The sequence below is a fragment of the Variovorax sp. GW821-FHT09D07 genome (assembly GCF_059416345.1).
On record NZ_JBWKOY010000004.1, the window covers coordinates 109,800 to 333,971 of the forward strand.

General features: G+C 69.3%; 209 protein-coding genes, 5 tRNA genes and 1 pseudogene (2 of these 215 running past the window's edge). 126 read left to right on the forward strand and 89 right to left on the reverse strand.

What is annotated here, in order from left to right; all coding sequences use genetic code 11:
- A protein-coding gene (locus AC07OX_RS16190) for a dynamin family protein (RefSeq protein ID WP_495261196.1) crosses the window boundary here: on the forward strand, positions 1–585 show its end. 1,389 nt of this gene lie to the left of the window's left edge; the window shows 585 of its 1,974 coding nt (coding positions 1,390–1,974); its start codon lies beyond the left edge, outside the window; the stop codon is at positions 583–585.
- Between the two features lie 40 nt (positions 586–625).
- Complete coding sequence (gene mutY / locus AC07OX_RS16195; RefSeq protein WP_495261255.1) at positions 626–1,660, forward strand: A/G-specific adenine glycosylase; 1,035 nt, start codon at positions 626–628, stop codon at positions 1,658–1,660.
- Positions 1,661–1,692: 32 nt separating this feature from the next.
- Here mutY and rapZ read toward each other — a convergent pair whose 3' ends face one another.
- Genes rapZ through AC07OX_RS16210 form a run of 3 tightly spaced genes read right to left on the reverse strand, consistent with a single transcriptional unit; the run spans position 1,693 to position 5,193 of the window.
- Positions 1,693–2,565: an RNase adapter RapZ gene (gene rapZ / locus AC07OX_RS16200; RefSeq protein ID WP_062476353.1), complete on the reverse strand. Its 873-nt coding sequence runs from the start codon at positions 2,563–2,565 to the stop codon at positions 1,693–1,695.
- A gap of 2 nt (positions 2,566–2,567) precedes the next feature.
- On the reverse strand, positions 2,568–4,250 hold the full coding sequence (gene recN / locus AC07OX_RS16205; protein ID WP_495261195.1) for a DNA repair protein RecN: 1,683 nt from the start codon (positions 4,248–4,250) through the stop codon (positions 2,568–2,570).
- Between the two features lie 37 nt (positions 4,251–4,287).
- Positions 4,288–5,193 (reverse strand): NAD kinase, encoded by a 906-nt coding sequence (locus AC07OX_RS16210; protein WP_390348795.1) that lies wholly within the window; start codon positions 5,191–5,193, stop codon positions 4,288–4,290.
- A 31-nt stretch (positions 5,194–5,224) separates the two neighbouring features.
- Here AC07OX_RS16210 and hrcA point away from each other — a divergent pair, with 31 nt between their 5' ends.
- The 5 genes from hrcA (at position 5,225) to AC07OX_RS16235 (ending at position 11,039) form a co-directional block, all read left to right on the forward strand.
- Complete coding sequence (gene hrcA / locus AC07OX_RS16215) at positions 5,225–6,232, forward strand: heat-inducible transcriptional repressor HrcA (protein WP_062476292.1); 1,008 nt, start codon at positions 5,225–5,227, stop codon at positions 6,230–6,232.
- A 35-nt stretch (positions 6,233–6,267) separates the two neighbouring features.
- A tRNA-Ile gene (locus tag AC07OX_RS16220) sits at positions 6,268–6,344 on the forward strand.
- Positions 6,345–6,574: 230 nt separating this feature from the next.
- Positions 6,575–7,732 (forward strand): efflux RND transporter periplasmic adaptor subunit, encoded by a 1,158-nt coding sequence (locus AC07OX_RS16225; protein WP_495261194.1) that lies wholly within the window; start codon positions 6,575–6,577, stop codon positions 7,730–7,732.
- 19 nt (positions 7,733–7,751) lie between these two features.
- Positions 7,752–10,880, forward strand: a complete 3,129-nt coding sequence (locus AC07OX_RS16230; RefSeq protein ID WP_495261193.1) for an efflux RND transporter permease subunit — start codon at positions 7,752–7,754, stop codon at positions 10,878–10,880.
- Between the two features lie 82 nt (positions 10,881–10,962).
- Positions 10,963–11,039: transfer RNA gene (locus tag AC07OX_RS16235), tRNA-Arg, on the forward strand.
- A gap of 184 nt (positions 11,040–11,223) precedes the next feature.
- On the opposite strand, the gene AC07OX_RS16240 is transcribed toward AC07OX_RS16235, so the two are convergent.
- The gene (locus AC07OX_RS16240) at positions 11,224–11,649 is read right to left on the reverse strand and encodes an HU family DNA-binding protein (RefSeq protein WP_062476298.1); all 426 of its coding nucleotides are present in this window, start codon (positions 11,647–11,649) and stop codon (positions 11,224–11,226) included.
- A 216-nt stretch (positions 11,650–11,865) separates the two neighbouring features.
- On the opposite strand from AC07OX_RS16240, the gene AC07OX_RS16245 reads away from it, so the two are divergent.
- Positions 11,866–11,942: transfer RNA gene (locus AC07OX_RS16245), tRNA-Arg, on the forward strand.
- A gap of 69 nt (positions 11,943–12,011) precedes the next feature.
- Here AC07OX_RS16245 and AC07OX_RS16250 read toward each other — a convergent pair.
- A complete protein-coding gene (locus AC07OX_RS16250) occupies positions 12,012–12,572 on the reverse strand; it encodes a thermonuclease family protein (RefSeq protein ID WP_495261192.1) in 561 nt (186 codons plus the stop codon).
- 98 nt (positions 12,573–12,670) lie between these two features.
- Between AC07OX_RS16250 and greB the strand changes: the two genes are divergently transcribed.
- A complete protein-coding gene (gene greB, locus AC07OX_RS16255; protein WP_495261191.1) occupies positions 12,671–13,252 on the forward strand; it encodes a transcription elongation factor GreB in 582 nt (193 codons plus the stop codon).
- A gap of 12 nt (positions 13,253–13,264) precedes the next feature.
- Here greB and AC07OX_RS16260 read toward each other — a convergent pair whose 3' ends face one another.
- From AC07OX_RS16260 to AC07OX_RS16275, 4 genes are all read right to left on the reverse strand, one after another.
- Positions 13,265–15,508, reverse strand: a complete 2,244-nt coding sequence (locus tag AC07OX_RS16260; RefSeq protein WP_095746649.1) for a RelA/SpoT family protein — start codon at positions 15,506–15,508, stop codon at positions 13,265–13,267.
- A 93-nt stretch (positions 15,509–15,601) separates the two neighbouring features.
- A complete protein-coding gene (rpoZ, locus tag AC07OX_RS16265; RefSeq protein ID WP_013543330.1) occupies positions 15,602–15,805 on the reverse strand; it encodes a DNA-directed RNA polymerase subunit omega in 204 nt (67 codons plus the stop codon).
- Positions 15,806–15,836: 31 nt separating this feature from the next.
- Entirely contained in the window at positions 15,837–16,457 is a 621-nt protein-coding gene (gene gmk, locus AC07OX_RS16270; RefSeq protein WP_062476362.1) for a guanylate kinase, read from the reverse strand.
- 14 nt (positions 16,458–16,471) lie between these two features.
- Positions 16,472–17,395, reverse strand: a complete 924-nt coding sequence (locus tag AC07OX_RS16275; protein ID WP_495261190.1) for a YicC/YloC family endoribonuclease — start codon at positions 17,393–17,395, stop codon at positions 16,472–16,474.
- Between the two features lie 91 nt (positions 17,396–17,486).
- Here AC07OX_RS16275 and AC07OX_RS16280 point away from each other — a divergent pair, with 91 nt between their 5' ends.
- From AC07OX_RS16280 to AC07OX_RS16305, 6 genes are all read left to right on the forward strand, one after another.
- The gene (locus AC07OX_RS16280) at positions 17,487–18,494 is read left to right on the forward strand and encodes a serine/threonine protein kinase (protein ID WP_056573330.1); all 1,008 of its coding nucleotides are present in this window, start codon (positions 17,487–17,489) and stop codon (positions 18,492–18,494) included.
- A 5-nt stretch (positions 18,495–18,499) separates the two neighbouring features.
- Positions 18,500–19,408, forward strand: a complete 909-nt coding sequence (locus AC07OX_RS16285; RefSeq protein ID WP_495261189.1) for a PP2C family protein-serine/threonine phosphatase — start codon at positions 18,500–18,502, stop codon at positions 19,406–19,408.
- 55 nt (positions 19,409–19,463) lie between these two features.
- Complete coding sequence (gene rph, locus AC07OX_RS16290; protein WP_495261188.1) at positions 19,464–20,195, forward strand: ribonuclease PH; 732 nt, start codon at positions 19,464–19,466, stop codon at positions 20,193–20,195.
- Between the two features lie 73 nt (positions 20,196–20,268).
- The gene (locus AC07OX_RS16295) at positions 20,269–20,868 is read left to right on the forward strand and encodes a non-canonical purine NTP pyrophosphatase (protein WP_070062009.1); all 600 of its coding nucleotides are present in this window, start codon (positions 20,269–20,271) and stop codon (positions 20,866–20,868) included.
- A 3-nt stretch (positions 20,869–20,871) separates the two neighbouring features.
- The gene (gene hemW / locus AC07OX_RS16300) at positions 20,872–22,134 is read left to right on the forward strand and encodes a radical SAM family heme chaperone HemW (protein ID WP_062476321.1); all 1,263 of its coding nucleotides are present in this window, start codon (positions 20,872–20,874) and stop codon (positions 22,132–22,134) included.
- A 32-nt stretch (positions 22,135–22,166) separates the two neighbouring features.
- A tRNA-Ser gene (locus tag AC07OX_RS16305) sits at positions 22,167–22,254 on the forward strand.
- A 59-nt stretch (positions 22,255–22,313) separates the two neighbouring features.
- On the opposite strand, the gene AC07OX_RS16310 is transcribed toward AC07OX_RS16305, so the two are convergent.
- Positions 22,314–24,002, reverse strand: coding sequence for an InlB B-repeat-containing protein (locus AC07OX_RS16310; RefSeq protein ID WP_495261187.1), 1,689 nt, complete (start codon positions 24,000–24,002; stop codon positions 22,314–22,316).
- A gap of 171 nt (positions 24,003–24,173) precedes the next feature.
- Here AC07OX_RS16310 and AC07OX_RS16315 point away from each other — a divergent pair, with 171 nt between their 5' ends.
- The 13 genes from AC07OX_RS16315 (at position 24,174) to AC07OX_RS16375 (ending at position 39,269) form a co-directional block, all read left to right on the forward strand.
- The gene (locus AC07OX_RS16315) at positions 24,174–24,566 is read left to right on the forward strand and encodes a hypothetical protein (protein ID WP_495261186.1); all 393 of its coding nucleotides are present in this window, start codon (positions 24,174–24,176) and stop codon (positions 24,564–24,566) included.
- Positions 24,567–24,670: 104 nt separating this feature from the next.
- On the forward strand, positions 24,671–25,279 hold the full coding sequence (locus AC07OX_RS16320) for a response regulator transcription factor (protein ID WP_495261185.1): 609 nt from the start codon (positions 24,671–24,673) through the stop codon (positions 25,277–25,279).
- Positions 25,276–27,135 (forward strand): sensor histidine kinase, encoded by a 1,860-nt coding sequence (locus AC07OX_RS16325; protein ID WP_495261184.1) that lies wholly within the window; start codon positions 25,276–25,278, stop codon positions 27,133–27,135. Before AC07OX_RS16320 ends, AC07OX_RS16325 begins: the two co-directional genes overlap by 4 nt.
- A gap of 198 nt (positions 27,136–27,333) precedes the next feature.
- On the forward strand, positions 27,334–28,299 hold the full coding sequence (locus AC07OX_RS16330; RefSeq protein ID WP_159273027.1) for a sugar-binding transcriptional regulator: 966 nt from the start codon (positions 27,334–27,336) through the stop codon (positions 28,297–28,299).
- Positions 28,300–28,398: 99 nt separating this feature from the next.
- Positions 28,399–29,055, forward strand: a complete 657-nt coding sequence (locus AC07OX_RS16335) for a DUF2291 family protein (RefSeq protein ID WP_495261183.1) — start codon at positions 28,399–28,401, stop codon at positions 29,053–29,055.
- Positions 29,052–30,587, forward strand: coding sequence for a sugar ABC transporter ATP-binding protein (locus tag AC07OX_RS16340; RefSeq protein ID WP_495261182.1), 1,536 nt, complete (start codon positions 29,052–29,054; stop codon positions 30,585–30,587). The genes AC07OX_RS16335 and AC07OX_RS16340 overlap by 4 nt, the downstream gene beginning before the upstream one ends.
- Before the next feature lie 26 nt (positions 30,588–30,613).
- On the forward strand, positions 30,614–31,717 hold the full coding sequence (locus AC07OX_RS16345; RefSeq protein WP_495261181.1) for an ABC transporter permease: 1,104 nt from the start codon (positions 30,614–30,616) through the stop codon (positions 31,715–31,717).
- 62 nt (positions 31,718–31,779) lie between these two features.
- On the forward strand, positions 31,780–32,739 hold the full coding sequence (locus tag AC07OX_RS16350; protein ID WP_495261180.1) for a D-ribose ABC transporter substrate-binding protein: 960 nt from the start codon (positions 31,780–31,782) through the stop codon (positions 32,737–32,739).
- Between the two features lie 110 nt (positions 32,740–32,849).
- The gene (gene derI / locus AC07OX_RS16355; RefSeq protein ID WP_492731129.1) at positions 32,850–33,317 is read left to right on the forward strand and encodes a D-erythrulose-4-phosphate isomerase; all 468 of its coding nucleotides are present in this window, start codon (positions 32,850–32,852) and stop codon (positions 33,315–33,317) included.
- A 37-nt stretch (positions 33,318–33,354) separates the two neighbouring features.
- Positions 33,355–34,959, forward strand: a complete 1,605-nt coding sequence (locus AC07OX_RS16360) for an FGGY family carbohydrate kinase (RefSeq protein WP_495261179.1) — start codon at positions 33,355–33,357, stop codon at positions 34,957–34,959.
- A complete protein-coding gene (locus tag AC07OX_RS16365; RefSeq protein WP_495261178.1) occupies positions 34,956–36,707 on the forward strand; it encodes a glycerol-3-phosphate dehydrogenase/oxidase in 1,752 nt (583 codons plus the stop codon). The genes AC07OX_RS16360 and AC07OX_RS16365 overlap by 4 nt, the downstream gene beginning before the upstream one ends.
- 66 nt (positions 36,708–36,773) lie before the next feature.
- Entirely contained in the window at positions 36,774–38,540 is a 1,767-nt protein-coding gene (dhaL, locus tag AC07OX_RS16370) for a dihydroxyacetone kinase subunit DhaL (RefSeq protein WP_495261177.1), read from the forward strand.
- 33 nt (positions 38,541–38,573) lie between these two features.
- On the forward strand, positions 38,574–39,269 hold the full coding sequence (locus AC07OX_RS16375) for an HAD family hydrolase (protein WP_492731136.1): 696 nt from the start codon (positions 38,574–38,576) through the stop codon (positions 39,267–39,269).
- 30 nt (positions 39,270–39,299) lie between these two features.
- On the opposite strand, the gene AC07OX_RS16380 is transcribed toward AC07OX_RS16375, so the two are convergent.
- The gene (locus AC07OX_RS16380; RefSeq protein ID WP_495261176.1) at positions 39,300–40,214 is read right to left on the reverse strand and encodes an alpha/beta fold hydrolase; all 915 of its coding nucleotides are present in this window, start codon (positions 40,212–40,214) and stop codon (positions 39,300–39,302) included.
- A gap of 298 nt (positions 40,215–40,512) precedes the next feature.
- Between AC07OX_RS16380 and AC07OX_RS16385 the strand changes: the two genes are divergently transcribed.
- The 7 genes from AC07OX_RS16385 to AC07OX_RS16415 all read left to right on the forward strand — a co-directional run bounded on the left by AC07OX_RS16385 (position 40,513) and on the right by AC07OX_RS16415 (position 49,034).
- Positions 40,513–41,553, forward strand: coding sequence for an AraC family transcriptional regulator (locus AC07OX_RS16385; protein WP_369629952.1), 1,041 nt, complete (start codon positions 40,513–40,515; stop codon positions 41,551–41,553).
- Between the two features lie 538 nt (positions 41,554–42,091).
- Positions 42,092–42,871 (forward strand): esterase/lipase family protein, encoded by a 780-nt coding sequence (locus tag AC07OX_RS16390; protein WP_095948796.1) that lies wholly within the window; start codon positions 42,092–42,094, stop codon positions 42,869–42,871.
- A 44-nt stretch (positions 42,872–42,915) separates the two neighbouring features.
- Positions 42,916–44,628 (forward strand): long-chain-fatty-acid--CoA ligase, encoded by a 1,713-nt coding sequence (locus AC07OX_RS16395; protein ID WP_495261175.1) that lies wholly within the window; start codon positions 42,916–42,918, stop codon positions 44,626–44,628.
- A 52-nt stretch (positions 44,629–44,680) separates the two neighbouring features.
- Positions 44,681–46,297, forward strand: a complete 1,617-nt coding sequence (locus AC07OX_RS16400; RefSeq protein ID WP_495261174.1) for a wax ester/triacylglycerol synthase family O-acyltransferase — start codon at positions 44,681–44,683, stop codon at positions 46,295–46,297.
- A gap of 48 nt (positions 46,298–46,345) precedes the next feature.
- The gene (locus tag AC07OX_RS16405; protein WP_495261173.1) at positions 46,346–47,686 is read left to right on the forward strand and encodes an MFS transporter; all 1,341 of its coding nucleotides are present in this window, start codon (positions 46,346–46,348) and stop codon (positions 47,684–47,686) included.
- Between the two features lie 45 nt (positions 47,687–47,731).
- Positions 47,732–48,181 (forward strand): TIGR01841 family phasin, encoded by a 450-nt coding sequence (gene phaP, locus AC07OX_RS16410; RefSeq protein WP_062482377.1) that lies wholly within the window; start codon positions 47,732–47,734, stop codon positions 48,179–48,181.
- 175 nt (positions 48,182–48,356) lie between these two features.
- Positions 48,357–49,034: a peptidoglycan DD-metalloendopeptidase family protein gene (locus AC07OX_RS16415; RefSeq protein WP_495261172.1), complete on the forward strand. Its 678-nt coding sequence runs from the start codon at positions 48,357–48,359 to the stop codon at positions 49,032–49,034.
- A 13-nt stretch (positions 49,035–49,047) separates the two neighbouring features.
- On the opposite strand, the gene AC07OX_RS16420 is transcribed toward AC07OX_RS16415, so the two are convergent.
- The 12 genes from AC07OX_RS16420 to AC07OX_RS16475 all read right to left on the reverse strand — a co-directional run bounded on the left by AC07OX_RS16420 (position 49,048) and on the right by AC07OX_RS16475 (position 62,741).
- The gene (locus tag AC07OX_RS16420; protein WP_495261171.1) at positions 49,048–50,256 is read right to left on the reverse strand and encodes a PrsW family intramembrane metalloprotease; all 1,209 of its coding nucleotides are present in this window, start codon (positions 50,254–50,256) and stop codon (positions 49,048–49,050) included.
- The gene (locus AC07OX_RS16425; protein ID WP_062482400.1) at positions 50,253–50,813 is read right to left on the reverse strand and encodes a hypothetical protein; all 561 of its coding nucleotides are present in this window, start codon (positions 50,811–50,813) and stop codon (positions 50,253–50,255) included. The genes AC07OX_RS16420 and AC07OX_RS16425 overlap by 4 nt, the downstream gene beginning before the upstream one ends.
- 59 nt (positions 50,814–50,872) lie before the next feature.
- Positions 50,873–52,114: a porin gene (locus AC07OX_RS16430; RefSeq protein WP_495261170.1), complete on the reverse strand. Its 1,242-nt coding sequence runs from the start codon at positions 52,112–52,114 to the stop codon at positions 50,873–50,875.
- A gap of 58 nt (positions 52,115–52,172) precedes the next feature.
- Positions 52,173–53,183, reverse strand: coding sequence for a YeiH family protein (locus tag AC07OX_RS16435; RefSeq protein WP_495261169.1), 1,011 nt, complete (start codon positions 53,181–53,183; stop codon positions 52,173–52,175).
- 7 nt (positions 53,184–53,190) lie between these two features.
- Positions 53,191–54,162 carry a quinone oxidoreductase family protein gene (locus AC07OX_RS16440; protein WP_139702679.1) on the reverse strand — a complete coding sequence of 324 codons (972 nt, stop codon included), beginning with the start codon at positions 54,160–54,162 and terminating at the stop codon, positions 53,191–53,193.
- Between the two features lie 42 nt (positions 54,163–54,204).
- Positions 54,205–54,762, reverse strand: coding sequence for an RBBP9/YdeN family alpha/beta hydrolase (locus tag AC07OX_RS16445; RefSeq protein WP_487849125.1), 558 nt, complete (start codon positions 54,760–54,762; stop codon positions 54,205–54,207).
- 14 nt (positions 54,763–54,776) lie between these two features.
- Positions 54,777–55,760 carry a tripartite tricarboxylate transporter substrate binding protein gene (locus tag AC07OX_RS16450; protein ID WP_307587191.1) on the reverse strand — a complete coding sequence of 328 codons (984 nt, stop codon included), beginning with the start codon at positions 55,758–55,760 and terminating at the stop codon, positions 54,777–54,779.
- A gap of 42 nt (positions 55,761–55,802) precedes the next feature.
- Positions 55,803–56,861, reverse strand: coding sequence for a beta-keto acid cleavage family enzyme (locus tag AC07OX_RS16455; RefSeq protein ID WP_495261168.1), 1,059 nt, complete (start codon positions 56,859–56,861; stop codon positions 55,803–55,805).
- Between the two features lie 55 nt (positions 56,862–56,916).
- Positions 56,917–57,825, reverse strand: a complete 909-nt coding sequence (locus AC07OX_RS16460) for a TauD/TfdA dioxygenase family protein (RefSeq protein ID WP_495261167.1) — start codon at positions 57,823–57,825, stop codon at positions 56,917–56,919.
- A gap of 137 nt (positions 57,826–57,962) precedes the next feature.
- Positions 57,963–60,668, reverse strand: a complete 2,706-nt coding sequence (locus AC07OX_RS16465) for a winged helix-turn-helix domain-containing protein (protein ID WP_495261166.1) — start codon at positions 60,666–60,668, stop codon at positions 57,963–57,965.
- Between the two features lie 46 nt (positions 60,669–60,714).
- Entirely contained in the window at positions 60,715–61,746 is a 1,032-nt protein-coding gene (locus tag AC07OX_RS16470; protein WP_495261165.1) for an AraC family transcriptional regulator, read from the reverse strand.
- A gap of 23 nt (positions 61,747–61,769) precedes the next feature.
- A complete protein-coding gene (locus AC07OX_RS16475) occupies positions 61,770–62,741 on the reverse strand; it encodes a quinone oxidoreductase family protein (protein ID WP_495261164.1) in 972 nt (323 codons plus the stop codon).
- Positions 62,742–62,938: 197 nt separating this feature from the next.
- On the opposite strand from AC07OX_RS16475, the gene AC07OX_RS16480 reads away from it, so the two are divergent.
- Genes AC07OX_RS16480 through AC07OX_RS16490 form a run of 3 tightly spaced genes read left to right on the forward strand, consistent with a single transcriptional unit; the run spans position 62,939 to position 65,892 of the window.
- Positions 62,939–63,910 (forward strand): Bug family tripartite tricarboxylate transporter substrate binding protein, encoded by a 972-nt coding sequence (locus AC07OX_RS16480; RefSeq protein ID WP_139702685.1) that lies wholly within the window; start codon positions 62,939–62,941, stop codon positions 63,908–63,910.
- A gap of 31 nt (positions 63,911–63,941) precedes the next feature.
- The gene (locus AC07OX_RS16485; RefSeq protein ID WP_495261163.1) at positions 63,942–64,784 is read left to right on the forward strand and encodes a TauD/TfdA dioxygenase family protein; all 843 of its coding nucleotides are present in this window, start codon (positions 63,942–63,944) and stop codon (positions 64,782–64,784) included.
- A gap of 49 nt (positions 64,785–64,833) precedes the next feature.
- The gene (locus AC07OX_RS16490) at positions 64,834–65,892 is read left to right on the forward strand and encodes a beta-keto acid cleavage family enzyme (RefSeq protein ID WP_070062068.1); all 1,059 of its coding nucleotides are present in this window, start codon (positions 64,834–64,836) and stop codon (positions 65,890–65,892) included.
- A gap of 94 nt (positions 65,893–65,986) precedes the next feature.
- Here AC07OX_RS16490 and AC07OX_RS16495 read toward each other — a convergent pair whose 3' ends face one another.
- A complete protein-coding gene (locus tag AC07OX_RS16495; RefSeq protein ID WP_062477242.1) occupies positions 65,987–67,027 on the reverse strand; it encodes an AraC family transcriptional regulator in 1,041 nt (346 codons plus the stop codon).
- A 28-nt stretch (positions 67,028–67,055) separates the two neighbouring features.
- Complete coding sequence (locus AC07OX_RS16500; RefSeq protein WP_495261162.1) at positions 67,056–68,036, reverse strand: Bug family tripartite tricarboxylate transporter substrate binding protein; 981 nt, start codon at positions 68,034–68,036, stop codon at positions 67,056–67,058.
- A 237-nt stretch (positions 68,037–68,273) separates the two neighbouring features.
- Here AC07OX_RS16500 and AC07OX_RS16505 point away from each other — a divergent pair, with 237 nt between their 5' ends.
- The 4 genes from AC07OX_RS16505 to AC07OX_RS16520 all read left to right on the forward strand — a co-directional run bounded on the left by AC07OX_RS16505 (position 68,274) and on the right by AC07OX_RS16520 (position 72,346).
- Positions 68,274–69,332, forward strand: coding sequence for a beta-keto acid cleavage family enzyme (locus AC07OX_RS16505; RefSeq protein WP_495261161.1), 1,059 nt, complete (start codon positions 68,274–68,276; stop codon positions 69,330–69,332).
- Positions 69,333–69,437: 105 nt separating this feature from the next.
- A complete protein-coding gene (locus tag AC07OX_RS16510) occupies positions 69,438–70,592 on the forward strand; it encodes an aromatic ring-hydroxylating oxygenase subunit alpha (RefSeq protein WP_159273053.1) in 1,155 nt (384 codons plus the stop codon).
- Positions 70,593–70,719: 127 nt separating this feature from the next.
- Positions 70,720–71,325, forward strand: coding sequence for a TetR/AcrR family transcriptional regulator (locus AC07OX_RS16515; RefSeq protein WP_095948777.1), 606 nt, complete (start codon positions 70,720–70,722; stop codon positions 71,323–71,325).
- A gap of 43 nt (positions 71,326–71,368) precedes the next feature.
- Positions 71,369–72,346 (forward strand): NAD(P)H-dependent flavin oxidoreductase, encoded by a 978-nt coding sequence (locus AC07OX_RS16520; RefSeq protein WP_062477251.1) that lies wholly within the window; start codon positions 71,369–71,371, stop codon positions 72,344–72,346.
- A gap of 3 nt (positions 72,347–72,349) precedes the next feature.
- Here the strand turns inward: AC07OX_RS16520 and AC07OX_RS16525 are convergent, their stop codons facing one another.
- The 4 genes from AC07OX_RS16525 to AC07OX_RS16540 are packed head-to-tail and all read right to left on the reverse strand — an operon-like array spanning position 72,350 to position 76,515.
- Positions 72,350–72,874 carry a Csu type fimbrial protein gene (locus AC07OX_RS16525; protein WP_495261160.1) on the reverse strand — a complete coding sequence of 175 codons (525 nt, stop codon included), beginning with the start codon at positions 72,872–72,874 and terminating at the stop codon, positions 72,350–72,352.
- Positions 72,844–75,165 (reverse strand): fimbria/pilus outer membrane usher protein, encoded by a 2,322-nt coding sequence (locus tag AC07OX_RS16530; protein ID WP_495261159.1) that lies wholly within the window; start codon positions 75,163–75,165, stop codon positions 72,844–72,846. The genes AC07OX_RS16525 and AC07OX_RS16530 overlap by 31 nt, the downstream gene beginning before the upstream one ends.
- Position 75,166: 1 nt before the next feature.
- On the reverse strand, positions 75,167–75,976 hold the full coding sequence (locus AC07OX_RS16535; RefSeq protein WP_495261158.1) for a fimbrial biogenesis chaperone: 810 nt from the start codon (positions 75,974–75,976) through the stop codon (positions 75,167–75,169).
- Between the two features lie 8 nt (positions 75,977–75,984).
- Positions 75,985–76,515: a Csu type fimbrial protein gene (locus AC07OX_RS16540; RefSeq protein ID WP_070062075.1), complete on the reverse strand. Its 531-nt coding sequence runs from the start codon at positions 76,513–76,515 to the stop codon at positions 75,985–75,987.
- Between the two features lie 397 nt (positions 76,516–76,912).
- On the opposite strand from AC07OX_RS16540, the gene AC07OX_RS16545 reads away from it, so the two are divergent.
- Positions 76,913–77,602 carry an EAL domain-containing protein gene (locus AC07OX_RS16545; RefSeq protein WP_062477265.1) on the forward strand — a complete coding sequence of 230 codons (690 nt, stop codon included), beginning with the start codon at positions 76,913–76,915 and terminating at the stop codon, positions 77,600–77,602.
- Positions 77,603–77,629: 27 nt separating this feature from the next.
- On the opposite strand, the gene AC07OX_RS16550 is transcribed toward AC07OX_RS16545, so the two are convergent.
- The 3 genes from AC07OX_RS16550 to AC07OX_RS16560 all read right to left on the reverse strand — a co-directional run bounded on the left by AC07OX_RS16550 (position 77,630) and on the right by AC07OX_RS16560 (position 82,841).
- Positions 77,630–79,528, reverse strand: coding sequence for a GspE/PulE family protein (locus tag AC07OX_RS16550; RefSeq protein ID WP_495261157.1), 1,899 nt, complete (start codon positions 79,526–79,528; stop codon positions 77,630–77,632).
- 47 nt (positions 79,529–79,575) lie between these two features.
- Complete coding sequence (locus tag AC07OX_RS16555; RefSeq protein ID WP_495261156.1) at positions 79,576–82,299, reverse strand: sensor domain-containing diguanylate cyclase; 2,724 nt, start codon at positions 82,297–82,299, stop codon at positions 79,576–79,578.
- Between the two features lie 194 nt (positions 82,300–82,493).
- Positions 82,494–82,841, reverse strand: a complete 348-nt coding sequence (locus AC07OX_RS16560) for an STN domain-containing protein (RefSeq protein ID WP_354342414.1) — start codon at positions 82,839–82,841, stop codon at positions 82,494–82,496.
- 313 nt (positions 82,842–83,154) lie between these two features.
- On the opposite strand from AC07OX_RS16560, the gene AC07OX_RS16565 reads away from it, so the two are divergent.
- The 11 genes from AC07OX_RS16565 (at position 83,155) to AC07OX_RS16615 (ending at position 96,405) form a co-directional block, all read left to right on the forward strand.
- Complete coding sequence (locus AC07OX_RS16565; protein ID WP_223301388.1) at positions 83,155–83,727, forward strand: RNA polymerase sigma factor; 573 nt, start codon at positions 83,155–83,157, stop codon at positions 83,725–83,727.
- Positions 83,724–84,722, forward strand: a complete 999-nt coding sequence (locus AC07OX_RS16570; protein WP_495261155.1) for a FecR family protein — start codon at positions 83,724–83,726, stop codon at positions 84,720–84,722. The genes AC07OX_RS16565 and AC07OX_RS16570 overlap by 4 nt, the downstream gene beginning before the upstream one ends.
- Before the next feature lie 71 nt (positions 84,723–84,793).
- On the forward strand, positions 84,794–87,286 hold the full coding sequence (locus AC07OX_RS16575; RefSeq protein WP_495261154.1) for a TonB-dependent receptor: 2,493 nt from the start codon (positions 84,794–84,796) through the stop codon (positions 87,284–87,286).
- 1 nt (position 87,287) lies between these two features.
- Positions 87,288–88,679 carry an MFS transporter gene (locus AC07OX_RS16580; protein WP_139702536.1) on the forward strand — a complete coding sequence of 464 codons (1,392 nt, stop codon included), beginning with the start codon at positions 87,288–87,290 and terminating at the stop codon, positions 88,677–88,679.
- 53 nt (positions 88,680–88,732) lie between these two features.
- Positions 88,733–90,406 carry a serine hydrolase domain-containing protein gene (locus AC07OX_RS16585; protein WP_495261153.1) on the forward strand — a complete coding sequence of 558 codons (1,674 nt, stop codon included), beginning with the start codon at positions 88,733–88,735 and terminating at the stop codon, positions 90,404–90,406.
- A complete protein-coding gene (locus tag AC07OX_RS16590; RefSeq protein ID WP_495261152.1) occupies positions 90,403–92,769 on the forward strand; it encodes an alpha/beta fold hydrolase in 2,367 nt (788 codons plus the stop codon). The genes AC07OX_RS16585 and AC07OX_RS16590 overlap by 4 nt, the downstream gene beginning before the upstream one ends.
- Positions 92,766–93,929, forward strand: a complete 1,164-nt coding sequence (locus AC07OX_RS16595; protein ID WP_495261151.1) for an alanine racemase — start codon at positions 92,766–92,768, stop codon at positions 93,927–93,929. Before AC07OX_RS16590 ends, AC07OX_RS16595 begins: the two co-directional genes overlap by 4 nt.
- Positions 93,930–93,959: 30 nt before the next feature.
- Positions 93,960–94,826, forward strand: coding sequence for a MotA/TolQ/ExbB proton channel family protein (locus AC07OX_RS16600; RefSeq protein WP_095746596.1), 867 nt, complete (start codon positions 93,960–93,962; stop codon positions 94,824–94,826).
- A gap of 31 nt (positions 94,827–94,857) precedes the next feature.
- A complete protein-coding gene (locus tag AC07OX_RS16605; RefSeq protein ID WP_095948763.1) occupies positions 94,858–95,286 on the forward strand; it encodes an ExbD/TolR family protein in 429 nt (142 codons plus the stop codon).
- A 28-nt stretch (positions 95,287–95,314) separates the two neighbouring features.
- Positions 95,315–95,752 (forward strand): ExbD/TolR family protein, encoded by a 438-nt coding sequence (locus tag AC07OX_RS16610; RefSeq protein ID WP_095948762.1) that lies wholly within the window; start codon positions 95,315–95,317, stop codon positions 95,750–95,752.
- Positions 95,749–96,405: an energy transducer TonB gene (locus AC07OX_RS16615; RefSeq protein WP_495261150.1), complete on the forward strand. Its 657-nt coding sequence runs from the start codon at positions 95,749–95,751 to the stop codon at positions 96,403–96,405. The genes AC07OX_RS16610 and AC07OX_RS16615 overlap by 4 nt, the downstream gene beginning before the upstream one ends.
- A 24-nt stretch (positions 96,406–96,429) precedes the next feature.
- On the opposite strand, the gene AC07OX_RS16620 is transcribed toward AC07OX_RS16615, so the two are convergent.
- Positions 96,430–96,897 carry a helix-turn-helix transcriptional regulator gene (locus tag AC07OX_RS16620; protein ID WP_495261149.1) on the reverse strand — a complete coding sequence of 156 codons (468 nt, stop codon included), beginning with the start codon at positions 96,895–96,897 and terminating at the stop codon, positions 96,430–96,432.
- 144 nt (positions 96,898–97,041) lie between these two features.
- On the opposite strand from AC07OX_RS16620, the gene AC07OX_RS16625 reads away from it, so the two are divergent.
- From AC07OX_RS16625 to AC07OX_RS16685, 13 genes are all read left to right on the forward strand, one after another.
- A complete protein-coding gene (locus AC07OX_RS16625; RefSeq protein WP_095746594.1) occupies positions 97,042–98,103 on the forward strand; it encodes a class I SAM-dependent methyltransferase in 1,062 nt (353 codons plus the stop codon).
- A 16-nt stretch (positions 98,104–98,119) separates the two neighbouring features.
- Positions 98,120–98,335: a DUF1059 domain-containing protein gene (locus AC07OX_RS16630; RefSeq protein WP_070062088.1), complete on the forward strand. Its 216-nt coding sequence runs from the start codon at positions 98,120–98,122 to the stop codon at positions 98,333–98,335.
- Between the two features lie 90 nt (positions 98,336–98,425).
- Positions 98,426–100,756: a heavy metal translocating P-type ATPase gene (locus AC07OX_RS16635; protein ID WP_495261148.1), complete on the forward strand. Its 2,331-nt coding sequence runs from the start codon at positions 98,426–98,428 to the stop codon at positions 100,754–100,756.
- A 1-nt stretch (position 100,757) separates the two neighbouring features.
- A complete protein-coding gene (gene ccoS, locus AC07OX_RS16640; RefSeq protein WP_095948759.1) occupies positions 100,758–100,895 on the forward strand; it encodes a cbb3-type cytochrome oxidase assembly protein CcoS in 138 nt (45 codons plus the stop codon).
- Between the two features lie 247 nt (positions 100,896–101,142).
- Entirely contained in the window at positions 101,143–102,585 is a 1,443-nt protein-coding gene (gene ccoN, locus AC07OX_RS16645) for a cytochrome-c oxidase, cbb3-type subunit I (protein ID WP_095746592.1), read from the forward strand.
- An 18-nt stretch (positions 102,586–102,603) separates the two neighbouring features.
- Positions 102,604–103,248 carry a cytochrome-c oxidase, cbb3-type subunit II gene (gene ccoO, locus AC07OX_RS16650; protein ID WP_070062091.1) on the forward strand — a complete coding sequence of 215 codons (645 nt, stop codon included), beginning with the start codon at positions 102,604–102,606 and terminating at the stop codon, positions 103,246–103,248.
- 23 nt (positions 103,249–103,271) lie between these two features.
- On the forward strand, positions 103,272–103,412 hold the full coding sequence (locus AC07OX_RS16655) for a cbb3-type cytochrome oxidase subunit 3 (RefSeq protein WP_062481697.1): 141 nt from the start codon (positions 103,272–103,274) through the stop codon (positions 103,410–103,412).
- Positions 103,413–103,425: 13 nt separating this feature from the next.
- A complete protein-coding gene (gene ccoP / locus AC07OX_RS16660) occupies positions 103,426–104,340 on the forward strand; it encodes a cytochrome-c oxidase, cbb3-type subunit III (RefSeq protein WP_495261147.1) in 915 nt (304 codons plus the stop codon).
- Entirely contained in the window at positions 104,337–105,764 is a 1,428-nt protein-coding gene (ccoG, locus tag AC07OX_RS16665) for a cytochrome c oxidase accessory protein CcoG (protein WP_495261146.1), read from the forward strand. Before ccoP ends, ccoG begins: the two co-directional genes overlap by 4 nt.
- 11 nt (positions 105,765–105,775) lie before the next feature.
- Positions 105,776–106,066, forward strand: a complete 291-nt coding sequence (locus tag AC07OX_RS16670) for a FixH family protein (RefSeq protein WP_159273073.1) — start codon at positions 105,776–105,778, stop codon at positions 106,064–106,066.
- A complete protein-coding gene (locus tag AC07OX_RS16675; RefSeq protein WP_062481687.1) occupies positions 106,063–106,305 on the forward strand; it encodes a hypothetical protein in 243 nt (80 codons plus the stop codon). The genes AC07OX_RS16670 and AC07OX_RS16675 overlap by 4 nt, the downstream gene beginning before the upstream one ends.
- On the forward strand, positions 106,302–107,708 hold the full coding sequence (hemN, locus tag AC07OX_RS16680; RefSeq protein WP_495261145.1) for an oxygen-independent coproporphyrinogen III oxidase: 1,407 nt from the start codon (positions 106,302–106,304) through the stop codon (positions 107,706–107,708). The genes AC07OX_RS16675 and hemN overlap by 4 nt, the downstream gene beginning before the upstream one ends.
- A gap of 4 nt (positions 107,709–107,712) precedes the next feature.
- Positions 107,713–108,414, forward strand: coding sequence for a sulfite exporter TauE/SafE family protein (locus tag AC07OX_RS16685; RefSeq protein WP_495261144.1), 702 nt, complete (start codon positions 107,713–107,715; stop codon positions 108,412–108,414).
- Positions 108,415–108,435: 21 nt separating this feature from the next.
- Here AC07OX_RS16685 and AC07OX_RS16690 read toward each other — a convergent pair whose 3' ends face one another.
- The gene (locus AC07OX_RS16690) at positions 108,436–108,918 is read right to left on the reverse strand and encodes a Rossmann-fold NAD(P)-binding domain-containing protein (RefSeq protein WP_495261143.1); all 483 of its coding nucleotides are present in this window, start codon (positions 108,916–108,918) and stop codon (positions 108,436–108,438) included.
- A 226-nt stretch (positions 108,919–109,144) separates the two neighbouring features.
- Between AC07OX_RS16690 and AC07OX_RS16695 the strand changes: the two genes are divergently transcribed.
- The gene (locus AC07OX_RS16695) at positions 109,145–109,903 is read left to right on the forward strand and encodes a Crp/Fnr family transcriptional regulator (RefSeq protein ID WP_235926378.1); all 759 of its coding nucleotides are present in this window, start codon (positions 109,145–109,147) and stop codon (positions 109,901–109,903) included.
- Positions 109,904–109,916: 13 nt separating this feature from the next.
- On the opposite strand, the gene AC07OX_RS16700 is transcribed toward AC07OX_RS16695, so the two are convergent.
- Together AC07OX_RS16700 and AC07OX_RS16705 are read right to left on the reverse strand one after the other, a co-directional pair.
- Positions 109,917–112,028 carry a PAS domain S-box protein gene (locus tag AC07OX_RS16700; protein ID WP_495261142.1) on the reverse strand — a complete coding sequence of 704 codons (2,112 nt, stop codon included), beginning with the start codon at positions 112,026–112,028 and terminating at the stop codon, positions 109,917–109,919.
- Positions 112,021–112,746, reverse strand: a complete 726-nt coding sequence (locus AC07OX_RS16705) for a winged helix-turn-helix domain-containing protein (RefSeq protein ID WP_070062099.1) — start codon at positions 112,744–112,746, stop codon at positions 112,021–112,023. Before AC07OX_RS16705 ends, AC07OX_RS16700 begins: the two co-directional genes overlap by 8 nt.
- A gap of 181 nt (positions 112,747–112,927) precedes the next feature.
- Here AC07OX_RS16705 and AC07OX_RS16710 point away from each other — a divergent pair, with 181 nt between their 5' ends.
- On the forward strand, positions 112,928–114,112 hold the full coding sequence (locus tag AC07OX_RS16710; RefSeq protein WP_307587115.1) for a DesA family fatty acid desaturase: 1,185 nt from the start codon (positions 112,928–112,930) through the stop codon (positions 114,110–114,112).
- Between the two features lie 21 nt (positions 114,113–114,133).
- On the opposite strand, the gene AC07OX_RS16715 is transcribed toward AC07OX_RS16710, so the two are convergent.
- A complete protein-coding gene (locus tag AC07OX_RS16715; RefSeq protein ID WP_495261141.1) occupies positions 114,134–114,658 on the reverse strand; it encodes an OsmC family protein in 525 nt (174 codons plus the stop codon).
- A 119-nt stretch (positions 114,659–114,777) separates the two neighbouring features.
- Complete coding sequence (locus AC07OX_RS16720; RefSeq protein ID WP_495261140.1) at positions 114,778–115,290, reverse strand: universal stress protein; 513 nt, start codon at positions 115,288–115,290, stop codon at positions 114,778–114,780.
- Between the two features lie 147 nt (positions 115,291–115,437).
- Here AC07OX_RS16720 and AC07OX_RS16725 point away from each other — a divergent pair, with 147 nt between their 5' ends.
- The 4 genes and pseudogenes from AC07OX_RS16725 to AC07OX_RS16740 all read left to right on the forward strand — a co-directional run bounded on the left by AC07OX_RS16725 (position 115,438) and on the right by AC07OX_RS16740 (position 117,651).
- Complete coding sequence (locus AC07OX_RS16725; RefSeq protein ID WP_495261139.1) at positions 115,438–116,025, forward strand: hemerythrin domain-containing protein; 588 nt, start codon at positions 115,438–115,440, stop codon at positions 116,023–116,025.
- A 69-nt stretch (positions 116,026–116,094) separates the two neighbouring features.
- Positions 116,095–116,658: pseudogene (locus AC07OX_RS16730) on the forward strand (HD domain-containing protein); the annotation flags it as partial.
- Between the two features lie 24 nt (positions 116,659–116,682).
- Entirely contained in the window at positions 116,683–117,180 is a 498-nt protein-coding gene (locus tag AC07OX_RS16735) for a GNAT family N-acetyltransferase (RefSeq protein ID WP_495261254.1), read from the forward strand.
- Positions 117,181–117,222: 42 nt separating this feature from the next.
- On the forward strand, positions 117,223–117,651 hold the full coding sequence (locus tag AC07OX_RS16740; RefSeq protein ID WP_495261138.1) for a hypothetical protein: 429 nt from the start codon (positions 117,223–117,225) through the stop codon (positions 117,649–117,651).
- Positions 117,652–117,690: 39 nt separating this feature from the next.
- Here the strand turns inward: AC07OX_RS16740 and AC07OX_RS16745 are convergent, their stop codons facing one another.
- The 4 genes from AC07OX_RS16745 to AC07OX_RS16760 form a co-directional block, all read right to left on the reverse strand.
- Entirely contained in the window at positions 117,691–118,137 is a 447-nt protein-coding gene (locus AC07OX_RS16745) for a universal stress protein (protein ID WP_062479963.1), read from the reverse strand.
- Positions 118,138–118,240: 103 nt separating this feature from the next.
- Entirely contained in the window at positions 118,241–118,786 is a 546-nt protein-coding gene (locus tag AC07OX_RS16750; RefSeq protein WP_062479961.1) for an Rrf2 family transcriptional regulator, read from the reverse strand.
- 35 nt (positions 118,787–118,821) lie between these two features.
- A complete protein-coding gene (locus tag AC07OX_RS16755; RefSeq protein ID WP_062479959.1) occupies positions 118,822–119,520 on the reverse strand; it encodes a Bax inhibitor-1/YccA family protein in 699 nt (232 codons plus the stop codon).
- Between the two features lie 180 nt (positions 119,521–119,700).
- Positions 119,701–120,036, reverse strand: a complete 336-nt coding sequence (locus tag AC07OX_RS16760; RefSeq protein WP_495261137.1) for a hypothetical protein — start codon at positions 120,034–120,036, stop codon at positions 119,701–119,703.
- A gap of 244 nt (positions 120,037–120,280) precedes the next feature.
- Between AC07OX_RS16760 and ycaC the strand changes: the two genes are divergently transcribed.
- The 4 genes from ycaC (at position 120,281) to AC07OX_RS16780 (ending at position 123,609) form a co-directional block, all read left to right on the forward strand.
- Positions 120,281–120,907, forward strand: a complete 627-nt coding sequence (gene ycaC / locus AC07OX_RS16765) for an isochorismate family cysteine hydrolase YcaC (RefSeq protein ID WP_062479957.1) — start codon at positions 120,281–120,283, stop codon at positions 120,905–120,907.
- Between the two features lie 7 nt (positions 120,908–120,914).
- Positions 120,915–121,604: an isochorismatase family protein gene (locus AC07OX_RS16770; RefSeq protein WP_062479955.1), complete on the forward strand. Its 690-nt coding sequence runs from the start codon at positions 120,915–120,917 to the stop codon at positions 121,602–121,604.
- Positions 121,605–121,697: 93 nt separating this feature from the next.
- Positions 121,698–122,294, forward strand: a complete 597-nt coding sequence (locus AC07OX_RS16775) for an NADPH-dependent FMN reductase (RefSeq protein WP_095746578.1) — start codon at positions 121,698–121,700, stop codon at positions 122,292–122,294.
- 97 nt (positions 122,295–122,391) lie between these two features.
- Positions 122,392–123,609 (forward strand): acyl-CoA dehydrogenase family protein, encoded by a 1,218-nt coding sequence (locus AC07OX_RS16780; RefSeq protein ID WP_062479951.1) that lies wholly within the window; start codon positions 122,392–122,394, stop codon positions 123,607–123,609.
- Between the two features lie 28 nt (positions 123,610–123,637).
- Here AC07OX_RS16780 and AC07OX_RS16785 read toward each other — a convergent pair whose 3' ends face one another.
- The 5 genes from AC07OX_RS16785 to AC07OX_RS16805 all read right to left on the reverse strand — a co-directional run bounded on the left by AC07OX_RS16785 (position 123,638) and on the right by AC07OX_RS16805 (position 130,764).
- Positions 123,638–124,894: a Zn-dependent hydrolase gene (locus tag AC07OX_RS16785; protein ID WP_495261136.1), complete on the reverse strand. Its 1,257-nt coding sequence runs from the start codon at positions 124,892–124,894 to the stop codon at positions 123,638–123,640.
- An 18-nt stretch (positions 124,895–124,912) separates the two neighbouring features.
- The gene (hydA, locus tag AC07OX_RS16790; RefSeq protein ID WP_495261135.1) at positions 124,913–126,352 is read right to left on the reverse strand and encodes a dihydropyrimidinase; all 1,440 of its coding nucleotides are present in this window, start codon (positions 126,350–126,352) and stop codon (positions 124,913–124,915) included.
- Positions 126,353–126,378: 26 nt separating this feature from the next.
- The gene (locus AC07OX_RS16795) at positions 126,379–127,884 is read right to left on the reverse strand and encodes an NCS1 family nucleobase:cation symporter-1 (RefSeq protein ID WP_495261134.1); all 1,506 of its coding nucleotides are present in this window, start codon (positions 127,882–127,884) and stop codon (positions 126,379–126,381) included.
- Positions 127,885–128,012: 128 nt separating this feature from the next.
- Positions 128,013–129,323, reverse strand: coding sequence for an NAD-dependent dihydropyrimidine dehydrogenase subunit PreA (preA, locus tag AC07OX_RS16800; RefSeq protein ID WP_495261133.1), 1,311 nt, complete (start codon positions 129,321–129,323; stop codon positions 128,013–128,015).
- Positions 129,324–129,393: 70 nt separating this feature from the next.
- Positions 129,394–130,764, reverse strand: coding sequence for an NAD(P)-dependent oxidoreductase (locus AC07OX_RS16805; RefSeq protein WP_495261132.1), 1,371 nt, complete (start codon positions 130,762–130,764; stop codon positions 129,394–129,396).
- 253 nt (positions 130,765–131,017) lie between these two features.
- Here AC07OX_RS16805 and AC07OX_RS16810 point away from each other — a divergent pair, with 253 nt between their 5' ends.
- Both AC07OX_RS16810 and AC07OX_RS16815 read left to right on the forward strand, forming a co-directional pair.
- The gene (locus AC07OX_RS16810; RefSeq protein WP_495261131.1) at positions 131,018–132,469 is read left to right on the forward strand and encodes an aminotransferase-like domain-containing protein; all 1,452 of its coding nucleotides are present in this window, start codon (positions 131,018–131,020) and stop codon (positions 132,467–132,469) included.
- On the forward strand, positions 132,466–133,203 hold the full coding sequence (locus AC07OX_RS16815) for a TetR family transcriptional regulator C-terminal domain-containing protein (RefSeq protein WP_495261130.1): 738 nt from the start codon (positions 132,466–132,468) through the stop codon (positions 133,201–133,203). Before AC07OX_RS16810 ends, AC07OX_RS16815 begins: the two co-directional genes overlap by 4 nt.
- Here AC07OX_RS16815 and AC07OX_RS16820 read toward each other — a convergent pair.
- Positions 133,200–134,525, reverse strand: a complete 1,326-nt coding sequence (locus AC07OX_RS16820; protein WP_495261129.1) for a PhzF family phenazine biosynthesis isomerase — start codon at positions 134,523–134,525, stop codon at positions 133,200–133,202. The two genes, AC07OX_RS16815 and AC07OX_RS16820, sit on opposite strands and share 4 nt — an antisense overlap.
- Positions 134,526–134,527: 2 nt before the next feature.
- Positions 134,528–135,514: a Bug family tripartite tricarboxylate transporter substrate binding protein gene (locus AC07OX_RS16825; RefSeq protein ID WP_495261128.1), complete on the reverse strand. Its 987-nt coding sequence runs from the start codon at positions 135,512–135,514 to the stop codon at positions 134,528–134,530.
- A gap of 102 nt (positions 135,515–135,616) precedes the next feature.
- Between AC07OX_RS16825 and AC07OX_RS16830 the strand changes: the two genes are divergently transcribed.
- Complete coding sequence (locus AC07OX_RS16830) at positions 135,617–136,447, forward strand: helix-turn-helix domain-containing protein (RefSeq protein ID WP_495261127.1); 831 nt, start codon at positions 135,617–135,619, stop codon at positions 136,445–136,447.
- 9 nt (positions 136,448–136,456) lie between these two features.
- Here the strand turns inward: AC07OX_RS16830 and AC07OX_RS16835 are convergent, their stop codons facing one another.
- Both AC07OX_RS16835 and AC07OX_RS16840 read right to left on the reverse strand, forming a co-directional pair.
- Positions 136,457–137,149 (reverse strand): response regulator, encoded by a 693-nt coding sequence (locus AC07OX_RS16835; protein WP_139702570.1) that lies wholly within the window; start codon positions 137,147–137,149, stop codon positions 136,457–136,459.
- On the reverse strand, positions 137,146–138,723 hold the full coding sequence (locus AC07OX_RS16840) for an ATP-binding protein (protein ID WP_495261126.1): 1,578 nt from the start codon (positions 138,721–138,723) through the stop codon (positions 137,146–137,148). The genes AC07OX_RS16835 and AC07OX_RS16840 overlap by 4 nt, the downstream gene beginning before the upstream one ends.
- A 166-nt stretch (positions 138,724–138,889) precedes the next feature.
- Here AC07OX_RS16840 and AC07OX_RS16845 point away from each other — a divergent pair, with 166 nt between their 5' ends.
- The 3 genes from AC07OX_RS16845 to AC07OX_RS16855 are packed head-to-tail and all read left to right on the forward strand — an operon-like array spanning position 138,890 to position 140,240.
- Positions 138,890–139,150, forward strand: coding sequence for a hypothetical protein (locus AC07OX_RS16845; RefSeq protein ID WP_495263269.1), 261 nt, complete (start codon positions 138,890–138,892; stop codon positions 139,148–139,150).
- Positions 139,140–139,940 carry a dioxygenase family protein gene (locus AC07OX_RS16850; protein ID WP_495261124.1) on the forward strand — a complete coding sequence of 267 codons (801 nt, stop codon included), beginning with the start codon at positions 139,140–139,142 and terminating at the stop codon, positions 139,938–139,940. The genes AC07OX_RS16845 and AC07OX_RS16850 overlap by 11 nt, the downstream gene beginning before the upstream one ends.
- Before the next feature lie 12 nt (positions 139,941–139,952).
- Positions 139,953–140,240 carry a hypothetical protein gene (locus tag AC07OX_RS16855; RefSeq protein ID WP_495261123.1) on the forward strand — a complete coding sequence of 96 codons (288 nt, stop codon included), beginning with the start codon at positions 139,953–139,955 and terminating at the stop codon, positions 140,238–140,240.
- Here the strand turns inward: AC07OX_RS16855 and AC07OX_RS16860 are convergent.
- The 13 genes from AC07OX_RS16860 to AC07OX_RS16920 form a co-directional block, all read right to left on the reverse strand.
- On the reverse strand, positions 140,215–140,898 hold the full coding sequence (locus tag AC07OX_RS16860; protein WP_492738051.1) for a response regulator: 684 nt from the start codon (positions 140,896–140,898) through the stop codon (positions 140,215–140,217). The genes AC07OX_RS16855 and AC07OX_RS16860 overlap by 26 nt on opposite strands.
- Positions 140,899–140,915: 17 nt before the next feature.
- The gene (bamA, locus tag AC07OX_RS16865; protein WP_495261122.1) at positions 140,916–143,321 is read right to left on the reverse strand and encodes an outer membrane protein assembly factor BamA; all 2,406 of its coding nucleotides are present in this window, start codon (positions 143,319–143,321) and stop codon (positions 140,916–140,918) included.
- A 75-nt stretch (positions 143,322–143,396) separates the two neighbouring features.
- On the reverse strand, positions 143,397–144,053 hold the full coding sequence (locus tag AC07OX_RS16870; protein WP_495261121.1) for a nuclease-related domain-containing protein: 657 nt from the start codon (positions 144,051–144,053) through the stop codon (positions 143,397–143,399).
- A 348-nt stretch (positions 144,054–144,401) separates the two neighbouring features.
- Complete coding sequence (locus AC07OX_RS16875) at positions 144,402–146,063, reverse strand: Na/Pi cotransporter family protein (RefSeq protein ID WP_489057835.1); 1,662 nt, start codon at positions 146,061–146,063, stop codon at positions 144,402–144,404.
- A 73-nt stretch (positions 146,064–146,136) separates the two neighbouring features.
- Positions 146,137–146,994, reverse strand: a complete 858-nt coding sequence (locus tag AC07OX_RS16880) for a phosphodiesterase (RefSeq protein WP_495261120.1) — start codon at positions 146,992–146,994, stop codon at positions 146,137–146,139.
- Positions 146,991–148,064 (reverse strand): ABC transporter ATP-binding protein, encoded by a 1,074-nt coding sequence (locus tag AC07OX_RS16885; RefSeq protein WP_495261119.1) that lies wholly within the window; start codon positions 148,062–148,064, stop codon positions 146,991–146,993. The genes AC07OX_RS16880 and AC07OX_RS16885 overlap by 4 nt, the downstream gene beginning before the upstream one ends.
- A complete protein-coding gene (locus AC07OX_RS16890) occupies positions 148,054–148,854 on the reverse strand; it encodes an ABC transporter permease (RefSeq protein ID WP_062480906.1) in 801 nt (266 codons plus the stop codon). The genes AC07OX_RS16885 and AC07OX_RS16890 overlap by 11 nt, the downstream gene beginning before the upstream one ends.
- A 2-nt stretch (positions 148,855–148,856) precedes the next feature.
- Positions 148,857–149,693, reverse strand: a complete 837-nt coding sequence (locus tag AC07OX_RS16895; protein WP_495261118.1) for an ABC transporter permease — start codon at positions 149,691–149,693, stop codon at positions 148,857–148,859.
- 16 nt (positions 149,694–149,709) lie between these two features.
- A complete protein-coding gene (locus AC07OX_RS16900; protein ID WP_495261117.1) occupies positions 149,710–150,723 on the reverse strand; it encodes an ABC transporter substrate-binding protein in 1,014 nt (337 codons plus the stop codon).
- Positions 150,724–150,751: 28 nt separating this feature from the next.
- The gene (locus tag AC07OX_RS16905; protein WP_495261116.1) at positions 150,752–151,771 is read right to left on the reverse strand and encodes a LacI family DNA-binding transcriptional regulator; all 1,020 of its coding nucleotides are present in this window, start codon (positions 151,769–151,771) and stop codon (positions 150,752–150,754) included.
- Positions 151,772–151,934: 163 nt separating this feature from the next.
- Entirely contained in the window at positions 151,935–152,450 is a 516-nt protein-coding gene (lspA, locus tag AC07OX_RS16910; RefSeq protein WP_062480914.1) for a signal peptidase II, read from the reverse strand.
- Positions 152,450–155,299, reverse strand: coding sequence for an isoleucine--tRNA ligase (gene ileS / locus AC07OX_RS16915; protein WP_495261115.1), 2,850 nt, complete (start codon positions 155,297–155,299; stop codon positions 152,450–152,452). Before ileS ends, lspA begins: the two co-directional genes overlap by 1 nt.
- Before the next feature lie 125 nt (positions 155,300–155,424).
- Positions 155,425–156,462, reverse strand: coding sequence for a bifunctional riboflavin kinase/FAD synthetase (locus tag AC07OX_RS16920; RefSeq protein ID WP_495261114.1), 1,038 nt, complete (start codon positions 156,460–156,462; stop codon positions 155,425–155,427).
- Positions 156,463–156,627: 165 nt separating this feature from the next.
- Between AC07OX_RS16920 and AC07OX_RS16925 the strand changes: the two genes are divergently transcribed.
- Positions 156,628–157,188: an HNH endonuclease gene (locus tag AC07OX_RS16925; protein ID WP_062480919.1), complete on the forward strand. Its 561-nt coding sequence runs from the start codon at positions 156,628–156,630 to the stop codon at positions 157,186–157,188.
- 46 nt (positions 157,189–157,234) lie between these two features.
- Here the strand turns inward: AC07OX_RS16925 and AC07OX_RS16930 are convergent, their stop codons facing one another.
- The 4 genes from AC07OX_RS16930 to AC07OX_RS16945 all read right to left on the reverse strand — a co-directional run bounded on the left by AC07OX_RS16930 (position 157,235) and on the right by AC07OX_RS16945 (position 161,791).
- Entirely contained in the window at positions 157,235–158,020 is a 786-nt protein-coding gene (locus tag AC07OX_RS16930; protein ID WP_495261113.1) for an enoyl-CoA hydratase, read from the reverse strand.
- Positions 158,021–158,026: 6 nt separating this feature from the next.
- Positions 158,027–159,385: an alpha/beta fold hydrolase gene (locus AC07OX_RS16935; protein WP_495261112.1), complete on the reverse strand. Its 1,359-nt coding sequence runs from the start codon at positions 159,383–159,385 to the stop codon at positions 158,027–158,029.
- Positions 159,386–159,481: 96 nt separating this feature from the next.
- Complete coding sequence (locus tag AC07OX_RS16940; RefSeq protein WP_495261111.1) at positions 159,482–160,597, reverse strand: acyl-CoA dehydrogenase family protein; 1,116 nt, start codon at positions 160,595–160,597, stop codon at positions 159,482–159,484.
- Between the two features lie 12 nt (positions 160,598–160,609).
- Positions 160,610–161,791, reverse strand: coding sequence for an acyl-CoA dehydrogenase family protein (locus AC07OX_RS16945; RefSeq protein WP_062482930.1), 1,182 nt, complete (start codon positions 161,789–161,791; stop codon positions 160,610–160,612).
- Between the two features lie 173 nt (positions 161,792–161,964).
- Here AC07OX_RS16945 and purN point away from each other — a divergent pair, with 173 nt between their 5' ends.
- Positions 161,965–162,561, forward strand: coding sequence for a phosphoribosylglycinamide formyltransferase (purN, locus tag AC07OX_RS16950; protein WP_070062139.1), 597 nt, complete (start codon positions 161,965–161,967; stop codon positions 162,559–162,561).
- Between the two features lie 38 nt (positions 162,562–162,599).
- A complete protein-coding gene (locus AC07OX_RS16955; RefSeq protein ID WP_070062140.1) occupies positions 162,600–162,929 on the forward strand; it encodes an I78 family peptidase inhibitor in 330 nt (109 codons plus the stop codon).
- Here AC07OX_RS16955 and AC07OX_RS16960 read toward each other — a convergent pair.
- Positions 162,917–163,165 carry a DUF1653 domain-containing protein gene (locus AC07OX_RS16960; RefSeq protein WP_099795438.1) on the reverse strand — a complete coding sequence of 83 codons (249 nt, stop codon included), beginning with the start codon at positions 163,163–163,165 and terminating at the stop codon, positions 162,917–162,919. The two genes, AC07OX_RS16955 and AC07OX_RS16960, sit on opposite strands and share 13 nt — an antisense overlap.
- A 54-nt stretch (positions 163,166–163,219) precedes the next feature.
- On the opposite strand from AC07OX_RS16960, the gene AC07OX_RS16965 reads away from it, so the two are divergent.
- The 3 genes from AC07OX_RS16965 to AC07OX_RS16975 all read left to right on the forward strand — a co-directional run bounded on the left by AC07OX_RS16965 (position 163,220) and on the right by AC07OX_RS16975 (position 167,735).
- Positions 163,220–165,073, forward strand: coding sequence for a M48 family metallopeptidase (locus AC07OX_RS16965; RefSeq protein ID WP_495261110.1), 1,854 nt, complete (start codon positions 163,220–163,222; stop codon positions 165,071–165,073).
- A gap of 43 nt (positions 165,074–165,116) precedes the next feature.
- On the forward strand, positions 165,117–166,388 hold the full coding sequence (locus tag AC07OX_RS16970; protein ID WP_495261109.1) for an RsmB/NOP family class I SAM-dependent RNA methyltransferase: 1,272 nt from the start codon (positions 165,117–165,119) through the stop codon (positions 166,386–166,388).
- Between the two features lie 132 nt (positions 166,389–166,520).
- The gene (locus tag AC07OX_RS16975; protein WP_070062144.1) at positions 166,521–167,735 is read left to right on the forward strand and encodes a DesA family fatty acid desaturase; all 1,215 of its coding nucleotides are present in this window, start codon (positions 166,521–166,523) and stop codon (positions 167,733–167,735) included.
- A gap of 165 nt (positions 167,736–167,900) precedes the next feature.
- Here the strand turns inward: AC07OX_RS16975 and rpmG are convergent, their stop codons facing one another.
- The 3 genes from rpmG to trxB all read right to left on the reverse strand — a co-directional run bounded on the left by rpmG (position 167,901) and on the right by trxB (position 169,521).
- On the reverse strand, positions 167,901–168,074 hold the full coding sequence (gene rpmG, locus AC07OX_RS16980) for a 50S ribosomal protein L33 (RefSeq protein ID WP_007830291.1): 174 nt from the start codon (positions 168,072–168,074) through the stop codon (positions 167,901–167,903).
- Positions 168,075–168,085: 11 nt separating this feature from the next.
- A complete protein-coding gene (gene rpmB, locus AC07OX_RS16985) occupies positions 168,086–168,319 on the reverse strand; it encodes a 50S ribosomal protein L28 (protein WP_007830293.1) in 234 nt (77 codons plus the stop codon).
- A gap of 251 nt (positions 168,320–168,570) precedes the next feature.
- On the reverse strand, positions 168,571–169,521 hold the full coding sequence (trxB, locus tag AC07OX_RS16990; protein ID WP_487849065.1) for a thioredoxin-disulfide reductase: 951 nt from the start codon (positions 169,519–169,521) through the stop codon (positions 168,571–168,573).
- A 180-nt stretch (positions 169,522–169,701) separates the two neighbouring features.
- Between trxB and AC07OX_RS16995 the strand changes: the two genes are divergently transcribed.
- From AC07OX_RS16995 to AC07OX_RS17030, 8 genes are all read left to right on the forward strand, one after another.
- Positions 169,702–170,376: a Crp/Fnr family transcriptional regulator gene (locus AC07OX_RS16995; protein WP_062481025.1), complete on the forward strand. Its 675-nt coding sequence runs from the start codon at positions 169,702–169,704 to the stop codon at positions 170,374–170,376.
- Positions 170,377–170,471: 95 nt separating this feature from the next.
- On the forward strand, positions 170,472–172,922 hold the full coding sequence (locus AC07OX_RS17000) for a DNA translocase FtsK (protein ID WP_354342492.1): 2,451 nt from the start codon (positions 170,472–170,474) through the stop codon (positions 172,920–172,922).
- Between the two features lie 184 nt (positions 172,923–173,106).
- Positions 173,107–173,748, forward strand: a complete 642-nt coding sequence (lolA, locus tag AC07OX_RS17005) for an outer membrane lipoprotein periplasmic chaperone LolA (protein ID WP_495261108.1) — start codon at positions 173,107–173,109, stop codon at positions 173,746–173,748.
- A gap of 26 nt (positions 173,749–173,774) precedes the next feature.
- Positions 173,775–175,067, forward strand: a complete 1,293-nt coding sequence (locus AC07OX_RS17010) for a replication-associated recombination protein A (RefSeq protein WP_139703237.1) — start codon at positions 173,775–173,777, stop codon at positions 175,065–175,067.
- Between the two features lie 228 nt (positions 175,068–175,295).
- Positions 175,296–176,225: a branched-chain amino acid ABC transporter permease gene (locus tag AC07OX_RS17015; protein WP_062481019.1), complete on the forward strand. Its 930-nt coding sequence runs from the start codon at positions 175,296–175,298 to the stop codon at positions 176,223–176,225.
- A 13-nt stretch (positions 176,226–176,238) separates the two neighbouring features.
- Complete coding sequence (locus AC07OX_RS17020; RefSeq protein ID WP_495261107.1) at positions 176,239–177,447, forward strand: branched-chain amino acid ABC transporter permease; 1,209 nt, start codon at positions 176,239–176,241, stop codon at positions 177,445–177,447.
- Positions 177,448–177,464: 17 nt separating this feature from the next.
- Entirely contained in the window at positions 177,465–178,238 is a 774-nt protein-coding gene (locus AC07OX_RS17025) for an ABC transporter ATP-binding protein (RefSeq protein ID WP_056572293.1), read from the forward strand.
- Position 178,239: 1 nt separating this feature from the next.
- Complete coding sequence (locus tag AC07OX_RS17030; RefSeq protein WP_172438340.1) at positions 178,240–179,013, forward strand: ABC transporter ATP-binding protein; 774 nt, start codon at positions 178,240–178,242, stop codon at positions 179,011–179,013.
- 64 nt (positions 179,014–179,077) lie between these two features.
- Here AC07OX_RS17030 and AC07OX_RS17035 read toward each other — a convergent pair whose 3' ends face one another.
- Both AC07OX_RS17035 and AC07OX_RS17040 read right to left on the reverse strand, forming a co-directional pair.
- On the reverse strand, positions 179,078–179,536 hold the full coding sequence (locus tag AC07OX_RS17035; protein ID WP_056572291.1) for a (2Fe-2S)-binding protein: 459 nt from the start codon (positions 179,534–179,536) through the stop codon (positions 179,078–179,080).
- Between the two features lie 11 nt (positions 179,537–179,547).
- Complete coding sequence (locus tag AC07OX_RS17040; protein ID WP_495261106.1) at positions 179,548–181,743, reverse strand: xanthine dehydrogenase family protein molybdopterin-binding subunit; 2,196 nt, start codon at positions 181,741–181,743, stop codon at positions 179,548–179,550.
- 155 nt (positions 181,744–181,898) lie between these two features.
- Between AC07OX_RS17040 and AC07OX_RS17045 the strand changes: the two genes are divergently transcribed.
- Complete coding sequence (locus tag AC07OX_RS17045; protein WP_307637485.1) at positions 181,899–182,675, forward strand: Crp/Fnr family transcriptional regulator; 777 nt, start codon at positions 181,899–181,901, stop codon at positions 182,673–182,675.
- Here the strand turns inward: AC07OX_RS17045 and AC07OX_RS17050 are convergent.
- Together AC07OX_RS17050 and AC07OX_RS17055 are read right to left on the reverse strand one after the other, a co-directional pair.
- Positions 182,647–183,624 (reverse strand): Bug family tripartite tricarboxylate transporter substrate binding protein, encoded by a 978-nt coding sequence (locus AC07OX_RS17050; RefSeq protein WP_495261105.1) that lies wholly within the window; start codon positions 183,622–183,624, stop codon positions 182,647–182,649. The genes AC07OX_RS17045 and AC07OX_RS17050 overlap by 29 nt on opposite strands.
- A gap of 46 nt (positions 183,625–183,670) precedes the next feature.
- A complete protein-coding gene (locus AC07OX_RS17055; protein WP_492697327.1) occupies positions 183,671–184,735 on the reverse strand; it encodes a CDP-6-deoxy-delta-3,4-glucoseen reductase in 1,065 nt (354 codons plus the stop codon).
- A gap of 74 nt (positions 184,736–184,809) precedes the next feature.
- Here AC07OX_RS17055 and AC07OX_RS17060 point away from each other — a divergent pair, with 74 nt between their 5' ends.
- From AC07OX_RS17060 to AC07OX_RS17070, 3 genes are all read left to right on the forward strand, one after another.
- Positions 184,810–185,745 carry an SDR family oxidoreductase gene (locus tag AC07OX_RS17060; protein ID WP_495261104.1) on the forward strand — a complete coding sequence of 312 codons (936 nt, stop codon included), beginning with the start codon at positions 184,810–184,812 and terminating at the stop codon, positions 185,743–185,745.
- A 13-nt stretch (positions 185,746–185,758) separates the two neighbouring features.
- Positions 185,759–186,181 carry a RidA family protein gene (locus tag AC07OX_RS17065; protein ID WP_495261103.1) on the forward strand — a complete coding sequence of 141 codons (423 nt, stop codon included), beginning with the start codon at positions 185,759–185,761 and terminating at the stop codon, positions 186,179–186,181.
- Between the two features lie 69 nt (positions 186,182–186,250).
- Positions 186,251–186,700, forward strand: coding sequence for a hypothetical protein (locus AC07OX_RS17070; RefSeq protein WP_495261102.1), 450 nt, complete (start codon positions 186,251–186,253; stop codon positions 186,698–186,700).
- Between the two features lie 104 nt (positions 186,701–186,804).
- Here AC07OX_RS17070 and AC07OX_RS17075 read toward each other — a convergent pair.
- Positions 186,805–186,889, reverse strand: a tRNA-Leu gene (locus tag AC07OX_RS17075).
- Positions 186,890–186,930: 41 nt separating this feature from the next.
- On the opposite strand from AC07OX_RS17075, the gene cysM reads away from it, so the two are divergent.
- The 3 genes from cysM to AC07OX_RS17090 all read left to right on the forward strand — a co-directional run bounded on the left by cysM (position 186,931) and on the right by AC07OX_RS17090 (position 188,691).
- Positions 186,931–187,833 carry a cysteine synthase CysM gene (gene cysM / locus AC07OX_RS17080; protein ID WP_062479803.1) on the forward strand — a complete coding sequence of 301 codons (903 nt, stop codon included), beginning with the start codon at positions 186,931–186,933 and terminating at the stop codon, positions 187,831–187,833.
- 65 nt (positions 187,834–187,898) lie between these two features.
- The gene (locus AC07OX_RS17085) at positions 187,899–188,474 is read left to right on the forward strand and encodes an NUDIX domain-containing protein (RefSeq protein WP_056572274.1); all 576 of its coding nucleotides are present in this window, start codon (positions 187,899–187,901) and stop codon (positions 188,472–188,474) included.
- The gene (locus tag AC07OX_RS17090; RefSeq protein WP_159275550.1) at positions 188,464–188,691 is read left to right on the forward strand and encodes a sulfurtransferase TusA family protein; all 228 of its coding nucleotides are present in this window, start codon (positions 188,464–188,466) and stop codon (positions 188,689–188,691) included. The genes AC07OX_RS17085 and AC07OX_RS17090 overlap by 11 nt, the downstream gene beginning before the upstream one ends.
- Positions 188,692–188,770: 79 nt before the next feature.
- Here the strand turns inward: AC07OX_RS17090 and galU are convergent, their stop codons facing one another.
- Together galU and AC07OX_RS17100 are read right to left on the reverse strand one after the other, a co-directional pair.
- A complete protein-coding gene (galU, locus tag AC07OX_RS17095; protein ID WP_070062154.1) occupies positions 188,771–189,664 on the reverse strand; it encodes a UTP--glucose-1-phosphate uridylyltransferase GalU in 894 nt (297 codons plus the stop codon).
- 103 nt (positions 189,665–189,767) lie between these two features.
- Entirely contained in the window at positions 189,768–192,638 is a 2,871-nt protein-coding gene (locus tag AC07OX_RS17100; protein WP_495261101.1) for a valine--tRNA ligase, read from the reverse strand.
- A gap of 105 nt (positions 192,639–192,743) precedes the next feature.
- Between AC07OX_RS17100 and yaaA the strand changes: the two genes are divergently transcribed.
- The 11 genes from yaaA to AC07OX_RS17155 all read left to right on the forward strand — a co-directional run bounded on the left by yaaA (position 192,744) and on the right by AC07OX_RS17155 (position 203,168).
- Positions 192,744–193,529, forward strand: a complete 786-nt coding sequence (gene yaaA / locus AC07OX_RS17105; RefSeq protein ID WP_495261100.1) for a peroxide stress protein YaaA — start codon at positions 192,744–192,746, stop codon at positions 193,527–193,529.
- 153 nt (positions 193,530–193,682) lie between these two features.
- A complete protein-coding gene (locus AC07OX_RS17110) occupies positions 193,683–194,525 on the forward strand; it encodes a 2OG-Fe(II) oxygenase (RefSeq protein ID WP_062479797.1) in 843 nt (280 codons plus the stop codon).
- Positions 194,526–194,544: 19 nt separating this feature from the next.
- Positions 194,545–195,444 (forward strand): alpha/beta fold hydrolase, encoded by a 900-nt coding sequence (locus tag AC07OX_RS17115; protein ID WP_495261099.1) that lies wholly within the window; start codon positions 194,545–194,547, stop codon positions 195,442–195,444.
- Positions 195,441–196,322 carry an NADPH-dependent 7-cyano-7-deazaguanine reductase QueF gene (queF, locus tag AC07OX_RS17120; RefSeq protein ID WP_354342624.1) on the forward strand — a complete coding sequence of 294 codons (882 nt, stop codon included), beginning with the start codon at positions 195,441–195,443 and terminating at the stop codon, positions 196,320–196,322. The genes AC07OX_RS17115 and queF overlap by 4 nt, the downstream gene beginning before the upstream one ends.
- Before the next feature lie 24 nt (positions 196,323–196,346).
- On the forward strand, positions 196,347–197,162 hold the full coding sequence (locus AC07OX_RS17125) for an ATP-grasp domain-containing protein (RefSeq protein WP_159273124.1): 816 nt from the start codon (positions 196,347–196,349) through the stop codon (positions 197,160–197,162).
- 120 nt (positions 197,163–197,282) lie between these two features.
- On the forward strand, positions 197,283–198,188 hold the full coding sequence (locus AC07OX_RS17130) for an SDR family NAD(P)-dependent oxidoreductase (RefSeq protein ID WP_495261098.1): 906 nt from the start codon (positions 197,283–197,285) through the stop codon (positions 198,186–198,188).
- A gap of 127 nt (positions 198,189–198,315) precedes the next feature.
- Positions 198,316–199,206, forward strand: a complete 891-nt coding sequence (locus tag AC07OX_RS17135) for a LysR family transcriptional regulator (RefSeq protein WP_489057864.1) — start codon at positions 198,316–198,318, stop codon at positions 199,204–199,206.
- A gap of 13 nt (positions 199,207–199,219) precedes the next feature.
- The gene (locus AC07OX_RS17140) at positions 199,220–200,107 is read left to right on the forward strand and encodes a LysR family transcriptional regulator (RefSeq protein ID WP_495261097.1); all 888 of its coding nucleotides are present in this window, start codon (positions 199,220–199,222) and stop codon (positions 200,105–200,107) included.
- A gap of 111 nt (positions 200,108–200,218) precedes the next feature.
- On the forward strand, positions 200,219–201,373 hold the full coding sequence (locus tag AC07OX_RS17145) for a mandelate racemase/muconate lactonizing enzyme family protein (RefSeq protein WP_070062161.1): 1,155 nt from the start codon (positions 200,219–200,221) through the stop codon (positions 201,371–201,373).
- A gap of 78 nt (positions 201,374–201,451) precedes the next feature.
- Positions 201,452–202,459 carry a Bug family tripartite tricarboxylate transporter substrate binding protein gene (locus AC07OX_RS17150; RefSeq protein ID WP_495261096.1) on the forward strand — a complete coding sequence of 336 codons (1,008 nt, stop codon included), beginning with the start codon at positions 201,452–201,454 and terminating at the stop codon, positions 202,457–202,459.
- 1 nt (position 202,460) lies between these two features.
- On the forward strand, positions 202,461–203,168 hold the full coding sequence (locus tag AC07OX_RS17155) for an arylmalonate decarboxylase (RefSeq protein WP_495261095.1): 708 nt from the start codon (positions 202,461–202,463) through the stop codon (positions 203,166–203,168).
- Between the two features lie 6 nt (positions 203,169–203,174).
- Here AC07OX_RS17155 and AC07OX_RS17160 read toward each other — a convergent pair whose 3' ends face one another.
- From AC07OX_RS17160 to AC07OX_RS17170, 3 genes are read right to left on the reverse strand one after another with little or no spacing between them, the layout of a single operon-like run.
- Entirely contained in the window at positions 203,175–204,536 is a 1,362-nt protein-coding gene (locus AC07OX_RS17160) for an MmgE/PrpD family protein (protein WP_495261094.1), read from the reverse strand.
- A gap of 10 nt (positions 204,537–204,546) precedes the next feature.
- On the reverse strand, positions 204,547–205,707 hold the full coding sequence (locus tag AC07OX_RS17165) for an acyl-CoA dehydrogenase family protein (protein WP_495261093.1): 1,161 nt from the start codon (positions 205,705–205,707) through the stop codon (positions 204,547–204,549).
- A 5-nt stretch (positions 205,708–205,712) separates the two neighbouring features.
- A complete protein-coding gene (locus AC07OX_RS17170) occupies positions 205,713–206,495 on the reverse strand; it encodes a citryl-CoA lyase (RefSeq protein WP_062479773.1) in 783 nt (260 codons plus the stop codon).
- A gap of 144 nt (positions 206,496–206,639) precedes the next feature.
- Here AC07OX_RS17170 and AC07OX_RS17175 point away from each other — a divergent pair, with 144 nt between their 5' ends.
- Genes AC07OX_RS17175 through AC07OX_RS17185 form a run of 3 tightly spaced genes read left to right on the forward strand, consistent with a single transcriptional unit; the run spans position 206,640 to position 211,513 of the window.
- Positions 206,640–208,976, forward strand: a complete 2,337-nt coding sequence (locus AC07OX_RS17175; RefSeq protein ID WP_495261092.1) for an acyl-CoA dehydrogenase family protein — start codon at positions 206,640–206,642, stop codon at positions 208,974–208,976.
- A 44-nt stretch (positions 208,977–209,020) separates the two neighbouring features.
- A complete protein-coding gene (locus tag AC07OX_RS17180) occupies positions 209,021–210,010 on the forward strand; it encodes a Bug family tripartite tricarboxylate transporter substrate binding protein (protein ID WP_495261091.1) in 990 nt (329 codons plus the stop codon).
- A 3-nt stretch (positions 210,011–210,013) separates the two neighbouring features.
- Entirely contained in the window at positions 210,014–211,513 is a 1,500-nt protein-coding gene (locus AC07OX_RS17185; protein ID WP_495261090.1) for a class I adenylate-forming enzyme family protein, read from the forward strand.
- Here AC07OX_RS17185 and AC07OX_RS17190 read toward each other — a convergent pair.
- Positions 211,476–211,943, reverse strand: a complete 468-nt coding sequence (locus AC07OX_RS17190; RefSeq protein ID WP_495261089.1) for a nuclear transport factor 2 family protein — start codon at positions 211,941–211,943, stop codon at positions 211,476–211,478. The two genes, AC07OX_RS17185 and AC07OX_RS17190, sit on opposite strands and share 38 nt — an antisense overlap.
- A 180-nt stretch (positions 211,944–212,123) precedes the next feature.
- Between AC07OX_RS17190 and AC07OX_RS17195 the strand changes: the two genes are divergently transcribed.
- Both AC07OX_RS17195 and AC07OX_RS17200 read left to right on the forward strand, forming a co-directional pair.
- Complete coding sequence (locus AC07OX_RS17195; RefSeq protein WP_062477985.1) at positions 212,124–212,303, forward strand: DUF3606 domain-containing protein; 180 nt, start codon at positions 212,124–212,126, stop codon at positions 212,301–212,303.
- Between the two features lie 180 nt (positions 212,304–212,483).
- A complete protein-coding gene (locus tag AC07OX_RS17200; protein ID WP_495261088.1) occupies positions 212,484–213,164 on the forward strand; it encodes a hypothetical protein in 681 nt (226 codons plus the stop codon).
- On the opposite strand, the gene AC07OX_RS17205 is transcribed toward AC07OX_RS17200, so the two are convergent.
- A complete protein-coding gene (locus AC07OX_RS17205) occupies positions 213,110–214,267 on the reverse strand; it encodes a DNA topoisomerase IB (protein ID WP_495261087.1) in 1,158 nt (385 codons plus the stop codon). The two genes, AC07OX_RS17200 and AC07OX_RS17205, sit on opposite strands and share 55 nt — an antisense overlap.
- A gap of 102 nt (positions 214,268–214,369) precedes the next feature.
- Between AC07OX_RS17205 and AC07OX_RS17210 the strand changes: the two genes are divergently transcribed.
- Complete coding sequence (locus AC07OX_RS17210) at positions 214,370–215,437, forward strand: purine-nucleoside phosphorylase (protein ID WP_495261086.1); 1,068 nt, start codon at positions 214,370–214,372, stop codon at positions 215,435–215,437.
- 6 nt (positions 215,438–215,443) lie between these two features.
- Here the strand turns inward: AC07OX_RS17210 and AC07OX_RS17215 are convergent, their stop codons facing one another.
- Positions 215,444–216,127: a TIGR02117 family protein gene (locus AC07OX_RS17215; RefSeq protein WP_495261085.1), complete on the reverse strand. Its 684-nt coding sequence runs from the start codon at positions 216,125–216,127 to the stop codon at positions 215,444–215,446.
- A gap of 7 nt (positions 216,128–216,134) precedes the next feature.
- Positions 216,135–217,319, reverse strand: a complete 1,185-nt coding sequence (locus tag AC07OX_RS17220) for a Y-family DNA polymerase (RefSeq protein ID WP_495261253.1) — start codon at positions 217,317–217,319, stop codon at positions 216,135–216,137.
- A 169-nt stretch (positions 217,320–217,488) separates the two neighbouring features.
- Between AC07OX_RS17220 and AC07OX_RS17225 the strand changes: the two genes are divergently transcribed.
- Together AC07OX_RS17225 and AC07OX_RS17230 are read left to right on the forward strand one after the other, a co-directional pair.
- Positions 217,489–218,340: an RNase A-like domain-containing protein gene (locus AC07OX_RS17225; protein WP_159275571.1), complete on the forward strand. Its 852-nt coding sequence runs from the start codon at positions 217,489–217,491 to the stop codon at positions 218,338–218,340.
- A gap of 20 nt (positions 218,341–218,360) precedes the next feature.
- Entirely contained in the window at positions 218,361–218,639 is a 279-nt protein-coding gene (locus AC07OX_RS17230; RefSeq protein ID WP_062477998.1) for a contact-dependent growth inhibition system immunity protein, read from the forward strand.
- A 7-nt stretch (positions 218,640–218,646) separates the two neighbouring features.
- On the opposite strand, the gene AC07OX_RS17235 is transcribed toward AC07OX_RS17230, so the two are convergent.
- On the reverse strand, positions 218,647–219,264 hold the full coding sequence (locus tag AC07OX_RS17235) for a YiiX family permuted papain-like enzyme (RefSeq protein ID WP_495261084.1): 618 nt from the start codon (positions 219,262–219,264) through the stop codon (positions 218,647–218,649).
- A 63-nt stretch (positions 219,265–219,327) separates the two neighbouring features.
- Here AC07OX_RS17235 and AC07OX_RS17240 point away from each other — a divergent pair, with 63 nt between their 5' ends.
- Positions 219,328–219,888 carry a putative glycolipid-binding domain-containing protein gene (locus tag AC07OX_RS17240; RefSeq protein ID WP_495261083.1) on the forward strand — a complete coding sequence of 187 codons (561 nt, stop codon included), beginning with the start codon at positions 219,328–219,330 and terminating at the stop codon, positions 219,886–219,888.
- A 44-nt stretch (positions 219,889–219,932) separates the two neighbouring features.
- On the forward strand, positions 219,933–221,054 hold the full coding sequence (locus tag AC07OX_RS17245; RefSeq protein WP_495261082.1) for a hypothetical protein: 1,122 nt from the start codon (positions 219,933–219,935) through the stop codon (positions 221,052–221,054).
- Here AC07OX_RS17245 and AC07OX_RS17250 read toward each other — a convergent pair.
- Both AC07OX_RS17250 and AC07OX_RS17255 read right to left on the reverse strand, forming a co-directional pair.
- Positions 221,051–222,043, reverse strand: coding sequence for a Bug family tripartite tricarboxylate transporter substrate binding protein (locus AC07OX_RS17250; protein WP_495261081.1), 993 nt, complete (start codon positions 222,041–222,043; stop codon positions 221,051–221,053). The genes AC07OX_RS17245 and AC07OX_RS17250 overlap by 4 nt on opposite strands.
- Positions 222,040–222,966: a LysR family transcriptional regulator gene (locus AC07OX_RS17255; RefSeq protein ID WP_062478005.1), complete on the reverse strand. Its 927-nt coding sequence runs from the start codon at positions 222,964–222,966 to the stop codon at positions 222,040–222,042. The genes AC07OX_RS17250 and AC07OX_RS17255 overlap by 4 nt, the downstream gene beginning before the upstream one ends.
- A gap of 118 nt (positions 222,967–223,084) precedes the next feature.
- Between AC07OX_RS17255 and AC07OX_RS17260 the strand changes: the two genes are divergently transcribed.
- Positions 223,085–224,172, forward strand: partial view of a tannase/feruloyl esterase family alpha/beta hydrolase gene (locus AC07OX_RS17260; protein WP_495261080.1) — the start only. 1,690 nt of this gene lie beyond the right edge of the window; the window shows 1,088 of its 2,778 coding nt (coding positions 1–1,088); the start codon lies at positions 223,085–223,087; the stop codon falls past the right edge of the window.

Genomic DNA, 224,172 nt, shown 5'->3' on the forward strand with positions numbered 1-224,172 from the left:
AAGGTGTACGGCGAAACCTTCGATGCGCTGCGCAACAACCTGCGCGAAGTGCAGGCGACGACGGCCGAGATCCAGTCGATGCTGCACGCCACCTTCCGCCAGCTCAACGCCGAGCAGGGTTTCACGCTGCAGGCGCCGGCCGAGCCCGACCTGAGCGGCTTCGAGCAGGAGCTGGGCCAGATCGAGCGCAGCCACATCCACTACCTGGGCGTGGGCAACCTGATCAAGCTCGCGCAGGCCGACTTCTGCGACAAGCTGGTGCGCGCGCTGGCCAGCCGGCTGCGGCTCGTCAACGAAGCCGCCATGACCGAGGTCGAGCGCTGGAGCAAGGGCGCCAGCGCGCAGATCGATGCGCAGCTCAAGGAGCGCCGCCGCAATTTCAGCAAGCGCATCGAGGCGATCGAACGCATCCAGAACGCCGCGGGCAGCCTCGACGACCGGCTGGCCGAGATCGCCGCGCAAGAAAGCCACCTGGCCGCGCTGCAGGAGCGGCTGCACGAGTTCACCTCGCTGATCGCGCAGCACGGCAGCCAGCCGCCTGTCGCGGCCGCCGCCATCGCGGGCGAGCAACTGCGTGCGGCCTGAGCGCACCGCCGCGCGGGCGGCCGTCTCCCCACCTCCGCCGCTGCCTCCCGAATTCGCCGCACAGATCGTGCGCTGGCAGCGCAGCCACGGGCGCAGCGAGCTGCCGTGGCAGAACACGCGCGACCCCTACCGTGTCTGGCTCTCGGAGGTGATGCTCCAGCAGACCCAGGTCACGACCGTGCTGGGCTACTTCGCGCGCTTTCTCGAGCGCTTCCCGGACGTGGCGGCGCTGGCCGCCGGCACCGAGGACGAGGTGTTCGGCCTGTGGAGCGGCCTGGGCTACTACAGCCGTGCGCGCAACATGCACCGCTGCGCGCAGGAGGTGGTCGCGCGCTTCGGCGGCGCCTTTCCGCACGCCGCCGCCGAACTCGTGACCCTGCCCGGCATCGGTCGTTCGACGGCGGCCGCCATTGCGGCCTTCTGTTTCGGCGAGCGCGTGGCGATCCTCGACGGCAACGTGAAGCGCGTGCTGACGCGCGTGCTCGGCTTCGACGGCGACATGTCGTCGTCGGCGCAGGAGCGCGCGCTGTGGGACCTCGCCACGCAACTGCTGCCGCCAGAAGGCCAGCGCGAGGCGGTGGCGAGCTACACGCAGGGCCTGATGGACCTGGGCGCCACGGTCTGCCTGCCGCGCAAGCCCAGTTGCATGATCTGCCCGGTGAACGCGAGCTGCGTGGGCCTGCGCCAGGGCGCGCCCGAGCGCTATCCGGTGAAGACGCGCAAGCTCAAGCGCAGCGCCCAGTCGCTGTGGGTGCTGCTGGCGCGTGACGCGCAAGGGCGCGTGTGGTTGGAGAAGCGGCCGGCCAAGGGCATCTGGGCGGGGCTGCATTGCCTGCCGGTCTTCGACAGCCACGACGACCTGCTCGCGGCCCTGCCGTCGGGCGCGGCGCATGACACGCAGGAACTGCCACCCTTCGTGCACGTGCTGACCCACAAGGACCTGCACCTGCACCCCGTGCTGCTCCAGGGCGTCCAGCCGCAAGGCGAGGGCGCGCGCTGGGTCGAGGCGCAGGAGTGGAGCCGGCTGGGGCTGCCCGCCCCGATGCGCAAGCTGCTGGAAACCGCCGAGGCCTGAACGGCCCCGGCGGTAGGCCGGCTTCGCCGCCGTCAGGCGTCGAGTTCGCGGTGGCGCTTGAGTGCGCCCCAGCGGGCGCCGAAGGCGCGCGCCAGCTGCTCGACCAGGAACACCGACCGGTGCTGCCCGCCCGTGCAGCCGATGGCCACCGTCACGTAGCTGCGGTGGTCGCGCGCCAGTGCGTCGAGCCAGTGCGTCAGGAACTGCTCGATGTCGTCGAACATGCGCGCCACATCGTCGTGCTCGCGCAGCCATTCGATCACCGGCTCGTCGCGGCCCGTCAGCGCGCGCAGCGCCGGCACGTAGTGCGGGTTGGGCAGCATGCGCACGTCGAACACGTAGTCGGCATCGAGCGGCACGCCGCGCTTGAAGGCGAACGATTCGAACACCAGCGTCAGCGCGTTCTGCGGCGCCGAGATCAGCCCCTTGATGTAGCTCTGCAGCTGCGCGGGGCGGATGAGGCTGGTGTCGATCACGTCGGCGCCGTCGCGCAGGTCGGCCAGCAATTCGCGTTCGAGTTCGATGGCTTGCACCAGCACGCGGTGCTGTTCGGGCACGTCGGTGCGGCTTTCCTGGCGCGAGAGCGGGTGGCGCCGGCGGGTTTCCGAATAGCGACGCAGCAGCGCGTCGGTGGTCGCGTCGAGGAACAGCGAGCGCAGCGAGACGCCGTCGGCGCGCAGCGCTTCGAGCTGCTGCGGAACGATCGGCAGCGACACGCCGCTGCGCACGTCCATCGCGATCGCCACGCGCGTGGCTTGCTGTTCGTGCTGCAGCGCGATGAAAGCGGTGAGCAGTTCGGGCGGCAGGTTGTCGACGCAGTAGTAGCCGGCGTCTTCCAGCGCGTGCAGCGCCACCGACTTGCCGGAGCCCGACATGCCGGTGATGAGGACGAGGTCGAGATTCATGTTCATGGGGCGGTCGCCGGCGTCTTGTGGCCCAGCATTTCGCGCGCATGGGCCAGCGAGGTAGCCGACACCTTTTCGCCGCCGAGCATGCGGGCGATTTCGCGGGCGCGGTCGTCAGCGGCGAGGCGCGACACGCCGCTTTCGGTGCGCGGGCCGTCCGTGCCGGCCGCCGTCGTCTGGCGCTTGGCGACCACGAGGTGGTGATCGGCGCAGGCTGCCACCTGCGGAAGATGGGTCACGGCGAGCACCTGGCGGTCGCGGCCGAGTTGCTTCATGAGGCGGCCCACGGTTTCGGCAACGGCACCGCCGACGCCGGCATCGACCTCGTCGAAGATCAGCGTCTGCGCGGCGCCCAGTTCGCTGGTCGTCACGGCGATGGCCAGCGCGATGCGCGAGAGTTCACCGCCCGAGGCCACCTTGCCGATGGCGCGCGGCGTGCTGCCGGCGTGGCCGGCCACCAGGAACGAAATTTCTTCGAGGCCGGCTCGACTGGGCTGTGCCAGCGGCTGCAGTTCGACGTCGAAACGCCCGCCCTGCATGCCCAGGCCCTGCATCGCCTGCGTGACCGCCTGGGCCAGGCGCGGCGCCGCCTGCTTGCGGATCTTGCCGAGGGCCTTGGCTTCCTTCATGTAGGCCTGTTGCGTGTTCTGCTCGGCGCGCTCCAGGCCTTCAAGGTCGCTTTGTGCGTCGAGTGCCTGCAGCTCCGCCTGCCAGCCGGCCAGCAGCGCGGGCAGCTCGGCGGGCGTGCGCTTGTAGCGGCGCGCGAGCGACATCCACAGGCCCATGCGCTCGTCGAGTTCGGCGAGGGTCTTGGGATCGGTGTCGGTGTCGCGCAGGTAGCCGTGCAGTGAGTGCGCCGCGTCCGAGGCCTGCGCCACGCAGGACGCCAGCACCTCGCCCAGCGTGCGGAATTCGGGCTCGATGTGCTCGCAGTTCTGCAGCAGCGTCGCGGCGCGCGTGAGGGCGGCGAGGGCGCCGTTGTCGTCGTCTTCGAGCGCCTGGCTCGCGCCCTGGGCGGCGTCGATGAGCGCCTGCGCGTTCGAGATGCGCGAGTGGTGGGCCGAGAGTTCGTCCCACTCGTCGGCGCCTGGCGCCAGCTTGGCGACTTCGGAAATCTGCCATTGCAGCCGCTCACGCTCGCGTTGCAGCGAGTCTTGCGCCGAGCGTGCGTGCTCGAGCGCCGAGAGCGCCTGGCGCCAGCTCTGCCAGGCGGCGTCGAGCGCGTCGGTGCGCGCGCCGGCATAGGCGTCGAGCAGGCCGCGCACGGCCTCGGGGCGGGTCAGGCTCTGCCAGGCGTGCTGGCCGTGGATGTCGAGCAGGCGGTCGCCGAGTTCGCGCAGCTGCGTGGCGGTGGCGGGGCTGCCGTTGATCCAGCCGCGGCTGCGTCCCTGCAGATCGACCGTGCGGCGCAGCAGCAGGCCGTCGCCGGCCTCGAAGCCGCCTTCGTCGAGCCAGCTGGCCAGGGCCGGGTCGGCGTCGAACTCGGCGCTCACGTCGAGCCGCTCGGCGCCTTCGCGCACGGCACCGGCGTCGGCGCGGTTGCCCAGTGCCAGCTGCAGCGCGTCGATCAGGATGGACTTGCCGGCGCCGGTTTCCCCGGTCAGCACCGTGAAGCCGGCGGACAGGTCGAGTTCAAGGGACCGCACGATCACGAAGTCGCGCAGTGCGATGCGTCGCAAAGCCATCTCAGTTCGTCCTCAAGCTGGGGGCGTGGTCCTTCATTCAGGAGCCCCCTTCGTTCCAATGGAGTTTTTTCCGCAGCGTGTCGAAGTAGCTCCAGCCGCGCGGGTGCAGAAAGCGCACCCGGAAGTCGGAGCGGCGCACCACCACGCGGTCGCCGATGGCGAGCGAGGCGAGCGACTGCATGTCGAAATTGGCGCTGGCGTCGCGCCCGCTCACCAACTCGATCACGATCTCGTCGGCGTCGGGCAGCAATACGGGGCGGTTGGACAGCGTGTGCGGCGCGATCGGCACCATCACCCAGCCTGGCACCGCCGGGTGCAGCAACGGCCCGCCGGCCGACAGCGCGTAGGCCGTCGAACCCGTGGGCGACGCGATGATCAGCCCGTCGGCGCGCTGGTTGGCCACGAAATGGCGGCCCACCGAGACGCGCATCTCGACCATGCCCGAGGTGGCACCGCGGTTGACCACCACGTCATTCATCGCGAGCGCATCGAACACGACGGCGTCGTCGCGGAGCACCTGCGCGTGCATCAGGCTGCGGTGGTCTTCTTCGTATTCGCCGGCCAGCATCGGGATCAGCGTGGCCTGGTAGTTGTCGAGCGGGATGTCGGTGATGAAGCCGAGCCGGCCGCGGTTGATGCCGATCAGCGGGATGCCGTAGCACGCGAGCTGCCGGCCGATGCCGAGCATGGTGCCGTCACCGCCGACCACGAGGCCGAGGTCGCAGCGCTGGCCGATTTCTTCGACCGACAGTGCCTGGTAACGCGGGTGGGGTGGGGCGTCGGTGTCCTCGCAGGACGAACGCTCCACGAACACCGTGCAACCCTGCGATTCGAGGAAGGCGCCAATGCCCTCCATCACGCCGTCGCGCGCATCGGCTTGCGCCCGGGCGCCGGAAGCCTGGTATTTGCCGATCAGGGCGACGTGACGAAAGCGTGAGGTCATAGCTCACAAATTACAACACTAAAATCTTGCAATGCTGGACGACCGTGCCAAGTTGCTGTTGAAGACGCTGGTCGAGCGTTACATCGCCGATGGGCAACCCGTCGGATCGCGCACGCTCTCGCGTTCGGCGGGGCTGGATCTCTCGCCCGCGACCATCCGCAACGTCATGTCCGACCTCGAGGCGCTGGGACTCATTGCCAGCCCCCACACCTCAGCCGGGCGCGTGCCGACCACGCGCGGCTACCGGCTCTTCGTCGACACCATGCTGACCGCGCAGCGCGAGCAGATGAGCACGCCGAGCCTGGCGGCCGACCAGCCGCAGAAGGTGATCGCCAACGCCGCGCACCTGCTGTCGAACCTGTCGCAGTTCGTGGGCGTCGTGATGGCGCCGCGGCGCGTCTCGGTGTTCAAGCAGATCGAATTTTTGCGCCTGTCGGAGCGGCGGCTGCTGGTGATCATCGTGTCGCCCGACGGCGACGTGCAGAACCGCGTGATCTTCCCGGAATCCGACTATTCGCAGTCGCAACTGGTGGAAGCCTCGAACTACATCAACGCGCACTTCGCGGGCCTGACGATCGAGCAGGTGCGCGACCGGCTGCAGTCCGAGGTCGAGAAGCTGCGCGGTGAAATCGCCGCGCTGATGCAGGCCGCGGTGCAGGTCAGCTCCGAAGTGCTCACAGACGCCCAGGCCGACGACGTCGTGATTTCCGGCGAGCGCAACCTGCTGTCGGTGACCGATTTTTCCAGCGACATGGGGCAGCTGCGGCGCGCCTTCGATCTTTTTGAAGAGAAGGCGCAGCTGATGCGGCTGCTCGACGTGTCGAGCAAGGCCGAGGGCGTGCGCATCTTCATCGGCGGCGAAAGCCAGGTCGTGCCCTTCGAGGAGCTGTCGATCGTCAGCGCCAATTACGAGGTGGACGGCCAGGTGGTCGGCACGCTGGGCGTGATCGGCCCGACCCGCATGCCGTACGACCGCATGATCCAGATCGTCGACATCACGTCGCGGCTGGTGAGCAACGCGCTGAGCCACCGCAAGTAAGTGGCCGCGCGCGGCGCATAGAATCGGGCCCGCGTGGGCCGTTAGCTCAGTTGGTTAGAGCAGCGGACTCATAATCCGTTGGTCGAGTGTTCAAGCCACTCACGGCCTACCACCACACATTCCCCTTCTGTAGACACTCCGACGAAGGCCGCATTGCGCGGCCTTTTTCTTTGCAGCCGCGAGGGCGCGAGCGAGGCTAGCGGCCGCCGCCGATTTCACCTACGGCAAACACAGGATTCCTTCAGGTTGCAATGCAACATCGAAGGCAGAATGCACCATTTGAGTGCAAATGTAACGAGCCGGGTGATCCCTGCGCACGCCGCACTGCGATTCCCGATGGCCATGACCCCGCTTTTCAAGCTCCTGCTTCCGATGTCCCTGCTCGCGCTCGCTGCATGCGGCGCCAAGCAGGCTTCCACCACCGATGACGCGCCGCCCGAAGTCGGCGTGGTGGCGCTGCACGCCAGCGACGTGGCTGTGCACACCGAGCTCGCGGGCCGCATGGCCGCCTACCGCGTCTCCGAGGTGAGGCCGCAGGTCAACGGCATCGTGCGCAAGCGGCTGTTCGAAGAGGGCGGCATGGTCCGCGCGGGCCAGGTGCTGTACGAGATCGAGCCCGGCCCGTTCGAGGCCGCGCACGAGCAGGCGCAGGCCGCGCTGGCCACCTCGCAGGCCACCATCGCCAGCCTGCGCGGCAAGGCCGATCGCTTCGGCGAGCTGGTCAAGGCCAATGCCGTGAGCAGGCAGGAACACGAAGAGGCGCAGGCGGCGCTGGTGCAGGCGCAAGCCGGCGTGAAGGCCGCGCAGGCGGCCGTGAAGGCGGCGCGCATCAACCTCGACTTCACGCGCATCACCGCGCCCATCGCGGGACGCATCGGCCGCTCTGCCGTGACTGAAGGCGCGCTCGTGGCGCCGGGCCAGGCGATGGCGCTGGCCACGATCCAGCGGCTCGACCCGATCTACGTCGACGTGGTGCAGTCGAGCCTGGCGTTGACGAAGCTCAAGCGCCGCTTCATCTCGGGCGACATGGCGCCGGCCAGCACCCAGGTCCGCCTGCGCATGGAAGACGGCCTGCCTTACCCGCATGCCGGCACGCTGAAGTTCTCCGAAGTGGCCGTCGACGAGGCCACCGGCTCGGTCACGCTGCGCGCGGAATTTCCGAACCCGCAAGGGCTGCTGCTGCCGGGCATGTACGTGCGCGCGCAGGTCGAGTCTGGCGTGGAGCGCCAGGCCATCCTGGCGCCGCAGCGCGGCGTGGCCCGCAACGAGAAGGGCGAGCCGACCGCGCTGGTGGTGGCGCCCGACAACAAGGTGGAGCTGCGCGCGCTCGAAGTGCGCAGCACCGAGGGTGAGCACTGGGTCGTGACCCGGGGCCTGCGCGAGGGCGACCGCCTGGTGGTCGACGGCCTGCAGCGCGCGCGTCCCGGCGAAAAAGTGAAGCCGGTGCCGGTGTCCACGGCGGGCGCTTCGTCCGCCGCTGCGCCTTCGCCGGCCGATTGACGAGAAACCGCAACCTCCCGTGATCGCTCATTTCTTCATCCTGCGGCCCGTCTTCGCCTGGGTCATTGCCATCCTCATCATGCTGGCCGGCGGCGTGGCCATTCGCACGTTGCCGGTGTCGCAGTACCCGGACATCGCGCCGCCGACCGTGGTCGTGTCGGCCAACTACCCCGGCGCCTCGGCGCAGGCGGTGGAAAACAGCGTCACGCAGGTGCTCGAGCAGCAGCTCAAGGGCATCGACGGCCTGATGTACTTCAAGTCGACCAGCAGCGCCGCCGGCTGGGCCGAGATCAACGTCACCTTTCGCCAGGGCATCGACCCCGACACCGCGCAGGTGCAGGTGCAGAACAAGGTCAGCCAGGCCACCAGCCGGCTGCCGCAGGCGGTGCAACAGCAGGGCGTGACGGTCGCCAAGTCGCAAAACAACTTCCTGCTGATCGTGGCGCTCTACGACGAGACCGGCCAGCGCACCGACACCGACATTGCCGACTGGATGGCCAGCAACCTGCGCGACCCCATCAGCCGCGTCGACGGCGTGGGCTCGGTGCAGGCCTTCGGCGCGGCGTACGCCATGCGCATCTGGCTCGACCCGCACCGGTTGGCCAGCTACCAGCTGATGCCGTCCGACGTCACGGCTGCCATCACCGCGCAGAACACGCAAGTGTCGGTGGGCGAGATCGGCGCGCGGCCATCGGCGCCGACGCAGCACCTGAACGCCACCGTCACCGCGATGTCACGGCTGCAGACGCCCGACCAGTTCAAGGCCATCGTCCTCAAGACGCAGGCCGACGGTGCCGTGGTGCGGCTGGGCGACGTGGCGCGGGTGGAAATCGGCAGCGAGTCGTATGCCGAGACCACGCGCCTGAACGGCCACCCGGCCGCGGGCTCGGCCGTGATGCTGGCGCCCGGCGCCAACGCGCTGACCACCGCCCGCGCGGTGAAGGCGCGCATCGCCGAGCTCGAGCGCTCGCTGCCTGCGGGCCTGCGCGTGGCCTACGCGGAAGACACGACACGCTTCGTCAAGATCTCGATCCAGTCGGTCATCCGCACGCTGCTGGAGGCCATCGCGCTGGTGGTGGTCGTGATGTTCCTCTTCCTGCAGAACTGGCGCGCCACGGTGATCCCCGCGATCACCGTGCCGGTGGTGCTGCTGGGCACCTTCGGCGTGCTGGCGGCCTTCGGCTATTCGATCAACGTGCTCACGCTGTTCGGCATGGTGCTGGCCATCGGCCTGCTGGTGGACGACGCGATCGTGGTGGTGGAGAACGTCGAGCGCGTCATGCACGAAGAGGGGCTCGATGCGAAGGCGGCCACGATCCAGTCGATGAAGGAGATCACCGGCGCGCTGGTCGGCATCGCGGTGGTGGTGTCGGCGGTGTTCCTGCCCATGGCCTTCTTCGGCGGCTCGGTGGGCGTGATCTACCGGCAGTTCTCGGTGACCATCATCGCGTCGATGGTGCTGTCGGTGGTGGTGGCCATCGTGCTCATTCCGGCGCTGTGCGCGCGTTTCCTGAAGGCCGGCGTGCCGCCGCGCACACGCGGCTTCCTGGGCGCCGTCAACCGCCGCTTCGACGCCGCGCAGGGCCGCTACGTGGGCGTGCTGGGCCGCATCCTGCGCAAGCCGCTGCGCTTCACGGCGGTGTATGTCGCCATCGTGGCCGGCATGGGCCTGCTGTACCTGAGCCTGCCCGGCGGCTTCCTGCCGGAAGAGGACCAGGGCAGCGTGATGGTGATCGCGACGCTGCCGGCCGGCGCCACCTCGGGCCGTACCGACGAAGTGAACCGCACCATCGAAAAGCATTTTCTCGAGACAGAGAAGGACACGACCGACACCATCTTCACGCTCACCGGCTGGAGCTACAGCGGCTCGGGGCAGAACATGGGCATGACGTTTGTCTCGCTGAAGGACTGGTCCGAGCGCGCCAGTGCCGACAAGCGCGCGCACGCCATCGTCGAGCGTGCCGGCAAGGCGCTGGCCAAACAGCAGCGCGACGCCGAGGTCTTCGGCATGGTGCCGCCGCCCATCGAAGGGCTGGGCGAATCGAACGGCTTCGAGTTCTGGTTGCAGGACACCTCGGGCATGGGCGCCGAGCGGCTGTTGCAGGCACGCGAAAAACTGGTGCGCGAGGCCAACAAGGACAAGCGCCTGCAGTCGGTGCGCGCCAACAGCGTGGCCGGCACGCCGCAGTTGCAGGTCGACATCGACCAGCTGAAGGCCTCGGCGCTGCGGCTGTCGCTGGACGACGTGAACACCACGCTGGGCATTGCCTGGGGTGGCAGCTACGTCAACGACTTCATCGACCGCGGCCGCGTGAAACGCGTGTACGTGCAGGCTGATGCGCCGTACCGCTCGGCGCCGGACGACATCGGCCAGTGGTTCGTGCGCGGCAGCACGGGCGCGATGACGCCGTTCTCGGCCTTTGCCACCACGCGCTGGTCGCAGGGCGCGTCGCAGCTCGAGCGCTACAACGGCCTGCCCGCGGTGCAGATCCAGGGCGCGGCCGCGCAGGGCACGAGCTCGGGCACGGCCATGGCGGCCATCGAGACCCTCGCGAAGAAGCAGAGCGGCACGGGCCAGGCCTGGAGCGGCCTGTCGTACCAGGAGCGGCTGTCGGGGGGGCAGGCGCCGCTGCTGTTCGCGCTGTCGATCCTCGTGGTCTTCCTGTGCCTGGCGGCGCTGTACGAGAGCTGGTCGGTGCCGGTGTCGGTGATGCTGGTGATTCCGCTGGGCGTGCTCGGCGCGGTGATCGCGGCGGCGCTGCGCGGGCTGTCGAACGACATCTACTTCCAGGTCGGCCTGCTCGCGACCATCGGCCTGTCGGCCAAGAACGCGATCCTGATCATCGAGTTCGCGGAGGCCGCGCTGCGCCGTGGCGTGCCGCTGCTCGAGGCGGTGGCCGAAGGCGCGCGCCTGCGGTTGCGGCCGATCCTGATGACCTCGCTGGCCTTCCTGGCGGGCGTGATCCCGCTGGCGGTGGCCACGGGCGCGGGCTCGGGCAGCCAGGTCGCGATCGGCACCGGGGTGTTCGGCGGCGTGCTTGCGGCGACGGCACTGGGCATCTTCTTCGTGCCGTTGTTCTACCTGCTGGTGAAGCGCGTGGCCGCACGGCTGATGGGGCGCAAGGCGGGCGGCGAACAGGTGGCCTGAGGCCGTCGCATCACAAGGCGATGAAGCTTTTTTGAAGGCCTCACCGGAACAGCGCTTTTGGCGGGGTAGAATTCAAGGCTGCGCGGCTGTAGCTCAGTTGGATAGAGTACTTGGCTACGAACCAAGGGGTCGTGGGTTCAATTCCTGCCAGCCGCACCATCTCTCGAATAGCCTGGAAGAGTTTCTCTTCCAGGCTATTTTCGTTTGGGCCCTCGCAAAGAGGGTTTCGCTGTCGCATTCGCTGCGCGGCAGGCGCCCACAAAAAAAGCCGCCCGAGGGCGGCTTTTTGACGTCGATACGGACAGCTGCCAGGCCGGGCCTGCGCAGCGTCGCACCATGCGTCTTACTTCTTCTTGGCGACGGCCTTCTTGGCGGGAGCCTTGGCGACGACTGCCTTCGTGACAGCAGCCTTGGTGACAGCAGCCTTCTTGGGAGCGGCGGCCTTCTTGGCAGCAGGTGCAGCAGCGGCCTTTTCAGCCTTGCGCTTGGCGGCCTTGGGGTCGATGGCGGCCTTGAAGGCAGCGCCGGCGACGAACTTCGGCACCTTGGTGGCGGCGATCTTGATCTTGGTGCCGGCCTGGGGGTTGAAGCCCGAGCGTGCAGCGCGTGCGACTTGCTTGAAAGTACCGAAGCCGACCAGCTGGACCGAATCGCCCTTCTTCACGGCAGCGACGACGCTGCTGGTGATCGTTTCGAGGACGCGTGCGGCCTCGGCCTTGCTCAGGTTGTGGGTGGTGGCGATCTTCTCGACCAGTTCGATGCGGTTCATTCAGTATTCCTTGGATGGTATGGCGCCGTGTTGCCTACGGCGGCCCAGGCTTATTCCGGGCGGGGCGGAGTGTACCGGGTCGGAAGGGCCTCTTTGGAACGGCATGGGTCGGATGCGTTGCAACAAGCCCCATTGCGGGTGGCCGTCGTCCGTATTTTCAGCTTTCGATCACAAAGGTTGGGGTGGGCGAAAAAACACGCTATAATCGAAAGCTGTGCGGCTGTAGCTCAGTTGGATAGAGTACTTGGCTACGAACCAAGGGGTCGTGGGTTCAATTCCTGCCAGCCGCACCACTCTTCAAGGGTTAGCTCGTTTTTCGAGCTAACCCTTTTTCTTTGGCCGGTCATTGCGCCGCGCTCGCATCAAGGTCGCGTCGGTCGCGCGTCTTTCCAGAGGCCAGCCCGTTTGGCCTTCGCTTCTTCCTCCGCGAATTCATACTGCCCGCGCTCCTGGGGCGACAGGCGTTGCGCCTGCGCGGGCTGCCAGCGTGCCAATCCGACGGTCAGCAGTGCCAGGCCTGCGTCGAGCGTCCTCGGGCCGTTGGGTGCCGAGTCCGGCGTCACCATCACGCGGCAGATGCGCTCGCGGGCATGGGATGTGGAAGCGTCGCAGTCGACGTCCGCTGGCTTCAGGCGAACCATGTCGTGCATCTTCTGCCGGGCCTGCTCGGCGAAGGGCTGCCCCGGCTTTGGCGCCTCGATGCCCTGCAGGCGCACGCGGCGCCACGCACTGGCGCTGGCCGCGTCGCCGCAGCGGGCGGTGAGGGTGTCGCCGCTGTGGATGCTCACGACGAAGCAGGTCTGCGTCCTGGCGTGGGTGTCGAAGGGAAGAAAGCCCAGTGCGGCAGCAAGGACCGCGAGAGCGTACAAATGAAGCCCCGCCGAGGCATGGCGACGGCATGGGAAATGTCCGGTGGCGATCACGGGGGCTCCTGTCTCCTGGGGATTGCGGTTGCGGCAAACTTACCGGCTTGTAGGGCGCGGCAAGGGCGCCCAGTATTTCCGATTTGAAGGGCTCTGCATTGAACAAGGCATTCACCAAGGAGTCGGACGCCGATGCGGACGACGACGATGACGGCGCAGGCGGCGCCGCACCCGCGCTGCCGGCGGGTAGCAAGAACTACATCACGCCCGAGGGCTACGCGCGCCTGCGCGACGAACTGCTGCAGCTGATGGACGAGGAGCGCCCCAAGGTCGTCGAGGCCGTGCACTGGGCCGCGAAGAACGGCGACCGCTCCGAGAACGGCGACTACCTCTACGGCAAGAAGCGCCTGCGCGAGATCGACCGGCGCATCCGCTTCCTCGGCAAGCGGCTCGAGATCGCGGAGATCACCGATCCGTCGGTGCACCATGGCCGCGACCAGGTCTTCTTCGGCGCCACGGTCCGCTATGTCGATGAGACCGGCGACGAGCGCAGCGTCACCATTCTCGGCATCGACGAGGCCGAGAGCGCCAAGTCGGAAGTCAGCTGGATTTCACCGATCGCACGCGCGCTGCTCAAGGCGCGCGAAGGCGACGTGGTGAAGCTCGTGACCCCTGGCGGGGCGCATGAGGTGGAGATCCTGTCGGTGAGCTACCCGGCGCCGCGCACGCCGGCGAACTGACGAAGAAGAAGGTCAGGGCGCCGGAATCGTCCGCGCCGCGGTCAGTACCGACGCGGTCCGGCGCGCGGCGCGCAGCACGGCGTCGAGGTGCGTGCGGTCGCGCACTGCGATCACGAAGCGCAGGTCGGTCGAGTCCTGCGGGGTCTCGTCGGCCATTTCCACGTGCGTGATGTCGGCCTCGGCATCGGCCAGCGTGGCCGCCACGCGGGCCAGCACGCCCTTGTCGTTGCGCACGGTGATGACCACGCCGGTCTCGAAGGCACGCGTGGGCTCGTCGGCCCATTCGACCGCGAAGAAGCGCTCGCTGTCCTTGTTGCGCAGGCGCTGGCCCACGCCACAGTCGTCGGTGTGCACCACCAGCCCTTCGCCGTGCCCGAGGTACCCGACGATCTGGTCGCCGGGAATGGGCCGGCAGCATTGCGCAAAGCGCACGGAAGAGTTCTCGCTGCCGTCGAGCGTCACCGCGCCTTGCGACACGGCCTCGTGCGAGGTGAAGCGCTCGCGGCTGAGCAGCAGGGCGTCAGGGCGCTCGCCGATCTCGGCCAATAGCGCCATGAGCCGCTTAGCGACGATGCTCGCGATGCGCTTGCCCAGGCCGATGTCGGTCAGCAGCTCGGCGCGGGTGCGGTTGCCGGTGAAGCGCAGCAGCTTCTCCCACAGTGCCTGGTGTTCGTCGTCTTCCTCGGGCAGCTTGCCAAGGCCTTCGGCGCGCAGCGCCTGCGCCAGCAGCTTCTCGCCCAAGCCTTCGGACTCGGCATGCGCCAGCGTCTTCAGGTAGTGGCGAATCTTGGAGCGTGCCCGGCCGGTGCGCACGAAGCCCAGCCAGGCGGGGTTGGGCGTGGACACGGGCGCGGTGATCACTTCGACCACGTCGCCGTTCTTCAGCTCGGTGCGCAGCGGGACCTGGTCGCCGTTGATGCGCGCGGCCGAGGTGTGGTCGCCGATGTTGCTGTGGATGGCGTACGCGAAGTCGACCACCGTGGCGCCGCGCGGCAGCGCCATGATCTGGCTCTTGGGCGTGAAGACGTAGACGGCATCAGGGAACAGGTCGACCTTGACGTGGTCCCAGAACTCGGCGGCGTCGCGTGTCTCGTCCTGGATGTCGAGCAGCGACTGCAGCCACTTGGTGCCCAGTCGGTCGTTGCTCGCGGCGTTGGGCTCGGCGGCCTTGTAAAGCCAGTGCGCCGCCACGCCCGATTCGGCCACGACATGCATGGCCTCGGTGCGCAGCTGGAACTCCACGCTCACGCCGGCAGGGCCCACCAGCGTGGTGTGCAGCGACTGGTAGCCGTTGAGCTTGGCGATCGCGATGTGGTCCTTGAACTTGCCCGGCAGCGGCTTGTACATCTGGTGCAGGATGCCCAGGCCGGTGTAGCAGGCGATCACGTTCGGCACGATGAGCCGGAAGCCGTAGATGTCGGTGACCTGCGCGAAGCTCAGGTGTTTTTCTTCCATCTTGCGGTAGATGGAATAGAGCGTTTTCTCGCGGCCCGCGATGCGCAGCGTCATGCCGGCGGCGGAGAAGGCCGTCTCGACCTCTTTCTGCACCTTCTGGATCAGGTCTCGTCGTCGTCCGCGGGCCTTGGCGACGGCCTTGGCCAGCGTGGCGTAGCGCCAGGGCTTGAGGTGGCGGAACGACAGGTCCTGCAGTTCGCGGTAGGTCTGGTTCAGGCCCAGCCGGTGCGCGATGGGGGCGTAGATCTCGAGCGTTTCACGCGAGATGCGGGCCCACTTCTCGCGCGGCGCATCGGCCAGCGTGCGCATGTTGTGCGTGCGGTCGGCCAGCTTGACCAGGATGACGCGCACGTCGCGCGCCATGGCCAGCAGCATCTTGCGGAAGGACTCGGCCTGGTTCTCTTCGCGCGTGTTGAACTGCAGCTTGTCGAGCTTGGTGAGCCCGTCGACCAGCTCGGCAACCGGGGCGCCGAAGCGCTCGATGAGTTCCGGCTTGGTGACCCCGCAGTCCTCGATGGCATCGTGCAGCAGCGCGGCCATGAGCGCCTGGGCGTCGAGCTTCCACTCGGCGCACTGCGCCGCCACGGCGATGGGATGCGTGATGTACGGCTCGCCGCTGTTGCGCAGCTGCCCGAGGTGGGCTTCGTCGGCGAAGCGGTAGGCCCGGCGCACCAGCTCGGTGTCTTCGGGGCTGAGGTAGTCGAGGCGGGCCGTCAGCGCAGCAAAACTCGCGGCGGCCGCGTTCAGCGCCGCCGGACTCGGTTTCGGCGTGGGGGACGGAGGTTTGGCGACCGCGCTCATGGCTACCACTTTAGCGTGACCGCTCTGTGGACGCGTCCAGACGTAAAAAAAGCACCGCAATGCGGTGCCTTTTCGTTGCGGGGCTGCGTCAGATCAGCCCGGCACTTTTTTGAGCATCTCGATGCCGATCTTGCCTTCGGCGATTTCGCGCAGGGCCGTGACGGCGGGCTTGTTCTTGCTCTCGATCTTGGGGGCGTGGCCTTGGCTCAGCATGCGCGCACGGTACGTGGCGGCGAGAACGAGCTGGAAACGGTTCGGGATCTGAACGAGACAATCTTCGACGGTGATGCGGGCCATGATGAATTCTTTCGGTCGGTGAGCGGGGATTTCAAGGGATGTTCAGTGCGGCGAACGTATCGGCACGGGCTCTGCGCTGTGCGGAATACCGGAGCCGCTGCGCGTGGACGATCGCCTTGAGATCGAAAAGTGCGCGCTCAAATAACTCGTTGATTATAACGAAATCGAATTTTCCGGCCTGGGCCATCTCTTCGGCCGCATTCTTCAGGCGCAATTCGATCACCGCCGCGCTGTCCTCGCCGCGCCGCTCGAGGCGGGAGCGCAACTCTTCCCAGCTGGGCGGGAGGATGAAGATCATGACCGCATTGGCAAAGGTCTTGCGGATCTGCAGCGCGCCCTGGAAGTCGATTTCGAGGATCACGTCGGTGCCCAGGGCCACCCGCTCCTCGACCGCCTTCTTCGACGTGCCGTAGCGGTGGCCGTGCACATGGGCCCATTCCACGAAGCCGTCGGCCGCAATCAGGGCGTCGAACTCGCTCGGGGAGGCGAAAAAGTACTCCCGGCCGTGTTTTTCCTGTCCGCGCGGGGGGCGCGTGGTGTGGGAGACCGAGGGCTGAACGGCCGAGTCGAGCTCCATGAGCGCCTTGACCAGGCTCGATTTACCAGCGCCGCTGGGCGCAGCGACCACGAAGATATTGCCGGGGTAGTCCATGGGTAGGCTCGTCGTCATTCGATGTTCTGCACCTGCTCGCGCATCTGCTCGATGAGGACCTTCATGTCCACGCCGATGCGCGTGAGTTCCAGGGCGGCCGATTTGGAGCCCAGGGTGTTGGCTTCGCGGTGCAGTTCCTGGATCAGGAAATCCAGCCGCTTGCCGATCTCGCCGCCCTTCTTGAGCAGCCGCTCGATCTCGTCGAGGTGCGAGTTCAGCCGGGTGAGCTCTTCCGCCACGTCGATGCGAATCGCGAAGGCGGTGGCTTCGGTCAGGGCGCGGTCCTGGGCGGCTTCGGGCAGCGTGCCGCCCGTGCCGGCGGTCAGGCCCATGGCCTCCTGCCAGCGTTCCAGGAAGCGGTTGCGCTGCTGTTCAACCAGCTGCGGTACCAGCGGGCCGGCCTGCTGCACCAGGGTGCGCAGCTGCGCCAGGTGCGCTTCGAGCATCTTGGCCAGCCGGGCGCCTTCGCGCTGGCGGGCGGAGATCAGGGCTTCCAGGGCCTTGCCTGCCACGTCGAGCAGGTCGGGGCCCCAGTCGCCGCGCGTGGCGCCGTCGCTGCCGGCCAGGCGCAGCACGTCGGCCACGCTGAGCTCGCGGGCGCCGGGCAGCCAGGCACGGATGCCGTCCTGCACGCCGTTCAGCCGCTGAAGCAGCTTGACGGAGGGCTCGACCACGCCCGCCTGGGACGTGTTCTCGATGGCCGCGCGCACCTCGACCTTGCCGCGCTTGAGCTTGCCCGTGAGCAGCTCGCGCAGCGCGGTCTCATGCTGGCGCAACTCCTCGGGGAGCTTGAAGGTGAGGTCGAGAAAGCGGCTGTTGACCGAGCGGATTTCGACCCCGAGCCGGCCCGCGGCGGAGGGCCGTGCATCGGCTTCGGAGTGGCTGCCTGCGGGGCCGTTCTGGCCGCTGGCGTAGCCGGTCATGCTGTAAACTGGCATTGCGCCTCACTGTGGTTTTGCTTGCAAGCACCGAGGCGTCGGTACAGCGTTCGCTTGCCGCACCATCGCCTTCGGGCGAAACTCCCGGATTATGTCAAAGGTCAAGCCTACGCCCCTGTTGCCCGATACGGTCATTGGCGGATATCGCGTTGTTCGCCGGCTTTCCGCGGGCGGTTTCGGCGTGGTCTACCTCGCGATCGACCCGAACGGCCAGCAGGTCGCCGTCAAGGAATACCTGCCTTCGTCGCTCGCCACGCGGGGCCCCGGCGAACTGGCGCCGCAGGTGCCGCCCGAGAAGCTGTCGCTGTACCGCCTGGGGCTCAAGAGCTTTTTCGAAGAAGGCCGCTCGCTCGCGCAGATTTCGCATGCGTCGGTGGTCAGCGTGCTCAATTTCTTCCGCGAAAACGAGACCGTCTACATGGTCATGAACTACCTGGAGGGCGCGACCCTGCAGGATTTCGTGGTCACGGCACGCGACCTGAAGCGGCAGAAGGTGTTCCGCGAATCGACCATCCGTTCGCTGTTCGACGAAATCCTGCGCGGCCTGCGCATCGTCCACCAGTACAAGATGCTGCACCTGGACATCAAGCCCGCCAACATCTTCGTCACCGACGACGACCGCGCCGTGCTGATCGACTTCGGCGCCGCCCGCGAAGTGCTCAGCAAGGAAGGCATCTTCATCCGCCCCATGTACACCCCCGGCTTCGCCGCGCCCGAGATGTACCGACGCGATTCGTCGATGGGCCCCTGGACCGACATCTACGCCATCGGCGCCTGCATCTACGCCTGCATGCAGGGCTACCCGCCCAACGACGCACCCCGGCGCATCGAGAAAGACCGCCTGAGCCTGTCGCTCTCGCGCCTGCGCGGCGTGTACTCCGACAACCTCATCGAGGTGGTCGAGTGGTGCATGTCGCTCGACCCGCTTTCGCGCCCGCAGTCGGTGTTCGCGTTGCAAAAGGAACTCAGCCGCGAAGGCGAGCGCCGCTACACCAAGCTCACGGTCGGCGAAAAGGTGCGCCTGTCGATCGACAACATCCGCTCCTTCGACAAGAAGAGCCTGCCGCGCGCCGCCGCGCCCACCACCCGTCCGGCCTGATCGACATGAAGTTCTCCGTGTTCCAGGTCAGCCGCAAGGGCGGCCGTCTCAAGAACGAAGACCGCATGGGCTATTGCTACACGCGGGAGTCGGGCCTGTTCGTGCTCGCCGACGGCATGGGCGGCCATCCTGAAGGCGAAGTGGCGGCCCAGCTGGCGCTGCAGACCATCGCCGCGCTGTACCAGCGCGAGGCCCGCCCCACCGTGAAGGACGTGAAGGCCTTCCTGGCCGAGTCGGCCATGTCGGCGCACCAGCAGATCATGCGGTACGCGAGCCACAAGGCGATGCTCGACACGCCCCGCACCACCGTCGTCGCGGCCGTGCTGCAGAACGCCACGGCCACCTGGCTGCATTGCGGCGACTCGCGTCTGTACGTCGTGCGCGACGGCCGCCTGCTGACCCGCACGCGCGACCACTCGCATGCCGAGCGCCCCAAGCCTCACGGCGCCACCGACGCGCCCGTCAACCGCAACCTGCTGCTGACCTGCCTCGGCTCGCCCACCACGCCGCTGTTCGACGTGTCGGCGCCGCTGCCGCTGCAGCGCGGTGACCGCCTCATGCTGTGCTCCGACGGCGTCTGGGGCGTGCTCGACGACGCCGTCATCGTGCACACCCTCTCGTCCGGCAAGCCCGTGTCCGACGCCGCGCCCGACCTCGCCGAGATGGCGCTGCGCAAGGGCGGCGCCCACAGCGACAACGTGACGCTGATCGCGCTCGAGTGGGAAATGCCCGAGACGCCCGGCGACGACCGCGGCGTGTCCACCGAAACCATCGACGACGGCGTGTTCGCCTCGACCATCCAGGCCGGCATGCCGTCCGACAGCGAGATCGACGACCTCGACGAAGACGCCATCGAGCGCTCCATCGCCGAGATCAACGAAGCCATTCGCCGCTCTGCCGCCCGCAAGGCCTGATCTCCTGATCGGGTCTCGCGGTTTTTCTTTTTCTTTTTCGGTTTCCTCCAGACACATGACTGCTTTCACACGAAGCGGCGGCCGCGCCGCCGATCAGCTGCGCCCCGTGCGCATCACCCGCGGCTTCACCATCCACGCCGAAGGCTCCGTGCTCATCGAGTTCGGCCAGACCCGCGTGCTGTGCACCGCCTCGGTCGAAGAAAAAGTGCCGCCGCACAAGAAGGGCAGCGGCGAAGGCTGGGTGACGGCCGAATACGGCATGCTGCCGCGCGCCACCCACACCCGCAGCAGCCGTGAAGCCGCCAAGGGCAAGCAGACCGGTCGCACGCAGGAAATCCAGCGCCTCATCGGCCGCTCGATGCGCGCCGTGTTCGACCTCGCCGCGCTGGGCGAACGCACCATCCACCTCGACTGCGACGTGCTGCAGGCCGACGGCGGCACGCGCACCGCGGCCATCACCGGCGCCTTCGTGGCCGCACAGGACGCCGTCGACAAGCTGCTGGCCTCCGGCGCGCTCAAGGCCTCGCCCATCAAGGGCCAGGTGGCCGCCATCTCGGTGGGCATCGTCGAAGGCACGCCGCTGCTCGACCTCGAGTACACCGAAGACTCGGCCTGCGACACCGACATGAACGTCGTCATGACCGGCGCCGGCCATTTCGTCGAAGTGCAGGGCACGGCCGAAGGCGTGGCCTTCACGCGCGACGAAATGAACCTCCTGCTCGGCCTGGCCGAAAAGGGCATCGGCGAACTCGTGAGCCTGCAGCAGCAAGCCCTGCTTTCGAACTGAACGACCGACGACCACAACCACTAGCTACTGGCGCCCGCCCTCCATAGGGCACCACAGCCATCTTTGACTTTCCATGAAACTGGTTCTGGCTTCCAACAACGCGGGCAAGCTCGCCGAACTCCAGCAGCTGTTTGCCGAGCTGTCCGTCACCCTGGTGCCGCAGTCGGCACTCGGCGTGGGCGAGGCTGAAGAACCCTTCCGCACCTTCGTCGAGAACGCGCTGACCAAGGCGCGCCACGCCAGCGCCGCCACCGGCCTGCCGGCCATCGCCGACGACGCCGGTCTGTGCGTCGACGCCTTCGGCGGCCTGCCGGGTGTCGACACCGCCTACTACGCCACGCAGTTCGGCTACGCCAAGGGCGACGCCAACAACGTGAAAGCGCTGCTCGAACAGCTCGACGGCGTGGTCAATCGCCGCGCCGCGCTCGTCAGCACGCTGGTCGCGCTGCGTCGCCACGACGATCCCGAGCCGCTCATTGCCGTCGGCCGCGTGGTCGGCGAGATCGCGCCCGCGCCCATCGGCGACAACGGCTTCGGCTTCGACCCCGTCATGTACCTGCCGACCTTCGGCAAGACCTTCGCCCAGCTGCCGCCCGACGTGAAGAACGCCAACAGCCACCGCGGCCGCGCCGCGCAGGCCATGCTCGCCCTGATGCGCGAGCGCTGGTTCTGACCCATGGCCACCGTCTTCCCGATCCAGCCCGCCCAAGCCGGCGGCGCCCCTCAGGCCAATGACGTGCTGCACTGGATGCGCCCCGGCCCGCTGCAACTCGCCGCGCTGCCGCCGCTGTCGCTGTACATCCACCTGCCGTGGTGCCTGCGCAAGTGCCCGTACTGCGACTTCAACTCGCACGAGTGGCGCGCCACCAGCGAGGCCGACATCGACGGCCTTCCCGAAGCCGCCTACATCGACGCGCTGATCGCCGACCTCGACGCCGCGCTGCCGCTGATCTGGGGCCGCACCGTCCACACCATCTTCATCGGCGGCGGCACACCCAGCCTGTTCTCGCCACAAGCCATCGACCGGTTGCTCGGCGACGTGCGCGCACGCCTCAAGCTCGCGCCCGAGTGCGAGATCACGCTCGAGGCCAACCCCGGCACCTTCGAGCGCAACCGCTTCCGCGCCTACCGTGCGGCCGGCGTCACGCGCCTGTCGGTGGGCGTGCAGAGCTTCAACGACGAGCACCTGACGGCGCTGGGCCGCGTGCACGACCGCGCGCAGGCCATCGCCGCGGTGGAAGAGGCCGCGAGCGCCTTCGACACCTTCAATTTGGACCTGATGTACGCCTTGCCGGGCCAGACCATGGAAGGCCTCGATGCCGACCTGACCCAGGCCCTGGCGCTCGCGCCGCCGCATATCTCGATCTACCACCTCACCATCGAGCCCAACACCTGGTTCGCCAAGTTCCCGCCCACGCTGCCCGAGGACGACATCGCCTACGCGATGCTCGACCGCATCACCGAACGCACGGGCGCGAGCGGCATGTCGCGCTACGAGGTCTCGGCCTATGCGCGCGACGGGCATCAATGCGCGCACAACCTCAACTACTGGCAGTTCGGCGACTACCTCGGCATTGGCGCCGGCGCGCACAGCAAGCTGAGCTTTGCGCACCGCATCGTGCGGCAGGTGCGCTATCGCGAACCGCGCCTGTACATGGAGAACGCGCGCGCCGGCATGGCCGTGTCGCAGAGCGACGAAGTCGCGCTGGCCGACCTGCCGTTCGAGTTCATGCTCAACGCGCTGCGGCTGAAGCAGGGCTTCACGCTGCCCCAGTTCAGCGAACGCACGGGCCTGGCGATGACGTCGATCCAGCGCGGCCTGGAAGAGGCCGAGCGCAAGGGGCTCGTCGCGCGCGACCTGTTCCGCGTGTGGCCCACCGAGCGCGGACTCGACTTCCTGAGCGATCTGCAGACGCTGTTCCTGCCCGATGACGAGTAAGGCTGCGCCGTCGGCATAAAATCGACGGTTCCGGAGAGTTGGGTGAGTGGTTTAAACCAGCAGTCTTGAAAACTGCCGACGTGAAAGCGTCCGTGAGTTCGAATCTCACACTCTCCGCCATCAGCCTGCTGCTCACGCAGGCTCGCGATCAGGGCAAGCCACTTGCCCCCTCACGCAACCTACCTCCCCGACCCATACCTCCGCACCAAAATGCGCGTCCCTGCCGCCGCCTCAAACTGCTGCCAAACCAGCACCGCATTCCCCACTTCATTCATCGCCAGATCCGGCGAAGTCGCAATTTCGTCCGAGCCCTCCTGAGCCACCGGCACCCCCCAGCCATCCGCCAGCGTGTGCCGAGCCGCATACAGATCGCTCGTCCCCACCCCATTGCCCTGCGCCCACGCCACCAACGCATTGGTCGCATCGTCCACGCCCAGTGCCGGCAAGCTCGCCAACGCCTGCGAAGCCGCCGCCCGCACCACACGGTCCGCGCCGAATGCGGCCCCCGGCGCCGCCGTCGCCGCCATGAGCGCGTTGTCCAGCCGTCCCCAGCTCACGACCGCCGCACCCGCCGCATTCATGCGCAGCACGGGCGTGCTCAACAACGCCTGCGTGGCGACGAACGGTGCGCCCACCCGTGCAGTGCCGCTCTGCCATGCGCCCGCCGAGAAGCGCTTGAACCACACGGCGCTTTCCCACTGGTTGCTGCCGCCGGGCAGGTCGGCCTGGCCCCAGGCGAGCAGCGCGTTGCCGGCGGCGTCGATCGCCAGGTCGTGGGCACCGATCGAGTGGCCGGTGCCGGTGTCGGGCACGAGTTCGGTGGCCGTGGTCCAGGTGCCGCTTGCGTTGGCGCGGTTGGTCCACAGCGAGGCGCTGCTGCCGTCGGAGCGCTTCCACACCGCGACCGACTCGCCCGAGCCCGCGACCACGACGGCCGGGTCGCCGTCGACGCTGCCCACGACCTCGTTGGTCTCGATGAGTGCGGCGGTGCCCCAGCCGCCGGCCGGGGTGTAGCGGTTGGCGTAGATGCTGAAGCGCGTGGCCGGTCCGATCTGCGACCAGACGGCGACGGCGTTGCCGTTGGCGTCGATGCCCACGCTGGCGTTGCCGACGATGCCGGTGCCGGTTTCCAGCAGCGCAGGGCTGCCCCAGCCGCCCGCGGGGTCGACGGGCAGCGCCCACAGGTCGTAGCCGGTCACGGAACTCAGCTGGGTCCACAGCACGACGGCGCGGCCGCTGGGCTTGTCGATGGCGATGCGGATGTCGCGCACGCCGCCGGCATTGGCCTCGAGGCGCTGCGGCGCGGTCCAGCCGCTGCCGGGCAGGTAGCGGCTGCCCCACAGGCGGTCCACCTGCGGGTTGCCTTCGATCTGGCGCCACACGACGAGCGCGCGACCCTCCGCGTCGATCGCGGTCTTCGGCAGGCTGGCGCCGCCGGCCGACAGCGCCGACGCATCGCCCCAGCCGATCACGGGCGGTGCGGCCACGAAGGTGGCCGTCACGCCGAGTGCCGCGTCCATCCGCACGGTGCAGGTGCCGGCGTTGCCGTTGCAGGCACCGCCCCAACTGCCGAGCACCTGCCCCGCCGCTGGCGTGGCCGCGAGGACGACCTCGGTGCCCGCGCTGAAATCGGCACTGCAGCGGTCGGTGCAGTCGATGCCCGCGGGCTGCGATCCGACGTGGCCGTTGCCGGTGATGCCGACCTCCAGGCGATGCGTCACAGCCGCCGGCGGGGGCGCGGGCGGGAAGATGCCCAGGGGCGGCAACGCACCGCCGCCCGATCCGCCGCCACCACCGCCACAGGCCGCCAGCAGGGCCAGCGCGCCCGTCCAGACCATCCACCGTCCGTAGCTGCTCGTCTTCGTCATGTCCGTGTTCCTCCTCGTTCGCTGGCGCCGGGGCCCGGCGCCTTCTGTGTTTGCTTGTTCGTTCAAGAGGGGCGGATCGTAGGGACGGCTGCGCGTGCGGCCCATAGCACCTTCGGGCACCTGCCCTAAGGTGCTATGGGCTGGCGCAAGGTGTCCCGATAGGCTCGCTGCATGACCTCCTCACGCACGCTCTTCTGCCTGCCCTGGCTTCTCATGGCTGCTGTTCTGACGGGTGGATGCGCTTCGCATGCCGTGACCGACGACGCCATCGTCACGAACACCTCGCGCGCGCTGGGCCTGCCGCCGCAGGCGTTCACGATCTCGAACCGGGCCGACAGTGGCGTGCAGACGACTTTCCAGGCCCGCACCGACGGCGGGCGGGTCTACAGCTGCTATGTGGAAGGTTCGGTGTCGGTGGTGGGCCGGGTGGTCAGCGACGCGATCTGCCAGGAGATGCGCCAGAGCGACGCCCCCGCGTCCGCGCGCCGTTCCGCCACACGGCCGACGACCGCCCCTGCGCCGGCCTGCAATGCGCTGCTGCGCGCGGCCGGCCGTTGCAACTGAGGCTTCGCGACAGCCGGCGCGGCACCGATGCGCCGGCGTAGACAACAATGGCGCCCTACGAGGAGAGGGCGCGGGCCGGGCCCGCACCCGAGGATCACGGCACCATGAAACTCCTGCTTGTCGACGATCACCCGCTGTTCGGTGTCGGCTTTGCGCATGCGCTGACGCACGCCCGTCCCGACTTCGAAGTGCAGACCGCGCTCTCGCTGGCCGAGGGCGTGGCGCGGGCCTCGCAATGTGCGCCCGACATCGTGCTGATCGACTACCGCCTGGGCGGTGAAGACGGCCTCGAAGGCCTGCGCCTCTTCGGTGCCCGGCATCCCCTCGTGTCGCGCCTGATGATCTCGGGCGACGAAGAGCCGGCACTCGCCGCCCGCGCACGCGCTGCGGGAGCGGCCGGCTTCATCGGCAAGTCGCGCTCGGTGGCGCACATCGCGGCGGCGCTGGACGAGGTGGCCGCGGGCGGTGAGTCTTTCGACGTGCTGACCTCGCGCACCGGCCTGCCGGTCGCGAGCCTCACGCCGCGCCAGCTCGAAGTGCTGCTGCTGGTGGCGCAAGGCCGCCAGAACAAGCAGATCGCCGCCGAGCTGGCGATCGCGGAGCGCACGGTCAAGCTCCACATCACGGCGCTGCTCGACACGATGGACGCGCGCAACCGCACCCACCTGCTGGTCCAGGCGCGGCGCGCGGGGCTGTGGCTGGAGCCGCGATGAAGCCTTCGGCTCCTGCCGCCCTCGCACCTCCGCTGAAAGCGCCGCGCGTCCCTGGTGTGCGCGGCCTCATTGCCGCGTGCCTGCGCTTCTCGGACCTCCAGCTGCAGCAGGTCGAGCAGATGATCCGCACCACGCCGTGGGCGTGGATGCTGGCCGCGCTCGGCGGGTACCTGTGCTACCGCGAATACGCGACAGGCGCAGACGGCGCGCGCATGCAGGCGTGGTTCGCCGTCTACTGCTTTCTCGTGGCCGTGAGGGGCGGCATCTGGGTGGCATGGGCGCTGCGGCCCGGCCTTCGATCGAACCTCGCGGCGATGGCGCTGCCCCTCATGGCCAGCAGCCAGAGCCTCGCCTTGTCGTGGGGCGTCTTGTGCGTCCTGCTGCAGAACAACGGGCCGGCGCAGGCCGAGGCCATCCTTCACATCACGATGGTCACCGTTTCGCTCGGCGGCGCGATCCGGCTCTCGACGATGGAGCGCTCGGCCATCGTCTATGTGGGCCTCATCCTCGGCCCGCTGGTGCTGCGCGACATCTGGTTCGGCGGCAGCTACCACCTGGCCATGGCAATGATCGTGACGCTCATCGGCGTCTATACGCTGCTGAGTTCCAGGGAGCTCTCGCGCGCGCTGCACGAGATCCAGGCGCAGCGCCGGCGCAATGCCGAACTGGTGACCGCACTGAGCGCCGAGAACGAACGCAGCCGCTCGGCCCGCCAGACCGCCGAAGAAGCCGTGGCGGCACGCATGCGCTTCTTCGCTTCGGCCAACCACGACCTGCGCCAGCCGCTCAACGCGATGGCGCTGCTGGCGCAGACGCTGCACACGGTCAGCACGCAGCCGCAGGTACAGGCGCTCTCCGAGCAGCTGGTGGCCTGCGCCGACGGCATGACCGACGTGGTGGACGACCTGCTCGACATCACGCGTGCCGACGCCGGATCGATCAGCCCGCAGTGGTCGCTCTTCGCCATCGACGAGCTGCTGCGCGATTGCTGCCGGCCGCACCAGGCCGTGGCCGCGGCCAAGGGGCTGACGTTCGAGCTGGTCATCGACCCCGCCACCGTCCGCAGCGACCGCGCCTTGCTCACGCGCGTCGTCACCAACCTGCTGGCGAACGCCATCCGCTACACGCACAAGGGCACGGTGCGGATCGGCGGCCGGGTCGACAACGGCCGGCTGCGGCTGGCCATCGAAGACACGGGCATCGGCATCGCGCCCGAGCACCTGCCGCACGTCTTCGACGAGTTCTATCAAATCGATAACCCCGCGCGCGACCGCCGCCTGGGCTACGGCCTGGGCCTTGCGACGGTCAAGCGATTGAGCGAACTGCTCGACCTGCGCGTGACCGTGCGCTCGCAGCCGGGGCAGGGCAGCGTGTTCGACGTGCAGGTGCCGTTGGCCGATGCGGCCGAGAGCGGCCGGGCGGACGATGCCGAACGGCTCGCCGCGTCATCGACGGCCGCATTGGCCGCGCGCGTGCTCGTGCTCGACGACGACCAGAGTTCGTTGCAGGCGCTGCAAGGGCTGCTGGCCTCCTGGGGCGCGGAGGTCCGCGCCGCGAGCGACATGGCGGGCGCGCTGGCGTGCCTGCAGAAGGGCTTCCGACCCGATGCGCTGGTGGTGGACCTGCGGCTCGGCCTGCAGGCGAGTGGCCTGCAGGCCATCGCGGACCTGCGCCTTGCGTTGAACGAAGCCGACCTGCCCGCGTTGATCGTGACCGGCGACGTCGGCGGCGATTCGCTGGCGGCGGCACGCGAGGCCGGCCTGCCGGTGCTCGTCAAGCCGGTGCGGCCTTCGCAGCTTCGCGCTTTCCTGGGCCATGCGCAGGCCTGGAGGCGGGCGGGCGTCTCGAGCGAGTAGTTGCAAGCCCCGAGCGATTCACTTCGCGCCGGGTCTCATCCTCCCCATCCATTGCCCTGCCCGGTCAAGGTGCGGCGAGTGCGGTGGCGCGGGAAAACACCGAGAGCGCGTTCGTTGACTGGCCCACCCGCAATCCCTAAAGTTCATCCATCTGATCAATTGAGCAGTTGAAGATCAAATGTTCACAAAATACACGACATGGACCCCGAACTGAGTCTTTCCATCCGCGCCGCATGGCTGGCCTATGTGGGCGGCCACACGCAGGAGCAGATCGCCGAGCGGCTCGGCGTGTCGCGCGTCAAGGTGCAGCGGCTGATCGCCTCGGCCATGCAGAGCGGGTTGATCAAGTTCTTCGTGGAAGGTGTGCCTGCCGAGTGCATGGCGCTCGAAGACAAGCTGGTGGAAGCCTTCGGCCTGAAGCGCTGCGTGGTCGTCCCGACCACCCAGGCCGACCTGGACGATGCGACCGATGCGATCCCCGCGCTGGCAGTGGCTGCCGCACGCCAGCTGACCCGTGTCCTCGACGCCGGCGAGGTGCGCACCATCGGTGTGGGCCACGGTCGCACGCTGGCCGCGATGGTCGAGCGGATGCCCGCGGCGAATCGCAAGGACACGCGCTTCATCTCGCTCCTGGGCAGCCTCACGCGCCGCTCCGCCGCCAACCCGTTCGACCTGATTGCCAAGCTGGCCGAACGCACGGGCGGCGAGTGCTACTTCATGCCGGTGCCGTTCCTGGCCGACAGCCGGGCGGACGCCCAGGTGCTGCGCGCCCAGCGCGGCGTGCAGCACGTGCTCGAGCTCGTGCGCGAGTGCCAGCTCTGCGTCGTCGGTGTCGGTGACCTGGGGCCAGACACCCATCTGCTGCGCACCCAGTCGGTCACGGCCAAGGAGCTGGCGGCGCTGCGCAAGGCGGGGGCGGTCGGCGAACTCGCCGGCTGTTTCGTGGCGTCGAACGGCGAACCGGTGAAGTGCGAGATGAACGAACGTGCGGTCGGTGCGTCGCTGGACGACCTGCGCGGGCGCGACGTGCTCGCGGTGGCCGGTGGCACGTACAAGGCCGAAGCGATCTGCGCGGTGCTCAACACCGGCCTGATCACCGAGCTGATCGTCGACGAGGCGACCGCGCAGCTGTGCCTGCGCCATCAGGCCAGTCAGCGCCGCTGACCGGGCCGCCATCTTCCGGCCGTCGGAGTCGGTGCCCCTAGAGCGCCAACGTCGACCGGAACACACAGGTTCAAGAGGATCAACAGGGAGGAGGTTCGCATGGGCGCCCAGCTCGAGATTTCCGCGCGCAGACCGTTCCGTCTGCGGACGTCGGCCTGCGTGTGGACGGCGGTGCTCCTGCTGCTGTGCGTGGCGATGGTGCTGGACACCAAGGCGGTCCGCATCGGCTCCCCCGAAGACGCACGGGTCGACGCGTTCTCGGCCGAGGCCTACGGCAAGAAGGCATTCGCACCCATTCGGGCCTTGATCGAGAAGGCGGCCGTCGACGCCCCGATGCTGGCGCAGGCCCTCGCGGCGGACAAGGCGGCAGCCGGCGAGACCTACGGCAAGCCCGGAAGCGTCGGGCCGATCTTCCCGGTCCGGTTCACCGGGACGGTCGGCGAGGGTCGTGCGGGCATCTTCACGGTGGTGGTCGACGGCCTGCCGCAGGGACTGCAGCTTCGCGTGCAAACCGGGCCGGCCCTCAACGGCACCGAGGTGCGGGACGCGACGGGCACCGTGGCCTTCGGCCAGTTCACCAACCAGATCGACTACCAGGACGCGGGCTCGGCACTGAACAACGAGGTCAAGGCGCAGGTGCTCGGCACGCTCGACCGTGACGCACTCACCGGCAAGAAGGTCGACGTCGTCGGTGTGTTCCAGCTCATCAATCCGTCGAGCTGGCTCGTCACGCCCGTGCGGCTGGGCGTGCAATGAGCGCCGCTGGCATCGCCCGTCATCCCGACAGCGCGATCGTGCTGTCGGCGCGGAACATCGCCAAGTCGTACGGCAGCGTGCAGGCGCTCAAGGGCGTGAACTTCGACATCCACCGCGGACAGGTCACGACGTTGTTCGGTGAAAACGGCGCCGGCAAGTCCACGCTGATGAAGATCCTCTCGGGCGTGGTCACGCCCACGTCGGGCGACATCGTGCTCGACGGCGTGCCGGTGGTCCTGGCGTCGGCCGCGGACGCACGCGAACGCGGCATCTCGATCATTCACCAGGAACTGAGCCTGGCACCGAACCTCTCGGTGCGCGACAACGTCTTCATGGGCCGCGAGCTGCGCGGCGCCACCGGTGTCGACTTTGCCGAAGAGGCGAGGCGCACGCGGGCGCTGATGGCGGAGCTCGAGGAAGCGATCGATCCGTTGACCTTGGTCGAAGACCTGCGCCTCGGGCAGCAGCAGATCGTCGAGATCGCGCGTGCGCTGTCGGTCAACAGCCGCATCCTGATCATGGACGAGCCCACGTCGGCGCTCTCGGCGGCGGAGGTGGAGGCGCTGTTCAAGGTGATCCGCGACCTCACGGCGCGAGGGGTGTCGATCGTCTACATCTCGCACCACCTGGAAGAGGCACTGCAGATCACCGACCACGCTGTGGTGCTGCGCGACGGTGCCATGACCGCCAAGGCGCCGCGCGCCGAGATCGATCTCGAATGGATCGTGCGCCACATGGTCGGCGAGAACTTCGATCTGGGCAGTCCGCCCGGCGGCTACGACTTCGGCCAGATCGCGCTAGCCATCGAGGACGCCGTCCTCACCGAAAGCTCCGGCGCCGACGTCGTCGACCATGTGTCGCTCGACGTGCGAGCGGGCGAAATCGTCTGCATCTACGGGTTGATGGGCGCGGGGCGCACCGAGCTGCTGGAGGCCGTGGCCGGCCGTTGCGCACTCGACGGCGGGCGCGTGTTGCTCGAAGGGCAGGACGTGTCGAAGCTGAGCATCGCGCAGCGCATCGCCAAGGGCCTGGCGCTGGTGCCAGAAGACCGCCAGCGCGACGGCCTCGTGCAGACGATGAGCGTCGGCCAGAACCTCTCGCTGGCCAGCATCGGCGCCTTCGTTCGCGGGTGCTTCACATCGCCGGCCCGGGAGCGTGCATGCGTCGACGAGTCGATCCGGCGCGTCACCGTCAAGACCAGCGGCGGCCAGGCGGCCATCGGATCGCTGTCGGGCGGCAACCAGCAGAAGGTGGTCATCGGAAAGATGCTCGCCACGCACCCGAAGGTCCTGCTGCTCGATGAGCCCAGCCGGGGCATCGACGTCGGCGCCAAGGCCGAGGTGTTCCGCCTGCTCGCCGAGCGCGCGCGGCAGGGCCTCGCGGTCGTGTTCTCGACCTCGGAGGTGAGCGAATGCCTGGGTGTCGCGCACCGGATCGTGGTCATGCGACGGGGGCGGATCTCGGCCCAGTTCGGCGCCGACGCCACCAAAGAAATGATCATGGCCGCCTCGGGCGAAGCCATGGTTGCCTGAATGAAGCCCTTCGAGCGGACATCACCATGAGCGAAGCCCCATCTCCAGCCCTGCCTTCCCGCTCTGCCAACGGCGCAGGCGGCGGCATCGACATCGTTCGCCTGCTGCTCGAAGGGCGCGCCTTCTTCGCGCTGATCGCGATCGTGGCCGTGTTCTCGTTGCTGTCGCCCGTGTACTTCTCGACCGGCAACTTCCTGATCATGGCGTCGCACGTCGCCATCTTCGGGCTGCTGGCCATCGGCATGCTGATCGTGATCCTCACCGGTGGCATCGATCTGTCGGTCGGGTCGACCCTCGGCCTGTGCGGGGTCGTCGCCGGCTACCTGATGCAGGGCGTCACGATCGACGCGCTCGGCCTGGTGCTCTACCCGCCGGTCTGGGTCGTGGTGGTGCTGACCTGCGCGCTGGGTGCTTTCGTCGGGGCCGTCAACGGCGTGCTGATCGCCTTCTTCAAGGTGCCGGCTTTCGTGGCCACGCTGGGCGTGCTGTACGTCGCGCGCGGCGTGGCGCTGCTGATCACCAACGGGCTGACCTTCAACAACCTCGGCGGCCGGCCCGAGTTGGGCAACACGGGCTTCAACTGGCTCGGCTTCGACCAGGTCCTGGGCATGCCGGTCGGCGTGCTGGTCCTTGCCATGGTCGCGGTGGTGGCAGCCGTGCTGCTCAACCGCACGGCCTTCGGGCGCTGGGTGTATGCGAGCGGCGGCAACGCGCGGGCGGCCGAGCTGTCGGGCGTGCCCGTGCGATTCACGACCGTCACCGTCTACGTGCTGTCCGGTGTCTGCGCCGCCATTGCGGGGCTGGTGCTGTCGTCGCAACTGACCTCGGCCGGCCCGACGGCGGGCAGCACCTACGAGCTCACCGCGATCGCCGCCGTCGTGGTGGGCGGCGCGGCGCTCACCGGGGGGCGCGGCAACGTGCGCGGCACGCTGCTCGGCGCCTTCGTCATCGGCTTCCTGTCCGACGGGCTCGTGATCATCGGCGTGTCTTCCTACTGGCAGACCGTCTTCACGGGCGCCGTGATCGTGCTCGCGGTGCTGCTGAACGCCATCCGGTACGGCCGTCGGCCCGCGCGTGCTGTGACCCCGGCCGTGTCCGGCACGCCCGCCCAGCCACGGCCCACGGCCTGAAAGATTCCCGTCCGCCGCAGCCGCGGCATCTGTCCAGAAGAAACCACCAAGGAGACGAAGTCATGTTGAACACCACCCGCCGCACGCTGCTTGCTGCACTCTCGCTCACGCCCCTGATGGCCAGCCCGGCATGGGCCCAAGGCAAGGGCAAGGGGCTGATCACGATCATCGTGAACGATCCCGCCAACCCCTACTGGTTCACCGAAGGCGAGGTGGCCAAGGCCACGGCGCAGAAACTGGGCTACACCGCGGTCGTCGCCGCGCACACCGGCGACACCAACACCGAGAGCCGTCTGATCGACACGGCCATCACCAACAAGTCGGTCGCCATCATCCTCGACCCGGCGAACGCGAGCGGCTCGGTGGGCGCGGTGCAGAAGGCGGTGGCCGCGAAGATCCCCGTGATCCTCGTCAATGCCGAGATCAACAAGGAGGGCCTGGCGCAGGCGCAGCTCGTGTCGAACAACGCCCAGGGCGCCGCGCTCGGGGCCCAGCACTGGGCCGAGCTGATGGGCAACAAGGGCAAGTACGTCGAGCTCGTCGGCGCCCCTTCCGACAACAACGCCGCGACCCGGTCGAACGGCTTCAAGACCGTGCTGAGCCAGTACCCGGACCTGGCCAAGGCCGGCTCGGAGGTCGCCAACTGGAACAGGACGCAAGGGCACAACAAGATGCAGTCGCTGATGCAGGCGCACCCCGACATCAAGGGCGTCATCAGCGGCAACGACGAGATGGCCCTCGGCGCGATCGCCGCGCTCAAGAAGGCGGGCAAGTTCAACGGGGTCGTCGTCGGCGGGTTCGACGGTTCGCCGGACTCGGTGGCCTCGGTCAAGGCCGGCGAGCTGGCCTACACGGTGCTCCAGCCCGTCGCGGTGTTCGCCGCTGCGGCCGTGCAGCAGGCCGACACCTTCATCCGGACCGGCAAGACCGGTGCCAAGACCGAGAAGCAGCTGTTCGACTGCCTGCTGATCACCAAGGGCAATGCCGCCAAGTACTCCTCGCCGTTCGTCCTGGACAAGTAAGCCCACGCAACGTCTCGACACCCCGGCACCGCAAGGTCCCGGCGGCGCCCGCCACGCGACGCCGCCGGTTGCGCAGCCGGTTCGAAGCAATTCGAAGAAATGGAAAGCACATGAAGATCGCCATTGCCGCGGACACCGCGGGCGCGCCCCTTGCCGAGGTTCTGGCCAGGCACTTCACTGGCCGTGAGGGCCTCGAGGTGACCCACATCGGCCTGCCCGAGGAGGACGCCGACTTCTTCTATGCCGACCTCTCCGACCGGGTCTGCCAGGGCATCCTCAGCGGCCTCTACGACCGTGCGATCCTGGTCTGCGGGACCGGCATCGGTGTCTGCCTCTCGGCCAACAAGGTGCCCGGCATCCGCGCGGCGCAGACGCACGACACCTACTCGGCAGAGCGCGCCGCGCTCTCCAACAACGCGCAGGTCATCACCATGGGGGCGCGGGTGATCGGGGCCGAACTGGCCAAGGCGGTGGCGCAGGCCTACCTGTCCTCCCACTTCGACCCCCACGGCACGTCGGCGCGCAACGTCCGCGCCATCGATGCGCTGGACGAGAAATACCACGCGAAACACCGATGAACGCAACCCGTTCGTTCGACGGCCGGCACTGACGCGCATGGCACGCGACCTCATCATCGGCGTGGACGCCGGAACCTCGGTCATCAAGGCCGTGGCCTTCGACCTGCAGGGCCGGCAGGTGGCGGTGGCCAGCACGCCGAACCGCGTGCTGCTCGGCCCCGACGGCGCGGCCGAGCAGGACCTCGACGGAACCTGGACCGACACCGCAGCCACGCTGCGCGCGCTGGCCGCGCGCGTCCCTGGCCTGGCGGCGCGCGTGGTGGCCCTGGCGGCCACCGGCCAGGGCGACGGAACCTGGCTCGTCGATGCCGACGGCCGCCCGGTCGGACCCGCGATGCTGTGGCTCGACGCGCGCGCCGGCCAGCACGTGCAGGCACTGCGCGAGACGCCGGCCTCGCGGCTCGTCGCCGCGCGCACCGGCAACGCGCTCAACCCGTCGATGCAAAGCGGCCAGCTGCTGTGGCTGCAGGCGCACCAGCCCGAGCGCCTGGCACGGGCCGCATCGGCCATGCATTGCAAGGACTGGCTCTTCTTCAAGGCCACGGGCGTGCGTGCGACCAGCCCCTGCGAAGGCGTCTACACCTTCGGCAACTTCCGAAGCCTGGCCTACGACGACGAGACCCTGGCACTGCTCGGCCTGGGCGCCATCAAGCACCTCCTGCCGCCGATCGTCGACGGCACCCGCAGCCATGCGCCGCTGACCCGCACTGCCGCCACCGAGACGGGGCTACCCGAAGGCCTGCCGGTGGTGCTGCCGCTCATGGACGTGCCGCTGTGCGTGCTCGGCGCCGGCGGCATGGCGTTCGATGCGCAGGGCGGGCTGCGGCACGTCGGCTGCTCGGTGCTCGGCAGCACCGGCATGCACGGCTGGGTCACCGACAACGCGGCGGCCATCGAACCGAGCGCCGAAGCCGGCTACACCATCGCGATGCCTGCGCCGGGCCTGCGGGTCCGCCTGGTCTCGCACATGGCGGCGACGCTGAACATCGACTGGTTGCTCCGGCTGCTCGGCAGCGCGGCCGAACTGGCCGGCGGCACGGCGTTGCCGCACGCGCAGATGCTGGAGCGGCTCGATGCGCTGGTGCTGTCCACCGCACCCGCACAGGCGGTCTACCACCCCTACATCGCGCAAAGCGGCGAGCGCGGCCCCTTTGTCGATGCGAGCGCCCGTGCGCAGCTCAGCGGCTTCAGTGCCACGCTGGGCGTGGCGGGCCTGTCGCGTGCGGTCTTCGAAGGCATCGCGATGGCCACGCGCGACTGCTACACCGCGCTCGGCACGCTGCCCGAAGAGATCCGCCTGTCCGGCGGCGCCGCACGCAGCCTGGCGCTGCGGCAGATGATCGCGTCGGTCACCGGGCGCCCGGTGCGCGTGTCGAACCGCGAGGAGTGCGGCGCCGCAGGCGCGGCCATCACCGCCGCGCTGTCGATCGACAGCCACGCCAGCATTCACCAGATGCTGCCCCAGTGGGTCGATGCCTACCTCGACGAGGCGGTCACCTTGCCGGACCCGGGCCAGACCGCGCTCTACGACCAGATCTACGGGCAGTACCGCGAAACCGCACAGCGGGCGAGGGCGCCCTGGCAGGCCCTGGCCGACATCCGGCGTGCCCACCTCGATGCCGCCGCGCAGGAGATTCGATGAACGACTTCGTCCCGCCCGCCGTCCTGGCGCGGGCCTTCGAGCCCGCCGACGCGACCTGGCTCCATCCCGCGCAGCGGCGGCGCGACCTGGCCGAAGCCTCGCGCAGCGTGGCCGACGTGCTCGTGATCGGCGCGGGCGTGACCGGCGCGGGCGCCGCGCTCGACGCTGTCGCGCGCGGACTTTCGGTGGTGCTGGTCGAGGCGGGCGACATTGCCACCGGCACCTCGTCGCGTTCGGGCAAGACCTTTCATGGCGGCCTGCGCTATCTCGAGCAGCTCAACTTCAAGCTGGTGGCGCACGCGATCGAGGAGCGCGACCTGATGGTCAAGGTCCTGTGCCCGCACATTGCCCGCCCGGAGTCCTTTCTCTATCCGCTCACCCGCGCCTGGTGGGAGCGGCCCTATGTCGGCGCCGGCGTGCTGCTCTACGACCTCTTCGGCCTGAAGGGCGGTGCCGTCCCGCGCCAGCGCCACTTCGGCCGGGCGGCGCTCAAGCGGCACGTCCCCTCGATCGATGCGCAGCGCGTGGTCGGCGGTGTCCAGTTCCACGACGCGCTGATGGACGATGCGCGCCACACGCTCGCGGTCGTGCGCACGGCGGCCGGTCGCGGCGCCAAGGTCATCACGCGGGCGCCCATGGTCGAGTTCATCAAGGACGGCGAGCGCGTCGCGGGCGTCGTGGTGCAAGACACCCTCACCGGCGAACGCCATCGCCTGGCCGCCCGCGCGGTGATCAGCGCCACCGGCATCTGGGCCGACGACATCCAGCAGCGCGCGGGCGCCAACAGCTTCCGGGTGCAACCCGCGAAGGGCGTGCACATCCTGCTGCGGCCGGAGGCACTGCAGTCCGACACCGGCATCCTCGCCCGCGCCACCGACTCCGTCATCATCGCGCGCCGCTGGTACGGCTACTGGCTCGTCGGCACCACCGACACCCCGTGGCACGGCGACAAGTCGCAGCCGGTCGCCGAAGCGGCCGATGTGGACTACCTGCTCGACAACCTCAACGCCTATCTCGAGCGCAAGGTCGGCCGCGCCGACGTGCTCGGCACCTTCGCCGGCCTGCGCCCGCTGCTGAAGTCGGTCGGCACCACCGATTCGACATCGGCACTGCTGCGCGACCACGCGGTGATCGACGGGCCGCCCGGCCTCACCACCGTCGTCGGCGGCAAGTACACGACCTACCGCCGCATGGCGGCCGACGCGGTCGATGCCGCGGTGAAGCCCCTGGGGGTGAACACGGCATCGCCCACGGCCTCGCTGCCGCTGGTCGGGGCCGGCGACTGGGCCGCGGTGCGCGACAGCGCCGGCGACCTGGCGCGGCACTTCGGCATGGGCATCGGCGATGCGGGCCGCCTGCTGCAGCGGCACGGCGACCGGGTGCGCGACCTGCGGGCGCTCGCACGGGCCAGGCCCGCACTGCGCGCGACACTGCCCGGTGCTTCGCACTACCTGGTCGCCGAACTCGTGCATGCCGTCGTCGCCGAGGGCGCGCACACGCTGACCGACGTGATGACGCGCCGCACCCACCTGTCGATCGAACTCGCCGATGGCGGGCTGGCCCTGGCCCCGTTCGTGGCCGGGTGCATCGCACCGTACCTGGGCTGGTCGAGCGACGACATCCGCCGGCAGCTTGTGGCCTACCGCGAACTCATCGCGGCGGAGCGTGCGGCGCTGGGCCCCGGCGCCGCCGTGCCGCCGGCCGCGTCGCCCGCCGCTGCCCCTGTCCCGCTCGCCGCGGCCCTGTAGAGCCATCCCTTCGCGCACACCCCGCGGGCCGCGTCCGGCCCCGCCCTTACCCAGGAGACCTGCTTTATGTCCATGAACCGTGTCGTCAACCACCCTGATCGCGTCGTCGAGGACATGCTCGGGGGCTGGTTGCTGGCCCACGGCGACAGCGTCGAGGCACTGCCGGCCAACCCGCGTGTCGTCAAGCGCGCCCGGGCGCCCGAGCGCGGCAAGGTCGGTGTGGTGACCGGCGGCGGGTCGGGGCACGAGCCGGCGTTCCTCGGCTATGTGGGAGACGGCATGGTCGATGCCGTGGCTGTCGGGGAGATCTTTTCCTCGCCCACGGCCAAGAGCTTCCTGGACGCGATCCGCACCGCTGACGGCGGCGCGGGCGTGGCCTGCCTCTACGGCAACTACGCCGGCGACAACATGAACGTCGGCATGGCCCGCCAGATGGCCGAGCGCGAGGGCATCGTGGTCAGGACCGTGGTCGCCAACGACGACGTGCCCTCGGCCGCCAAGGGCGACGAGGCACGGCGCCGCGGTGTCGCGGGAGAGATCTTCATGTGGAAGGTCGGCGCCGCCAAGGCCGCGCTCGGCGCCTCGCTCGACGAGGTGATCGCCGCGGCGCAGAAGGCCATCGCGAACACGCGCAGCATCGGCGTGGGCTTGTCCGCCTGCGTGATCCCCGCGGTCGGCAAGGCCAACTTCCACATCGAGCCCGGCACGATGGAAGTCGGCATCGGCCACCACGGCGAACCCGGCATCGACGTGCGGGCGACGGCGAGCGCCGCCGAGATGGCGCAGCTCATGCTCGATGTCGTGCTGCCCGACCTGCCGTTCGGCGCCGGTGACCGGGTCGCGGTGCTGATTTCGGGGCTCGGCGCCACGCCGGTGATGGAGCAGTACATCCTCTACGGAGAGATCGCGCAGCGTCTGCTGGCCAAGGGCATCACGGTGGCGTTCAACCAGGTCGGCAACCTCTTCACCTCGCTCGAGATGATGGGCGTGACGCTGACCCTCATGAAGCTCGACGACGAACTCGAGACCTGCCTCAAGCACCCCTGCCGCAGCGTGGGGCTGAGCGTGCCCGGCGACGCCGTTCAGGGCCGCACCTACAGCGGGAGCGCCCGCATGCACCCTGCCGCGACCCCGGCGGCCGCGTCTTCGGGCGCCGGCGCGCGCGCACGCACGGTGAGCGGCGCCACGCTGGCCCTCGCGGAGGCGGGCCCCGTGGTGCGCGACCTCATCGACGCCATCGTCGCGAACCGGCAGCACCTGAGCGAGATCGACGGCCTGATCGGCGACGGCGACCACGGCATCAACATGGCCAAGGGCTTCACCGGCTGCGGCACGCGCCTGGACGCGCTCGGCCCGCGCGCCGCGTCGCTGCCCGGTGCCCTCGAGCAGCTGTCGCAGGCGCTGATGGACGACATCGGCGGCTCGATGGGGCCGCTCTATGGCCGCTTCTTTCTCGGCTTTGTCGACACCCTCGCGCCGCATGAACAACTCGATGCGGCGCTGTTCGGCGAGGCGCTGGCCGTGGCGGTTGCCAACGTGCAGGCGATGGGCAATGCCCAGGTCGGCGACAAGACGCTGATCGACACGCTCGTGCCGGCGCGCGATGCCTACGCCGCCGCACTAGCCGCCGGCGCAGGCTTCGCTGCCTGCCTGCAAGCCATGGGTGCTGCCGCGCAGCAGGGGCGCGACGCCACCAAGGACCTGCAGGCCCGCATCGGCCGTTCGGCACGACTGGGTGCGCGCTCGATCGGCGTGCTCGACGCCGGCGCCACCTCGTGCTGCCTGATCCTGCAGACGCTGGCGGCTTCGCTGCAGCGCCGGCTGGCCCCCTGAATTCGACTGTCACACGCAAGGAAAGCCTTTTTCATGACCACCATCCAAGCCGTCGTCTTCGACATGGACGGCATCCTGATCGACTCGGAAGTGCTCTGGCGCCAGGCCCGCGAGGAGTTCGCCGCGGACCACGGCATGACCTGGAGCGCCGAGGACCAGGAAGCCACCATGGGCTGCAACACCCGCATGTGGTCGCGCCTCATGGTCGAGCGGCTCGACCTGCGCGCCAGACTCGGCATGGACGAGGCTGCGATCGCCCGCGAGATCAAGGCGCGCCTGCTGGCGAAGTACGAGGTGCACCTGCCCGAGCGCGAAGGCGCCATCGCCGCGGTGCGCCTGGCGGCGACCCGCTACAAGGTCGCGCTGGCCTCGGGCTCGCCGAACGAACTGGCGGCGCACGTGATGAAGGTGACGGGCCTCGACAAGGTCTTCCTGGCCACCACGTATGGCGACGACGTCGCGCACGGCAAGCCCGCGCCCGACATCTACCTTGACGTGCTGCAGAAGATCGGCGTGAAGCCCGAGCATGCCGTCGGCGTCGAGGACTCCGGCAACGGCATCCGCTCGCTGCGTGCGGCCGGCATGGGCATCATCGCGGCGCCCGGGCCGGAGTTTCCGCTCGGGCCCGAGGTGCTTGCCCTGGCCGACGTGCGCATCGCCGAGCTGACGGCGTTCGACCTCGACCTCGTCGAGCGCGCCGGCGCGGCGCATCGGGCGCGCATGCGCTGACGGGCCGGGCCGCCCGAGGCCCGAAAGAAATCAGCGGCCCTCGACCGCGTGCCCCGCAATCGCATCGATCACCGGCGCCCACGTCACCTTCGGCAGTGCGTGCCCCATGCCCTCGATGGTCACCATCCGGGCACCGGGCACGTGGCGCGCCACGTCCTTCCCGCATTCGATCGGCACCAGTGGATCGACATCGCCGTGGATCACCAGCGTCGGCGCCTTCAGCGACGCCAGCCGCTCCCTGCGACTGCCTGACGCGATGATGGCCGCGAGCTGGCGTGCGTAGCCGGCCGGGTGCAGGCCGCGTTCGAAACTGCGTTCCGCGCGCGCGGCGTCGAGTGCTTCCTCGTCCGGATGCGAGCCGGCGCGCAGCACCTTCATCACCTGCTGCTGGCGCGCGATGTAGCCGTCGCGGTCCAGCGGCGTGGGCGTGAGCAGCACCTGCAGCGCCTGCGGTTGGGGCGGCGGCAGGTCGGGGGCGCCGCTGGTGGCCATGATCGACACCAGCGTGCGCACGCGCGCCGGATGGCGCAGCGCGATCTCCTGGCCGATGGCGCCGCCCATCGAGGCGCCGACGATGTGGGCGCTGTCGATGCCCAGCGCATCGAGCAGGCCGACCGCATCGTCGGCCATGTGGGCCAGCGTGTACGGCACCTGGCTCGCGCTCACCGGCACGCCGGCCAGCGCCTGCCCGAGCAGCTTGGCCACGTCGGGAATACCCGCGGCGCTCAGGCGCGTGGACTGTCCGATGTCGCGGTTGTCGAAGCGGATGACGCGGTAGCCGCGACCGGCCAGGCGCTCGCAGAAGGCTTCGTCCCACGCAATCATCTGCGTGCCCAGGCCCATGATGAGCAGCAGCGGTGGTGCCGCCGGATCGCCGAAGCAGTCGTAGGCCAGCTCGATGCCGTTGGACGAAGCGAACGAAGGGGAAGAAGGGGCGCGTTGCATGGGGCGTGGCGGTGAAAAGGAAGGGGAGAGAAAGCAAGAGAAGCGAAAGGCAACCGTCGCGCGTTGCGCTTTGTGCCCTGCGGCCGGGACGGTGTTTCGTGGACGATCTTTCCGTGGGGCACCAGCGCGAGAAAGGTTCGTTCAGACCAACCGGGAGTGACTTCGGGACAATTTGGCGCTATCGGGAAACTCCGAGTCTGCGCGTGCGGAACGCTTCGATATCCTGCGACGACCTTGGAGTGCGAGGCCAGTGGCGGCCCGCCATCGAAGGCATGTGTTCTGAAGGGATTGAATCGTCGTGCATCGTTCGCCACCCGACTTCGCGTCACGCGTCTACGGACCCCAGCGCGTCGCAGCCATCGTCGCCACCCTGGTCGAAGAAGGCATCGCACCGGAACAAACCCTGAGCGGAAGTGGCCTGACGGAAGACCAGCTGCGCGCACCGGCGACGCGGATTTCCTACGAGCAGGCGGCCGTGGTCTTCCGCAACGCGGTGCGCCTCGCGCCCGGTCCCAGCATCGCCTTTCGCGCGGGCATCCGCATGCACCTCACGGCCTACGGCATGTACGGCTACGGGCTGCTGAGCAGCCCCACGCATGCCGACCTGATGGACTTCACCATCAAGTACAACCGCGTCATGGGCCCCGTGGCCGGGCCGGTGTCGTACACCTGCAGCAGCGGCACCGCGGTGCTGCCCTACGAGGTGCTGCTGTCGTCCGATCCGCAAGACCCGCTGTACCGCTTCGCGCTCGAGTTCGCCTTCGCGGTGCACCTGCGGTTGGGGCGCGATCTCTTCGGTCCATCGTTCGGTCTTTCCGCACTGCATGTGCGCTTTGCCGAGCCCGAAGATTTGAGCGCCTACCGCACGCTGTTCTGCTGCCCCGTGGCGTTCGGCCAGCCGCGCGACGAACTGCATGTGGGCTCGCCGTGGGTGGGCCATCCCTCGCGGTTGCCCGACTCGGTCACGCATGCGATGGTGAGCGAGATGTGCCAGCAGGTGCTGGCCGATCTGCCGCGCTCGGGCGGTGTCTCTTCAGTGGTGCGGCGCACGCTGATCGACCACATGCCGTGGCGCTTTCCGACCATCGAGCCGATGGCCTCCGAGCTGTCGATCCATCCGCGCACCTTGCGCCGTCGGCTCGAGACCGAAGGCACGACCTACCGCGGCATCCTGGCCGACGTGCGCCGCGTGCTGGCCATCGAGTACCTGCGCACCACGCGCATGACCACCGAGGAAATCGCCGAGCGGCTGGGCTACAGCGACGCCTCGAACTTCCGCCACGCCTTCGTGCGCTGGACCGGCCGCAGCCCGCAGGACTACCGCGCGGCGAAGGCCTGAGCCACGCCTGCGCGATGCCGCATCGGGCATCGTGAACATCACTGCTGATTCGCATGCGCGCGCCGTCGTGCGGCGCTCGCGTGGCCGTCGATCCACACATCTGTTCGCAGTTGTGAGTCGCGCCTGCGCGTCGTTCAAATGCGCGTCCCGAAATCACCGCGAAGTGGTCGCATCGCACCTTTTCTTGTCGACGTCGCCGCGAAAAGATGGCGCCCAGAGCAACGACAACAAAGTGCCCGATCCGAGCCTCGCTGAAGGCCCGGACGAGGCCGACAGGAGACAACAACATGGATGCACCTCGCGCGTGCCGGCATGCCCGGCACGGACTGGACGTACGCGGCGGGTTCACACCATGCATGCGCGCCGCCGCACAGGCCGGGCGCCGCCGTTGCGCGGTGCCTTCCTCCCTTTTCCCCGATCTCGATCCTCTCTCGAACGACCGCCCGACCGGGTAGCCGTGTGCATCGCGTCTGCACGTCGGGCTTTTTCTTCGCTTCTCTTTTTTCTCTTTCCCTTTCCCTCCACTCCCGAGATGACCATGACCGAATCTTCTTCGATGGCCCCGCCGTCCCGTCGCCTGCTGATGCTCGAGTGGCGCGCCGTGGCGGAGCTGTCCGCGTTCTTCACCATGGCCCCGATGCTGCGCATGGCGCCCGCGGGCGACGGGCATCCCGTGCTCGTGCTGCCCGGCCTTTCGGCGAGCGATGCCTCGACGCAACCGCTGCGCGCTTTCCTGCGCGACCGCGGCTACCGCGCGCACGGATGGAAGCTCGGCCCCAACTTCGGCCCGCGCCCCGGCGTGGAAGACCAGATGCAGGAGCGCCTGGCCGAGCTGCACGAGCGCTACCAGCGCAAGGTGAGCATCGTCGGCTGGAGCCTGGGCGGCGTGTTCGCACGCGAGCTGGCACGCCGCGCGCCTTCGCAGGTGCGCAGCGTCATCACGTTGGGCAGCCCGTTCGCGGGCGAGCCGCGCGCGAGCAACGCCTGGCGGCTGTACGAGATGGTGAGCGAGCGCAAGGTCGAGGACTGGCCCGAGCGCGAACGCATGCGCACGCCGCCGCCCGTGCCGGCCAGCGCCATCTACAGCCGCAGCGACGGCATCGTGGCCTGGCAGGGCTGCCGCGAACGCGAGACCGCGACCTCGGAAAACATCGAGGTCGAGGGCAGCCACTGCGGCCTCGGCCACAACCCGGTGGTGCTCTATGCCATCGCCGACCGGCTCGCGCAGCCCGAGGGCCAGTGGAAGCCGTTCCGCCGAGAAGGCCTGCGCCGCCTGCTGTACCTCGATCCGCACCGCGACGTGCGCAAGGCCGCCTGACGCGTCGCATCACCAACTCACTCACTCACTTCCTGGAGACGCACATGAACAGCAAGCCCTGGCTGGCTTCCTACCCCGAAGGCGTGGCGTGGGACCACGCGATCACGCCCACCTCGGTCCAGCAGATCCTGGCCGACGCCGTGGCCGGTTTTCCCGACCGGCCGGCCATCGACTTCATGGGCAAGCGCCTGAACTACCGCGAGCTCGGTGCGCTGGTCGACCGCGCCGCCAAGGGGCTGCAGGCCCTGGGCGTGCGCCCCGGCGTGCACGTCGGCCTGTTCCTGCCCAACACGCCGCACTACCTGGTCGCGCTGTTCGGCGTGCTGCAGGCGGGTGGCACGGTGGTCAACTACTCGCCGCTCGATGCGGCGAAGGTGCTCGAGCACAAGATCGAGGACAGCCAGACCGACTTCCTCATCACGCTCGACCTGGCGGCGCTGTATCCGCAGATGGCCGCCATGCTCGGCAAGACGCGGCTGAAGAAGCTCATCGTCGGCAACCTCGCCGAGATGACGGGCGCGCCCGAGCAGGTGGCCGCGCAGATGAAGGCGAAGAACGAAACGGTCGAGATCTCCGGCGACGAGCACCACCTGCGTTTTTCCGAACTGCTCGACAACGACGGCCGCTACACGCTGCACCCCATCGGCGATCCGCGCGAGGCGCTGGCCATCCTGCAGTACACGGGCGGCACCACCGGCCTGCCCAAGGGCGCGATGCTCACGCACGCCAACCTGTCGTCGGCCTGCGAGCAGGTGGTGATCACGCAGTCGGGCACGCCGCCCGTGCTGCAGATGGGCACCGAGCGGCTGCTCGCGGTGCTGCCGCCGTTTCACATCTACGCGCTCACGGTCAACCTGCTGCTGGGCGTGCGCCTGGCGGCCGAGATCGTGCAGCACCTGCGCTTCGACCCCAAGGCCGCGCTGCGCGACATCGCCGAGAAGAAGCTCACCACCTTCTGCGGCGTGCCCACCATGTTCACCGCGGTGATCGGCGACCCCGACACGCCGCAGTACGACCTGCACTCGCTCAAGCTGTGCAACTCGGGCGGTGCGCCGCTGCCGATGGAGGTCGGCGAGCGCTTCCGCGCCATCACCGGCACCTGGCTGGCCGAAGGCTGGGGCATGACCGAAACCTCGCCCACCGGCACCTTCTCGCCCGCGCACGGCCAGCGCAAGGCGGGCTCGTGTGGCATTCCGCACCCGGGCGTGGTCATCAAGATGCTCGACCTCGAAGACCCCACGCGCTACGTGCCGCTGGGCGAGAAGGGCGAGATGTGCATCCAGGGCCCCAACGTGATGAAGGGCTACTGGAACAAGCCCGAGGCCACGGCCGACAGCACCACCTTCGACGGCTTCTTTCGCACCGGCGACGTGGGCTACATGGACGAGGACGGCTTCGTCTTCATCGTCGACCGCTGCAAGGACATGCTGCTGTGCAGCGGCTACAACGTCTATCCGCGCGTGCTCGAAGAGGCCATCTACCAGCACCCGGCGGTGCACGAGGTGGCGGTGATCGGCGTGCCCGACGAATACCGCGGCCAGTCGCCCAAGGCCTTCGTCACGCTCAAACCCGGCGCCGAGGCCTTCGACATCAAGGCCCTGCAAACCTTTCTCAAGGAGCGCGTGGGCAAGCACGAGATGGTGCAGGCCCTGGAGATCCGCGCCGCGCTGCCCAAGACGGCGGTGGGCAAGCTCTCCAAGAAAGACCTCGTGGACGAAGAGCTGCGCAAGCAGGCCGTCGCCGCGGCCACCGCCTGAGCGCGCGCATTCCCCAATTCCCACCGATCCCACCGACGAAAGAGGCCACGCCATGGACCACCTGAGCAGCATGGACGCGTCGTTCCTGCACCTTGAAACTCCCGAGACGCCGATGCACGTCGGCAGCCTCATGCTCCTGGACCTGCCCGAGGGCTACCGGGGCGACTACTACGAAGACGTGAAGGGCATGCTGGGCAAGCGGCTGCACCTGGCGTCGGTGCTCACGCGCAAGCTCGCGCAGATGCCCTTCGAGCTGGCCGAGCCGGTGTGGATCGACGACGACGACATCGACCTGGACTACCACGTGCGCAGCCTCACGCTGCGCCGCCCCGGCACCATGGAGCAGCTGCACCACCTCGTGGCGCGCCTGCATTCCAGCCTGCTCGACCGCAGCCGCCCGCTCTGGGAGATGTACGTCATCGAAGGCCTGGAGAACGGCCAGGTGGCCTTCTACACCAAGGCCCACCACAGCGGCGTCGACGGCAAGGCCGGCACCGAGCTGGCCAAGGTGCTCTACGACACCACGGCGCAGATGCGCGAGGTGCCGCCCGCGCGCCGCAAGCGCGGCAGCGGCAGCCACTACCAGCTCGGCGTGGCCGAGCTGCTGCAGGCGGCGGTGTCGAACTCGGCGCGCCAGTACCGCAAGCTCGCCGAGCTGCTGCCGGCGGCCGCGCGCGCGCTCACGGCGGCCGGCAGCGTGCTGGCGAGCCAGCAGACCGGCAAGGGCGAGCGCCGCCTGAGCCTGGGCATGGCGCCCAAGAGCATGTTCAACGACGCCATCACCAACCAGCGCTCGTACAGCACGATGTCGCTGCCCTTCGACGAGCTCAAGGCGCTGGGCAAGCGCGTGGGCGGCACCGTCAACACCATCGTGATGGCGATGTGCAGCGAGGCGCTGGCCCGCTTCCTGAAGGAGCGCAACCTGCTGCCGAAAGAAGCGCTGATCGCCGGCGTGCCCGTGAGCCTGCGCGCCGAGGGCGACGACTCGATGAACAACCAGGTGTCGATGGTGCGCGTCGACCTGGCGACCGACATCGGCGACGCGGCCGAGCGCTTCAAGGCGATCCATGCCTCGTCGGAGGCGGCCAAGGCCGTGGTGCGCGAGCTCAAGCCCGTGCTCGGCGTGGACATGCCGATCACCGGTTCGCCCTGGCTCATGACCAGCCTGGCGTCGCTGTACGGGCGCTCCAACCTGGCGCGCCGCGTGCCGCCCGCGGCCAACGTGCTGATCTCGAACGTGCCGGGGCCGGGCGCCACGCTCTATGTGGCGGGCGCGCGGATGATGCACTTCTACCCCGTGTCGATCCCGTACCACGGCAGCGCGCTCAACATCACGGTGCAGAGCTACGCGGGCTCGCTCGACTTCGGCCTCACGGCCTGCCGACGCATCCTGTCGCAGGAAGAGTCGTACGAGCTGATCGGCCACCTGCGCGCGGCGCTGCGGCAGATCGAGCGGCTGCCCAGCGTCGAGAGCGCGGCCAAGCCGGCGGTCGCGAAAGAGGCGCCAGCCGAGGTCGTGCCCGCCAAGGCCCCGCGCCGCGCGAAGGCGCCGGCCGCCGCCAAGCCGCGTGCCACCGCTGCAGCGGCCGCACCCGCCAGCAAGAAGCCCCGCGCGCCGCGCAAGCCGGCCGCGCCTGCCAAGGGCAAGCGCGCTGCCGCCGCTGCCTAGCCTTCCCGCCGATTCCTTCACCGACCGACCCCAAAGGAAAGCAAGACCATGACCCCCACTTCTGCGCAGGCCCCCGCCCGCGCGCCGTACAACGCGGCGGACGAGGCTTTGTTTTCGAAGGTCAGCTGGCACCTGCTGCCGCTGTTGATCCTCTGCTACATCGTCGCCTTCATCGACCGCATCAACATCGGCTTTGCGCAGCTGCAGATGAAGCAGACGCTGGCCTTCAGCAACGAGGCCTATGCGCTGGGCGCGGGCATCTTCTTCATCGGCTACTTCCTCTTCGAGGTGCCAAGCAACCTCATGCTCGAGAAGATCGGCGCGCGCAAGACGCTGCTGCGCATCATGTTCTGCTGGGGGCTCGTGGCCTCGGCCATGATGTTCGTGGAGACCACCACGCAGTTCTACGTGCTGCGCTTCCTGCTGGGCGCGTTCGAGGCAGGCTTCTTCCCGGGGATCATCCTGTACCTCACCTACTGGTACCCCTCGGCGCGGCGCTGCAAGGTGATCTCGATCTTCATGACGGCCACGGCCATCGGCTACCTGCTGGCCGGCCCGCTGTCGGGCTGGATCATGAAGTACATGAACGGCCTGGGCGGCCACCACGGCTGGCAGTGGCTGTTCGTGGTGCAGGGGCTGCCGGCCTCGGTGCTGGGCATCGTCGCGTTCTTCTACCTCAAGGACAAGCCCGAGCAGGCCGGCTGGCTCACGCCGTCCGAGAAGCTCGCGCTGCGCCACCACCTGGACAACGAGCCGCATGCCGTGGAGACCGCGTCGCACGGTTCGTTCTGGGCACTGCTGCGCGACCCCAAGGTGTTCACGATGGCCTTCGTGTACTTCCTGTTCCTGGGCGCCAACTACACGCTGGTGTTCCTGGTGCCCACGCTCATCAAGAACTGGGGCGTGGGCGACGTGTTCATGGTCGGCCTGCTGTCGGCCATCCCGGCGGTCTTCGGTGCTGTCGGCATGGTGTTCATCGGGCGCAGCTCCGACAAGCACCTGGAGCGGCGCAAGCACTTCTTCTTCTGCGTGGCGCTGGCCTCGGCGGGCCTGCTGGTGGCCGTCTTCAGCGGCGGCAACCTGGTGCTGGCGCTGGCGGGCCTGGCGGTGATGAGCATCGGCCAGTCGGCCAACACGCCGATCTTCTTCGCGGCCATCAGCGAGTACCTGCCGCGCAAGTCGGCGGCCGGCGGCATCGCGCTGATCAGCAGCCTGGGCAACCTCGGGCCCGCCGTGATGCCGGTGATCACCGCGTGGATCACCACCGCCACCGGCAGCTCGGACAACAGCATGTTCCTGGCGATCGGGCTGTGGCTGCTGTCCGGCGTGGTGCTGCTGCGCGTGATGCGGCCCGCCGCCGCCGGGCGCACGCAGTTCGCGCCGGCCTGATTTTTTTGTTACCCGCTATTTCATTCACACAAGGAGATTCGATCCATGGCAACCAGCAAGACCGCAGCCAACGCCAACCCGCTCTTTCCCACGGCGCTGCCGTCGATGGAAGACTTCAGCAAGCTGATCGAGCAGCTCAAGCTGCCCGGCGTGGACGTCGGCGCGCTCGTGGAATGGCAGCGCAAGGACATGGAGGCGCTGGCCGAGGCCAACCGGCAGGCCTACGAGGGCATCCAGTCGCTGGCGCAGCGGCGCGGCGAGATCCTGCGCGACACGCTGGCCCAGTGGCAGGACGCACTGAAGGACGCCACCGGCAAGGACGCGATCTCCAAACAGGCCGAGGTCGCGCAGCGCGGCGTGCAGCAGGCCGTCGACAACTTCCGCGAACTGGCGCAGCTGGAAGCGCAGGCGCGCAACAACAGCTGGAAGGTGGTGCAGGACCGCCTGAACGAGAACATGGCCAACCTGCAGCAGCTGCTGCAGCCGAAGAAATAGGGACGCTCCCGCGGACGCAATGTCCGCGCAACGACTGCTGGTAGCCTTGCCGGATTGTTCAGGCGCGCCTCGCCCCGCGAGGTCGCGCGATCCGGATGAATCAGAAAGGACTCAGCGCGTGGTTGTGACAGGGAGAAGATGGGGCGCGTGCGCCGCGTTGACGGCGGCATTGCTGGTGGGCGCATGCTCCACCACGCCCAGCACGCCGGTGGCGGGCCCCGGCGAGTACGTCGTGCAGACGGGCGACACGCTCTACCGCATCGCGCAGCGGCACGGCCGGACGACGGCCGAGATCGCCCGCTGGAACCAGATCAAGGACCCCGACCAGCTCGAAGCCGGGCAGGTGCTGCGCGTGGTGCCGCCCGGCGGCGCCGCGACGGGAGCCGCCACGCCCCCGCCGCGCAGCAGCGGCGGCAGCGGCAGTGCCGAAAAAGCCAAGCCCACGCCCGCACCCCGCGAGCGCGATCCCGTGGTGCCGCCCGCGTCGCGGCGCAGCGACTGGGGCTGGCCGACGCAAGGCGCGGTCATCGCCGGCTTCAACGGCAACAGCAACAAGGGCCTGGACATCGGCGGCAGCAGCGGCGAGCCCGTGCATGCCATCGGCGCCGGCTCGGTGGCTGCGACGGAGACGATGCGCGGCTACGGCAGCGTCATCATGGTCGACCACGGCGGCTCCTACATGTCGATCTACACCAACGTGGGCACCGTGGGCGTGAAGCAGGGCCAGCGCGTGCAGCGCGGCCAGAAGATCGCCGAGATCGGCCCGGCGGAGGGCGGCCGCGCCAAGCTGCACTTCGAGATCCGCTACCGCGGCAAGGCCGTCGATCCGCGCCTGTACCTGCCGGCGAAGTAAGCGGAGCGGGCCTTCAGCCCTGCAGCCGGGTGAGCAGATCGAGCTCGGCCCGCAGGCGCCGCACCGCGACTTCATGGCGCCGCGTCTGCGGCCCGCGCCCGTGCGTGCCGGCCTTCAGGATGAGCCGCAGCTGCTCGCGCTGCAGCTGTGCCTTCAGGCGCCGGGCGCGCTTGCCGAATTCCTTGCCCATGTCGCGGCGCACGCGGTAGCGCAGCAGCGGCGCGCCCAGGCGCACCCATTCGTCGTCGCGGATCAGCTCGCGTTCGGGCACGAAGTAGGCCGCCAGCGCGTGCAGGTAGGTGCCGTTCTCGCGTGCGGCGGCGCGCCAGACGAAGGCGGCGGCGATCACCACCGGAATGCCCTTGACGATCAGCAGCAGCGCGATGCCGACAAAGCCGTCGTCGAAGCGGTCTTCGAGCAGCGGCGAGTTCCAGATGAAATGCATCGCCCACGCCAGCGCGAAGTAGAAGAGGGCGCAGCCGATGCGCGCCGCCATCGAACGCTGCGGGTTCAGCAGGAACCACGCCACGCCGAACGAGGCGATGGTCGTGTAGGCCGCGTGGCTCCACAGCCCGCTCAGCAGCCCGCGCATCAGCAGGTGGTAGAGCACCGGGTACACCTGGTTCTCGAGCGGGAAGTTCACGGCGCTGTTCACCGTGTAGCTCAGGTTCTCGATCACCTGGAAGCCCAGCCCGGCCATGGCGCCGACGATCAGCACCGACAGATACGTTTCGAACTGGTTGCGCGCGATCAGCACCAGCAGGATCACGCCCGCGAGCTTCAGGAATTCTTCGGTGATCGGCCCCGCGATGGCCGGCCCCCACGCCGCCACGAACTCCGGCGACACCAGCTTGGCGCACAGGCTCTGGATGGCAATGTTGGCCGGCGCCGCGAAGTACACCGCGCCCAGCCCGCCCCACGCAAAGGCCAGCACGTAGGCTTCGGGCGGGTGCTGCTCCAGCAGGTCGAGCGTGCGGAAAAACAGCACGAAGGCCGCCGTGTAGCCGCCCCACACCAGCAGGCCCAGCAGCGCGGTGACGGGCACCACGCGAAAGCCCAGCGAGAACATCGACACCGTGTAGAACAGCCCGTTGAGGATCAGCGCCGCCAGCAGCCAGAAGGCGGCGCGCTGCGGCTGGAAGAACGAGTCGGTGCCGATGGGCCAGTCGGCGTCTTCCTGCGTGGCAACTGTGGTTTCGGTGGCTTCGGTGGTGGTGCTCACAGCGGTGCCTCCAGGTCCATCGAGTCGAGCATCCTGCGGGCGTCGGCCAGCGCTTCGTTGAAGCCGTCGGTGGGGCCGTACACGTCGATCTGCACCAGCGAGCGGCGCGGCGTGTCGACCACCTGCCAGAAGCGGCCGGCGAGCTTGGCGCCGTAGTAGGCGAAGGTCTTGCCCTGCAGGCCCCAGCCGGTGACGAAGTCGGACACGTCGCCCTCGACGGTCAGGCCCTGGCCGCGCTCCATGAGCCGTTGCTGGCGCACCATCGGGCCGTCGGGCCCGCCCATCCACAGGCGCGTGGTCACGAGGAACTTGTGGCCGCCCTTGAAGAGCATGAGCGACTGGCCGGCCTTGGAGCGCGACACGTCCATCTGCCAGCCCGGCGCGGGCTCGAAGCGCGCGTGGGCGACCGACACCGTCTCGCCCGCGGGCAGCGGCCGGCTGCCGGGCGTGTGGTTGTTCCAGAAGGTGAGGCCGCCGACGTACGCGGCAATGGCCAGGAGGATCGCGAGCGCGCCCGGCCAGGTGCGGTACGGGATGCGGCGGGACGGTTGAAGCATCCGTGGATCGTGCCACACCGAAGCGACGGCGCGGGGGCGCCGCCGCTGTTGTCAGGCGCTCAGAACGTCATGCGAATACCAACGTCGTAGCCCAGCGCGCGGTGCGGCTGCATGCCGTTGGTGGTCGCGTAGGCCGGCTGCGGGAAGATCGCCGGCAGGCTCAGCACCAGCGGCGTCACGCCCATCACCGTCGGGTTGTTGCGGCCGTTGGCGATGTGGATGCGCGCCACCGAGGCATACAGCGCCGTGCGCTTGGAGAGGTTGTGCACGTAGCCCAGCGCCAGCTTGTTGACCGACGAGTTGCCGTCGGGCAGGCCCAGGCCGTTGACGAAGCGCACGCGTGCATACGAGGCGCGCACCACGCCCGCGCCCAGCGGCACGTTCACGCCGGCCATGAGGCCGTCGTAGCGGTCGCTCAGATGCAGCGCGCCGTTCGCGAAGGGCGCGGCGCTGTGGCGCACGTCGCGCACGCGCGACCACTCGCCGAACACCTTCACCACGCCGAAGTCGTACGAGGCGCCCAGGTTCAGGCTCTTGATCTTCTCGCTCTGCGCGGCGGCGCTGGCCAGCGTGCTCTCGCCGTAGCCCAGCGCCACGTCGGCCGGGCCGCTGGCCCAGCCGATGCGCCCGCCCACGTAGCGCCCGCGCTGCGAAGGGCTGTCGGGCGTGTTGCTGACCTTGGTGTTCTCGTGCAGCGCGTACTGCACCTGGCCGTAGAAGCCGCCCAGGTTCGGCGGCAGGAAGTAGCTGATGGCGTTGCTCGTGCGCAGGTAGCTGTCGGTGCCGGCCGAGAGCCCGCCGTTCAGCAGGCCGCCCGTGGCCAGCGCGCGCGAGGCCGCGATGTTGCTGTTGACCACCGCGATCAGGTTGGTGCCCACGCCGTTGACGCTGAAGGGGTCGAACACCGCGTCGTTCCAGAACGAGGCCGTGTAGTCGCGGCCCAGGCGCACTTCACCGAAGGGCCCGCTGAGGCTCAGCGTGGAGCGGCGTCCGAAGTTCGTGATGCCGCTGCCCGTGTCGTTGCTCAGCGGCGCTTCCAGCCAGAAGCTCGCGGCCAGCCCGCCGCCCAGGTCCTCGGTGCCGCGAAAGCCGATGCGACTCGACGCATTGCCCGAGGGCGACAGCACGGTCTGGCTCTGGCGCAGCTCGGCCGGGCGCAGCGGGTTGTACGAACTGCTGGTGGTGCGGTAGTGGCTCACGCCCGCGTCCATCACGCCGAACAGCGTGAGCGAGGATTGGGCGAGGGCGCTGCCGGCAGCAAGGGTCGCGGCTGCGGCGGCGATGAGGGTCTTCTTCTTCATGGTCTTGTCTCCTGGTTGTTGTGTGTGTTGTCGTCTCTGTCGTCGTGGGGGCTGTGTGTCAGGGCACCCAGCGCAGCAGCGCGAGCACCAGCGCGGCGATGAAGACGGTCTCGCCGACCATCAGCATCACCGGCTTGAGGCCCACGTCGACCAGCTCGCGCAGCTGCGTCTTCATGCCGATGCCGGCCATGGCCGCCACCAGGAACCAGCGCGACAGGTCGCTGCCCGCGGTGGCGAGGGGCGGCGGTAGCCAGCCCGTGCTATTGAGCGCCACCAGCGCGGCGAAGGCCACCGCGAACCACGGCAGCAGCGGCGGGCGCTGGCCGCCCACGGCCTTGCCGGTGGCGCGCGTGAACATCACGGCGAACAGGATCACCGGCAGCAGCGCCGCCACGCGCATCAGCTTGACCAGCGTGGCCGTGTCGCCCGTGGCCTGCGATATGCCGTAGCCCGCGCCCACCACCTGCGCCACGTCGTGGATGGTGGCGCCCAGGAACACGCCGGCCGTGTGCGCGTCCATGCCCAGGGCGCGCGCGATCAGGGGGTAGGCGATCATCGTGAGCGTCGACAGCGCCGACACGCCCACCACCGTGAACAGCGTGGCGCGTTCCTTCAGCGGATGCGGCGGCAGCGCCGCGGCCAGCGCCAGCGCGGCCGAGGCGCCGCAGATCGCGGTGGCGCCGCCGCTGAGCAGGCCGAACAGCACGTTGAAGCCCATCAGCCGCGCCACGACCATCGACACGCCGATGGTCAGCACCAGCGACACCGCCACCAGCAGCACCGGGTGCCAGCCCAGCGCCACCACCTGCGCGGCCGTGATGCGCAGCCCCAGCAGCGCCACGCCCCAGCGCAGCACGTGGCGCGCGGTGAACTCGATGCCGGGCTTGCACGGGCCCTCGGCCGAAAGGAAGTTCATCGCCATGCCGAGGATGAGCGCGAACAGCATCACCGGCGCACCGTAGTGCTGCGACAGAAAGGTGGACGCGGCGGCGACCACCGCGCAGGCGAGCACGCCCGGAAAGAGCAGGCGGCCGCGCGCCGGCCATGCGGCGACAGACAAGGCGGTCATGGAAACCTCAGGGGACGAGCACGGTGGCGCCGGTGGTCTTGCGCCCTTCGAGCGCGCGGTGTGCCTCGGCGGCGTCGGCCAGTGCGAAGCTCTGCTGCGGTTCGCTCACGATGCGGCCGGCCAGCACGTGGCCGAAGAGTTCGTCGGCCATCGACAGCATGTGCGGGCGCGGGTGGATGTAGTGAACCATCGCGGGCCGCGTGAGCCAGATCGAGCCCTTCGCGGCCAACAGCTTGGTGTCGAGAACCACGGCGCCAGAAGACGTGCCGTTGCTCACGAGCGTGCCGCGCGGCTGCAGGCAGTCGAGCGAGGCCTCGAGCGTGTCCTTGCCCACCGAGTCGTACACCACGGGCACGCCCTTGCCCTCGGTGATCTCGCGCACGCGCTGGGCGATGTTTTCGCGCGAGGTCACGATGGTGTGCGTGCAGCCGTTGGCCTTGGCGACGGCGGCTTTCTCGTCGGTGCTGACGGTGCCGATCATCGTGACGCCCATGGCGCGTGCCCACTGACAGGCGATGAGGCCCACACCACCGGCGGCTGCGTGGTACAGGATCGTCTCGCCACCCTTCAGTGGATAGACCTGCCGGAACAGGTACTGCGCCGTCATGCCCTTCATCATCAGCGTGGCAGCGGTGCGATCGGAGATGCCATCGGGCAGCGGGATCAACACATCGGCCGGCATCACACGCACTTGCGAGTACGCCCCTTGCGGCCCGATGAGGTAACCCACGCGATCACCCACGCGGATGTCGGTCACGCCCGGCCCCACGGCCTCGACCACACCCACGGCATCGGAACCGAGCCCGTTGGGCAGTGCGAGCGGATAGCGCCCGGTGCGGAAATAGATGTCGATGAAGTTGACGGCGATGAGGCTGTGGCGCACGCGCGCCTGGCCGGGGCCGGGCTCGCCGACCTCGACGTGTTCGAGCTTGAGCACGTCGGCGCTGCCGGTCTCGTGGAAGCGGATGGCTTGGACCATGGGAATTTCTTTCGGTGTAAAGGGCAGGCGGGCAGAAAGGGCTCAGCCCGCCGAGAGTTCGTCGATGAAGGCCTGCGCGCCCGGCCATTCGCCGTAGCCCGAGGCGGGGTTGAGGTGGCCGACCTCGCCGAGGTCGACCAGCCGGCTGCCCCAGCCCTGCGCCATCTGCACCACGCGATCGAACGGCGCCAGCGGGTCGTTGCGGCTGGCCGCCACGATGCTCGGGAACGGCAGCGGCCCGCTGGGCACCGGCAGCCAGCCGCCGGCGCGCAGGGCCTCGACGCTGGGGTAGCCCTCGGGCATCGGCCGTTCGAAGTCGGGCGGCGTGGCCAGCAGGGCGCCGCGCACCGGCCGGCGCGTGCGCTGCGCCCAGTGCGCCAGCATCACCACGCCGCCGCTGTGCGCCACGATGACCAGCGGCCCCTCGACCGCCTGCGCCTCGCGCTCGATGGCCGCCACGCGCGCGGCGCAGTCGAGGTCGTCGCGGCCCATGGGCGGCACCGCGCGCACGCGCGGCAGGCGTGCGGCGAGCAGGGTCTGCCAGTGGCTGGCGACGGCGTCGCGCAGGCCCGGAACGATGAGGACGGTGGGAGCAGTCATGTCGGCCTGCACCCTCACTGGTTGAGCTGGATGTTGTAGGTCTTGACGATCCGCGCGTTGCGCTCGTACTCGTCGTGCGTGATCTTCGCGAGCTGCTCGGGGCTCTCGCTGGTCATCGGCACGAAGTTCTGCGCGATGAGCCGCTCCCGCACCTTCGGCGAGGAGGCGGCCTTGGTGAGGACCGCATTGATCCGCTTGACGAGGTCGTCGGGCATCCTGGCCGACACGATGGCGCCGGCCCAGTTCGAGAAGTCGATCTCGTCGAAGCCCTGCTCGGCCATCGTGGGCACCTCCGGCAGCTGGGCCAGCCGGGTCTTGGCCCCGACCCCGAAGACCTTCACCTTGCCGGCCTTGATCAGCGGCAGCGACGTGACGATGCCGTCGAACAGGATGTCGACCTGGCTGCCCATCAGGTTCTGCAGCGCCGGCGGCGAGCCCGGGAACGGCACGTGCTGCAGGTCCAGCCCCGCCTTGCGGGCAAAGATGGCGCCGGCGTAGTGCGAGCTGGTTCCCGCGGAGTACGAGGCGTAGCTGCCCGGGCTGCCCTTGCCGGTCTTCAGGTAGGCGATGAGTCCCTTCAGGTCGTTGGCTGGCACCGACGGCGCGCTCACCAGCACCATCGCCGAGCGCGCCACCATGGTCACCGGCTTCACGTCCTTGACCGGGTCGAAGCTGGTCTTCATCACCAGGGGAATCTCGGTCAGGATGTTGCTGACCATGAACATGATGGTCTGCCCGTCGGGCGGTGCGCTGTTGAGCGCCTGCACCCCGATGGCGCCACCGGCGCCCGGCTTGTTGTCGACGATCACCGGCTGCCCGATCTCGGCCGAAATGGCGTCGGACAACACGCGCGCCACGACGTCCATGGTGCCGCCCGCGGGCGCCGGCACCACGATCCGCACCGGCTTGGTGGTCCAGGCATGGGCGAGCAGGGGCGCGGCGGCCAGGGCGGCTGCCCAGGGCTTCAGGCGGCGAAGGATGTTGTGGGTTTTTTTCATCGCGATGTCTCCAGGTGTTCCGGTGCCGGGGGTGTGCGGTGCTCAGGCCGCCTTGCGCAGGAAGCCCTGCTGCGCGCCGTTGCGGTTCGGCGCGAAGCCGTTGGCCGCCAGCGATTCCTCGACGGTGTCGTAGAACACGCCGATCTTCGAAATCTCGCGCGCCTGCTTGGCGGTGGCGATGGGGCGCCCGAACTGGCGCGAGATGGCCACCAGCTGCTCGACCTGCGCCACCGTGCCCATCTTGGCGGAGCGCGACTGGTTCCAGAGGTTGTCCTCGATGCCGCAGCGCACGTGCAGGCCCATGGCGATGCCCATCATGTTCACGGGCAGCACGTTGCGCATGGAGCTTTCCACCGTGAGCACGGCGCCGTCGGGCACGGCGCGCACGAAGTTGGCCAGGCTGTAGATGTTGGGCACGTCCATGCCGCCGCCGATGGCCACCCAGTTCATGACCAGCGGGCCCTTGTAGACGCCGCGGCGCATCAGCCGCTCGACCGAGTCGAAGCTGTTGATGTTGTAGCACTGGAAGGCGCTCTGGATGCCCGCCTTGGTGAGGCGGCGGATGTGCTCCTCGGCCCAGCCCGGCTGCGCGGGCACGGTCATTTCCTTGTAGGCGCGGTAGACCTCGGGGTCTTCCATCGAAGTGCCCCGGGTGTCGGCGTCGTCCCAGTGCTCGACCACGTTCATCTGCGAGGTGTTGATGGTCACCGTCACCTGGTCGGGCGTGGGCTCCAGCTCGGCCAGCATGTGGCGCGTGTCGTCGCTGAGCCACTTGGCGGCGGCGCCTTCGCTCTCGGGCGCGAAGCTGATCGAGCCGCCCACCTGGATGATCATTTCGGGCACGCGTGCGCGCACGCCGGCGATCAACTCGTTGAACTTGGACAGGCGCTTGCTGCCCTTGCCGTCGAGCTCGCGCACATGCAGGTGCAGCACCGTGGCGCCGGCGTTGTAGCAATCGACCGCCTTCTGGATCTGCTGCGCCATGGTGACGGGAATGTCTTCCGGAAAGTCGGCGGGCACCCACGACGGTGCGTAGGGCGCGGCGGTGATGACCAGCGGTTGCTGGTTTTCGGGGAACAGATGGCCGTCGAGAAAGTTCATGGCAGGACCTCGGGAGAAAGGAAGAAGGAAGGGAGAGGGCGCAGGACGTGCCCGCTCAGAAGACCGCTTCGCCGACGATGCCGGCGCGTTCCATCTTTCGATGGCAGGGCGGGTAGTCCATGACCGCGTAGTGCTGGGTCGAACGGTTGTCCCACATGGCCACGTCGCCCGGCTGCCAGCGCCAGCGCACCTGGTACTCGGGGATCTGCACCTGGCTCACGAGGTAGGCCAGCAGCAGGGCGGCGCCGGGCTGGTAGTCCTGCCCGTAGCGCACGTTGGCCGGCGTGTGGAAGTTGGTGAAGTGGGTCGTGAAGCCGTTGACGAACAAAATCTTCTCGCCCGTGTCGGGGTGCGTGCGCACCACCGGGTGCTCGGCGTCGGGAAACTGGGCCTTCAGCGCCAGGCGCTTCTCGATCGGCATCGCGGCCCCGAAGGTGGCCTCGATGCTGTGGCGCGCGCGCAGCCCCGCGATCTGCTGCTGGATGTGCGCGGGCAGCTTCTCGAAGGCCAGCGCCATGTTGGCCCACATGGTGTCGCCGCCCACCGGCGGGCATTCGACGCAACGCAGCACGCAGCCGAAGGGCGGCTTCTCGCGCCAGGTGGCGTCGGTGTGCCAGCTGTTCTCGTAGCGGTCGACCGGCGTCTCGGGGTTCTTGTAGATGCGCACCAGGCCCGGGTGCTCGGGGTCGCTGCCGACCACGGGGTGGTCCTCGAGCTCGCCGAAGTGGCGGGCAAACGTGACGTGCTCGGCGCGCGTGAGTTCCTGCTGGCGGAAGAACAGCACCTTGTGCTGCACCAGCAGCGCGCGGATCTCGGCCGCCAGGCCGGCGTCGCGCGAGGCCTCGGCCAGCGACACGTGGCGCAGTTCGGCGCCGATGGCGCAGGTCACGGGGTGGACCTGGAGGCCGCGCGTGTGCACGGCGGGGGCCCCGTTCGAGAGGCCTGGCTGGATCGTGGAACCCATTGTCTTGTCTCCTGTGCCGGTCGAGGAGGGCCGCTGTGCGGCGGTGACCGTGCTGGAAGCAAGAATAGGTCGGGGCCCCTGCGCGCGCCCCCTCCTCGCAGGAGGGGGAGGTGGCCCCGGAGGGGAGGGAGAAACCCTCAGTGCCCCGCGGCGAGCAGCCCCAGGATGCGCGCGCGCTGCACCACCTGCGTGCGCGTGCCGGCGTCGAGCTTGGCGAACAGGTTCTTCACATGCCACTTGACGGTGGTTTCGCCCACCTGCATGGCGCGCCCGATTTCCTTGTTCGACAGGTTGCGCGCCAGCAGCACCAGCACCTCGCCCTCCTTGGGCGTGAGCACGGCGCCGGGCGAGGCCGGTGCCGCAGGCGCGGGTGCAGGCGGCACGGCGGGCACCGTGGGCACGAGCGGCGCGACCGCGATCTCGGCCTGCGCGCCCTCGGCCGCGAGCGTGCCGACCCAGGCGCCCAGCTCGGGGTGCGCGTCGGAGAACACGCGCTGCAGTCCGTAGGCGCGCGCCAGGTCCATGGCCTCGCGCAGCAGCGCCTGCGCCGGCTGGCCGCAGCGCTCCAGCGCCAGCGCGCGCAGGCCCAGCAGTTCGATGTGCAAGCCGCCCTGCTTGCGCTGGCGCGCCTGTTCGTCGGCACGCGCCAGCTTCGCGAGGGCGTCGGACCAGTCGCGCGCGGCGATGGCCGCATGGGCGCGCGCCACGTCGCGCAGCGCTTCCACGCTGCGCCGCCACAGCGGGCCCCGCGGCAGCGTGGGGTCGGCCAGCTGCGCGTCGATGCGTTCGCACAGTTCGCGGCAGGTCTGGGCGCGGTGGCGCTGCGCATGCAGGCGCACCTGCTCGGCCAGGCTGGCGATGCGCAGCCGCGGCAGGCGCCGCGCGGCACCGGCCGCGTCCAGCGCGTCCAGCAGTTCCAGCGCGCGGTGCTCGGCGCCTTCGGCCGCCGCGATGCGCGCCGCCGTGCGGTAGGCCTGCAGCAGCGATTCGGGCAGGCCGCTGTGCTCCAGCACGTCGAGGCGGTCGGCCAGCAGCGTGGCGGCGTCGCCGGGCAGGTCGCGCTCCCAGGCCACCGACGCGAGCAGCGCGGCCAGGTTGCAGCTGAAGCGGTGGCGCCGGCCCATCTCGGCCTCGGCGCCGGCCACGGCCGGGCGCAGCAGCTGCTCGGCCAGCAGCACCTGGCCTTCCCACGCATAGCTCAGGCCGATGACCAGCTCGCTCCAGCGCCGGATGTAGTCGACGCCGTGGCCCGGGTGCCCGCGCAGGGCCTGCTGCTGGCGCAGGCGCGCGAGCGCTGGCTCGCCCTCGAGCAGCGCGCGGTAGGCCATGCGGTTGGCATGCGACTGCAGCAGCAGCGGGTCGGTCAGCGGCACGGCCTCGGTCCACGGCGCGTGCAGTTCGACGAAGCGGTCGGGGTCGTCCGCGAACACGGCGGCGCCGCCGAGGATCAGCGCGCATTCGCAGCGCAGCGCATCGCTCACATCGGGTTGCGCCAGGATGCGCGCCACGAAGCGGCCGGCTTCTTCGTGCCGCTCGCTCGATGCGAGCGTCCATGCCGCGGCGAGCAGCAGGCGCGGGCGGCGGTCGAGTTCGTCGGCGGGCATCTGCGCCATCCACTCGAGCACCGTGGCCTGCCGGCCGCGCCGCATGAGCGATTCGTAGAGGCTGCGCTCCGCGAGCTCGTAGGCGGTCTGGTGCTGGCCCGCGCTCAGCGCGTGGTGGGCGGCCTCGTCGAGCAGCTCGTGCGCGGCCAGCCACTGCGCCGCGCGCGCATGCGCCGCCACCTGCTCGGCGGCGTCGAGCGCGGCAAAACGCTGGCGCAGCACGTCGCGCACCAGCGCATGCATGCGCAGCCACTCGCCCCCTTCGGCGGCGGCGAACACCGGCGTGTCGTTGCTCAGCCGCGCCAGCCGCGCCGCGGCGTCGTCGACGCCGGAGACCGCGCGGCACAGCTCGGGGTGCAGCAGGTCGAGCACGGCGATGCGGGCCAGGAAGTCGCGGTCGTCGGGGTCGAGGTTGACCAGCAGCAGCCGCACCAGCTCGCCCTGCAGCTCGCCGGCGGCGGCCGTCATGTCGCCCAGCACCGTGTGCGCGGCGTGCGCGTCGGCCCCGCGCGCGATGATGGTCGTGGCCAGCTGCAGGCCCAGCGGCCAGCCTTCGGTCAGCTCGTGCAGCCGGGCGGCGGTGTTGCGGTCGACGCGCGCGCCGAAGCGCGCCTGCACCAGCTGCAGCGTCTCGTCGAGGCTGAACTTCAGCAGCGCCGGGCCGATCTCCACGCACTGGCCGTAGGCCACGAGGTCCTCGATGTCGAGCCGGCCGTCGGGGCGCGTGGCGATCAGCGTGCGCACGTTGGGCGGCGCGTTGCGCAGCAGGTAGGCCAGCGCCTCGCGCGAGGCGGGCGGCAGGCGGTCGGCCTCGTCGATGACCAGCACCACGTTCAAGGCCGCCTGCGCCAGTTCGGCCAGCAGCGCGGTGACGCTGCCCAGCGTGCCGGGCCGGTCGTCCTGGAACAGGCTGCGCCCGAACGCGGGGCGGCCCATGGCGACGCGCAGCGCCAGCGCCAGGCTCTGCACCAGCCGGCCCGGGTCGTCCTGGCTCTGCGCCGAGACCCAGCCCACCGGCACGCCCTGGCCCAGGTACTCCAGCCGCCACTGCGCCAGCAGCGAGGTCTTGCCGAAGCCCGAGGGCGCCTGCACCACGCACACCGCGTGGTCGCGCAGCGCGTCGGCGCTCGACAGGAGCCGCGCGCGCGAGACCAGGTGACGCGGGACACGGGGCGGCGTCACCTTGAGCAGCAGGTCGCGCGGGGCGCCGCTCGCATCGGGGGGCGGGAAAGTGGCCAAGGCTCGTTCGTGCTCGTGGAGGGAAGAACGGGCCCGATTCTCCACGTCAATCGCGCGAGGCCGAAGCGCGGCGCGGCGCCCCCCGCCGCGCGCGGCTGGCCTTCGCGCTGCAGCCGTACTGCGCATGGAACCAGCGCGACAGCCCGCTGGGCGCGCAGAAGCCGAGCAGGCCAGCGACCTCGGCCAGCGGACGGTCGCCCTCCAGCACGTGGCGCACGGCGAGCTCCTTGCGCACGTCGTTCACGATGGCCGAGAAGCTCTGCCCGTCGTGCGCGAGCCGGCGCTGGATCGTGCGGCATTCCACGCCCACGTGCGCCGACACCTGCGCGATGCTGCAGCGCCCGCTGGGCAGGAGCAGCAGCACCGCGCGCCGCACGTCGCCCGGCAGCGCGTCGCCGGGCGCAGGCGCCGCCGCGTCGAGCAGTTGCCGCGCATAGCGCGCCATGGCCGGGTCGGCCGAAGGGTTGGGCGCGTCCAGGTCGTCGCGCGCGCAGACGATGCCGTGGAAGTCCTGGTCGAAGGCGACGGCCGCGCCCAGCACGCGGTGGTGCGTGCGCAGGTCGCGCGGCGCGGGGTGCGCCAGGCACACGCGCCGGGGCTGCCAGTCGGCGCCGAGAAACTGGCGCAGCAGCCGCAGCATCACGCCCAGCGCGAGTTCGATGCGCTGGCGCGTGGCGCGGTGCGCCTTGCCGGGCTGCACTTCCTCGCGGATGAGCACCACCTGGCCGAAGGCCTCGACCATCAGCGACAGCGAGCCGTTGAGCAGCGGCTGGTAGCGCATCAGCACGTCGAGCGAATCGCGCAGCGTCGGCTGCTCGCGCACCAGCAGGCCGACGGCCCCGAGGTTCGACAGCCGCCGCCCCTCGGCCATGCACAGCCCGAAGGCTTCGTTGCCCGAACGCTCGGCCGAGGCCTGCAGCAGCGCGGCGACGCGGTCGACCGGGATCATCAGGTCGGGCTCGTCCAGCACGCGGGGACTCAGGCCGGCGTCCAGGAGCATGCGCGCCGGGTCGAGGCCGCTGGCGCGGGCGACCTCGCGGTAGTGGGTGAGGCTTGCCGCGCGGACCAGGGAAGACATCGCAAGTCCGCACGTGGTAGCTCTCAGGGCACGAGCACGGTGGCGCCGGTGGTCTTGCGACCTTCGAGGGCGCGGTGGGCTTCGGCCGCGTCGGCCAGTGCGAAGCTCTGCTGCGGCTCGCTCACGATGCGGCCGGCCAGCACGTGGCCGAAGAGTTCGTCGGCCATCGACAGCATGTGCGGGCGCGGGTGGATGTAGTGAACCATCGCGGGCCGCGTGAGCCAGATCGAGCCCTTCGCCGCCAACAGCTTGGTGTCGAGGACCACGGCGCCCGACGACGTGCCGTTGCTCACGAGCGTGCCGCGCGGCTGCAGGCAATCGAGCGAGGCCTCCAGCGTGTCCTTGCCCACCGAGTCGTACACGACGGGAACGCCCTTGCCGTCGGTGATCTCGCGCACGCGCTGGGCGATGTTCTCGCGCGAGGTCACGATGGTGTGCGTGCAACCGTTGGCCTTGGCGACGGCGGCCTTCTCGTCGGTGCTCACGGTGCCGATCATCGTGACGCCCATGGCACGCGCCCACTGACAGGCGATGAGGCCCACACCACCGGCCGCTGCGTGGTACAGGATGGTCTCGCCACCTTTCAATGGATAGACCTGCCGGAACAGGTACTGCGCCGTCATGCCCTTCATCATCAACGTGGCGGCGGTGCGATCCGAGATGCCATCGGGCAGCGGAATCAGCACATCGGCGGGCATCACGCGCACCTGCGAGTACGCACCCTGCGGCCCGATGAGGTAGCCCACGCGATCACCCACGCGGATGTCGGTCACGCCCGCTCCCACGGCTTCGACCACGCCCACGGCGTCGGAGCCCAAGCCGTTGGGCAGTGCGAGCGGATAGCGCCCCGTGCGGAAATAGATGTCGATGAAGTTGACCGCGATGAGGCTGTGGCGCACGCGCGCCTGGCCCGGGCCGGGCTCGCCGACCTCGACGTGTTCGAGCTTGAGCACGTCGGCGCTGCCGGTCTCGTGAAAGCGGATGGCCTGGTTCATGGTGCGTCTCCTGGGGTGTGCGGGGCTGGGATGGAACGGATTCTTGCGGCGCGTGGCGGCGGCGGGAAGCGTGGTCTTGGCGATGTCCCAAATTGGCAAATCGATGCCCCAATAAAGCAAGAAATGCGGGCGGGGTGCGCCGGATACTGGCGGCATCGGCCCACCGAGGCCAGCAAGACAACAACCGGAGACACCCCATGAAACTGCTGCAATTTGCACGCGCCGCCGCCGTGGCGCTGGTCGGATGCTCGATGGCCCTCGGGGCCTGGGCGCTGGGCGACAAGCCCGTCAAGCTCATCGTTCCCGCGCCGCCGGGCGGCACGATGGACATCGTGGCCCGCGTCGTCGGGCAGCAGATGGCGCTGGACATCGGCCGTCCCGTGATCGTCGAGAACCGCCCCGGCGCGGGCGGCTCCATCGGCCTGCAGGCCATGCTGCAGGCGCCGGCCGACGGCAACACCATCGTGATGGCCGCCAGCAACGTGCTGGCCGAGACGCCGCAGGTCGTGAAGATGCCTTTCGATCCGCTGAAGGACGTGGTGCCCATCGGCTCGGTGGCGCGCTCGGGCGTGGTGCTCGTCACGGCCGCGAACTTCCCGGCCAAGGATTTCCAGGGCCTCGTCGCCGAGCTGAAGACGCGCAAGGGCAAGGCCAGCTTCGCCAGCTACAGCCCCGGCACGGTGTCGCAGTACGCGGGCCTCATCCTCAGCGACCGCGCCGGGCTCGACCTGCAGCACATCGGCTACCCCGGCTCGCCGCCCGCGCTGCAGGACCTGCTGGGCGGCCAGGTCGACCTGATGTTCGACGGCATGCTCACCTCGATGCCGCTCATCAAGGCCGGCAAGCTGCGCCCCTATGCCTTCACCGGAAAGACCCGCTCGCGCTTCCTGCCCGACTTGCCCACCACCACCGAGCTGGGCTACCCCGACCTGCAGTTCCGCGGCTGGGTCGGCTTCATCGGTTCGGCCAAGCTGCCGGCCGACGTGATGGCCAAGCTCCATGCCGCGATCGAGAAGGCCGGCCAAGCGCCCGCCGTGCAGCAGAAGCTGCTCGACGTGGGCCTGGAGCCCGAACTCAGCGTCGACACGCCCGCGCTCATCGCCGAGACCAAGGCGCTGTCGGAGCGCAACGCCGCCATCGTCAAGAAGTACCGCATCCAGGCGAACTGAGCGGCACGCGCCATTCCATCGGAGACCTCTCATGAAGATCAGACCCCTCACGCCGTCCATCGGCGCCGAAATCTCGGACGTCCATTTGGGCGAGGCCTCGCGCGACCCCGAGTGCTTTGCGGCGATCCGCGCCGCGTTGCTCAAGCACAAGGTGCTTTTCTTCCGCGGCCAGGACATCGAGCGCGCCGAACACGTCGCCTTCGCACGCTGCTTCGGCGAACTGGAAGACCACCCCGTGGTCGGCAGCGACCCCGAGCACCCGGGCCTCGTGCGCATCTATCGCAGCGACAACAAGCACAGCTACGAGAACACCTACCACTGCGACGGCCTGTGGCGCCAGAGCCCCGCCATGGGCGCGGTGCTGCGCTGCATCGAATGCCCCGAGGTCGGCGGCGACACCATCTGGGTGAACATGGTGCAGGCGCACGACGAGCTGCCCGACGAGATCAAGCACAAGATCGGCAAGCTGCGCGCCAAGGCCAGCATCGAGCATTCGTTCGGCGCCGTGATGCCGATGGAAGCGCGCCTCAAGCTGGGCCAGGACCATCCGCCCGTGGAGCACCCCGTGGTGCGCACGCACCCCGAGACCGGCGAGAAGGTGCTCTACGTGGGCAGCTTCACCACGCACTTCGTGAACTACAGCACCCCCGAGAACGTGCGCCACGGCATCGACAAGACACCGGGTGCGGCGCTGCTGCTGAACTACCTGCTCAGCCGCGCCACCATTCCCGAGTACCAGGTGCGCTGGTCGTGGCAGCCGGGCGACGTGGTCGTCTGGGACAACCGCAGCACGCAGCACTACGCGCTGAACGACTACTGGCCCGCGCCACGAAAGATGGAACGCGCCGGCATCGTCGGCGACGTGCCGTACTGAACACCGCCGCCGCATCCGCCCCCGCCTCGCCACCTGACAGACGCACGCCATGAACTTCCTCGACGGCCACCTCTTTCCCGAAAACCAGCAGCCGCTGATCATCACCGCCGCGCCCTATGCACCGGGTTGGCTTCCTTCCGACTTCCCGGGCGAGATCCCGGTCACGATGGAAGAGCAGATCCAGAAGGCGGTCGACTGCTACAACGCCGGCGCGACGGTGCTGCACCTGCACGTGCGCGAACTCGACGGCAAGGGCAGCAAGCGGCTGTCGAAATTCAACGAGCTGATCGCCGGCGTGCGCGCGCGCGTGCCCGAAATGATCATCCAGGTGGGCGGCTCCATCAGCTTCGCGCCCGAGAGCGAAGGCGCCGCCGCCAAGTGGCTCAGCGACGACACGCGCCACATGCTGGCCGAGTTGGAGCCCACGCCCGACCAGGTGACGGTGACGGTCAACACCTCGCAGATGAACGTCACGGAGCACGCCGAGCTGGCGGACTTCAAGGGCACCTCGCGCGAGATCCCGGCCATCTTCGAGGCCTACAAGGAGATGACGGTGCCGGCGCAGCCGGGCTGGGTCGAGGAGCACATCCGCCGCCTCACCAAGGCCGGCATCCAGAGCGCCTTCCAGTGCTACAACATCAACAGCTTCGAGTCGGTCGAACGGCTCATGCGGCGCGGCGTCTACAAGGGTCCGCTGGTGATGAACTGGGTGGCCATCAGCGGCGGCATGGACGCGCCGAACATCTACAACCTCGCCAACTTCGTGCGCGCCGTACCCGACGGCGCCGTGCTCACGGTGGAAAGCTCGGTGCGCAACGTGCTGCCCGTGAACATGATGGGCATCGCCATGGGCCTGCACGTGCGCTGCGGCACCGAGGACGTGCTGTGGAACCAGACGCGCACCGCCAAGATCGGCACGGTGGCGCAGATCGAGCAGCTGGTGGCCATCTCGCGCCAGTTCGGCCGCCCCATCGCCACGGCGCAGCAGGCGCGCGAAATCTCCAAGATCGGCGTGTTTTACGAGACGGCCGAAGAGTCGCTCGCGGCCAACGGCTTCGCGCCGAACCGCAACGGAGGCAACCAGGGCTTCCTGCGCAAGGCGGCCTGAGAAGGACGATGGCGATCATGACGAGGCGTTTCACGCATGCCGCTTGGCGCCTGCTGGAGGGCATCGCACATGCCCTGCGCCACGAAGACCTGCTTCAAAACGCGCGCACCGCGCCCTGAGCCACCGCGCCGGCCGTCTGCTTGCTCCACTGCGAGGCGCTGCAGCCGAAGTGGTGGCGGAACCAGTGGCTGAAGCTGCTGGGCCCTGAAAACCCCAGCAGCTCGGCCACCTCGCTCAGCGGCAGGTCGCTGTCGCGCAGGTGGCGCTTCACGAGGTCGGAGCGCACGTCGTCGAGCAGGCGGCTGAAGGTGAGGCCTTCGGCCTCGAGCCGGCGGTGCAGCGTGCGGCGGTCCACGCGCAGGTGCCGCGCCACTTCCTGCGCGGTGCAGCCGCCGCCGGGCATGAGCGCGAGGATGAGTTCGCGGCAGGCCTCGCGCGTGCTCTCGCCGCGGTCTTTCAGTGCGGCTTCGAGGTACTCGCGCGCGAAACGCGCCACGCCCTGGTCGCCCGATTCGCGCGGCTTGCGCAGGTCGGCCGCCAGGCACACGAGGCCGTTGAAATCCTGGTTGAACTTGACGTTGCGCCCGAAGAAGGCGCGGTGCGCCGCCATGTCCGCCGGCGGACGGTGCGTGAAGCACACCTGCTGCGGGCGCCACTGCGGATCGATGAGCTCGCCGAGGATGCGGAACATGATGCCCACGGCCAGCTCCATCGACTGGCGCATCGGCAGCCCGGGGCTGGGCAGCAGGTCTTCCTGGATGATGACCATGTCGCCCGTGTCCTCCAGGCGAAAGCTCAGCGAGGCGTTCACCAGCTTCAGGTAGCGGCCCAGCGTGTCGAGCGCGTCGCGCGGCGTGGGCTCTTCCTTGAGCACGACGCTGATGGGCCCCAGCGCCGAGAGCTTGCGCTGCGCCGCCAGCCGCAGCGCGAAATCTTCGGTGCGCGTGGCGCGCGCGGTGATCTCGAGCAGCTCGCGCACCGCGTCGCCGGGGATCAGCGTCTCGGGGTGCTCGAGCAGCTGCGCCTTCAGCCCCACGGTGCGCATGAAGGCATGCGGGTCGCGGCCGAGCGACTGCACCAGCTCCACGTAGCCGCTGAGGCTCGCGCTGCGCATCAGTCGACCGAGGTGCTTCATGGTGGCTGTGGGAAGGGCCCCGTGATGTTCACTCGGGGCTGATCTTGAGTTGCAGTTTCTCGATGATGGCCCGATTGTGGGCGGTCGTGGCGTCCAGCGTCTGGCGCAGCTGCACCAGTGTCGCCTCGCGCGGCGGATCGTAATTCTGCGCGAGCAGCGCCTCGCGGAACTTCGGCGCCTGCACGGCCCGGGCCACCTCGGCGCGGATTTTCTCCTGCAGCGCCGGCGGCATGCTGCTGAGCACGAACACGCCCACGCTCGCGTCGGGCATCACGAAGTCGGGCAGGCCCAGCTCGCCGAAGGTGGGCACGTCGGGCAGGAAGCGCGAGCGCTTCGATGAGGCCACGGCCAGCGCCTTGATCTTGCCGCTGCGGATCAGCGAAGTGACGTTGCTCACCACCTCGAAGGTCAGCTGCACCTGGTTGCCCATGAGGTCGACCAGCGCCGGCGCCGAGCCCTTGTACGGCACCACGAGGATGTCGTTGCCGCTGCGGGCGCGCAGCATCTCGCCCAGCAGGTTGGAGCGCGTGCCCGTGCTCAGGTTGGCCACGCTGACCGAGCGCGGGTGCGTCTTGGCATGCGCCAGCAGGTCGTTCACCGTGTTCGGCGGGAAGCCGGCATTGGCCACCAGCACATGGAACATGCCCGTCACCTCGCCGACGTAGGTGAAGGTCTTGAGCGGGTCGAAGGGCGTCTTCACCGTGAGCGGAATGTCGGACAGCACGCTCGACGGTCCGACCATCAGCGTGTAGCCGTCGGCCGGCGCGGCCATCAGCGCGCGCTCGGCGATGACGGCGGAGCCGCCCGGCTTGTTGTCCACCAGCACGGTCTGGCCGAGGTTCGTGCGCAGCTGTTCGGCGAGCAGCCGCGCCGCCGCGTCGGAGATGCCGCCCGGCGGCGCGGGAACGATCAGCCGGATCGGCTTGTCGGGCCAGGCCTGGGCCGAGGCCGTGCCGCAGCACAGCGCGGCCAGGAAGAGAAGGGAGGCTCGCAGCAGATGCAGGCACATGGTTCGTCCTCAGGTGGAAGAGACAAGAAGGGCGTGCGGATTCTGTGGCGCCACCGCTGCTGGATGCTTGGCGCCACGCGTCGGCCACTTACCGGATCGCGACAGCGACACCTGTCTTTGCACGCGCCATTCCAATGCCCCAGAAAGACAAAACCGCGCCCCCGATGAGCAAGAAGTTTTCGCAGCTGCGCCAGAAACTTTGGCTGCAAGCGCAACCTTTTCACCGGAGACAACCCCATGAACTTCCTCGACGGCCACCTGTATCCCGAGAACCAGCAGCCCCTGATCATCACGGCCGCGCCCTATGCGCCAGGCTGGATTCCCGCCGACTTCCCGGAAGACATTCCGGTCACGATGGAAGAGCAGATCCAGAAGGCGGTCGACTGCTACGAGGCCGGCGCCACCGTGCTGCACCTGCATGTGCGCGAGGCCAACGGCAAGGGCAGCAAGCGCCTGTCGATGTTCAACGAACTGATCGCCGGCGTGCGCGCGCGCGTGCCCGAGATGATCATCCAGGTGGGCGGCTCCATCAGCTTCGCGCCCGAGGACGACGGCGCCGCCGCCAAGTGGCTCAGCGACGACACGCGCCACATGCTGGCCGAGCTCACGCCCCGGCCCGACCAGGTCACGGTGACCGTCAACACCACGCAGATGAACGTGACCGAGCACGCCGGCCTGGACGACTTCAAGGGCCTGTCGCGCGGCGACCCGCGGCTGTATTCGACGTACCGGGACATGATCGTTCCCTCGAACCCCAGCTGGGTCGAGGAGCACATCCGCCGCCTCACGGCCGCGGGCATCCAGAGCGAGTTCCAGTGCTACAACATCAACAGCTTTGAGACCATCGAACGCATGATCCGCCGCGGCGTCTACAAGGGCCCGCTGGTGATGAACTGGGTGGCCATCAGCGGCGGCATGGACCAGGCGAACATCTACAACCTGGCCAACTTTTTGCGCGCCGCACCCGACGGCGCGGTGGTCACGGTCGAGAGCTCGGTGCTCAACGTGCTGCCCGTGAACATGATCGGCATCGCCCTGGGCCTGCACGTGCGCTGCGGCATCGAGGACGTGCTGTGGAACCAGACCCGCACCGGCAAGATGAGCTCGGTCGAGCAGATCAAGCAGCTCGTGCGCATCGCGACCGAGTTCGGCCGCCCCATCGCCACCGCGCAGCAGGCGCGCGAGATCATGCAGATCGGCGTGTTCTACGAGACCACCGAAGAGACGCTGCGGGCCAACGGCTTCGCGCCCAACCGCAACGGCGCCCAGCAGGGCTTCCTGCGCAAGCCGGCCTGATACCACCGCTGTCTCGGGGGCGGTTGACGTACCGACTGGTCAGTCGGTAGACTGGGCCGATCGCGCAGCTCACCGGGCTGCATCGCATCGCACAGAAAGCCCCCGATGAGCGAGAACTTCGCAGCCGAACTCCATCGCCGAGCGACCACGGCCCTGCAGGCCGGGCGCGCCGACGCGCAAGGGGAGGGCGACCGCGTGCCGGTCGGCCAGTACACCGACGAGGCCATCGCGCGCGACGAGCGGCGGCTGCTGCAGCGGCATCCGCAGCCGGTGGCGGCCAGCGCATCGCTCGCCTCGCCGGGCGCGTGGCTGTCGCTCACGCACACCGGCGTGCCGCTGCTGCTGGTGCGCCAGGAGAACGGGCAGGTGCAGGCGTTTCTCAACGTGTGCCGCCACCGCGGCGCGCGCGTGGTGCCCGAGGGCAGCGGCAGCGAGGCGCGCGCCTTCGTCTGCCCGTACCACGCATGGACCTACAAGCCCGACGGCGCCTTGCGCGGCGTGCCCGAGTCCTTCGGCTTTCCCTGCCTGAAGCAGGACGCGTCGGGCCTGCGCCGGCTGGCCACGGTCGAGCGCGCGGGCGTGGTCTGGGTCGTGTGCGATCCGTCGCAGGCGGACAGCGACCCCGGCGCGCACCTGGGCGCGCTCATGGACAACCTCGAGTCGCTGGCCGGGCTGCGCGCGCCCGTGGCCTATGCGCCGCGCACGTACGAGGTCGAGGCCAACTGGAAGCTGCTGGTCGACGGTTCCTTCGAGGCCTACCACTTCAAGGTGGCGCACCGCGAGACCATCGCCCACATGTTCCTGCACAACCTGCAGGTGATCGACGAGTTCGACCTGAACCGGCGCCTGTACCTGCTCAAGTCGAAGTTCCAGGAACACCGGCCCGATGCCGCCGGCTTCGATCCGCGCCGCTACGGCAACCTGACCTACTTCTTCTTTCCCAACACGACCATCCTCGTGCAGCCCGACCACGCGCAGCTCAGCATGCTGGAGCCGCTGGGCGCCACGCGCACGCGCGTGCACGAGCTCACGCTGATTCCCGAGGCGCCGGCCTCGGAGAAGGCGACGGCGCACTGGGACGCGAACGTGGCGCTGTACCGGCGCACGCTCGCGGAAGACTACGCGCTGGCCGAGTCGATCCAGGCCGGGCTGGCGTCGGGCGCGAACGACGCGCTCAGCTTCGGCACCTTCGAGTACAGCGCGCCGCGCTTCCATGCGCAGCTCGCGCAGCAGGTGGCGGCCATGCCGGCCGCACGCTGACGCGCGAGGGTGTCGCGCGTGCAACAACCAGACCCCAAGACACAAGAAAGAATGGCGCGCGTCGCGTCTGATCGCCGGTCGCGTCTTCGCGGCATGCGCCAGGCGTGACGCCTTCCAGAACCGCCCGATGGCCACCCTTGCCCCTTCCCGTAAAGAAACGATCCTCGCGCGCGCCGAGCAACACTTTGCCGACCACGGCTTCCAGGGCGCGTCGCTGTCGGCCATCGCGCGCGACTGCGAGGTCGGCAACCCGGGGCTGCTGCACCACTTCCCGAGCAAGGAGGTGCTGTACCGCGCCGTGCTCGAGAAGCAGGCCGAGGACCTGACGGCGCGCATCTGCAAGCGCGTCGAGGCGGCCCCCGACCTGCCTGCGCGGCTGCAGGCGTTCGTCGCGCTGCAGGTCGAGTGGATGCACGCGCGGCCCACGGGCTTCAAGCTGGTCACGCGCGAACTGCTCGACAACGCCGAGCGCATCCAGCATGCGCAGACCCGGCCGCTCGAAGGCTTCCTGCAGGCCAGCCTGGGCCTGGTGGCCGCGGCGCAGGCGGCCGGCCTCGTGCGCGACGACCTGTCGGCCGTGGTGGTGCTCACGCTCATCTTCGGCACGCTCAACTACGCCAAGATGGCACGGCCCACCTTTGCCAAGACCTTCGCAGAGCCCGCGCTGAAGAGCGACACGGCCTGGATGAAGGCAATGGCGCGCGACGTGCTGCGCGTCATCTCGCCGCCCTGATTTTTTTTTCCTCTCCAGCAACTCTCGACCAAAGGACGTTCCCTTGAAAACCCGCATCACCGAACTCTTCGGCATCCGCCACCCGATCATCCAGGGCGGCATGCACTATGTCGGCTTCGCCGAGCTGGCCGCGGCCGTCTCCAACGCCGGCGGCCTGGGGATCATCACGGGCCTCACGCAGAAGACGCCCGAGCTGCTGGCGCGCGAGATCGCGCGCTGCCACGAGATGACCGACAAGCCCTTCGGCGTGAACCTCACCTTCCTGCCGACCTTTGCCTCGCCGCCGTACCCCGAGTACATCGCGGCCATCGTCGAAGGCGGCATCAAGGCCGTGGAAACCGCGGGCCGCAGCCCCGAGGCCTACATGCCGGCGCTGAAGGCCGCGGGCATCAAGGTGATCCACAAGTGCACCTCGGTGCGCCACGCGCTCAAGGCCGAGCGCATCGGCTGCGACGCCGTGAGCGTCGACGGCTTCGAGTGCGGCGGCCACCCCGGCGAGGACGACGTGCCCAACATGATCCTGCTGCCGCGCGCCGCAGAAGAACTGAAGATCCCGTTCGTCGCTTCGGGCGGCATGGCCGACGGCCGCAGCCTCGTGGCCGCGCTCGCGCTGGGCGCCGAGGGCATGAACATGGGCACGCGCTTCATCGCCACCAAGGAAGCGCCGGTGCACGCCAACGTGAAGCAGGCCATCGTCAACGCCTCGGAGCTCGACACGCGCCTGATCATGCGTTCGCTGCGCAACACCGAGCGCGTGATCAACAACGCGGGCGTGGAGCGCCTCATGGAGATCGAGCGCGCCAAGGGCGACGCGCTGAAGATCGACGACATCATGGACCAGGTCGCCGGCATCTACCCGAAGGTGATGACCGAGGGCCACATGGACGCCGGCGCCTGGAGCTGCGGCATGGTGGCCGGGTTGATCCACGACGTGCCCAGCTGCGCGGAGCTCATCGACCGCATCATGGCGCAGGCCGATGAACTCATCGCCAAGCGGCTGGCGGGCATGCTGAGGGGTTGAGCCTCAGTAGGTCACCGTCACCGTGATCGTGCTGGCGTAGCCGCCCGGCACCACGTACTGAGCCGCGGGAATGCGGCCGTAAACGGTGTAGTTGCGCGTCACCGTCGTGCCCAGCACGGAGGCGGTGATGTTGTAGTTGTCCGAGACGCTGTTGAGTCCCCAGACGGCGGTTCGCGCGTTGTCGGTGTAGAGGTTGTAGCCCAGCGTGCCGCCGACCGGGCCCGTCATCTGCCGGTTGGCGATGCTGCCGGTCGGGCCCGCGTCGAGGCTGATCGTGTACGACACGCTGACCAGAAGCGCGATCAAACCGGAGACCTTGCCGACGACGGTGATGGTCGTGGTGTTGTCCTTGGGCGCCGTGGCAGCGGGGTCGTAGTTGCCGAATGCCAACGGCGTTGCCGCGCTGACCGTGACGGTGCAGGTGAAAGCGCCCGCACCCGTGCAGGCGGCCAGCGACGCACGCGGGGTGAGCAGCCCGGCCAACGCCAGGACGGCCGTCAGCGCGGGGACGAGGACACGGGTTCGCATCGGTAGGGCCCCATTGAAGGCAAGGCGCCGGCGGCGCGGTCGGGCTCGCCCAGCGTGAAGCGGCAATGCCCGCGCTTCCATCGCGCCTCGAAGCGCTCGTTCGGCTGCGGGTCGTCGACCGACACGAGGCCGTGGAAGCCCGACAGCAGCGAGGTGCCACGCGCCGGCCGCATCACGTCGATGCCCGGCGGTAGCGGGCTGCCATCGGGCAGCAGCACCGTGACGTTGGCGATGGCGTCGCGCGCGATGTCGAAGCTGGCCTGCGCCACGCCCTTGTAGCGCGGCACCACGCGCAGCACGTCGCTGCGCACCTGCGCCTCGATCGGCAGGTCGCCGTTGTCGATGCTGATGTGGTTGGGCTCGTACGCACGCAGGCCCGAGACGACGGCGCGGCCTTCGCTGTCGGTGGTGGTCCAGGGCTGGTTCTCGCGGTAGACCTTCACGCCGGCGGCGCCGGGCACGGTCACGAGCGCGAAGGCGTCGTCCGACTGGCGGGTGGCAAAGCCCACGCCGCCCGCGAAGCCCACGGCGCCGCTGGCGCGCAGGCGCACCGCGGTCTGGCCCTGGGCGCGCGCGGCTTCGGCCGTCAGCATGCCGTAGCGACCGCGCCAATCGACCGCAGCCTCGCTGCGCGCGTTCTCGCCATCGGCGGCGCGCAGGCGGTAGCCCCAGCCCGTGTCGTTGGGCGGCTGCTGCACCCACTCGGCCACGGCCGAGTGGCCGCCCGGCTTCTGATGCTGCACCGAGAGCGTGGCGTGCTGGCGATCGCCGAGCGTGAAGCTGAGGCTGACGTTCACCGAGGTGACGGAGCGCTTGCCGTCCTGGCGCGTGTGGGCCACCGAGGTGCCGAGCCAGGCGTTGCCGCCCAGGCCGATCGACCAGCTGGCAGTGGTCACGCCGATGTGCTCGCCGGTGTTGTAGCGCAGCCGCGTGTGGCTCGCGCCCAGCGTGCCGTAGCGACCCAGCGAGCGGCCTGCGAAGAGCTGCGTCTGCGCGTCGGTGTGCACGGGGCTGTCGTGCCAGGCGATCTGCGTGAAGCCGCGGCTGGCCACCTGGCGGCTCACCGAGAAATTCCATTCGTCGCTGGTGCGCGTGTAGGCGGCGCGCCAGAGGCGGCCGCTGGCGCCGTCCTTGCTGCGGCTGGCGGCGCCGTGCAGCGAGAGTTCGCCGAGCGTGCCCCAGACCCAGGTCACGCCGGCGCCCGCGGTCTGGCTGCGCGAGCTGGCCTCGCCGCGCGCCTCGACGGTCACGCTGTCGTTCACGCCGTGGCGCCAGGTGCCGGCGACGAAGGGCGGGCCGTAGTCGAAGCTGCGCTCGCCGTAGCGCAGCCGCGTCCAGCCGGCTTCGAGCGAGTAGTCGGACAGGCCCGCGCGCAGCAGGTTCGAGCTCACGTAGTAGGGCGTGGTCACGGTGCGCTGCACGCCGAGCGCGTCGGTGACGGCGAAGCGCATCTCGCCCGCGCCGGTGAGCACGGGCACGTCGCTGAGCGCGAAGGGGCCGGCATCGACACGCCGTTGATAGCGCAGCGTGTCGTTCACATACACCTCCACCGCCGACGGCACGGCCGCGCCGCCGCGCAGGGTCGGCATCGGGTAGCTGATGAAGCCGGGCTGCAAGCCGAAGCGGGTGCCGAACTGCACGCCGCCGAAACGAAAGGGCGTCGACCATGCAGCAGCCTGCGTGATGGTGTCGCCCACCGTGAGGCGCGTGAGCCGGGTGGGGTCGTCGCGGCGGAAGTAGCTGTCCAGCCGCGTCGTGCCGCGTCCGCCGAATGCGGACTGCCCCGCGACGACGCTCGTGCCCACCAGGCCCCAGTCGCCCGAGGCCGCCGCATCGAAGTAGCCCGAGGCGCGCGTGCCTTCGCGGTCGTGCTGCAAGGCCAGGTCGTAGTTGAGAAAGGCCCCGAAGGCCGACGCCGACAGTGGCGGGCGGTCGCCGGTGTATGCCTGCGCGGTGCCCAGCGTGAACGCCTCGGCGGGCACGCTCAGGTCCACGCTCTGCGCGCCTTCGTCGAGCTGCAGCTGCGCGCCCGGCAGTGCGCGCAGGTCGTAGTAGTCGGTGCCATCGCGCTGCAGCGCCGCGGTCGCAGGCCGCACCAGCCGCCAGGCCGCGAAGTCGGGCGCCGACGCCAGCAGCTGGGCGCCGCGCCGCAGCAGCGGTCGCGGCGCGGGCTGGCTCAGGCCGTTGATGCGCACGTCGAGGATCGCGGGCTGCACTTCGCCCGCCACGTCAGTGGGCGACGTCTGCGCGCAGGCCACGCGCAGGCCCAGCCAGCCGCAGCAGACCCACAAGCTAGCGTGGCGTGGCGGGCGCACGGGGCACGCGCACGGTGGCGCTGGACGACGCCTCGGGGGCATCGGTGGCGGCCTCGACCTGCAGCCGGGTGTCGGGCGGCAGGGCGGGCAGTTCGATGTCGATGCCGGCCGACTGCCCGGCCAGCGCGTACTGCGACAGGCTCTTGCGCAGCAGTTCGGTGCCGTCCTCGCGGCGCACCACGAGCTGCGTGACCTGGATGTGTTCGCTGCCCTGGTTGTCGAACACCAGCCGCCAGGCGGTGCCTGCCGTGCCGGTGGCGCGCCCCGAAGGCTGCAGCGACCATTGCAGCGCGCGGCGCAGCTGCAGCGGCGGCACGAAGATCGGCACGCCGATGCGCAGCAGCGTCTGCACCTTCGCGCCCTCGGCACCGTCCGCCGGCAGGGCCTGGTCGCGCGGCAGCTGGCGCAGGAAGATGCGGTAGCTGCGCTCGCCGGCGTCGGCCGGCACCTGCAGCCCGAGGCGCACGATCTGCCGCCCGGCCGGCGGCAGGCGGAAGATGGCCGGATTGACCAGCACGTCGCGCGTGGGTTCGTAGGCATCGCGCCCGTCCTGCTGCGACCAGGCCACCACCTCGGCCTGCACGGCGACCTCGGTGTCCTCGGCGTTGCCCATGGTGAGCGAGGCGACCGGGCGCTGCGGCGTGAGCACGATGCGCAGCGGCGCCACGCTGAGGCTGGTGGCCGCGGCGGGAGCGGGGGCAAGGGCGGCCAGCAGCAGGCCGGCCCCCCATGCGACTGGCAGCAGGGCGCGACGCATGCCGTGGCGGCCTGCGGTGAAGGCGGTCAACGGCGCCCTCAATAGGTCAGCGAGACCGTGATCGTGTCCGTGTAGTCGATGGCCGGCGCCGCGGTGTACTGCCCCGTGGGAATCAGGCCGTAGATCGTCTGCGTCTGGGGCGTCCCGTTGCCGACGTAGCCGGTGCCGGCGACGCTGTTGTCCCAGTTGGTCTGGTGCGCGCTGTCCTTGAAGAGGCCGTAGCCCAGCGTGTTGTTGCCGGCGGCCGCCGTGGGGCTGGTCATCAGGCGGTTCGTGATCGTCGCGCCCGAGCCGCCGCCCGCGCTCAGGCCGAGCGAGTAGGGCGTGCCGAAGGTGCAGGTCACGTTGAGGCTGGTGGTGCCGGCCAGGGCGGTGGCTGACGCCGGGTCGTACGGCCCGAACGCCAGCGTGGCCGGCGTGGTCATCAGGCAGGCCTTGAGCACCGTGGCCGTGACCTGGAAGGTCGTGGTCGTCGTGACCGCCTGCGCGGGCAGCAATGTCAACAAGGCACCGACGGGCAGCACGGTACGGGCCAGTGTGCGAAGGAGGGAGCGAGGCTGGTGGCGCATCGGACGGGACCTTTCATCGGTGACTGGAAACCCAGGAACGACAGTGAAAACCCACCCACCGTTTCCAGTAGTGGGCGCCCCCTTTCTAACCAATCTCTCCCCGATGGGACATAGGACGCAGCCCTGTCGTCGACAGCTTGCTACAGATTTTTCCGAGGCCGGGAGAGCTCATGAGTGATTTCGGTCTACAGCCTGGGTCGGGCCTAGGTCGGATGTCTTCATGCGGCGCGACCTCTTGTCGGAGGGGGTGGTGCGTGCGGTGTATAGAACCGTTTACATTTACGCTCTTGGGAGTCGCCATCCAACGCCATTGCAACCTTGCCCGCGAGGTCCATCCAACGTGATCGCCGAAATACATGCTGATGCCGCGCCTGCTGGCCTCGCCTCGGGGTTCACCATGGCGTTCCAGCCCATCGTGGACCTGGGCCGGCACGAGATTTATGCGCACGAGGCGCTGGTGCGCGGCCTCTCGGGCGAAGGTGCCGCCGAGGTGCTCGGGCGCGTCGATCCGGTCGACCGCTTCGCCTTCCACGAAGCCTGCCGCGTCAAGGCCATCGAGATCGCCTCGCGCCTGGGCATGAAGTCGCGCCTGAGCCTCAACGTCATGCCCAACGACGTCGCGGGGCAGGCCGAGTGCTTCCGCACCGCCATGGCCGCCGCCAAACGCTGCAAATTCCCCGTGCGCCAGCTGATGTTCGAGATCACCGAAGGCGAGCGCGTGCGCGACCTGCACGGCCTGGCCGACACCTTCCGCGCCTTCAAGCGCCACGGCTTCACCTCGGCCATCGACGATTTCGGCGCGGCCTACGCGGGCTTCGAACTGCTGGCCGCGTTCCAGCCCGACGTGGTGAAGATCGACCTGAGCCTGATCCGCGGCATCCATGCCGACCCGGTGCGGCTGACCATCGTGCGCGGCTTCGTCGCCACCTGCGACGAGCTGCGCATCCGCGTGATCGCCGAAGGCGTGGAGGCGCCCGAAGAGGTGCGCGCCTTGCGCGAGATCGGCGTGGAGCTGTTCCAGGGCTACCTGTTCGCGCGGCCGGCCATCGCCACGCTGCCGGCGGTGGCGTGGGACGCCGCCGCCTGAGCCTTCCCTGACCTCCGACGTTGGGGGTCAGACGTTGCTGGTCGCGCGCACTTCCTCGAGCGTGGTCCGGCCCGCCAGCACCTTCTCGATGCCGTCCTGACGCAGCGTGCGCATGCCCTCGCGCATCGCGGCGTCCTGCAGTTCCTCGGCGCGCGCGCCGCCCTGCACCAGCCGGCGCAGTTCCCTCGACATCACCATGAGTTCGTGGATGCCCACGCGGCCCCGGAAGCCGGTGTCGTTGCAGTGCTTGCAGCCGGTGCTCGTGTAGGTCTGCAGCTGGCCGTCGCGCCCGTGGCGCTGCACCCACTCGGCGCGCACGGCGTCGCGCGCGGCCGGCGTGTCCTGCGCGCCGAAGGCGTGCATGTAGTCGGCCAGCAGCTCCTCGACCGCCTCGCTCGTGGCCGGGCGGCTTTGCACGCACTGCGGGCACAGGCAGCGCACCAGCCGCTGCGCCAGCACGGCCAGCAGCGAGTCGGCGAAGTTGAACGGGTCCATGCCCATGTCGAGCAGGCGCGTCACGGTTTCGGGCGCGCTGTTGGTGTGCAGCGTCGACAGCACGAGGTGGCCGGTGAGCGAGGCCTCGATGGCGGTCCTGGCGGTCTCGGCGTCGCGGATCTCGCCGACCATGATCACGTCGGGGTCGGCGCGCACGAAGGCGCGCAGCGCCTTGGCAAAGGTCCAGTCGATGCGCGGGTTGACCTGCACCTGGCGCAGGCCCGGCTGCGTGATCTCGATCGGGTCTTCGGCGGTCCAGATCTTGCGCTCGGGCGTGTTGATGCGCATGAGCGCCGAGTGCAAGGTGGTGGTCTTGCCCGAGCCCGTGGGGCCCACGCACAGCACCATGCCGTAGGGCCGGTCGACCGCCTGCGAAAACTGCGCCAGGTTGCGCTCGGACAGGCCCAGCGCGTCGAGCGCGATGGGCTTGGCCGAGGCCAGGATGCGCATCACCACGTCTTCCAGGCCGTTGTTGGTCGGGATGGTGGCCACGCGCAGCTCGATGCGGTGCTGCGGCGAGTACTTCGAGAAGTTGATCTTGCCGTCCTGCGGCTTGCGCTTTTCGCTGATGTCCAGGTCGCACATGATCTTCACGCGCGCGACCACCGCGTTGCGGTAGCTGGGCGGCAGCTCCAGGTAGGTGTAGAGCCGGCCGTCGCGGCGAAAGCGGATGCGCGTCTTTTCCTGCCCGGGGTCGCTCTCGATGTGGATGTCGGAGGCGCCCTCGCGGTGCGCTTCGAGGATCATGCTGTTGATCATGCGCACCAGCGAGTTGTCCGACTGCTCCACGGGCGGCTCGCCGGCGGCGGGCGCGGCGGCCGATTCTTCCTTCTCGAGCGTCTTCAGCAGCGTGCTGGTGCCCGTCATGTCGAACTCGAGCGGACGCATCGGGTCGTTCATGTCGATCACCGGGCGTTCGGCCGCCACCTGGCCGACCTTCTCGTAGGCCTTGTGCAGCACGCCGTCCAGGTCCAGGCACTGGCCCAGCACGGGGAGCACCTTCATCTGCGCGATGAACTCCACCTCGTCGATCACCGCGTGCCGGTTGACCGGGTCGTCGAGCGCCAGCACCAGGCGCCCGCCGTGCAGCATGAGCGGCATGACCTGCAGGCGCCGCGCGGCCTCGTGGCCCACCTTGCGCAGCGCGTCGGCCGCGGCCGGAAACACATGCAGGTTCACCAGCGGGTAGCCCATCTTGCGCACCAGCGCGGTCTGCAGCTGGCCCCGGCTCACGACGCCCATGCGCACCAGCGTCTCGCCCAGCGGCACCGTGGGCTCGCGCTGCTGCTGCTGGAGCGCCGCGTCGAGTTGCGCCTGCGTGACCATGCCCAGCGACATCAGCGCCTGGCCGATGCGCGCGATCGGCATGCGGCTTTGCAGGTCGAGCTCCTGCACGAGCTGTTCGGGCATGACGACTTCGGTGGCTGCCATGGATGGGTCTCCTGGTGGTGGTGAGGGGTGCGGCGGGTGTGCCGACGCTAACGGTAGAACGCGAAACGGTTGCGGCCCTGCGACTTGGCGGCGTAGAGCGCCGTGTCCGCCCGCGCGAGCAGTTCGCCGGCACCGACGGTGGCGTCGACCGTCTCGACGAACACGATGCCGATGCTGGTCGTGACGTCCAGCCGCCGGCCTTCCACGGGGAACGCCGGCGCCGCGATCTGCGAGACGATCTTGTGCGCCACGTCCGCCACCGCGTCCTGCGAGTGCACGTTCTCCAGCACGATCACGAACTCGTCGCCGGCCAGGCGCACCACGGTGTCGGTCTCGCGCACGCTGGCGCGCAGGCGGCGCGCATATTCGGCCAGCACGCCGTCGCCGGTGGAATGGCCGAGCGTGTCGTTGATGGCCTTGAAGTGGTCGATGTCCAGGAACATCAGCGCCATGCCGCCTTCGGCGCGGCGCACGCGCGACATCGCCGCGGGCAGCTGCTCGTTGAAGGCCAGCCGGTTCGGCAGGCCGGTCAGCACGTCCATGCGCGCCAGCTCGATGAGCTTGCGCTCGGCCTCCTTCAGCGCCGTGACGTTGAAGGTCATGAGGTAGAAGCCCGCCGTGTGGCCCGCCAGGTCCTTGTCGGGAATCAGGTTCACCTGGAAGTGCGCCTCCCGGTCGTCGATCGGCACCTGCACCGGGTACTGCGTCGCCCTGCCGGCGAGCACCGTGGGCAGGTGGGGCGTGTGCTGCACGTACACCGCCTCGCCCACGGCCGAGCGCAGCGTCACGCCGTCCAGCGGCGCGCGCTCGTCCAGGCCCGCCATGCGCCGCGCGCGGCTGTTGCCGTACAGGCAGTTCTCGTCGCGGTCGAAGTAGGCCACCAGCGCGGGGATGTTGTCGGTCACGTCGCGCAGGCGCTTTTCCTGCTGCGTGAGGGCGCGGCGGATGTTCACTTCGTCGGTGATGTCGAAGGTCATCGCGAACACGCCGTGCACCATGCCTTCGGCGTCCTGGTCGGGAATGTAGTGGGCCTTGAAGGTGCGGTCGCCGATGCCCAGCGCCGCGTCGCCGGCCTTCTCGACGATCACCGTCTCGCCCGCCAGCGCGCGCTCCATGTGGGGCCGCACCACCGCGAAATCGGCCGCGCCCCGCACGGCCGGCATCCACTGGCCCACCAGCGGCTGGCCGTGGTGCAGCGTGCGCACCTTGGCATTGACGAAGGTGTAGTACAGCGCGGCGTCGACGTGCGAGACCAGCGCGGGAATGTTGTCGGCGATGGTGCGGATCTGCGCCTCGCTGTGCGCCAGTTCGAGCTCGATGTGCTTGCGCTGCGTGATGTCGAAGGTCATCGCGTAGTAGCCGCACACCCGCCCCTGCGCGTCGAGCTCGGGGATGAAGTCGGTCTGGAAGAAGTGCTCTTCCTCGTCGCGGTGCGCGGCGCCGCGCCGCTCGAAGGACACGGCCTCGCCGGCCAGCACGCGCCGCAGGTTGTGCTCGAGCGTCGGGTCGTCGTGCAGGCCGCTCATGCTCTGCACGGGCTGGCCCACCAGCTCCTCGGCGCTGTAGCCCAGCTCCTCGCACAGCCGCGCATTCACGAAGGTGTAGCGGCCCTGCGCGTCGGCGTGCGAGATCATGGCCGGCAGGTTGTCGGTGATGTCGCGCAGGAACTTCTCGCTGGCCTGGTGCTGCTGCATGAGCCGGTCGAAGGTGCGCGAGAGGTCGCCGATCTCGTCGTCCGGGTAGGTGCGCGCCACGGCCGCCTGCGCGGGCGTCGCGTGGGCGTCGAGCATGTGGCGGTGCAGCCCGGTGAGCGGGCGCAGCTGCTGGCGCACCACGGCCAGCGCCAGCGCGCCGGCCAGCAGCGCCAGCACGATGGCGCCGATCCACGCGGTGCGCTCGATGGCTTCGATGCGGGCAAAGGCCTCGTGGCGCGGGTACATCGAGCCCATGATCCAGTCGGCCTGGCGGATTCGCTTGAAGGCGTACAGGCCGGGCACGCCCGCATGGTTCACGCCTTCGATGGTGCCTTCGAAGCCGCCGATCGCGCGGTCCAGGTCGGGCGCGTCGTCGGCCATGGCCATGTTGGCCTGCTTGAGCACGCGGTCGGCCAGCGGGTGGTCGATCACGATGCCGTCGGCGGTGGTGATGAACACGTAGCCCGTCTGGCCGAAGCGCACGTCGGCCAGCTCGCCCAGGATGTTGCGGTCCTTCAGGTTGATGGAGCCCGAGATCACGAACAGCACCCGGCCGGCCGCATCGAGCACCGGCTCGGTGATGGCGACCTGCGCCAGGCCGTTGAGCCGGTTGCGGTAAGGCTCGGAGATCACGCCCGTGCGCGCGGCGACCGTGTCCTTGAAGTACGCGCGGTCCTTCACGTTCACCTTGCCGATCTGTCGCGCGCCGTTCAGGTTGGCGACCAGCTCGCCGTCCGTGTCCAGGAAGGCGACGTTGTCGAACGCCGCCCGCAGGGACTGGTGCTTTTCCAGAAAGGCCTGCAGCGGCGCGGCGTTCGTGATGCCGTGCGAGCCCACGCTCTCGGCGATCGTCTTCAGCAGGATGCGCCGGCTGGCGAACTTCTGCTCTACCGCGCTCGCGATGGCCGACAGCCGCGCGAACTCCTCGTTGGCGATCGAGGCCTGCATGCGGCTCTTGACCAGGTGCAGCGCCACCGTGGCGATGATGAAGGTGGTGGCCAGCACGACGGCCGCAACGCCGACGCTGAGGCGCGTGTTCAGGCTGATGCGGCGTTTCGCGGTCGCGAAGAGTTTCATGGGCGTCGTGCGGGCGGTGCAGCGAAGCGGCGGGGACCACCGGCCGGGCCGGCCATGGGGGCACGGCACACACCCTTCGCGCGTTGCGCAGCTAGTGTGTCAGAAAGTGCGAGAAATGCGCGCCATTGCGGTGCATCTCGCGGGGTTCCTGGGGGCCGGAGTGTTGCGCAGGTGCGCGAGGGAAACCAATCGTATTACTCGACGCGCGGCGGCGGCTCCGATCGGGCGGCCGCGGGCGAGCGGGCCGGCGCGATGAGCACCATCGCGCCGTCCTGCCCGCGCCGCACGCGCAGGCGCGTGCCGTCGAGCAGGCGCTCCAGCGCCGCGTCGGCGGCGACCTTTCCCCTGATGCCCCGGGTCGAGAGGTCCTTGACGTCTTCCATCTTGTAGATGAGCTGCACGCCCGACTGCGCGATGTAGGCGTCGAGCGCGGGCCGCAGCTCGCCGCCCTTCACGTCGAACTCCCGCGCGTGGGCGCAGGCCAGCCCCGTCGCCAGCAGGCCGGCGGCGGCCACGAGGGCAAGGCGGGGGCGGGTCAGCAAGAGGGCAAGGAAGGTGGGGGGCTGCCTCCGGATTCGAATCATGTCGGTCTGTTTTCCGCGAATTGGTTTTTCTTCTGCCCCCGGTGAGACGAGTTCGAGCGCACTTTCCGGTAACGGGGCAAGGGGGAAAAGCCCTCGGGCCGTGCCTTCTAGAATTTCCGGGTCCGCCGCCGGGCATGGGAATTCAAGGAAATTTCGCCGGCGGGCCTTCGCGCGTTACCGGAAATCTTCGGGCCGTTCGTCTCACTGTCTGTCGCCAATCCCGGCGACCTGCCGCTTTGTGTGTCGGCCCTTCAATTTCCAGGAGCGCTTCGTGGTTCTCAGTGACTTGGATGCCTGGTTCGTCAGCGAGGTGCTGCCGATGGAAGCCGCGCTCACGCGCTTCCTTCGCCGCAACTGGCGCGACGACGCCGAAGTGCCCGACCTGCGGCAGGACGTCTACGTGCGCATTTACGAGTCCGCCTCCAGATCCATGCCCGACCAGGTCAAGCCTTTCGTTTTTGCCACCGCGCGCAACCTGCTGATCGACCGCGCCCGGCGCGCGCAGATCGTGTCCATCGAGATCATTGCCGACCTCGACGCGCTCGATTTCTCGGCCGACGAGCTCACGCCCGAACGCCATGCCGCCGGCCGCGGCGAGCTGCGGCTGCTGCAGACCGCGCTCGACGCGCTGCCCTCCAAGTGCCGCCGCGTGGTCGAGATGCGCAAGATCGACGGGCTCTCGCAGCGCGAGGTCGCCACGCAGCTGGGCATCACCGAGGACACGGTGGAGCGGCAGGTCTCGCGCGGCGTGCGCGCGCTGGCCGACGCCCTGCTGTCGGGCGGCGTGCAGCTGGACACCAAGGCCTTCGGGCGAGCGCAGAACGAGCGGAGGCTCTCACCATGAGCGAAGCCCAGCGCATCGAATCGTTGGCCGCCGACTGGCTGGCCCGCCGCGACAGCGGCGACTGGACCGACACCGACCAGCAGCAGCTGGACGCCTGGATCGCCGCCTCCATCGCCCACCGCGTGGCCTGGCTGCGGCTGTCCAGCGCGTGGGAGCGCGGCGACCGGCTGGGCGCGCTGCGCACGCCGGCGATCCCCATTCCCATTCCCGCGCCGGCACCCGCGCCGCAGGCCGCACGTCCGCCTCAGCGCCTGTCGCGCTTCTCGCTGCAACGCATCGCCGCCGGCGTGCTCGTGGCCGCCGCCGGCACCGCCTGGCTCGGCTGGCAGTACACGCAGGAAGAGCGCGGCCAGCACTACGCCACGGCCGTGGGCGCGCGCCAGTCGGTGGCGCTGTCCGACGGCTCGAAGCTCACGCTGAACACCGCCACGCAGGTGCGCACGGCCGTGAACGACAGCGGGCGCAAGGTGTGGCTCGATGCGGGCGAGGCCTACTTCGACATCGCGCACGACAAGAACCATCCCTTCGTCGTGATCGCCGGCGACCGCCGCATCACCGTGCTGGGCACGCGCTTTCTCGTGCGGCGCCAGGGCGAGCAGGTGAACGTGACGGTGGAGGAAGGGCGCGTGCAGATCGCCGCGGCCAAGCCCGATGCCCGAAGCGCCGAGCCCACCGTGCTCACGCGCAACCAGGCCGCGGTCACGCATGCCGACAACGTGCTCGTGATGTCCAAGGCGCCCAAGCAGGTCGATGACGAACTCAGCTGGCGCGAAGGCAAGCTCGTGTTCGACCAGACCACGCTGGGCGACGCGGCCGCGCAGTTCAACCGCTACAACCTGCGCAAGCTCGTGATCGCCGACCCGGTCATCGCGCAGGTGCGCATCGGCGGCAGCTTCGATGCCAACAACATGAGCGGCTTCGTGGGGCTTCTCAAGCAGGGCTTCGGCCTTGCCGCGCATGAGAGCGGCAACGAAATCAGAATTTCGAATCCGTAAATTACCGGAATGTGACGGGGCATTCGTCTCAGTGGGTACCCAAACAAATAACCACGCTGGAGACACACACAATGAATCGCACCGCGCCCCGCACCGGCCTGCCGCCCCAGAAGAAGCGAACGTACGGCGCACTGCGCCCGTGGGTCATCGGCGGCGCGTGGGCGCTGGCCAGCGGCATGGCCGCGCACGCACAGACGCAGGCCCCGCCGCAGGGCTTCGACGTGAGCGGCGGCGATCTCAAGACCGCACTGGACGCCTACATCGCGCAGGGCGGCGTGCAGCTGCTCTACAAGGTCGACGACGTGAAGGGCGTGGCCACGCGCGGCGTGAAGGGCGCGCTGTCGCCGCAGGACGCGCTGGCGCGGCTGCTCGAAGGCACGCCGCTGCAGACGCGCCGCGGCGATGACGGCGCCATCGTGATCTACACGGCCGCCGCTGCGAAGCCGCAGGCCGACGAGGCGCCGCAGTCGCTCGACAGCGTCACCATCACCGCCACGCGCCGCCGCGAGCCGGTGCGCGAGATCCCGATGCAGGTCAACGTGATGAAGGCCCAGGCGCTGGAGCGCGCGGGCGCGAAGAACCTGGCCGACTACGTGGCCGAGCAGCCGGGCGTGAACCTCACCAGCAGCGGCAGCGTGGGCGGCACGCTCACCATGCGCGGGCTGACCACCGGTCCGGTGCAGGGCATCGCGACCGTGGGCGTGTACGTGGACGACGTGGCCACCGGCATGAGCTCGGCCGGCGCGAGCGGTGGCAACACGCCGCTGGACATGGGCATGCTCGACCTCAGCCACATCGAGGTGCTGCGCGGCCCGCAGGGCACGCTGTACGGCGCGGGCGCCATGAGCGGCGTGCTCAAGTACGTGACCAACCAGCCCGACACCATGGAGTTCGCGGGCTCGGTGAAGCTGGGCACCTCGTGGACGCAGGGCGGCGGTCCGGGCTTCACGACCGGCGCGGTGCTCAACGTGCCGCTCAAGGAAGACGTGGCGGCCGTGCGCTTCGCCGCCTTCACCGACCAGTTCGGCGGCAGCTACGACGCCACGGGCCTGGCGCGCGGGCGCAACATCGACCGCGGCCACACCGACGGCGGCCGCGTCTCGCTGCTGCTCACGCCCACGCGCGAACTCACGGTGCGCCTCACGGGCACGGTGCAGGACGTGCATCGCAAGGGCCTGGGCTTCGAGGACATGGACCAGCGCACGCTGCGCCCCTGGACGCGGGAGCGCACGCGCCAGCTGTCGGCCAACGAGTCGTACAGCAACCTCACGCAGCTGTTCGGGCTGGACGTGGAATACGACTTCGGCTGGGCCCGCCTGAACTCGATCACCTCCGCGCAGGACGTGAAGATCAACAACACCGTCGACGTCACCGGCCGCTACGGGCCGATGCTGAGCGCGCTGCGCCTGCCGGTGGCCTCGGTGCCGGTGAACAGCGCCGTGGAGCAGCACCGCGTCAGCCAGGAGTTCCGCCTGACCTCGCGCTCGGGCACCACCATCGAGTGGCTGGCGGGCCTGTACCTGAACCGCGAACGCGGCAGCAACAACGGCGTCATGGACGCCAACCTGATCGGGGGCCGCAGCCTCGGCCTGCTGACCTCGACGCAGTCCTCGCGCTACCGCGAGGAGGCGGCCTACGGCGACGTCACCTGGAACGTGACGCCCAAGTTCTCGCTCACCGGCGGCGTGCGCCTGGCGCGCAACAACCAGAAGTACGCCAGCCGCCAGACCGGCCAGCTCGTCGGGTCGGTCGCCGCCAGTGCCGCCGGCACCTCGTCGGAAAGCCCGACCACCTACCTGGCCGCGGCCAAGTACACGCTGTCGGACACGAGCACCATGTACTTCCGCGCGGCCAGCGGCTACCGCCCCGGCGGTCCCAACGTGCTCAAGGCCGACACCGACCGCAACGTGGTGCAGCCGATGTACAACTCCGACTCGCTGTGGAGCTACGAGCTGGGCTACAAGGCCGACCTGCTGGACCGCACGCTGTCGCTGGAGGCGGCGCTGTACGACATCGAGTGGACCGGCGTGCAGCAGCCCACGCGCAGCGGCGCCTTCGTGTTCGTCACCAACGCGGGCGCGGCCCGCATCAAGGGCAGCGAGATCACGCTCAACTGGAAGCCCAGCAAGGAATGGCGCTTCACCGCCAATGCCGCGGCCGTCGATGCGCGCCTGACCGAGGATGCCAAGGGTCTGGGCGCCAAGGCCGGCGCGCGCCTGCCGCACACGCCGCGCTTTGCCGCCACGCTGGGCGTGACGCGCAACTTCAGCCTGGCCGACCACCCGGCCTACGTCGGCATCAGCGCGCGCTACACCGGCAAGCGTGATGCGGGCTACCGCGGCAGCACGGCCATTCCGAGCATCAACATGCCGGCCTACACGCTGGTCGACCTGCAGGCGGGCATCGACTTCAAGCGCTTCAGCGTCTCGGCCTACGTGCGCAACCTGACGAACAAGCGCGGCATCGTGTCGATCGAAACCGGACTCAACGCGAACCCGAACCTGGTGACTGCGGCGCTCGTGCCCGCGCGCACCATCGGCGTGAACGTCAACGTTCCGTTCTGACATGTCGGGCCTCCCACCGTTCGCGGCACCGATGCCGCTGGATGCGGCCGCCCCTGCGGCCCTGGAAACGACCCGCAAGGCGCCCACCAGCGCCTGGTATGCGCTGGCGGTGCTCATCATCGCGACGGTGCTGGGCTCGATCGACAAGGTCATCCTCACGCTGCTGACGGAGCCGATCCGCCAGACGCTGTCGCTCTCCGACACGCAGCTCGGGCTGCTGCAGGGCGCCGGCATCGTGCTGTTCACCGGCATCGCCACCTTGCCGCTGGGCTGGCTCAGCGACCGCTACGACCGGCGCGTGGTGCTCGCGGCCTGCGTGGTGCTGTGGAGCGCCGCCACGGCCATGCGCGGCACGGCCATGGACTACGGCGTGCTGTTCGTCGCTTCCGTCGGCCTGGGCGTGGGCGAGGCGGGCCTCACGCCCATCACCAACAGCATGATCCCCGACCTGTTCCCGCGCGCGCAGCGGGTGCTGGCGAATGCGGTGTTCGCGCTGTCGGCCATCTTCGGCAGTGCGCTGGGCGCGCTGCTGGGCGGCACCATCGTGCACCTCACCGACGACCTGCGGCCCTGGCTGCCGGTCGCGATGCAGCAGCTCGAAGCCTGGCGCCTGACCTTCTTCGTGCTGGCCAGCGCCGGCATTCCGGTGACGCTGCTGGTGCTGTCGATCCGGCGCACGCCGCGCGGCGGCGCACTGGAAGCCAAAGCAACGCCGGGGGCACCGGCCGCCGACGCACCGGGCGCCACGACCCTGCGCCAGCACCTGCGCCAGCACTGGCGCACCTTCGCGGGCCTGGTGGTCGGCGTGGGCCTGACCAGCGTGGGCCTGAGCTCGCTGGGCACCTGGCTGCCGATCCTCACGGCACGCACCTACGGCGTCACGCCGGTGCAGATGGGGCAGGGCATGGGCCTGGCCTTCCTGTGCGGCACCGTGGCCGGCGGCCTGCTGGGCGTGCTGTCGATGCGCTACGTGCAGCCACGCATGGGGCCGGCCGCGGCGCTGCGCCTGATCATGCTGGGCAATCTCTCGGCGGCGCTGATGTCGACGCTGCTGCTGTTCACGAGCTCGGCCAACCACAACTTCGCGCTGCTGGGCCTGCTGGTGGTGCCGCTCATCGGCAGCGCGGTGCTGCTGCCCAACGTGCTGCAGGACGCGGCGCCGCCGCACCTGCGCGCCCGCACCATCGCCATGCTCACGCTGGCCAGCCTGCCCTTCGGCGTGGTGGGTCCGCTGGTGGTGGGCATGTTGTCGGACGCCCTCAAGTCGATGCCCAACGGGCTGGCGGTGTCCATCGTCGTGACCACGCTGGTCGGCGGCAGCCTGGGCGCCATGGTGCTGCGCGCCGCCGAAGGCCCGTTCGTTCGCCTGATGCGCGAAGCGAAGCCGAACTGAGCCTTCCGCGTCGAGATTCCGCTCCCCCCTCTTTCATCGTTCGTTGTTCCTCCATGTCACAACCACACCCTTCAGCTCCTCTTCCTGACACCGCCTCCGCACTGGCCGCCATCGACGCGCTGGTGGTGCCCCTGAACCGCAGCGACGCGCCCGGCCTGGTGCTGGCCATCGCGCAGCATGGCCGCCTGCTGTACCGCCGCGCCGTCGGCATGGCCAGCCTGGAGATGGGCGTGGCGCTCACGCCGACCACGCGCATGCGCATCGCCTCCACCAGCAAGCACTTCACCGCCATGGCCGTGCTGCTGCTGGCCGAAGACGGCCTGCTCGACGTGGAAGATCCGGTGCAGAAGTACCTGCCCGAGCTGCCGCAACTGAGCGCCAACGGCCCCACGCTGCGCCACCTGCTCACGCACACCAGCGGCTGGCGCGGCCACGACGAGCTGTGGGCCATTGCGCATGGCCTCACGTTCACGCTGCCCGGCCCGGGCCTGCCGGCCATGGCGCGCCAGAGCGAGCTGAACTTCGAGCCCGGCACGCACATGGTCTACAGCAACGGCGGCTACTTCCTGCTGGCCAAGATCGTCGAGCGCGTGAGCGGCAAGAGCTTCAACGACTTCCTGAAGGCGCGCCTGTTCGACCCGCTCGGCATGGCCGACACCTCGTCGGTGGTGACCGACCTGAACGTGGTCCCCGGCATGGCCGGCCTGTACATGCCCGCGCCCGGCGGCGGCTGGCGCCGCGGCCTGTACCCGTGCGAACTCGACGGCGGCGGCTCGCTGGTGTCGACGGCGGACGACATGTTGCGCTGGCTCGCCCACATGCACGGCAGCGAGAAGATCGTGGGCAGCGCGAAGAGCTGGGCGCTGCTGTCGGCGCCCACCACGCTGTCGTCGGGCTCGCAGGTGAACTACGGCTTCGGGCTCGCGCGCCACCCGTACCGCGGCGTCGAGATCGTGCACCACGCGGGCGCCGTGCTCGGCGCGCAGTCGCAGATGATCAGCGTGCCCAGCCACGGGCTGGACATCATCGCCATGGTGAACGGCGCGCCCGTGTCGCCGTCGGCGTTGGCCCTCAAGGTGATCGAGCTGCTGCTTGGCGACGCACTCGCGCCGCCCGAGGTGCGCCCGCTGGCCAGCGCCTTCCCCGCGCTGCCCGGCCAGCGCTACCACGCACCCTCCACCGGCGGCCTGCTGGGCTTTGCGGACGTGGCCGGCAAGCTGGCGCTGTCGTGGCAGGCCGGTGAGGCCAGGCCCCTGAACCAGGGCGACGGCAAGCTCTGGCTGGGCCTGCAGGACCTGCCGACGAACGATCTCGTGATCGACACCGCCGACATCGACCCGCAACGCGCACCCGATGCCTTCGTGCTGCACGAAGGCGGCCAGCCTCGCCGCTTCGAGCGCCTGCCCGAGACCGCGCCCGATGCCGCGTCGCTCGCCGACGAACTGTGCGGCGACTACATCAGCCCCGACCTCGACGCCACCGCGCGGATGGTGTTGGTCGACGGCCGGTTGCAGCTCACCGTGCAGGGCCGCCACGGCCAGCACGCGTGCGTGCTGACGCCGCTGTCGGCCGATGTGGCCACGCTCGCCTCGGTCGACCCGGTGCTGGCCCAGCTGGGCAAATCGGTTCTCAACGTGGAGCGCAAGGGCGGCCGGGTCGTGGGACTGCTGTTTGCCACCACGCGCTCGCGAAACATCCACCTTGCCCGCCAGGAGCCCCGCGCATGAAGTTCTTCACCACCCTGTTCGCCACCGAGACCAACACCTTCGTCTCGGCCCCCACCGGCCTGGGCAGCTACGAGGAATACGGCATCTTCCGCGGCGACGCCAGCACGCGCGACGCCACCGGCTACGGCCTGTACGCGGTGGAAGTGCGCCGGCAGCTGGCCGCCGAAGGCCATGAAACCGTCGAGAGCCTGCTGGCCTTCGCGCAGCCGCTGGGGCGCACCGTGCGCAGCGTGTACGAGCGCCTGCGCGACGAGATCCTGGACGACCTGCGCAAGGCCGGCCCGGTCGACGGCGTGATCCTCGTGCTGCACGGCGCGATGGTGGCCGACGGCTACGACGACTGCGAAGGCGACGTGATCACGCGCGTGCGCGAGATCGTCGGACCGAACGTGCCCATCGGTGTGTCGCTCGACCTGCACTGCCACTTCACGCAGAAGATGCTGAACACGGCCGACGCCATCATTTGCTACAAGGAATACCCGCACACCGATGCCTTCGAGCGCCTGACCGAGCTGATCCGCATCGTGGTCGACACCGCGCAGGGCCGCGTGAAGCCCGTGACGGCCGTGCACGACTGCCGCATGGTCGGCAAGTGGCACACCACGCGCGAGCCGATGGCCGGCTTCGTGCGCCGCATGCAGGACGCCGAAAAGCTGCCGGGCGTGCTCTCGGTGTCGCTGGGCCATGGCTTCCCCTGGGCCGACGTGCCCGAGTCGGGCGCCAAGCTGTGGGTGGTGACCGACAACGACCCCGCGCTGGCCGCCAAGCTGGCCGAAGAACTCGGCCGCGGCTTCTGGGACCTGCGCCACGAGACCGGCGTGCCCTCGCTCTCGATCGAGGAGACGCTCGCCAAAGCCATGGCCGTGCAGGGCGGCCCCGTCGTCATCGCCGACACCGCCGACAACCCCGGCGGCGGCGCCACCAGCGACAGCACCTTCATGCTGCGCGCCGTGGTCGAGCGCGGCATCGGCGACGTCGCCTTCGGCGGCGTGTGGGACCTGGGCGCGGTGCAGCTGTGCCGCGACGCGGGCGTGGGCGCGAGCTTCGAGCTGCGCCTGGGCGGCAAGTGCGGCCCGGCCTCGGGCGACCCGATTGACCTGCACGTGACCGTGATGAACGTGGTGGAGGCGCATTCGCAGGGCGGCCTCTCGGGCGTGCGCACGCCCATGGGCCCGTGCGTGTGGGTGCAGGCGGCCGACGGCGTGGACATCGTGCTCATCAGCAAGCGCAACCAGGTCATCGGCGCCGATCTCTTCACGGGCCTGGGCATCGACCTGGCGGGCAAGAAGCTGGTCATCGTGAAGTCGGCGCAGCACTTCCATGCGGAGTTCGGGCCCCTGGCCAAGTCGGTGCTGTACGTGTCGACGCCGGCCTCGCTGAGCACCGACTTCGCCAACCTGCCGTACCGCGTGCGCGACCTCGACTACTGGCCGCGCGTGGAGCAACCCGGTCGCCCGCACCACATGGCCGCGCCCGGCGAGCTGTACACCATCGACGGCCGCGCCATGCATCTGCAGCGCAGCGGTCCGGTGGCGGCCAGTGCCGCGCAGCCCACGCTCGTCATCGAAGCCGGTGGCGGCTGCGCCTCGCCGACCTACGCGCGCCTGCAGCAGGCGCTGGCGGCGAAGCACCCGGTGATCAGCTACGACCGCGCCGGCATGGGTTGGAGCGAAGCCGACGACGCGCCCTTCGACGGCGAGCGCACCGCGCACCGCCTGCATGCGCTGCTCGCAGCCGCCGGCGTGACGGGCCCGATCGTGCTCGTCGGCCATTCGCTCGGCGGTCTTCTGAACCGGGTCTACGCGGGCCTGTATCCACAGCAGGTGGCCGGTGTCGTGATGCTCGATGCCAGCCACCCCGACCAGTTCGCGATGTACGAGCACCCGCCCGAATCGCAGTTCGCGGCCGAGCGCGTCAAGCGCAAGGACTTCCAGGCCGGCGGCCCGCCGCCGCCGGAGCAGGCGCCCATCGAGGCCCTGTTCGCCGACATGCCGCAGGTGCTGCGCCAGATGAAGGCGACCTACACGCCCGAAGCGCTCGACACCATGGTGGCCGAGGTGCGCGGCCTGCCGCACGTCGCGCGCCAGGCGGCCGCGTCGCCCGACTTCGGCTCGCGTCCGCTGGCCGTGCTGTGGGCCAGGCAGCAGCCGCTGCCGGCCGGTGCGGACCCGGCCATTGCCGCGGTGCAGCAGCGCTGGCCCGAGTTCCAGGAAGCGCATGCGGCGCTGTCGACGCAACGCCGCCTGGCGTGCATCGAAGGCGCCGCGCACATGACGCTGGTGCTGCTGCCGCCGCTGGTGCAGCGCGTGGCCGAGGAAATCGACGGCGTGATGGCGCAGGTCGCGTCCGGAACCGGCCGATGACGCCCCTGGCCGAACTCACCACGCCCGCGCTGCTGCTCGACGTCGGCGTGCTCGAACGCAACTGCGAAGCGATGGCGCAGCGTGCGGCGCGCCATGGCGTGGCGCTGCGACCGCACCTGAAGACGGCCAAGTCGGCGGAAGTGGCGCGGCGCGCCACGCGCGGGCAGGCCGGCGGGCTCACGGTGTCGACCGTGGCCGAGGCCGCCTACTTCGCGCGCCACGGCTTCACCGACCTGACCTACGCCGTGGGCATCGACGCGAACAAGATCGAGGCGCTGCACGACATCCAGCGCGCGCACGGCGCGCGCGTGACGCTGCTGGCCGATTCCGTCGAGGCCGTGCAGGCGGCCGGTGCCCGCGCGCGGGCGCTGGGCGCGAGCTTTCGCGTGCTGCTGGAGATCGACACGGGCGGCGGCCGCGGCGGCGTCGGTCCGCGCGACGACGGCCTGCTGTCGCTCGCGCGCGAGGTGCAGCGCAGCGAATCGCTGTCGCTGGCCGGCGTGCTCACGCATGCGGGCCACAGCTACCACGTGCAGGGCGGCACGGCGATCCGCGCCATCGCCGAGGCCGAGCGCGCCGGCGCCGTGCATGCGGCCGAGCGGCTGCGCGCGGTCGGCATCCCGGTCGAGGTGGTGAGCGTGGGCTCCACGCCCACGGCCGTGTGCGCGCAGTCGCTCGAGGGCGTCACCGAGATGCGCCCCGGCGTCTACACCTTCTTCGACCTGGACCAGGCGGCGCGCGGCATCTGCGGCGTGGACGAGATCGCGCTGTCGGTGCTGGCCACCGTGATCGGCCACAACCCGCGCTCGCGCCGCGTGCTGATCGACGCCGGCGCGCTCGCGCTGTCCAAGGACCAGTCGGCGGCCGAGTTCCGCGCCGGCCTGGGCTTCGGGCTGGTGTGCCGGGCCGACGGCACGGTGCCGCTGCTCGGCCTGTGCGTGGCCGAGCTGCACCAGGAGCACGGGCTGATCGCGTGCGAAGGCGACGACGACGCACAGGCCATGTTCCGCGCGCTGCCCCTGGGCGCCTGCGTGCGCGTGCTGCCGCACCACGCCTGCATGACGGCCGCGCCCTACGACCGCTACCACGTGGTGGACGGCGCGGGCAGCGGCGTGCAGGCGGTCTGGGACAAGGCGCACGGCTGGCAGGCCGGCGCCTGAAGCCAATCAATTTTTCTGGAGAAGACAACGATGACGAAGACATTTCTTGCACGGCTGACGGCCGTGGCCGCGCCCTTTGTTCTGGCCCTCGGCCTGGGCAGCGCGCCGCAACTCGCGGGCGCCCAGACGCCGGCCGCACCGCAGGCCGCGGCCAGTGCTGCTGCCGCCACGCCGGCGCCCGTGGCGGTGCCCGAGAAGCCTGCAGCCCCGGTTGCCGCACCGGCCGCCACCGCCAAGGTCGACAATCCCTACGGCGTGGGAGCGCTCTGGTCGCAGAGCGATGCCGTCGCCAAGGCCGTGCTCGCCATCCTGGCGATCATGTCGATGGGCAGCTGGTACGTGATCGTCACCAAGTTGCTCGAACAGATGCGCATGGGCCGCCAGGCGCGCGCGGTCGACAACGAGTTCTGGAACGCGGGCACCGTGCAGGCCGGCACCGCGCGGCTGGCCGAAGGCAGCCCGTTCCGCTTCATCGCCGACGCCGGCATGCAGGCCACGCAGAAGCACGACGGCCTGCGCGGCAAGGTCGACTTCGCCGACTTCGTCGACCTGTGCATCCACCGCGCCACCGAGCGCGTGCAGCGGCGCCTGGGCAACGGCATGTCGCTGCTGGCCACCGTGGGTTCCACCGCGCCCTTCGTCGGCCTGTTCGGCACGGTCTGGGGCATCTACCACGCGCTCACCGCCATCGGCGTGGCGGGGCAGGCCTCGATCGACAAGGTGGCGGGCCCGGTGGGCGAGGCGCTCATCATGACCGCCATCGGCCTGGCCGTGGCCGTGCCCGCGGTGCTGGGCTACAACTGGCTCCTGCGCCGCAACATCACCGTGATGGACGACGTGCGCGAGTTCAGCGGCGAGCTGCACTCCGTGATCCTGGCCGGCAGCGCCGCGGCCTGACGCGCGCGCACGCACGCAAGCGGACTGCGCCATGGCGATGAACATCCCGGCCTCCGGGGGAGACGAGGAACAGGCCATCGCGGCCATCAACACCACGCCGCTGGTCGACGTGATGCTGGTGCTGCTGATCATCTTCCTCATCACCATCCCGGTGGTCAATTACTCGGTGCCCGTCGCGGTGCCGAAGGAGCGCAACGAGGTGCGCGAGAGCAAGCCCGAGACCGTCGTGATCTCGGTGGACGCCGCCGGCCGCACCTACTGGTACGACACGCCGGTGCGTGACACGCCCGCGCTGGTGGCGCGGCTCACCAAGGTGGCGGCCCTGAACCCGCAGCCCGAGGTGCACATCCGCGGCGACTGGCATTCCGACTACGAGCCGGTGGGCCGGATCATCTACGCCTGCCAGGCGGCCGGGATCGCCAAGGTGGGCTTCATCACCGAGCCGCCCGCGCGCAACTGAGACGAGCAGACAGCGAGACAAGCAAGCCATGCCAAGAAAACAGAAGCAGGGGCGGCGCAGCAGCACGCCTTCCGACGAGCCGATGATGGACATCAACACCACGCCGCTCATCGACGTGATGCTGGTGCTGCTGATCATGCTGATCATCACCATCCCGATCCAGCTGCACTCGGTGAACCTGAACATGCCCACGGGCAACCCGCCGCCCAGCGAGCTCAAGCCCGAGGTGCTGCGCATCGACATCGACGCGCTCAGCGTCGTGCAGTGGAACGGCGAGCCGCTGGCCGACCGCAGCGAGATGGAACGGCGCTTCGAGCAGGTCGCCGCGCAGGCCGTGCAGCCCGAGGTGCACCTGCGGCCCGACCGCCGCGCCAAGTACGAGGTGGTGGCCGGCGTGATGGCCTCGGCGCAGCGCACGGGCGTGAGCAAGCTGGGCATCGTGGGCGCGGAGCAGTTCATCCCATGAAGCGCTCCCGCAAGGACTTCAACCCGAAATCACGCTTCGGGCCCGTGGGCATCGCCGTGATGGTGCTGTTCCATGTCGGCGTGGGCTACGCGCTCGTGTCGGGGCTGGCGCGCCAGACGGTCGAGCTGATCAAGAAGCCGATGGACGCGACCATCATCAGCGAGATCAAGCCGCCGCCGCCCCCACCACCGCCACCCCCGCCGCCGAAGAAGATCGTGCGCCAGGAAACGCCCAAGGCCCCGCCGCCGCCGCGCCCGGCCTATGTGCCGCCGCCGGCCGTGACACCGCCGGCCACGTCGGCGCCTGCGATCACCGCCGTGCAGAACACCGAGCCCGTGGCGCCGCCGCCGGCCGCACCGCCGGCGCCTCCCGCGCCGCCGGCCCCGCCGAAGGCGACCTCCACCGACATCGCGGTGGCCTGCCCGCGGCAGGTCAAGCCCGAGATGCCGCGCAAGGCGCTGGACGAAGGCATCGGCGGCGTGGTCAAGGCCGAGGTCCGCATCAAGGGCGGACATGTGCAGGAGGTGCGCTTCCTGTCGGGGCCGCGCGTGTACCACTCGGCCGTGCGCGCCGCGGTGATGCGCTACGAATGCCAGACCACGGGCGATGCCGAGGTGCTGGCGACGCAGGAGTTCGTCTTCCGCATCGAATAGGAGGAAGGCGCCGATCTCTCTTCTTCAGACAGGTCGGCCCATGGCGAGCGCGCGCATCACGGCGGCCGTGCGCGTCTCCACGCCCAGCTTCACGTAGACATGCTCCAGGTGCTTGTGCACGGTGCGCGGGCTGATCGTCAGCAGGGCGGCGATCTCGGCGTCGGTCTTGCCTTGCGAGAGCCAGTGCATGACATCGCCCTCGCGCGGTGTGAGGCCGGCGGGCTGCGCATCGGGCAGCGGCGCCGGCGCGCGACAGGCCAGCCGGTACAGGAAGGCCACCGCCATCGCATGCTCCAGCCCCACGCGCCGGCAGTAGTCGGCCTGCTGCGCGGCGCGGCGCAATTCGCGCCGGCCCGGCGCCTTGGCGATGCGGCGGGTGGTGCGCGTGGGATGCGCGTCGGCGCTGCGATGCCGCACGGGCACATGGCCGGACTCCAGTTTGTCCAGCAGGCGAAGTGCGCTCGCCCAATCGTTGCGCGACAGGTGCGTCATGGCATGCCCTTTCACGGTGCATACGCATTGCTGCGTATGGCGCCCGCACGCATCGAGAGACAGGATGCTCGCAGGCCCTTTGCCTCGAATTCAGTATAGGCAGGCAGCGGGCGCGCCAGTCGCTTGTCGACGAAGGGGATACACATGGCCATCGACGAAACACGGCTTAACGCGTTCATGGGTAACTTCGTCCACGACATCGGGGCCGTGATGCACGCGGCGACCATCGTCGTCGGCGACCAGCTCGGCCTGTACAAGGCGCTGGCCGAAGGCCCCGCCACCGCGGAGCAGCTCGCCCGCCGCACCGAGACCGACCCGCGCTACCTGCGCGAATGGCTCTCGGCCCAGGCCGCCAGCGGCTACGTCGAGTACGACCCGAAAGGCGAGCTGTTCTCGCTGACCGAGGAACAGGCCTTCGCGCTGGCCGAGGAAGGCAGCCCGGCCTTCGTGCCCGGCGCGTTCCAGATCGCCGTGGCGCAGTTCAAGATCATTCCCAAGATGGTCCAGGCCATGCGCACGGGCCTGGGCATCGGGTGGCACGAGCACGACGTGGCCCTGTTCCATGGCACCGAGCGCTTCTTCCGGCCCGGCTACGCGGCCAACCTGGTGAGCCAGTGGATTCCGGCGCTCGAAGGCATCGAGCCGCTGCTGAAACGCGGCGCGCGCGTGGCCGACGTGGGCTGCGGGCACGGCGCCTCGACGCTGCTGATGGCGCAGGCCTATCCCCAATCCAGCTTCGTCGGCTTCGACTACCACGCACCGTCGATCGAGCGTGCGCGCGAAACCGCGCGCAAGGCCGGTGTCGACGATGAAAAGCGTCTGCGCTTCGAGGTCGCCAGCGCCAAGGATTTCCCCGGCGAAGACTACGACCTCGTGGCCGTCTTCGATTGCCTGCACGACATGGGCGACCCCGTCGGCGCGGCGGCGCACGTGCGGCGCACCCTCAAGCCGCAGGGCACGTGGATGATCGTCGAGCCCTTTGCCAACGACCGGCTGGAGGACAACATCAACCCGGTGGGGCGCGTGTTCTATTCGGCCTCCAGCTTCATCTGCACGCCGGCCTCGCGTTCGCAGGAAGTGGGCCTGTGCCTGGGGGCGCAGGCCGGTGAAGCGCGCCTGCGCGACGTCGTCTCGCAGGGCGGCTTCTCGCACTTCCGCCGCGCCAGCGAAACGCCCTTCAACCTGATCTTCGAAGCACGTCCGTAAGGACAAAGGAGGCGCCATGTCCCGCCAATACATCGACTGCCGCGAGTACCCAAGCACGATGAACTGCAGTGTCGCGCTCTGCGCCGATTCCGAAGGCGAACTGCTCGATGCCGCCGTCCAGCACGCCGTGGCCGTTCACGGCCACACCGACACGCCCGAACTGCGCAAGCAGCTGGCGAGCATGTTCAAGGCCGGCACGCCGCCGGTGGAGCTCGCGAAGACGCCCGCTTGACTGACTGACGGTCCTGCGCGGCCCCGGCCGCCGCGACGAACCTTGATGCAGATCAAACGCTTGCATCGGCCCGGCATTTAGCCTGCCCCGATGCAAGCTTCCGCCGCGCTCGCGCCGTTTCCGTCCGTTCCATCGTCCGCCGGGAGTGACGCCCGCGCCGACGCCTGGCAGCTGCTCGACGACCCCGCCGAGTGGGCCGCGTTCGGCCGACCGCTGGAGGCCGGCACAGGCCGCTGGGAATCGCAGGTGGCGGTCGAGGGCATGCACTGCGCGGGCTGCGCCTTCACCGTCGAGGCCGCGCTGGCGCAGGTGCCCGGCGTGGCCGAGGTGCAGGTGAATGCCGCGAGCCGGCGCGCGCGCGTCGTGTGGTCGGCCACGGCCACACGGCCTTCGCGCTGGTTCGAGGCCAGCGCGCGCGCGGGCTACCCCTTGCTGCCGGCCGGCAGCCGCAGCGCGCGCGAGACGCGCACGCGCGAGCTGCGCATGGCGCTGTGGCGCTGGCTGGTCGCGGGCTTTTGCATGATGCAGGTGATGATGTACGCCTACCCGGCCTACGTCGCGCGCCCCGGCGACATGACGGCCGATGCGGCGCAGCTGCTGCGCTGGGCCTCGTGGGTGCTCAGCCTGCCCGTGGTGCTGTTCTCGTGCGGGCCCTTCTTTCGCAGCGCCTGGCGCGACCTGCGCATCGGCCGTATCGGCATGGACCTGCCCGTGACCTTCGGCGTGGTCATCACCTTCGTGGTGAGCACCGCCGCCACCTTCGACCCCACGGGGCCGCTGGGGCACGAGGTCTACTTCGACTCGCTGACGATGTTCGTCTTCTTCCTGCTCACCGGCCGCTGGCTCGAGGCGCGGCTGCGCGACCGCACGGCCGGCGCGCTCGAGGCGCTGATGCACCGGTTGCCCGACAGCGTGGAGCGCCTCGGGGCCGACGGCGAATGGACGCGCGTGGCGGTGCGCCGGCTCGGCGCGGGCGACGTGGTGCGCGTGCGCCCCGGCGAGGCCTTCCCGGCCGACGGCACGGTGATCGACGGCGACACCACCGCCGACGAGGCGCTGCTCACCGGCGAGTCGCGCCCCGTGCCGCGCCCCTGTGGCGACCGCGTGCTCGCGGGCAGCCACAACCTCTCGGCCGTGGTGCAGGTGCGCATCGCGTCGGTGGGCGAGGGCACGCGCTTCGCGCAGATCGTGCGGCTCATGGAAAACGCCGCGCTCGACAAGCCGCGCCTGGCCCGTCTGGCCGACCGCGTGGCGCGGCCCTTCCTCATCGCGGTGCTGGCCTGCGCGTTCGGCGCGGGCGCGCTGTGGTGGGCGGTCGATCCCGGCAAGGCGCTGATGGTCGCGGTGGCGGTGTTGATCGTCACCTGCCCGTGCGCGCTGTCGCTGGCCACGCCGGCCGCGATGCTCGCGAGCGCGGGTGCCCTGGCGCGCGGCGGCGTTCTCACATCGAACCTGCAGGCGCTCGAGGCATTGGCCGGCGTCGACACCGTGGTGTTCGACAAGACCGGCACGCTCACGGGCGACACGCCGCGCCTGGAACGCGTGTACTGCCGCCAGGGCCTGCGCCCGGGCGATGCGCTGGAGATCGGCGCGGCGCTCGCGGCGCTGTCGCTGCACCCGGCCGCGCGCGCGCTCGTGAACGCCTGGCAGGCGCAGTTCCGCGCGCCGCCGGCCTGGTCGGCGACGCAGCTGCGCGAGACGGTGGGGCAGGGCGTGGCAGCCTCGCTCCACCGGCGCGATGCGGTGGACGACCACGGTGCGCGCCCCGTGCGACTGGGCTCGGCGGCCTTCTGCGAGGTGCCGCCGCTGCAGGTCGACGCGGCGCAGATCCACCTGAGCGACGACGAGGGCTGGCTCGCCAGCTTCGTTCTCGCCGAGGAGCTGCGCCCCGACGCCACGCAGGCTGTGGCGGCGCTGCAGGCGCAAGGCTTGTCGGTGCGCCTGTTGTCGGGCGACCGCGAGAACGCGGCGCGTGCCATCGGCGCGCAGGCCGGCATCGCGGCGGTGCAGGGCGACTGCGCACCCGAAGACAAGCTCGAGGTGCTGTGGCAGCTGCAGGCGGCCGGGCGCGAGGTGGCGATGGTCGGCGACGGCCTGAACGACGGCCCCAGCCTGGCGCGCGCCAACGCCTCGTTCGCCTTCGGCCACGCCGTGCCGCTGTCGCGTGCACGCTCCGACTTCGTGGTGCTGGGCGACGCACTGCAGGCCATTCCCGCCGCGGTGGCGCAGGCGCGCCGCACGCTGCGCGTGGTGCGCCAGAACCTGTTCTGGGCCGCGGCCTACAACGCCGTGTGCGTGCCGCTGGCCGTGGCCGGCTGGCTGCCGCCGTGGCTCGCTGGGCTGGGCATGGCGGCGAGTTCGCTGCTGGTGGTGCTCAACGCGGCGCGCCTGGCCGCGCCGGGGAAAGCGGCGGTGGCCTGAGATGGACGTTCTGTTCCTGCTCGTGCCGCTGTCGGTGGTGCTGGTGCTCGCGATTCTGGGCGGGCTCTGGTGGGCCATCGAACGCGGCCAGTTCGAGGACATCGAGGTCGAAGGCGACCGCATCCTGAAGAATGACTAACCCCCAGGCTACGCGCACTTCGTGTCGCTTCGCCAACCCCCTTGCAGGGGGCACACCCTGCGGCCTGGCATAGCCAGTTCCGCGGGTGTTCTGGCACGGCCCGCTCCGCGGCCTTCGGCATCGTTCGAGCTCGTGTGCCGCCGTCGATACAAGCCGCAGTGGAGAACGGAGCGGGCTTGATCTGCATCAAGCCTGCCCGGGCGATGCGGGCAGACACTGCCCGCAAACCACATCTACGGGCACCACGATGCAGCAGACCACGCACCCTCCCGCGGCCATCTACGACGACACCGTCGTGCGGCAGTTCGCACTCATGTCGGTGGTCTGGGGGGTGGTCGGCATGCTGGTCGGCGTGATCATCGCCTCGCAGCTGACCTGGCCCGAACTCAACCTCGGCATTCCCTGGCTCAGCTACGGCCGCCTGCGTCCGCTGCACACCAACGCGGTGATCTTCGCCTTCGGCGGCTGCGCGCTCATGGCCACGAGCTTCCACGTCGTGCAGCGCACCTGCCAGGTGCGGCTGTTCGCACCGGCGCTGGCCTCGTTCGTGTTCTGGGGCTGGCAGCTGGTGATCGTCGCCGCCGCCATCAGCCTGCCGCTGGGCTACACCAGCGGCAAGGAATACGCCGAGCTCGAGTGGCCCATCGACATCCTGATCGCCGTGGTCTGGGTGGCCTATGCCATCGTGTTCTTCGGCACCATCGGGCTGCGCAAGGTGCGCCACATCTACGTGGCCAACTGGTTCTACGGCGCCTTCATCATCGCGGTGGCGCTGCTGCACATCGTCAACAGCGCGGCCATTCCGGCCGGCTGGATGAAGAGCTACTCGGCCTACGCCGGCGTGCAGGACGCCATGGTGCAGTGGTGGTACGGCCACAACGCCGTGGGCTTCTTCCTCACGGCCGGCTTCCTGGGAATGATGTACTACTACATCCCCAAGCAGGCGGGGCGCCCGGTGTACTCGTACCGGCTGTCGATCGTGCACTTCTGGGCGCTGATCTTCACCTACATGTGGGCCGGCCCGCACCACCTGCACTACACCGCGCTGCCCGACTGGACGCAGTCGCTGGGCATGGTGTTCTCGCTGATCCTGCTGGCGCCCAGCTGGGGCGGCATGATCAACGGCGTGATGACGCTCTCGGGCGCCTGGCACAAGCTGCGCACCGACCCGATCCTGCGCTTCCTGATCGTCGCGCTGTCGTTCTACGGCATGTCGACCTTCGAGGGCCCGATGATGTCCATCAAGACCGTCAACGCCCTGAGCCACTACACCGATTGGACCGTGGGCCACGTGCACTCCGGCGCGCTGGGCTGGGTGGGCTTCATCACCATGGGGTCGCTGTACTACCTGATCCCGCGCATGTACGGCCGCCTCGCCATGTACAGCGTGCGCGCCATCGACGTGCACTTCTGGATGGCCACCATCGGCATCGTGCTGTACATCGCCGCGATGTGGATCGCCGGCGTGATGCAGGGCCTCATGTGGCGCGAGATCAATGCCGACGGCACGCTGACCTACACCTTCGTCGAAAGCGTGAAGGCCACCTTCCCCTACTACCTGGTGCGCGTGATCGGCGGCGTGCTCTACCTGGGCGGCATGCTGGTCATGGCCTGGAACGTCTGGATGACCGTGATCACCGGGCGCTCGGTGCGCGCCGAGATCCCGGCCGTTGCCGCCGCCCACGCCTGAAGCCACTGAGGACGCACGATGAACGCACCAGACAACAAGAACTCCGCGCCCGCCGCCACCGGCTTCACGCACGAGAAGGTCGAGACCAACAACCTGCTGATGATCGTGCTGATCCTGCTGGTGGTGGCCATCGGCGGCCTCGTGGAGATCGTGCCGCTGTTCTTCCAGAAGTCGACCACCGAGGCCGTGGAGGGCGTGAAGCCGCTCACGCCGCTGCAGCTGGCGGGCCGCGACGTCTACCTGCGCGAGGGTTGCTACAACTGCCACTCGCAGATGATCCGCCCCTTCCGCTCGGAGACGCTGCGCTACGGCCACTACTCGGTGGCCGGCGAGTTCGTGTACGACCACCCCTTCCAATGGGGCAGCAAGCGCACCGGCCCCGACCTGCACCGCGTGGGCGGCAAGTACAGCGACGAGTGGCACCGCATCCACCTGAACAACCCGCGCGACCTCGTGCCCGAGTCGAACATGCCGGCCTACCCGTGGCTGGAGAAGGGGCTGGTCGACGCCGGCAGCATCGCCACCCGCATGCGCGCGCTGCGCACGGTGGGCGTGCCCTACACCGACGAAGAGATTGCCAAGGCCGCCGACGAGGTCGCCGGCAAGACCGACATGGACGCCACCGTGGCCTACCTGCAGTCGCTGGGCCTGGCGCTCAAGTAAGAAGAAAGAACAGGCAACGCCCCATGACCGACATCACCACCCTGCGCATCGCCGCCACCATCGCCTGCTTCGTCGTCTTCATCGGCATCGTGGCCTGGGCCTGTTCGCGCCGCAACACGCAGCGCTTCGCCGAAGCGGCCCGGTTGCCGTTCGAGCAGGACTGAAGGGAGCCCCACGATGAGCGACTTCATTAGTAACTTCTGGTCCAGCTACGTGGCCGTGGCCTCGCTGCTGAGCATCCTGGGCTGCGTGCTGCTCCTGTGGCTCACGGCGCGCAAGCGCGTGCCCTCCGACGCCGACAACACCACCGGCCACGTGTGGGACGAAGACCTGCGCGAAGCCAACAACCCGCTGCCGCTGTGGTGGGTGGGCCTGTTCGTGCTGACCATCGTCTTCTCGCTCGGCTACCTGGCCGTGTTCCCGGGCCTGGGCAGCTTCGCCGGCACGAACGACTGGAGCTCGCGCGCCGAGTACCAGCAGGACGTGGCCAAGGCCACGCAGGCGCTGGAACCGGTGTACGCGCGCTACGCACCCATGCCCATCGAAGAAGCCGCGCGCGACCCGCAGGCCCGCGCCATCGGCGAGCGCCTGTTCATGAACAACTGCGCGCAGTGCCACGGCTCCGACGCGCGCGGCAGCAAGGGCTTTCCCAACCTCACCGACGCCGACTGGCTGCACGGCGGCACGCCCGACAAGATCGTCGAGTCGATCACCAAGGGCCGCATCGGCACCATGCCGCCGGCCGCCGCGATGGTCGGCACGCCCGACGACGTGAAGAACGTCGCCCACTACGTGCTGAGCCTGTCGGGCGAGCCGCACGACTCGCTGCGCGCCGGCCTGGGCAAGCCCAAGTTCGCCGCCTGCGCGGCCTGCCACGGCATCGGCGGCGTGGGCAACCCGGCGCTGGGCGCCCCGCGCCTGAACGACCGCATCTGGCTGCACGGCTACGGCGAGGCCGCCATCGTGCAGATCATCAACGAGGGCAAGCACAGCGCCATGCCCGCGCAGGAAGGCCGCCTGACCGAGGCGCAGATCAAGCTGCTGGCCTCCTACGTGTGGGGCATGTCCAACCCTGCGACCGGGACCCCATGACGCGAAAGACGGTCATCCCGATCGTCAGTGCGCCGCCCGCCGCCGCGCCGGAGGTCGGCCTGTACGAGGCGACGAAGAAGATCTACCCGCGCAGCGTGCAGGGCCTGTTCGCGCGCTGGCGCTGGGCCATGGTCTTTCTCACGCAGCTGGTGTTCTACGGCATGCCCTGGGTGGAGTGGGGCGAGCGGCAGATGGTGCTGTTCGATCTGGCCGCGCGGCGCTTCTACATCTTCGGGCTGGTGCTGTACCCGCAGGACCTGATCTACCTGTCGGGCCTGCTGGTGATCAGCGCGCTCTCCCTCTTCCTCTTCACGGCCGTGGCCGGCCGCCTGTGGTGCGGCTATGCCTGCCCGCAGACCGTCTACACCGAGATGTTCCTGTGGGTGGAGCAGCGCATCGAAGGCAACCGCAGCGCGCGCATCCGGCTCGATGCCGGCGCGTTCTCGCTCGAGAAGCTGGTGAAGAAGGCCTTCAAGCACCTCGTCTGGATCGGCATCGCGCTGTGGACCGGCTTCACCTTCGTGGGCTACTTCACGCCCATCCGCGAGCTGGGCATGGCCTTCCTGCAGACGCAGATGGGCTCGTGGGAGGTGTTCTGGGTGTTCTTCTACGGCTTTGCCACCTACGGCAACGCCGGCTTCATGCGCGAGCAGGTGTGCAAGTACATGTGCCCCTACGCGCGCTTCCAGAGCGCGATGTTCGACCGCGACACGCTCATCGTCAGCTACGACCCGCAGCGCGGCGAGCCGCGCGCGCCGCGCCGCAAGAACGTCGACCCGCGCAGCGCCGCCTTGGGCGACTGCATCGACTGCAGCCTGTGCGTGCAGGTGTGCCCCACCGGCATCGACATCCGCCAGGGCCTGCAGTACGAGTGCATCGGCTGCGGCCTGTGCGTGGACGCCTGCGACAGCGTGATGGACAAGATGGGCTACGCGCCGCGCCTCATCCGCTACGACACGCAGAACGGCATGGAGGCCGGCTGGTCGCGCCGCCAGCTGTGGCGCCGTGTGCTGCGCCCGCGCGTGCTGGTCTACACCGCGTTGCTCGCGCTGCTGGTGGCGGGCCTGCTCGCCAGCCTGGTCGCGCGCACGCCGCTGAAGGTCGACGTGGTGCGCGACCGCGCCTCGCTGGCGCGCATCGTCGAGGGCGGGCGGCTGGAGAACGTCTACCGGCTGCAGATCATGAATGCGACCGAGCGCACGCAGCACTACCGCATCGCCGCGCGCGGCATCGACGGGCTGAGCGTGGCCTCGCCCGACGAGGCCATCGAGGTCGAGCCCGCACAGGCGCGCTGGGTGGCGGTGCGGCTGCAGGTGCCTTATGGCGCCGCGCCGGCCGGTTCGCACACGGTGCACTTCGACGTCCGGCAGGCGGATGGAGCGGCGCAGGTTTCCGAAAAAGCGGTCTTCCTGGTGCCGCGCTGAAAGGTCTTTCCATGAACGATGCCCTGCCGATGAACGCGCCCGCGACCTCCGGCCCCTGGTGGCGTTACCCGCTGGTCTGGTTGGTGATCGCGGGGCCCGCCGCCGTGGTGCTGGCCAGCATCGCGACCGTGTGGTTGGCGCTGCGCACGCCCGAGGTGCTGGTGTCGGAGGACTACTACCGCGAAGGCATCGAGATCAACCGCACGCTGGCCGACAAGAAGCGCATGCCGGCGCAGGCCGGGCGCAACCACGCGGCGACGCCGGAGGACGATGTGCCGGTGCCTAAGAGGGCGGCCCCATGAGTGCCATGCGCCGCATCGCCGGCATCCTGTGGCCGTCGTTCCTCGTGGCCTGCGGCATGGAGGTGCTGGTGTTCGCCATGATCGACCCGATCCATTCGTACTGCGGCGCCGATGCGCTGCGCATGTCGCGCCAGGGCATCTACACCGTGTCCTTCTTCGTGTTCTGGCTGATGGCGGCGGCCTCGAGCGCGTGCACCACGCTGCTGGCGCTGCCGTCCGAGAAAGAAACTGCTTCATGAGCCTGCCCCTGGCCTGCGTTCCCGAGACCCCGTCCGTGCTGCCCGTCGAGCTGCTGCGCCGCTTCGACGTGCCCGGCCCGCGCTACACCTCGTACCCCACCGCCGACCGCTTCGTCGAGACCTTCGGCGCCGACGACTATGCGCAGGCGCTGCAGCTGCGGCGTGATGCGGACACGGTCGGCGAACCGCTGTCGCTGTATGTGCACATCCCGTTCTGCGAATCGTTGTGCTACTACTGCGCCTGCAACAAGGTCGTCACCAAGCACCGCGAACGCGGGCGGCAGTACCTCGACTACCTGGCGCGCGAAGTGGCGCTGCAGGTCGCACAGTTCGGGCCCGGTGCGCCCGTCGGCCAGCTGCACCTGGGCGGCGGCACGCCGACCTTTCTCGACGATGAGGAACTGGGCGAACTGGTGGCCCTGCTGCACCGCGCGTTCGCCTTCGTGCCGGGTGGCGAGCAGTCGATCGAGATCGATCCGCGCACCGTCGACGCGAAGCGCCTCGCGGCGCTGGCCGCGCTCGGCTTCAACCGCCTGAGCTTCGGCGTGCAGGACTTCGACCCCGCCGTGCAAGAAGCCGTGCACCGCATCCAGCCGGCGGCGCAGGTCTTCGCGCTCATGGACGCGGCGCGCGCGCTGGGTTTCAAATCGATCAACGTCGATTTGATCTACGGCCTGCCGCGCCAGAACGACGCCTCGTTCGAGCGCACGCTCGCGCAGATCCGCGAACTGCGGCCCGACCGCATCGCGCTGTATGCCTACGCCCACCTGCCGGAGCGCTTCAAGCCGCAGCGGCGCATCGCGGCCGACGAGCTGCCCGATGCGCCCACGCGCGTGCGCATGCTCGGGCGCGCGATTGCCGCGCTCAGCGAGGCCGGCTACGTCTACATCGGCATGGACCACTTCGCGCTGCCCGACGATCCGCTGGCCGTGGCCAAACGCGAAGGCCGGCTGCACCGCGACTTCCAGGGCTACAGCACGCAGCCCGACGGCGACCTCGTCGCACTCGGCGTGTCGGCCATCGGTCGCGTGGGCGCGACCTACAGCCAGAACGCGAAGACGCTGGAGGACTACTACGCGCTGCTCGACCAAGGCCGCCTGCCCGTGGTCAAGGGGCTCGCGCTGTCGGACGACGATGTGCTGCGCCGCGAGGTCATCATGGCGCTGATGTGCCGAGGGCGCGTGGACTTCGACGCGGTCGAAGCCGCGCACGGCATCGCCTTTGCGGATTACTTCGCCCCCGAGCGCGCCGCGCTGGTGCCGATGGCCGAGCAGGGGCTGGTGCGTCTGTCTCCGCGCGCCATCGAAGTCACGGAAGCCGGCTGGTTCCTCGTGCGCGCCGTGGCGATGGTGTTCGACCGCTACTGCGCTGCGACGCGCACGCGCTTTTCGCGCGTGGTTTAGGAAGATGGACTCACCCGCACTCGCCGGCGCCGCATTGCTGATGGGGCTCGCGGGCGGGCCGCACTGCGTGGCGATGTGCGGCGCGGTGTCGACCGCGGTGATCCGCATCGTGCCGGTGGGCAGGCCCGCGCAGGCCGTGCATCCCGGCGCACCGGTCGCCTTCCATCTCGGCCGCATGGCGAGCTACGCAGCCGCCGGCGCCATCGCCGCCGCGAGCCTGCACGGCCTGGGCGCGGCCAGCGCGCAGGTCGCGGCCTGGCGTCCGCTGTGGGTGATGCTGCATGTGTTCGTGCTCGCCTGGGGCGTGGTGCTCGCCATCGCGGGCCGCCAGCCGCTGTGGGCGCAGCGCGCCGGGCGCGCACTCGAAGCGCGCCTGCGGCCCATGGCCGGCGGCTCGCTGTTGGGCGTGCTGGCCACGGGCACGCTGTGGGTCGCGATGCCCTGCGGCCTGCTCTATTCGGCGCTCATGCTGGCCGCGCTGGGCAACGGGCCGCTCCAAGGTGCATCGACGATGGCGCTGTTCGCGCTCGGCAGCAGCGTGTCGTTGCTCGCCGCGCCGTGGCTGTGGCAACGCCTGCGCGGGTGGGGCGACAGCGGTACGCGCCAGGCCTGGGGCGCGCGGCTGGCGGGGGTGTTGCTGGCGGCGGTGGCACTGCAGGCGCTGTGGATGGACCTGAGCCACCGCATCGCCGACTGGTGCGGCTGAAGCGCTACCTTCGCGATCAGGTCAGGCGATGCTCTCGATCAGCAACGCCTGCAGCACGAACCGCCGGTTGTCCGCCGCCGCCGTGCGCTCGCCGAGCAGGCCCACGAGCGCGGCCGTGGGATGGCTGTCGGCCGCGGCGCCGTCGTGCACCGGAATGCCCGCGTGCTGGCCGATCTGGCGCACCAGCGCGGCATCGATGCCCTCGCAGGCGACGGCGTCGTAGAGCCGGCCGAGCATGCGCGCCGTGTGCTGCAGCTCCTGCACCGGCGTGTCGGTCGACAGGCTGGAGCGCATGGTCGCGACCTGCGCGCCCAGTTCCTCGGCGGCTTGGCGCAGCAGGGCGAGCGCGGCGCTGTCGCCGGTCTCGCTGAGCAGGCCGAGGTTCTTGCCGCGCAGCAGCCGCGGCGGCGCGGCGCCGTCGAGCGCGGCGCGCTGGAGCAGCCGGGCGCGGCCCAGCAGGCTGGCCTCTCTCTGGGGCGACAGTGCAGCGGTGGAAGGGTGCATGGCAAGGTTCGACATGTGTCTCGCGGAGGCTAGCCACCCGGGCCGCGCTCGCCTTGACGCACATCAAGGAGCGCGCCGCTGTTACACGCCGGACACAGAGCATTCACCCGACGTTACGCACCGATGCGGGCCGTTGTCACTGCGGGGCCTCGCGCTTCCTAGCATCGAGACATCGCCTGATCGCAGGCAACGCCACACAAGACAGACTGAACGCCGAGGAATCCCCATGCTCACGAGTGCCCGCCCCAACCCCATCCTCCCGCTTCGGCCCCTTCCGACGGTGCAGAAGGAAGACGCGGGCCGCCGCACGGCCGAGCGCCTGCGCCTGCTGGCCGAGCAGCTGCAACCGCAGCGCCGCATGGTGCACACGGGCGACGTGATCTACCAGGCCGGCGAACGCTTCGGCAACCTCTACATCCTGAACTCGGGTTTCTTCAAGATCGTGAACCTCTCGGCCGACGGCCGCGAGCAGGTGGTGGGCCTGAAATTCCGCGGCGACTGGCTCGGCTTCGACGGCATCGCGGGCCAGCGCTACGTGTGCGACGCGGTGGCGATGGACACGGGCGAGGTCTGGGTCGTGCCCTACGAATCGCTGTTGGCCGCCTGCACCACGCACCCCGCGCTGCTGCAGATGCTGCACGCCGCGATGAGCCGCGAGATCGCGCACGACCGCGATTCGCTGATGTCGGTGTGCACCTTGCCGGCCGACGCGCGCGTGGCCGACTTCCTGCGCTACTGGGCCGAGTCGCTGGCCGACCGCGGCATGCGCACCGACGAGATCACGCTGCGCATGACGCGCGCCGAGATCGGCAACTACCTGGGCATGACGCTCGAAAGCGTGAGCCGCGCGCTCTCGCGGCTGGCGCGCGACAAGGTCATCGGCTTTGCGACCAAGGGCCGGCGCGAGGTGCAGATTCCCGACGTGGGCGCGCTCTCGGCCTTCGTGCAGCGCTGCCTGGCGCCGGCGCCCGCGATGCTTCAGTAAGAAGAGACGTCGTTCACTCGCGCGCAGCCAACAGCGCCCGCGCCATCGCGCGTGCCAGCTCGCTGCGCGAGTAAGGCTTGCGCAGCAGCTCCCAGCCCGGAGGCGCTTCGCGGTCGGCGTCGAGCAGCTCGGCCGAGAACCCCGACATCAGCAGCACCGCCAGCCGCGGTTGGCGTTGCACCGCCTCGGCGGCCAGCCGCGTGCCGCGCATGCCGGGGCCGAGCGCGATGTCGCTCAGCAGCAAGTCGAAGGGCGTGGCTTCGGCCGCCATGGCGGGCAGGGCCTGTTCGGCATTGGCGGCGGTCGCGACCTCGCAGCCCAGCGTGGTCAGGAAGGTGTGGACCACCTGGCGCACCTCGGCGTCGTCTTCGACCAGCATCACGCGCAGGCCGGGTGCCAGCGTGGCCTCGGCTTCGATCTCCATGGCATCTTCGTCGGCAGGCGCAGCAGCGCTCGCCGCGTCGGCTTCGACCTGCGGCAGGTAGAGCGTCACGGTGGTGCCGGCGTTGAGCTTGCTGTCGATGGCGATGGCGCCGCGCGACTGCTTCACGAAGCCGTACACCGTGCTCAGGCCCAGGCCGGTGCCGCGCCCGGCTTCCTTGGTGGTGAAGAAGGGCTCGAAGAGGTGCTCCATGACCGCGTCGGTCATGCCGGTGCCGCTGTCGGCGATGGAGAGCGCGACAAAGCGGCGGCCGGCGTCGGCGTCGCTCAGTTCCTGGCGCACGGTGGCGGGCAGGGCGTCGCAGGCCTCGGCGCGAAAGTGCAGGCGCCCGCCCTCGGGCATGGCGTCGCGCGCGTTGATGGCGATGTTCAGCAGCGCCGATTCGAGCTGGCCCGGGTCGGCGCGCACGGCGGGGCAGGGGTCGTCGGCGTCGATTTCGATCTGGATGCGCTGGTCGAGCGTGCGGCGCAGCATGTCCGTGAGCGAGTGCAGCATCTGCCGCACGTCGACCGCGTCGGGCTGCAGCATCTGGCGCCGAGAGAAGGCCAGCAGCTTGCCCGTGAGTTCGGCGCCGCGTCGGCTGGCGCGCGCGGCGGCGGCCACGAGTTGTTGCGCGTAGCCGTCGGCCGCGAGCTGCGGCAGCTCTTCGAGCACCTGCAGGTTGCCCTGGATGATGGTCAGCAGGTTGTTGAAGTCGTGCGCGATGCCGCCGGTGAGCTGGCCCACGCTCTCCAGGCGCTGCGCGTGGTTCAGCGCCTCCTCGGTCTGCACGCGCTGCAGGCTGGTGGCCAGCAGGCTGGCCACCGATTCGAGAAAGCGGATTTCCTCGTCGCCGAAGCGCCGCGCGGCGGTGGCGCGCACCGACAGCATGCCGGTCACGCGGCCGCGGTCGGACAGCGGCACGGCCAGCGCGCTGACCAGCCCGGCCTCGAGGTAGGCGGGCGGCACGGTGAAGCGGCGCTCCTCGCGGTAGTCGGGCACGACGACGGGGCAGCCCTGCGAGAGCACGTAGCCGGGCTGCGTGTCGGGCCGGTTGGCGATGCGCAGGCCCACGCTCTCGTCGGCGAGCAGGCCCACGCCGCTCGCGAGGCGGAACTCGCGCTGGCTGCCGTCGAGCAGCCACACCATCGCGACCTCGACCTGCAATGCGGTCGCGACGATGTCGGGCACCTGCGCCAGCACCACCTGCAGGTCGCGCGTGTCGACCGCCAGCCGGCCCAGCTGCGCCAGGTGTTCGCTGTAGCGCGCGCGCTGCAGCGCCTGCTTCACGCGCGGGTAGGCGCCGATGTCGCGGATCGCCGCCACCACGAAGGGCAGGCCCTGGTCCTGCAGCGGGCTCAGCGCGATCTCGACCATCACCTCGCTGCCGTCCTTGCGCTTGGCGACCAGCTCCATGTCGGTGCCCATCGGGCGCGGGCGCGGCGCGCGGCCGTAGGCTTCGCGAAACGCCGCGTGGCGCGGGCGGATGCTGTCGGGCACCAGCGCTTCCACGCTCAGGCCCACGAGCTCGTCGGCCGCGTAGCCGAGCATGGCGGCGGCCGAGGGGTTGGCCAGCACGATGCGGCCCGACTGGTCCACCACCAGCAGCGAATCGGGGTAGGCGGCGAACAGCGAGCGGAACACGCTGCCTTCCTCGACGCCCGAGGGCAGGCCGGGAATCGAGGGTGCGTTGCCGTCAGCCATGGGTGACCGGCGGCACCAGGATGTAGCCCGCGCCGCGCACCGACTTGATGAGCTGCGGATCGTCGGCGTTGGCCTCGATCTTCTTGCGCAGCCGGCCGACCTGCACGTCGATCGTGCGGTCGAAGGGGGCGGCTTCGCGACCGCGCGTCTGCTCGAGCAGGAAGTCGCGCGAGAGCACGCGGCCCGGGTGCCGCGCGAAGGCGCACAGCAGGTCGAACTCGCCGGTGGTCAGCGCCACGGCCTCGCCCTGCGCGTTGCTGAGGCTGCGCGCGGCGGTGTCCAGGCGCCAGCCCGCGAAGCGCAGGCGCTCGGGCGGCGTGGGCGCGGCGGCGGCCGCCGACGCGTCGGGCGTCAGGCGCCGCAGCACGGCCTTGACGCGCGCCGCCAGCTCGCGCAGGTCGAAGGGCTTGGTCACGTAGTCGTCGGCGCCCACTTCGAGGCCCACCACCTTGTCCACCGGGTCGCCGCGGCCGGTGACGATCACGAGGCCGCAGCGCCAGTTCTCGCGCATGTGGCGGGCGATGGAAAAACCGTCTTCACCGGGCAGGCCGAGGTCCAGCAGCACGAGGTCGGCCGGGTCGGCAGCCATGAGCGAGCGCAGCGCCGCGCCGTCGTGGATCTGGGTGACGCGATAGCCGTGGCCCTGGAGGTAGTTGGCCAGCAGCAGCGTGATGTCGACCTCGTCGTCGAGCACCGCGATGTGGGGGGCAGAAGTCATGCGGGGGCTGGGAGAAAAAACGCCGGCGCCACGGGGAAGGGCGCAGGGAGCCGGGAAGCGTAGCACGCAAGGCGCGGCTGTGGCAGCGGCAGCGCCCGCTGTTGATCTGGCGCAAGGCCTGCGGGCGGGGCGCTTCCGAGAATCGCGCCCGTTGTCCACAGGGTCCAGAAGGTACGAACGAATGGCATCTTTTCTTTTTTCGGGCGCGCTCGACCTCCCGTGGTGGGGCGTGCTGCTGGCCGCGCTGGCGCTGACGCACGTCACCATCGCCTCGGTCACCATCTTCCTGCACCGCCACCAGGCGCACCGCGCGCTCGACCTGCATCCCATCGCGAGCCACTTCTTCCGCTTCTGGCTCTGGATGACCACGGGCATGGTCACCAAGCAGTGGGCCGCGGTGCACCGCAAGCACCACGCCAAGTGCGACACGCCCGACGACCCGCACAGCCCGCAGGTGGTGGGCCTGAAGCGCGTGCTCTGGGGCGGCGTGCTGCTGTACGTGGCCGAGGCGCGCAACCCCGAGACGCTCAGCCGCTATGGCCACGGCACGCCCGACGACTGGCTCGAGCGGCGGCTGTACACGCGCTACCAGACGCTGGGCATCACCTGCATGGGCCTGATCGACATGGCGCTGTTCGGCGTGCTGCCGGGCGCGCTGGTGCTGCTCGTGCAGATCGCGTGGATTCCGTTCTGGGCCGCCGGCGTGGTCAACGGCATCGGCCACTTCTGGGGCTACCGCAACTGGCCCGCGGCGGACGCGAGCACGAACATCTTTCCCATCGGCCTGCTGATCGGCGGCGAGGAGCTGCACAACAACCACCATGCGTTCCCGACCTCGGCCAAGCTGTCGAACAAGTGGTTCGAGTTCGACATCGGCTGGGTCTACATCCGCGCGCTGCAGGCGCTGGGGCTGGCGAAGGTGAAGCACCTCGCGCCGAAGCCGCGCCTCACCACGCCGCGTGCCACCGTCGACCTGCTCACGGTGCAGGCGGTGATCCGGCACCACTACGACGTGCTGTCGAACTACTCGCGCTCGCTGAAGCAGGCCTGCACCGAGGAGCTGGCCCGGGTGCATGCGCTCGCGCCGAACAAGGCCCGTGCGCTGCGCGCCGCGCGGCCCTGGCTTGGCAAGGAAGAAAAAGCGCTCGACGCCACGCGCCACGCGCAGCTCACGCAGGCGCTGGTGGCTTCGCAGGCACTGGAAACGATGTACGCCATGCGGCGCGAGCTGACGGCGCTGTGGAGCCGCTCGGGCGCCACCGGCGAACAGCTCGTGAAGCGGCTGCAGGACTGGTGCGAGCGCGCCGAAGCCAGCGGCATCGCGCCGCTGGCGGCCTTTGCGGTGCGGCTGCGTTCCTACGCCTGAGGACGGCCTTCGCGGGTGCCGTCAGGCCGGCCCGACCTGCACCGCCACCTCGAGCGGCACGGCCCGGCGCAGCGCACTGCCCACCGGGGAGTGGGCCTCGGCCCAATGCACCAGGTCGCGCAGCTCCTGCTCCGGCACGCCCTCCGCGGCGATCCGCACCGCGACGTGCATGCGGCTGGGGCCGGCGGGCACGGAGGCCGGTTCGCCGAGCAGGCCGCGGCTGTCCGACTGGCTGCCGACGACCACTTCGAGCGTCGTCAACGCGATGCCGAGCTGCGCCGCCCGCATGGCGATCACGGTCGTCTCGCAACTCGCCAGGGCGGCGCGCATGAACCAGCCGGGCGATGGCGCTTCCCCGTGGCCTCCGATGGCCTTCGGCATGTCGGTCGCGATGGATTCCCCCGTGGGCCCGGTCACGCGAAAGTGCAGGCCCGACACCAGCGTGGCCGTGGCCGGCTTGTCCTGGGTCAGGGCGTCTTGCGGATGCGTCGCGAAGTGGCTCGCGAGGGTGTCCATGGACTGCCGGATGTGCTGGGGTGAGCTCATGACGCTGCTCCTTGAAGCGGGGAACGGGCGGGCGGTTCTTGCGCGAAAGAAGCCGCGAGCGGGGCAGGCCATTCTGGGCGCGGTGCCGGGCCCCGTCAAACCGGCGGCGGGCGGCCGGCCTACTGGTTCGCGACCAACCCGTCCGGCAGGCTGAAGCGCTCGGACTCCACCTTGGCCGCGGCCTCGGGCGCGCGGATCAGCAGCACCGGCACGGGCGCCACCCGCAGGATGTGCTCTGCGCTGCTGCCCATGGCCCAGCGGCTCAGGCCGCGCCGCCCGTGCGTGCCGAGCACGATCAGGTCGGCCTTCGAGGCGATGGCTTCGGTCACCACCTGGTCGTGGACCGCGCCGGCCTTGAAGCCATCGCGCAGCACGACTTCGGCCTCGACGCCCGCTTCCTGCGCCTGGGCGCGGGCCTTCTCGAGCAGCGTCACGGCGTTGGCGCGCAGCGCCCCGAGCCAGTCGCCCGAATGGCCGACGTAGACGTCCATGCCGAGCGCGAACGAGAGCTCATCGAGGATGTGGACGATGCGCAGGCGGCCACCGGTGAGCCGGGCCAGGCGGATGGCTTCGGCCAGGCCTTCGGCGGAGGTGGAACTGCCGTCGACGGGAACCAGAATGCGTTGGTACATGGTGTGGAACCTCCAGGGTGCGTTGATGAGAAAGAGGAGATGCCATGCCAGTCTGTGCCCGGCTGCATGCACGGGCCTTGATCTGGAACAAGCCTGGGCCGCGTCGGACTTGCGACCCTTGGGGCCTTCGAAAGAAGGAGACCTTCCATGACCCATGCCGCCGTCCGGATCATTCGCCAGGAGCACGCCGCGCTGGCGGCCATGCTGCGTTCCATCGTCATGCTGCTCGACCAGCACCGCCGCAAGGGCACGATGCCCGACTTCGCGACGCTGCGCGCGATGCTGTTCTACGTGGACGAGTTTCCCGAGAAGCGTCACCACCCGAAGGAGACCGAGCTGCTCTTTCCCCGGCTGCGCGCGTGCACGCCGATCTCGCGCGACCTGATGGACAAGCTGGACAACGACCATGCCTGGGGCGAGCGCAAGATCCGCCACGTCGAGCACGCGCTGCTCGCCTTCGAGATGCTCGGCGAGCCGCGCCGCCTGGCCTTCGAACAGGCGATGAACGAGTACGTGAGCTTCTACCTGGAGCACATGGCGCACGAGGAACGCGAGATCCTGCCGCTGGCCGAGCGCGTGCTCAGCGCCGACGACTGGCGCGAGCTCGACGCGGCCTTCAGCGAGAACCGCGACCTGTTTTCCAATCACCCCGCGCCCGACGAGGTGTATGCGTCGCTCTTCACGCGCATCGTCAACGCGGTGCCCGCGCCGATCGGGCTGGGGCCGGCGCTGTAGGCAACGACGGCCTGCGTCCGGATCGCGTAGGCTCGGCCTGACACCCTTCAGGACGAACGAGACGGCGAGATGGACATCGATCAGATCAGGGGAAGGCTGGACTTCCTTCGCGAGGCCGAGCGCCTCAAGAGCGTGCTGCGCAGCGCGCACACGGCCTCGGGCCGCACAGAGAGCACGGCCGAGCACAGCTGGCGCCTGTGCCTCATGGCCATGGCCTTCGAGGACGAGCTGGCCGACCTGGACCTGCTCAAGGTGCTGAAGATGTGCGTGGTGCACGACCTGGGCGAGGCGATCCACGGCGACATTCCTGCCATCGTGCAAGGCGCGCATCCCGACAAGAGCGCACAGGAGCGCGAAGACCTGCAGGTGCTCACGCGCACGCTCGACGCGCCGCTGCGCGCGGGCATCCTGGCGCTGTGGGACGAGTACGAAAAGGCCGAGACGCCCGAAGCGCAGGCGGTCAAGGCGCTCGACAAGCTCGAGACCCTGCTGCAGCACAACCAGGGCGCAAACCCGCCGGACTTCGACTACGAATTCAACCTCGGCTACGGCCAGAAGCACACCGGAAGCCGGCCGCTGTTCCGTGCCATGCGGGCGTTGGTGGATGCCGACACGCAGAAGAAGGTGGAGGCCGCGCGGCGGACGGAGGCGGGGCCGGTGGTTCGCTCTGAGCAACCGGGCGACGAGGCCGCCATCCGGCAATTGACGGTGGCGGCGTTTGCGGAGGCACCGCATGCCGACGGCACCGAACACCTCATCGTCGACGCCTTGCGCGCGGCCGGGCAGCTCACGCTGTCGCTCGTGGCCGAAGACGGTGGCGAGATCGTCGGCCACGTCGCGGTGTCGCCGGTGGCCGTTTCCGACGGCACGGCCGGCTGGCATGGCCTGGGGCCGATCTCGGTGGCGCCTGCGCGCCAGGGGCAGGGCATCGGCCGGCGGCTGATGGACGCGGCGCTGGCGGGCCTGCGCGACGCTGGCGCGCAAGGCTGCGTGCTGCTGGGCGACCCGGCCTTCTATGGCCGCTTCGGCTTCGTCGTGCGGCCCGGGCTGGTGCTGCCGGGCGTGCCGCCGGAATACTTTCAGGCCGTGTTGTTCCACGGCGCGTGGCCGGTCGGCGACGTGCGGTACCACGCAGCGTTCGGCGTCGGTGCCTGACGCACGGACCGGGGGCGCAAGGCGTTCATAATCGCCCCCGTCATGCCTGCCCGCCACCTGCCTTCGGACACTGCCCATGCGCCGCGCGTGAAGCGCGCGCAGACCTCGGTGTCCGCGCGTTCCGCGACCCCCGAACCACCCCGCCGCCGCATCCATGACGGCAGCGCCTCCCGCAGCCTGGCGGGTTTCAGCGCGATGGAGAGCAGCCCCCCGGCCCGCGCGCCGTCGGCGGCGCGCCCGCGCAACTGGCGCACGACCCTGCTGGGTGTGGCGCTCGGGCTGGTGATCGCGATGTTGTTGCTCATGAAGTGGCTGCTCGACTACCAGGTCGGGGCCGCCGAAGCGCGCCACGCGCAGGAAGCCCAGGCGCGCACGCAGGCCGCGCGCTGCTTCGGCCGCGATGCCGGGCCGTCGTGCCCGCCGGCCGGCCGCACGGTGGTCGAGACCGTCGAGTCCGCCGCGACCAGATAACCCCCGCGCACCGCGTGCGCGGTGCCCCATTCGTTCAGTTCAGCGCAGCACCAGCACCGGAATGTGCGAATGCGTCAGCACGTGCAGCGTCTCGCTGCCCAGCAGCAGCCGTGCGAGGCTGCGGCGCCCGTGCGAGGCCATCACGATCAGGTCGCAGTCCTGGTTCTTGGCGGCGTGGATGATGGCTTCGGCCACCTGGTTCGACTTCATGACCACCGCGTCGGCGCGGCGCACGCCCTTGGCCAAGGCGGTGTCGCGCACCGCATCGGCCACGCGCTGGGCCGCCTGCTCGACGTGTTTCTGGTTGGCCTCGAAATCCGTCTGGTTCAGCAGCATCGAGCCTTCGAAGTAGCCATAGGGCTGGATGTGCGCGACGTTGACGCTCACCAGCTCGGCGCCGGTCAGCAACGCGAGGTCGATGGCCGCGGCCACCGCCTTGTCCGACAGCGAAGAGCCGTCGGTTGCGACGAGAACACGCTTGTACATGGCAGGCTCCTTGGCCCCCGGCACCGCGGGTGCCCTCACTGCCCAGTCTAGGTCGCGCGGCCCGGTCTTTCAAGGCGCGGCGCAGCGGCCGCGCCGATCGCCGTCAGCTGCTCGTGCTGTGGCGCCGGCCCAGTGCGAACACCGAGTTCGGCGCGTCGACCACGAAGGGCTTGCGCACCGGCGAGCCGACGACGGCCGTCGTGCGGCGCGCGGCCGCGCTGGTGGCGGGCTGCACGCCCTTGGCCTTCTGTTCGTCGACCAGGCTCTGCAGCGAGATCGAGCGCAGGAACTCCACGGCGCGCAGGTTCACGGAGGCCCAGAGGTCGTCGATCTCGCAGCGGCCGGGTTCGTCGGCCGAGCCGGCGGCGCGCGGGCGGATCTTGCTGGCGCCCAGGTCCTCGATAGTGAGCACGATGTCGGCCACCGTGATTTCCGCGGCCTTGCGGCTGAGCGAGTAGCCGCCGCCGGGGCCGCGGGTGGATTCGACCAGCCCGTTGCGGCGCAGCTTGGCGAACAGCAGTTCCAGGTACGACAGCGAGACCTGCTGGCGCAGGCTGATCGAGGCCAGCGTGACGGGGCCCGAGCGGCCGTGCAGGGCGATGTCGATCATCGCGGTGACCGCGAAGCGGCCCTTGGTGGTGAGGCGCATGGTGTTTCCTTCCTTGCTTGTCGTTCTGTGTGCGCTTACTCGTCGCGGCCGCCGGCGATGCCCAGCAGGGCCAGCAGCGACTGGAACACGTTGTAGAGGCTCAGGTACACGCCCAGCGTGGCCGAGATGTAGTTGGTTTCCAGGCCGTCCTTCACGCGCTTCAGGTCGTGCAGGATGAAGGCCGAGAAGATGCCGATGGCGGCGACCGACAGCGTCATCATCAGCGCGCTTGACTGGATGAAGACGTTGGCGATGCCCACCACGAGCAGGCCGATGGCGCCCACGAAGAGCCACTTGCCCATGGCCGAGATGTCGCGCTTGATGACCGTCGAGAGCATGGCCATGCCCAGGAAGATGCCGCCGGTGCCGGCGAAGGCGGTCATCACCAGGCTGGCGCCGTTGGACAGGCCGAGCACGCTGCCGACCAGGCGCGACAGCATCAGGCCCATGAAGAAGGTGAAGGCCAGCAGCACGGGCACGCCGGCGGCGGAGTTCTTGGTCTTCTCGATGGCGTACATGAAGCCGAAGGCGCCGCCGAGGAACACCATGATGCCGATGCCCGGCGACATGGCGCGCGTGAGGCCGGTGGCCACGCCGAGCCAGGCGCCCAGCACGGTGGGCACCATCGACAGCGCGAGCAGCCAGTAGGTGTTGCGCAGAACGCGGTTGCGTTCCTGGACCGAGGCCAACGGTGCGCCGAAGCTGGAGGGGTAGGCCGATTGGCTGGAGTTCATCGAAAAATCCTGAAAAAAGAGAGAAGGCCGGACGGGTCGCATGACACGTGCGGCGGGGCCGTCGAACGGCTGAAAAGAAGGGGCAGGGGCGTCGCGCTAAACAGGCGACGGGCCGGATCGGATGAGCGCAAACGCCCGGACTGTTTCAGTCCTCAGGCGTTCGCTCGCCGCCGCGCGGCCTCAGGCGGCGAGGAGGGTGTGGGGCCGGGGTGGCCGCTTGGGCCGGTCGAGTAGCGGCGAGAGCACCGAGGTGGAGCCCAGCCGCGGCGGTTGCGCGGAGAGCACCAGCAGGTTGCGTGCGTGGGGACGCGCATCGACCAGTTCGGCGTGCTCGGAGCCCGCTTCGTCCATGGCGGACGGGTCTTCGGACGATGTCTTGCCGATGTCCTTGTCGCCGCCATCGGCCAGCGAGGCGGCGAGCGTCGCGACGGTCTGGCGTTCGCCGGACGACGACGTCACATGGTGGCCGCCGACCAGCCCGTGCGCGAGCACGGCGAAGCCGTAGCAGGACAGCATGAAAGCGAGGACGGTAGCGGCAAACCAGCGGGACATGTAGGGGTATTTTACCCGCCGCCACGGATCGGCTCCGGCGGGCGCGAATTCATCCGACCTGCGCGCACGGGTGTTGCCATCGTCCATCGGGTGGAACGCTGCAGGCAAATTTCGCCGACTACCGGACTTCCGGGTGCGCTTTTACGCTGACGGACATGCATCGGGGGCCATTTTTCCCCGGCATTCAACCTCACAAAGGAAGCCTCTCATGTCCAAGCCCTACACCCGTCTCGACAAGAACGATGTCGCCGTGCTGCTGGTCGACCACCAGACCGGCCTGCTCTCGCTGGTGCGCGACATCGACCCCGACAAGTTCAAGAACAACGTGCTGGCCCTGGCCGACATCGCCAGCTACTTCAAGCTGCCCACGGTGCTGACCACCAGCTTCGAGAACGGCCCCAACGGCCCGCTGGTGCCCGAGCTGAAGGCCCAGTTTCCCGACGCGCCCTACATCCCGCGCCCCGGCCAGATCAACGCCTGGGACAACGAGGATTTCGTCAAGGCCGTGAAGGCCACGGGCAAGAAGCAACTGCTGATCGCCGGCGTGGTCACCGAGGTCTGCGTGGCCTTCCCGGCGCTGTCGGCGCTGGCCGAGGGCTTCGACGTGTTCGTGGTCACCGATGCGTCGGGCACCTTCAACGACGTGACGCGCCAGGCCGCGTGGGACCGCATGTCGGCCGCCGGCGCGCAGCTGATGTCCTGGTTCGGCGTGGCCTGCGAACTGCACCGCGACTGGCGCAACGACATCGAGGGGCTGGGCACGCTGTTCTCCAACCACATCCCCGACTACCGCAACCTCATCACCAGCTACACCCAGCTGACCCAAGGAAAGTGAGCACCCCATGACCACACCGAACACCGTCGCCAACTTCAACGGCGCCAAGCCCGTCATCGACCCCGACGACGCCGTGATGCTGCTCATCGACCATCAGAGCGGCCTGTTCCAGACCGTGAAGGACATGCCGATGACCGAGCTGCGCTCCAACGTCACCACGCTGGCCAAGGTCGCGACGCTGGCGAAGATTCCGGTCATCACCACCGCCTCGGTGCCGCAGGGCCCGAACGGCCCGCTGATTCCCGAAGTGCACAAGTACGCGCCGCATGCGCAGTACGTGGCGCGCAAGGGCGAGATCAACGCCTGGGACAACCCCGAGTTCGTGGCCGCCGTGAAGGCCACCGGGCGCGGCACGCTGATCATCGCGGGCACCATCACCAGCGTGTGCATGGCCTTCCCGAGCATCGCGGCGGTGCATGAGGGCTACCGCGTGTTCGCGGTGATCGACGCCTCGGGCACCTACTCGAAGATGGCGCAGGAGATCACGCTGGCGCGCGTGGTGCAAGCTGGCGTGGTGCCGATCGACACCGCGGGCGTGTGCTCCGAAGTGCAGAAGACCTGGCACCGCGACGATGCCGCGCAATGGGCCGAGGCCTACAGCGCCGTGTTCCCGCCCTACCAGCTGCTGATCGAGAGCTACATGAAGGCGCAGGAGGTCGTGACGAACAGCGAGCAGCTGGATTCGCAGCGCGCCTGATCCCCTCGATGCGACACTGACGAAAGCCGCGCCGCACGCGAAACGTGCGGCGCGGCTTTCCTTCTTCTTTCAACGCACGGCAAGGAGCCCCGCATGGACAGTCCCCGCATCCTGATCATTCCCGGCAGCGCCCGCGACGGCTCGCTCAACCGCCGGCTGGCGGCCGTGGCCGCGGCCACCGCGCGCGCGGCGGGCCTGCAGGTGACGGAGATGGACCTGCGCGCGCTGGCGCTGCCCGTGTACGACGGCGACCTCGAGGCCGCCTCGGGCGTGCCGGCCGGCGCGCACGAACTGCGCAGCGCCATCGCGGCGAGCGACGGCGTGCTGATCGTCACGCCCGAGTACAACGGCTTTCCCACGCCGCTGGTCATCAACGCCTTCAGCTGGCTCTCGCGCATTCCGCCGGGCGAGGGCCATGCGGGCGGGCTGGCCGCCACGGCCAACAAGCCGGCCGCGCTGCTGTCGGCCTCGCCCGGGCCGCTGGGCGCGCTGCGCTCGATGAACTTCCTGCGCCAGTACCTGCAGATGGCCTTCGCCATGCTGGTGGCGCCGCAGCAGTTCGCGCTCGGGCGCGCGAACGAGGCCTTCGAGGCCGACGGCACGCTGAAGGACGCGCGCGCCGCGCAGTCGGTGCAGAAGGTGGTGGCGGCGCTGGCCGCGCTCGCGACCGCGTTGCCCACGCCACGTTGACCTGCCCAGGGCGGCGTTCGTGCTGTCGCGCGAACGACCGTCCCGATCCGCATCGCGACGTATCTTCGACCGCACATTGGAAGAAGGACGAGACGACATGCAATTCGAATTCACGCCCCGGGTGCTCGCGCTGCGCGCCGAGCTGCTCAAGTTCATGGACGAGCACGTCTACCCGAACGAGAAGCGCCGCGAGGAAGAGCTGGCCGCCAACGCCCGCGCCGGCCGCCCGTATGCCGAGCTGCCGATGATGGCCGGCCTGAAGGCCAAGGCGCGCGAGCGCGGCCTGTGGAACCTGTTCCTGCCCGAGTCGGAACACGGCCCGGGCCTGACGAACGTCGAGTACGCGCCGCTGTGCGAGATCATGGGCCGGCGCTACTGGTGCGCGGAAATCTTCAACTGCTCCGCGCCCGACACCGGCAACATGGAAGTGCTGGCGCGCTACGGCACGAAGGCACAGCAGGAACGCTGGCTCACGCCGCTGCTGGCCGGCGAGATCCGCTCGTCGTTCGCCATGACCGAGCCCGAGGTGGCCTCCAGCGACGCCACCAACATCCGCTGCAGCATCCGCCGCGAGGGCGACGAGTACGTCATCAACGGGCGCAAGTGGTACATCACCGGCGCCATGAACGAGCGCTGCGAGATCTTCGTGCTGATGGGCAAGACCGACCCCGACAACGCCGACCGCCACAAGCAGCAGTCGATGGTGCTGGTACCGAAAAACACGCCGGGCATCACCATCGTGCGCGACATGCAGCTGCTGGGCATGTACGACCCGCCCTTCGGCCATCCCGAGATCGTGTTCGACAACGTGCGCGTGCCGGTCGAGAACATCCTGCTGGGCGAGGGCCGCGGCTTCGAGATCGCGCAAGGCCGCCTCGGCCCGGGCCGCATCCACCACTGCATGCGCGCCATCGGCATGGCCGAAGCCGCGCTGGAGATGATGTGCCAGCGCCTGGTATCGCGTGTCGCCTTCCACAAGCCGCTGTCGGAGCAGGGCGTGTGGCGCGAGCGCATTGCCGAGTCGCGCATGCTCATCGAGCAGTCGCGCTGGATGGTGCTGAATGCGGCCTACCGCATGGACACCGTGGGCAACAAGGTCGCGGCGAAAGAGATCGCGATGATCAAGGTGCTCACGCCCAACAACTGCGTGAAGGTGATCGACTGGGCCATGCAGGCCTTCGGCGCGATGGGCCTGAGCCAGGACACGCTGCTCACGCACTTCTACGCCTACGAGCGCCACCTGCGCGTGGCCGACGGCCCCGACGAGGTGCACCGCAACGCGATCGCCAAGCAGGAGCTGGCGGCGTACCAGTAGCGGCAGCGCCGCCGCGAGCGTATGGGCGTCAGTCCACGCGCTTCGCGCGTTCGAGCATGGCGTGCAGAAGTACGTTGCAGCCGGCCGTCAGGTGGTCGGGCTGCGCGTCCTCGATCTCGTTGTGACTGATGCCGTCCTTGCAGGGCACGAAGATCATGCCGGCCGGTGCGAGCCGCGCGGCATAGATCGCGTCGTGGCCCGCGCCCGACACCACGTCCATGGTCGAGTAGCCGAGCCGTTCGGTCGCGCGGCGCACCGCGTCCACGCAATCGGGGTGAAACGGGCAGGGTGGAAAGTACGACACGCGCTCGATCGTCACGCCCAACCCGGTCTCGCGCCCCGTGCGTTCGACGAAGGCGAGGATCTCGCCGTGCATGCGGTCGAGCAGTTCGCCGCTCACGTTGCGCAGGTCGATCGAGAACTTCACCTCGCCCGGAATCACGTTGCGGCTGTTCGGGTGCACCTGCACCATGCCGACCGTGCCGCGCCCGTAGGGCGGGTAGCGCAGCCCGATGGCCACCACCTCCTGCATGATCCGCGTCGCCACCTGCAGCGCATCGCGGCGCAGGTGCATCGGCGTGGGGCCCGCATGCGCCTCCATGCCGGTGACGACGCAGTCGTACCACGAGAGGCCGAGCACCGCCGGCACCACGCCGATGACCTTGTCCGCATCTTCCAGCACCGGCCCTTGCTCGATGTGCGCCTCGAAGTAGGCGCCGATGGGGTGGTCGCCCGGCGTCTGGTCGCCGATGTAGCCGATGCGTTCCAGCTCCTCTTGCACCGTCTTGCCTTCGGTGTCCTTGGCCGCATAGGCGTGTTCCAGGCTGAAGGCGCCGCAGAACACGCCCGAGCCCATCATCACCGGCACGAAGCGCGAGCCTTCCTCATTCGTCCAGAACGCGACCTCGATGGGCGCCTCGGTGCGAATGCCCTGGTCGTTCAGCGTGCGCACCACTTCCAGCGCCGACAGCACGCCGTAGTTGCCGTCGAACTTGCCGCCGGTGGGCTGCGTGTCGATGTGGCTGCCCGACACGATGGGCGGCAGCGCGGGGTTGGTGCCTTCGCGGCGCATGAAGACGTTGCCGATCTTGTCGACCGTGATGCTCAGGCCGGCCGCCTTGCCCCACGACACCACGAGGTCGCGGCCCTGCTTGTCGAGGTCGGTCAGCGCCAGCCGCTTGACGCCGCCCTTGGGGGTGGCGCCGATGCGCGCCAGTTTCATCAGCGAGTTCCACAGGCGCTCGCCGTTGATCGTCAGCACCTGTGTGTCCACTGCTGCATTCATGTATGACTCCTTGGGGGTTCAGCGCGCCACGGCCGTGGGCGCGTGCTGCTGCTTGAAACGTTCGAGCGCGGTGAACATCGGCGCGAAGGCTGGGCGCTTCAGATAGCGGCCGGTGCCCGGCTCGGCGCGCAGGTCGCCGTTGCGGTAGACCCAGCGGCCGGCGGCCACGGTGTGGCGCGGCACGCCCGTGACTTCGCGGCCCTCGAAGATGTTGAAGTCGCTCTTCGAATGCTGCGTCTTCACCGACAGCGTCTTGGTGGCTTTCGGGTCCCAGACCACGATGTCGGCGTCGGCACCGGGCTGGATCACGCCCTTGCGCGGGTACAGGTTGAACAGCTGCGCCGCGTTGGTCGAGGTGACGCGCACGAACTCCGAGGGCGTGAGGCGGCCGGCGTTGACGCCAGCGTCCCACAGCACGGCCATGCGCTCTTCGACGCCGCCGCAGCCGTTGGGAATTTTCGTGAAGTCGTTGCGGCCCGCGGCCTTCTGCTCGGCGCAGAAGGTGCAGTGGTCGGTGGCGGTGGTGTGCAGGTTGCCGCCCTGCAGGCCGCGCCACAGCATGGCCTGGTTCTCGCGCGAGCGGAAGGGCGGGCTCATCACGTGGGCGGCGGCGCGCGCGAAGTCGGGGTCGCGGTAGGCGCTCTCGTCGACCACGAGGTGACCGGCCAGCACCTCGCCGTACACGCGCTGGCCGCGCGCGCGGGCGCGGGCGATGGCGTCGAGCGCTTCGCCGCACGAGACGTGCACCACGTAGATCGGCACGCCCAGCACGTCGGCGATGGCGATGGCGCGGTTGGCGGCTTCGGCCTCGACCATCGGCGGGCGCGACAGCGGATGGCCTTCAGGCCCGCGAATGCCCTGCGCCAGCAGTTGCTGCTGCAGCATCGCGACCAGCTCGCCGTTCTCCGCATGCACCGTCGGCATGGCGCCGAGTTCCAGCGAGCGCTGGAAGCTCTTCACCAGGATCTCGTCGTCGGCCATGATCGCGTTCTTGTAGGCCATGAAGTGCTTGAAGCTGTTCACGCCATGCTCATGCACCAGCGTGCCCATGTCCTTGTGCACGCTGTCGTTCCACCAGGTCACGGCCACGTGAAAGCTGTAGTCGCCGGCCGACTTCTCGGCCCAGCCGCGCCACATGCGAAAGGCGTCCATCAGCGACTGCTGCGGGTCGGGAATCACGAAGTCGATGATGCTGGTGGTGCCGCCGGCCAGGCCGGCCGCCGTGCCGCTGAAGAAGTCGTCGGCCGCCACGGTGCCCATGAAGGGCAGCTGCATGTGGGTGTGCGGGTCGATGCCGCCGGGCATGACGTAGGCGCCGCCGGCGTCGATCACCTCGGTGCCGGCCGGCACCTGCAGGTCGGTGCCGACCTGGAGGATCTTGTCCCCCTGGCAGAGCACGTCGGCACGGTGCTCGGCATCGGCGTTGACCACCGTGCCACCGCGAATGAGAACGGTCATGGCGAGGGTTCCTTTTCTTTCTTGCTTCAGCTGGGGTTCTTGAGGGGCGGCGTCATGCCCTGAAGCTGCGGCGCGCGCGCCTTCATCAGCCCCATGTAGACCACGGCCGACAGCACCACGCCGACGAACCAGGCGTAGGTGTAGATCGTCTTGAAGAACTCGGGCATCGACGGCACGGCCGACGGAAAGGCCGCGTTCAGAAAGCCCGGGATGTTCGGCAGCACGCCGACGACGAAAGCGACGATGGCCGCCATGTTCCAGCCGTTGCCGTAGCTGTAGGCGCTGGTCTCGCGGTAGAGCGCATCGACGTCCAGCTCCTTGCGGCGAATCAGGTAGTAGTCGGCAATCAGGATGCCCGCCACCGGCCCCAGCAGCGCCGAGTAGCCGATGAGCCAGGTGAAGATGTAGCCCTGCGTGGTCTCCAACACCTTCCACGGCATCATCACGATGGCGATGCCGGCGGTGATGTAGCCGCCCGTGCGGTACGAGATCTTCTTCGGGTTGAGGGCCGAGAAATCGTAGGCCGGGCCCACGAGGTTGGCCGCCAGGTTCACGCTCACGGTGTCGATCAGCAGGATGATGAGCGCGAGCAGCACCGCGGCGCCGGTCATGCGGCTGGCCAGGTCCACCGGGTCCCACAGCGCCTTGCCGTAGATGACCACAGTGGCCGAGGTGACCATCACGGCCATCATCGCGAGCAGGCCCATGGGTGCGGGCAGGCCGATCACCTGGCCCACCACCTGGTCGCGCTGCGAGCGCGAGAAGCGCGTGAAATCGGGGATGTTCAGGGCCAGCGTGGCCCAGAAGCCCACCATGGCCGTGAGCGATGGCCAGAACACCGCCCAGAACATGCCGGCCTTCTTGCCCCCGGCTTCGAACTGCGAAGGCTGGTCGAAGATCGGGCCCAGGCCGCCCGCGCGCTGCACGGCCCAGTAGAGCAGCGCGACGCACACGATGATCTTGAGCGGCGCGGTGTAGGTTTCGAGACGGCGGATCGACTCGATGCCGTGCACCACGAAGTACAGCTGGATGGCCCAGAAGATCAGGAAGCACACGAGCTGCGCGCCGTTGATGCCGAGCATCGGCAGCTTGTCGCCGCCCAGCGGCTGGCCCATGAGCACGCCGACGAGCGTGTAGATCATCTGGCCGCCGAACCAGGTCTGGATGCCGTACCAGCCGCAGGCCACGATGGCGCGTAGCAGGGCAGGCAGCCGCGCCCCGCGCGTGCCGAACGAGGCGCGCGCCATCACCGCGTAGGGAATGCCGTACTTGGCGCCCGCGTGCCCGATGAGCAGCATCGGCACCAGCACGATGGCGTTGCCGAGGAACACGGTCAGCACCGCCTGCCCCCACGACATGCCGCCTTCGATCAGGCTGGCCGCCAGCATGTAGGCGGGGATGCACATCACCATGCCCACCCAGAGCGCGGCGAAGTGGTACCAGCGCCACGTTCGCTGCGCCAGCGTGGTGGGCGCCAGGTCCTCGTTCCAGAGGTTTGCGGCGGGTGCGCCGCCGTGCTGTGGGGTCGTCATGTGGGTTTTCTCCTGCACGTGTGTCGTGCTTCTGGCCGTGTGGTCGTTCCCCTCCCGCCGCCGCCCGGTCTGCGCCGGGCTTGGTCATTCACTTGCTCACTCACTCACTCGCTTGTTCGATATCCCGTTCAGGCGGGGCTGCCGGTGCGCATCGGGTTGTTGGGGTGCGTGGTCCAGTTGGCGTAGTGGCCGACCACCGGGTGGCCGGTGCGCGCGTCCGTCTCACCGGCCTTCAGCGTGCGCATCGACAGCGCGCCGGGCACCGGGCAGATCGACACGCACAGGTTGCAGCCGACGCACTCTGCTTCCTTCACCTCGAAGAAGCGCATGCCGTCCTTGGTCGCGCTGATGGCCTGGTGCGAGGTGTCTTCGCACACCACGTGACAGCGGCCGCACTGGATGCACAGGTCCTGGTGGATCACGGCCTTGTCGACGTGGTTCAGGTTGAGCTGCTGCCAGTCGGTGATGCTGCCGACCGCACGGCCGCGCAGTTGTTCCAGGTTGGCGTAGCCCTTCTGGTCCATGAAGTTGGAGAGGCCGTCGCACAGGTCCTGCACGATCTTGAAGCCGTAGACCATGGCGGCGGTGCACACCTGCACCGAGCCGCTGCCCAGCGCGATGAACTCGGCCGCATCGCGCCAGGTCGAGACACCGCCGATGCCCGAGATCGGCAGGCCGGCGGTCTGCGGGTCGCGCGCGATCTCGGCCACCATGTGCAGCGCGATGGGCTTGGCGCCGGGGCCGCAGTAGCCGCCGTGCGAGCCCTTGCCGTCGGTGTGCGGAAACATCGCCATCGCATCCAGGTCGACGCCCATGATCGAGTTGATGGTGTTGATGAGGCTCACCGCATCGGCGCCGCCTTTCTTGGCGGCGCGCGCCGCGGGGCGGATGTCGGCCACGTTGGGCGTGAGCTTCACGATCACCGGCAGCTTCGAGTAGTGCTTGCACCATTCGGCCACCATCTGGATGTACTCGGGCACCTGGCCCACGGCCGCGCCCATGCCGCGCTCGCTCATGCCGTGCGGGCAGCCGAAGTTCAGCTCGATGCCGTCGCAGCCGGTGTCCTCGACCATGGGTAGGATGTTCTTCCAGGCCTCTTCGGTGCACGGCACCATGATCGACGCCACCAGCGCGCGGTCGGGCCAGTTGCGCTTCACGCGGGCCATCTCTTCGAGGTTGGTGCGCAGCGGCCGGTCGGAGATCAGCTCGATGTTGTTGAAGCCCGTCACGCGGCGGTCGGCCGCGTACGACACGGCGTAGCGCGGGCCGTGCACGTTGACGACGTTCGGGTCTTCGCCCACGGTCTTCCAGACCACGCCGCCCCAGCCGGCCTCGAAGGCGCGGACCACGTTGATCTCCTTGTCGGTCGGCGGTGCCGAGGCCAGCCAGAAGGGGTTGGGGCTGCGGATGCCCACGAAGTCGATGCTCAGGTCTGCCATGTGAGTTGCTCCTGTCGCGCCACGGCGCGCTCGGATGAGAGGTGAGAAAGGAAGAGCGGGCGCTGTCGTGTCACGCAGCGCGCAGGTGGCGGTCGATGGACAGCGCGGCCTGCTTGCCGTCTTCCACCGCCTCGACCGTGAGGTCGCGCCCGCCGAAGCGCGCGTCGCCGCCGGCCCAGACCTTCGGGAGCGAGCTGCGGCACTCGGCATCGGTGCTGATGCGCCCGCCCTGCAGCTGCACGCCGCTGTCTTCCAGCGCGGTTGCGACAAAGCTCTGGCCGATGGCGCACAGCACCATGTCGGCCTGCAGCGCGAGCGCTTCGCCGGTCTCGACCAGCTTGCCGTCGACCAGCGCGGTGCGCGCGAAGTCGATGCCGCGCAGCACGCCGCCCTTGGCGCGCAGGGCCTTGGGCGCGGCCCAGTGGATGATGCGCACGCCGTTCTCCTTGGCCCAGCTCTGCTCGTCGACCGAGGCACCCATGGCCTCGGCGCCGCGCCGGTAGACGATGCTCACGTCTTCCGCGCCGAGCTTGCGCGACTGCACGGCCGCATCCACGGCGGTCATGCCGCCGCCGATCACCACCACATGGCGGCCGATGGCCACGTCGGCCGGCGATGCGGCCTGGCGCAGTTCGGCGATGAAGTCCACCGCATCGCGCACGCCGGTCTGCTCGCCCAGGCCCAGCGTGTTCACGCCGGCCAGGCCCAGGCCCAGGAACACCGCGTCGTAGTCGGCGGCGAGTGCAGCCAGGTGCAGGTCGCGGCCCAGTGCCTGGTTGTTGCGCACCTCGATGCCGCCGACCGACAGCAGCCACTCGATCTCGCGCTGCGCGAAGTCGTCCACCGTCTTGTAGCTGGCCAGGCCGTATTCGTTCAGGCCGCCGAGCTTGGGGCGCGCGTCGAACAGCGTCACCTGGTGGCCCAGCACCGCGAGGCGGTGCGCGCAGGCCAGGCCGGCCGGGCCCGCGCCGACGACGGCAATGCGCTTGCCGGTGTCGGCGGCGCGCACGAACAGCGGCGCGCCGGGCGCGTCGAAGAAGGCATCGGTCGCGTGGCGCTGCAGCAGGCCGATCTCGACCGGCTTGCTCTCGTTGCTGTTGCGCACGCAGGCCTGCTCGCACAGCACCTCGGTCGGGCACACGCGGGCGCACATGCCGCCCAGCGGGTTCTCTTCGAGGATGGTGCGCGCGGCGCCGCGCAGGTTGCCGTCGGCGATGCGGCGGATGAAGGTCGGGATGTCGATGCCCGTGGGGCAAGCCGTCTGGCAGGGCGCGTCGAAACAGTAGTAGCAGCGCTCGGCCTCGATGTTGGCCTGCACCACGTTCAGCGGCGGGTGGGCGTCGCAGAAGTTCTTGGCGTACTGCGCGGGGTCGAGACGGCCGGCGCGCACATCGGAGGCAATGTGCGCGCTGGGCGCGACGGGATTCATCGTGCTGCTCATGGGCTTTCAAGCTCCAGGTCGTGGTGGGGTAACCGTGTGCGACATGAGAGATCGAGCCCTCATGAAGTTTGACCAAGTGGTCGAATGTCGCGATGATTCAGCAAACGAGGGGTGCCGCCCATACACAGTTGGCGCGGCGCACGAGAAAGTGTTTGCCGCTACCGACCATGCTGTTTGGTGCACTCCCCAGCACAGTTGCCCAGGGCAAACCCTGTCCAGACAGGCCGCATGCGTTTCTCAAGGAGACCCGGTGATGCAGAGTTCAAGCAACGCATCGGCGCTGCGCCAGCCGGCGCCGGCCGGTGCCGGTTGGATGCAGGGCCTGATGGGCGACATGGACGAAGCCGCGCCCGGCCTCGGGCTGGCGCAGCGCCTCGTGGTGGGCGTCGAGTTGCGCGTCATCGATGGGCGCCTGGCGCCCGGCACCAAGATGCCTTCGGTGCGCGCGCTGGCCGGCAAGCTGGGCATCAGCACCTTCACCGTCACCGAGTCGTACAGCGCCTTGCGCGCGCGCTCGGTGCTGGCCTCCCGGCCGGGCAGCGGCTACTACGTGCTGCATCGGCCGTCGCGCGTGGCAACCGACGACGCCGATGCGGTGCCGCGCATGACCGACACCGCCACGGCCCACGACCGCCCGCCACCCGCCGAATACCGGGGCGATGACCTGGTGCGTGAAGCCATGCGCCGCGTGGCGCGCTCGGCCCCCGAATGGGACAGCGGCACGCGCCAGGGTTTCGGCCTGCCGCGCCTGCGCGAACTGATCGCCGCGCGCCATCGCGCCGAATTGCCCGCACTGGGCCCGCAGCAGGTCATGACGGCAGCCGGCAGCCTGGGCGCCACGATGTGCTTGCTGCAGGCCTGGACCGAACCCGGCGACGCGGTGCTGGTCGAGTCGCCCGCACCGCGCCAGCTGCGCAGCCTGATCCGCACGCTGGGCCGTCGCATGCTCGAAGTGCCACGGCGCGGCGGTTGCCTCGACATCGCCGCGCTCGACAGCCATGCCGCGATGTTGCCTGCGGCAAGCCGCCAGCGCCTGCTGTTCCTGTCGACGGCAGTTTCCAATCCGCTGGGCGTGTGCATGAGCCCGCAGGGCGCGCACCAGGCGCTGCAGGCGGCCGAGCGGCACGACCTGCGCGTGATCGAGCTCGACACCTGGCGCGGGCTCTCGCCGTTGCAGGCGCCCAGCCTTGCCGCGATGGACGGGCTGCAGCGCGTGGCGCAGGTCGGTGGCGTGTCCACCACGCTCTCGGCCAAGCTGCGGCTTGCACATGTGCTGCTGCCGCAGCATTGGGTCGACGATGCGGCCTTGCGCTGCCTGCACACCACGCTCGGCCCGAGCGAGTTCGAGGAGCGCGTCGCCTGCGAGGTGCTGGCCGATGCCGGCTATCCGCGCTTCCTGCAGAAGCTCAACACCGCGCTGAAGATCGCCGGTGAGCGCACGCTGTCGCTGTTGACCGGCGCGGGCCTGCAGGCGCTGTGCGTGCCCGATGGCGGTCCCTTTCTCTGCGCAGGCTGGCCGCCCGGCTGTGAGCCTCGTCCATCGAGCGATGCGGTGCTGCAGGAGGCGCGCAAGCAGGGCTTGCCGCTCGCGGCCGCGACCGATTTCGGCGACATGCCGCAGCCCTTTGCCTGGTACCGCTTCAACGTCGCGCACTGCGGCGACGAGCGACTGGTGCGCTTCCTGGCGCGGATGAAAAACCCATGAGCGCTGCGCCACCCCTGCGAACTGCGGCGCGTCCTCCCGCCGTGAAGCGCCAGGCCCGCCGCCAGAACCTCGAGAGCGCCATCCTCGCGGTGGCGCAGGAGCGCTTTGCCCTGCACGGCTACGGCGGCGTGTCGGTCGACGACATCGCGGCCGACGCGGGCATCTCCAAGCAGAGCCTGCTGTACTACTTCCCCTCGAAGAAGGCGCTGTACAGCCGCGTGTTCAACGACGTGCTCGACTCGTGGCTGTCGAACCTCAACAGCCTGGCCGACGCCGACCTCGACCCGCATGCCGCGCTGGAGCGCTACGTCACGCAGAAGCTGCAGTTCTCGTACGACCACCCTTCGGGCTCGCGGCTGTTCGCGCAGGAAATCATTTCGCAGGCGCCGCAATGCGCCGACGACATCGAGGCCAAGCTGGTGCCGGCCTTCCGCGCCGAAGCGGCCGTGTTGAACCGCTGGATGGCCAATGGCGACGTGGCGCCGCTGCCCGTGCCGCACCTGCTGTTCACGCTGTGGGCGATGACGCAGACCTACGCCGACTTCGCCTGGCAGATGCGGATGCTGCTCGGCAAGCAGGCGCTGGAGCCGGCCGACTTCGACCTGGCCCGCGAGACCATCCTGCGGATGCTCGAAGGCGCGCTGGGGCTGAAGCGGCCCGCCACCTCGGCGGTGGTGACGAGCGGGCACGCTGCGATGCCGTGCGCGGAAAAAACCGGCAAGGGCAGGGCCTAGTCGCGCGTCTCGAGCACTATCGACACCTCGACCACGCCACCGCGAGGCAGTGATGCGACGCCCACGGTGGTGCGGACCGGCTGGGGGGCATCGGGGAAGATCTGTTGCAGCGCCGCCGAGGCCGCGTCCATCACCTGGGCGTGGTCCTTGAAGTCGCCGCAAGCCTGGAGGTAGCCGTTCAGTGCCACGACGCGCACGACGCGCGAGAGGCTGCCGAGCTCGTCTTGTGCCGCGCGCAGCAGGGCGCCGACGCAAGCCACTGCGGCCCGCTGACCGCGCGGCACATCGTCGGGGCCGTCGAGCCGGCCTGTGATCACCTGGCCGTTCTCGCGCGCCACCACGCCGCTCGTGTGCAGCAGACTGCCGGCCCTCGCGAATGTGGCGTAAGTACCCGATGGCTTGGCCCGCGCCACTTCAGGTGGGCACAGCCGGTCGAGCAGAAAGTCTTCGGGTTGCGCATCGCAGGCCTCGCCGCCGACCCAGCAACCTTCCTGCGTGTTCGCATCCGATGGCAATCCCACGTGGATCGCGGAGGGCGAACCCATTGCTTCTCCCTGCCGCACGGTCACTGACAGCGCCTCGTGGCCGACCAGCTTGAGGTGGCGCAGGCCCCAGGCCAGCGCGGCGGCGGCGATGCCCGTGGCGGCGTCTTCCGGGTAGCCGGAAGATTTGGGAAATTGCCGTGCGTTGACCGTGTCGGTCTCGTCCCGTGACATGGCATAGGGATACAGCCCGGTGGACCCGAGACGTTCGCACAGCGATTCGACGCGTGCGAAGTCGACGCGCAAGGCGTGCAGCTGCGCGGTGTCGGCCAGGCGAACCAGCGTCTTGACCCGGCTGGTGGCGGCGTTGAGCACCGGCCCCACGATCTGCCCGACCTCGATGCCCAGGCACTGCGCGATGTCTTCGACCAGCCGCTGTTGCGTCACCTCTTCCACCGTGGCGCGCGGCTGGCTGACCTGCACCGTGCCATCGACGCGCCGGCCCGTGACGGTGCCGCTGAGCGTTTCGATCGCGACGGGCGCACCGTCCCATTCGCCGCGCCGGTGCAGCAGCCACAGCGCGCCGACCGTGGCGTGGCCGCACATTTCCATCTCGTGCTTCGGCACGAAGTAGCGCATGCGCAACCGGTGCGCCGGTGTGGTCGGCTTCAGCACGAAGACGGACTCATGACCGCTGAGCCGGGTGTGCGCCTGCATCTGCGCGGTGGAGAGCGCGTCGGCATCGAGCCAGACCGGCGCGGGGTTGCCGCCGACGGATGGATCGGGGCCGACGAACACGCGGATGTTCCGGCAACCGGGCGCAGAAAAAATCGCAGCCATCGTCAATCAGCCCTCGCGTTGACCGAGCGCGCAATGCCGCCCCAGAGCTTGATGTCGTTGCGGATGTGCTCCTCGAACACCTCGGGCCGCACGCTCCACGGCGTCACGCCCTTGGCCAGCATGTCGGTGCGCAGGGCCGGGTCTTTCATCGCGGTGTCGAGCGCGGCGCGCAACCGCTGCACCACCGGCTGTGGCGTGGCGGCCGGTGCCATCAGGCCGTACCAGAGCTGCGGTTTGAAGTCCTTGATGCCGGCCGCCTCGAAGGTCGGCAGGTCGGCGAAACCCGCCGACGGTTCACTGATGGCCAGCGCGCGCATGCGGCCGCCGCGCACCTGCGCCAGCAGCGCGGGCGGGTTGTCGAACAGCGCCTGGATCTGGCCTGCCATCAGGTCGGCCTGCGCGGGCGCGGCACCGCGGTAGGGCACGTGCGTCATCTCGATGCCGGTGCGCTGCTTGAAGAGTTCGCCCGCCAGGTGGCTCAGGCTGCCGTTGCCGATGCTGCCGTAGTTGAGCGCCTGCGGGTTGGCCTTGGCGTAGCCGACGAAGTCCTTCACCGTGCGCGCCGCCAGCGCGGGCGTGACCACCAGCACGAAAGGCGTGGTGCCGATGGTGCCGATCGGCACCAGGTCCTTGAGGGGGTCGTACGGGAGCTTGGGGTACACCGCATCGGCCGAGGCGATGGTGGTCGTGGTGCTGGCCACCAGCGTGTAGCCGTCGGGGTTCGCCTTCGCGCCGAAGCCCGTGCCCACGGTGCCGCCCGCGCCGGAGCGGTTGTCGATGATGACCGACACACCGAGCGCAGCCTGCAGCCGCAGCTGCACCGAACGGAAGATCACGTCCGTTCCGCCGCCGGCGGGGAAGGGTACGATGATGGTGATCGGCTTCACCGGGTAGGCCGGATCGGAGGCCGGCCACGAGGCGGTCGGCCCGTACAGGGCACCGGCGGCGGCCAGGCCCAGGAGCGCGCGGCGCAGAGGTTGAGTAGTCATGGGGTCTTCTTGCAGGAGTGGTCCTTCCGATTCTGTGGAGCGCGCGCCAACGCGTGCGCCCGATTGCGACATGCGCGGCTTCGATTGCGACAAGGAATGGCCATGCCACTGACTTCCAGCCACCCGCCGCCCCGCCAATCGCTGTTCGTCGAACGGCTGTCTCACCAGGCGACGATGGTCGCCAACACCCGCGACCACTACGCCACCGACGCGCACGTGCACGATTGCGACATGCTGTTCGTACCCATCGCAGGCCGCTTCAGCGTGGGCGATGCGCAGGGCGAGGCGCAGCGCCTCGGGCCCGGCCACTTCGTCTGGTTCGCGGCGGGTAGCGCGCATTCGACGACCACGCTCACCGCCGGCCAGAGCCATGTCGCGGTCTACGTCGACCCGGCGCTGTGGGCCACGGCCTTGCAGGCACAGGGCGTCGTGCGGCCCCCGCAAGGCATGCGCGCTGGCAGCACCGCGCTGGGCGCCCTGTCGCAGCGGATGTTCGAATCGACCCGCGCGGGCGACAGCGAGAACTACGTGCTGTGCGGCGCGCTCGTGATGGAGGCCGCGCGCCTGAGCGCCAACCCGTTGTCGGAGGGCGACGCCTCGCCGGCGCTGTGGGTGGCCGAGCTGCTGGCCGAAACGATGCTGCGCGATCTGGCGCAACCCCTGTCGCTCGACGCCTTCGCGCAACAGCACCGGCTGTCGCGCCGGCAGGTGGAGCGGGTCTTCCGCGCGAAGCACGGCATCTCGCCGCTGGAGTTCCTGCAGCGCCAGCGCATCGAACGGGCCGTGTACCTGTTGCAGACCACGCGGGACTCGGTGCTGTCCATCGCGCTGCAGGTCGGCTGGGAGTCGGCGTCCTATCTTTCGCGGATGCTGGAGAAGACCTGGGCGAAGACGGCGACGCAAATTCGCGCGGCAGCCCCTCGACAAAACTAGCCTGGCCGCTCAGGCCGGCGGCGGCGCTTCCCACGCGAAGCCCACGCCATACACCGACCGAATCCAGTCGTGCGCGGGCGTCACCGCGCCGAGCTTGCGGCGCAGGTTCTTCACGTGGCTGTCGATGGCGCGCTCGGTCACGTCCACCGTGTCGTCGTAGGCCAGCTCCAGCAGCCGGGCGCGCGAGAAGATGCGGCCCGGGTGCCGCGACAGCACCTGCAGCAGCCCGAACTCGCGGCGCGTAAGGTTCAGCGGCGTGCCGTCGAGCGAGGCGCGCCAGTGCACGTCGTCGAGCACGAGGCCGGGCGCATCGTCCGGCGCGCCCTGTGCGGCCACGGCCGGCGCGGTGCGGCGCAGCACGGCGCGCACGCGTGCCACCAGCTCGCGCGGCGAGAAGGGCTTGCACACGTAGTCGTCGGCGCCCAGCTCCAGGCCGAGCAGGCGGTCGACCTCCTCGATGCGCGCGGTGAGCATGATGATCGGGTGCGCCGTGTGCTCCCGCGCGCGGCGCAGCACCTCGATGCCATCGAGGCGCGGCAGCATGATGTCGAGCAGCGTGAGGTCGGGCGGCGCGGCGACGATGCGTTCGAGTGCGCTCTGCCCATCGGCGAAGTGCTCGGTGTCGTAGCCGGCGTGGCGCAGGTAGTCCTGCACCACGGAGGCGATGTCGAGTTCGTCCTCGACGATCACGATGCGTGTCATGCGGAAGCCGCCAGCGGAAGGGTGATCGTCATGCGCAGCCCGCCCAGCGGCGAGGGCGCCGCCTCGATGCTGCCGCCGTGCGCCTCGAGGGTCGCGCGGCAGATCGACAGGCCCAGGCCGGAGCCGCCCAGCGCGCGGCTGCGCGAGGTCTCGCCGCGGAACAGGCGGTCGAAGAGGCGCGGAATCTCTTCCTCGGGCACGCCCGGTGCGCTGTCGTCGAACACCAGCGTGAGGCAATTGCCGGTCCATGCGCCTTCGACGCTCACGCCGATGCGCAGCTGGCCGCCGGCGTCGGTGTAGGCCAGCGTGTTCTCCAGCAGGTTCATGAAGACCTGGTGCAGCCGGTGCGCGTCGCCGTCGATCACCGGCTGGGCCGAGGCGGCGATGCGGTCGAGGGCGTCGCGGTCGAGCGCGATGCCGCGCTTCGCGAAGCGGTCGCGCGTGTGGTCGAGCGCCTCCTTCAGCAGCGACAGCGGGTACACCGGCGCCTTCAGCAGGTCGCTCTGGGGCTCGCGCATGCTGCTGCGCAGGTCGTCGACCAGCTGGCCGAGGCGGATCACCTGCCGGTGCATGCGCAGCGCGGTGCGTTCGTCGAAGCTGCGCACGCCGTCCTGCAGCGCCTCGATCTCCGCGCGCATGGCGGCCAGCGGCGTGCGCAGCTCGTGCGCCGCGTCGGCCAGCCAGGCACGGCGCGAGGCCTCGGCCGTGTCCAGGCGCTGCGCCATGTCGTTGAAGGTCTTGCCCAGCAGCGCGAGCTCGTCCGAGCCGTGGACCGCCACGCGCGTCGAGAGCCGCCCGCGCGCCACGTCCTGTGCGGCCTGCGTGAGCGCGTCGATGGGCTGGAACCAGCGGCGCGCCAGCAGCCACGACAGCACCAGCGCAAAGGCCAGGCCACACAGCCCGGTGAGCGCGATCACGCCGGACTGCCGGGCGAGAAAGGCGCGGTCGGCCTCGCTCTCCAGGCCCTGCATCGGCGCGAGCGCGAGGTAGCCGACGACGGTGCGCCCGTGGCGGATCGGCCGGCGCGCGGCGTTCTCCGGGTCGATGGTCGCGCCGACCACGAGCGCGCCGTGGGCATCGAGCACGGCGAGGCGGCGAAAGATCGAGTCGGGCGGGCCGGCCAGGCCGGGGAAGAAGCCCGGGGGCGGCATCAGGAAGCGGCGGGGCAGCAGGTCGAGCTGCGGCGGCGGGGCGGTGGGCGAGAGCCCGCTGGACGGTTCCGCCGGCGGCGCGCCGTCGCCCGGTGTGCCGGGCGCACGGCGCTCGTACCAGGGCGGCAGCCGCCGGTCGTCGGGCGTGGCGGCGCCGTCGATCACCATCGCCGACTGGCCCAGCTGCAGGCGGTGCCAGGCGTCGTCGTTGTCGCGCAGCTTCTTCCAGTCGCCGTTGGCGGTGTAGTGCTTCAGCAGGAGCTGCGAGAGCCAGTCCATGCGGCGGATCTCGATCTCGGCCACGTAGGCGCCCAGGCCCCGCTGCAGCGCGACGATCGAGAAGCCCACGAAGCTCAGCAGCAGCACGATCAGCAGGGCGGCCAGGGCCAGGAAGATCTTGCGGGAGAGGGTCAGGCGCGGCATGGGCTCGGCGGCGGGGGCATGGCCGCATTCTGCGGCATGCGTTTCGGGGGCGGGGATGGCATGGGCAAGCCGCCGATCATGGCGCCCGATTGGGGAGGAATCTGGGAGACGCGTCCTTGCGTGCCTCTCCCACATTTCTCCCGATTCGGATCGCACGATGCCCGCCATGACACCGGACACGCACCGCGCCCCTCCCACCTTCGCCTTCCGCGCACTGGCCGCCGCCGCGCTCGCCTGGGCCTCGCCGGGGCACGCCGCGCCGCCGTCCACGCCCCCGGGCGACGCCGACACCGACCTGCTGCTGTTCCTGCTGGCCGCGTTGTTCTGGGTCGTCGCGCATGCGTGGACGCTGCTCGTGCTCTGGGCCGAGGCCCGGGCTTCGGGCGTGCGAGCGCCTGCCGGAAAGGAGGCTGCCCATGGCCGGTGAAGCGATCGGGCGCCGGGGCCTGCTGGCCGCGATCGGCGCGGCGGGTCTGGCAGCGTCAGCACCAGCGGCTGCCGCACCGCAGAAGCTCCCGCTGACCGCCCAGACCACCGAGGGCCCGTACTACCTGGACCTCGCGAACTTCCGCACCGACCTGACCGACGGCCGCGAGGGCGTGCCGCTCGATGTGCGTTTGCGTGTGCTCGATGCCGCCGGGCGCCCGCTGCGCGGCCTGCGCACCGACCTGTGGCACTGCGACGCGCAGGGCAACTACTCGGGCTTCGGCGGGCAGGGCGACGACCGCACGCGCGGCTTCGAGGGCCAGGCCTTCCTGCGCGGCAGCCAGCGCACCGACCGCGACGGTCAGGCCGTGTTCGCCACGCTCTACCCGGGCTGGTACGCGGGGCGCACCACCCACATCCACGTCAAGGTGCACCACCGCGAGCGCGCCGTGCTCACGACGCAGTTCTTCCTGCCCGATGCGCTCAGCGAGTTCCTCTACACGCAGGTCTCCAGCTACCAGCGCGCGCGGCTGCGCGACACGCTCAACAGCGCCGACGGCATCGCGCTGCGGGCCGGCGACACGGTGCTGGGCGCGGTGCGCGAAGAAGGGCGGCGCTACGTCGCGCTGCTCACGCTGGTGGTCGACCCCGCCGCGCGCCCGGTGACCGAGCGCCCGCCGCCGCCCGGCAAGGGGCCCATGCCAGCGGGCGGCGTGCGGCCGATGCGGCCGCGCACGCCCGAGGGCCTCGCCCGCATCCGCGCGCTGGTGCCGCCGCGCACGGAAGGCTGAGCGGTGTTGCGCATGCCGCTCCCGCCCGCCGCGCCTGCCGATTGGCGGATGACGCCGCGCGCCGCGGTGCGCGCGCTGGCCCACACCTGCGCGGGCGGCCTGGCCTTGTGCAGCCTGGCGCTGGGCATCGGCGTCGCGGCACGCGGCGCCTGCGCGGAGGCACGGCAGGCGGCCGTGCGCCACGCCAGCCTGTCGACGCTGGCGCCGATCATGCAAAGGGGCAGCGAAGGCCGCGGGCCGCGCGGCCACGGCGCATGCAAGGCCGGGCCGGCCCTCAGCCCGGTCGCTGCGCGAAGCTGAACCCCACGCCGTAGACCGAGCGGATCCAGCCGTGCGAGGGCGACACGGCCGCGAGCTTGCGCCGCAGGTTCTTGATGTGCCCGTCGACCGCGCGCTCGTTCACGTCGAGCGCCTCGGGGAAGGCCGCTTCGAGCAGCCTGGCGCGCGTGAACACGCGGCCCGGTTCGCGCGACAGCGCACGCAGCAACAGCAGCTCGCGGCGCGTGAGCGCCAGGGCCCGGCCCTCCAGCCAGGCATGGCCCAGCGCGCTGTCGAAGGCCACGGCCGGCGAGGCCATGCCCACGCTCAGGTCGGGCGGCGCGCGCCGGCGCAGCACCGTGTGCACGCGCGCCACCACCTCGCGCGGCGAGAAGGGCTTGCAGACATAGTCGTCGGCGCCCAGGTCGAAGCCGCGCAGCCGGTCCGCCTCGTGCGCGCGCGCCGTCAGCACGATGATCGGGTGGTCGCTGCGCGCGCGCACCTGCGCGATCACCTGCAACCCGTCGATGCGCGGCAGCACCACGTCGAGCAGCGTGAGCGCCGGCGGCGCGTGCAGGATGCGCTCAAGTGCGGCGGCGCCGTCGCCCAACTGCTCCACCTCGTGGCCCGCGCGCTGCAGCGGGCCCAGCAGCAACGACGCAATGTCGCGTCCGTCTTCCACCAGCAGGATGCGGCTCATGGGGCGTGCGGGCCGGTTCAGAAGGACGTGCCGATCTGGAATTGGAAGCGCTGCGTGCGGTCGGCCGCGATGCCGTTGGCCGTGTCCTCCTTCTGGTAGGCGATCGGCACCGCGTACGCCAGGCGCAGCGGGCCCAGCGGCGAGATCCAGCTGATGCCCAGGCCGGCCGAGGCGCGCAGGCGGTTCTGCGCCTTCCATTGCGCGTCGGTCATGCTGGCCGTGCGTTCGGCGAACACGTTGCCCGCATCGAAGAAGGTGTACAGGCGCAGCGACTTGTCGTTGCCCGCGCCGGGGAAGGGCGTGGTCAGCTCCATGTTGAAGATCGCCTTGCGCGTGCCGCCCAGCGAACCGCCGGTGACCGCGTCGGTGGGGCCCAGCGAGTTCTGCTCGAAGCCGCGGATCGAGCCCAGCCCGCCCGCATAGAAGTTCTTGAAGATCGGGAAGCTGCTGCCGCCCAGCGCCTTCGCATAGCCGAGCTGGCCGTTGAAGGCCAGCGTGTACTGCCTGGACAGGGGCACGTACTGCTGGTACTGGTAGTTGGTCTTCAGGTAGCGCAGCTCGCTGCCCACGCCCAGCTCGAGGTTGGCGCTTTGCAGGCGCCCGCGCGTGGGCACCAGCGCGCTGTCGCGGTCGTCGCGCGACCAGCCCACGGTGGCCGGGATGCCCACCACGTTCCTGCCCGCGCACACCACGCTCGGCGCGGTGCCGGTGCACTGGAAGTAGTCGAGGTAGGCCTGCGGCGTGGCCGTGTAGACGTACGAGCCGTTGACCAGCGTGTACGAACCGTTGGTGCCCGGCGTGAACGAATAACGTTCGACGCCGATGCCCAGGTACACCGTGTCCAGCTCGTTCACCGGCAGCCCGAAGCGCACTGAGCCGCCGTCGCTCGCGAGCTTGTAGTTGCCGTCGGCCTCGTAGTAGGGCCGCGTGGTGGTGTGGAACAGGTTGAAGGTGCGCGAGATGCCGTCCTTCGTGAAGTACGGGTCGGTGGCCGTGAGCGACACCGAGCGGTTGTACGAGCTGGTGTTGACCTGCAGCCCCAGGTAGTTGCCCGAGCCGAACACGTTCTCCTGCGTGATGCCGAAGCTCAGCGAAATCTTGTCGGTCGACGAGTAGCCCGCGCCCAGTTGCAGCGAGCCCGTGGGCTTCTCGGCCACGGTGACGTTCAGGTCGACCTGGTCGTTGCTGCCCGGCACTTCGGCGGTCTCGACGTTCACGTCGGTGAAGAAGCCCAGGCGGTCGACGCGGTCGCGCGACAGCCTGATCTTCGTGCCGTCGTACCAGGCGCCTTCGTACTGGCGGAACTCGCGCCGGATCACCTCGTCGCGCGTGCGCGCATTGCCGCCGATGTTCAGCCGCCGCACATAGGCGCGCCGCCCGGGCTCGGCGTTCAGCACCATCACGACGCGGCGCCGGGCGCGGTCGATCTCGGGCTCGCTTTTCACGCGCGCGAAGGCGTAGCCGAAGGTGCCGAAGTGGTCGGCGAAGGCCTTGGTGGTGGCCGCCACGTCCTCGCCGTTGTAGGGCGCGCCGGGGCGCACGGTGACGAGCGACTTGAACTCGTCCTCGCGCCCCAGGTAGTTGCCTGCCAGCTTCACGCCCGCCACCGCGAACTTCTCGCCCTCGCTGATGTTCACCGTGAGCTCCAGCGTCTGCCGGTCGGGCGAGATCGCGACCTGCGTCGACTCGATGCGGAACTCGAGGTACCCGCGCGTCAGGTAGAACGCGCGCAGCGTTTCCAGGTCGGCGTCGAACTTGGTGCGTGCGTACTGGTTCGACTTCGTGTACCACGCCAGCCAGCCGCCGCTGTCCTGGTCGAACAGGTCGAGCAGCGTGCGTTCATCGAAAGCCTGCTGGCCCACCACGCGCACCCGCGTGATGCGCGCCGGCTCGCCCTCGGTCACGCTGAACGTGAGGTTGACGCGGTTGCGCTCCAGCGGCGTCACGGTGGTGACCACCTGCGCGTTGTAGAGGCTGCGGCCGATGTACTGGCGCTTGAGCTCCTGCTCCGCACGGTCGGCCAGCGCCTTGTCGAAGGGCCGGCCTTCGGCCAGACCGATGTCGCGCAGCGCCTTCTGCAGTGCCGCCTTGTCGAACTCCTTGGTGCCCGCGAAGTCGACATCGGCCACGGTGGGGCGCTCTTCGACGATGACCACGAGCACCTGGCCATTCACGTCGATGCGCACGTCCTTGAACAGTCCGAGGTCGAACAGCGCGCGGATCGCCGCGCTGCCGCGGTCGTCGCTGTACATGTCGCCGGCCTTCAGGCCGAGGGTCGCGAACACCGTGCCCGCTTCGACGCGCTGCAGGCCTTCGAGGCGGATGTCCTGCACGGTGAACGGGTCGACGGCCTGCGCCGGGCAGGCCACCATCGCGAGGCACAGCGCGGCAAGGGCCGCGAGGGACTTGGGAGGATTCGTCATCACGGCATGGTCTTCACCAATGTCGGAGGAATGTGGGACGCCCTCCCGCGCGCAGGGCCGGGTGGTGAGCAGTCGTTACTGCAACCCCATCGCGTTCACCGCCGGCCACGTCACCGCAGGCCGTTCGATGCGTTCGCGGCAGTTCTGCGCATGCGTCTCCAGCGACAGGTCGCCCTGGATCTCCAGCAGCCGCTGCACCGTGCGATCGACCGCCTGCGCGTCCAGCAGCGGATACGTGCGCGCCGTGCGCCCGTTGTTGCGCACCAGGCGTGCGATGTACGGCAGGTCCTGCTGCGTGATCACGGCAGCCGGCATCACACCCTCCAGCTCCACGCCTTCGCACGGCAGCAGCACGAAGTACTGCAGCCGCAGGTCGTCCGGCAGCAGGCTGCGCAGCTGCGTCGTCTTGCGCCCGCCTTGCCAGGCGGGGTCCTTCACCTCACGCGCCCGCGTGCAGCCATGCAGCCGCAAGAACCAGCGCGGCGGCGCCTCGTCGGACTTCTTGCGGTAGACGAACGCGTTGCGCCAGGCCTTGATCTCGAACAGGTACACCCCCGTCTCGCACACGATCACCGCATCGATGCGCGCCGTGGGCACCGCGCAACCGGAGGGCATCGGGATGATGAGGTTGCGAAGAATGCGCAGGTGCGAAAACGCCGGACTGAACGCGGTGGCGAGTTGTTGCACCCCGAGCGACGCGGCGACCGCGCTTTGCTGCAGAACAATGGTCATGTCGAACTCCTTCGGAGCCCCGAGCATTGCCGGCCTTTTAGGAGACTTCTGGTAAACGAGGCAGAGCCTTGCGGTGTTCCCAGGCCGAGCGAAGCAAAGGCCTGTGAGGTTCCCCACCCCTTCTGTATGCGCCGAGGAGCGCAGCGTTTCGCGGATCAGGGCTCGCCCTTGTTTGAGCGAAGCGAGTTTGGGCGAGACCCCGCGAAACGTGAGCACCGCAGGTTGCCCGCAGCGAAGCGGAGGGACGCAGACAGCAGGGTCGCCTTTTCTTTGCTTACTTTCTTTTGGCGAAGCAAAAGAAAGTGAGTCGCCCGCCGGGGCGAGACCCGGCCTCGGGAAACAAAACGATCAGCCTTCGATTTTCCCGAGCCGAGATTCACGAAGCCGGCTCGGCGCCAAGGCCCCGGCAGATTCAAGAATCGGATAAGCAATAGAACAGATATGCGAATTGATCCGCTTCAAATCACTGATCAGATCAATGTGCAGAGAACTCGTCTCGATGCTCAAAGTAGTCCGATCCGACAACCGATCCAGATGGGTAGTGGCGTAGGCCCGCTCCAGATCCCGAAACCGCGCCTTCTCTTCAAGCAGCTTCTGCGCATCCCGAACATTGCCGTTCAAGAACACACTCATGCTCAACCGCAGATTCGCAATCAACCGCTCATGCAGCTCCACGATCTCCGCCATCCCCGCAGCTGAAAAGTTGCGCTGCGGCTTGATCTTCTTGTCCTCGATATCAATGATCACCCGCTCGATGATGTCCCCGATCTGCTCCATGTTGATCGTGAAGCTGATGATGTCCGTCCACCGTCGGCTTTCCTCCTCGCCCAGCGCCTCGCGCGAGATGCGCGTCATGTAGTACTTGATCGCCGAGTACAGCTCGTCCACCGTGTCATCGAGTTGCCGCAGCTCCTGCGCCAGCCGCAGGTCGTTGTTGCGGATCACATCGAGCGTGCCGATGAGCATCGTCTCCACGATGTCCGCCTGGTGCAGCGCCTCGCGCGCCGCGTTCGAAATGGCCAGAGAAGGCGTCGACAGCGCCGAAGGATCGAGGTGGTGCGGCCGGCTCGTGCCCACCGGCTGCGGCGGCACGGGCAGCATGCGCGTCACCAGCTTGGCGACCCACTGCGTGAGACCGATGAAGCCGACGCTGATCACGATGTTGAACGCCAGGTGGAACAGCACCACGCCGTGCGTCTGGTTCGGCAGCTGGGGCTGCACGTAGCGCACCCACAGTCCCACGAACGGCGTGACCAGCGCCACGCCCAGCGCCTTGAACAGCAGGTTGCCCACCGTCACCTGCCGCACCGACACCGCCGAGCGCGCGGTGGTCAGCACCGCCAGCAGGCCGCTGCCGAGGTTGGCGCCGAGCACCAGGCCCAGCGCGACGTCGAGCGGCACCACGTTCGAGCTCGCCATGGCCGCCACCAGCAGCACCACCGCAAGGCTCGAGTACGCCACGATGGCCAGCGCGGCGCCGAGCGTGATCTCCAACAGCACATCGCTGGTGATGGACGCCAGCAGCGCCCGCACGGCCGGCGACGAGAACAGCGGCTCGGTGGCCGCGACCACCAGCTGCAGCGCCAGCAGCATCAGCCCCAACCCGATCAGCACCCGCCCCACGCGCCCCGCCACGGTGGCCGAGCGCGTGATGAACAGCACCACGCCCACGAAGATGAACATCGGCGAGAGCCACGAGAGGTCGGCCGAGAACAGCACCGAGATCAGCGCCGTGCCCACGTCGGCGCCCCGCATCACCGCCAGCGCCGCCGGCAGCGTGACCAGGCCCTGCCCGACGAACGAGGAGGTCATGAGCGACGTGGCCGTGCTCGACTGCACGAGCGCCGTGACGCCGATGCCCGAGAGCGCGGCCGTGAAGCGGTTGCGCATGCTCTGCACGAGGATCTTGCGCAGGTTGGCGCCGAAGACGCGCAGCACGCCGGTGCGCACGAGGTGCGTGCCCCACACCAGCAGGGCGACGGCCGCAAGCAGATTCAGAAGGTGCTTCATGGAGGGCGGGGTCTGACCTTTCTCTTGTTTTCGTTTTGATTCGTTTCAGCCCCATTTTCCACAAGTAGACGCTTCAGTCGATCAGGGCCCCGTTGTCGTGGAAAGGATAAGGGCCTTCGAAGCTGCCGGAAGCCGCCAGGTGGGTGACGAGCCGGCGCCCGGCCGCGGACCAGGCGTGCACGCGGAAGGCGGGCGGCTCCAGCGTCCAGGACGAAGCGGCGTCGGGCGCCAGGTCGAGGCAGACCTGGTGCGCCTGCGCCGGCGAGGTCGAGGCGATGGTGCCGCCGAAGCGCACGTCGATGGCGCGGTGCAGGTGGCCGCAGACCACGCGCTCGACGTTCGTGTAGCGGCGCAGCAGGGCTTCGAGCGCGTCGGCGCCCTCGAGCAGGCCGATCTCGTCCATGTGGCCGATCAGCGTCTCGAAGGGCGGGTGGTGCATGGCGACCACCACGGGCTCGTGGCGGCAGGCGTCGAGCTGGGCTTCGAGCCAGGCCAGGCGCCGCTCGCACAGCGTGCCGTGGCTGGCGCCGGGCACGCAGGTGTCGAGCGTGAGCAGCCGCAGGTCGCCCACACGCACCGAGTACTGCACGAAGCCGTGCGTGTCGGCGCCCGTGCCCAGGTAGGCGTGGCCCGGGAAGCTGCGGCGCAGCTGGTCGCGGTCGTCGTGGTTGCCGGGCAGCAGGTAGACGGGCATCGTCAGCGGCGCGAGCAGGGCGGCCAGGTGGTCGTACTCGGCGGCGCGGCCGAAGTCGGTCAGGTCGCCGGTGATCACCACCGCGTCGGGCGGCTGGCGCAGCGCGAGCACCGACTGCACGGCGCGCGCGAGGTACGGCGCCGTGTCGATGCGGCCGTAGGCCAGCCGGCCGGGCTCGCGGATGTGCAGGTCGGTCAGCTGGACCAGGAAGGTGTTGGGGTTCGTCGTCGTGGTCATGCGCGGGTTTCCTGCGAGGTCATCAGGCGGTCGGCCGGGATGCGCAGGCCCACCGCGTCGCCCGGTCCGAAGGGGTTGTCGCGCCCCACGTCGGCCACCAGCAGGGGCTGGTCCTGCAGGCGCAGGTGCAGCTGCACGCGGTCGCCGAGGAAGGTGCGGCGTTCGACCGTGGCGCGGCCCCAGCCGGGCGCCTCGCCGGGCGGGGGCGCGCCGACCTCGATGTCTTCGGGCCGCACCAGCAGCGTCGCATGCTGCTGCCAGGGGGCGGGGCAGGGCAGCGACGACCCTCCGAGTCGGACAACGCCCTGTGCGATGGCGTCGGCCGCGCGTTCCAGCCGGTTGACCCGGCCCAGGAACTCGGCCACGAAGGGGTGCGCGGGCGCGCGGTACAGGTCTTCGCCGCGCCCGACCTGCACGATGCACCCGGCGCGCATCACAGCGAGCCGGTCGGCGATGGCCAGTGCCTCCTGCTGGTCGTGCGTGACGTGGATGGCCGTGATGTGCAGGCGGCGCAGCAGCTCGGCGAGTTCGTCGCGCAGCGATTCCTTGAGCTTGGCGTCGAGCGCGGCCAGCGGCTCGTCGAGCAGCAGCACGCGCGGGCGCACGGCCACGGCGCGCGCCAGGGCCACGCGCTGGCGCTGGCCGCCCGAGAGCTCGGCGGGGCGCTTGTTCTCCAGGCCGCCCAGTCGCACGAGGTCGACCAGTTCGCCCACGGCGCGTTTCTCTTCCTCGGGCGACACGCCGCGGATGCGCAGGCCGTAGCCGATGTTGGCCGCCACCGTCATCTGCGGAAACAGGGCGTAGCTCTGGAACACCATGCCCACGCCGCGGTGCTCGACCGGGCGCTGCGTGACGTCCTGGTCGCCGAAGACGATGCGGCTGCCGTCGTCGGGCGCTTCCAGCCCGGCGATGAGGCGCAGCAGCGTGGTCTTGCCGCAGCCCGAGGGGCCGAGCAGCGCGAGCACCTCGCCGGCCTCGACCTTGAGATTGGTGGGCTGCAGGCCGCGCGTGCCGTCGGCATACGTCTTCGCGCAGTTCGAGATGTCGACGGGGATGCGTTCAAGTTCCATGGCGTTTCTGCATCAGGTTGGCAAGGTACTGCAGGCCCCACAGCACGGGGAGGATCACTGCGAAAAAGACCAGCGTGTAGGCCGATCCGATCTCGATGCGCATCGAGGCGTAGCTGTCGGCCAGGCCCACGGGCAGCGTGCGCGTGAGCGGCGTGTGCAGCATCCAGGTGAGGTTGAACTCGCCCACCGACAGCGTGAACACCATCAGGCTGCCGGCCACGATGGCGGGGAACACGGCGGGCACCAGGATGCCCATGAAGCGCTGGCGGAAGTTCGCGCCCAGCGAGCGCGCGGCCTCCTCGAGCGCGAGCAGGTCGTCGCGCTGGAAGGCCGAGCTCACGGTGCGCACCATGAAGGGCAGCGTGAAGACGATGTGGCCCACGAGGATGAAGGCGAAGCTCTGGCGGAAGGCCGTGAGCTGGCCGTAGGCGAGGATGAGCGCGAGCGCCGTCGCCAGGCCCGGCACCGCGACCGGCAAGGTCAGCAGCTCCTCGAAGATGCGCGCCGCGCGCGAACGGCTGCGCGCCAGCGTGTAGGCGCAGGGCACGCCGATCAGCACGGTGCACACGACGCAGGCCACGGCCAGCGCGAGCGACCAGCCGACGGTGCCGCCGTAGTTCTCCCACACCTCGCCGAGCCAGCGCAGCGTGAGGCCGCTCTTCAGGCCCGCGCTGTAGTTGTTGACGAGGCCGGCCATCACCGACAGCAGCATCGGCGCGATCATGAAGAGGCTCACGATCACCGTGATGGCGAGCAGGAAAGGGGCGCGGGGTTGCGAAGGGGTCTTCATCATCATCGGGCGACCGGGTTGGCGCCGAAGCGGCGCGCCACGAAGAGCACCAGCCAGGTCACGACACCCAGCGAGATCGACAGCGACGCGGCGAGCGCGAAGTTGGCGTAGTTGGTGAACTCGTTGTAGATGGTGATGGGGATCACCTCGAACTTGCTGGCCAGCGTGAAGGCCGTGCCGAAGGCGCCCATCGAGGTGGCGAACAAAATGGCGCCGCAGGCCAGCGTGGTGGGCGCCAGCTCTGGCATCCACACGTCGCGCGCCACGCGCAGCTTCGAGGCGCCGAGCGAACGCGCCGCCTCTTCGAGCTGTGTGTTCATCGACTCGGCCGCCGCGGCGTAGGTGGCGATGGCGCGAGGCAGCGAGAAATACAGGTAGGCCAGGAACAGCCCGAGCAGGCCGTAGGCGAAGGTGATGCGCTCGCCGACCAGCGCGTCGCTCAGGTCGGCCACCACGCCCTGGCGCCCGCCGAGCAGGATCACGAAGAAGCCGATGATCACGCCCGGGAACGACAGCGGCAGCGTGAGCAGCGACAGCAGCATGCGCTTGCCGGGGAATGCATGGCGCGCGAGGTAGATGCCCACCGCCGCGCCCAGCACCAGCGTGGCCAGCGTCACCGCCACCGACAGCGCGACGGTGTTGGCCATGCTTTGCAGGTAGCGCGCATCGGTCAGCACCGCGAAGTAGGTGGCGGCGCTCTTGTCGGCCGGCAGCGCGAGCAGGCGCACCACCGGCAGCAGCCAGAAGGCCGCGAAGAAGACGGCCGCCGGCGCGACGCAGGCCAGCAATCGCCAGCGCGGGTTCCAGGCGTTGGAGGAGGTGGTGGTGCTGCGTGTCATCGCGCGCGGCGCCGGGTCAGCGCACTTCCTTCAGGTACTGGTCGGAGAAGCCACGCTGCGCGTCGGCCATGCGGGCGTAGTCGACGGTCTTGGCACGGGCGTAGTCGCTCGCGGGCAGGAACTGCGCCTCGATCTCCTTGGGCATCGCGCTGGCGCGCACCGGACGCAGGTAGGCCTTGGCCCAGATCGCCTGGCCTTCGTCGGACAGCGTGAAGTCGAGCACCTTCTTCGCATCGGCCGCGTGCGGCGCCTTGGCGACCAGGCTCATCACGTAGGGCACGGCCAGCGTGCCTTCGCTCGGGATGACGAAGGCGACGTTGGCCTTGTCCTTGTACTTGGCGCGGTAGGCGTTGAAGTCGTAGTCGAGCAGGATCGCGATCTCGCCCGACAGCACGCGCGCGTACGAGGTCTGCTTGGGCACGATGGGCTCGTTCTTCTGCAGCGCCTTGAAGTAGTCGATGGCCGGCTTGAAGTTGTCGAGCGTGCCGCCGCGCGCCTGGTTCACGGCCACGGCGCCCACGTAGCCCACGAAGGCCGAGGCGGGGTCGAGATAACCGATGAGGCCCTTGTACTCGGGCTTGAGCAGGTCGGCCCACGACTTGGGCACCGGCTTGCCCTTGAGCGCGTCGACGTTGACCATGAAGCCGAGCGTGCCCGAGTGGATGGTGAACCAGTTGCCTGCGGGGTCCTTCAGGCCGTCGGGAATGTCCTTCCAGGCGGCCGGCTTGTAGGGCTCGACCACGCCGTCTTTCGCGGCCTGCACCGCGAAGGTCACGCCGAGGTAGGTGACGTCGGCCACGGGGCTGGCCTTTTCGGCGACCAGCTGCGCGAGCGACTGGCCCGAATTTTTGTTGTCGGCCGGCACGGTGATGCCGGTCCTGGCCTTGATGGCCTTGAGCTGGGTGCCCCAGTCGGCCCATTCGGTCGGGCAGTTGTAGCAAATGGCGGTCTGGGCCATGGCGCCGCCGGCGGCGACGAGGGCGGCGGCCAGCACGCCGAGGCGGGCGAGGCGGTGAAAGCGCAGGGACATGGAAGAACTCCTGGGAGGGGTGGTGAGGTCAGGACAGTGCGGCGTCGTTGTCTTCGCGCGCATTCGCGCACGACTCGCCGTCTCGGAAGGCATGGAGCAGCAGCAGGCTCGCGTCGGCCTGCAGCGCGCGGCCACCGGCGATCGCCTGCACCAGCAGCTCGACGCTGTGGCGGCCGATGTCGCTGTTGGGCTGCGCGACGGTGGTGAGCGCGGGCGTGAGGTCTTCGCCGAGCGCGATGCCGTCGAAGCCGACCACGCTGAGGTCGTCGGGCACCGCAAGGCCGCTCAGGTGCGCGGCGCGGATGCTGCGGATGGCGAGCAGGTCGTTCGAGCACATCAGCGCCGTGGGGCGGCTGCGCGGGCGCAGCTCGGCGCACAGCGCATCGACGGCGGTCTCGACGAAGGGCACCTCGACGAGCGGCGGCGCCTCAAGGCCGGCCTCGGCCATGCCGCGCTGGTAGCCGCGGTAGCGCTGCTGCGCGCGGTCCGAGGCGGCCAGCGTGCCGCTGACCATCGCGATGCGGCGGTGGCCCAGCAGCACGAGCCGCGTGACTGCATCGGCCACCGCACCTTCGCTGTCGACCGACACGCAGGGATGGTCGGCGTGCCGGTTGTAGGCCAGCACGTAGGGCACGCCGGCGGCCTGCAGGCGCTGCAGCGCGGCCGAGGTGGACGGGTTCGACACCACGAGGATCAGCCCGTCGACGTTGCCCGCCAGCAGCAGCTGGACGGCACGCTCTTCCTCGTCGAGCCGGTAGCCCGTGGTGACCGGCAGGATCGCGTAGCCGCCCGCGACGGCCGCGCGCGCGATGCCCTGCAGGCATTCGGCAAAGGTCGGGTTCAGCAGCGTGGGCAGCACCACGCCGAGCGTGCGGCTGCGCTGGGTGCGCAGGGTGCGGGCGCTGGCGTTGGGCAGGTAGTTGAGTTCGCGCGCCACGCGCTCCACCAGTTCGCGCGTGGCCGGCGTCACCTTGTCGGGGAAATTGAAGGCGCGCGAGACCGTGGCCACGGAGACCCCGGCCTGGGCGGCTACTGCTTGGATGCTCATCGTGCGGGGTCCGTGGTGGGGTTCATGTAATCGATTACATTGGACCGGCGCAGTATGACTTCGCGATGACAGGGCAGGGAAGTGGGGAGAACCCCGGGGCCGCTGGCGCAGCGTGCGGCCCAAAGAAAAAGGGGCCCGTGGGCCCCTTTGGTCTAGAACTGGCTTACTTGCCGCGTCGGACTCGCCGGATCTCGTCGACGATCAGGCAGATGGCCCCGAGCGTGATGGCGCTGTCCGCCGCATTGAACGCCGGGAAGTACCAGTTGCCCCAGTGGAAGCTCAGGAAATCGACGACGTAGCCGTGCATCATGCGGTCGACCACGTTGCCGATGGCGCCGCCCAGGATGCAGGCCATCGCGAACGAGAAGAGCTTCTGGCCCGCGTGCGACCTCAGCATCCAGACGATGAAGATCGCCGCCGCCACGCCGATGGCCGTGAAGAACCAGCGCTGCCAGCCCGAGTGGTCGGCCAGGAACGAGAAGGCGGCGCCCGTGTTGTGCGCGCGCACGACGTTGAAGAAGCTCGTCACGTAGGTCGCATCGCCGAGCTTGTAGTAGCCCAGGATCAGCGTCTTGGTGAACTGGTCGATGATCACGATGATCGTCGCCAGCCCGAGCCAGGGCCAGATGCTGGCCCCGCGCGAACGCGAGGCCGACGAGGCGGAACGTGCGGTCGCCATCAGGCCACGCTGCGCGATTCGCCCGCGCCGAACAGGTTGCTCGTGCAGCGGCCGCAGATGGTCGGGTGCGCCGGGTCTTGGCCCACGTCCTCGCGGTAGTGCCAGCAGCGTTCGCATTTCTGCGCGGTGCTGGGCGTGACCACGGTCGACAGGGTGTCGCCCGCCGCCAGCGCCACGGCCGAGGCGATGAACACGAACTTCAGGTCGTCGCCCAGCGAACCCAGCAGCGCGAGGTCGTCGGCCGGTGCGTTCAGCTGCAGGTTGGCCTGCAGCGACGAGCCGACCTTGCCTTCGGCGCGCACCGCCTCGATGTCCTTGTTGACGCCGTCGCGGATCTCGCGGATGCGGCCCCACTTGGCGAGCAGTGCTTCGTCGGGTGCGGCGAACTGGCTGTAGGTCTGCGTGAAGATCGACTCGCCGGCCTTGCCGGTGCTCACGATCTTCCAGGCCTCTTCGGCCGTGAAGCTCAGGAAGGGCGCCATCCAGCGCAGCATGGCTTGCGAGATGTGCCACAGCGCGGTCTGCGCGCTGCGGCGCGCGAGCGAGCCCGGGGCCGTCGTGTACAGGCGGTCCTTCAGGATGTCGAGGTAGAAGCCGCCCAGGTCTTCCGAGCAGTAGATCTGCAGCTTGGCCACCACCGGATGGAACTCGTACACCTGGTAGTGCGCGAGGATCTCGGCCTGGAACTGCGCCGCGCGCGACATGGCGTAGCGATCGATCTCGAACAGCTGGTCGAGCGGCACGGCATCCTTCGCGATGTCGAAGTCGCTGGTGTTCGCGAGCAGGAAGCGCAGCGTGTTGCGGATGCGGCGGTAGGCGTCGACGACGCGCGCGAGGATCTTGTCGTCGCCCGCGATGTCGCCCGAGTAGTCGCTCGCGGCCACCCACAGGCGGATGATTTCCGAGCCCAGCTTGTTGCTGATTTCCTGCGGGTCGATACCGTTCTTGAGCGACTTGCTCATCTTGATGCCCTTGGCATCCACCGTGAAGCCGTGCGTGAGCAGGCCCTTGTACGGTGCGCGGTCTTCCAGCATGCAGGCGATCAGCAGCGACGAGTGGAACCACCCGCGGTGCTGGTCGTGGCCTTCGAGGTACAGGTCGGCCTCGGGGCCGCTCTCGTGGTGCACGTTGGGGTGCGTGCCGCGCAGCACGTGCGAGAAGGTCGAGCCCGAGTCGAACCACACCTCGAGGATGTCGGTGCTCTTGGTGTAGCTCGGTGCGTCTTCGGCGCCCAGGATGTCTTCGACCGTGACGCGGCTCCAGGCCTCGATGCCGCCCTTCTCGACGATGTCGGCGGCCTGGTCGAGGATTTCCATGGTGCGCGGGTGCAGCTCGCCCGAATCCTTGTGCAGGAAGAACGGGATCGGCACGCCCCAGCTGCGCTGGCGGCTGATGCACCAGTCGGGCCGGCCGGCGATCATGTCGTGCAGGCGGGCCTTGCCGTTCTCGGGGTAGAAGCTGGTCTGTTCGATCGCGTCGAGCGCGGTCTGGCGCAGCGTCTTGGGCGCCTTGTCCTTCGTGAACACGCCTTCGCCCTCGTCCATGCGCACGAACCACTGCGCGGCCGCGCGGTAGATCACCGGCGTCTTGTGGCGCCAGCAGTGCGGGTAGCTGTGGGTGATGGTCTCGGTGGTCAGCAGCCGGTTGGCGTCGCGCAGCGCGGCGATGATGACCGGCACGGCCTTCCAGATGTTCTGGCCGCCGAACAGCGGAAAGTCGGGCGCGTAGCTGCCGTTGCCCTGCACCGGGTTCAGGATGTCGTCGTACGCCACGCCGTGGGCGATGCAGGAGTTGAAGTCGTCCACGCCGTAGGCAGGCGACGAGTGCACGAGGCCGGTGCCGTCGGTGGCGGTGGCGTAGTCGGCCAGGTAGATGGGCGACAGGCGCTGGTAGCCCGCATCCACGTCGTACAGCGGGTGCTCGAACTCGAGCCCGCCGAGCGCCTCGCCCTTGACCGTGGCCAGCACCTTGCCGTCGAGCGCGTAGCGCGTCATGCACATCTCGACCAGCGAGTTGGCCAGGATCAGCAGGCCGCGCTCGGTGTCGACCAGCGAGTACTCGAGCTCGGGGTTGAGGTTGATCGCCTGGTTGGCGGGGATCGTCCACGCGGTGGTGGTCCAGATCACGGCAAAGATGTCGCCCAGGATCGTGTGGTCGGTGCCGAAGGCCTTGAGCACCTTCTCGCGCTCGTGCGCCTTGAAGGCCACGTCGATGGTCTGGCTCTTCTTGTCGGCGTATTCGATCTCGAACTCGGCCAGCGACGAGCCGCAGTCGAAGCACCAGTACACGGGCTTGAGGCCCCGGTACACGAAGCCGCGCTCGATCACGCGCTTGAACGCGCGCAGCTCGCCGGCTTCATTGGCGAAGTCCATCGTCTTGTAGGGGTGGTCCCATTCGCCCAGCACGCCCAGGCGCTGGAAGTCGACCATCTGCTGGGCGATCTGCTCCGTGGCGTAGGCGCGGCTCTTGGCCTGCATCTCGTCGCGGCTGAGGTTGCGGCCGAACTGCTTTTCGATGGCATTCTCGATCGGCAGGCCGTGGCAGTCCCAGCCGGGCACGTACAGCGCGTCGAAGCCTTCGAGCTGGCGCGCCTTGGTGATCATGTCCTTGAGGATCTTGTTCACCGCGTGGCCCATGTGGATCTGGCCGTTGGCGTAAGGCGGGCCGTCGTGCAGGATGAACTTGGGCGCGCCGTGGCGGGCGTCGCGCAGGCGGTGGTAGCGGCCTTCGTCGTTCCATTCCTTCACCCAGCCCGGTTCGCGCTTGGGCAGGTCGCCGCGCATCGGGAAGGGGGTGTCGGGCAGGTTCAGCGTGGAACGGTAATCTTTGGGGGAAGCGGCGTCAGACATGGTGGGGTGCGGCGAAACAGAGGGGCTTCGACAGGCTCAGCCCGAACTGCATTGAGCGGTCGGTGCGGAAGATATAGCCGTTCGCCCTGAGCTTGTCGAAGGGCGGCAGCACGGGGCGTGCAGGGCTAAATTCGGTCGCGCGTGGTCTGGCGGTGGGTCTCGGCGTGGGTCGATGCGAAGAACGCGCGTGCGTCGCGGCCATCCTTCGCGATGCCCGCAGTGAGGGCTTCGAGGCTGGTGTAGCGCAATTCGTCGTGCAGTTTGTGCAGGAGTTCCACGCGCACGATTTTACCGTAGGCCCCTTCGGCCCCCAGATGCGAGGGCCACTCCAGGCAATGCGTCTCCAGCAGCACGCGCCCGGCGTTGACGTCGTTGGCGTCCAGCGAGGGTCGCACGCCGAGGTTCGCGACACCCGGCAGCGGCTGGTCGGCCAGGCCGTGCACCAGCACCGCGAAGATGCCGTTGGCGGCTGGTTTCCAGTGCTTGAAGCGCAGGTTGAGGGTGCGAAAACCGTCGTCCTTGCCCGGCGACGACGCGCCCAGCGCCCGGCCCAGCTTGCGGCCGTGGACCACGTGGCCCGAGATCGTGTACGGGCGCCCCAGCAGGGTGTGGGCGTCGGCCATGCGGCCTTCGGCCAGCGCCTCGCGCACGGCCGAGCTGGACACGCGCAGGCCGTGCACCTCGTAGCTGTTCATACGCGCGACGTCGAAGCCCTGGGCTTCACCGGCGGCATCGAGCATGGCGTAGTCGCCCGCGCGCTTGGCGCCGAAGCGGAAGTCGTCGCCCACCAGCACGTAGCGCGCGCCCAGGCCGTCGATCAGCACGTTCTGGATGAACGCCTCGGGCGACTGGGACGCCAGCCGGCCGTCGAAAGGCAGCACGATGGTCTGGTCGACGCCGCAGGCCGCCAGCTCGGTCAGCTTGTCGCGCAGCGTGCCGATGCGCGCCGGGGCCAGGTCGGGTTTCTTGGTGACGGCGGCGAAGTAGTCGCGCGGGTGCGGCTCGAAGGTCAGCACGCAGCTGGGCAGCCCGCGATGGCGGGCCTCGGTCTGCAACAGCGCCAGCATGGCCTGGTGGCCGCGGTGGACGCCGTCGAAATTGCCGATCGTGAGGGCGCAGGCCGGAGCTACGCCCGGGTGTCGGAAGCCGCGGAAAACCTGCATGGGAGAGTATCTTTTTGATAGCGCCTGATGCCCGTCGTATGGGCAAATCAGGCCGATTTGTCACAAAGCCGGTATATTGTGACGCAGTGGGTGGGTTGGCGTGAGTCGCCAACGCATTCCGAGTCTCTGGTCTCTGCGTGTTTTTCTCGTTTCGAGGAGGCGTGTGTGAAGGTCTTGAAGCTGTCGGCCCAAGGGCTGCCCCAGTCATGGATATCGCTGGAACAGGCGGTGATCCACTACGCAGCGGACGAAGTCCGTTGGGAAGTGGGCGCGCAGGTGGCCGTGTTCCGTGGCGGCCACAACGCGATCACGGGCGAGCAGTCGCAGATCGCGATCAACAGCATCATCGGCACCAAGGGCGTGCCGCGCATCAACCCCTTCGCGCAGCGCCCGGGCCTCACCAACAGCAAGCTGTTCTCGCGCGACCGCAACATCTGCGCCTATTGCGGCGGCCATTTCCATGAAGACGAACTCACGCGCGAGCACATCATTCCGTTCGCGCAGCGCGGCATCGACACCTGGATGAACGTGGTCACGGCCTGCAAGCCCTGCAACCACCGCAAGAGCAGCCGCACGCCCGAGCAGGCGAACATGCCGCTGCTGTACGCGCCCTATGTGCCGAGCCTGTGGGAAGACTTCATCCTGCGCAACCGCCGCATCCTGGCCGACCAGATGGAGTTCTTGATGGCGCACCTGCCGCAGTCGTCCCGGTTGCACGACATCTGACACCCGACGCGCAAGAAAAAAGGAGGCCTCGGCCTCCTTTGTCATTTCAGCCCTTCCAGGCCGGTGGCCGTTTCTCGATGAAGGCCTGCACGCCTTCCAGCGCGCTCTCGTCCATCATGTTGCAGGCCATGGTCCGGCTGGCGTCGGCCAGCGCGGCCTCGATGCCGGTCTCGAGCTGGCGATAGAACAGCGCCTTGCCCAGCGCGAGCGCCGTGCGGGGCTTGGCGACGATGCTGGCGACCAGTGCCTCGACGGCGGCGTCGAGCGTTTCGGGCGGCGCGACCCGGTTGACCAGGCCTTTCTCGCGCGCTTCCTCGGCGCCGATGAATTCGCCCGTCACCAGCATCTCGAAGGCTTCCTTGCGACCCAGGTTGCGCGAGAGCGTGACGCCAGGCGTGGCGCAAAAGAGGCCGACGTTGACGCCGCTGACCGCAAAGCGCGCGTCACTCGCGGCCACCGCGAGGTCGCAGACCGCTACCAGCTGGCAGCCCGCCGCGGTCGCGATGCCGTGCACGCGCGCGATCACCGGCACGGGCAGCCGCTGGATCGACAGCATCATCGCGCCGCACCGGTCGAACAGCTGCTGGTAGTAGCCGAGCGAGGGCTCGGCGCGCATTTCCTTCAGGTCGTGGCCCGCGCAGAAGGCCTTGCCCGCCGCGGCGATGACGACGGCGCGCACCGTGTCATCGGCGGCGATGGCGGCGAGCGCCTGCTCGAGCGCGCCCAGCATGCCTTCGGACAGCGCATTGAAGGCGGCGGGGCGGTTCAGCGTGAGCGTGACCACGCCGCGCGCGTCACGCGCCGTCAGGACAAAGGGGGCTGTGTCGTTCATGGCCGTTCAGTACGTCAGCTCGAGCACCGTCGTGTGCCCTTGCGCGGCGGGCCAGCTCTGGCCGGTGAGGCGCTCGCCGTTGAACTCGGCGCTGACCGTGCGCTGCGGCGCGCCGGCCGCGATGCGCAGCCGCGAGCTCGACTGCCCCGCGCCCTGGGCCGGTACGCCGGGCGGCGGGCTCTGGCCGTCGAAGTTCATCGTGTCGCGCTGCGCATCGAAGTAGCCGCGCGGGCGCGTGAAGACGACCACCGCGCCCGCGCCGCTCTCGGCCGGCGCCAGGCGCTCGGTCCGCAGGTTGACGACGCCGCTGCTGCGCACGAACGGGCTGCGGTAGATGTGCGTGGTGCCCTGGCCGGGCACGTCGAGCACGAACTCGTAGCGTGCGGTGGGCTGCGCGCTGAACGGGCCCCAGCGGCCGTCGGCGCCGACCGTCTGCTGGTGCGCCGCCTCGCCGCGCCGCGCGCCCGAGGCCGGGTCGATGGCAAAGACCGTGACGCGCGCGCCTGTCAGTGCCAGGTTGTCCGCGCCGGTCGCGCGGCCGTCGAGGACGACCTTCGATTCTGGTGCCACCGCCGTGCTGGCCGGCGCCTGGCCGGTCAGGAAGCGCCAGGTCGCCGCGAAGGCCGCCGGCGAGAACGAGGTCTCGCGGTGGTCCACGCGCGGCAGCACGAGGTTGGTGGCGCCCTTGAGCGCCGGCCCGTCGAAGCCGATGTTCGTCGGCTGGCCCGGCGCGCCGATCCACAGGCCGTCGGGCTGGGCGTACTTGTCGTTGGTGTCCGAGCGCAGCGTGAGCCACTGCACGCCGGGCGTGACCTCGTCGCCGTTCGGTCCCTTGGGCGCATTGAGCTGCTGCATGAAGGCCGAGAGCCCCGAGAACTCGTTGTTCTCGCGCAGGCCCTTCACCTTCCAGATGCCGTGCGCGGGGTTGCCGCCGAGCACCACATGGCTCACCACGGCCGCGCCGCCGCCGTTCTGCACGTAGTTGCGGATGGTGTTGCCGCCGCGCGAGTTGCCGATGAGCACGACCTTGGGCGCGCCCGTGGCCTTCAGCACCTTCTCGACCTCGGCGCGCAGGAACGCGGCCGACTCGGCGGTGGAACTGCGCCCCGGCTGGGCCACGGCGTCGTCGTCGCGGGCCAGGGGATTCGGCTGGTCGAGCGCAAACAGCCGCTCGCGCGGCCAGCCGTTCGATTCGAAGCGCCAGATCGTGGTCTGCCACAGCGCCGCCGAGTCGCCGTTGCCGTGCATGAAGACGATGGGCGGACGCTCGGTGGAAGAGGGCGCGGAGGTGGCGCAGCCGGTCAGCCAGGTGACGGCGGTGGTTCCGGCAAGGGCCAAGGCAAGCAGGGTGCGGCGGGAAGGCATGTCTGTCTCTCTCCTGGCAGGGGGCTGGGGCCCCGCAAGTGAAAACGCCCGCCGGCGCAAGGCGGGCGGGCGTTGGATGCTATCGACAAACAGCCGTCAGGCGAAGACGCCGGCGGTGTCCTGCATGCGTGCCGACACTTCACCCAGGTGGTGCAGCGTGTCGCCGAAGGTGAGCTCGAGCTGCGTGAGTTTGCGGAAGTAGTGGCTGCCGATGTATTCGTCGGTCACGCCGATGCCGCCATGCAGCTGCACCGAGTTCGCGGCCACGTAGCGCATCGACGTGCCCAGCTGGTACTTGGCGCGGGCCAGCGCCTGGCGACGTTCGTCGGCCGGGGCGTTGAGCTTGAGCGTCGCGTAGTAGCTCATCGAGCGTGCCAGTTCCAGCTGCATCTTCATGTCGGCGATGCGGTGGCGCAGCGCCTGGAAGCTGGAGATGACCACGCCGAACTGCTTGCGCTGGTTCATGTAGTCGATCGTGACGTCGAGCGTCTTGTCGAGCACGCCGACCGCTTCGGCGCAGGTGGCGGCAATGCCGACATCCACCGCGTATTCGAGCGCGGCCAGGCCGTCGGCCGTGACCAGCGTGGCGTCGGCCTTGTCGAACACGACCTCGGCCGCGCGGCCGCCGTCCTGCGTGCCGTAGCCGCGGGCTTCGACGCCGCTGGCGCTGCGCTCGACCAGGAAGAGGGCGATCTTGCCGTCGACCTTGGCGGGCACGATGAAGGCATCGGCTTCGTCGCCCACGGGCACCACGCTCTTGGCGCCGGTCAGCGAGTAGCCGTTGCCCGACTTGGCGGCCGTGGCCTCGCACACGTCGAGGCGGTAGCGCGCCTTGCGCTCCTGGTAGGCCAGCACCACGAGGGCCTGGCCGCCGGCGATGCGCGGCAGCCAGTTTTCCTTGGTGGCCGCGTCGGCGTAGCCGCCGAGCACGGCGCCGGCGATCAGCGTCTGCGCGAAGGGCTCCAGCACGATGCCGCGGCCCAGTTCTTCCATCACGACCATGCCGGCCACCGGGCCCATGCCCAGGCCGCCGTCGTCTTCGCTGATGTACAGGCCGCCCAGGCCGAGCTCGGCCAGTTCGTCCCAGGCCTCGCGCGAGAAGCCGCCCTTGGCCTCGATGCCGCGGCGGCGCTCGAAGTCATAGCCCTTGTCGACCCACTTGCGAACGGCGTCGCGCAGCTGGTCCTGGTCTTCCGAAAAATTGAAATCCATGTTGGTGTCTCCTCAGCCCAGGACGGTTTGCGCCACGATGTTGCGCTGCACTTCGTTCGAGCCGCCGTAGATCGTGGTCTTGCGCATGTTGAAGAAGGTCGATGCCAGCGGTGCCAGCGCCGGGTTGCCGCCGGGGAAGTTGCCTTGCCAGCCGGCTTCCATGGCTTCGCGGATGAGCGGCAGCGAATAGGGGCCGCCGGCCAGCATCATCAGCTCGGCGTAACGCTGCTGGATCTCGCTGCCGCGGATCTTGAGCAGGCCTGCCACGTCCAGCGAGTTCTTGCCCGAGGTGGCGGCCGAGAGCACGCGCAGTACCATCATCTCGAGGGCGACGATGTCGACTTCGAGCTTGGCGATCTCGTCGCGGAAGCGCAAGTCGTCGTACACGCCTTCGCTCTTGGCGATGCGCTTCAGGCGCTCGAGTTCGCGCTTGGCGCGGTTCACGTCGGCGATGTTGGTGCGCTCGTGCGAGAGCAGGTGCTTGGCGTAGGTCCAGCCCTTGTTCTCTTCGCCGATCAGGTTCTCGGCGGGCACCTCGACGTTGTCGAAGAACACCTCGTTCACCTCGACGCCGCCGTCGATCAGCTTGATCGGGCGCACGGTGACGCCGGGCGACTTCATGTCCAGCAGCAGGAAGCTGATGCCGGTCTGGGGCTTGCCCTCGTTGCTGGTGCGCACGAGGTTGAACATCCAGTCGCCGTGCTGGCCGAGCGTGGTCCAGGTCTTCTGGCCGTTGACGATGTACTTGTCGCCCTTGCGCTCGGCCTTGGTCTTGACCGAAGCCAGGTCGGAACCCGAGCCGGGTTCGCTGTAGCCCTGGCTCCACCAGACTTCGCCGCTGGCGATGCCGGGCAGGAAGCGCTTTTGCTGCTCGGCGTTGCCGAAGGCCATGATCACCGGGGCCACCATGACGGGGCCGAAGGGGATGATGCGCGGCGCGCCGGCCAGTGCGGTTTCTTCCTCGAACAGGTGGCGCTGCACGGCGGTCCAGCCGGGGCCGCCGAATTCCTTGGGCCAGCCGTAGCCCAGCCAGCCCTTCTTGCCGAGGATCTTGGCCCAGCCTTGCAGATCGTCGCGCGTCAGTTCGAGCGCGTTGTGCACCTTGTGCGAAATCTCCTGGGGGAGGTTGTCCTTGACCCATGCGCGAACTTCTTCGCGGAACTTCTGTTCTTCGGGTGTGAAGCTCAAATCCATGCGTGCCTCGCTGTGTTGATCGGTCCACCGCAGACGCGGGGTGTCTCCGGAACTGCGAGTTTTAGCACGGTCGTGCTGCGATCCGGTGTCCGCGTCGCGACAAGCACGCCAGCGTGCGGGTCGACGGGAGGCTGATCGGGGTGTTGGCGGGGCACGGATAATCCCGGCCTCCCATGAAGAACATCGTGATCCTGATCTCCGGCGGCGGCTCGAACATGGCGGCCATCGTGCGCGCCGCCGAGCGCGACCGCTGGGCCGAGCGCTTCGGCGCGCGCATTGCCGCCGTCATCAGCAACAAGGCGGAGGCCGGCGGCTTGGCGCTGGCCGCATCGCACGGCATCGCGACCGCCGTGGTGCCGCACCAGGCCTTCGACAGCCGCGAGGCCTTCGACGCGGCGCTGGCCGAGGCGGTCGACGCCCACGCGCCGGCGCTGGTGGTGCTGGCGGGCTTCATGCGCATCCTGACGCCGGGCTTCGTGGCGCGCTACGCGGGGCGGCTGGTGAACATCCACCCCTCGCTGCTGCCGGCTTTTCCGGGGTTGCACACGCACCAGCGCGCCATCGAGGCGGGCTGCAAGGTGGCCGGGGTGACGGTGCACCAGGTCACGGCCGAGCTCGACCACGGGCCGATCCTGGCGCAGGCCGTGGTGCCGGTGCTGCCGGACGACACGGCGGCCACGCTGGCCGCCCGGGTGCTGTCCCAGGAGCACCTGCTGTATCCGCGCGCCATCGCTGGATGGCTGTTGGATACATTGAGTCACAAAGCTTAAAGTTGTTTATATTGTTGGGTTTTCGGGAGCACAGAACTTTGAAAACCCAATCGCTGCTGTTGACGTTGGCCACCGCGGCCCTGCTGGCCGCCTGCGCCGCGCCGGCCCCCGCGCCCGCACCGGGCGCCGCTGCGCCTGCGCCCGCCGCGCCGGCCGAGCCCGTCTTCCAGTGCAACGCCGAAGGCGCCCGCTTTGCCGTGGGCCAGCAGGTGACGCCTCAGCTCGAAGCCGCCGCGCGCGCACGTGCCGGCGCCGGCACGGCACGGGTGCTCAAGCCGAACCAGGCGGTCACCATGGAACTCAACCCCGGACGGCTCAACATCAGCGTCGACGCGCGTGGCCGCGTCAAGGACGTTCACTGCGGCTGAGCGTCGACCGGGGCAAACCGGCGCTGCGGGCGGCCGTCGATCTCGATGGTTTCCTCGAACATCGCGGCGGGCCGGACCCACAGGCCGCGGGCACCGTAGAGGGCGCGGTACAGCGTCATCGGCTCCAGCGTCTCGCTGTGGCGGACGGTGCCGATCACGTCGTATTCACCGCCCTTGTAGTGGCGGTAGCGGCCAGGGGGCGTTTCGATCAGGGGAGGGAGGTCTTCGTCGTTCAACGGGGGCTTCTTTCTTCGGTAACAACTGTCGGATGAGTCTTTGACGGGAGTCGGATGGACCGTGCGGATTTTGTTCACCTGGTTCGCCTGAGCGAGCACGCGAGTGCGGACGACAGCGCGCGCTACCGGCGTGGCGTCGCGGCGTTCGCCGCGCTCGGCTACCTCTGGGTGCTGGCCTGCCTCGGGCTGGCGGTGGGCATTGTGGCCTGGGTGGTCGTCTCGGTGGCCGACGGGCGCTTCAACTTCACCCGCGGCTGGCTGCTCGTGTTCGCGCTGGGCCTGTTCTGGGCGACTTTGCGTGCGCTCTGGGTGCACTTCGACGAGCCCGACGGCGAGCCGCTCACGCGCGCCGACGCGCCCGGGTTGTTCGAGGCGCTGGACCGCATCCGCGAGCGCATCAAGGGGCCGCCGGTGCACCGTGTCTACCTGGACGACAACTTCAACGCCAGCATCCGCCAGGTGCCGCGCTTCGGCCTGTTCGGCGGCGCGCTCAACTCGCTGAGCATCGGCCTGCCGCTGCTGATGATGCTGGACCGGCAGCGCCTGCTGTCGGTGCTGGCCCACGAATACGGCCACCTGCGCGGCAACCACGGCCGCCTGAGCGCCTGGATCTACCGCACGCGGCTGTCGTGGCTGCGGCTCGATGCCAGCCTGCAGCGCGACGAGGGCGTGATGGCGCTGGTGTCGCAGGCCTTCTTCCGCTGGTACTTTCCGCGTTTTGCCGCCAAGACTTTCGCGCTGGCCCGCCAGGACGAGTACGAGGCCGACCGCATCTCGGGCCGGCTGCTCGGCACCGCGGTGGCCGCGGCCGCGCTCACCGAAGTGGCCATCAAGGGCAACTGGTATGCCAGCGAGTTCTGGCCCTGGCATTGGGCGCGCGCCGAGCGCGAGCCGCTGCCGCCCGGCCCCTTTGCCGCTTTGCGGCAGCGCGCCCGCACGCCGCCGAGCGAGGAATTCGCGCGCCAGGCGCTGCGCGAGGCGATGCGGCGCGTGAGCGACCTGGACGACACCCATCCCGTGCTGCGCGACCGGCTGGAAGCCTTGAACCAGAAGGCGGCGCTGCCGGCCTGGTCGCAGCGGCCCGCGCTGGACATGCTGGCTGACAAGCACAAGTGGATCGCGCATTTCGACAATGCCTGGCGCCGCGCCCACGCGGCCGACTGGAAGCAGCACCACGCGCACCGCTCGCGCATCCGTGAGCGCATCGCGGTGCTGGCGGCCCGCGGCGAGCGCAACACGCCCGACGAGATGGTCGAGTGGGCCGACGCCGAGCGCCGGCTCGACCCGGCGGCGCCGGTGCGCGCGCGCTACGAGAGCGCCTTGCGGATCGCACCGGACCATCCGGGCGCGCTGCGCGGGCTGGCCCAGATGCTGCCCGCGCGCGAACGCGCCGAGCGACTGGCGGTGCTCGAGCGGCTGCACCAGTCGGGCGTGGCCAGCCGCTGGTGGGCGGCCAAGAACGCCGTCGCTTCGCTCGAAGATCCCGAAGCGGGGCCGCACGACGAGCAGGGGCTCAAGCTGTGGCGCGCGCGGCTCAAGGAGGCGGAGGAGGCCGAAGCGCGCGCCTGGGAAGAGATCACCGACACGCCGTTCTTCAGCCAGATCTCGCGCCACGACCTGAACGACCACGAGCTGGGCGAGCTGCGCGCCGACATCGCGCGCTGCCTGCCCGTGTCGCGGCTGTGGGTGGTGCGCAAGAACCTGCGCGAGTTCGCCTGGCGGCGGGCGTACATCGTGTTCGTCGAGGTGCCGGGGCTCGACGACGAGGACCGCTGGCACCTGTGCCGCGAACTCGAGCAGACCCTGACCTTGCCGGGCGCGGCGCTCGTGCTCTGGGCGGGGCATTCGCCCACGCTGGAAGACATCGAGCGGCAGGCCTTCGGAACCGTCTGGGTGCGCGGCGCCTGAGGCGTTTCGGCCGCGAGGCCGGCCGGCTGAGACAATCGGGGCTATGCATCCCAAAGCCCTGTTGGAGGCCACCGCCGATCTGGTCGGCCTTGTCCTGAAATTCGATCACCCGGCCGACCAGGTCGTTTCGCGCTTTTTCCGCGACCACCGCGAGTTCGGCCCGCGCGAGCGCGCGACGCTCGCCGAAACCGTCTACACCGTGCTTCGCAAGAAGCTGCTGTTCGATCACCTGTCGCCTTCGGGCAGCGGTTCGAAGGAGCGCCGCATGGCGATCCTGGGCTTTCACGGCCCGCGCGACTTTTTGAAGAGCGCGCTCAACGACACCGAGAAGCGCTGGCTCGACAACTGCGACGCCGTCAAGCCCGACGACCTGCTCGAACGCCATCGCCACAACCTGCCCGAATGGCTGGTCACGCCGCTCAAGGCGCAGCTGGGCGACGGTTTCTGGCCGATGGTCGAGAGCCTGCAGCAGCCGGCGCCGCTCGACCTGCGCGTCAATGCATTCACCGACAAGCGGGCCGAAGTGAAGGCGGAGCTTGCGAAGGCTGCTATCAAATCTGAAGTGACGCCGTTCTCGCCCTGGGGGCTGCGCATCGACGGCAAGCCCGCGCTGACCAAGCTCGACGCGTTCGTGCGCGGCGCCATCGAGGTGCAGGACGAAGGCTCGCAACTGCTCGCGCTGCTGCTGGACGCCAAGCGCGGCGAAATGGTGGTCGATTTCTGCGCCGGCGCCGGCGGCAAGACCCTGGCCATCGGCGCGACCATGCGCAACACCGGCCGGCTCTACGCCTTCGACACATCGGCCCACCGCCTGGACGCGCTCAAGCCGCGGCTGGCGCGCAGCAAGCTCTCGAACGTGCACCCGGCCGCGATCGCCCATGAGCGTGACGACCGGATCAAGCGCCTGGCCGGCAAGATCGACCGCGTGCTGGTCGACGCGCCCTGTTCGGGGCTCGGCACGCTGCGCCGCAACCCTGACCTCAAATGGCGGCAATCGGCCAAGTCGGTGGCCGAACTGACGGCCAAGCAGACCGCCATCCTGCAAAGCGCGGCCCGGCTCGTGAAGTCGGGTGGCCGGCTGGTGTACGCCACCTGCAGCGTGCTGCCGGAGGAAAACGAGGCCATCGCCGAGGCGTTTGCCGCCGCGAACCCCGATTTCGTGCCCATGGATGCCGCGGAACTGCTCCAGGCGCTCAAGGTGGAGGGCGCCGAAACCCTCTGCGCGGGCGGGGAAGACGGCCGGCGCTACCTGCGTCTGTGGCCGCATCGCCACGCCACCGACGGCTTTTTTGCCGCCGTGTGGAACCGGAAATAGGCGCGGGGCTCCAAACTAGGGTAAATCTGCGGTGTGACAGAAGGACAAAAGGCCTCGTTTTGGCCCTGACATCCTAAAATCGCGGGTTACCTGAAGGCTGCACCTTCGTGTGGCCATGGAGTACCTGACTCAATGATGCTTCCTGACTCCGCCGTTCTGAACGCGGTCATCCAATGGCTCGGACACGGCCTGTGGGACATTGCCTGGTGGCAAGTCGTGCTGTACACGCTCGTCACCACGCACATCACCATCGCAGCGGTCACGATCTTTCTGCACCGCACGCAGACACACAAGGCGATGGACCTCGGTCCGATCCCCTCGCACTTCTTCCGTTTCTGGCTCTGGCTCGGCACCGGCATGGTGACGAAGGAATGGGTCGCCATCCACCGCAAGCACCACGCGAAGTGCGAAACCGCCGACGACCCGCACAGCCCGCAGGTCAAGGGCATCGACGAAGTCTTCTGGCGCGGCGCCGAGCTGTACCGCAAGGAATCGAAGAACAAGGAAACGATGGAGCGCTACGGTCACGGCACGCCCGATGACTGGATCGAACGCAACCTGTACACGCGCTACAGCTGGCAAGGCGTGGGCCTGATGCTGGTGATCAACCTGGCGCTGTTCGGCGCGCTCGGCCTGACCGTGTGGGCGGTCCAGATGCTCTGGATCCCGATCACCGCCGCCGGCATCATCAACGGCATCGGCCACTACTGGGGCTACCGCAACTTCGAGGCGTCCGACGCCAGCCGCAACATCATGCCCTGGGGCCTGATCATCGGTGGCGAAGAGCTGCACAACAACCACCACACCTACCCGACCTCGGCCAAGTTCTCGGTCAAGAAGTACGAGTTCGACATCGGCTGGGTCTACATCCAGGTGTTCCAGAAGCTCGGCTGGGCCAAGGTCAAGAAGGTGCCGCCGAAGATGCAGATGGGCGACATCCAGCCCGTGGCCAACGAGAAGACGCTCGAGGCCGTCATCGCCAACCGCTACGAAGTGATGGCCGGCTACGCCCGCGAAATGCGCCGTGCGACCAGCGAGGAAATCGACGTGCTCAAGGCCAAGGGCGCCGACCTGTCGGTGCTCAAGGCGGCCAAGCGCTGGCTGCATCGCGACGACGACAAGGTGCCTGCCTCGGCGCGCACCCATCTGGTGCAGGCTCGTGCTGCGCACCCGGTGCTCGACAAGATGGTCACGATGCGCGAAGAGCTGCGCCAGCTCTGGCTGAACACCTCGCAATCGCGCGAGCAACTGGCGGCCGACCTGGCGGCCTGGTGTCACCGTGCGGAAGCCAGTGGCATCGCCGGCCTGCGCGAGTTCTCGACCCGCCTGCGCGCTGCGCGCGCCTGACGAGGCAAAGGGCCGGCGCCTCCCGCGCTGTTGCCCTCGCTCAGTGAAGAAGCCGACCTGCGGGTCGGCTTTTTCATGCCCGACTTTTTCTGCTTTCGTAAAAACGACAGGCAATAAAAAACCCGCTGGGTGAGCAGCGGGTTTTTTGGGGGAGAACAGGCCGAATTACTTCAGCTTGATTTCCTTGTATTCGACGTGCTTGCGTGCCTTGGGGTCGAACTTCATGATCGACATCTTTTCAGGCATCGTCTTCTTGTTCTTGCTCGTCGTGTAGAAGTGGCCGGTACCCGCGGTGGATTCCAGCTTGATCTTTTCGCGTCCGCCTTTGCTCGTTGCCATGATTCAGCTCCTTAAGCTTGGCCGCGGGCACGCAGGTCTGCGAGCACGGCATCGATACCGTTCTTGTCGATCAGGCGCAGTGCAGCGCTCGAAACGCGCAGGCGAACCCAACGGTTTTCGGTCTCGACCCAGAAACGGCGGTATTGCAGGTTCGGCAGGAACCGGCGCTTGGTTTTGTTGTTGGCGTGGGAAACGTTGTTTCCGACCATCGGGCCTTTGCCCGTTACGTCGCATACGCGTGCCATGTGGACACTCTTTCTTGAACAGCTGGCACCGGCGCAATCGTGGCGATTGCAGGGTGTTTTGCAGCTTGACCTCGCCAGAAACGGGTGGCGGTACCCCGGATTTGCCGCAACCCGACTCCCGGTGGGAGGTAGGCCCTGTTTCGGCAAAGCCTCGGATTATAGCCCTTTCGGGCTCAGCGAGGCCGGGGGCCGTCGCAGATACGGGAAATCCGGCCGCGCTGGCCGGTGCCCCGTTCCACGTGGGATAGGCCTCAGTGCTCTTCCAGGAAGCGCTGCGCGTCGAGGGCAGCCATGCAGCCCGTGCCGGCGCTGGTGATGGCTTGGCGGTAGATGTTGTCCTGCACGTCGCCGGCCGCGAACACGCCGGGCACGCTGGTCATCGTCGCGAAGCCCTTCAGGCCCGAGCGGGTCAGGATGTAGTTGTCCTTCATTTCCAGCTGGCCCTGGAAGATGTCGGTGTTCGGGTGATGGCCGATCGCGATGAAACAGCCCTTGAGCGTGATCTCTTCGGTCGCGCCGGTCTGCGTGTTCTTGATGCGGATGCCCGTCACGCCCGTGCCGTCACCGAGCACCTCGTCGAGCTGGCTGTGCAGCTTCAGCACGATCTTGCCTTCGGCTACTTTTTCCATGACCTTGTCGATCAGGATCGGCTCGGCGCGGAACTTGTCGCGGCGATGCACGAGTGTGACTTTGTTTGCAATGTTGGAGAGGTACAGCGCTTCCTCGACGGCCGTGTTGCCGCCGCCGATCACGCAGACCTCTTGCTCACGGTAGAAGAAGCCGTCGCAGGTCGCGCAGGCGGAGACGCCGCGGCCCATGAACTTCTCTTCGGAATCCAGGCCCAGGTACTTGGCCGATGCGCCCGTGGCGATGATCAGCGAGTCGCAGGTGTAGGTGCCGCTGTCGCCCGTGAGCGTGAACGGGCGCTTGCTCAGGTCGACCTTGTTGATGTGGTCGAACACGATCTGCGTCTTGAAGCGTTCGGCGTGCTCGAGAAAGCGCTGCATCAGCTCGGGGCCCTGCACGCCGTGCACGTCGGCCGGCCAGTTGTCGACCTCGGTCGTGGTCATGAGTTGACCGCCTTGCGCGATGCCCGTGATGAGCAAAGGCTGGAGGTTGGCGCGTGCGGCGTAGACGGCGGCGGTGTAGCCGGCCGGGCCGGAGCCCAGAATGAGAACCTTGGCGTGTTGGGGTGCGGACATGAGTAGAAAACCTAGGATGGACGCTGCGTCAGCGTGTACATTTTCAGGGTGGTAGCGATACGTGGGGAGTATCACCGCCCGGTTCAACACCGGGTGCACGGTGTTTTCAATGCGCGCGATTGTAGTAATCCATGGGCTCAGCATCAGGATCACATCGCGCGCTGTTTCAGGGATTGATTAATGTCGATGCTGTCCAACCTTGAATTGCTTCGGCGCGTTCCATTGTTCGCGTCGTTGACGGCCTCGCAGTCCGCAAGCATTGCGGATGCGATCATCAAGAAGCGCTTCAAACGCGCCGAGGTCGTCGTGGAGCAGGGCAAGAAATCCGATGCGCTGTACATCATCCTGACCGGCCGCGCCCGCGTCACGAGCGCCGACAGCCGTGGCCGCGAGGTGATCCTGGCCACGCTGCATCCCGGCGACTACCTCGGCGAGATGAGCCTGATCGACGACGAGCCGCATTCGGCCACCGTGCGCACCGAAATCCAGTGCGACGTGCTCATGCTGGGCCGCGACGCCTTCGCGCGCTGCCTGCCCGAGAACTCCTCGATGGCCTACAACATCATGCGCGGCCTGGTGCAGCGCCTGCGCCACGCCGACCGCAAGATCGAGTCGCTGGCGCTGATGGACGTGTACGGTCGCGTCGCTCGCGCACTGCTCGAGTTCGCCAGCCAGGACGGCATGGGCAACCTCAAGGTCCGCGACAAGATCTCCCGCCAGGACCTGGCCAAGATGGTCGGCGCGTCGCGCGAAATGGTGAGCCGCGTCATGAAGGACCTGGAAGAGCGCGGTTTCGTCCAGTCCCAGGAAGACGGCTCGGTGATCATCAAGGACCGGCTCCTGACGCTGACCTGAGCCCATAGGCCGGGCGCTTTCGGTGTCCACGGCCTTTTGTTGTAGTGTTCGGGGCGGCCGGCCTGCGTTTTTTCGGGCCGGGCGCCGTGCTTTTCATGACCTATTCGCTCCATACGCTTCAATCGTCCTCCTCTTCTTCCGCTGCCGAAGGGCAACCCGTGCGCCTGCGCGCCCTGCGCTTCGCCCACGAAATCACCTTGATCGCCGGGTTCGCAGCCCTCCTGTTCTGGCTGCTGGCGATGCTGAGCTTCACCCCGTCCGATGCCGCCTGGTCGACCTCGGGCACGGGCGGTGAGATCAAGAACTGGGGCGGCCGCATCGGCGCCTGGCTGGCCGATGGCAGCTACTTCCTTGCCGGCTATTCCGTCTGGTGGTGCCTTGCGGCGGGCCTGCGCGCGTGGCTCTCGTCGCTGGCCGGCTGGCTGCGCGGCGGCGAACCGACGCCGGCGGTCGAACAGCCCCCGCGCGGCCGCTTCAACCGCAGCCGCCTCGCTTTCTGGTTCGGCCTGGTCCTGCTGCTGTGCGCGAGCGCGGTGCTCGAATGGTCGCGCCTGTACCGGCTCGAATCGCACCTACCGGGGTCGGGCGGCGGCGCCCTCGGCTACCTTGTCGGTCCGGCGAGCGTGCGCTGGCTGGGCTTCACGGGCTCGGCGCTGGTCGCCATCGCCGGCGGCGTGATCGGCTCGGCGCTGGTGTTCCGTTTCTCCTGGAGCCTGATCGCCGAGCGCATCGGTGCCCGTGCGTACTCGCTGTTCGAGTCGCGCCGTGAAAAGCGCGAAATGGCGGCCGACATCGCCATGGGCAAGCAGGCCGCGCGCGAACGCGCCGGCGACGAGGAAGAGCTGGCGCCCGCGCCGCGCGCCAAGAAAATGCGCCCCAGCAAGGAGGCCACGTTCGGCGACGCCGGCCCTCTCGAGCCGAGCTTCGACGACGAAGAGGAAGAAGTCGCGCCCAAGCGCCGACCTGCATCGCCGCCGGTGCAGATCGAACCCGCGATGACCGAGGTCCCCCGCAGCGACCGCGTCGTCAAGGAGCGCCAGAAGCCGCTCTTCAAGGAACTGCCCGACAGCAAGCTGCCGCAGGTCGACCTGCTCGACGCCGCGCTGGTGCGCCAGGAGACGGTGTCCTCCGACACGCTCGAGATGACCTCGCGCATGATCGAGAAGAAGCTCAAGGACTTCGGTGTCGAGGTGCGCGTGGTGCTCGCTTCGCCGGGCCCCGTCATCACGCGCTACGAGATCGAGCCCGCCACCGGCGTCAAGGGCTCGCAGATCCTCGGCCTCGCCAAGGACCTGGCGCGTTCGCTCTCGCTGGTGTCGATCCGCGTGGTCGAGACCATTCCTGGCAAGAACTACATGGCGCTCGAACTGCCGAACGCCAAGCGCCAGTCGATCAAGCTCAGTGAAATCCTGGGCTCGCAGGTCTACAACGAGGGCAAGTCGATGCTCACGATGGGCCTGGGCAAGGACATCATCGGCAACCCCGTGGTGGCCGACCTCGCGAAGATGCCGCACGTGCTGGTGGCCGGTACCACCGGCTCGGGCAAGTCGGTGGGTATCAACGCGATGATCCTGTCGCTGCTCTACAAGGCCGAGGCACGCGACGTCCGCCTGCTCATGATCGACCCGAAGATGCTCGAAATGTCGGTCTACGAAGGCATCCCGCACCTGCTGGCGCCCGTGGTCACCGACATGCGCCAGGCGGCGCACGGCCTGAACTGGTGCGTGGCCGAGATGGAGCGTCGCTACAAGCTCATGAGCAAGCTCGGCGTGCGCAACCTGGCCGGCTACAACACCAAGATCGACGAAGCCAAGGCGCGCGAGGAGTTCATCTACAACCCCTTCAGCCTCACGCCGGACGATCCGGAACCGCTGAAGCGCGAGCCGCACATCGTGGTCATCATCGACGAGCTGGCCGACCTGATGATGGTGGTCGGCAAGAAGATCGAAGAGCTGATTGCCCGCCTGGCGCAAAAGGCCCGCGCCGCCGGCATCCACCTGATCCTGGCCACGCAGCGCCCCAGTGTCGACGTGATCACCGGCCTCATCAAGGCCAACATCCCCACGCGCATCGCGTTCTCGGTGGGCTCCAAGATCGACAGCCGCACCATCCTCGACCAGATGGGCGCCGAGGCGCTGCTGGGCATGGGCGACATGCTCTACATGGCCAGCGGCACCGGTCTGCCGATCCGCGTGCATGGTGCCTTCGTGAGCGACGAGGAAGTGCATCGCGTGGTGGCCTACCTCAAGAGCCAGGGCGAGCCCGACTACATCGAGGGCGTGCTCGAAGGCGGCACGGTCGATGGCGACGGTGATGGCGACCTGCTCGGAGGCGGCGACGGCGAAAAGGACCCGATGTACGACCAGGCGGTCGAGGTCGTGCTCAAGAACCGCAAGGCCAGCATCTCGCTGGTGCAGCGCCACCTGAAGATCGGCTACAACCGCGCCGCGCGCCTGGTCGAGGACATGGAAAAGGCCGGCCTCGTGAGCGCCATGAGCGGCAGCGGCCAGCGCGAGATCCTCGTGCCCGCACGCCAGGCGGAGTGACCCGCCGGCGCACCATCGACGACGACCCGCATCACCACCGCGGCAGGGCTGGTTACGTGCTGAGAGGCAATTTGCAAACGCGCACCGGCGCTGCTGCAAATCTTCATGAAAGCCTACAGAAGCCGGCACCTGCGGCGGGTAGTGTCGATGGGCATCGCAGCAACGTTTTTCCGAGGAATCCCCCATGAAGAAAACCCGCCTCTGGCTGTTGGCCGGCCTGATCTGCACGGTGGCCGGCAGTGCCTGGGCCGACGGGCTCGAAAGCCTCGAAGCCTTCGTGAAGACGGTCAAGTCCGGCCGCGCCGAGTTCACCCAGACCGTGACGGCCCCGCCGCGCGAGGGCCAGCCGGGCCGCGTCAAGACCTCGACCGGCACCTTCGAATTCCATCGCCCCGGCAAATTCAAGTTCGACTATCGCAAGCCCTTTGCCCAGAGCATCGTGGCCGACGGCAAGACGCTCTGGCTCTACGACGCCGACCTGAACCAGGTCACGCAGCGCGCCCAGGCGCAGGCGCTGGGTTCGACGCCCGCCGCGCTGATTGCCTCCGCCGCCGACCTGCGCGCCCTGCAGGCTGACTTTGCGCTGGAAGCCGCGCCCGAGCGCGACGGCCTGCAGTGGGTCAAGGCCACGCCGAAGAACAAGGACGGCCAGCTGCAGAGCGTGATGGTCGGCTTCCAGGGTGACGCGCTCGCGGCCCTCGAGATCCTGGACAGCTTCGGCCAGCGCTCGGTGCTCAAGTTCAGCAAGGTCGAGGTGAACCCGGCCTTGCCCGCGAGCACCTTCGACTTCAAGGCGCCCGCGGGTGCCGACGTGCTCAAGCAGTAATCACCCACAGCAGGACAGTCCCCGGTTTGGCCCCGCGCACCCACCAGCCCCTCGCCGAGCGCCTGCGTCCCAAGACGCTCGGCGAAGTGATCGGCCAGCAGCACCTGCTCGGTCCGGGCATGTCGCTGCGCATCGCCTTCGAGTCGGGCCAGCCGCACTCCTGCATCCTCTGGGGGCCGCCGGGCACCGGCAAGACCACCATCGCGCGGCTCATGGCCGACGCCTTCGACGCGCAGTTCCTGAGCATCAGCGCAGTGCTGGGCGGCGTGAAGGACATCCGCGAGGCGGTCGAGCAGGCCACGGCAGCGCGCGACGGGCTCACGCAGCAGCGCACCATCGTCTTCGTCGACGAGGTGCACCGCTTCAACAAGAGCCAGCAGGACGCGTTCCTGCCGCACGTCGAGTCGGGCCTCTTCACCTTCATCGGCGCGACCACCGAGAACCCGTCGTTCGAAGTCAATTCGGCCTTGCTGTCGCGGGCGGCGGTGTACGTGCTGCAGTCGCTCAACGAAGGCGACCTGAAGCAGATCGTTGCCAAGGCGCAAGCGATCCAGGCGGTTCCGGCCATCGACGAGGCGGCCATCGACCGCCTGGTCGCCTACGCGGACGGCGACGCGCGCCGCCTGCTCAACACGCTCGAGACCCTGGCCGTTGCGGCCGGCGCCGAGAAGCTCACGAACATCACCGACGAGTGGCTGCTGCGCGTGCTCGGCGAGCGCATGCGCCGCTACGACAAGGGCGGCGAGCAGTTCTACGACACCATCAGCGCGCTGCACAAATCGGTGCGCGGCAGCGACCCCGACGCCGCACTCTACTGGTTCGTGCGCATGCTCGACGGCGGCGCCGACCCGCGCTACATGGCGCGCCGCCTCGTGCGCATGGCCAGCGAAGACATCGGCCTGGCCGACCCGCGTGCGCTGCGCCTGGCGCTCGATGCGGCCGAGGTCTACGAGCGACTGGGTACCCCCGAAGGCGAGCTGGCACTGGCCGAATGCGTGGTCTACCTGGCCATCGCGCCCAAGTCGAACGCGGTCTACAAGGCCTACAACGCGGTGCGCGCGCTGGTGAAGAAAGACAGCACGCGCCCGGTGCCGATGCACCTGCGCAATGCGCCGACCAAGCTCATGAAGGAGCTCGACTACGGCAAGGGGTACCGCTACGCGCACGACGAGGAGGGCGGTTTCGCCGCCGGCGAGCGCTACCTGCCCGAGGGCCTGGAAGGCCAGGTGTTCTACGAACCGGTCGAGCGTGGACTCGAAATCCGCATCGCGGAAAAGCTGCGCGAACTGCGTCGCCTCAACACAAATTCAGATCGCTGATACAGGTTTGCGCATCTGCATGACTTCACGCGCATACAGCATGAAGTGAGCGGGTAAACCCCGGTCATCCCGCCCCAAAACAGCGCCGGGGCGTGTCTACAATCCCGCCCACCAAATCTGCCGGCGACACATGTTGGCTGGTTTTTTGCTTGTCAAGCCAGTGGCGCCAAACCGGTGCCTCGGTAGGTGAATGGCACCCGCAAGGTGCAACACATAGGGAATCGCGTTATGGAAATATTGCTGCAGCAGATCATCAACGGTCTGGTTCTCGGCAGCATGTATGCCTTGATAGCCTTGGGCTACACCATGGTGTACGGCATCATCAATCTGATCAATTTTGCGCACGGTGAAGTGCTGATGGTGGGGGCGCTCACGAGCTGGACCATCATCGGGCTCATGAAGGACGGAATGCCCAACACCCCGGGCTGGCTGATCCTCTTCGTTGCGCTGATCATTGCCTGCGTCGTCGCGGCAAGCCTCAACTTCGTGATCGAGAAAGTGGCCTACCGGCCGCTGCGCAACAGCCCCAAGCTCGCACCGCTCATCACCGCCATCGGCGTGTCGATCCTGCTGCAGACGCTGGCCATGATCATCTGGAAGCCGACCAACAAGGCGTATCCCAACCTGCTGCCGACCGACCCCATCCACGTGGGCGGCGCCGTGATCTCTCCGACGCAGGTCATGATCCTCAGCGTCACGGCGTTCTCGCTCGTGATCCTGATGTGGCTGGTCAACTACACCAAGCTCGGCCGCGCGATGCGCGCCACCGCCGAGAACCCGCGCGTCGCGGCGCTCATGGGCATCCGGCCCGACATGGTCATCTCGGCCACCTTCATCATCGGCGCCGTGCTCGCGGCCATCGCCGGCGTGATGTACGCCTCCAACTACGGCATCGCGCAACATGCGATGGGCTTCCTGCCCGGCCTCAAGGCCTTCACCGCGGCCGTGTTCGGCGGCATCGGCAACCTGGCCGGCGCGGTGGTCGGCGGCATTTTGCTCGGCCTCATCGAGGCCATCGGCTCCGGCTACATCGGCACCCTCACGGGTGGTGTGCTGGGCAGCAACTACAGCGACATCTTCGCTTTCATCGTGCTGATCGTGATGCTCACGCTGCGGCCTTCTGGTCTGCTCGGCGAGCGCGTGGCGGACCGGGCCTGAGGAGCAGCACACCATGAAGAACAGCAAGAACCTCGCGCTCTACATCCTCGGCGTGGTCGCCGTGCTGGCGCTGCCCATCCTGTTGCAGACCCAGGGCAACGCCTGGGTGCGCATCGCCGACATCGCATTGCTCTACGTGATGCTCGCGCTCGGCCTGAACATCGTGGTCGGCTACGCCGGCCTGCTCGACCTGGGCTACGTGGCCTTCTTTGCGGTCGGCGCGTACCTCTACGCGCTGATGGGTTCGTCGCACCTCTCGGACACCTTTCCGTGGTTCAAGGCGATGTTCCCGAACGGGCTGCACACCTCGCTCCTGATCGTGGTTCCGCTCGCGCTGGTGGTGGCCGGGGTGCTCGGCGCGATGCTGGGGGCGCCCACGCTGAAGCTGCGCGGCGACTACCTCGCGATCGTCACGCTCGGCTTCGGTGAAATCATCCGGGTGTTCCTGAACAACCTGGACCAGCCGATCAACATCACCAACGGGCCGAAGGGCATCACGGCGATCGACTCCATCAAGTTCTGGGGCCTCGACCTCGGCAAGGCGTGGAAGTTCGACGGCTTCACGATCTCCTCGGTCACGCTGTACTACTACCTGTTCCTGGCGCTGGTGGTGGCCACCATCATCATCTCGCACCGCCTGCAGATCTCGCGCATCGGCCGCGCCTGGATGGCCATCCGCGAAGATGAAATCGCTGCCAAGGCGATGGGCATCAACACCCGCAACATGAAGCTGCTGGCCTTCGGCATGGGCGCCAGCTTCGGCGGCGTGTCGGGCGCGATGTTCGCAGCCTTCCAGGGCTTCGTGTCGCCCGAGTCCTTCAGCCTGATGGAGTCGGTGATGATCGTCGCCATGGTCGTGCTGGGCGGCCTTGGGCACCTGCCTGGCGTCATCCTGGGTGCCGTGCTGCTGGCCGCGCTGCCCGAAGTGCTGCGCTACGTGGCCGGCCCGCTGCAGGCGATGACCGACGGCCGCCTCGACGCGTCCATCCTGCGCCAGCTGTTCATTGCCCTCGCCATGATCATCATCATGCTGATGCGCCCGCGCGGCCTGTGGCCCTCGCCGGAACACGGCAAGACGCTAACAAAGAAGGGCGGCGTGCCCGTCGACCCGGCCCATGCGGCCGTGGCGCCCGGAACGCTGCAGACCCATGCACCGGGCATCGACAGCCCCGCTGACGAAGTGCCGGGTGCGGCATCGCGTCCCATGTCCATCAATCCGTGAGCCAAGGACACACAGACATGACGACAGACACCATCCTCGACGTTCGCGGCATCTCCAAGCGCTTCGGCGGGCTGCAGGCCCTCTCGGACGTGGGCATCACCATCAAGCGCGGCCAGGTCTACGGCCTGATCGGGCCGAACGGCGCCGGCAAGACGACCTTCTTCAACGTGATCACCGGGCTGTACACGCCCGACAGCGGCACCTTCGAACTGGCCGGCAAGCCCTACCAGCCGACGGCCGTGCACGAAGTGGCCAAGGCCGGCATTGCGCGCACCTTCCAGAACATCCGCCTCTTCGCCGAAATGACGGCGCTCGAGAACGTGATGGTCGGGCGCCACATCCGTACGCATTCCGGCGTGTTCGGCGCCATGCTGCGCACCAAGGGCTTCAAGGCCGAAGAAGCGGCCATCGCCAAGCGGGCGCAGGAGCTGCTCGACTACGTGGGCATCGGCAAGTTCGCCGACTACAAGGCGCGCACGCTGAGCTACGGCGACCAGCGCCGCCTCGAGATCGCGCGTGCCCTGGCCACCGACCCCCAGCTCATCGCGCTGGACGAACCGGCCGCCGGCATGAACTCGACCGAGAAGGTCCTGCTGCGCGAGCTCATCGACCGCATCCGCAAGGACAACCGCACGATCCTGATCATCGAACACGACGTCAAGCTCATCATGGGCCTGTGCGACCGCGTCACCGTGCTCGACTACGGCAAGCAGATTGCCGAGGGCAACCCGGTCGAGGTACAGAAGAACGAAAAGGTGATCGAGGCCTACCTCGGCACCGGAGGACATTGAGATGAGCACCGCAGAAGCAACGATGGCCACCGCGACGGCACCGGCCGCCGCCAAGGCCGCAGGCAAGAACCTGCTCAAGGTCCGCGGCCTGAAGGTGGGCTACGGCGGCATCCAGGCCGTGAAGGGCGTGGACTTCGACGTGTTCGAGGGCGAGCTGGTCTCGCTCATCGGCTCCAACGGCGCCGGCAAGACCACCACCATGAAGGCCATCACCGGCACGCTGCCGGCCGGCGCGGGCGACATCGAATTCCTGGGCCGCAGCATCAAGGGCCGCGGCGCCTGGGACCTGGTGGGCGAGGGCCTCGTGATGGTGCCCGAGGGCCGCGGCGTGTTCACGCGCATGACGATCACCGAGAACCTGCAGATCGGCGCCTACATCCGCAACGACAAGGCCGAGATCGCCAGCGACATGGAGCGCGTGTTCGTGACCTTCCCGCGCCTGCGCGAGCGCAAGGACCAACTGGCCGGCACGATGTCGGGCGGCGAACAGCAGATGCTGGCCATGGGCCGCGCACTCATGGCGCGTCCGAAGGTGCTGCTGCTCGACGAGCCCACCATGGGCCTGTCGCCCATCATGTGCGACAAGATCTTCGAAGTGGTGCAGACCGTGGCCTCGCAGGGCGTCACGATCCTGCTGGTGGAGCAGAACGCCAACCGCGCGCTGCAACTGGCCGACCGTGGCTACGTCATGGAGTCGGGCCTCATCACGATGAACGGCGACGCCAAGGAACTGCTGCGCGACCCGCGCGTGCGCGCCGCCTACCTCGGCGAGTAAGCGCCGCCAGCGTCAACCGGCCAGCACCGCAGAGCGCGGTGGCTGGCCGTTTTTCCGTCGGTCCCTAGCCCATCATCGCGGCGGCGGCCTTGATCGCTTCGCGGATGCGGCCGTAGGTGCCGCAGCGGCACACGTTCTCGATGGCGTCGATGTCGGCATCCGTCGGGGTGCGCGTGCGGCGCAGCAGGTCGACCGCGGCCATGATCTGGCCCGGCTGGCAGAAGCCGCACTGCGGCACGTCCAGGTTCATCCAGGCCTGCTGCACCGGGTGCAGCGTGTTGCCGTTGGCCAGGCCCTCGATGGTCGTCACCTGGCGGCCGCGCACGTCGGACACGCGCACCGAGCAGGTCGTCACGGCCTTGCCGTCGACGTGGCAGGTGCAGGCCTTGCACACGTTGATGCCGCAGCCGTACTTCGGGCCGGTGATGCCGAGCTTGTCACGCAGCACCCACAGCAGCGCCAGGTCGTCGGGCGCCTCGACGTCGACGTTCTGGCCGTTCACCTTGAAAGATTGCACAGGCATGGCGGGTCTCCTCAGGCGGGGATCGGAACGTTGACGGGCGTGGGCAGCTTGCCCGGCGGGATCGGCGTGAAGTCGACCGGGAAGTTCAGCGGGAAGCTGCGCGGCTTGATGCCGGTGGCGCGCCCATAGGCGTTGGCGATCGCACCCGAACTCGCCGACAGGCCGACCTCGCCCAGCCCGCCGATGGCCTCGCCGTTGGCCGGCAGGATGATGATCTTCACGTCCTTCGGGTAGTGCTTCATGCGCGAGAAGTGGTATTGCGAGTAGCTGCCCTCCAGCGGCAGGCCGTTCTGGATGTGCAGCCCCGCCGACAGCACCAGCGCGATCGATTCGCACAGGCCGCCCTGCAGCTGCGCCTCGATGCCCGAGGGGTTGATCGGCGTGCCGACATCGATGGCGATGGTGGCGCGCACCACGCGGGCCTGCGCCGGCACGCGCGCGTCGATCTCGACGATGCAGGCCGTGAAGGACTTCGACTCCTGGTGCACGCCCACGCCTTGCGCAAAGCCCGCCGGCATCGCCTTGCCCCATTGCGCGGCCTCCGCCACCGCCTTCAGCACCGCGCGGGCACGCGGCAGGCGCAGGTACTCAAGCCGGAAGGCGACCGGGTCCTTGCGCGCGGCGCGGGCCATCTCGTCGACCAGGATCTCTTCCACCAGCCGCGCGGGCTGGATGTGCACCGAGCGGTAGGAGCAGGTGTTCATGTCCATCGGCACGGGCGTCAGCAGCTTGGTCGTGACGCCGAAGTTGTACGGCGAGGTCACCATGGTCTTGAACATCACCTGCTCGATCGCGAAGTTGCCCACCGTCTGCGGGAAGGCGTTGGGCAGCGCGATGGCGGCGGCCTCGAGCATGTTGCCGAAGCCGTGGCGCGTGTCCAGCCGCACGCTGGCGATGCGCTGCTCGAAGGCGATGACCTGGCCCAGCAGCATCGTGGCGCGCGCCTTCTGGTAGATCGGCGGGCGGATGCGCGTGTGGCGCATGTCGTCGGTGCGGTGGTACATCAGGCGGCAGGGGCGCCCCAGCGCCTTCGACACCTGGATCGCCTGCAGCACCGGGTCCCAGAACAGGCGCCGCCCGAAGGAGCCGCCCGAGGGCACCGCATGCACGACGACCTTGTTCAGCGGCAGGCCCAGCTCGGCGGCCACCGCCTGCTGGGTGACGATGGGACTTTGCAGCCCGGCCCAGATTTCGGCGCGATCCGCTCGCACATCGGCAATCGCGCATTCGACTTCCATCGGACAGTGCGCGGCCGGCGCGAACTCGAACTCGGCCTCGACCGTAAGCGCGCCCAGCGGCGGCAGTGCAAAGGGCAGCAGCGACGACTTCAGCTTGCGCATGATGGTGGCGTTCGACTCGCCGTCGAGCGGGCCGGCGGCCCAGGTCACGTCGAGCGCGTTCACCGCGGCCCAGGCCTGGCCGAAGGTCTCGGCCATCACCGCCACGCCCGGCGGCGTCGGCGTGATGCCATTCGTGGCGGGAATCGGCACCACGCCGATCACGCCCGGCATGCCCATCACCGTGTTCAGGTTGTTGATGCCGACGAACTTGCCGTTGATGGTCGGCGGGCGCCGCACCATCGTCGGCTTGGCATTGGGCACCGCCTGGTCGAGCGTGAACTTCTTGCGGCCGGTGACGATGTCCAGCGCGTCGAGCCGCGTCACGCGCTGGCCGACCACCGAAGGCGTCGAGCCGGAGAGCAGGCCGCCGAGGCCGCCCAGCACTGGCATGCCGGCGTGCATCGAGCGCACGCTCGACGAGCCGCCCGTGAGCTGGTTCCAGATCAGCTCGGGGCTCGCGTCGGCCGAGGTGACTTCGATGGCACTCAGCGGCAGGCGCAGCTTGTCGGCCAGCATCATGGCGCTGGCCGTGGCGATGCCCTGGCCCACTTCAAGGCGCGGCAGTGCGAGGCGCACGCGGCCGTCGCCGGTGTTCGTCACCTTCACCAGCGGCATGGTCGGCAGCGAGGTCAGCGTGACCGCGTCGCCGATGTCGATCAGGTCGGTGGTGTCGGGCGGGGTCATGGGCAGGAGCGCGGCCACCGCGGAGGCGGGCGCCGTGAGGGCGCCGAGCCCTGCGATGCCGGCCGCCGCCGATGCCAGCGGCGCGGCCGTGGCGTAGCCGAGCACGTCGCGCCGGCGCAGGCCGTGCGCACCCCCGTCGTCCGGCCCGCGCGCGGGGCGCGGGTCCTTGTTCGAACGCTTCATCGTTGTCTCCTTGTTGTTTGGCGAACGCGGATGACTGTGGCACCATCGCCGCGCCGAAGATGTCGTTGCAACGACATTTCTTACGGACCCCGCCGACCGGCGCCTGCGACGGTTCGGCCGATGCGATGTCACGAGGGACGACAGCAGGAGGCGCGATGTCGAACGCGTTGGAGAACATGCTTCGCGAGAGCCTGTGGGCGCGCGCGCTCACGGACGACGAACTCGACCGCGTCGTCCAGGAGTCGCACGAGCGCGCGGTGCCGGCTGGCGGCTTCGTCGTGCGGCGCGGCGAGCCGGCCGATCACTGGATCGGCGTGATCGACGGCCTCATGAAGATGTCGGTGTCGCTGCCCGACGGGCGCGTGTCCACCTTCACCGGCGTGACCGCCGGCGGCTGGGGCGGCGAAGGCTCGCTGCTCACCCCCGGATGCTGGCGCTACGACGGCGTGGCGCTGCGGCCCACGCGCGTGGCCTGCGTGCCGCGGCACAGCTTCGAGCGGCTGATGTCCACCAGCATCGACTTCAATCGGTTTCTGTTGTTACACATCAATGCGCGACTGAGCCTGTTCATCGGCCTCATGGAATTCGATCGCCTGCTCGGCCCCGACGCGCGCGTGGCGCGCTGCCTGGCCAGCCTGTTCGACCCCATCCTCTATCCGCGCGCCACCCGCTTCGTGCGGCTGAGCCAGGACGAGATCGGCCTCTTGTCGGCGGTGTCGCGCCAGCGTGCCAACCGCGCGCTGCATGCGCTGCAGCGCGACGGCCTGTTGCGCATCGAACACGGCGGCGTGGAAGTGCTCGACCTTGCGGGCCTGCGCACCTACCAGAGCGGGGCGGCCGAAGCGGCGGCGGCCGTGGCTGCGGCCACCGACACGCAGGCCGCAGCGCCCCTGGACGACCTCGTCAGTCCACCTTCGCCCCGGTGGCCTTGACCACCTTCTCGTACTTGGCCAGTTCGCTCTTCATGAAGCTGCCGAACTGCTCGGACGAGTTGCCGACCGGCTCGGCCAGCATCGAGGCGAAGCGGGTCTTCGTTTCCGGCGCGTTCAGCGCGGCGACGAAGGCCTGATTCAGTTTCGCGACCACCTCGGGCGGCGTGCCGGCCGGTGCGACCAGGCCCCACCAGGTGTCGATCGAGAAGCCCTTGAGCGTGTCGGCCACGGGCGGCACGTCGGGCAGGGCGCTGCTGCGCTTGAGCGTCGTGACCGCGATCGCCTTCAGCTTGCCCGAGCGGATGTTCGGCGCGGCCGTGGCGAGGTTGTCGAAGTTGAAGTCGACCTGGCCCGACAGCAGCGCCAGCTGCGCCGGGTTGCCGCCGTTGTACGGAATGTGTACCGCGAAGATGCCCGCTTCCTTCTTGAACAGCTCGCCCGCCAAGTGGCCGGCGCTGCCGTTGCCGCCGCTGGCGTAGTTGAGCTTGGCCGGGTTGGCCTTGGCGTAGCGGATCAGGTCGGCCAGCGTGCGGATGTTCAGGCGGTTGGCCGTCTCGGCGTTCATCACCAGCACGTTGGGCACGCGCACCATCTGCGTGATCGGCGCGAAGTCGGTCGCGGCGTTGAATGGCATCTTGCTGTACAGCCACGGGTTCACCGCGTTCGTGGCCGTGGCCGCGATGCCGATCGTGAGGCCGTCCGCCGGCGCCTTGGCGACGAAGTCGGCGCCGATGTTGCCGCCCGCGCCGGGCTTGTTGTCGATGATGACCGGGCCGCCCAGCGTGTCCTTCACCTGCTCGGCCAGGATGCGCGCCGTGTTGTCGATCGGGCCGCCGGCCGCGTAGGGCACGACGAGGCGGATCGGGCGGTGTTGCTGGGCTGCAGCATGGCCAGTGCCGAGCACGGCAGCGCTGGCGATCAGGGTCAGGAGGAAGTGTCTCGTCTTCATGTTGTTCTGCGTCACGTCTGCGAAAAGGAAAGGGGAGCGCGAAGGCTCAGGGCAGGGCCTTGTCGGCTTCGGTGGTGAAGGCGTCGGCGAAGAACTCTTCTTCGGGCAGGCCCGCGAGCGCCACGTAGTCGCGCTTGGCCGAGTCGACCACGATCGGCGCACCGCAGGCATACACCTGGTGGCCCGACAGGTCCGTGAAGTCTTCCAGCACCGCCTGGTGGACGAAGCCGGTGCGGCCGGTCCAGTTGTCTTCCGGCGTGGCGTTCGACACCACGGGCACGTAGCGCAGGTTCGGCATCGCGGCCAGCTGCTCGCGCAGCCAGGCGTCCATGTACAGGTCTTCGGGGCGGCGCCCGCCCCAGTAGAGCGCGGCGGGCCGGTCGATGCCCTTGAACTGCATGTGCTCCAGCAGCGCCTTGATCGGCGCGAAGCCCGTGCCCGAGGCCAGCAGGATCATCGGCTTGTCGGAGTCTTCGCGCAGGAAGAAGCTGCCGAACGGGCCTTCGATGCGCAGAATCTCTTTTTCCTTCATCGCGCCGAAGACATGGTCGGTGAACTTGCCGCCCGGCAGGTGGCGCAGGTGCAGTTCCAGGCCCGTGCCCGGCACGGCCACCGTGTGCGGCGCGTTGGCCATCGAGTAGCTGCGGCGCGCGCCGTCGCGCAGGATGAACTCCACGTACTGGCCAGCGTAGAACTGCAGCGGCTCGCCGGCCGGCAGCTGCAGGCGCAGCATCATCACGTCGTGCGACTGGCGCGTGAGCGCCATCACGCGCACCGGCATCTTGCGGATCGGCAGCGCGCCGGCCTCGGTGACCTGGCGCGACTCCAGCACCACGTCGCTCGTCGGATGGGCGCAGCAGGTCAGCACGTAGCCGGCCAGTTGCTCCTCGGCGCTCAGCGCCTTGCTCTGGTGCGGGCCGAGCGTGACCTCGCCCGACAGCTTCTTGCACTTGCAGGAACCGCAGGCGCCGTCCTTGCAACCGTAGGGGAGGCCGATGCCCTGGCGGATGCCGGCCGCGAGGATGGTTTCGTCGCCCTGGACCACGAAGTGGCGCCCGCTGGGTTCGACGGTGATGGAAAAGCCCGCTTCGTGCGGCGCTGTAGCAGTCATCGGTATTCTTCGGGGGTGAACTTTCCCGGCTGCATGCGGCCGGGACAACTGAATTGAGACAGGAAACCCGGATTTTGCCTTCAATCAATAGTCCCTCCGGCGCACTGCCGGCCCGGTTCCGGCGCGAGCGCCTGCTGATCGTCGGCTGCGGCGACGTCGGCCAGCGCGTGGCGCGCAACCTGCGCGGGCGCATGCAGCTGGTGGCGCTCACGTCCTCGGCCGACCGCGTTGCGGCGCTGCGCGCGGCCGGCATCCGGCCGCTGGTGGGCAACCTGGACGACCGCGCCACCCTGCGCCGCCTGGCGGGCATCGCCACCCGCGTGGTGCACCTGGCGCCGCCCGCGCGCGAAGGCGGCGCGGCCTGGTGGCGCGACCAGCGCACCGTGTCGCTGGCGCAGGCGCTGCGGCTGCGCTCGCTGCCCTCGGCGCTGGTCTACGGATCGACCAGCGGCGTGTACGGCGACTGCGGCGGCGCGCGCGTGAGCGAAACGCGCGGCGTGCGCCCCGACACCCCGCGTTCCCACCGGCGCGTCGATGCCGAGCGCGCCGTGCGCTGGTTCGGCCGCAGCACCGGCGTGCGCACCAGCATCCTGCGCATCCCGGGCATCTACGCGCCCGACCGCGAGAACGGCACCCCGCGCGGCCGCCTGGAGCGTGGTACGCCCGTGCTGCGCCGCGAGGACGACGTCTACACCAGCCACATCCACGCCGACGACCTCGCGCGCGCCTGCGTGGCGGCGCTGTTTCGCGGCAAGCCCCAGCGCGTGGTGCACGCGTCGGACGACACCGAGCTGCGCATGGGCGACTACTTCGACCTGGCCGCCGACCTCTACGGCATGCCCCGCCCGCCGCGCGTGGCGCGCGATGAGGCGCAGCGGCAATTGCCGCTGCAACTGCTGAGCTTCATGGGCGAATCGCGCCGGCTCGACAACACGCGGCTCAAGCGCGAGCTGCGCGTGCGACTCGCGCATCCGACGGTGCATACCGGCCTGCAGCCGGCAGACGCCTGACAGGACGCAACCCGTGAGCAAACAGAGCATCCGTATCCCCGACGGCCATCCGACCTTCGGCTCGACCGCCGTCTTCGACACCTTCAAGTACGCGCCCGGCGTCAAGGCCGGCGGCCTGCTGTTCGTGGCGGGGCAGGTCGGCCTGCGTGCCGACGGCAGCGTGCCCGAGAGCGCATCGGAACAGGCCGACTGGGCCTTCCGGCGGCTGGGCGTGGTGCTCGAAAGCGCAGGGCTCGGCTTTGCCGACCTGGTGGAGATCGTGAGCTACCACGTCGACGTCGAGCACGAGCTGGCGGGCTTTCGCGAGGTGAAGGACCGCTACATCACCGGGGATTTTCCGGCATGGACCATCCTTGGCGTGGCGGCGCTGGCGCGGCCGGCGCTGCGGGTGGAGATTCGCGCCGTGGCGGCGTTGAAGACCGCGCAAGCGGGCTGACACCGAAGCGGATGGCCCCGGGGCCGGGCGTACCATGGCGAACCGATCGAAGCGAAGCGGACAAAACGAATGCCCCAAACGATTGAAGCGTTGCTTGCCGATCAAGGCGCACAGGCTGTCCTCGCCTACTTGAACGCGCGCGTGCCGCATCGGTACACCGGGATCTACAAGATCCGCGCCGACCTGGTCACGAGCCTCTACCTGCACGACAAGCAAGGCGAGCTGATCCCCGAGAACATCGCCAGCGTGCCCTTCGAGGCGAGCATCTGTCCCTTTGTCCTGCGTGACGGGTGGTTCCGCACCGACGACTCGAGCGTGGACGAGCGCTTTGCCACGCATCCCGGGCGGGACTACACCATCAGCTACCACGGCGTTCCGCTCTTGAACCCCTCGGGCGCGGTCGCCGGCACCTTGTGCCACTTCAACTTCACGGCCGTGCCGCTGCCGGACGACGAGTTCGAGCTGCTGCACCAGGCCGCCTTGTCGCTGCAGGTGAAGCTCGCCGACGTGCTTGGCTAGGGCGGGGCGCTGCCCGGCCTGGAAGGCCCCGAGGCAAAGAAAAACCCGCTGCGCCAGTGAAGCGAGCGGGTTTCTTGATGTGGGGGTGAGACGGTGTCGTCTCGTGGTGCCCGGGGCCGGAATCGAACCGGCACACCTTTCGGTGGGGGATTTTGAGTCCCCTGCGTCTACCAATTTCACCACCCGGGCACATCCGGAAGGAAGCCCAAAATTATGGCACAGTGGCTGGCATGAATTATCCGACGATCGAAGACGCCATCGGCAAGACCCCCCTGGTTGCCCTGCAACGCATCCATGCCGCGGAAAACGCCAAGCGCGGCAACGTGATCCTGGGCAAGCTCGAAGGCAACAACCCGGCGGGCTCGGTCAAGGACCGACCGGCGCTGTCGATGATCAAGCGGGCCGAGGAGCGCGGTGAAATCAAGCCCGGCGACACGCTGATCGAGGCCACCTCGGGCAACACCGGCATCGCGCTGGCGATGGCCGCGGCCATCAAGGGCTACCGCATGGTGCTGATCATGCCGGAGGACCTCTCGGTGGAACGCGCCCAGACCATGAAGGCCTTCGGCGCCGAGCTGGTGCTCACGCCCAAGAGCGGCGGCATGGAATACGCGCGTGACCTGGCCGAGCAGATGGTCGCCCAGGGCAAGGGCCGCGTGCTCGACCAGTTCGCCAACCCCGACAACCCGCGCATCCACTACGAGACCACCGGCCCCGAGATCTGGACCGACACGCAGGGCAAGATCACCCACTTCGTGAGCGCCATGGGCACCACGGGCACCATCACCGGCGTCTCGCGCTACCTGAAGGAAAAGAACCCGGCGGTGCGCATCGTCGGTGCGCAGCCGGCCGAAGGCTCGCGCATTCCGGGCATCCGCAAGTGGCCGGTCGAGTACCTGCCGAAGATCTACGACCCGAGCCGCGTCGACGAGGAAATCAGCGTGAGCCAGGACGACGCCGAAGAGATGTGCCGGCGCCTGGCGCGCGAAGAGGGCATCTTCGGCGGCATTTCGGCGGCCGGCGCGCTGTGGGCGGCCATCGAGGTGTCGAAGAAGGTCGAGAACGCCACCATCGTGTTCGTGGTCTGCGACCGCGGCGATCGCTACCTGTCGACGGGCGTTTTCCCCGCCTGATCCCTTCACACTGCGGCGGCGCCCACCGGGCGCCGCACGCCCGAGAAAAAGAACAGAGACTTCCCATGCCCCACCCCAAGTTCTGCCAGGCCTGCGCCACCCCGCTCGAATGGATCGCGTTGATGGAAGACGGCGGTCCCAAGGAGCGCCTGCGCTGCCCCAACTGCGGCCACACGCACTGGAACAACCCCACGCCCGTGCTGGCGGCCATCGTCGAGTACCGCGGCCAGGTGCTGCTGGCGCGCAATGCGGCCTGGCCGGGGAAGATGTTTGCGCTCATCACCGGCTTCATGGAGGCCGGCGAGACGCCCGAGGAGGGCATCGCGCGCGAGGTCAAGGAAGAAACCAACCTGGACGTCAGCGCCGCCAAGCTCGTCGGGGCCTACGACTTCCAGCGCATGAACCAGATCATCATCGCGTACCACGTGGTGGCCGACGGCGAGGTGAAGCTCTCGCCCGAGCTGGTGGACTACCGCCTCTACGACCTGCCCGACCTGCGGTGCTGGCCCGCCGGCACCGGCTACGCGCTGGCCGACTGGCTGCGCACGCGCGGCCACGAGCCGGTGTTCTTCACTGCCGCGGAAAACGAAGAGCGTCGTCGCGGCCTGAACCTGCCGCCGGAGCCTGGCAATGCAAGTTGACCGCGAAATCGACACGCGCGGCCTCAACTGCCCGCTGCCGATCCTGAAGGCGAAGAAATCGCTCAACGACATGGTGAGCGGCCAGCTGCTGAAGGTGGTGTCGACCGACCCGGGTTCGGTGCGCGACTTCCAGGCCTTCGCGCGCCAGACCGGCAACGAACTGGTGGCGCAGGAGACCGTGGGCAGCGACTTCATCCACGTGCTGAAGCGACGCTAGCGTCGGCAACCGACCAAAGAAAAGGGGCCTCGCGGCCCCTTCTTGTTTTCAGTGTGTTTCTCAGTGCTTTGCAGCGCCCTCAGAGCTTCAGGCTCTTGAGGTACTCGCGGAACTGCGCGCCCACCTCGGGGTGCGCCAGCGCCAGTTCCACCGACGCCTGCAGGAAGCCTTCCTTGCTGCCGCAGTCGTAGCGGATGCCCTTGTACGAGTAGGCGTAGACCGATTCCTTCTTCATCAGCGCCGCGATGCCGTCGGTCAACTGGATCTCGCCGCCCGCGCCCTTGGGCTGGTTGCGGATCTCGTCGAACACGCCGGGCGTGAGGATGTAGCGGCCGGCCACGCCCAGGCGCGAGGGCGCGTCTTCGGGCTTGGGCTTCTCGACCATGCGGTTGACCTTCACGAGGCCGTCTTCCACGTTCTCGCCGGCCACGATGCCGTAGCGCTTGACGTGCTCCAGCGGCACTTCCTGCACGGCCAGCACCGAGGCGCCCAGGCGCGCGAAGACTTCGGTCATCTGCGCCAGCACCGGCTGGCCACCGACAGGGCCGACCATCAGGTCGTCCGCCAGCAGCACGGCGAAGGGCTCGTTGCCCACCAGGTGCTCGGCGCACAGCACGGCGTGGCCCAGGCCCAGCATGCGCGGCTGGCGCACGTACGAGCAGGTCATGTCGTCGGGCGACACCGAACGGGCGATTTCGAGCAGTGCGTCCTTGCCGCTGGCTTCGAGCTGGCTTTCGAGCTCGTAGGCGGTGTCGTAGTGGTCTTCGATCGCGCGCTTGTTGCGCCCGGTCACAAAAATCATGTCGCGGATGCCCGCGGCATAGGCTTCTTCGACGGCGTACTGGATCAGCGGCTTGTCGACCACGGGCAGCATCTCTTTGGGCTGCGCCTTGGTGGCCGGCAGAAAGCGGGTGCCGAAGCCTGCAACAGGGAATACGGCCTTGCGGATGCGCGTCGGGGAAGAAGTGGACATGGGCAGTTCAGTGTCGTTGGATGCAGGAAAAAGGAGAGGGATGAGGATGGTCGCGGCGCGAAGCCGATGACCAAATCCTAGTCCCCCACCCGGACCCCGTCTGTCAGCCGAGGCGCACAAGCTGGCTGCGCAGGCGCTCCAGCGTGGCGGTGAAATCGACCAGGCGCGTGCGCTCCTGTTCGATCACGGCGGGCGGCGCCTTGGCCACGAAGGCCTCGTTGCCGAGCTTGCCGTGCACCTTGGCGATCTCGCCTTCGATGCGTGCAATTTCCTTGCCGATGCGCAGCTTCTCGGCCGCCTTGTCGATCTCCATGTGCAGGCACAGGCGCGTCGCGCCCACCACCGCCACGGGTGCCGCTTCGGCGGCAGCCTGCCACGAGGCCTCGTCGTCGAACACCTTCACTTCCTTGAGCTTGGCCAGCGCCTGCAGCACCGGGGCCGCGTCGCGCAGGAAGGCCGCGCCCTCGGCGTCGTCGGCCACCGCGTACAGCGGCAGGCGCGTGGCGGGCGACACGTTCATCTCGCCGCGCAGCGTGCGGCAGGCATCGACCAGCGCCTTCAGGCGGGCCACGTGTGCTTCTGCGGCTTCGTCGATCTTCTCCGGCTGGCTCTGCGGGTAGGCCGCGATCATGATCGATGCGCCTTCACGGCCCGCGACCTTCGACACCTTCTGCCACAGCTCTTCGGTGATGAACGGAATGATCGGGTGCGCCAGGCGCAGCAGCGCCTCGAGCACGCGGATCAGCGTGCGGCGCGTGGCGCGCTTTTGCGCGTCGTCGCCGGTCTGGATCTGCACCTTGGCAATCTCGAGGTACCAGTCGCAGAACTCGTCCCAGGCGAACTGGTAGATCGCGTTGGCCACGTTGTCCAGGCGGTATTCCTCGAAGCCCTTGGCCACTTCGGCCTCGACGCGCTGCAGCTGCGAGACGATCCAGAAGTCGGCGCGGCTGAACTTCAGGTAACCGTGCGCCTTGCCGCCGACCTGGCAGTCTTCCTTGGTGTGCTCCAGCAGGCCGCAGTCCTGGCCTTCGCAGTTCATCAGCACGAAGCGCGTGGCGTTCCACAGCTTGTTGCAGAAGTTGCGATAGCCCTCGCAGCGCTTCGAGTCGAAGTTGATGCTGCGGCCCAGCGAGGCCAGCGAAGCGAAGGTGAAACGCAGCGCATCGGCGCCGAAGGCCGGAATGCCCTCGGGGAATTCCTTCTGCGTGTTCTTGCGCACCGCCGGTGCGGTCTCGGGCTTGCGCAGGCCTTGCGTGCGCTTGTCGAGCAGCGCGGGCAACTCGATGCCGTCGATCAGGTCGACCGGGTCGAGCACGTTGCCTTCGGACTTGCTCATCTTCTTGCCCTGGGCGTCGCGCACCAGGCCGTGGATGTACACGTCCTTGAACGGCACAGTGCCCATGAAGTGCTTGGTCATCATGATCATCCGGGCGACCCAGAAGAAGATGATGTCGTAACCCGTCACGAGCACGGTCGAGGGCAGGTACAGCGCCAGGTCCTGCGTCTTCTCGGGCCAGCCCAGCGAAGAGAAGGGCACCAGCGCCGACGAGTACCAGGTGTCGAGCACGTCTTCGTCGCGCGTGAGCGTCTTGCCCGGTGCCTTGGCCTGCGCCTCGGCTTCGGTTTCGGCCACGTACACCTTGCCGTCTTCGTCGTACCAAGCCGGAATCTGGTGGCCCCACCAGAGCTGGCGCGAAATCGTCCAGTCCTGGATGTTCTCCATCCAGTGGTTGTAGGTGTTGACCCAGTTCTCGGGCACGAAGCGCACTTCGCCCGACTTCACGACGTCGATGGCCTTCTGCGCGATCGACTGGCCGTCGGCGCCGGGGCGCGTCATGGCCACGTACCACTGGTCGGTGAGCATGGGCTCGACCACGGCGCCCGAGCGCGCGCAGCGCGGCACCATGAGGCGATGCTTCTTCACCTCGACCAGCAGGCCCAGCGCCTCGAGGTCGGCCACAATGGCCTTGCGCGCCACGAAGCGGTCCATGCCGCGGTATTTTTCAGGCGCGTTGTCGTTGATGGTCGCGTCGAGCGTGAGGATGCCGATCACCTCGAGCTTGTGGCGCTGGCCGACGGCGTAGTCGTTGTAGTCGTGCGCGGGCGTCACCTTGACCACGCCGGTACCGAATTCCTTGTCGACGTAGTCGTCGGCAATGATCGGAATCAGCCGGTCCACCAGCGGCAGCTTCACGCGCTGGCCGATCAGGTGCTTGTAGCGCTCGTCCTCGGGGTGGACCATCACGGCCGTGTCGCCGAGCATGGTCTCGGGGCGCGTGGTGGCCACCGTGAGCGTGCCGCTGCCGTCTTCCAGCGGGTAGGCGATGTGCCAGAGCGAGCCGTCTTCTTCCTCGCTCTCGACTTCCAGGTCGCTCACCGAGGTCTTGAGCACCGGGTCCCAGTTGCCCAGGCGCTTGCCGCGGTAGATCAGGCCTTCTTCATACAGCTTCACGAAGGTGTGCGTGACCACCTTCGAGAGGTCGTCGTCCATCGTGAAGTACTCGCGGCTCCAGTCGACCGTGTCGCCCATGCGGCGCATCTGCTCGGTGATGGTGCTGCCCGACTTTTCCTTCCACTCCCACACGCGCGCCACGAAGTTCTTGCGGCCCAGGTCGTGGCGGCTGACCTTCTGCTCCTGCAGCTGGCGCTCCACCACGATCTGGGTGGCGATGCCCGCGTGGTCGGTGCCCGGCACCCACAGCGTGTTGGCGCCCTTCATGCGGTGGTAGCGCGTGAGGCTGTCCATGATCGTCTGGTTGAACGCATGGCCCATGTGCAGCGTGCCCGTGACGTTGGGCGGCGGCAGCTGGATCGCGAACGACTCGGCGCCTTCCTTGGGCTGCTGCGTGCCGCGGAAGCCCGCCTTGGCGTAGCCGCGCTGCTCCCATTCCGGGCCCCAGTGCGCCTCGATGGCGGCGGGTTCGAACGATTTGGACAGGCTCTCGAGGCCGGGCTGGGAGGTAGGTTCGCTCATGGGGAATGCAAAACGGCACCCTCGGGTGCCGTTGGTGACAGGGTGGGATTGCCCGGGATTTTACCGGGGCGGCCCGGGGAAACCCCAGCCCCACATAATCAGCTGATGCTGTTCCTGCTTTCCCCCGCGAAGTCGCTCGACTACGACACCCCCGTCCCCTCCGAAACCCCCGCCACCCAGCCCCATTTCGAAGCCCCGCGCGGCCCCTCGGTCGAACTCATAAAGCTCTTGCGCGAGAAGTCGCCCCAGGACATCGCCGAGCTGATGCACCTGTCGGACAAGCTCTCGGCCCTCAACGTGGCCCGCTACGCCGCCTGGTCGTCCAAGAGCACCGACAAGAACGCCCGCCAGGCCGCCTTCGCCTTCGACGGCGACGTCTACGGCGGCTTCGACGCCCGCAGCCTCACGCCTGCCCAGCTCGCCTGGGCGCAGGACCATGTGGGCATCCTCAGCGGCCTGTACGGCCTGCTGCGCCCGCTGGACCGCCTGCAGCCCTACCGGCTCGAAATGGGCACCGCGCTGGCCAACCGCCATGGCAAGGACCTGTACGCCTTCTGGGGCTCGCGCATTGCCGAGCACCTGAACGAGCGCCTCGCGGCCGACCGCACGCCGGTCGTCGTCAACGTCGCCTCGCAGGAGTACTTCAAGTCGGTCGACCAGAAGGTGCTCAAGGCGCGCGTGGTCGAATGCGTGTTCCAGGAGTGGAAGGGCGACAAGTACAAGATCGTGAGCTTCTTCGCCAAGCGCGCCCGCGGCCTGCTGGCGCGCTGGGCCGTGCTGCACCAGGCGGCCACGCCCAAGGCGCTGGAAAAATTCGACCTCGAGGGTTATGGTTTCGACGCTCAAGCGTCGACAGCCGAAAGGCTGGTGTACAGAAGAAAGCTAGCATGACCCCCAGGCTGCGCGCACTTCGTGTCGCTTCGCCAACCCCCTTCCAGGGGGCAACACCAGCGGCCCGGCAAAGCCGGTTCCGCGGTGTTTCTGGCGAAGAACTGCGTGGAGTCATGTGTTGCGGGTCTCATTGCAGAGTGGAGGAGCACTGACATGTCCCAAGCGATCAGTCCGGAATTGCGCGAATGGCTGGTGGCCCAGCTCGCGGCCGGCCATTCGGTGCCCGCGTTGCGCATGTCGATGCGGGCGGCCGGCTGGCAGGATGCCGCCACCGACCTCGCGCTGGCCCAGCTGGAGGCCGGTTTCCCCGATGTCGAGGCGGCCCTGGCGCCGGCGCGCACCGAGATGCCCGGCCCCGACCTCGACGGCGCGCCGCTGTACATCGAGGCCGGCGACCGCCGCGTGCAGGTGCTGCAGACCGTGCGGCACCCGCGCGTCGTGGTGTTCGGCAACCTGCTGTCGGTCGAGGAATGCGAAGGCCTGATCGCCGCCGCGCGCGTGCGGCTGGCCCGCTCGCTCACCGTCGAGACCCGCACCGGCGGCGAGGTGCTCAACGTCGACCGCACCAGCGACGGCATGTTCTTCGAGCGCGGCGAGAACGAGATCGTCGCGCGCCTCGAACAGCGCCTGGCCATGCTGCTGCGCTGGCCGCTCGAGTACGGCGAGGGCCTGCAGATCCTGCGCTACGCGCCCGGCGCGCAGTACCGCCCGCACTACGACTACTTCGACCCGCACGAGCCCGGCACGCCCACCATCCTCAAGCGCGGCGGCCAGCGCGTGGCCACGCTCGTGATGTACCTGCAGGAGCCCGAGCAGGGCGGCGCCACCACCTTCCCCGACATCGGGCTCGAAGTGGCCCCGGTGCGCGGCACCGGCGTCTTCTTCAGCTACGACCGGCCCGACCCCGCCACCCGCACGCTGCACGGCGGCGCGCCGGTGCTCGCGGGCGAGAAGTGGGTCGCCACCAAGTGGCTGCGCGAACGCGAGTTCAAGTAAAAAGAAAAACAAGGACCCGATGAAAGTCACCGCCAACGGCCTGCAGATCGAAGTCGACGACACCGGCGGCGAAGGGCGCCCCGTCATCCTGCTGATCATGGGGCTGGGCATGCAGCTGGTCGCGTGGCCCGACGGCTTCGTGCAGCAGCTGGTCGACGCCGGCTTTCGCGTGGTGCGCCACGACAACCGCGACATCGGCCTGAGCCAGGGCTTCGACCACCTCGGCACCGGCAACCTCGTGTGGGAAACCATCCGCCACCGCATCGGCCTGAAGGTGCGCAGCGCCTACACGCTGCAGGACATGGCGCTCGATTCGCTCGGCGTGCTCGACGCGCTGGGCATTGCCCGCGCCCACATCGTCGGCGCCTCGATGGGCGGCATGATCGCGCAGCGCATCGCCGCCACCGCGCCGCAGCGCACCGCCAGCCTCGTGAGCATCATGAGCTCCAGCGGCGCGCGCGGCCTGCCGGGCCCGCGCCGCGAGGTCGGGGCCATGCTCATGCGGCGCCCGCGCAGCCACGACGAGGCCGCGCTGGTCGCGCACAGCATCAAGCTGCTGCGGCTCATCCAGAGCCCGGCCTACCCGCAGACCGACGAGCAACTGGCCACGCGCCTCACCTTCAGCATGCGCCGCGCCTACCACCCGGCCGGCCTGATGCGCCAGATGCTCGCCATCGGCGCCGACGACGACCGCCCCCAGGTGCTGGCGCGCATCCAGCGCCCGACGCTGGTGCTGCACGGCGACGCCGACGCGCTCGTGCCCATCGCCTGCGGCCGCGATTCGGCGCAGCGCATTCCGGGTGCGACCTTCATCGCCGTGCCCGGCATGGGCCACGACCTGCCGCCCGAGGTCTGCACGATCCTCGCCCACCACATCGCTCCGTTCGCACACGCGGCGGATGCCGGAACCGCCCCATGAGCCACGACCCCACCAACCCCAACACGAACCCCAACACCCCCGAGCAGTCGCAGCTCGGCCGCGCCTCGGCCTACGCCGACAAGTACGACCCGAGCCTGCTGTTCCCCATCGCACGCACCACGCAGCGCGAAGCCATGGGCATCCAGGCCGGCGCCTTGCCCTTCTTCGGCGCCGACCTCTGGACCGCCTTCGAGCTGAGCTGGCTGAACCCGCGCGGCAAGCCGCAGGTGGCCATCGCGCACTTCACCATTCCCTGCGAAACGCCCAACATCATCGAGAGCAAGTCGTTCAAGCTGTACCTCAACAGCTTCAACAACAGCACCTTCGCCAGCATCGATGCCGTGCGCGAGCACCTGCGCACCGACCTCGCCGAAGCCGCATGGCGCGGCAGCGACCAGTCGGCCGGCATCGGCGTGAAGCTGCTCACGCCCGACCTGTTCGACCGCGAGCCCGTGCACGAGATCGACGGCCTGGACCTCGACCGCCTCGACATCGAATGCACCCACTACCAGCCCGCGCCCGAGCTGCTGAGCAGCGACACGACGCAGGTGCACGTGAACGAAACCCTCACCAGCCGGCTTCTGAAGAGCAACTGCCTCGTCACCGGCCAGCCCGACTGGGGCAGCGTGCAGATCCGCTACAGCGGCCCGCCCATCGACCAGGCCGGCCTGCTGGCGTACATCGTGAGCTTTCGCAACCACAACGAGTTCCACGAGCCCTGCGCCGAGCGCATGTTCACGGACATCTGGCGCCAGTGCCAGCCGACCAAGCTCGCGGTGTACGCGCGCTACACGCGGCGCGGCGGGCTGGACATCAACCCGTTCCGCACGAGCTGGCCGCAGGCGCTGCCGGCGAACATCCGCACGGCGCGGCAGTAGACGCAACCGAGCCGGCGAGCCCTCGTGAATCTTGTTCGGCTCGAACAGCAGCTGCTCGTTGTCAGCCAGTCGGTTGGCGTGGCCAGCTACGACTTCAACTTTGAACTGAATTTCGCCTGCGACCATCCGTATCTCCTGGATGCCGAGGAGCCATGCGTGCTTCGCGTGGGACCGATCGAAGATTACGCCGCGGTGTATGCCGAGAAAGTCGCCATGGGGCTGCGACCGGTCAACTCACCGCAGGAGCATGCGCTCGCCAGTGAGCTCGACAGCTGGTACCCCCTCATCGAGGAGTTCACGCCGCGAACGGTTGTCTTCGATGCGCTGCCCGATGCGGCGCAGATCGAGGCCCTGTTCACATGGCCGGTCTTCATGAAGGGCGCAAGGCAGACCAGCAAGCACAACCCGGATCTTGCGGTGATCCAGAGTCGAGCGCACTACGAAGTTGCCGCGAGCAGGTACCGCGACGACGCGATCCTTCATTGGCAGAAGCCCGTTATCAGGGAGTTCGTTCCTCTGGTGCCGGTTGCCGGGCACGTGCCCGGCAAGGTCGTGCCCTCTGCGGAATACCGATCGTTCTGGTGGAACGGCGAGTGTGTCGGGTGGGGCCGTTATTGGCACCAGGTGGCGCCCTATGAGCTTGCGGACGCCCGCGTGGGGCTGGCCTTGGCGCAGCAGGCGGCCGCTCGGCTGAAAGTGCCGTTCCTGGTGGTGGACTTTGCCAAGGCCAGGGACGGCCGCTGGATCATCATCGAATGCAACGACGCTCAGGAATCGGGGTACGCCGGCGCAAACCCGCTCCTGCTCTGGCGGGAAATCCTGGCGCGCGCGAGGTCATGACCCCGTCTGCCTGAAGCCCCTCTTCGGAAACCCCAAACCCGCGCCTGCCTCGCCTGTGGCATTCTGAAATTCCCCCGCGAGTTCGCGGGCGAACGAACATCCGAAGCAGAGGCAAGACACATGGTTGAAGGCAAAGTGATCGTCGTCACCGGCGCGGGCGGCGGCATCGGGCGCGACATCGCGCTCGCGATGGCGCGGCACGGCGCGAAGGTGGTGGTCAACGACATCGGCGCGGGGCTCGACGGCGCCGGCGGCAGTGCCGGGCCGGCGCAGCAGGTGGTCGAGGAGATCCGCGCGGCGGGTGGGCAGGCCGTGCCCAACACCGACAGCGTGGCCGATGCCGCAAGCGCGGGGCGCATCGTGGAATGCGCGGTCGACAGCTTCGGGCGCATCGACGCGGTGGTGAACAACGCGGGCATCCTGCGCGACCGGTTCTTCCACAAGATGTCGGTCGACGAGTGGGACGCGGTGATCAAGGTGCACCTGTACGGCGCCTACTTCGTGAGCCGCGCGGCCGCGACGCATTTCAAGGAACAGAACGCGGGCGCGCTGGTGCACATGACCTCCACCTCGGGCCTGATCGGCAACTTCGGCCAGGCCAACTACGCGGCGGCCAAGCTCGGCATCGCGGCGCTGTCGAAGTCCATCGCGCTGGACATGCTCAAGTTCAACGTGCGCTCCAACTGCATCGCGCCCTTCGCCTGGAGCCGCATGATCGGCGCCATTCCCACCGACACCGACGAGCAGCGCGCCCGCGTCGACAAGATCAAGCAGATGACGCCCGCCAAGGTGGCGCCGCTCGCGGTGTACCTGGCGAGCGATGCGGCGGCGGCCGTGAACGGGCAGATCTTCTCGGTGCGCAACAACGAGATCTCGCTCATCAGCCAGCCGCGCCCGGTGCGCTCCATCCACCGCTCGGAAGGCTGGACGCCCGAGAGCATCGCCGAGCACGCCATGCCCGCGATGCGCGCCAGTTTCTTCCCGCTGGACCGCTCGGCCGACGTGTTCAGCTGGGACCCGGTCTGAGAAGGTGTGAGCGGACCCGCCATGTCCGGATTCATTCACACCTTCTGAGGACAAACCCGCAAGCGGCTGCAGGCGACGCCGTTCGCCGGACAATGCGCGTTCCTCCCGCTTCCTTCGTGCCCGCCCGGTGAACCTGCACTTCGACCTGTTCGACCTGAAACTGTTCGTCTACGTGGCGGACGCGCGCAGCCTCACGCGCGGCGCCGAGAAGGCCTGCATCTCGCTGGCCGCGGCTTCCACGCGCATCAAGCAGATGGAAGAGGCGGTGGGCGGCAAGCTGCTGCACCGCAGTGCGCAGGGCGTGAGCCTCACGGCGGCGGGGCAGGCGGTGCTGTACCACGCCAAGCGCGTGATGCAGCAGATGGAGCACCTGCGCTGCGACATGCAGGACTTCGGCAAGGGCATCAAGGGCCATGTGCGCGTGTTCGCCAACACCACCTCGATCACCGAGTACCTGCCGCAGAAGCTGGCGGGCTTTCTCACGCAGCATCCGGCCGTGCAGGTCGACCTGCGCGAATACCTGAGCGAAGAAATCGTGCGCGCCGTGGCCGACGGCGAGGCCGACATCGGCATCCTCGCGGGCGACGTGCACACCGGCGAGTTCGATGCGCGCCCGTTCGGGCGCAACCACCTCGTGCTGGTCGTGCCGGCCACGCACCACCTCGCGGGCGCGCCCTCGGTGGCCTTTGTCGACACGCTCGACGAGCAGCACGTCGGCCTGCACCACGGCAGCGCCATCCATCGCTTTTTGCAGCGCCGCGCGGAGCTGGCGGGGCGCGGCTTCAACCCGCGCATCCAGGTGAGCAGCTTCGAGGCCATCTGCCTGATGATCGAAGCGGGCGTGGGCGTCGGCGTGCTGCCGTCGTCGTCGGCGCAGCGGTTGTCGATGGCGATGCGGATCGCCACGGTGCCCTTGAGCGACGCATGGGCCGAGCGCGAACTCAAGCTCATCGCGCGCGACCGCGAGCAGCTGCCGGCGTCGGCGCGCGAGCTCTTCGACCACCTCGTTGCGCCCTGAAGGCGCATCCCGCATGTCCGCCGACCTGAAATCGCTGCGCCTGTTCGTGGCCGTGGCCGACCACGGCAGCATCAGCGAAGGCGCCAAGCGCTGCCACATCGCGCTGGCCGCTGCGAGCAAGCGCATCTCCGATCTCGAGGCCCGCGCCCGGTTGCCGCTGCTGGTGCGCCATGCGCGCGGCGTCACGCTCACCTCGGCCGGCCATGGGCTGCTCCTGCATGCGCGCGCCGTGCTCTCGGCCATGGACCGGCTCGGCGCCGAGCTCGACGATTTCCAGAACGGCGTGGCGGGCGTGGTCAGCATCACGGCCAACGCCTCGACCATCGCGCAGTTCCTGCCGGCGCAGATCGGCTCGTTCCTGCGCCTGCACCCGGTGCTCAAGATCGACCTGCAGGAGCGCGCCAGCACCGAGGTGGTGAAGGCCGTGCAGGCCGGCCTGGCCGACATCGGCGTGATCGAGGGCCAGACGCCCGCCGACGGCCTCGAATGCCTGCCCTACCGCACCGACGAGCTGGCCGTGGTGGTCGCGCGCGACCACCCGCTGGCGCGCCGCAAGCGCATCGATGTGCAGGAGGTGCTGCGCCACGACCATATCGTGGTGCGCGAAGGCACGGCGCTGCACCGCGTGCTGCTCGCGGCCGCGCTCGAGGCCCAGGTGCCGCTCAAGGTGCGCATGCAGGTGGGCAGCTTCGACATGGTCTGCCGCATGGTGGAGCAGGGCGTGGGCATCGGCGTGCTGCCCTATGCGGCCATCCTGCCGCAGCTGCAGATCCTCAAGCTGCGCTGCCTCAAGCTCGACGCGCCCTGGGCGCTGCGCCGCCACCTGCTGTGCGTGCGGCGCCAGCAGGAGCTCACGGCCGCCGCGCGCTCGGTGCTCGAACACCTCGGCCGTCCCGACTGAGGCTCATCGGGCGACGAGCCTTCGCGTCGCGCGAAGGCTCGAACTCGCCAAAAACGAATTGTTCTCCTGCGGCCCTCGCGCAAAGATGCGGGCACACCAAAGGAGACACCCTTGAAGATCATCCGCGTCAGCGCCACGCCGCTGAACATCCCCGTGACCATCGACGTGGTCGGCCTGAACAAGCAGACCTCGCTGTCGCTGTGCCTCACCGAGATCGAGACCGACACCGGCCTCGTCGGCCACGGCATGACGGCCATCACCGAAGAAGAAATCATCGCCGCTGCCGTGCGCGAAGTGGCCGGCCCCGCGCTCATCGGCGAAGACCCGATGGCCACCGAGCGCCTGTGGGAGAAGCTCTACTGGCTGCTCTCGCCGCGCGGCCAGACCGGCTACGCGAGCCACACCATCGCCGCGCTCGACATCGCGCTGTGGGACCTGAAGGGCAAGGCATTGGGCCAGCCGCTGTGGCGCCTGTTCGGCGGCGCACGCGCCAAGGTGCCGGTGTACGCCACCTTCGGCTTCGGCTTCTTCGAGCGCGACCAGCTCGCCGCCGCTGCCAAGCTGTGGGTGTCGCAAGGCTTCCAGCGCCTGAAGATGACCGTGGGCAACCACGCGCTGGCGCGCCGCGACGAGCCGCGTCCGCTCGACGAAGTCATCGCCGAAGACGTGCGCCGCGTGGCCGCCGTGCGCGAGGCCGTGGGCCCCGACGTCAAGCTGTACGTCGATGCCAACTGCGGCCTCGACCTGTTCCACGCCACCGAACTCGCGCACCGCATCGAGCCCTACGGCATCAGCTTCTTCGAGGAGCCGCTCACGCAGAACGACGTGCGCCAGATGGCCCAGCTGCGCGCGCGCACGCGCATTCCGCTGGCCTGCGGGCAGAACGAGGGCCTGGCCTTCCGCTTTCGCGACCTGCTGGTGAACCAGGCGGCCGACGTGCTGCAGCCCAACGTGACCATCTCGGGCGGCTACTCGCAGTGCCTGAAGATCGCGGGCATGGCCGCGGCCTTCAACGTGCCCATCGACAACGGCGGCGCCTGGCCCTTCCACAACATGCACCTGCACGCGGGCGTGTCCAACGGCGGGCTGGTCGAGTACCACTACGTCGCGGTGCAGATGCTCAAGCAGATCTTCGACGGCCTGCCCGTGCCCGACCAGGGCTGGCTCACGCTGCCCGAGGCACCGGGCCTGGGCTTCACGCCTAACGCCGAGCGCGTGCGCGAGCTCGCGAAGCTGCCGACCTCGCACGGGAAAGGCAAGGCCTGAGCGCGCCACCCGACGACACTTCCGACCACGACCAGGCCGCGCAGACGGCCGGCGCATCCCGACCACCACGGAGACAAGATGAACGACAGAAGAACAGACGCCATGCGGCCATCGCGCCGGCATGCCCTGCAGGCCGCGCTGGCCCTGGCCGGCCTGCTGGCCGCCGCACCCGCCGCGTGGGCGCAGAAGTTTCCCGACAAGCCCATCCGCATCGTCGTCGGCTACTCGGCGGGCGGCGGCGTCGACGCCGTCGCGCGCATGCTCAGCGCGCGCCTGCCCGCCGTGCTGGGCCAGCAGGTGCTGGTCGAAAACCGCACCGGCGCCACCGGCCTCATCGCGGCCGACCTCGTCGCCAAGGCGCCGCCCGACGGCTACACGCTGATGATGGGCGACAGCGCCTTGCTCATCGCCAAGCTGCTGCAGCCGAAGATCGCGATCGATCCGCTGACCAGCTTCAAGCCCGTGGCCGGCGCCTTCGTTTCGCCGCTGATGATCGTCGCGGGCAACGACTTTCCCGCCAAGACGCCCGCCGAACTCGTCAAGGAACTCAAGGCGCACCCGGGGCGCTACTCCTACGCGTCGTCGGGTGTCGGCACCGTGCAGCACCTGGGCTTCGAGATGCTCAAGCAATCCACCGGCGCGTTCGTGGTGCATGTGCCCTACCGGGGCGCGGCGCAGATCGTGCCCGACGTGGTCGGTGGCCAGGTGCCGCTGGGCGTGGTGAGTGCCACGGCTGCGATGGCGCAGTCGAAGGCCGGCAAGCTGCGCGCGCTGGCGCTGCTGAACAACGCGAAGCTCGAAGGCGCCGAAGGCGTGGCGCCGCTGGCCGAGGCGCTGCCGGGCTTCGACGTGGCGCCGCGCATCTTCCTGCTCGCACCGGCGGGCACGCCCAACGACGTGGTCGACAAGCTCTCGGCGGCAGTGAAGACCGTGCTCGACATGCCCGAGACGGGCACGGCCGCCGCCGCCCAAGGCACGCTGCGCGCCTACGCCACGCCCGCTCAGCTGGGCAAGGACATGGCGGAGGAAACGACGCGATGGAAACGCATCATCACGGACCAGCGCATCGTGGCGGAGGGGAGCTGAGGTGACACAGCCCCATCTCGGCCTCATCGTGCCGCCCGCAGCCGGCGCCGTGCCGGTCGACGGCCCGCTGCTCTACGGCGACCGCATCCGCTTCAGCGCCAAGGGCCTGGGCCTCGGCGAAATCTCCACGCGCGGCTACACCGAGGTGATCGACTCGGTCATCGGCAAGGCGCTGGAGTTGAAGGAAGAGGGCGCCAGTGCCGTCTCCCTCATGGGCACCTCGCTGAGCTTCTTTCGCGGCGTCGCCTTCACCCGCCAGCTGAAGCGCGAGATGGAGCAGGCCACGGGCCTGCCCTGCACGACGATGAGCGACGCCATCCTCGCGGGCCTGCGCCACCTGAAGGTGCGGCGCGTGGCCGTCGCCACCGCCTACATCGACGAGGTCAACACGCAGCTGTGCACCTACCTCGAACAGAGCGGCTTCGAACCGCTGGCGCTCGAAGGCCTGGCCATCTCCGACGTGCAGGCCGTGGGCCAGGTGTCGACCGAGGTGCTGGTCGACCTGTGCCTGAAGGTGTTCGACGACCAGCCCGGCGCCGACGGCCTCCTCATCTCGTGCGGCGGCCTCGTCACGCTCGATGCCGTGCGCGAGGTCGAGGCGCGCTTGCGGGTGCCCGTGGTGTCCAGCTCGCCCGCGGGCTTCTGGGACCTCGTGCGCACCGCCGGGCTCGATGCGCGCTCGCCGGGGCAGGGCCGGCTGTTTGCCTGAGCGGCGTCAGCCGAGCCAGCGCCCCACGCGGGCCGTGCCGGCCAGCTGCCAGACGCGCTCGCACAGCGCCTTCGCTTCGTCGGCCGTCGCGCCTTCGCCGTAGTGCGCCAGGCGCTGCATCTTGTCCTCGATCTCGGCGCGGCTCAGGCTGTTGCCTGGATCGCCCTTGGGCTCGTCGACGCGGCCGGCCAGCGTGCGGCCGTCGGCCGTGTGCACGCTGACCTTGCCGATCCAGCGCGCGGGGTAGGCGGTGTCGACCTCGTCGTCGAGTGCCATCGTCACCTTCTCGCGGAAGGCCGAGACCTCGGGCGAGAGAAAGTCGCGGTCGAACTCGCCCAGGCCCGCGCGGCCATGCACGGCGATGAGGCCCAGCACCGTGCCCATCGAGAACTTGCCCTGGTGCACCGTGGCGGGCACCGTCACGCGGCCCAGCACGTCGATGGCGCCCTGGTGCACATGGGTCGTGACCCGGGACACGTCGGTTGGCTTGAGCTGGTTCTGTTCCATCACCTGCAGCAGCGCGTCGGCGGCCGGGTGCGTGTGGCGGCAGGAGGCGTGGTACTTGAACGAGGTCTCGGCCAGCGTCCAGCGCGTGCCCAGGCCGTCGGTGAGCTTGGCCGGATCGGCGTCGCTCGACATGCCCACGCCCAGCCCCTGCGCACCTTCGAGGATCTTGGCCGCGCCCGTGAAGCCGTCCTGCGCGAGGTAGGCCGACATCAGCCCGCTGGCCGCCGCGTGCGCGCAGTGCAGCTGCTTTGAGTCGGCGGCATCGCGCAGGAACTCCCACACGCCGGCCGACTGCGTGCCCGCCGAGCCGAAGGCATGCAGCATCTGCTGCGGCGACAGTTCGAGCAGGCGGCCCACCGCCGCGGCTGCCGCGAGCGTGCCCGCCGTCGCGGTGGTGTGGAAGGTGCGGTAGTGCGACCGGCCCAGGAACTCGCCGACGCGGATACCCACCTCGTAGCCCGCGACCACGGCCGTCAGCAGCTGCGCGCCGCTGGCACCGAGGCTCTGTGCCACGGCCAGTGCGGGCGCGATGACGACGGCGGCCGGGTGGAACACCGAGCCGTTGTGCACGTCGTCCTGCTCCACGTAGTGCGAGGCCGCCGCGTTGACCATCGCCGCGAACAGCGGCGAGCTGGTGCGCCGCGAGGTGAGGATCTCGCTCGGCCCGTCGGCGGGGCCCATCATCTGCGCGAAGCGCTCGATGCTGCGTATCGGCCTCGCGGTGCGGGCCGCGAGCACCGAGCCGAGCCAGTCGAGCATCAGGTCCTCGGTGCGGCGCAGCACGGGCGCGGGGATGTCGGCGAACTTCAGCTCGGCCGCGAAGGTCGCGAGCACCTTGCTCGGGTGGTCGATGGCGTTCATGTGCAGTCCTTCAGAACGAGCGTGGCAGGCCGAGCATGTGCTCCGCCACGTAGCTCAGGATGAGGTTGGTCGAGATCGGCGCCACCTGGTACAGCCGCGTCTCGCGGAACTTGCGCTCGATGTCGTATTCGCACGCAAAGCCGAAGCCGCCGTGGAACTGCAGGCACGCATTGGCCGCCTCCCAGCTCGCCTTGGCCGCGAGGTACTTCGCCATGTTGGCCTGCGCGCCGCAGGGCTGGCGCGCGTCGAACAGGCGGCAGGCCTCGTAGCGCATCAGGTTCGCGGCCTCGGTCTCGATGAAGGCTTCGGCAATCGGGAACTGCACGCCCTGGTTCTGCCCGATGGGGCGGCCGAACACCACGCGGTCCTTGGTGTAGGCCGTGACCTTGTCGATGAACCAGTAGCCGTCGCCGATGCACTCGGCGGCAATCAGCGTGCGCTCGGCGTTCAGGCCATCGAGGATGTACTTGAAGCCCTGGCCTTCCTCGCCGATCAGGTTCTCCACCGGGATCTCGAGGTTCTCGAAGAACAGCTCGTTGGTCTCGTGGTTCACCATGTTGAGAATGGGCCGCACCGTCATGCCCTTGCCGATGGCCTCGCGCAGGTCGACGATGAAGATCGACATGCCTTCCGACTTCTTCTTCACGTCCGCCAGCGGCGTGGTGCGCGCCAGCAAAATCATCAGGTCCGAATGCTGGATGCGCGAGATCCACACCTTCTGCCCGTTGACCACATAGCGGTCGCCCTTCTTCACCGCGGTGGTCTTGATCTTCGTGGTGTCGGTGCCGGTGGTCGGCTCGGTCACGCCCATCGACTGCAGGCGCAGCTCGCCGCTGGCGATTTTGGGCAGGTACTGGCGCTTTTGCGCCTCGCTGCCGTGGCGCAGCAGCGTGCCCATGTTGTACATCTGGCCGTGGCAGGCGCCCGAGTTGCCGCCGCAGCGGTTGATCTCTTCCATGATCACCGAGGCTTCGGTCAGGCCCAGGCCTGAGCCGCCGTATTCCTGGGGAATCAGGGCGGCCATCCAGCCGGCCTTGGTGAGTGCGTCGACGAACTCGGCGGGGTAGCCGCGCGCCTCGTCGACCTTGCGGAAGTACTCGTTGGGAAACTGCGCGCACAGGTCGCGCACGGCGTCGCGGATGTCGGGGAAACGGTTGTCGGTAGCGATCATCGTGTTCAGTCCTGGCGGGGACCGCCCGCTTCCTTTTCGACGCGTTGCCAGATCTCGATGGCCATCGGGTCGTCGATCTCCTCGAGGATGTGGCCCACGAGGCCGATGGCGCGCGCCATCACGCCGAAGCCGCGAATGATCTTCCACGGAAAGCCGAACTCGGCCGCAATCGCGCCGATGGCACCCGTGGCGTTGATCGGCAGCGATTTGCCCGACACGCGCTCGGCCTCTTCCTGCACCGCCTGCATCAGCGCGACGTAGTGCGAAGAGAGTCCGTTCTCGGCCGCGATCTGGAACAGGCGCGGCGTGCGCGGATCGATCGGCTTGTGCAGCGGATGACCCAGCCCCGGCACGATGATCTTGCGCGCGCGGTGGTCGGCCACGATGTCCTTCGCCATGTCGGCGAGCGGGCGTGATGGTTTCTCGCCGAAGGGAATGGCCTCGTAGAGCATCTTCGCGGCGCCCTCGGTGCTGCCCACGAACACCGTGCCCAGCCCGCACAGGCCGGCGGCCACGGCGGCCTGCAGGGCCTCGGGCGCGCCGGCATAGGTGAGCCGCGCGGCCAGCGCGCTGGGCGTCACGCCGTGCTCCACCAGCGTGACGACGATGGCGTTGAAGGTCACGGACTCCTGCGGCGTCGGGATGCGACCCGTCAGCTCCAGGAAGGCCATGTCGCCCAGGTTGAGGTGGCCGAGGATTTCCGAGGGCAGGTCGCGCCCGCGCACGGTGATCTTGTCGGGCGTGCTGTGGCCGAGGTCGGTGTGCAGGGATTTCTTGATCTTTGTCATGGCCGCAAATCTATCCCCGCGCGCGCCCGCAGGCGCTCAGTGATTGCGAAACCCTCCCTTCCGCAATCGCGAATGCCCGCCGGCGGGGTCTTCGGGCACGCTGCGACTCGTCATTGCAACGGAAAAGAAAAGGCAGACAGCGCGATGGATTCCGACTCACTCCTGGCCGTGCGCGAAGCGGCGCTCGACTACTTCACCCGCAGCGGCGCCACCGCGCGACGCCGCGCCCGCACCGAACTCCCGCAGGCCGACGAGGCGCAAGGCTGGGGCGAGATCGCCGCGCTCGGCTGGCCCGGCATGCTGGCGCCCGAAGCGGCCGGCGGCCTCGCGCTGGGGCTCGACGGCGCCGCGGAAATCCTGCGCGCGGCCGGCGAGCACGCGGCGCCCGAGCCGCTGCTGGCGGTGGCGGGCCTGAGCGCGCTGCTGCTGGCGCGGCTCGAATCGCCCGGCGCGCGCGCCTTGCTGGCCAACCTCGTGGCGGGCCGCAGCCTGCCCGCGCTGGCCTGGCAGGAAAGCGCGGGCGACCTCAGCGCCGTGCCGCTGGCCTGCGGCTGCGAGGCGCGGTCCGGTCATGGGGGCGGCGTGCTGCTGCAAGGCGACAAGCTCATGGTGCTGCCCGGCGCCGCCGCCAGCGGCTGGCTGGTGTCGGCACGTGGCGAGGACGACGCCGTGCTGCTGTGGGTGCCGCGCGGCACAGCCGGCGTGAGCGAGACGATCGTGCCGCTGGTCGATGGCAGCCAGGCAGCCAACCTTCGTTTCGAAGAGGTCGTGCTGCCGGCCGACGCCGTACTGGCCAGCGGCCCGGCTGCGCAGGAGGCGCTGCGCCAGGCGCTCGCGGCGGGGCAGATCCTGCAGGCGGCCGAGCTGCTGGGCGCGGGGCAGGCGATGCTGGCGCAGACGCTGGCCTACCTGCGCACGCGTTCGCAGTTCGGCAAGCCCATCGGCAGCTTCCAGGCGCTGCAGCACCGCAGCGTCGACATGTTCATCCACCTCGAGGTGGCGCAGGCCACGCTCAACGAGGTGCTGGCGCTGGCAAGCGACGGCACCTTGCCTTCTGACCGGCTCGAAGCCGAGGCCAGCCGCGTCAACGCGCGGTGCACGGCTGCCGCGCTGCAGGCGTCGCGCGCGGCGGTGCAGCTGCACGGGGCCATCGGCTACACGCAGGAGTGCGACCTGAGCCTGTTCTACAAGCGCGTGCTGTGCCTGTCGGCGTGGCTGGGCAATGCCACGGCGCACCAGCGCCGGCATGCCGCGCTGACCGGCGAAGCTGAAGCTGCTGCGGGCAGTGCTACGGCCTGGAACGGCGAGTTCCTCGCGCGCACCACCGACTGGTCCGCCATGCCCGAGGCCGAGTTCCGCCGCATGGTGCGCGGCTTTTTGCAGCAGCGCTATCCGGCGCATCTGCGCTACCTCTCGCACCGCGCGCGCTGGAGCGAGATGCGCGAGTGGTACCTCACGCTGTCGGCGCAGGGCTGGATCGCACCGGCCTGGCCGCAGTCGCATGGCGGCATGGGCCTGCCGGCCGACAAGCTCATTGCCTGGATCGAGGAGCTGGAGCAGCACGGCGTGGCGCGCGCGCCCGACCAGGGCATCGTGATGATCGGCCCGCTGCTGATCCAGCACGGCACGCCCGAACAGCAGCAGCGCTTCCTGCCGCGCATCCTCAGCGGCGAGCACGTGTGGTGCCAGGGCTATTCGGAGCCCAATGCCGGCTCCGACCTGGCCGGCCTGCGCACCGAGGCGGTGGCGGGGCGCGATGCGCAGGGCGATCACTTCGTCGTCAACGGCCAGAAGATCTGGACCACGCTCGCGCAGGATGCGAACCACATCTTCATGCTCGTGCGCACCGACAAGGGCGCGCGCAAGCAGGAGGGCATCAGCTTCCTGCTGTGCGACCTGCGCACGCCGGGCGTCACGGTGCGGCCGATCCACACGCTGGCGGGCGAGCCCGAGTTCTGCGAGGTGTTCTTCGACAACGTGCGCGTGCCGGCCGACCAGCTCGTGGGCCGGCTGCACGGCGGCTGGACCATCGCGAAGGCGCTGCTGGGCTTCGAGCGCATCTTCCTGGGCAGCCCCAAGCAGTCGCAGTACGCGCTGGGCCAGCTGGCGCGGCTCGGGCAGGCGCGGCGCCTGTTCGCCGACCCGGTGTTCGCACAACGCTTCGCGGCGCTGCGGCTCGACGTGCTCGACCTGTCGGCCGCGTACACGGGCTTCGCAAACATCGTGCGCGCGGGCAAGCCGCTGCCGGCGTCGGTGTCGCTGCTGAAGATCTGGGCCAGCGAGACCTACCACCGCATCGGCGCCTTGCTGGTCGAGGCCGGCGAAGAGCAGGGCGCGGTCGCGGGCGACCAGGTGCTCGACGGCCAGAGCTTCAACGTGCTCTCGCCGCTCATCGGTTCGACGGCCGCCATGATCTACGGCGGCACGAACGAGATCCAGCGCAACATCCTCGCGCGGCAAGTTTTGGACTTGCCGGCCTGAGCGATGTGAGCCGCCAAAGACATACACAACTGGAGACAACGCTCATGCAATCCCTCGACCTTCTTTCGCGCCGCCAGCTCATGGCCGCGCTGGCGGGCGGCGCGGCGCTGGCCGCACTGCCTTCGCGCGTTTTCGCGCAGCAGCCGCTGCCGCCGCTCATCAAGCTGGTGGTCGGCTATTCGGCCGGCGGGCCGGTGGACGGCGCCGCGCGCCTGCTTGCGCCCGCGCTGGGCCAGGAGCTGGGCACGCAGGTGATCGTCGACAACCGGCCCGGCGCCGCCGGCTCGCTCGGCGGCAACGCCGTGGCCAAGGCGCCGCCCGACGGTGCGATGCTGTTCTTCGGCGCGAGCCCGACCATCACCATCAACCCGAACGTGCAGCGCAGCATGCCCTTCGACCCGATGAAGGACCTCACGCCGCTGGCGCCGCTGGTCGACTACACCAACGTGCTGGTGGTCAACAACGACCTGCCGGTGCGCAACGTGGGCGAGCTGCTGGCCTATGCCAAGGCCAAGCCCGGCAAGCTGTTCTACGGCTCGGCGGGCGTGGGCGCGTCGAACCACCTGAGCGGCGCGCTGCTCGAGAAGATGAGCGGCGTGCAGCTCACGCACGTGCCCTACAAGGGCAGCGCCCCGGCGCTGGCCGACGTGATGGCCGGTACCGTGCCGATGATGTTCGACATCATCGCCACCTCGCGGCCCTTCATCCAGTCGGGCAAGCTGCGCGCGCTGGCCGTCACCTCGCGCCAACGCAACCGCATGCTGCCCGACGTGCCGACCATGATCGAGTCGGGCGTGCCCGGCTACGACGTGGGCGGCTGGTTCGGCCTGTACGGCCCGGCGCGCATGGACCCGGCGCTGGTGGCGCGCGTGAACGCCGCGGCGCAGAAGATGCTGGCGCGCGAAGACATCGCCCACCGCCTGCGCGAGCAGGGCTACGAGGTCTGGACAGGCGCGCCGGAGGTGCTGGCGACCAAGGGCGTGTCGGACCGCAAGCTGTGGGCCAGCGCCTCCAAGGGCATCGAGGCGGAATAGCCGATGCCCCCCCGCATTCATCACCTGCTCGAAGACCGCGCGGCCCGCACGCCGGACGCGGTGTTCCTCCACGAACCCGATGGCACCACCACCTATGGCGCACTGCAGGCCATGGTCGAGACCGCCGCGAACGACCTGCTTGCCGCTGGCGTGCGGCCGACCGACCGCGTGCTGCTGGTGGCCGAGAACTGCGCCGCCCACATCGCGCTGCTGCTGGCCTGCAGCCGCGTGGGCGCGTGGTCGTGCGGCGTCAACGCGCGCATGTCGCCGGGCGAGATCGCGGCGATTGCCGAGCGCGCCGACGCGCGGCTGTGTGGCTTCACCACCGACGCGTCCGATGCGGCGCGCACGCACGCGCAGCGCGCGTCGGCCGTGCCGGCCACGCTGCCCGGCGTGATGTTCACCGCCGCGCGCGCCGACGCCCGTCCCGAGCCCGACCCGGCGCTGGCCGATGCCGCCGCGATCATCTTCACCTCGGGCACCTCGGGCACGCCCAAGGGCGTGATGGTGTCGCACCGCGGGCTGCTGCACTTCGGCCGCGTGTCGGCGGCGGTGCGCGCGCTCGACACGCGCGACCGCGTCTACGCCTTCCTGCCGATGACCCACATCTTCGGCATCGGCACCGTGCTGATGGCCGCGCTCACGGGCGGGGCCGCGCTGGTGCTGCGCGGCAGCTTCTCGCCGGCCGACATGCTCGAGGCGCTGGCGCACGGGCAGGTGTCGAACCTGCTCGGGCCGCCGACCATGTACGCGCGGCTGCTGGCGCACATCGAAGCGCAGCAACTCGTGCCGCGCTTTCCGCAGCTGCGCTACGTCTACACCGGCTCCGCGCCGCTCGACCCCGCGCTCAAGCAGCGCGTGGAGCACCTGTTCGGCCAGCCGCTGCACTACGGCTACGGCCTGTCGGAGTACGCGGGCTCGGTGTTTCTCACGCGCACCGAGGCGCCACGCGCCGACACCTCGGCCGGCTACGTGGTCGAGGGCGGCGAAGGGCGCATCGTCACGGCCGAGGGCACCGAAGCCGCCATCGGCGACACCGGCGAGATCTGGCTGCGCGGCCCGGGCCTGATGCTGGGCTACTTCCGCGACGCGGCCGCCACCGCGCAGGTGATGCGCCCCGGCGGCTGGTACGCCACCGGCGACCTCGGCCGCTTCGACGCCGACGGCGCGCTGTTCGTGGTGGGGCGGCTGAAGGAAATGATCATCCGCTCGGGCTTCAACGTGTACCCGGCCGAGGTCGAGGCGGTGATCGGGCGCTTCGCGGGCGTGCACCTGTGCGCCGTGGTCGGCGTGCTCGAGACCGACGGCAACGAGCAGATCGTCGCCTTCGTCGAGCTGAACCCTGGCGCGGTGCTCGACGAAGCGGCGCTGCGCGCGCATCTGGCCGAGCACCTGTCGCCCTACAAGCGGCCGGCGCGCATCGAGGTGATCGAGGCGATGCCGACCACCGCCAACGGCAAGCTGCTCAAGCGGGAACTGCAAGCACGGGCCCGGCAGCCCTGAGGTCGGCCGGAAGGTCGCCGATGACGCTGCGGCGGCCTTTCTGCGTGTCCATGTACTCGCGCATGCGGGCGATGCGGCCCTCGCGCAATTCGAGGATGAAGCAGTAGTCGTTGTCGTAGTGCCGGCCGTTGGCGAGCGTGGCCTGCAGGCGCATCTCCAGCACCACGGTGTCGCCGTCGCAGAGCAGGTGGGTGAAGTCCACCGAGACATCGGCCACGAACAGCTTCGGAAACTCCTCGACCAGGAAGCGAACGATCGTGTCCGGCCCGATCATGTGGTCGGTGAAGCCCAGGGCCACGCCGGTGGCGTTGTCCTTGGGCGCCAGCCATTCGGCGTCGTCGGTGAAGGCGGCGCGCACGCGCTGCGGGTCGCGGCTGGCGAAGGCCTTCCAGGCGTCGACGACGGCGCGCTTGTTCTGCTCGGGGGTCATGGGGTGCGGCGGATGAAGTGAAGGAGCGGCGACGATAGGGGCGCCTCGTTGCGCCGGCCCGCTGCTTCCGGACATCTGCAACGCGCTCTCGGACTTATCCTGCAAGGAGCCGCGCTGCTGTCCGCCAGCCGATGCGCCGTGCAGGCCGCATCGTGGGGCCTTCAACAAGGAATCCACGCCATGGCCGATGACCTGAGCAAGCGCGGACCGCAGGATGCGGCCCGCATCAATGTCAACGAACTCCACGAGGTTCGCTACTGGACCCAGACGCTGGGCGTGACCGAGGCGCAGCTGCGCTCGGCCGTCGCGGCCGCCGGGGTCGAGGTGAAGGACGTGCGCACCTACCTCGGCAAACCCTGAGCGCGCGCTGCAGGTGCGGCCCGGCGGGCAGGGCGCGCGTAGGCAGGCTCCTACAGCCGCGGCGCGGAGCGGGGCCGATACTCGTGGCCTTGTTCCCGCCTTCAGGAATCCTGCCTTGACCGTGCTCCCTGCCGCCTCTCGTCCCACGGGCCGCGCGCCCTTGCGGGCCGCTGCGCCGCGATGAAGTCGTCTCCCAGCGCCCGCAGCTGGATTGCGGCCGGCGTGCGCCACGAGCTGCTCACGCGCGCCCTGCCGGCGCTGCGGCACGACATGACGGCGCCCGTCTCGGTGATCCGCATGGCGGTGCTGATGCTCAAGCGCCAGGTGGCGGCCGACCCGGTCGACCCCGCGGCCTGCGAGGAGCGGGTGAACCTCATCGACAGCCAGGTGTCCGAGCTGGTGGCCGCGATCCGCTCGCTGCGCGACTGGGAGCTGGCCACCACCGACGACGGCATCACGCGCAGCGCGCTGGTGGCGCAGTGCATGACGCTGATGCGCTCGGCCTTCGACCTGCACGGCGTGGCGCTCGAGGTCGACGAGGCGCTCGCCGCCCCGCAGGACGACGAGCCGCGCTGGCCCAATGCCGCCGCGCTGCGCTACCTGTTCCTGGGCGCGCTGGGCTACCTGCACGACGGCGCGGACGAGGCCGGCACCATCCGCATCGAGCCCGACGGCACCGACGCGCTGCGCCTGCACGCCCGGGTGCGCGAGGTCGGCGGCGCGAACGCGGTGCTCGACGCCCACCGCGCGCCGCGCGCCCTGGCCATCGACACCGTGGCACTGCAGAACCTGGCGGAAGACCTCGGCTACGCCGTGCTGCTCGACGCCGACACCGTGCGCTTCGCCCTCGCCGCAGGCTGAGGCGTCCGCAGGAAGGCGAGCAATCGCCGCTCCGCCGCCACCAGGCCGCGCGCCGGGCCGGCCGTGGCGGCACGGGCCGCGATCTTCTCCAGCAAGGTACCCGTCACCGCCGTGTCGTCCTCGCGCGCCAGCGCCTCGCCCAGCGCCAGCACGGCCGGGTGCACGTAGGCCTTCTTGCAGACCGCCGGCGTGTTGCCGAGCTGCCGCGCCACGGCCGCGAGGATGTCCCTGGCACCGGGCCGGCGCTCGCCCTCCCACGCACAGGCCCGCCGCGTGAGTTCCAGCGCCTGCACCGTGCCGTGCCAGGTGCGGAAGTCCTTGGCGGTGAAGCGCTCGCCTTCGCCCTTGCCTGTGTCGGTGGCGTCGGCGATGTAGTCGTTCACGTCGTTGGACGACACGCCGCGCACCTCGCCCGCCTCGTCGGTGTACTGGAACAGCGCCTGCCCCGGCAGCTGCTGGCACTGGCGCACCACGCGGGCCACGCGCGGGTCGTCGACGCGGGCCTCGTGCGCCACGCCGCTCTTGCCGCGAAAGCGCAGCCGCAGCGCCGAGCCCTGCACCGCCGCGTGGCGGTTGCGCAGCGTGGTGAGGCCGAACGATCCGTTGCTGCTCGCGTAGGCCTCGTTGCCCACGCGCAGCAGCGTGGTGTCGAGCAGGCGCACCAGCGTGGCGATCACCTGTGCGCGACCGGGTGTGCGGGTGCCGGCGCGCAGGTCGCGCGCCACGCGGGCGCGCAAACGGGGCAGGGCGCGCCCGAAGGCCGCGAGGCGCTCGAACTTGGTGCCGTCCTGCAGCGCACGCCAGTCGGGGTGGTAGCGGTACTGCGTGCGGCCGCGCGCGTCCAGGCCCGTGGCCTGCAGGTGGCCCTGCGGCAGCGGGCAGATCCACACCTCGGTGTAGGCCGGCGGAATCGCCAGGCTGCGGATGCGCGCGAGCGCGTCGGCATCGCGCAGCCAGCGGCCGTGCGCGTCGCGGTAGCGAAAGCCGTCGCCCCACTTCAGCCGGCGGATGCCCGGCATGCCGGGGTTCACGTAGACCAGCCCGCCGGCCAGCGCTGAGGTGGCCGCCGGCGCGGGCCGGCATGGGGTTTGCATCGAAGGCATGACATCGCGCTTGTGCCAGCATCGACAATCGTGCGGTGTAGGACGCCGCACGCTGTTGCCGAGGCGCGCTTTCCTTTCCTTCCTTCTCTTCGGATTCCACCCATGTCCCTCCTGAACTCCCGTCGCTTCTCCCTGGGCAGCCGCGGCCTGGCGCTGTGCGGCGCCGTGCTGCTCGCCACGGCCTGTGCCTCCACCTCGCCCACGGCCGACACGCGCGCTGCTGCCGCCGCCCCCGCCGGCGCCCCCGTCAAGGTGAAGGTGTTCGTGGCCGCCATGTTCGAGATCGGCCAGAACAGCGGCGACCGCGCCGGCGAGTTCCAGCACTGGTACGAGCGCTACTGGAAGGGCGCGACGCCCGTGGCCGTGCCCGGCGCGCTGCAGCCCGTGTACTGCAACGCCGACGGCGTGTGCGGCGCGGTGCTGGGCATGGGCAAGGTCAACTCGTCGTCGTCGATGCAGGCCATCCTGCTGAACCCGAAGTTCGACTTCTCGCAGGCCTACTACGTGATCTCCGGCGTGGCCGGCACGCCGCCCCAGCGCGGCACCATCGGCGAGGTGAGCTGGGCCACCTGGCTGGTCGACTACGACCTCGGCCACCGCTGGGCCCCGGAAGAGAACAAGCCCGGCGAACCCACCTTCATGCCGCGCAAGGGCTACGAGGAGTACCGCCGCTTCAAGCTCAACCCCGACCTCGTCGGCTGGGCCATGAAGCTGTCGGCCGACACGCCGCTCAAGGACGCGGAATCGGCGCGCAAGTACCGCCTGCGCTACCCCGACGCCGCCGCGCGCCGCGCCCCCTTCGTGGGCACCGGCACGCACATGACGGGCGACACCTTCTTCCACGGCCCCGGTATGTCGAAGCAGGCGCAGTACATCGCCAAGCTCTACGGCGCCGACGACTACGTGATCACCGAAATGGAAGCCGCCGCCATCACCCTCGTGATCAAGCGCACCCACGGCACCGACCGCGTGATGAGCCTGCGCGGCGCGGTCAACTTCGACCAGGGCCACCCGAAGGAAAGCACGCTGCAGCACCTGGACCCGGCACCGGGCGAGACGGCGGGCGGCTTTGCCGAGACGGTGGAGAACATCGCGCTGGTGGGTACGCGCGTGGTCGACCACATCGTGAAGAACTGGCCCACCTGGTCGGCGGGCGTGCCCAAGCCCTGAAGATCGTCAGGGCTGCAGCACGGGCTGCAGGTGCCACGTCACGTTGAAGTCGAAGGGCGTCCAGCGGCTCACCGTGACGCCTGCCTGGCGCAGGCCGCGGCCGGTCCAGGTGTTGCAGGTCTCGAACAGGTGGTAGCTGCCCCGGGCTTCGTAGAAGGCATCGTCGTTCGCGTAGTGCGCACCCGCGATCGGCACCGCGCGGCCTGAGGGCAGCGTGGCGCGCACATGGGCCACGAGCTGCGCGTACTGCGGCTGCGAGAGCGGCAGCTTGTAGGCCCCGCGCCGCAACTGCGCGCGCTGCAGGTAGGTCACGTGCAGCAGCGAGCGATTGCCACCCGACAGCGCCCCGAAGGCGCGCGCGGCCGTCAGGTCGCCCCAGGTCGGTGTGTGCAGGTAGAACTCGCGGTCGCCCCAGCCGATGGCGACGAACTCGGCATCGGGCGGCGGCGCCTTGAAGTCGGACAAGGGAAAGAGCTGCAGCCAGTCGATCGTGGCCGAGCGGACCGGAAACACCAGGTCGGTGTGCACGCCGTTGCTCAGCACCCAGGCCTCGACGGTCGCAGGCTCGGCCGGTGGTTTCGTGTTGGCCGGCAGGAAGACCAGCGCGCAAGCCACGGCCACATACAGCGTGATGGCGAGCAGCAATCCCAGCAGGGTGAGGGCGATGCGTCGCAGCCAGCGTCGAATCATGGTGGTGTCAGAAGAGCGAGGCTGTGGTCGCCACCGGCGCCGCGCTGCGAGCGTTGCCAGCGGGCGCCAGCGCCTCGGGGCTGCCGGCCTTGGCCAGCGCGCCCACGCGCACGCCCAAGAGGCGCAGCGGCCGCTCCAGCGGCACGCGCTTCAAGCACTGGCCGCCGACCTGGCGGATGGTCTTGCCGTCGTCGGTGAAGCGGTCGATGGTCTGGTCGCGCGTGGCGATCCTGAAGTCGTCGTAGCGCAGCTTGATGCCGATGGTCTTGCCCACGTAGCCCTTGCGCTGCAGGTCTTCGGCCAGCTTCTCGCACAGGTGCGTGAAGATCGCGCCCAGCTCGGCGCGGTCGCGCACGGCGTGCAGGTCGCGCTCGAAGGTGGTCTCGCGGCTCATCGACACGGGCTCGCTCTCGGTCACCACGGGGCGGTTGTCGCGGCCCCAGGCCACCTCGTGCATCCAGGCGCCCGTGGCCTTGCCGAAGGTGTCGATGAGCCAGCCGCGCTCGCGCGCCGCCAGCTGGCCCACGGTCTCGATGCCGAAGCGCTTGAGTTTTTCGTCGGCCTTCGGGCCGATGCCGTTCACCTTGCGGCAGGGCAGGGGCCAGATGCGGCTTTCGAGATCCTGCTCGTAGACCACCGAGATGCCGTTGGGCTTCTCGAACTCGCTGGCCATTTTTGCGATGAGCTTGTTGGGCGCCACGCCGATCGAGCAGGTCAGGCCCGTGGCGTCGAAGATCGATTTCTGGATCAGCCGCGCCAGCGAGCGCCCGCCGTCGCGCTGGCCGCCGGGCACGTCGGTGAAGTCGATGTACACCTCGTCCACGCCGCGGTCTTCCATGAGCGGCGCGATGTCCAGGATCACCTGCTTGAAGGTGCGCGAGAAGCGCCGGTACTCGTCGAAATCGACCGGCAGGATCAGCGCCTGCGGACACAGCTTGGCGGCCTTCATGAGCCCCATGGCCGAGCCGATGCCGAACTGACGCGCGGGGTAGGTGGCGGTGGTGATCACGCCGCGCCCCGTGTAGTCCTTCAGGCGCGGAAAGGCCTCGATCGGAATGTCGGCCAGCGTGGCGCCTTCGGGCAGTTCGCGGATCGCCTCGTCGACGCGGCGCCGTCCGCCGCCGATGACCACCGGCAGACCCTTGAGCTGCGGGTAGCGCAGCAACTCGACGGACGCGTAGAACGCGTCCATGTCGAGGTGGGCAATGCGGCGGATCGGAGGGGCCGGGGGCGGCGCGGGCTGGAAACTCACGGTGACAATTGTCTCGCTCTCCGGGCATGTTCGCCCGCCCCGGTGTCGCGTGCAAGAATGCGGCGGAATTTCAATCCCCACGCAGGTGGTGAACGGAAAGGAATGCACGATGGGTGACGACGAGGTGGAAGGCGGCCTGTCGGTCGCGCTGACGCCGGTGCAGATGGCGGCGGTGCTCGGCGGCGAGGACGTGCCCGAGTCGGCCAGCCTCAGCAACCGGCTCTGGGGCACGGCGGCGCTGATCGGCGGCGTGATCGAACTGGTCGGCGCCGGCGTGCTGTGCGTGGCCCCCGAGCCCACCATGGCCAGCAAGGTCGGCTGCGTGGTGCTGGGCGCGCACGGCAGCGACGTCACCGCCACGGCCGCGCGCCAGATCTGGACCGGCCAGACGCAGCGCACCGCCACCGCGCTCACCGCCGACGCCACCGCGCAGGCGCTGGGCGCCTCGCCCGAAACCGGCGCGCAGGTGGGGCTCGCGGTCGACGTGGCGGTGCCGCTCTTCGTGGCCGGCGGGCTGGCCGCATCGCGTGTGATCGCGGTGCGCGCGAGCCGCTTCAAGCTCGAGCCCGTGCGGCTCATCGAGCACGAGGGCATCGCCGGTTCCAAGGCGGGCGGCCACACCATCCGCGAGCACGTGGGCAAGTCGGCGCAGGAGCTGCTCGACCGCTTCGCGAAGAAGCCCAGCCTGCAGCGCTCGTCGTCGTTCTTCGACCTGGCCACCGCCGAGTCGGCCATCAGCCAGACCGTGCGCGCCAATGCGCGGGCCATTCGCGCGTGGTCGCGCTCCGCGGCGGTGGGCTCCAAGCCCGTGGCCTTCGAGCACGACATCGCCGCCGTGGTCGGCATCGGCGTGCAGCGCGGCAGCACCGCCGTGAGCCAGCTCACCAAGGTGCGCGTGACGCTGAACATGCGCACGTACAACGGCAAGCCGTTCTACATCCTCACCGCCCATCCGTTCTGATTTTTTCTCACGACCCCACGATGCGATTCGAACTGATCGACCACCTCACCAAGGTCTATTTCGGCCAGGACGCCGACATCCTCTTCGGCGAAACCGGCGCCGAGATCATGGCCTCGTACCGCGAGTCGAGCACCGAGGCCGAGCTGGCCGCGCTGCGCGCCGAGATCGCCGACTACCTCGGCTCGCACGACGACCTCGAAGCGGCGTTTGCGCGCGACTTCTCGCGCGACTACATCCCTGAAGATTTCGGCACGCCGGCCAGGCAGTTTCTCGACAGCGTGCTGGCTGCGGTGCAGTAGCGGGCCGTCAGCGCGATTCGACCGTCACCAGCAGCGGCGAATCGAACATCGCCACCGGCGAGATCACCGGCTCGTCCATCGGCACGGCGTCGCCGTAGCGCTCGCGCATCTTGGCGCGCACGGCCGGGTCGGCGAGGTTGAAGCTGCGGATCTTCTGCAGCTCGCCGATGCGCACACCCAGTGCGCGGTCGTAGAGCTTCCACACCAGTTCCGAGCAGTAGATGCGCGAATCCGACCATTCGAAAGTCAGGTCGTACGGGCGGCCCGCGAAGTCCGAGGTGCGCGCATGCAGGCGCGCCACGGCGCCGGGCGTGAGCCGCGTGTCGGCATCGCGCAGGCGCTTCACCACGTAGCGCCCACCGTTGCCGCGCGCCGTCCACTGCGCCAGCGGCGTGTAGCGCACCGTCGAGACCGCCTCGAACACGTAGGGTTTGCCCTCTCGCAGCAGCACGATGCCCATGTGGCTGTAGCGCGAGCCGGTGGCGCGCTGCACGGCCAGGCTTTGCGCCGAGCGCGAGGTGTGGAAGATGATGTCGCCGTCCTTCAGTGCGGTGGCCGCATGGCCCGCGCCGGCCGTCAGGAGGGTGAAAAGGGCAGACAGCGACGTGTAAAGGGCTTTCGACATGCAGGGCATTTTGCGGGATGCCGCTTGCGCCCCGCGGCATGCCGGTGCCATGATCCGCGCCATATGCAAACCGTCGCCTCCATCCTCTGGCGCAGGCTCGATGCACCGGGCCACGATGCCTGTCGCCTCGAACGCAACGCCTCGGCCTGGCAGCTCGACGGCGCGGCGGTGTTCCGCACCGAAGGCGGGCGCATCGCCCAGCTGCACTACCGCGTGCGCTGCGACCTGCTCTGGCACACGCAATGGGGCACCGTGCGTGGCTGGCTCGGCGAGTCGGCCATCGACCTGTCGATCACGCGCGACGCGCGCGGCCACTGGAAGCTCAACGACGAAGCCGTGTCCGACATGTCGCACTGCGTCGACCTCGACCTGGGCTTCACCCCCGCCACCAACCTGCTGCAGCTGCGCCGCCTGAACCTCGCCCCCGGCGAAAGCGCCGATGCACCGGCGGCCTGGGTCGACATCGAAGACGGCGGGCTCAGCGAGCTGATGCAGCGCTATGAGCGGCGCAGCGAGGGCACGTACGCGTACGAGGCCAAGCGCTTCGACTATGCGGAGGTGCTGGGCGTCACGGCGGACGGGTTCGTGAGCGACTATCCGCGGCTCTGGCGCGCGGAGGACTGACCCGTTGCTTGGAGTTGTCGGGCGCTGCGCCTGAACGCAGCGGCATGGGCTTTTTGAGTTTCGCCTTCAATGCAGCCACCGTGGTGCTGCTGATGGTCGGCGTCCTGGTTCTCGGCGTCGTGCTCTTTGGCGTCCGGGAGGTGCTGGCGGGCTGGATGGGCACTTCGCGGGCCGCCGACCGTTTTCGCAAGGTCACGAGCTACTTCACGTGGGGGACCTGCATTGCCGCGCTGGTGGGCGGCTTCGTTCTCTACGTGACGCGCGCGCCGGACAAGGCGGAACTCGAACGGGGCATGGCCAAGCTCTTCACCTACCCGTCCAACCGCATCCGCATCGATCTGAACGCTGTCAGCGACGCGCAGCGCCAGGAACTGGTGCGCGTGCTGCAGCCGCTGCTGAAGAGCACGTCGCGCGAGTTTCACCAACGCGTGACCACGCGCCGCGGCGGCTACGACGTCGAGGCGACGCTGCCGAGCTACTACCGCCTGACCGCCGATCGCCTGGAGATCGCCACGGGCGAGAGCTTCGGCAACGGCAGGACGATCCCCGTGCTGTTCCCGCAGGTGCTGGCGCACGCGGCCAACGCCGCCACCGTGCCGACGCTGCCTGCCGCGATCGACGCGCAGATCGTGGCGGGCGACCAGGCACCGGTCCCGTTGTCGCTGGTGTCGAAGACCGCCGAGCTGATGGTGCTCACGCGCCAGACGCTGCGGGGCACGCAGCCCTTGCCCGCTCCCTGCCTGATGGCGATCCAGGCGCAGGTGCCCACCGATCACTTCGAGTGGCTCTTCGGGGCCGACCGGAACGGCCTGGGCAAGGATGTGCGCTTGCAGGTGAACGCCGTGCCCGGCGTGCTGCCGGCCGGCACGTACGAACTGCGGCAGCTGACGCTGCTGGGCTCCGAGCGCCGGCGCGTGCTCTGGGAGCGCGCCGCCGCGCAGGGGCATGTCGCCGTGCAGCTGGGCCTGGCACCTGTCGGCCTGCGCGAGAGCCCCGGCTGCGAGGCTCGCCTGCTCAAGCAGCTCGACCGCGCATGGACCGTGACGGCGTTGCGCAACGTGTCGCCCGCACTGGCCAGCGTGGTGACGCAGGTCGACATCGAACAGCGCCCGTCACGCTTCAGCCCCTGGTACGCGGGCTTCGGCTGGGTGGCCGCGCAGCCCTAGTCGAACTGCGCCCGCGCCCCCGCCACCAGCGCGCGGTTGCGCCGCCGGTCTGCCGCGATCTCCTGCGCGAAGTCCTCGATGCTCCCGCCGGCCGGCAGGTTGTAGGCCTCGCGCAGGCGCGCGCGCAGCGGGTCGCCTTGCAGCAGGCGGTTGATTTCGGCGTTGAGGCGCTGCACCACCGCCGTCGGCGTGCGTGCCGGCGCGAAGATGCCGAAGAGCGAATCGCGGTTCGCCTTCTCGTAGCCCAGTTCCGCGAGCGTGGGCACCGCAGGCAGCGCCTCGATGCGCGCGGGCGCACCGACCGCCAGCGCCTGCAGCCGGCCGCTCTCGATGTACTGCAGCTGTTGCGCCGCAACGTTGGTCGACAGCACCTCGAACTGCCCGCCGAGCGCATCGTTGAGCTGCGGGCCGCCGCCCTGGTAGGGGATGTGGGTGATCTCGGTGCGGCTTTGCAGGCGCACCTGCGCGAGCACCATGTGGCCGATGGTCGCCACGCCCGAGGTGGCCCAGCGCACCGCGCCGGGCTGGCGGCGCGCCAGCGCGATCAGTTCTGCAAAGCCGCGGCCCGCGAAGGCCGGCGTGCCCACGACCAGCACCGGCGTGCGCATCACGCTGGCCACGGGCACGAAGGCGCGCAGCGGGTCGTAGGGCGCGCGCGCGAGCAGCGGGTGCAGGGTGAGCGGGCTGATGGCCGAAAAGGCCAGCGTGTGGCCGTCGGGCGTGGCGCGTGCGAGTGCGTCCATGCCCAGGCTGCCACCTGCGCCGGCGCGGTGTTCGATGAGCACCGGCACGCCCAGCGACTGGGCGAGCGGCTCGGCCAGCGCGCGCGCCATGCCGTCGCTCACGCCGCCCGGTGGGTAGACCACGATCAGGCGCACGGGGCGATGGGGCCAGGGCGACGAGGCAGCGTGCGACAGGTGCGGCAATGCGCACGCAGCCGCGAAGCCGATGCGTTGCAGGAAGTGGCGGCGCGGCAGCGGCACGGTCATGCGGCAGCGTTCCCCTCGGCCAGCCCACGCAGCAGCGCCGCGAAGTGCCGCGCCGGCAGGTTGTCTTCATCCGCGCGCGACACCAGCGTGAGTGGCGCGTCGAGCTGGCCGCCGTCGGCCAGCCGCGTGTAGGCGATGGCGTGCGCGTGCACGCCGGTCATCGAGGTCGGCACCACCGACAGGCCGACGCCCGCGGCCACGAGGTTCAGGTTGGTCATCATGCGATCGACTTCGGCCACCACGCGCGGGCGCAGGCCCTGCGCGTGGCACAGCGCGAGCAGCTCGGCATAGAGGCCGGGCGCGCCCGGGCGGCGCACGAGGATGATGCCTTCTTCGCAGAGTTTCGACAGCGGCAGCGGCTTCGCGGGCTTCTTGCCATTTGCGGCAGGCGCGAAGCGGTGATCGCTCGGCATCGCGACCCACACGGGCTCGCGCAGCAGCGTCTCGAACACCAGGCCCTCGGGCCGCGCCACGGGCACGCGCAGCAGGCCGCAGTGCAACCGGCCCGCGGCCAGCGCCTCGGTGAGCTCGGCGGCGTTGTCTTCGCGCAGCTGCAGCTCCACGCCGGGGTGCGCGCGGCGGAACGCGCGCAGCGCCTCGGGCATGAAGCGGTGCGCGGCGGCCGAGCTGGTGAAGCCGACCGCCAGCGTGCCGGTCTGGCCCTGGGCCACGCGCGCCATGCGCTGCTTCATGGCCTCCATGTCCTGCAACATGCGCAGCGCTTCGGCCTGGAACAGCCGGCCGGCGTCGGTGAGCGCCACGCCGCGCGGATGGCGCTTGAACAGCAGCACGCCCAACTCGCGCTCCAGCGCCTTGATCTGCAGGCTCAGCGGCGGCTGCTGGATGCCCAGCTGCTCGGCGGCGCGCGTCATGTGGCCGGTGCCGGCCACGGCCACGAAGTACCTCAGGGCGCGTATGTCCATATGTTTTTTGTATTGAATAGGCCTTGTTATTTTATTTGACCCTAGGTCACACGGAATCTATCGTCCGGCCGCCTATTCAAAAAGCAGTCCACCGAGGCTGCATGCCGGAGACAAATCCATGCGCACACCGCGCCCTGCCTCGAAGTTTCGTGTCGTCGTTGCGCTGATCGGCGCGTCGTTGGTCCTGGCCGCCTGTGGTGGCGGCAGCGGGGGAGGAGGAAGCCCCGGCTTCTTCCTGCCGACCCCGCCGCCCGCCAGCGGCGACACCCCTCCGGCCGAGGACCCGCCCGGCACAGTGCCCCCGCCCGTGCTGCCCGTCGTGGCCTGCGCCGACCTGGCCGGCAAGAGCCTGCCCGCCGCGCTGATCAGCCTGCCCACGCAGGGCGCCACCGTCACCAGCGCCACGCCCGTGGCGGCCGGCGACGCGGGCAACACGCTGGGCGATTACTGCCGCGTGCGCGGCACCATCGCGCCGGTGGACCCGGCCTCGCAGCTCATCCACTTCGCGGTCAACCTGCCCGAGCAGTGGAACCAGAAGACCATTCACTTCGGCGGCGGTGGCTTCGATGGTGTGCTCATCGACGGCACCGAGGTCATCCGCTTCGGCCCCGCCGGCAAGCCCGCGCCGCTGGCGCTGGGCTACGCGACCTACGGCGACGACTCGGGCCACCAGTCGAGCAGCATCACCGACGGCAAGTTCGCGGCCAACGACGAGCAACTGGCCAACTACGGCGGCCAGTCGCTCAAGAAGACGCGCGACGTGGCGCAGGCGCTGGTGTTCGCGCGCTACGCGGTCAAGCCAAAACACGCCTACTTCCTCGGCACCTCGACCGGCGGGCGCGACGCGCTGAGCTACATCCAGCGCTGGCCGCAGGACTACGACGGCGTGATCGCCAACGAGCCCGCGCTCAACTACACCGGCACGCGCCTGTCGAACGTGGCGGTGGGCCGCGCGCTGTACAACGACGGCGGCAAGGGCTGGCTCAACCTGACGGAGACGCTGCTGGTGCAGAAGGCCGCGATGCAGGCCTGCGACAAGCTCGACGGCGCGATCGACAACATCGTGAGCAATGTGGAGAGCTGCCGCCAGCTCAACACGCAGATCCTCGCGTCGCTGCGTTGCCCCAACGGCGCCGACACGGCGGACACCTGCCTGTCGGACGCGCAGATCGACACGGTGCACGCCATCGAATCGCCGCTCGAGTT

Bases quoted from the DNA above. Each gene is read 5' to 3' on its own strand.
- rapZ (WP_062476353.1), bottom strand. From the start codon at position 2,565: ATGAATCTCGACCTCGTCCTCATCACCGGCATGTCGGGCTCCGGCAAG.
- recN (WP_495261195.1), bottom strand. From the start codon at position 4,250: ATGGCTTTGCGACGCATCGCACTGCGCGACTTCGTGATCGTGCGGTCC.
- AC07OX_RS16210 (WP_390348795.1), bottom strand. From the start codon at position 5,193: ATGACCTCACGCTTTCGTCACGTCGCCCTGATCGGCAAATACCAGGCT.
- hrcA (WP_062476292.1), top strand. From the start codon at position 5,225: ATGCTGGACGACCGTGCCAAGTTGCTGTTGAAGACGCTGGTCGAGCGT.
- AC07OX_RS16225 (WP_495261194.1), top strand. From the start codon at position 6,575: ATGACCCCGCTTTTCAAGCTCCTGCTTCCGATGTCCCTGCTCGCGCTC.
- AC07OX_RS16240 (WP_062476298.1), bottom strand. From the start codon at position 11,649: ATGAACCGCATCGAACTGGTCGAGAAGATCGCCACCACCCACAACCTG.
- AC07OX_RS16260 (WP_095746649.1), bottom strand. From the start codon at position 15,508: ATGAGCGCGGTCGCCAAACCTCCGTCCCCCACGCCGAAACCGAGTCCG.
- rpoZ (WP_013543330.1), bottom strand. From the start codon at position 15,805: ATGGCCCGCATCACCGTCGAAGATTGTCTCGTTCAGATCCCGAACCGT.
- gmk (WP_062476362.1), bottom strand. From the start codon at position 16,457: ATGGACTACCCCGGCAATATCTTCGTGGTCGCTGCGCCCAGCGGCGCT.
- AC07OX_RS16275 (WP_495261190.1), bottom strand. From the start codon at position 17,395: ATGCCAGTTTACAGCATGACCGGCTACGCCAGCGGCCAGAACGGCCCC.
- AC07OX_RS16280 (WP_056573330.1), top strand. From the start codon at position 17,487: ATGTCAAAGGTCAAGCCTACGCCCCTGTTGCCCGATACGGTCATTGGC.
- AC07OX_RS16285 (WP_495261189.1), top strand. From the start codon at position 18,500: ATGAAGTTCTCCGTGTTCCAGGTCAGCCGCAAGGGCGGCCGTCTCAAG.
- rph (WP_495261188.1), top strand. From the start codon at position 19,464: ATGACTGCTTTCACACGAAGCGGCGGCCGCGCCGCCGATCAGCTGCGC.
- AC07OX_RS16295 (WP_070062009.1), top strand. From the start codon at position 20,269: ATGAAACTGGTTCTGGCTTCCAACAACGCGGGCAAGCTCGCCGAACTC.
- hemW (WP_062476321.1), top strand. From the start codon at position 20,872: ATGGCCACCGTCTTCCCGATCCAGCCCGCCCAAGCCGGCGGCGCCCCT.
- AC07OX_RS16310 (WP_495261187.1), bottom strand. From the start codon at position 24,002: ATGACGAAGACGAGCAGCTACGGACGGTGGATGGTCTGGACGGGCGCG.
- AC07OX_RS16315 (WP_495261186.1), top strand. From the start codon at position 24,174: ATGACCTCCTCACGCACGCTCTTCTGCCTGCCCTGGCTTCTCATGGCT.
- AC07OX_RS16320 (WP_495261185.1), top strand. From the start codon at position 24,671: ATGAAACTCCTGCTTGTCGACGATCACCCGCTGTTCGGTGTCGGCTTT.
- AC07OX_RS16325 (WP_495261184.1), top strand. From the start codon at position 25,276: ATGAAGCCTTCGGCTCCTGCCGCCCTCGCACCTCCGCTGAAAGCGCCG.
- AC07OX_RS16330 (WP_159273027.1), top strand. From the start codon at position 27,334: ATGGACCCCGAACTGAGTCTTTCCATCCGCGCCGCATGGCTGGCCTAT.
- AC07OX_RS16335 (WP_495261183.1), top strand. From the start codon at position 28,399: ATGGGCGCCCAGCTCGAGATTTCCGCGCGCAGACCGTTCCGTCTGCGG.
- AC07OX_RS16340 (WP_495261182.1), top strand. From the start codon at position 29,052: ATGAGCGCCGCTGGCATCGCCCGTCATCCCGACAGCGCGATCGTGCTG.
- AC07OX_RS16345 (WP_495261181.1), top strand. From the start codon at position 30,614: ATGAGCGAAGCCCCATCTCCAGCCCTGCCTTCCCGCTCTGCCAACGGC.
- AC07OX_RS16350 (WP_495261180.1), top strand. From the start codon at position 31,780: ATGTTGAACACCACCCGCCGCACGCTGCTTGCTGCACTCTCGCTCACG.
- derI (WP_492731129.1), top strand. From the start codon at position 32,850: ATGAAGATCGCCATTGCCGCGGACACCGCGGGCGCGCCCCTTGCCGAG.
- AC07OX_RS16360 (WP_495261179.1), top strand. From the start codon at position 33,355: ATGGCACGCGACCTCATCATCGGCGTGGACGCCGGAACCTCGGTCATC.
- AC07OX_RS16365 (WP_495261178.1), top strand. From the start codon at position 34,956: ATGAACGACTTCGTCCCGCCCGCCGTCCTGGCGCGGGCCTTCGAGCCC.
- dhaL (WP_495261177.1), top strand. From the start codon at position 36,774: ATGTCCATGAACCGTGTCGTCAACCACCCTGATCGCGTCGTCGAGGAC.
- AC07OX_RS16375 (WP_492731136.1), top strand. From the start codon at position 38,574: ATGACCACCATCCAAGCCGTCGTCTTCGACATGGACGGCATCCTGATC.
- AC07OX_RS16380 (WP_495261176.1), bottom strand. From the start codon at position 40,214: ATGCAACGCGCCCCTTCTTCCCCTTCGTTCGCTTCGTCCAACGGCATC.
- AC07OX_RS16390 (WP_095948796.1), top strand. From the start codon at position 42,092: ATGACCGAATCTTCTTCGATGGCCCCGCCGTCCCGTCGCCTGCTGATG.
- AC07OX_RS16395 (WP_495261175.1), top strand. From the start codon at position 42,916: ATGAACAGCAAGCCCTGGCTGGCTTCCTACCCCGAAGGCGTGGCGTGG.
- AC07OX_RS16400 (WP_495261174.1), top strand. From the start codon at position 44,681: ATGGACCACCTGAGCAGCATGGACGCGTCGTTCCTGCACCTTGAAACT.
- AC07OX_RS16405 (WP_495261173.1), top strand. From the start codon at position 46,346: ATGACCCCCACTTCTGCGCAGGCCCCCGCCCGCGCGCCGTACAACGCG.
- phaP (WP_062482377.1), top strand. From the start codon at position 47,732: ATGGCAACCAGCAAGACCGCAGCCAACGCCAACCCGCTCTTTCCCACG.
- AC07OX_RS16425 (WP_062482400.1), bottom strand. From the start codon at position 50,813: ATGCTTCAACCGTCCCGCCGCATCCCGTACCGCACCTGGCCGGGCGCG.
- AC07OX_RS16430 (WP_495261170.1), bottom strand. From the start codon at position 52,114: ATGAAGAAGAAGACCCTCATCGCCGCCGCAGCCGCGACCCTTGCTGCC.
- AC07OX_RS16435 (WP_495261169.1), bottom strand. From the start codon at position 53,183: ATGACCGCCTTGTCTGTCGCCGCATGGCCGGCGCGCGGCCGCCTGCTC.
- AC07OX_RS16440 (WP_139702679.1), bottom strand. From the start codon at position 54,162: ATGGTCCAAGCCATCCGCTTCCACGAGACCGGCAGCGCCGACGTGCTC.
- AC07OX_RS16445 (WP_487849125.1), bottom strand. From the start codon at position 54,762: ATGACTGCTCCCACCGTCCTCATCGTTCCGGGCCTGCGCGACGCCGTC.
- AC07OX_RS16450 (WP_307587191.1), bottom strand. From the start codon at position 55,760: ATGAAAAAAACCCACAACATCCTTCGCCGCCTGAAGCCCTGGGCAGCC.
- AC07OX_RS16455 (WP_495261168.1), bottom strand. From the start codon at position 56,861: ATGAACTTTCTCGACGGCCATCTGTTCCCCGAAAACCAGCAACCGCTG.
- AC07OX_RS16460 (WP_495261167.1), bottom strand. From the start codon at position 57,825: ATGGGTTCCACGATCCAGCCAGGCCTCTCGAACGGGGCCCCCGCCGTG.
- AC07OX_RS16470 (WP_495261165.1), bottom strand. From the start codon at position 61,746: ATGTCTTCCCTGGTCCGCGCGGCAAGCCTCACCCACTACCGCGAGGTC.
- AC07OX_RS16475 (WP_495261164.1), bottom strand. From the start codon at position 62,741: ATGAACCAGGCCATCCGCTTTCACGAGACCGGCAGCGCCGACGTGCTC.
- AC07OX_RS16480 (WP_139702685.1), top strand. From the start codon at position 62,939: ATGAAACTGCTGCAATTTGCACGCGCCGCCGCCGTGGCGCTGGTCGGA.
- AC07OX_RS16485 (WP_495261163.1), top strand. From the start codon at position 63,942: ATGAAGATCAGACCCCTCACGCCGTCCATCGGCGCCGAAATCTCGGAC.
- AC07OX_RS16490 (WP_070062068.1), top strand. From the start codon at position 64,834: ATGAACTTCCTCGACGGCCACCTCTTTCCCGAAAACCAGCAGCCGCTG.
- AC07OX_RS16495 (WP_062477242.1), bottom strand. From the start codon at position 67,027: ATGAAGCACCTCGGTCGACTGATGCGCAGCGCGAGCCTCAGCGGCTAC.
- AC07OX_RS16500 (WP_495261162.1), bottom strand. From the start codon at position 68,036: ATGTGCCTGCATCTGCTGCGAGCCTCCCTTCTCTTCCTGGCCGCGCTG.
- AC07OX_RS16505 (WP_495261161.1), top strand. From the start codon at position 68,274: ATGAACTTCCTCGACGGCCACCTGTATCCCGAGAACCAGCAGCCCCTG.
- AC07OX_RS16510 (WP_159273053.1), top strand. From the start codon at position 69,438: ATGAGCGAGAACTTCGCAGCCGAACTCCATCGCCGAGCGACCACGGCC.
- AC07OX_RS16515 (WP_095948777.1), top strand. From the start codon at position 70,720: ATGGCCACCCTTGCCCCTTCCCGTAAAGAAACGATCCTCGCGCGCGCC.
- AC07OX_RS16525 (WP_495261160.1), bottom strand. From the start codon at position 72,874: ATGCGAACCCGTGTCCTCGTCCCCGCGCTGACGGCCGTCCTGGCGTTG.
- AC07OX_RS16540 (WP_070062075.1), bottom strand. From the start codon at position 76,515: ATGCGCCACCAGCCTCGCTCCCTCCTTCGCACACTGGCCCGTACCGTG.
- AC07OX_RS16545 (WP_062477265.1), top strand. From the start codon at position 76,913: ATGGCGTTCCAGCCCATCGTGGACCTGGGCCGGCACGAGATTTATGCG.
- AC07OX_RS16550 (WP_495261157.1), bottom strand. From the start codon at position 79,528: ATGGCAGCCACCGAAGTCGTCATGCCCGAACAGCTCGTGCAGGAGCTC.
- AC07OX_RS16555 (WP_495261156.1), bottom strand. From the start codon at position 82,299: ATGAAACTCTTCGCGACCGCGAAACGCCGCATCAGCCTGAACACGCGC.
- AC07OX_RS16570 (WP_495261155.1), top strand. From the start codon at position 83,724: ATGAGCGAAGCCCAGCGCATCGAATCGTTGGCCGCCGACTGGCTGGCC.
- AC07OX_RS16575 (WP_495261154.1), top strand. From the start codon at position 84,794: ATGAATCGCACCGCGCCCCGCACCGGCCTGCCGCCCCAGAAGAAGCGA.
- AC07OX_RS16580 (WP_139702536.1), top strand. From the start codon at position 87,288: ATGTCGGGCCTCCCACCGTTCGCGGCACCGATGCCGCTGGATGCGGCC.
- AC07OX_RS16585 (WP_495261153.1), top strand. From the start codon at position 88,733: ATGTCACAACCACACCCTTCAGCTCCTCTTCCTGACACCGCCTCCGCA.
- AC07OX_RS16590 (WP_495261152.1), top strand. From the start codon at position 90,403: ATGAAGTTCTTCACCACCCTGTTCGCCACCGAGACCAACACCTTCGTC.
- AC07OX_RS16595 (WP_495261151.1), top strand. From the start codon at position 92,766: ATGACGCCCCTGGCCGAACTCACCACGCCCGCGCTGCTGCTCGACGTC.
- AC07OX_RS16600 (WP_095746596.1), top strand. From the start codon at position 93,960: ATGACGAAGACATTTCTTGCACGGCTGACGGCCGTGGCCGCGCCCTTT.
- AC07OX_RS16605 (WP_095948763.1), top strand. From the start codon at position 94,858: ATGGCGATGAACATCCCGGCCTCCGGGGGAGACGAGGAACAGGCCATC.
- AC07OX_RS16610 (WP_095948762.1), top strand. From the start codon at position 95,315: ATGCCAAGAAAACAGAAGCAGGGGCGGCGCAGCAGCACGCCTTCCGAC.
- AC07OX_RS16615 (WP_495261150.1), top strand. From the start codon at position 95,749: ATGAAGCGCTCCCGCAAGGACTTCAACCCGAAATCACGCTTCGGGCCC.
- AC07OX_RS16620 (WP_495261149.1), bottom strand. From the start codon at position 96,897: ATGACGCACCTGTCGCGCAACGATTGGGCGAGCGCACTTCGCCTGCTG.
- AC07OX_RS16625 (WP_095746594.1), top strand. From the start codon at position 97,042: ATGGCCATCGACGAAACACGGCTTAACGCGTTCATGGGTAACTTCGTC.
- AC07OX_RS16630 (WP_070062088.1), top strand. From the start codon at position 98,120: ATGTCCCGCCAATACATCGACTGCCGCGAGTACCCAAGCACGATGAAC.
- AC07OX_RS16635 (WP_495261148.1), top strand. From the start codon at position 98,426: ATGCAAGCTTCCGCCGCGCTCGCGCCGTTTCCGTCCGTTCCATCGTCC.
- ccoS (WP_095948759.1), top strand. From the start codon at position 100,758: ATGGACGTTCTGTTCCTGCTCGTGCCGCTGTCGGTGGTGCTGGTGCTC.
- ccoN (WP_095746592.1), top strand. From the start codon at position 101,143: ATGCAGCAGACCACGCACCCTCCCGCGGCCATCTACGACGACACCGTC.
- ccoO (WP_070062091.1), top strand. From the start codon at position 102,604: ATGAACGCACCAGACAACAAGAACTCCGCGCCCGCCGCCACCGGCTTC.
- AC07OX_RS16655 (WP_062481697.1), top strand. From the start codon at position 103,272: ATGACCGACATCACCACCCTGCGCATCGCCGCCACCATCGCCTGCTTC.
- ccoP (WP_495261147.1), top strand. From the start codon at position 103,426: ATGAGCGACTTCATTAGTAACTTCTGGTCCAGCTACGTGGCCGTGGCC.
- ccoG (WP_495261146.1), top strand. From the start codon at position 104,337: ATGACGCGAAAGACGGTCATCCCGATCGTCAGTGCGCCGCCCGCCGCC.
- AC07OX_RS16670 (WP_159273073.1), top strand. From the start codon at position 105,776: ATGAACGATGCCCTGCCGATGAACGCGCCCGCGACCTCCGGCCCCTGG.
- AC07OX_RS16675 (WP_062481687.1), top strand. From the start codon at position 106,063: ATGAGTGCCATGCGCCGCATCGCCGGCATCCTGTGGCCGTCGTTCCTC.
- hemN (WP_495261145.1), top strand. From the start codon at position 106,302: ATGAGCCTGCCCCTGGCCTGCGTTCCCGAGACCCCGTCCGTGCTGCCC.
- AC07OX_RS16685 (WP_495261144.1), top strand. From the start codon at position 107,713: ATGGACTCACCCGCACTCGCCGGCGCCGCATTGCTGATGGGGCTCGCG.
- AC07OX_RS16690 (WP_495261143.1), bottom strand. From the start codon at position 108,918: ATGCACCCTTCCACCGCTGCACTGTCGCCCCAGAGAGAGGCCAGCCTG.
- AC07OX_RS16695 (WP_235926378.1), top strand. From the start codon at position 109,145: ATGCTCACGAGTGCCCGCCCCAACCCCATCCTCCCGCTTCGGCCCCTT.
- AC07OX_RS16700 (WP_495261142.1), bottom strand. From the start codon at position 112,028: ATGGCTGACGGCAACGCACCCTCGATTCCCGGCCTGCCCTCGGGCGTC.
- AC07OX_RS16705 (WP_070062099.1), bottom strand. From the start codon at position 112,746: ATGACTTCTGCCCCCCACATCGCGGTGCTCGACGACGAGGTCGACATC.
- AC07OX_RS16710 (WP_307587115.1), top strand. From the start codon at position 112,928: ATGGCATCTTTTCTTTTTTCGGGCGCGCTCGACCTCCCGTGGTGGGGC.
- AC07OX_RS16715 (WP_495261141.1), bottom strand. From the start codon at position 114,658: ATGAGCTCACCCCAGCACATCCGGCAGTCCATGGACACCCTCGCGAGC.
- AC07OX_RS16720 (WP_495261140.1), bottom strand. From the start codon at position 115,290: ATGTACCAACGCATTCTGGTTCCCGTCGACGGCAGTTCCACCTCCGCC.
- AC07OX_RS16725 (WP_495261139.1), top strand. From the start codon at position 115,438: ATGACCCATGCCGCCGTCCGGATCATTCGCCAGGAGCACGCCGCGCTG.
- AC07OX_RS16740 (WP_495261138.1), top strand. From the start codon at position 117,223: ATGCCTGCCCGCCACCTGCCTTCGGACACTGCCCATGCGCCGCGCGTG.
- AC07OX_RS16745 (WP_062479963.1), bottom strand. From the start codon at position 118,137: ATGTACAAGCGTGTTCTCGTCGCAACCGACGGCTCTTCGCTGTCGGAC.
- AC07OX_RS16750 (WP_062479961.1), bottom strand. From the start codon at position 118,786: ATGCGCCTCACCACCAAGGGCCGCTTCGCGGTCACCGCGATGATCGAC.
- AC07OX_RS16755 (WP_062479959.1), bottom strand. From the start codon at position 119,520: ATGAACTCCAGCCAATCGGCCTACCCCTCCAGCTTCGGCGCACCGTTG.
- AC07OX_RS16760 (WP_495261137.1), bottom strand. From the start codon at position 120,036: ATGCTGTCCTGCTACGGCTTCGCCGTGCTCGCGCACGGGCTGGTCGGC.
- ycaC (WP_062479957.1), top strand. From the start codon at position 120,281: ATGTCCAAGCCCTACACCCGTCTCGACAAGAACGATGTCGCCGTGCTG.
- AC07OX_RS16770 (WP_062479955.1), top strand. From the start codon at position 120,915: ATGACCACACCGAACACCGTCGCCAACTTCAACGGCGCCAAGCCCGTC.
- AC07OX_RS16775 (WP_095746578.1), top strand. From the start codon at position 121,698: ATGGACAGTCCCCGCATCCTGATCATTCCCGGCAGCGCCCGCGACGGC.
- AC07OX_RS16780 (WP_062479951.1), top strand. From the start codon at position 122,392: ATGCAATTCGAATTCACGCCCCGGGTGCTCGCGCTGCGCGCCGAGCTG.
- AC07OX_RS16785 (WP_495261136.1), bottom strand. From the start codon at position 124,894: ATGAATGCAGCAGTGGACACACAGGTGCTGACGATCAACGGCGAGCGC.
- hydA (WP_495261135.1), bottom strand. From the start codon at position 126,352: ATGACCGTTCTCATTCGCGGTGGCACGGTGGTCAACGCCGATGCCGAG.
- AC07OX_RS16795 (WP_495261134.1), bottom strand. From the start codon at position 127,884: ATGACGACCCCACAGCACGGCGGCGCACCCGCCGCAAACCTCTGGAAC.
- preA (WP_495261133.1), bottom strand. From the start codon at position 129,323: ATGGCAGACCTGAGCATCGACTTCGTGGGCATCCGCAGCCCCAACCCC.
- AC07OX_RS16805 (WP_495261132.1), bottom strand. From the start codon at position 130,764: ATGAGCAGCACGATGAATCCCGTCGCGCCCAGCGCGCACATTGCCTCC.
- AC07OX_RS16810 (WP_495261131.1), top strand. From the start codon at position 131,018: ATGCAGAGTTCAAGCAACGCATCGGCGCTGCGCCAGCCGGCGCCGGCC.
- AC07OX_RS16815 (WP_495261130.1), top strand. From the start codon at position 132,466: ATGAGCGCTGCGCCACCCCTGCGAACTGCGGCGCGTCCTCCCGCCGTG.
- AC07OX_RS16820 (WP_495261129.1), bottom strand. From the start codon at position 134,525: ATGGCTGCGATTTTTTCTGCGCCCGGTTGCCGGAACATCCGCGTGTTC.
- AC07OX_RS16825 (WP_495261128.1), bottom strand. From the start codon at position 135,514: ATGACTACTCAACCTCTGCGCCGCGCGCTCCTGGGCCTGGCCGCCGCC.
- AC07OX_RS16830 (WP_495261127.1), top strand. From the start codon at position 135,617: ATGCCACTGACTTCCAGCCACCCGCCGCCCCGCCAATCGCTGTTCGTC.
- AC07OX_RS16835 (WP_139702570.1), bottom strand. From the start codon at position 137,149: ATGACACGCATCGTGATCGTCGAGGACGAACTCGACATCGCCTCCGTG.
- AC07OX_RS16840 (WP_495261126.1), bottom strand. From the start codon at position 138,723: ATGCCGCGCCTGACCCTCTCCCGCAAGATCTTCCTGGCCCTGGCCGCC.
- AC07OX_RS16845 (WP_495263269.1), top strand. From the start codon at position 138,890: ATGACACCGGACACGCACCGCGCCCCTCCCACCTTCGCCTTCCGCGCA.
- AC07OX_RS16850 (WP_495261124.1), top strand. From the start codon at position 139,140: ATGGCCGGTGAAGCGATCGGGCGCCGGGGCCTGCTGGCCGCGATCGGC.
- AC07OX_RS16855 (WP_495261123.1), top strand. From the start codon at position 139,953: ATGCCGCTCCCGCCCGCCGCGCCTGCCGATTGGCGGATGACGCCGCGC.
- AC07OX_RS16860 (WP_492738051.1), bottom strand. From the start codon at position 140,898: ATGAGCCGCATCCTGCTGGTGGAAGACGGACGCGACATTGCGTCGTTG.
- bamA (WP_495261122.1), bottom strand. From the start codon at position 143,321: ATGACGAATCCTCCCAAGTCCCTCGCGGCCCTTGCCGCGCTGTGCCTC.
- AC07OX_RS16870 (WP_495261121.1), bottom strand. From the start codon at position 144,053: ATGACCATTGTTCTGCAGCAAAGCGCGGTCGCCGCGTCGCTCGGGGTG.
- AC07OX_RS16875 (WP_489057835.1), bottom strand. From the start codon at position 146,063: ATGAAGCACCTTCTGAATCTGCTTGCGGCCGTCGCCCTGCTGGTGTGG.
- AC07OX_RS16880 (WP_495261120.1), bottom strand. From the start codon at position 146,994: ATGACCACGACGACGAACCCCAACACCTTCCTGGTCCAGCTGACCGAC.
- AC07OX_RS16885 (WP_495261119.1), bottom strand. From the start codon at position 148,064: ATGGAACTTGAACGCATCCCCGTCGACATCTCGAACTGCGCGAAGACG.
- AC07OX_RS16890 (WP_062480906.1), bottom strand. From the start codon at position 148,854: ATGAAGACCCCTTCGCAACCCCGCGCCCCTTTCCTGCTCGCCATCACG.
- AC07OX_RS16895 (WP_495261118.1), bottom strand. From the start codon at position 149,693: ATGACACGCAGCACCACCACCTCCTCCAACGCCTGGAACCCGCGCTGG.
- AC07OX_RS16900 (WP_495261117.1), bottom strand. From the start codon at position 150,723: ATGTCCCTGCGCTTTCACCGCCTCGCCCGCCTCGGCGTGCTGGCCGCC.
- AC07OX_RS16905 (WP_495261116.1), bottom strand. From the start codon at position 151,771: ATGAGCATCCAAGCAGTAGCCGCCCAGGCCGGGGTCTCCGTGGCCACG.
- lspA (WP_062480914.1), bottom strand. From the start codon at position 152,450: ATGGCGACCGCACGTTCCGCCTCGTCGGCCTCGCGTTCGCGCGGGGCC.
- ileS (WP_495261115.1), bottom strand. From the start codon at position 155,299: ATGTCTGACGCCGCTTCCCCCAAAGATTACCGTTCCACGCTGAACCTG.
- AC07OX_RS16920 (WP_495261114.1), bottom strand. From the start codon at position 156,462: ATGCAGGTTTTCCGCGGCTTCCGACACCCGGGCGTAGCTCCGGCCTGC.
- AC07OX_RS16930 (WP_495261113.1), bottom strand. From the start codon at position 158,020: ATGAACGACACAGCCCCCTTTGTCCTGACGGCGCGTGACGCGCGCGGC.
- AC07OX_RS16935 (WP_495261112.1), bottom strand. From the start codon at position 159,385: ATGCCTTCCCGCCGCACCCTGCTTGCCTTGGCCCTTGCCGGAACCACC.
- AC07OX_RS16940 (WP_495261111.1), bottom strand. From the start codon at position 160,597: ATGGATTTCAATTTTTCGGAAGACCAGGACCAGCTGCGCGACGCCGTT.
- AC07OX_RS16945 (WP_062482930.1), bottom strand. From the start codon at position 161,791: ATGGATTTGAGCTTCACACCCGAAGAACAGAAGTTCCGCGAAGAAGTT.
- purN (WP_070062139.1), top strand. From the start codon at position 161,965: ATGAAGAACATCGTGATCCTGATCTCCGGCGGCGGCTCGAACATGGCG.
- AC07OX_RS16965 (WP_495261110.1), top strand. From the start codon at position 163,220: ATGGACCGTGCGGATTTTGTTCACCTGGTTCGCCTGAGCGAGCACGCG.
- AC07OX_RS16970 (WP_495261109.1), top strand. From the start codon at position 165,117: ATGCATCCCAAAGCCCTGTTGGAGGCCACCGCCGATCTGGTCGGCCTT.
- AC07OX_RS16975 (WP_070062144.1), top strand. From the start codon at position 166,521: ATGATGCTTCCTGACTCCGCCGTTCTGAACGCGGTCATCCAATGGCTC.
- rpmG (WP_007830291.1), bottom strand. From the start codon at position 168,074: ATGGCAACGAGCAAAGGCGGACGCGAAAAGATCAAGCTGGAATCCACC.
- rpmB (WP_007830293.1), bottom strand. From the start codon at position 168,319: ATGGCACGCGTATGCGACGTAACGGGCAAAGGCCCGATGGTCGGAAAC.
- trxB (WP_487849065.1), bottom strand. From the start codon at position 169,521: ATGTCCGCACCCCAACACGCCAAGGTTCTCATTCTGGGCTCCGGCCCG.
- AC07OX_RS16995 (WP_062481025.1), top strand. From the start codon at position 169,702: ATGTCGATGCTGTCCAACCTTGAATTGCTTCGGCGCGTTCCATTGTTC.
- AC07OX_RS17000 (WP_354342492.1), top strand. From the start codon at position 170,472: ATGACCTATTCGCTCCATACGCTTCAATCGTCCTCCTCTTCTTCCGCT.
- lolA (WP_495261108.1), top strand. From the start codon at position 173,107: ATGAAGAAAACCCGCCTCTGGCTGTTGGCCGGCCTGATCTGCACGGTG.
- AC07OX_RS17015 (WP_062481019.1), top strand. From the start codon at position 175,296: ATGGAAATATTGCTGCAGCAGATCATCAACGGTCTGGTTCTCGGCAGC.
- AC07OX_RS17020 (WP_495261107.1), top strand. From the start codon at position 176,239: ATGAAGAACAGCAAGAACCTCGCGCTCTACATCCTCGGCGTGGTCGCC.
- AC07OX_RS17025 (WP_056572293.1), top strand. From the start codon at position 177,465: ATGACGACAGACACCATCCTCGACGTTCGCGGCATCTCCAAGCGCTTC.
- AC07OX_RS17030 (WP_172438340.1), top strand. From the start codon at position 178,240: ATGAGCACCGCAGAAGCAACGATGGCCACCGCGACGGCACCGGCCGCC.
- AC07OX_RS17035 (WP_056572291.1), bottom strand. From the start codon at position 179,536: ATGCCTGTGCAATCTTTCAAGGTGAACGGCCAGAACGTCGACGTCGAG.
- AC07OX_RS17040 (WP_495261106.1), bottom strand. From the start codon at position 181,743: ATGAAGCGTTCGAACAAGGACCCGCGCCCCGCGCGCGGGCCGGACGAC.
- AC07OX_RS17045 (WP_307637485.1), top strand. From the start codon at position 181,899: ATGTCGAACGCGTTGGAGAACATGCTTCGCGAGAGCCTGTGGGCGCGC.
- AC07OX_RS17050 (WP_495261105.1), bottom strand. From the start codon at position 183,624: ATGAAGACGAGACACTTCCTCCTGACCCTGATCGCCAGCGCTGCCGTG.
- AC07OX_RS17055 (WP_492697327.1), bottom strand. From the start codon at position 184,735: ATGACTGCTACAGCGCCGCACGAAGCGGGCTTTTCCATCACCGTCGAA.
- AC07OX_RS17070 (WP_495261102.1), top strand. From the start codon at position 186,251: ATGCCCCAAACGATTGAAGCGTTGCTTGCCGATCAAGGCGCACAGGCT.
- cysM (WP_062479803.1), top strand. From the start codon at position 186,931: ATGAATTATCCGACGATCGAAGACGCCATCGGCAAGACCCCCCTGGTT.
- AC07OX_RS17085 (WP_056572274.1), top strand. From the start codon at position 187,899: ATGCCCCACCCCAAGTTCTGCCAGGCCTGCGCCACCCCGCTCGAATGG.
- AC07OX_RS17090 (WP_159275550.1), top strand. From the start codon at position 188,464: ATGCAAGTTGACCGCGAAATCGACACGCGCGGCCTCAACTGCCCGCTG.
- galU (WP_070062154.1), bottom strand. From the start codon at position 189,664: ATGTCCACTTCTTCCCCGACGCGCATCCGCAAGGCCGTATTCCCTGTT.
- AC07OX_RS17100 (WP_495261101.1), bottom strand. From the start codon at position 192,638: ATGAGCGAACCTACCTCCCAGCCCGGCCTCGAGAGCCTGTCCAAATCG.
- yaaA (WP_495261100.1), top strand. From the start codon at position 192,744: ATGCTGTTCCTGCTTTCCCCCGCGAAGTCGCTCGACTACGACACCCCC.
- AC07OX_RS17110 (WP_062479797.1), top strand. From the start codon at position 193,683: ATGTCCCAAGCGATCAGTCCGGAATTGCGCGAATGGCTGGTGGCCCAG.
- AC07OX_RS17115 (WP_495261099.1), top strand. From the start codon at position 194,545: ATGAAAGTCACCGCCAACGGCCTGCAGATCGAAGTCGACGACACCGGC.
- queF (WP_354342624.1), top strand. From the start codon at position 195,441: ATGAGCCACGACCCCACCAACCCCAACACGAACCCCAACACCCCCGAG.
- AC07OX_RS17130 (WP_495261098.1), top strand. From the start codon at position 197,283: ATGGTTGAAGGCAAAGTGATCGTCGTCACCGGCGCGGGCGGCGGCATC.
- AC07OX_RS17140 (WP_495261097.1), top strand. From the start codon at position 199,220: ATGTCCGCCGACCTGAAATCGCTGCGCCTGTTCGTGGCCGTGGCCGAC.
- AC07OX_RS17150 (WP_495261096.1), top strand. From the start codon at position 201,452: ATGAACGACAGAAGAACAGACGCCATGCGGCCATCGCGCCGGCATGCC.
- AC07OX_RS17160 (WP_495261094.1), bottom strand. From the start codon at position 204,536: ATGAACGCCATCGACCACCCGAGCAAGGTGCTCGCGACCTTCGCGGCC.
- AC07OX_RS17165 (WP_495261093.1), bottom strand. From the start codon at position 205,707: ATGATCGCTACCGACAACCGTTTCCCCGACATCCGCGACGCCGTGCGC.
- AC07OX_RS17170 (WP_062479773.1), bottom strand. From the start codon at position 206,495: ATGACAAAGATCAAGAAATCCCTGCACACCGACCTCGGCCACAGCACG.
- AC07OX_RS17175 (WP_495261092.1), top strand. From the start codon at position 206,640: ATGGATTCCGACTCACTCCTGGCCGTGCGCGAAGCGGCGCTCGACTAC.
- AC07OX_RS17180 (WP_495261091.1), top strand. From the start codon at position 209,021: ATGCAATCCCTCGACCTTCTTTCGCGCCGCCAGCTCATGGCCGCGCTG.
- AC07OX_RS17185 (WP_495261090.1), top strand. From the start codon at position 210,014: ATGCCCCCCCGCATTCATCACCTGCTCGAAGACCGCGCGGCCCGCACG.
- AC07OX_RS17190 (WP_495261089.1), bottom strand. From the start codon at position 211,943: ATGACCCCCGAGCAGAACAAGCGCGCCGTCGTCGACGCCTGGAAGGCC.
- AC07OX_RS17195 (WP_062477985.1), top strand. From the start codon at position 212,124: ATGGCCGATGACCTGAGCAAGCGCGGACCGCAGGATGCGGCCCGCATC.
- AC07OX_RS17200 (WP_495261088.1), top strand. From the start codon at position 212,484: ATGAAGTCGTCTCCCAGCGCCCGCAGCTGGATTGCGGCCGGCGTGCGC.
- AC07OX_RS17205 (WP_495261087.1), bottom strand. From the start codon at position 214,267: ATGCCTTCGATGCAAACCCCATGCCGGCCCGCGCCGGCGGCCACCTCA.
- AC07OX_RS17210 (WP_495261086.1), top strand. From the start codon at position 214,370: ATGTCCCTCCTGAACTCCCGTCGCTTCTCCCTGGGCAGCCGCGGCCTG.
- AC07OX_RS17215 (WP_495261085.1), bottom strand. From the start codon at position 216,127: ATGATTCGACGCTGGCTGCGACGCATCGCCCTCACCCTGCTGGGATTG.
- AC07OX_RS17220 (WP_495261253.1), bottom strand. From the start codon at position 217,319: ATGGACGCGTTCTACGCGTCCGTCGAGTTGCTGCGCTACCCGCAGCTC.
- AC07OX_RS17225 (WP_159275571.1), top strand. From the start codon at position 217,489: ATGGGTGACGACGAGGTGGAAGGCGGCCTGTCGGTCGCGCTGACGCCG.
- AC07OX_RS17230 (WP_062477998.1), top strand. From the start codon at position 218,361: ATGCGATTCGAACTGATCGACCACCTCACCAAGGTCTATTTCGGCCAG.
- AC07OX_RS17235 (WP_495261084.1), bottom strand. From the start codon at position 219,264: ATGTCGAAAGCCCTTTACACGTCGCTGTCTGCCCTTTTCACCCTCCTG.
- AC07OX_RS17240 (WP_495261083.1), top strand. From the start codon at position 219,328: ATGCAAACCGTCGCCTCCATCCTCTGGCGCAGGCTCGATGCACCGGGC.
- AC07OX_RS17245 (WP_495261082.1), top strand. From the start codon at position 219,933: ATGGGCTTTTTGAGTTTCGCCTTCAATGCAGCCACCGTGGTGCTGCTG.
- AC07OX_RS17250 (WP_495261081.1), bottom strand. From the start codon at position 222,043: ATGACCGTGCCGCTGCCGCGCCGCCACTTCCTGCAACGCATCGGCTTC.
- AC07OX_RS17255 (WP_062478005.1), bottom strand. From the start codon at position 222,966: ATGGACATACGCGCCCTGAGGTACTTCGTGGCCGTGGCCGGCACCGGC.